Here is a 230,686-nt window from a genome sequence, read left to right as displayed (position 1 = left end):
CTCCAGCTTTTACAGCTAGCTCAGAAACTTTTGCTTTTTCTTCGTCTGTTAAAAGAGCTGTTTCAATAATTACTTTTACTAGCGCTTTGCCTTTTGCAGCATCTACTACTGCTTGAATGTCGCTTTGCACTAAGTCATAGTTTTTATCTTTTAACGCGCCGATGTTGATTACCATATCTACTTCATCTGCACCGTTTTCGATTGCATTTGTTGTTTCGAATGCTTTTACTGCTGAAGTAGTAGCTCCAAGAGGGAAGCCGATTACCGTACATACTTTCACTTCTGGAGCATCTTTTAATAACTCAGCTGCTTTTTTTACCCACGTTGGATTTACACAAACTGAAGCGAATGAATATTCTTTTGCTTCTTGTGCTAAAACCGTAATTTGCTCTTCTGTTGCATCTGCTTTTAATAATGTATGATCAATAATACCCGTAATGTTTTGACTCATTTTGTTCTTCCTCTCTGTCTCTTAATGAATTTCTTTATAAATTAACGTTGGAGCTTCCACTTTTTCAGCGACCGTGCTGTAAGAATCATAAACGATATCCATTACTTCCTGTACATCTTCACTGTTGCTGTGAATTGTAACAAGAGAGTCGCCTTTTTTCACTGAATCGCCAACTTTTTTATTAAGCATGATACCAACTGCTAAGTCGATTTCAGATTCTTTTGTTGCACGTCCTGCACCTAGCTTCATTGCTGCTACGCCGATTTTTTCTGCAACGATTTCTGAAATGTAGCCATCTTCTTTTGCTGGCACTTCAATTTTGTGCGCTGCATCAGGTAATTTAGACGGATCGTCTGCAACAGAAGCGTCTCCGCCTTGTGCGCTTAAGAACGTTTTGAACGATTCTAATGCTTTTCCGTTTTTAATTACTTCTTGAAGCATTGCACGCGCTTCATCTAAGCTGCTTGCTTTTTCAGCAAGTACAACCATGTGACTTCCTAATGTTAAGCAAAGCTCTGTTAAATCTTCAGGACCTTCGCCTTTTAACGTGTCAATCGCTTCTTTCACTTCAAGCGCATTACCAACCGCAAATCCTAGAGGCTGGCTCATATCTGAGATGATTGCTTTTGTGTTTCGGCCTACGCCTTTTCCGATTTCAACCATTGCTTTTGCTAATTCTTCAGCGTCTTCAAGCTTTTTCATAAATGCGCCGTTCCCCGTTTTTACATCGAGGCAAATGGCATCTGCTCCAGCTGCAATTTTCTTACTCATAATTGAGCTTGCAATTAACGGAATCGAATCAACCGTTGCTGTTACATCACGAAGTGCATAAAGTTTTTTATCCGCCGGCGTTAAGTCTCCGCTTTGACCAATAACGGCAATTTTATTTGTATTTACTAAACGAATGAATTCTTCATTTGTAATTTCAACGTGGAAGCCAGGCACTGCTTCAAGTTTATCAATCGTACCGCCAGTGTGTCCTAAGCCGCGGCCAGACATTTTGGCAACTGGTACATCAACCGCAGCTACTAAAGGTCCTAATACAAGTGTTGTTGTATCACCTACGCCGCCTGTGCTGTGTTTGTCTACTTTAATACCTTCAATTTTTGATAAGTCGATTTGATCGCCTGATTCAACCATTGCTTGCGTTAAATTTACGCGTTCTTCCTGCGTCATTCCTTGAAAGTAAATCGCCATCGCAAATGCCGATAGCTGATAATCAGGTAAATCCCCTTTTGTATAACCTTCGATAATAAAATCGATTTCAGCTTTATTTAATTCATGTCCATTACGTTTTTTTTCAATTAAGTCAACCATTCTCATGACGTTTTCCCCCTAAAAGTATCTGCATATTGTGCATCCACTAAAACGTTTTCAACAACTTACACCCTTACTATATAATAGCTTTGAACAATTGTAAACAGATATATTTACATTTGTTCAAAAATATTTATAGCCGCTGTTTTAGTGAATAAAAAAAGACTTCCGCACTCGGAAGTCTTCCCTTATTTTTCAGCTTTTATCACAAATGACAACATGATTCGATACTTATTCTTTACCTTTTTATAAGGAATTAATACGTATGGCTGATCAGGCGGCGTAAAACGTTCAATTCCTTTTTGATTAGCATCAGGAGAAAAATACATTCTTCCCCCCCGTTTAATAATATAGCCTGTGGTTCCTTTAGCAATTACCCCGTCTTTTGAGACTTCTGTTTGAAAGAGATACCGGTTTCGCTGCGCCTGCAGAGATGACGCCGAATAAGATACAATATCTTCTACTATTTCGATTCGATGAAGCTTTTGCTCTTGAAAAAACAGCGTCTTCATCTCCCTTACTCTTGTTTATCTAACAAAAAGCGCGCCGTGAACTGATCAGTAACGAGTACATTTGCAAATTTCCCTTGCAGCGCTCCGTAAATGCTGTCAATTTTCTGATCCCCGCCCGCTACTAAAATGGCGTATTCTTTCTTCTTTAGTTCTTCCAAATCAAGTCCAAGCGTCCGTTCATCCAGGCTTTCATTGCAAATTTGTCCATCTTTATCAAAAAAACGTGAACAAATGTCTCCTACCGCTCGCGAGGAAATCATCTCTACATCTTGTTCGGAAAAGTAGCCAAGCTGAAAAAGCAGCGAATCCGTTTTAATGGGTCCCGTAGTAAAGACGGCAATATTGGCTTGTTTGCCTAAATCTAAAATACGCTTAATATGACGATCCGTTTCCATTGCTTTTTTGACTACCACGTGATCGACGATTACAGGCAAAGGAAGATGCATAGGAGGCGTATTGTATGCCTTTCCAAATAAGTACATAATTTCAGAAGCATATGTGCTCGTTTCCGAATGGCTTACTCCGCCTTTTAACTGCACAACCTGCACGTCATTCACATACTTTTGTTTTAAATCGATGGCCACTTGATAAAGAGTTGTTCCCCACGTCACCCCAATAATATCTCCGTCTTTTACGATGTCATAGAGATAGTCAGCTGCTGCCACGCCTAGATGACTTTTAATAATGTGATTTTCATATTGAGGCACCGGTGTGACGATTGCTTTTTTTAAATTGAATTTTTGTTCAAGTTGAGAAGACAATTTTTCACTATTGATAGATGAATCCACAATTTTAATTTGAACAATGCCTTCTTCTTTTGCTGTTTGCAGCAATCGAGAAACCGTAGGCCTTGATACACCAAGCTTTTTTGCAATTTCACTTTGATTATAATCAAGAATATAATACATCCTTGCCGCTTCAATCACTTTATTAAATTTCTCTTGATCCATCTCCATCGACTTGTTCTCCCCTACCTCATGAATTTCTTATCCCAATTTTACCAAACTTATGTCTTTAGTTTACTTGTTTGGTGAACAAAATTTCAAGAGGGGATTTTGTAACTGAAATGAAAAGAGAAATACTCGGGGTTAAGGAGACCAGTTTTCTACGTATCCATTCATTCCAGCAAACTCATAAAGAGCTTCTAACTTACGCTCCGAATAATAGTTAAAATCATTGTGAACTGCTGTTAATTTAAGATTATCGTTACGAACAAACATCTTCTCGAGGTATACACTCTTAGCAAGTTTATTGCTCTTTTTTGTGTTGCAGCTTTGACAGCTTAACACCAAATTCCACATATTATCTGATTGGATATAACTCCATGGAATAAAATGATCTACATGAGTAGCGATGCGTTTATCAGAAAGAACTTTCCCACAATAAAAACATTCTTTTGTTTCGTATTTCCAAAGTATGTTATAGAATGCATGCAGCGATTCGCGTTTTGAAATATTCTCCACTTTTAACAAGACATCTTCTAACTTATTTTTGTCATTATGCTTTTCTAAAAATTTCGCCAAATGATAATTGGTTAAATGAGTAACAATTTGTCTATACTTTTGCAAAAAAATATACATACTGCTATTAAACTTTATGTATTCTGTTCTTTTATCAAACTCATAAATGGAACCTTCCATATCTCCGTATAACGCCCCTACTACATACCTTGCCCCCACTTTTTTAGTTCTTTCTACTAACTGCAATTGAAGATTACTTGGTAAACGATCAAATACTACTTTATTTGGGACACCATGCATTAACTGAAATTCCTTTAACTCTTTTTGAATTCCAGCTTGTCTATTGTGTGTATTTAATTGATTTAAATCATGATGAATAACCAAATTCCAATATATTTTAGCAAAGGAAAAATACACTTGATCAAACGTGAGTACTAACCGATTGTCAACGTTATATAGGTTTTCAATTAAAGCTTTCATTAATCCATATTTATACGTTGTGGTAAAGTGACCATTAGCGAAAAATTGATTAATGATCTTCCAAATTTCTTGTTCTGTTAAATAAGCTTTTTTTATTTCTCCTACTTTTAAATTAAAACTCACCTGCCATCGCTCGCTCCCTCCACTATTGCATCATCAAACTACGCTTCTCCTGTTTCCACCAAATAAACCCGATCATCAAACTTCCCGCGCTCCCTGGCCTTCTCCTCACGCACTTTCTCCAGCTGTTCTGGCGTGGCCCCGTGCACAGCTGCTAGCGCCTGCATAACTTCCAGTAAATCCGCGAGCTCTTCAATTGCCTCCTGATGCGTTGGGGCCTCTATGTATTCTTGAAGCTCTTCTTTTGCTTTTTTTATCAGCTCATGTTGATATTCCTCTCGCTGCAGCACGCGTGATTTGAAGGTTTTTCCGCTTTGTTCAATAATCGCAGGAATTTTATCTCGCACTAGCTTGTTGTAAGTAGGCATTATTTTTCCCTCCATCTCTTACCTTTCTAGTAAACTAGTATTTTTCAAATTCTGCTTGATTTCCGTTAAACACATTTAAATCAATAAACGTTTCTTTACCTTTATAGCCGCTTAACAGGAATTACCCATCCTTTACTCCATAGTAAAAATATAAAGCTTACAAGAGCGACTAATATGAGTCCTGCTGTAAAAAGTCTTTTGTTTTTTTGATTGGCTTTGTCTATTATGTTTACCCCCTTTTTTAGAAAATACTTCTAATATTCTAACATAAAAAGGATTTTCTAAAACAATAGAGCCTTCAAGTCTTTGCTAGAAAATATAAAAAACCACCTAAAAATCAGGCGGCTTTTCTTTTATGCTGCGTCTTCAGATGGCTCGTTATCTTTGGCTGCTTCTATCAGTAAGAAAATAGCCGTTAAGATATGCATAATCATGCCGACAATTGGAATCCACGCAATAGCAGAACAGACAATTCCCATGATATGCCCTGTCCGAACTTTGTTTGTTTTAATCGCAAATACTAAACCTACGATGTGCAATGCGAGCATTAGAATAAGCGGCGTGTAGGCTAGGCTTATAACCAAGGTGCCGCCTAAGAGGGGAATCCCCCAAAGAGCCTCTAATCCCCCGCTGACCCATTTCAATATACGACTTGTTTTTCCCAATGTATCCTCCCCCTTTGTCTTCAATGTATGCACAGAGGTTTTATTTCTGAACAAATGGCAAAAATACGTGTACTAAAATCGATAGTCCCTTATAAAGATACGTTTTTATACGGGACTAGTGTAATAGTGGAAAATGAATGAGAGGAAAAGGCGTGGTTTTACATGTAATAACGAGGAGCTCTTCGTAAAGAGAACGAATGAGATATAAACAAAAAAGCCGAACTCAAAATGTAAGCTCGGCTTTTTCTTATATGATAAATAGAATTATTGTAAAATGTTTCTTGTATTAGTGTTCTCGACTCTTCTCAAATTTTTCAACAGCTTCAAAATCAAGCTCGGCTGATATCCAATCGCCTTTTTCCGGGAATTCTAGATTGCGCACGACTATTTTATTCGGCACCTTTTTTTCCAAAATTTTCGCCTGGCAGTTTTTGTACATAACTACTTCTCGTTCTTTGATATCTGTCCACAACAAGTGCAGAACCCCTTTCAACTTTAAGAAGTTAATATTTCGAAACACTGTTTTACATTCTATTATATTTTTTTTGATTTGTTAATTTATTTGTCTTATTTTTTATAAAAAAATATTAAAAGACATTCCTTCTAATACAATATACCCAAAATATCTTTTAATCCTTAAACATTTATGTTATATTTTAAAAATTGTATTACAAGTTTTTTATTTTTGCAGAAAAAATTAGAACGGCTGATGCGCAAAAAACTTCGCTGGTATTGTAGCAAGTTTTTTATTTTTGCCTTTCCGCCTACTCTCTTTTCTTTTTTACATATTTATAATGGACATATGGATTCGTCCTAATACGTAGGAAGGCTTGAAAATTCAAAAACATCTCAGCATAAAGTCATGAAGCTATTCCGCTAAAAATACAGTTGAATTTACAAATACTCTACCGAAACAGCCAGCACCCTCTATCCATATAAAAGCTGCCTTCCACTATTTAAGAAACCACAATTTATTCCCTGGGAAGCAATCCATACTGATAGAAGTGTTCAGAAACAAAATAAACTTTACTCTTGATATCTTGCTATAAAATGAATAATAACAACACAATTTGAGGTGCCAATAATGAACGTATTAACAAACGCTATAATTATCTTATTAGCTTATTTAATTGGGTCAATTCCTTTTGCTTTAGTGATTGGAAAGGGCTTTTACAAAACCGATGTTCGCAAGCACGGAAGCGGTAACTTAGGAGCCACTAATACCTTTCGCACTTTAGGAAAGAAAGCAGGTATTATAGTGTTGATCGGCGATATAGCAAAAGGCTCGCTAGCTGTCTGTTTACCGCTTATGATGAATAGTCACTTGCATATGCTTGTCCCTGGATTTATTGCTATTCTTGGACATAGCTATCCTGTTTTTGCAAGGTTTAAAGGAGGAAAATCTGTAGCCACTGCGGCTGGTGCATTCCTTGCATTTTCACCATTAGCTTTCATTCTAGGAATTCTTGCTTTTTTAATTTCTCTCAAAATTTCTAAATACGTATCCTTATCTTCACCTATTGGCGCATTGGTTGCCTTTTTAACATCAATTTATGTAGGTGATGTAGTTTTAATGGTATTTGCAGCCATTATTTTTGTTTTCATTACATGGAAGCATATTAAAAACTTCAAACGTATTAAATTAGGTACAGAACCTAAGGTTAATTTTTAAACGTACTAAAGTTAGTAATCTTTAAATGGTGTGACCAAAAAGGTGTTCATGAGTTGAACACCTTTTTAATTATTTTAGTACATCTTGTCCCAAGATAGACGTAAATTATGAAATTTCTTTAAAAATGCTCTTGGTTATAGACTAAACAATACATTTCGCTGCTTCCTATATCTCATTTTGTAATTTGATATTTACTATTTAACCACCTTAAAACGATGAGTGCTACGGCACCAGCAGCTAAATATAAGAAACCTCCGACTTCTATTACATACCCAAAAGGTGGAATAAGCTTTGGTAAAAAAACCATCCCGGCAAGAGAAATAAAAATTAAGACAAAGAGTAGAAAAAAGTCCTTAATCTTATTCGAAATTTTGTAAACAGATTTTTGTATCCATTTTAAAAGCAGAAAAACATCAAGAGAAATAATAGCTGCAACAATAACAAAAGTGACGATTGTTGTTCCGACATAAACAGTCTGGCTGCTATCCTTAACATAATGTACAACGATATTTCCTATCCCGCTTACTATAGCCATCAAGCTTGCCAGCTGTAACAATAAAAAGCTTATAAAAAAAGCAGTACTTTTTAAGGGTTCTTTAGGTAACTGTTTAATCATTTCATCACAGTACGTCTTAAGGTTCTCTCCAAACACCTCTTCAGCACGCTTCCCTTCCGCTTGTGCGTCAATAAGGTGATCTAAAAGCTCCATCAATAACTCTTCAGCCTGCTGTTCAGAAACTGACACACTCGTTCGAATGTAAACAAGCATATTATCATAGTACTCTTCATTTTCCTTGGTCAGCTCTTTTCGCTTCTTATTATTTAATTTAATTAATTCCTTAGCGTTCATCGTAAAAACTCCTATTCAACAATTTATTTACAGGGTTTTGAATGTTGATCCATTCCTCTTGGATTTCACATAATGCGCTCTCACCAGATGCCGTAAGATGATAGTACTTTCGTTTAGGACCCGAAGGCGATGCTTTCATTTCTCCCTTTATTAACCCCTCCTTTTGAAGACGTAGTAAAATTGGGTAAATCGAACCTTCACTCACATCATTTAATCCATATTGTTGAAGCTTCTGGGATAGCTCATAGCCATAAACCGTTTCTTTTTGAATGATTGATAAGATACACCCTTCTAAAATTCCTTTTAACAATTGACTTCTCAAAGACATATCGATTTCTTCCTTTTCACTATCTTGTTATACAAGACACATTTTTAAAGTAAAGCTACCTTGCAAGACAAGATAGCTTTATATCACTCATAATAACCTATTTATGGTAATGATTCAACCATTTATTTACTTTTTTTTATAAAATCACTTAACATAGTAATCTTTTTAGTAAATTTGAATAAATAAATGAAACCTTTCCTCTCCTCTGACCGTATACCTATCATGCACGTATTAGTTAAAGGAGGAAGACTGGTGCTAAAACGAATTTCACTGTTTATTTTCGTTAATATTTTAGTATTAATTACAATCACAACGATTACATCTTTATTAGGTGTTCAAAGCTATATGGGAAGCAGCGGTTACGGCGGCCTGCTGGCATTTAGCGTAATTGCGGGCTTCAGCGGCGCGATTATTTCTCTTATGATGTCACGCGTGATGGCAAAGTGGATGATGGGTGTTCAAGTTATTGATGAACGTTCTCCTCAAGGTGAATATGAGCGATTTGTTTTAGAAGAAACGCATCGACTTGCATCTGTTGCAGGATTAAGAAAAATGCCTCAGGTCGGAATTTATCATTCAGCGGAAGTTAACGCTTTTGCAACTGGGCCAAGTAAAAGACGCTCGCTTGTTGCCGTTTCAAGCGGAATGCTTGAACGAATGGACCGCGATGCGATCAGCGGCGTTATCGCTCACGAAATAGCGCATATTAAAAGCGGTGATATGGTCACAACTACGCTTCTGCAAGGAGTATTAAATACATTTGTTATTTTCTTCTCTCGTTTAGTAGCCAAAGCGGTGTCAAACTTTGTGCGAGAAGAGTTTGCGATGGTTGTCTATTTCCTTACATCGATTGTATTTGAGATTCTCTTTAGTATCTTAAGCAGCCCAATTATCTTCTGGCATTCAAGAAGACGTGAATTCAAAGCCGATGAGCTTGCAGCTAAACTCGGTGGTAAAGAAAAAATGATTTATGCGTTAGAATCGCTTCGTCATACTACTTCATTAGTAGATGACCGCCAAAAATCAATTGCCGCTTTTAAAATTAGCGGCAAAGAAAAATTCTCACGCTTATTCTCTACTCACCCGCCGCTTGAAAAACGCATTGAGCGCTTGCATTCACTGTAAGCAGACAAAACCAGCTTCTTTAAAGAAGCTGGTTTTTTTATGTTATGACTGAGGAGCAAGCACACGTGCAGCTTCCCACAGCAAGACGCCTTCTTCACTTTTTGTTAATTCAACGTATCCTTCTTTCTCTAAATACGTAAGCTGGCCGTACACTTCTGAGAAAATAAAGTCCGGTGCTTTTTGATACATATCCGGGAAAAAAGCTGCGCTGACTTCAAGCGTTGTTTTCTTTCCTTCCCCCATTGCTTGTAACACGCGCAGCGCCCATTTATGCTGCTTTTGAATACGTTCCATAATTAAAGAATGAATATCACTAAGCGGTTCACCATGTCCGCTATAAATCAAATCAATGTCGTAGTTCAACGTTTTTTCAAGAGACGCCAAGTAGTCCAATAGCGGCTTTGGCTTAGGATTTTGAATGGTCGGCTCTAAATATGGATTTGACGGTACTTTTGGCAAAATATGATCTCCGCCAAACGCGACTTTTTCTTTTCGATTGTAAAACATCAGCTGACTCAAGGAATGTCCCGGCGTTTCAATCACTTCCCACTCACTCGCATACGGAAGTGTATCTCCTTCCTGTAAATACCCGGTTAGCTTCTGCCCTTTAGGTGAATACACTTGAATCGCAGCCGTTGCTTTACGAAGCCATGTATCCATTACATCATCACTAACTCCAAACTCCATAAGAAAATTACGGTATAGCTCATTATGCTGCTGAACAAACTCTTCATCTTGATAAATCCAAGGCTCCACCAGCTTATGACCGTAAACCGGTATATCACTCGGCAGCCATTCTAAAAATCCAGTGTGATCCGGATGCTGATGAGTAAGAATCACTTGTTCAATATCTGTTACTTTATATCCTTCTTTACGAAGCGCCTCATCAAAAACATTCCACGCTTCTTCGGTTTTCATCCCTGCATCAATTAACGTTAACTTGTCTGCTTTTAATAAAAACACATTCACTGGTCCAATTGGAAATGGCGTAGGCAGCTCAATGCGTATTACTTTATGATCTAAACTCATTTTACCAAACCCCTATATCTGCATTCTTTTATATAGTCCATTTACTGCTAACTTCTACCTTTTGTAAAAGTACCCTGAGCATCAATAATTGAATGACTCTTTGTACTCTCACAAACATTCTACATAAACTCATACTATTAATAGTTTAGCAGGTTTGAAGACAAATTGATAAAGGAATGCTTTCCAGTGTACTTATTTAAAGCAAACGAATGATTCATCAAACGAAGAAAGTAAGATAGAATAAAGAGATGAAATGATGATATAAGGAGTATAGTTTATGATTAAAGCAATTTTTCTTTTTATTTTAGCAGGTCTTGCTGAAATTGGCGGAGGCTATCTGATTTGGCAGTGGCTGCGCGAAGGAGCATCAAGCTGGTTAGGGCTTCTAGGCGGTATTGCTTTGGTGCTGTACGGCGTCATTGCTACGTGGCAGTCGTTCCCGGACTTTGGACGTGTATATGCAGCTTACGGCGGCATTTTTATTGTTTTAAGCCTGTTTTGGGCGTGGTGGGTTGATAAAAAAATGCCCGATACATACGATTGGATTGGCGGACTTGTGTGTCTGATTGGCGTAGCGGTTATGCTTTGGCCAAGAAGTTAAGTAATCACACAGAAAGGAGCGCGCTTTCTCCCTTTTTGTAAGAGGAACCAAAATAAAAAGTAGCCTATATATAGGCTGCTTTTTATTTATCACTTGTTGAATCTGCCGAAAAAGCCTTTCTTTTTTCCTTAAACGTATTAGGTCTATGTAAGTTAAATAAGTGTTCGATGCCATTTTCCATCATCTTTTCTAGCAAAGCTTCTTGTCCATGCTGGAAATAGTACTCCATTTCTTCTTCATACAAAGGGAGAAGCGTGTGGAAATAGACTAGCCACTCTCCGTCAATTTCTTTTCCGTTTTCAAGATACGGCATCGTAAATGCCTCTTGGCACTGCGGCAGAGGCGGCACGACCATAACACCACAAAAGCCGCTTTCTGGTGAATACGGTTTAACGTGTAAAGGAAACTTCACCTTTTCACCTGCTAACGTTCGTTCATAAGTATCCACGTAGCGATCCAGCTCTTGATTTGGAAACACCATCCACTGACCAATCCAATTCATATGGTTTATCGCAAAGTTTCCTACTTGATGCATCACTTGAGGAATCCAGCTGTACTTTTCATCTTCAAACGGATCTTGATCTGCATGCATCACCAGTTCAACGTACGCGCTGTCTAATCCAGGGGGGAGCGGCAGGCGAAGCGTACTATAACCATGTGTTGCGACCGTATAAAACGGCACTGATTCTGTAGGAGCCATTTCATAAAAACCTGCCTCTGTCACCTCAGCTGATTCTGCTTCGACACGGCGGATAATCGGCCCATAATATGCTTGTAAGTGAGCTTCCACATCCTCATCGAGCGATTCCCGAACAAATGGATTTACCTCTTCAACTGATGCTTCTTCTTCTTGTGATGACCATACTTCATAGAAAGTAAAACCGGTTAGCCCGTTCTCAAACACTACCTCTCGAAATGCATCAGAAACATAAATTTCTGGAGAGATAATAGGAAAATCTCCTAGACTATGTTCGGTATACTTTATTCGAAAAATTGGCTGTCTCTTTACCTTATCCTCTATAAAGGATAGCTTGTCAAACCCTCCAAAATCATCAGGTATTGATTCTGAATAGTTCACACATTCGTTTATCACATTAACAATATTAACAGCGTAGCACTTGTATTCAGGGTGAGTAAGAGGAACAAATTCTACAAACTCAGAAATTAGTTTTTCTAAGCTCTGAACAGCATATCCATCGATAATTGGAGGAGTTGCAAAACCTTTATAAGTTAAAAGGTTATTTAACCCTCCTTTTTCATATGTTTCAACTGGAAGATTTGTTTTACTATGTAGATACTCTCCTTGCTGCAGCAAATTTCTAAATAGTATTTCGTCATCTTCCTTGTTAGCAGCGGCTATTTGCTCACTTTCTAAACTTGTACTTAATTTCCATATTTTCATAAACAACACCTCTAGTTTCTATATAGGAAGTGTATCCATTATAAAATTTCCACTGTTCTATCCGAATAGGAATATATAACCTTTTACTCACAATTAATTCTACCATAAGGATAGAAACCTAAAAGTATTAGGCTTTTGATTGCAAAAAAAGACAACCCAAAGGTTGTCTTTTTCATTACTTCAACTCAGCCCATCTTTTATCTAATGATTTTAATAGCTCATCTTCAGACGTTTGGCCGCCGATGTATTCTTGTACATCCGCTCCAAATTTTTGCGTTACGCCTTCAGGGAATTTTGTCCATTCCCAAGGAAGCGTTTTTTGCTCCTTAGAATATTTAAGAAGTTCTTCACCTAGAGGTCCAATGTCTTTTGCTTCAATTGATTTAAAGGCTGGAATGTACTTAAAGTCTTCTACTAGCGCTTTTTGGCCTTCTTTAGATGTGACCATCCAGTTTAAGAAGTCTTTTGCTGCTTTTTTATCTGCCGCTGGTGCTTGTTTGTGAATAACCCAGTTGCTTGGAACGTCAATTGCAAGCTTGTCAGCTACAGCTGCATCATCGCTTAACGGCATAGGCAGAATCCCTACATCCATGTTCGGCGTAATTTTATCAAGCATTGGCTGAATCCAGTTTCCTTGCTGAATCATCGCTGCTTCACCGGTCGCAAATTTCGTTACTTGTGTGTTGTAGTCCGTCGTTAAAGGATTTTTATTTCCATATTTTACTGTTAAATCAAGCAGCTTTACATACTGTTTGAACTGCTCGTTTCCTGCGATTTTCGTACTGCCGTCATTTAGCCCTTTAATAAATGCATCCGGATCTTTTTGACTAGCAAATGGAATATTTAAGCCGTGGTTTCCAAGCACCCACCACTCGCCGTAACCGATAGAAAATGGCGTAATGCCGGCAGCTTTTAGCTTTTTAGCCGCTGCTTCTAATTCTGAATATGTTTTTGGAAGTTCTTTGATGCCTGCTTTTTTGAACAGTTTTTTGTTATATGTAAATCCATAGCCTTCAAGACTGATTGGCTGTCCATATACTTTACCGTCCATCGTCATCGGTGTAAGTGTGTTTTCGTACGCGTCATCAATCCAAGGCTGATCGGATAAATCTTCTAATTTATTTTTCCACGTTTTTGCCTCTTGATATCCGCCGTTTGTGAAAAGGTCAGGTGCATTCCCCGACGCAAACTGCGCTTTCAAAGCAGCTGCACCGTCAGCTCCTCCACCAACCGTTTGGATATTGAACTTCACATTTGGATGTTCTTTTGTGTATTGATCAGTTAGAGCTTTTAGCTGATCAGCGATTTCTACTTTTCCTTGAAATACGTCTACTACTACTTGATCTCCGCCGCTTTTTTTATTACCCGATGCGCTTTCGTTTGAACACGCGGTTGAAAATAAAAGCGTAGCCGATAAAACACCTGCTGCTAAAGGCCATTTTTTCATTTTAAATGCCATTTTCCGTTCCTCCCTATTTGCTGCTGGTTTTGACACCTCAGCCTCAAAACCAGCCCTGTTGCCGACACTATTATTTAATTGAACCGCTTGTAATTCCTTTAACAATGTGTTTTTGCATTGCAAAGAAGAAGATTAATAGCGGGATAATACTGATTACAAGTGCTGCTAGTGCTAAATCCCACTGCTTTGTATACTGACCAAAGAAGAAGAATGTCGCAAGCGGAATCGTTCTTAGCTCAGGATCTTGCAGAACAAGAGACGGAAGTAAGAAGTCATTCCAAATCCATAGGCTGTTTAAGATAACTACGGTTACTGTAATTGGTTTTAATAACGGAAAGACAATTCTCCAGAATACGCCTAGACGTGAGCATCCGTCGATGATTGCCGCTTCTTCTAGCTCGACTGGAATTCCTTTAATAAATCCGTGGTACAAGAAAATCGTCATACCTGAACCAAAGCCTAAATACATGATCACAATACCCCAGATGCTGTTTAACAGATTTAAGTTTCCTGCTACTTTTACAAGTGGAATCATGATGGATTGAAACGGAATAACCATTGCCGCTACGAATGCCATAAAGATAATGCTGCTGATTTTTTTCTTTGTTCGAACCAGCATGTAAGCTGCCATTGAACAGAAGATGACTAGAACTGCGTTACTGATAACTGTAATGATTAGCGAGTTGCTAAGCACTTTTAAGTAATTCATTTGGTTGAATGCATTAACAAAGTTTTGAAACTGAATCGTTGTCGGCAGCGCCGATGTGTTTGATAAAATTTCTGCAAATGACTTCAGTGAGTTTGAAAGCACGTAATAAAATGGAACCAAGAACACTAGTCCAAGCAGGACTGCTAAAATTTCAACAATAAAGGTTTTGCTCGTATACTTGTTTCCCATCACGATTCAACCTCCTTCTTCTTGGTGTATGTTACTTGAATAATTGTAATTGCTGCTACGACGATGAAGAAAATTAAGGCTTTTGCTTCACCTAGACCGTATCTGTTATTAACAAATGCTTCTGTATAAATGTTAAGCGCTAACATTTCTGTTGATTTAAATGGACCACCGTTTGTTAATGATAAGTTGACATCAAATACTTTGAATGACCATGAAATCGTTAAGAATAAACAAACCGTTACTGCCGGTGCTACCATTGGAATTGTAATATGACGAAGAATTTGCCATCTGCTTGCTCCGTCAATTTTTGCTGCTTCAATTAGCTCTTGCGGTACGTTTTGCAGTGCTGCTGTGTAAATAAGCATGATATAGCCCGCTCCTTGCCATACACTTACAATCACGATGCCCCAAAATGCTGTTTTTGCGTCTCCCAACCAAGGAAGTTCAAAAAGCGAAATTCCTGTGATTTGTCCGATAGATGCAAATCCTTTTACAAAAATGAACTGCCATACAAATCCTAGTAAAAGTCCGCCAATTAAATTCGGCATAAAGAAAACCGTACGTAAAATGTTTCGTGTCTTTAACATTTGAGTAACAAGAATTGCTAACACGAATCCAACCACATTCGTTAAGATAATCGCAACGACCGTATATTTTGTTGTGATCCAAAACGATTGCTGAAACTGCTTATCTTCAGTGAATAAGTACTTAAAGTTATCAAGTCCCACCCAGTTAATCGTACCGTTTACTCCGTTCCAGTCTGTAAATGAGTAATAAATCCCTGTAAAAAATGGTATAAGTACAATCACACAAAATGCTAATAGTGCGGGTCCTACAAATAGTGCAAATAAACCTACATTTTTCAAATTTTTACGTCTTTTCGTATTAATGGATGGTTCTCTTTTAAGTTCTTGCTCTAAAGGAACATATTCTGTCTCCTGTAATTTACTTTGGCTATTCATCTTACTAGCACCTCCCTATGTCTTATTTTAGCGAAATCAGTTATTTATGAAACCGCTTTAATTGACGAGTAGGGTGTAAAATATTGACCTTTGTGCAACATTTTCTCCCCTGTGCACACTTTACGCATTTTTTTAAAGTATGGATGAAAGAAAAGCTAGAAGTGGACGGCGTATCTTCTTATCTTATACACTAGAAAAAAGATGTAGTTGGGAGGAACATACGCATGACAGTCAAACGAGCGTTAATTACGGGTGCCAATTCTGGAATGGGGCTGGCCACAACGATTGAACTAGCTAAAAAAGGATTCGAAGTCATTATGGTATGCCGAAATGAAGAAAGAGGAAATACGGCTTTAGAAGAAGCGAAGCGTCAAAGCGGATCGGATTCCATATCTCTTATGACCTGCGACTTAGCTTCTCTCGCTAGTATCCAGGCTTTCAGTGATGACTTTATGTCTCGCTACAGCGTGCTTGACGTGCTGATTAATAACGCTGGCGTGGTGACAGTTAAGCGGGAAACAACACAAGACGGATTCGAAATGATGCTTGGTGTTAATCATTTAGGTCACTTTTTATTAACTAATTTACTTTTAGAGCTGCTGAAAAAATCTAAGCAAGGACGCATTATAAACGTTGGGTCCGGTGCTCATAAAGCTGGAAAAATAGATTTCGACAATCCTCACTTAACAACAGGATTTGGAATATGGCGAGGATACTCTCAGTCTAAATTAGCAAATAACTTATTTACGGTCCATTTAAGTAAAAAGCTAAAAGACACTTCTGTAACCGTAAATTGCCTTCACCCCGGAGCCGTTTCTACCGCTATCGGCGTTAACCGTCAAACTGGTTTTGGAAAAAGCGTTCACGCCGTGCTTCGCCCTTTCTTTTTAACACCTCTTCAAGGTGCCGAAACAGCTATTTATTTAGCAGACAGCCCTGAAGTGACGCATATTAGCGGCGCTTACTTTTATAAAAAACGCGTGACTCCCACTTCTTCAAGAGCAAAAAATGAACGGTTTGCAGAAGAATTCTGGAACTGGAGTGCACGCGAAGTTGGCTTATAATGTAGAATAAAAAAAGGTCAGCTTTTCAGCTGACCTTTTCGTATTAGAAAAACGTTAGTCCTATAGCAAAAATAAAGCCTGATACAATTAAGGTGGTCACGCAGTAGCCCATTATATCGCGCGCTCCGAGCCCTGCGATAGCTAGTGCGGGCAGTGCCCAAAACGGCTGCGCCATATTCATCCATGCTTCTCCGTAGGCAATGGCCATCGCAGCGACTCCCGGATCTACGCCGAGCTGTTCAGCTGCCGGCATAATAAAAGGTCCTTGTACAACCCAGTGTCCTCCTCCAGATGGAACAAAAAAGTTCACAACGCCAGAACTTAAAAACGCAAGAAACGGAAATGTCGTTTCATTTGAAATCGAGATAAATGCGTTCGTTAGCTTCCCGCCTAAGCCTGATAGCTCCATCATGCCTTGAATACCTGCGTAGAATGGAAACTGAATCACAATCCCAGCGGTTCCTTTCGCAGCATTAGAAACGGCATTCATATAGGATAAAGGCGTGCGGTGAAGTAAAATACCCGTTGTAAAAAACAATAAGTTCACTGTGTTAATATCCATTTTAAAACCGTTTGTAGCAAAATAATAAATTAAATATGAATACCCAAGAAGCGCAATCGTCAGACTTAAAAATCTGCTGTTCTCCATGCGTACAGCAAATGTTGGCTTAGAAGAAGTTGTCTCAACAACTGTAGCCGGAGCCATTTCATCTTCTGCCAACAGTCTTGGATCAATTTCTACCACTTCTTTTCCCGTCGGCATCATCAGTCTTGTCATAATAGGAAGGACAATTAATAACCCGAGGGTAATAAATAAGTTGTACCCTGTAAAAATCGTGTCTGACAGCGGAATAAGTCCAGCCGTTTTTTCCATTGGGTTTCCAGGTGTAGCAGCAACAAGAGGAATCGAACCCGACAAGCCTCCGTGCCATGTTAAAAACCCTATGTAAGCACAGGCAATTAAAAACCGATAATCAGATCCCGGCACGCGTTTCGCTACTTCTTTCGCAAACAGCGCACCTACAATTAAACCAAACCCCCAGTTAATCATACAGGCCATAGCTGCGCCGAGCGTGACCAGAATTACCCCTTGTGCCGGAGTTTTGGCTAACAGCGCTATGTTCACAAGCCACTTTTTTACAAGCGGCGAGCTGGCAAGCGCATGTCCCGTGACAAGCACTAAGCTCATTTGCATCGCAAATGCCAAAAGGTTCCAAAAGCCACTTCCCCAAAACTGAACCATTTCAATCGGCCCGTGAGGAGTAAAAACAATACCTGATACAAATAAAATCAGCGTCAAGATTAAAGCAAATACAAACGGATCAGGTAAAAAACGCTGCACAAGCGCCGTGAAGAAATTAGATAACGCTTTCATTTTACTCCTCCTTTACAGGAATACTCCTGTGAATAAATGTCGACAAGCATCTTTAATTATACATAATTTGTTGAAAATTGTTAATATTTAGTTTAAATAAAAACCCTTCTGTTTTTCAGAAGGGTTTTACACACTAAATGTTTGAATAAGAGTTGGCTCTCCGTCAAGTTCAATTTTCTTTTCTTGAAAGGAAATATGTAAGCTTTTATAAATATGTTTCCAAAATGAAATAGCTCGCTTATTGCCTGCAAGCTCAATAATCATATATGTTCCTTTTCGATGAGAGAAAATGTCTTTTACCGTGTTGGAAGCGATGCCCTGCCCTCGGTATTTGTTTAAGATAAAAAAATCATTGATGCAGTAATCTGCTTCTTGCTGAAGTGCGGGCTGTTCAAGAAGTAAAAAAAAGCCCGTCAGCTTATCATCTACTTTAATAAAGTATGGCGAGAGACCTTCTACTTTCCAAAACAGCGGCAGCTCTTCAAAGTGAAAAGCTCCATCTTCGCGAATATCTAAAGAAGGTGTATACGCAGATAAATCGTGGAGATAAAGAGAATACAAATTTTGCAAAACGCCCGCTTGGTCTTTAGATACTTTTTCAATCGTAAGCATTCTTAGTTCATCCCCTTCTTTTTCTATCATAAGGTTTTTTTGTGAGAGTTTACAGTAAAAATGTTTGAGCAAAGTGAAGATGGATAGTCAAAAAGCTCTTTTTTCATTTTGCAGATGTATGAAACGCAATAAAAAAACGATCATCTCCGGTACTGTACGCTCCGTCTGATAATCGTTTTTTATGTTTTGTTTGCTGATGCTGAAGTTTTTCCTTCTTTGTTTTGGTTTTCCGCGTTTCCATGTCTGCAAATACAAACAGACTGCGGTTTAATTCTGGATTTCGCTTGCCTTCACGCGTCATTTTATCACGCATTTTTTTTGCTTTTGACTTTGCCATGTAACTTCCTCCCTATATAAATGATGTATACATATCTTACTGCTTTTTTATAAAATGTCAAGTGCAGAAGCACTGATGTATTGACAGTGCTTATGTATAGTCAAGACTCTTTATTTTTCAGCATATCATCTAACTTTTGCTCCATACGCTGAAGCCTTTTTTCATTTGCCCCCTGCTTTTGAATCAACCTTTTTAAGCCTATAATAAATGCAATTATTACTCCTGCTATTCCTATCAGGATAAGCATCATAAGAATTTGAAAAATTATATCACCTATATTAGCCATAGTTCCACCTTTAATCTATTTTTTTACATTATATCATTTTTTTGGTTGTTTTTGTTTTATTTTATAAAAAAAAGCTCTCAATGCTGAGAGCTTCATTTACTATCTTCATCGTAAACTGTCCACTTTTCCTGTTTGATTTGATTGGAAACATCAATTAGTTTATTTTTCACTCGGTCCTTTTCCGGGCCTGTTAAAGGCGTAGGTCGGTAGTCGTTTCGTGCTGTTGTGGAAGAAATACGGAATGGAATGACGTTGATGTCTTTATTCGTCGTTAGCTTTCCATCTTTAATCGTAAATGTCTGCTGAAATACAAATGTATCTTTATCACTTGGATTTTTGTTTCCGCCAAACATAAAGTTTCCTAAGCTATAGACAATAAATTTATTTTTGTACTCTTCAATTCCTTGAACAACATGAGGATGATGACCTAAAATTAAATCTGCTCCGTTATCAATTGTATATTTTGCCAATGCTTGCTGCGCTGTATCAGGAACATAGTGTCGTTCAGATCCCCAGTGGAAATGCACAATGATAATTTTAGCGCCTTTTTCTTTTAAAGACTTAATTCCGTCTTTAATCTGGCTTCTTATTTCTTTGGTGTCATCCCAGCCCGGATATCCAAGCAACCCTACTTTGACTCCTTTTACCGTTGTGACGTATGTATCTTCATAGCCAAAATAGCCTATTCCGCTTTTCTTCAAGTTCTCTCTTGTATCATCATATCCTTGCTGTAAATAATCACGTGTATGATTATTAGCTAAGTTAACGGTTTCAATACTTCCTTGTTTTAAAATATTCACAAAAGAAGGATCACCTTTAAAACGAAATGTTTTACTTGCTTTTTCGGTTGCAGTTGTCAGCGTCGTTTCTAAATTAACCGTTGTTAAATCATCTTGTTCAAAAATCGACTTTACATTTTGCGTAAAATACGGCAGGCCATTTCTTGCCGCTACGTCATTAAAAGTAGAATCATAGCTGAAGCTTTCATCATTTCCTAAAGTAAAATCTCCCGCTGCGCTAATTTTAATGGTTGTATTAATGCCCTCTTTTTTCTCTTTTTTTGTCGCTTCTTCTTTAGATTTTACAGCTTCTTCTTTTTTCTGCGGTTCAGAAGATGTTTGTTCTCCTGCTCCTCCGCACGCTCCCAGTAAAAAACACAAACTTCCATAAATAACAGCTTTTTTTAAATACTTGTTCATGTAACGTTAAAACCCCTTTTTACGTTTTAATAACTGTGTTTGGACATGGTGTTTAATGTACATTTCGCCAAATACATACAATCTTCCTGTTATATCGGCAAAATAAGTGAAATTTTTATAAAAAAAGGAAATTCCTATCTTCTTTTTGAGTTAAAACAAGAGGTTTTTTTAATACGAGCGCTATGAAGAAAGCTGATGATCTTTGATAAACGTCAAGGAATTTACAAAAATATAGAGGTTTTCAAACATCACCTAAAATAAAAAACCTCCTTTGCTCATGCAAAGAAGGTTTTATCTAAACTTAACAAATCGAATCATTAGATTTAGGGTTTTTGAGTCCAAATATCGGTCGGATAAATAGTGCTAAGCCTGTGCCAAGCATTGCCATAACCATCCATACCCATCCGTGGAGACTAAATGAAGCAATGCCCCCAAAGTAAGCGCCGATGTTACAGCCAAAAGCAAGACGCGCACCATACCCCATTAAAAGGCCGCCAACAACAGCTGCACCTGCAACTCCGGGCTTAATCTTTCCTGGTTTGAACGTCCCTTGCGCCGTCGCTGAAATGAAGGCACCTAATATAATCCCAAAGTTTAACACGCTGGTAGAATCTGCTAGCACACTTTGCGTTAGCGCTTCTCCATTTGCACCTTGGAAAAATCCCCAGCTCGATACATCTATCCCAGCTGCCATCATGGCTTTTCCGCCCCATAATGCAAAAGCAGAAGTGATTCCCCAAGGGTTTCCTCTTACAGCAAGCGTCAATGCATTTAATACGGCCAGCACAATCGCTGCTGTGAATAGAGGCCAAGAGCCGCGAATAATCTTTTTCCACCCTTTTGTAGTAGGAAGCTGTTTCATCATAGGCGGATTTTTCTTTTTAGCAATTTGAATCGTAATCCAGTAAATCGCTGCGAACGCGATAAGCTGTATAATCCAAGCTCCAAAATAACCAAGACCTGTCGATTCAGCTAATGAGATAGGGGGAAGCGAAGGTTGCTTTTGCCAAAATGGCAAGTGATACGCCCCAAACATAGAACCTACAATAAAAGCTAAAAGCGTTAAAATCATAGAAGAAGAGCCTCCGCCTAACGAATACAGCGTCCCCGAGGCACATCCATTTCCCAACTGCATCCCAATTCCAAACATAAACGAACCAACGATCACGCTTACTCCTACAGGTGAGACATATCCCTTTGGCGTTACCCCTGTAAAGCTAAAGCCTGTACTTAAAATAATAGCAAACAGCGTTGACGCAATTGCAAGCATAAGCATATGCGCTTGCAAGCCTTGAACATTGCCGACAGATACAAGGCGGCGAAATGCTGATGTAAAGCCAAACCGTGCGTACAAAAGCGTCATCCCTAACGCTAGACCGATCATAAATAAAACACCTTGCGTCCAGTTAGTTGTTAGCACAATCGCTAGAAGTAAAATAACCGCTGCTATAACCCCTCCTGCAAATAACGGCTTTTGCATAGGACTTAATTCTGTTACAACAGTAGTTGGCTTTGATTTATACGATGAGTGCAACGTTTGTGCCACATCATCCACTCCTTTTCTGATAGAAATACTAAGGATTAATATTTATCATCTTATAGCACTTCCCTTTCTCTGTAAACTGTTTAGCAAAATGAAAGTGAATTGTTTATTTTTTGAGTATTCTTACTTTTGTTCATACAAAAAGCAGAAGTTTCTGTTCTTCTGCTTTTCGCTGCTAAGCGTAAATAGAATGAATCTCTTTTAAAGGTTTAGGATTAGGCTTTGCAAAATAATACCCTTGAAACAAATCATAACCCATCTCTATCAGGCATTTTAAATCTTCTTCTGTTTCTACACCTTCTGCAAGAGCCTGCGCCCCCATTCTATGGGTTATAGCTAACATCTCTTGAGCCACTTTTTTCTGTTTCTCATTCTTACTGACTCCGTTTGTGAATTCAAATGCCAATTTCACGACGTCAGGCTCCACTTCTAAAAGCCGATTCAGCGTATTATAGCCAACTCCTACGTCATCTAGCGCATATTTAAATCCGTGGGAGCGATAATAATTCAAAATGTTTTTCAAATGCTCAATATCTTGAACATCCTCGGTTTCAATCACTTCAAATACAATTTGCTCGGGCTTTATATTCAATTCTTGAATTAACGCAAATGTAGATGCCAAGCAATGCTCGGGATTATATATTGCTGTAGGAATAAAGTTAATAAAAATCAGCTGACGATCAATAATACTAGCATTTTTTACAGCTTCTAAGCGGCAGGCTCGGTCAAGAGCGAAGGTTTTATTTCTTATTTGAGCAGCTTCAAACATTTTAAAAGGCGGTATAATACTTCCGTCTTCTTCTAATCCTCTTGATAAAATTTCGTGCCCAACGATATGCACGCGTTCGTGATCAATCGATACAATCGGCTGATAATATGAGCAAATTCGCTTGTCTTCAATCAGCTCATCAATCCACAAGGCATCTTTCATTTTTTGAAAAACGGTGATTGGCTCCATACGCCGCAGGTTTTCAAACGGGCTCCGCTGCTTGGCTTCTACAGCCCGCACATGCCGAGGGTCTAGATGCTGATGAACATAATCCATAAAACTCCAAAAGATATCTTCCCTCATCCAGACCATATCTTCTCCAAGAGTCTTCCATTGGCTTTGAGAAATATCTTTAAAGTATTTTTCCAATTTCTTCACATCGCTTGATTTCTGAAAAGAAACCGTATATCCTGCCCTAATTGGCAGACACGCGTCGCACCCCATAGCTCATCTTCTCCCTCATTTATCATCAGTTTTTTGTATGTATACATGAATAGTTCTTAGGAACTATACCACTTTTAAGAAACTTACAAACCCTATTTTTCCGCTAAAATAGAATGTATTAAAAAGTTTTGGTAAAATGATAGACGTGTTTTATTTCTACATCATAAGACGCGCCTGATAAAAGGAAGTGAACCATACATGAGCAAAAACCGTTTTACGAAGTGGTTTTTATTTTCTTTAATACTCTTTGCCTTAAGTACCGGAGCAATGTATTATACGCTCTATATATCGTACTGGGCGTATTCTATTAAGCTGTTTTTAATTGTGGTGCCGCTCTCTACATTATTATCGGTTGCTTTTGGCTCGTTGGTGATCGTACATGAACGCAAAAGAAAACGTGTATTTCATCTGCAAAACGATGGAAGCAGTCCTAAAAGTACGTTTATTCAAGGCTTTTCGGAAATAGCGGTAGGAGCAGGAGGCATCTTGCTGTGCTTTTTTCTTTTTCTTTACTTTCTAATGGATTATTGAGTACATATAAAAAAGACGAGCAGGCAGCTCGTCTTTTTTATTTGGATCTTTCTAGAATATCTCTAACGCTTGCATGATCAAGCTCTTTATAAGTTCCAACACCTGGTTTTACAAAGGTCTTTTCAACAATTGAATCAAATTCAGAATCATCAATATCATAGTCACGCAAGCTGTTCGGAGCTCCTAAGTCATTCCAGAAAGTGCGAAGCGCTTTTGCTCCTTCCATTGCTGTTTCTTCATCGCTTTTTCCTGCTGGATCAATGCCAAATACGTTTACAGCCAATTGTTTTACACGAGAAGGGTCTTCTTTTAAGACGTGCTCCAGCCAGTTAGGAAACAAGATAGCAAGACCGCCTCCGTGGGGAATATCATATACGGCCGACAGAGCATGTTCAATACGATGAGTAGCCCAGTCTCCCCCGTCCGTTCCGTTTGCTAAGCTTCCGTTAAATGCCGTCGTGCTGATATACATCATTGTTTCACGATACTTATAAGAAGTCAGGTCTTTAAGAAGCTTAGGACCTTCTTTTACAGCCGTTCTTAGTAAAGATTCAATAAAGCCGTCGATCATCGGCGTGTTTTCCGTGCGATGAAAATAGTGTTCAAGCGCATGCGACATACTGTCAACAATTCCATAGACGGTTTGGTCGCGCGGCACTGAAAACGTGTACGCCGGATCTAAGATAGAAAAGACGGGAAATACGTGAGAAGACGTCCAACCTAGCTTTTCTTTTGTTTCCCAATTTGTAATAACAGAAGTTGAATTCATTTCAGATCCTGTTGCTGCAAGTGTTAAGACCGTTCCAAAAGGAAGAGCACCTGTAATCTCTTCTTTACGTGTAATTAAGTCCCATGTATTCCCTTCATACACGGCTCCCGCTGCGATAGCTTTTGTACAATCGATCACACTTCCTCCCCCGACGGCTAAGAGAAAATCAATATTTTCTTTTTTACATATGTCAACGCCTTTAGCAACCGTAGTCAAACGAGGGTTCGGTTCTACACCAGACAGCTCGTGAACAACTGCGTTAATAGACTGAAGTTCAGCTTTCACCTCGTCGTATACGCCATTTCGTTTGATGCTTCCTCCTCCGTATACTAACAGAACCTTTACTTGTTTATGATAAGAAGCAAGCTCTTGCGATAGCTTCGTAATTTGATTTTTTCCAAAGTATAATTTTGTAGGATTGTGCTGCAAAAATATATTCATGTTCTACACCTCTAGTTTCATGTCTTATAAAAAGTGTAGCACGAAAACAACTTCATCATTATTGAAGATTCTCTATATCTATTATCAATATTTTTGATAACCTTCTTGAACAAGTGAAATAAATTGTTGAATAGGTGCCGTCAGCCATTTTTTCTTTTTGAATATGAGCTGTGAATAAAGATAAAACTCTTCTTGGTCAAACGGGACTTTAATCAGTTTTCCACTTTCCATCTCTTGTTTTACCGCTATTTCCGGTACAAGAGCAATACCTAAATTATCCGCTACGCACTGTTTAATCGCTTCAAGACTGCTAAATGATATGACCGATTGCATATGAATACCGCTGCTGCGCATCATCTCTTCTAAAAGCGTGCGATAAGGGCAGCCGCTCTCAGTTAAAATGATAGTCTCTCCCTCAAACTCTTCCATTAGAACGCTGTTTCTTTTACTAAAAGAATGGGAAGGCGAAGCAATCATAACCATCTTTTCTTTTCGAATAGGAATCACTTCTAAGCTTGCAGATGTTTGAAGGCGATCAAGCAAAACGGCTACGTCATACTTTCCGTCAATAATTCCTTGTGTTAAATTTGGACATAAACCCGCTTCTAGCATAATCTTTAGAGAAGGGTGCTGCTTTTTTAATTCACGAATATACGGTGTAATAAAATAGGCGGCCAGCGACTCCACGGTTCCTATTGAAACCGTTCCTCTAGCATCTTCGTTCGTAGTAAGGCGCTCTTTTGCTTCATTTAATAACTCGGTTACTTGATTCACATAATAAAGCAATTCTTCACCAGGCTGAGTCAGCTTCATTTTTTGTCCTGTTCGTTCAAATAGTTTTTGACCGTAATGATCCTCTAATTTTTTTATATGAGTGGTAACGCTTGACTGAGCATACCCTAACTCCTCGCCCGTTCGTGTATAGCTCCCCCACTTCGCTACTTCTTTGAATGTATATAAATAGTTAATATCCATATGCTGCTCCTTATGTACTGCTGTTTGGTTTCGTTGTCTATGTGCTAAAGCTGTTCTAGTAATTAGAACTTATACGTAAATAGAATCACAGTACAGTATAAGCGAACTCGTTTTGCCAAGCAATTTTATCAACCTTAAAAATTCTTTTTATATTAGGCAATTACGCCGTTTTTTGTTCATAGAATGAAAAACAAACCTATGAAAAGAAAGGGTGTATCTCATGACAGCCTACAAAGAAGTATTATATAAAGGAAAACGCTTTGTACTGATTCACGTATATGATTCAGGATACTGTGAAATCCGACCGATTGATCATGCTTTTAAAGTCGAACTTGTGCGATTAGATGAGATAGAACAATGTGGATAACAGTCATGAATGCAGCTAATGCAGCTGCTTTTTTGTTTGTATTAAAAACAAGTGGATGAGATAAAAATAGCTGAATTGGCTGGCCTTTTACATAATTTCTTCCTGTATACTTTGTAACTAAGGATATTCGCACTTATTTAGTTTCTATACTTACTCGAGGTGATTACATGAAAAAAGGCTGGCTGGAATGGATATTATTATCCGTGGCGTTAATTTGGGGAGCTAATTATACAATCGGAAAATTTGGAGTTGCTCATATGTCTTCCATTCAATTTAGCGCACTGCGTTTTATAATGGTTGCTCCTATTCTTTTACTTATCACAGGAATAATAGAGCGAGGCATTCGTATTGAAAAAAAAGACTGGGGACGCTTAATAGCGGTCAGTATAGTAGGCGTTACGCTCTACCAAACGCTGTTTATGGTATCTGTTAAGTATACGACAGCTACCAATGCTTCTTTACTTATTTCGATGTCTCCTATTTTCACAGGAATCCTAGCTATATTATATAAGCATGAAGCTTTTTCATTAAAAACACAGCTAGGCTCTGTGCTTGCTTTTTTTGGGGCTGCGTTTGTACTGCTGTTTGGTCACTCTAGTCATGCGCTGTCGCAGCTTGCATGGTTCGGAAACATCATGGGGATTGTGGCAGCCATTGCTTGGGGCTGGTACCCGATTTTAGCAAAACCTTTAGTCGTAAAATATTCTGCTTTGCGCGTGACTGCGTGGTCTGCTTTAATCGGCGCTATTCCGCTTACTGTCTACTGTCTTTTCACCTATCAAACGCTTATCTGGCCCACAGATATAGGCAGCTGGAGCTCTCTGGCATACTCTGTTCTATTTGTGACGGTGTACGGACTCGTGATGTGGTATGTAGGAATTGGAAAAATCGGCTCGACAAAAGTAATGGTTTACATGTATGTTATTCCTTTGTTCGCCGTTGTTTTTGCTGCTGTAACTATTGGAGAGACCATCAATGCTATGCAGCTGCTTGGAGGACTTATTATTTTTAGCGGTTTGTATATTGTCAAAAAAAGCCCTGCTCCTAAAACAGCTCTTAAACTTAAAAAAGCAAACTAACAAGAGTAACGGGTTCGGTTGATTTATGCTAATAACGCTCAGATTTTTTCTGGGCGTTATTCGTATATTATTTTAATGTCCTACTTGAATTAAACGCTCGTTAGTTTGATTAATGAACATTTTTTAGTTTATATTCATGAGTGATTTTATGCTGATTGTATACGCGTTTAAAACCGTTTTGTTCATAAAATAGTTTCGCTTTGTCCGTGTCTGTATAGAGAACGAGACTGTCGTAATAATTCTCTGCATAGTGAATAATTTCTTTTAAAAGTTGTTTGCCTATACCCTTTCTGCGAAACTGAGCTGAAACATAAAACCTCCTTACTCTCCCAGCGTTAGCATACTGGCTGTAAGGATTTTGATTAAGGCCGGCTACGCCAATTAATTTGTTTTTTTTACCGTAAACTCCCCACAATCTTTCGCCTGTTTTGTTAAATACGTTTTGCCCGTTTTTATACTCCGCTACTAGCTTGGTAAGAAAGAAAAAGCCTGCCTCCTGGCTTTCTATTAACAGCTCTTTTATATCATGCTCCACAAGATACGTTAGCCTAATGATTCTCATATACCTCCTCTCCGTTCAGCAGGTGTCTTGTTTATTTCGATAGAATGCTTGTTATACATTAATCCTGCCATGCCTATTAGAGCCGTTAAAAGTAGCATGAAGCTTGAAAATAGATATACAAACCTTACCCCAAACAGATCGGCTACTGTCCCTACAAATGCGATGGAAAGTATAAACACAGCCTGTACAAGAGTTGATTTTGCCGCTATTACTTTAGGAAACATCCCGTTGCTGCAGGTATTTTGATAAATGGTTTCCTGAGCTACATCTCGAAGCTGATAGGCAGGACCCATCATGATCAAAAGTACTAAAGCTAGATACGGGTTCGTTACTAGACCGTAAAAACCGGTTAAAACAGCATAACCAATTGAGCCTAAGAACATAAAAAGCAAAAGCCTTCCTTTTACCATAGAAGACATGCGGTACACAATAATTCCTCCAACTATGCTTCCAAAATAATACGCACCGTTTATATATCCCCACCACGCTTCTCCTTTTTCAAGCACTTCTTTCACAAAAGAAAGAGTAATAGCTCCAATCCAAATGGTTCCAAAAAGCGACTCGATGATGTCCATTATAACGAGGGCTCTGATGCGTTTATGTATCCATAAAAAGCGCCATCCTTCCATTAGTTTTGCCGCTCTTCGCTTTTGTGTTTGTTTATATGTGTGGGCTTCTTTTATAAACAGTAAGCAAACAAATGAGATCGATAGAAGACCTGCCGTTATAAATAGAGACTGAGTGGATCCCGTTAAGGACAAAACGAAACCACCAAGCGACTACCCTGCAAACAGAAAAGTTTGATCAATTGTTGAAAGCAAGCTATTCGCCTGCATTCTTTGACTATCATTTACTAAGCTGCGTACAACTGACGTTTTAAAAATGGAAAAAAAGCCGTTAAAAAAAGAAATGATTCCAACAATGATAAAACCCATCGTTAGTACTGTGACTGTAAATTCTTGTGTAAGCAGCACATACAATCCAACAAGCATCCCTATCTGTATCACTTGAACAAACCGCATAATGTGAATGGATTTATACATATCGGCTAGTAAAGGTACGCTAAGGCCGCTAAGGAGCCGTGCAAGTAAGCTCGTCATCGTAATCATCGACGCAAGAGCTGTTGAACCGGTGTTTTCCTTTATATAGGAAGTGACAGCCATTGTATAAAGAACAAAACCTACATTTGCGGTTACTTGACTTGCTGCTAAAAGATAAAAACGCTGAGTCAATTCTTTTCTCCTTTCTGTTAGACGTAACATGCAAAAAGATAATTCGTTTTTTGTTAATTTTTCCCTTTTAAACTATAACACTATTTGACGAAATCCAAAACTATCTATAATTTAGTAGATGGAGGTTTTTATGTTTAAATATAGTTTTCTTATTGTTCTTATCGCTTTTTTACTTATTAACTTTAACGGCCAGGAAAATCAAATTGTAGGAGGCAAAATAAAAAAGGAGCGAAGTGAGGTTTTCTTTGGCGAATACGACAGCTTTACGGGCCGCTACTCCCGGAGCATTAAACTCAAAAAAGGTGTAACCTACGCTTTTACGCTATCTAAAAATACCAAAAGCGGAGACCTGTCCCTGTACGTAGAAGATCCAAAACAGACACGATTTTTTGAAATGACTAATAACTCTCTTTATTTAACACCCGAAAAAACGAGGAGATATCGTATTAATTTTGTAGGCTCTGAGCATAAAGGCTCTTTTCAGCTTTACTTGAAAAGCAGTAATCAAAAAGAGAGCGAAAAATTTGTGTAATACCATTTTAGACAACGCTTAAACGAGGAGGAATGGTTTATGATCATTAATCAAGCTGTCCTGTACACCCACTTATTGGACACAATGAAGGATTTTTATGTAAATTCTCTCGATTTCCCATTAACCGCCGCTTCACCGCGTTCTTTTTCCATCAAGGTTGGTGAAAGTGAGCTAACCTTTAAAGAAAGTTCTCTACATACAAAGCCCTTTTACCATTTTGCTTTTAATGTTCCAGCAAACCGATTTATGGAAGCAAAGCAATGGGCTACTCAGAGAGTCTTCCTCAATACGGAAGAGAAGAAAGATGAGATTTATTTTGAAGCATTTGATGCTCATTCCTTTTATTTTGAAGACCCTGCTCATAATATTGTTGAATACATTTCAAGACATTCGGACTGCCCGTCATCCAAGGACCCCTTTTCTTCTAAGTCGCTTTTAAGCATAGGAGAAATCAACTTGACAACTCCTCATGTCCACTCTGTAGGGACACAGCTTATTAACTCCGGTATCACCGTGCGCAACAACAGGCTATTAAACGAGACCTTTAACTTTTTAGGAAGCGGCAGTGCGTTTTTTCTTGTAGGGACGCCTAAAAGACGGTGGTTTTTTTCGAACCGAGACTCTGAAGTTCATCCATTAATGGTAAAGGTTAATCATTCTCTAACGCTTGCGCTCGACGAAGAAGGAATGTTGAAGATTACGCAAGAATGATTGTTTTTTTAATAAAGCCACGTAACAAGCGAACTTGTTACGTGGCTATTTTTGTTCAAAATTCAGCACATACTCCCCCTATAGGTTGTGTATATAGTTCTCGATGTCCTTTCTGTTCATCAGCATAAAAACCTTGTAATCCTCATCATTTTTAAGCTTTTTAAACTGGTTTCTCATCTTTTTTTTCCGTTCTCGATACGTAGTAAGAATAAACGTAAAAAATGACCAATCTACTTTTTCAGGGCATCCTTTTGCCATATCTTCACGCGTTTTTCTTGCATATACGATTCTCCGCTTTATTACTCGGTACACACAAACGATTAGCGGCAGCTCTAAATAAATAATGGTATCTGCACGCTTCACTCGCACGTCATACGAATTGCTATAGTTCCCGTCGATAATCCAGCTGTCTTTTTTTACAATGTGCTCCTGCAATTCTCTAAAGCTATCATTGTCTCTTTCCGTCCAGCCAGGCTGCCAATACAGGCTGTCTAAATGATATACTTCTAGATCAAGCTTTTCCCCTAATTTCTTGGCAAATGTAGACTTTCCTACTCCTGGAGAAACGCCCATTACCAGTACTCTTTTCATCTCATCACCTTACCTTTTTAAGAAATAAAGCTGATTGAAGAGAAGGCAGCTGTTTATAGCTGACTCGGCGCATTCAGTGTACTCGGAGCGAGCTGCTTTATAAAACGACTTCATGTTAGGATTTTATCTCCATAATTTTCAGGCAACCTATAAATATTCATCATAAATTCCTATATTCCTTCTTTCTTTGTAGTAAATAGGTTGCTTTTATGAATCGTTTCCTTTACCTTAAATGTGAGTATATAAAAGTAAGGTGAAAAAAATGAATGCATCTATGCTAAAGAGATTTTTACGAAACCTCGGTATTTTTATTTATATTGTCATTGCAGCTATTAATATTTACTTAACGAGAAATGATCTGGGCGATATGCTTACCCGCCTTGTGCTGCTGACTATTTTACTTCCTTTGTTTTTTAGTTTTGTGTATGCGTTAGGAAAATCACATTTTAAAAGACAAGAAGAGCTTGCTGAACAAGAGAAGAAAAAAGAGTAAAAAAAAGCCTTTTATCGAGGGGGATTCCCCTTTCTAAAAGGCTTTTTACTTTTTTCATATAGCTGAACATTAACTACATCAGGATGAACGTGATACTGTTTGGCAACTTGATTTACCATTTGCTGAATTTCCCTTTTCTTATGGGAAGAAAGGTGTTCGCGGGGTAGAAGAATCAGAATTTGAGCTTCCGCATAGTTATTCAGCACCCTAACTTCTTGAAAGCCATGCTGCGTCAAAAAAGCTTTTAACGCTTTTTCAAAATCTGTGCTTTCTTTTTGAACAACTATAGAAGGCTGATTGTAAGAAAATAGGGAAGTCTCTTTCTCTTCAGGCTTTGTATACACCACCCAAGCAGTTATAAGCACTGTGACAACAACACCCACATTTAACATCCACCTTTTCATACCACGAACGCTCCTTTTAATTAAGTTTGTTCATGATATGAAAAAATTCGTTCATTCATGCGTTATCTTCCTAGCCAGCCTCCGTCTACAGCAAGTAAGTGCCCATGAATATAAGCAGATGCATCAGATGCTAAAAAGACAACCGCTCCTTTAAAATCATCTGCTTGCCCCCATCTGCCTGCGGGAATACGTTCAATGATTTGTCTGCTGCGCGTTTCATCGTTAATAAGTGCTTCATTCATATCAGTGGCAATATACCCTGGTACAATTCCATTAACATTTACGCCTTTTGCTGCCCATTCATTAGATAAAGCCTTTGTAAGCTGCGCAACTCCTCCTTTTGCTGCAGCATAGGCCGGAACGGTAATACCACCTTGGTAAGAAAGCAAAGATGCCATATTAATGATTTTCCCGCTTCCTTGTTTAAGCATTTGTCGGCCCGCCTGCTGACATAACAGCCATACGGTTTTTAAATTAACATTCATAACAGCATCCCAATCTTCTTCTGCAAAGTCTACAGCGGGTGAACGTCTTTGAATGCCAGCGTTGTTTACTAAAATATCGAGCTTGCCAAAATAAGCAACAACCGATGAGATTGCTTCGCTTACTTCAGAAGCATTTTCTAGATCGCAATTAACAATCAAACATTTTCTTCCAAGACGTTCAATTTCTTCTTTTACTCCGAGAAATTCCTTTGATCGCTGCAAAAGAGCGATATCCGAACCTGCTTCTGCCAAAGCAATCGCCATTGATCTTCCAATTCCTCTTGTTGCTCCCGTAATCGCTGCTACTTTACCATCTAAAGAAAACAAATCTACTGTCATTGTTCATTCCCCTCTCCGTTTGGTGCAAATAAAACCTTAAGTGATTCATCAGGCCGCTGCATAAACTCAAACCCTGCTTGAATATCTTCAAGCGGCAGCTTATGAGAAATTAAAGAATCTGCTGCTATTTCACCGTTTGCCAGTAAATCAATAGCCGTCTGAAAATCTTCCTTTGTGTAACATCTCGTTGTAGTTAATGAAATTTCTTTAAAGTGCATTGCTGCTAAATCTACTTCTGGAGCGTTTTTATAGACGCTCACCACTACAATCTCTCCTTGAATACGGCTTGTTTCAACCATTTGTTTTGCTGTCATTTGATTTCCGGCTACTTCGAATACAACGTCTGCACCGACGTCATTCGTAAGCAAACGCACTTCTTTTACGACGTCTTTTTTCATTGCATCAATTGGTATAAAGCCAAGTTCTTTCGCTTTAGTTAAGCGGTAAGAACTAATATCTGAGATCATTACTTTTTTTGCACCTGCTCGTTTCGCAATCATCCCGATCAGTAGTCCAATAGGTCCTGCTCCTAAAATGACAGCTTGGTCTCCTACTTTCAACCGCGAGCGTCGTACTGTATGTACGGCAACCGCTACAGGTTCTGCAAGAGCAGCATGCGCGCTAGACAGTTTCTCTGGTAAGAGGTGAAGGCGGTTCACTGGAACAGCCACGTACTGCGCGAACCCTCCATCTTGATCAATGCCGATTAGTTTTAACTCCTTACAAACGTGAAACTGTCCTCTTACACAGGCTTCACACGTTCTGCAGCTAAGCGTAGGTTCAACTGCTACGGGGTCACCTAAAGAAAATTTCGTTTCCCCTCGGATCTCTTCTATAACTCCGCTGAATTCATGCCCCATAATAAGTGGCGCCTGTGCTCTAGGATGTTTTCCAAAATAAATCATCATATCCGTTCCGCAAATTCCAGCATGGGATACCTTTACAAGCGCTTCCCCTTCTTTTATAACCGGTTTCGTTTTTTGCTGCATAACGGCTTTCGTTTCTGAAACGTAGACACCTGCTTTCATTTCTCCATCCCCTTTGTATACTTGTCGACAACTTGAAGATAAAAAGGTCCAAAACATTTCGAATCTTTTATCCCTTTTTTATGCTTCATTCAAAAGTGAAGCTGTTATCGTATTTCTCGTGTCTTCAAAGTGACGCTTCACTTCATCTTGAATACATTCTGTATTTTGAGACTTTAATGCTTTAATCATTTCATGATGCTGCTTTATCAGTGGGAGCACAGCTGCTTTATCATCTCGAAATCTTTTTTCAGTGGTAATTAAAAGAGCAGCTAAAATAATTTCACGGATGCTTTCCCACAATTTTAATATCCGCTTGTGGTCTGCTTCGATAATCACGAGCTCATGAAACCGCAAATCTTGATAAGCAAACTCTACATAGTCATCGTATTTAGCTGCCATGTTCATTTGATCAATACTTTGCTCAAGCTTTTTAATAAGCGAATCATGGTTGACTTCAGATAGACGTTCTAAGACAAAATGTTCTAAAAGCAGACGAACATCGTACAGCTCGTTTAAATCCCTAGCTGTTAAACCAATAACAACTGCTCCCATTCGCTGTAAATCAATGAGTCCTTCGTTTGAAAGGGTCCGCAGCGCTTCTCTTATAGGAGATCGACTCGTTCCAAACTCTGCCGAGAGCTGATTTTCCGATAGAATGGTTCCTTTCTTTAGCTCGCCGCTCATAATTTGAATTCTTAATTTGCTTACAACTTGCTCTCCCAGCGAGGCTCCGCGAAGCCATTTTTCCGGGTATATTACTCTTTTAATGTGTCATCACTTCCTTAGCCAACTTGTATACAAGTATTCAAGATTTAGTATATAGAGAAGTAATCTGATTGTAAACGTTTTCTTTATAGAATGTATATTTTTACAATTCTTTCTTACACTAAGAACTACTGATAAATAAAAGGTGGGAAGATGAATGAATCAAATTATATTATGGGGGATTCTTGTTATTCCATGGTTTTTACTGCTGCTGCTTGATAAACAGCGTGTTAAACGCTTTTTTACTGTAGGGTTATTTGCAGCATTAATGATGACAATCGCCTATCAAGTAGCGGAAAAAATGCACTGGTGGACGGTTCAAGAAAACGTATTTTTTCTTACTAGCATGGGAGCAACGATTTATTGCCTTCATATTGTGATTACGATCTTTGTCTTTTACCTTACGTATCCGGGGTTTATCTTGTACATAATTGTTAACATTATTTTGGATTTGATTCATGGTTATGTTATTGTTCCTTTTCTCGCTAAAATCGGGCTTTATAATCTGTATGAAATTAGTCATTTTGGGCTTTTCCTTGTCATGACTACCGTAGCCATTATCCTTTACTTGTTTCAACGGGTGCTTGACTTTATATTTGAGGAAAGCCCTGCATAAAAAGCCACAGCAAACGCTATGGCTTTTTAATCAATAAAAAAATGGGATAACCGTATCTCCGCGAATCGGTTCAACGGCCGCATGAAACTGAATTCGCAAACTTTTTGACGTTTCAATGTCAGAGGCATCCATGACGTGAAAATGAATGTGAGGTTCGGATGAATTCCCGGAATTTCCACACCTTCCGAGCAGTGTTCCTTTACGAACCACGTCTCCTTTTTTCACAGAAACCGATCCTTTCTTCAAATGTGCAAGCACACTGTATTCTTTTCCTTCATGCTCAATGATAACGTGATTTCCTAAAGGATTTCTTTTATTCGTGTGTCCAATTTCATTATCTTCTTGACCATCAGCTGCTGTGATAACGACTCCTTCAAGCGGCGCCACAACTTTTTTTCCATATGCATAGTAATCTTCGTTTTTCGTTCCATCATTTTTATAGCTTTGCTTTCCTTTTCGCACGACTAAATCATACGCATACCTTTGGTTTTCGACTGGATGGTGATAGTTCAACACCTCATGCTTTCCTCCCCAATAGACAAACCATTCACTTTGAATCGGCATCGTATATTTGTTTGTACTCCATCGATCTCTCTCTGAAAATGATTCTATAGGAGCAATCACAAGTGCTTGTATAATGTTATGTTCATCAAACATGACGCTGATGAATTTTGTCTGCCTAGAATTTAACCAAATAAACTGCTCAATTTGAGGAGTTAAATAGAGATTTGTTTCTAGTCTGTAGAACTGTTCTCCTTGATTAAACAATTTGCTCTGCTCCAAAAATTGCTGAAGCGAAACTTGACGTTTAAATTCTTCGCTTACACAATCATAAAGTTTCTTAAAATCCCCTTTTGCAAATAAAATTCCAAACTCTTCTCTGATGTTCACTTTTCTCTCTGTATCCATCATTGTAATCCACCCTTTTATATGTATTTCAATTTGTTTGAATTATCTATAAGTAATACGTTTTATGTTATAAAAAGGTTTCATTTTCCAGTTATTCTATCTCAAAATCTTCTTTTATTCCGTATTTACAATTTTCTTAATCCATTTTATACTTATTTTACAAATATTTGAAAGGAGGTGCAGCATGATGAAAATAACATTAAATAAGAAAATCAAGCTGCGCCGAATAAGTGTTTTTGGCGCTTAGATTTTAAGGAGATTTCACAATGAAAGTAGCATTAGTACGTCATTACAAAGTAAACAAAGGTCTTCCAGAAAACCACCGCTTATCCACTGATGAACTAGTGGCTTGGTTTCAAGAATATGATGAATCAGATATTACGTATGGAGAGACTGATTTGAATAATATCGAATGGAAACGCTGTTTTTCAAGCGATATGCCGCGAGCACACAAAACGGCAAAGCATATTTATAAACAAGAGATCACGCTTCTTCCAGAACTTAGAGAAATACCTATGCCTATTATTCCAGTAAAATTTAAACTTCCTTTTATCCTCTGGGTCTTACTGTTTCGCATGTCCGGACTCATCAACAAACAAGCTCGTAAAGATATGGCTGAGACTAAGAGAAAAGTAGCAGCAGTGCTAGATCGCGCTATTTCCGAGTCAGAAGACGATTTGCTGATTGTCAGCCACGGAGGAATTATGAAGTTTATGCGTAAAGAACTTATAAAACGCGGCTTTAAAGGGCCTCGGTTTGATATTGCTGTTAATGGAAAGCTTTATCTTTTTGAAAAGCAATAGAATGAAACTTACTAGAAAAAGTCGCAGAGACTACTCTCTGCGACTTTTTAATAACCATTTTCTTCAATTGTTAATGCTTCACGCAAAGCGATATCTTTTCGGATATTATGAGCGATTTCACGCGTGATTTCTCCTTTTTCATAAAGTTCTTGCACCGTTTCCCGCTCGGTATGAAACGCTTTATAACATAAATCTCTCGTTGCTTTTTTACGTTTCCGTGAATTATACTCCGTACTCTCTTTTCTAAGTCTTGCCATGGATCTATGGTATTCACTAATAATAGCAAGTGAAATCATTCGATTTTCTTCGTTCATATTTTCTTTAATGACCTTTATCGCTTCTTCAATCATTTGAATACGTACTTTGTTCACTTTGCTTCTTCTTCGCAAGCTTTGTTTTCTTAACGCCTGCTTATTCGGTGAAAAAATTCGGACTAGTAATAATAAAACTTTTTTAAACCTCATCCAGCTCACCAATAATTTATACCTTACGCGATTGGTTACAGCCATTTCAAGCTTGTGCGTATGTTCCAAACAAATATACGCTGTCTCACGGTCTATTTTTTCTTCTTTTAATAGCTTTTCCACCAATTTCCCCTTGGCCTGAAGAGCCAGCAATCGAATTTCTTCTTCATACTGTTTGTTTTCAGAGGCTTCTAAAGGATGAGTTTTAACGATGATGTTATTAATCGTTGTATTATACGATGAAATTAACGAAAGGGCTGCTCCACGATTTTCCTCGGTCATTTCTCTTTTTAACCGCTGAATAGCAGCTTTGTGCACTTTAATGCGCGCTTTAACCTCTTTTGTGTTGCGCTCAGGCTTCTTCGGCGCCTTTTCTGTTTTCGCAATGAGAGGTAAAAGAATACTTGCCGCAACTAAGGTTAACAATATAACGCCTGCTGCTAGAAAAATAATCAGAGAGCGTTCCGGAAAATCACTGCCGTTATCAAGCGTATATGGAATCGAAAACGCTCCCGCTAACGTAACAGCTCCTCGTACACCTGAAACCGTGATAATGCCAATAGACCGAGGCTCAGGTTTTAGATGCTTGTTATTTTTGTAATACCAGCCTACTGACCATGACACCATCACCCAAATAAATCGTAGTACAAGCAAAAAGACAGTAATAATCAAAATATAAAGAAGCACTTGTCCATTATTAAAGTTTGGATCTTGAATAATTGCTTTCGCCACTTTAGGTATTTGCAGGCCAAGCAGTACAAACACCAAGCCATTTAACAAATATAAAATAACCGTCCAAGTACTTTTTGATACTACTTTTAGCTGCTGGTTAGGTGATTCCTCTCGGTCGCGCTCAATCGCATGCACAATGCCGCCTGCTACAACTGCCAAGATTCCTGATAAATGAAAATGTTCAGCAATGTAGAAGACAACAAATGGAGTTAGAATTTGTATTAACATATGAATCGTAATATCTTCCATTCCTAAACGTCGAACAAGTACACGCAGTCTGATAATCAGAAAAGCGATAAATGCTCCTACAAACAAACCGCCCAGCGCTACCCAAAGGAACTGAAATGTAGCATCTACTATTGAAAAGACGCCCGTTACGGTAGCAGCTACTGCTACTTGAAACGCTACAAGACCAGAGGCATCATTCATCAGCCCTTCGCCTTCCAGCAAATGCATAATTCGCTTAGGCAGCTTTACTCGGCTCGCCATAGCTCCTACAGCCACTACATCTGTTGGGGACAAAATAGCGGCTAGTGCAAATGCCGCCGGTAACGGAATGGAAGGAATGAGCCAATTGATTAGATATCCCCCTACTGCCACCGTTACAAAAACCAGTCCCAGCGCTAGTAATAAAATAGGTGTACGAAGCTTCCAAAGAGCAGCTCTTGACACGTTTTTCCCATCATTAAATAATAGCGGGGCAATAAATAAAATAAAAAATAACTCAGGCTCTAAATGTACATCTCCGCCAAATGGCAAGATAGCAAGCCCTGCTCCCAAAGCTATTTGAACTAATGGAACAGGAATAAATGGTACAAAATGATTAATGATATTAGATAGACCAATCAAAGCCAATAAGACTAATATCGTCAGAAAAAATTCCATAAAAACAATCGACTCCTACTTCTATTTACATCCTTTTAAAGGTATCACGTTATCTCTTTTCATTCATTTTATAGTGTTTAGTTTACGCTTTTTCTGCCAAAAAATGTTGCGGGTTATTAAAAAGTGCTCTTTCTTTTCGGTAAGTTTATTTCTGCGGACATTAAGGGAACAGTATACATGATATTCTTTATTTACCATATAAATCAGCTCATCAAACTTTTGTAAGGGAGGTGTTCCCTTATCCGTTTCAACGGGGTAAGGAGATAAACTTGGAAACAGTAAATGTCATTTTATTTATCGTATTAATCATATTAACAGCCTTTTTTGTTGCAACGGAATTTGCCGTCATTAGGGTACGGTCGACTAGAATCGACCAGTTAATTGAAGAAGGAAACCGAAACGCTTTAGCAGCAAAAAAAGTAGTATCAAATTTAGATGGTTATCTTTCAGCCACACAGCTGGGCATTACGGTTACCGCACTGGGTCTAGGCTGGATAGGTGAACCTACGGTAGGTCATTTATTAGAGCCGCTTATTGACATGCTTCCTTTTGCTGCATCACTTTCGCATGTCATATCCTTTGTTCTTGCTTTTTCGATTGTCACATTTTTAAATGTGGTAGCTGGGGAACTTGCACCCAAAACAGTGGCGATTCAAAAAGCCGAACAAGTGACGCTGTTATTTTCCCGTCCTCTTATTCTTTTTTCTAAGTTACTTTATCCGTTTATTTGGCTTTTAAACCACTCAGCAAGAGGCGTTGTCGGATTATTTGGCCTGAAGCCAGCTTCTGAAAATGAAGTAGCTCATAGTGAAGAAGAGCTTAGAATTATTTTATCTGAAAGCTATGAGAGCGGTGAAATTAATCAATCGGAATTTAAGTTCATGAATAATATTTTTGAATTTGATAATCGTACGGCTAAAGAAATCATGGTGCCTCGTACAGAAATTGTTAGCGTATCAGCAGAAGAAACGATAGAAGAATTCTTAAAAATGGCTAGAGTAGAGCAATATACTCGCTATCCAGTAGTTGTAGATGGAAACAAAGATCAAGTGGTGGGATTAGTTAATATTAAAGAAATATTAGCGGATTACATAAAAGAAGATGATATTAAACCACGTACCGTGCAAACGTATATGAAACCCATCATTCAAGTCATTGATTCCATCGCCATTTACGACTTATTGCTTAAAATTCAAAAGGACAGAATTCACATGGCCATCTTAATAGACGAGTACGGAGGAACAACAGGGCTTGTAACGGTAGAAGACATTTTAGAAGAAATTGTTGGTGAAATTCGTGATGAATTTGATGATGATGAAATACCGGACGTACACAAAATTAATGAAAATCACTACGTACTCGATGCGAAGGTGTTGATTGAAGAAGTAAATGACTTACTCGGAACAAATATTGAACAAGAAGACGTTGATACCATTGGCGGCTGGATGCTGACCGAAAAGTTTGATCTTGCTAAAGGGGACAGCATCACAAACGAAAGTTTTTCATTTAAAGTCATTGATATTGAACATCACCATATTAAACGAATCGAAATAACAAAGGAAAAAAGTACGGATAACAGCTGATTATCCGTACTTTTTTTGATGCTCTTTTTTAAATTTTAAGTACTCTTTATTCTCTCGTACCTCCTTCCATTTTTTCATAAAAATAGCCGCCGATTCTGCTTTTTGTTCATCAATTTGCCGTTCGTTACGCTCTCCGCCTTTGCTGTATTTCTTTCCGCCTTTGTAGTTCGCGTAGCGCCTGGATCGCGTGTATCCCATTTGGAGAAATTTCCGGGCCATGTCCATTCCAACAAAATCGCTTTTTTCTTTGTAGGTTAAAAAAAGCTGATAAATGGCGTCCGCCGATTCCTCAGCAATTTCAGGTGTTCGAAAACGCCAATGAGGAAGAATTTCACTTTTATATGGCTCAACAAGGAGAACTCCTTGTTCTCCTCTTCCTACTCTATACTTTTCAGGATGTTTTCTAAAATCCATATGCTCAAAGTCAAGTGAATAATCAAATGCCACGGCTCTCTCCTCCTTTTTGATCTCTACCCTTTACAAATGGACAATAAAACTTTTCTTAAAGAAGTTTTTCACATGCAGATGCGGGTAATAATAGGTGGATAAGTATGACTAACTTTTTTCTCCATGCTAAAAGAAGTCCGAACTTATTAAATCATGATACGGGAGATTTCGTTATGTCAATAAAGCTACAGCAAAATCGAATCAAAGCTAATTTTTGGATTACTCCTTCTATATACGGAATCGTTGCTTTTGTTTTAGCCACTATTAGTACGTTTATAGACCGATTTTTAACAGCTCATAAACAGTGGTTAAAGTTGGTTCCTTCTGTATTTCTAACGGATAAAGAGCTTGCTCATACTATTTTGAGTTCAGTGTCAAACTCCTTATTAACGATGACGACGATTACGTTTTCTTCTGTGTTAGTGGTACTGACTACGTTTGTAGGCCAGTTTTCTCCTAGAACGATTCAAAATTTTAATACAGATGCCAAAACCCAGCGTGTGCTTGGCACTTTTATCGGTGGGTATGTGTACGTGCTTGTACTGCTTATTCAAGTTCGAAGCAATCAAGTCAGCAACACTTTCATTGTTCCTTCACTAGCCATTTTGGTAGCTTTCATTTGTCTAGGTATGTTTGTATTTTTAATTCATCATGTTATTAACTGGATTAAAGTCGGCAACTTAATTTCAAACATTGCCAAAAAAACGATGCTAACCATTGAAGAACGACAGCTAGAACAGCAAAAATCACCTCAATCAAAAAATGAAGAACAGCTTAATTTTGATAGTGAAAACACGCTGCAAATTAAAAGTAACAAACAAGGATATATTCACTATATTGAACTCAAGCATTTAACTACCCTAGCATCTAAATATAATGTTATTGTGAAACTTGAAAAAGCACCCGGTGAGTATGTCGAAGAAGACACACCTCTGTTAAGCGTAATTCATCACGATCAATCATTAAAACACGAAAAATTTCTTCATTGTTTGTTTATTACAAATGATCAAGAGTCGATTCAAGATGTGAAGTTAGGGATTCAAAAGCTGAGTGAAATTGCATTAAGAGCTATTTCACCCGCTATTAATGATCCTGAAACAGCTATTAACTGCATTGAACAGCTCACCCAAGTGTTTATCAAACTTGGGCAAAGCTATTCTTCTTCTCCTTATTATTACGATGAAAAAGGATGCATTCGCGTCATGCTAGAAAAACCTTCTTTTATGGATTATTTGTACAAAGCGTTCTATCAAATTCGTCATTATGGGAAAGAAGATGTTTCCGTGATGTCTGCTGTCATTAAGGCATTAACCGTAATCGCTGAAACAAATCGCTCTGCCATCAAAAACGACGTGTGGGTTTTTTCTTCCTATATCGTAGAAGGGCTGCAAAAACAAGAGTGGCTTAAAATGGACAAAGAGTTTCTTAATCAGTTGCTCAAAAACCTTGCAAAAGCTTGTGAAAAAAAAGGCGATTCTATGTTGATAGAATAAAAACTAAAAAACGCCGCTCATCAACTGAGCGGCGTTTTCTTACGATATAAAGTGCTCTATCTCTTCTCTCTTTTTCACTATTATAAGTTTATCGTTATATGACGTACGAAGGATATGCAAAATTTCAGGTTTACTTTGCTTTTCGAAGTCTGAATTCCACTGAAACATTTTAATGAAAATAGAAAACGTCGGTGCATAATTTGCTTTTTCTATTTTAGCTTTTTGCAGAACATACCTTTTTATAATAAACCATATTCTTTTTAGATAATGGATATCGAGAAAAATAATAAGGTCAGCTCTATTAAAACTTTCATTCACCCACGTATAGTGTACGCCTTCTATAATCCATTCTTTTGAAGCTGAAATATGATGTAAACACTTTTTTCTATCCGCTTCACTTCTTCTTTTATCTCCTTCATATGTTCGTTCCCACATAATATTATCGAGTTCGTAGTGAGGAACTTTTAATTCATGGGATAATAAACGGGCAAGAGTTGTTTTTCCACTTCCAACAGATCCAACGATATGTATTTTTTTACATGAAGCGCTTTGAATACTTCATCTCCTCCTACTTCAAACCTGTTTTTTTACACTTATTGTATAATTCACGTTCTTTTTCTCTAATGCAAACCAGAACATTTTATGCTAGTATTTTATGGTACTTGACTGACAAAAGGAGTGAAATTGCAGTGCCTAAAACCCTTTTTGGAAAACTTACGCTGTTTTGGATTGGGCTATTTTTATTGATTACAGGTCTATTTTTTTATTATAAATATACAAATCAAGCGTTTACCGCTGCAGATTTATTCTTTCGCGTCTCTCCTCCATTAGCTACTGTTGGCTTCCTTTTAAGCGCAGCCGGACTATATGAAGAACGAGGAAAAAACAAGCTAATTCCTCTCCTTGTACTCAGCATTAGTTTTGTCATGCTCTGCCAAGCAGGCTATCATTTTATACATATGCATACTCCACCGCCGCGTCCCTGACTTTGTCTCATTCTCATTTATAAAAAAACTCTTCGTTTAGTATATTAAACGAAGAGCTTTACTCTCTATTCAAATAAACGCACAAGCTTTTTTGTATAGGGATGTCTGTTTTTATCAAATAGCTTTGCACGTTCAAACTGATCAATAACCTCACCTTGCTGCATAACTATCATGCGGGTACTCATAAAATTTACCGCTGCTAAATCATGCGAAATAAACAAATAAGATAGCTGAAACATCTCTTGCAAATCTTTTAATAAATTTAAAATTTTCGCTTGTACCGTAACATCAAGACTCGCTGTTGGCTCGTCTAATAGTACCAGAGACGGACCTACGCTAATGGCACGCGCAATCGCTACACGCTGAAGCTGTCCACCGCTGAGTTCATGAGGATAATTCAACGCATATTCTGCGCTAATCCCGACTTTTTCTAACAAATAAAAAGCGATTTCTTTTTCGTTTCTGCTCACATGAGATAAAAATGAAGGAACGGTTCGCTGCTGCCGCAAAGGCTCGAGCAAAGAATCGATGATTTTTACTTTTGGATTAAAAGAAGCCGCGGGGTTTTGAAATACAACTTGCATACCTAGACGAGCTTGCTGCAGTTTTTTTCCTTTTAACCGGTGAAGAGGTTTCTCTGCAAACCATACCTCTCCCTGCTGAATCTCTGTTAACCTTAGCACACTTTTTACAAGCGTACTTTTTCCGCTGCCACTTTCTCCAACAACCCCTAAGCATTCCCCTTTATCGATATGCAGGGAAACATTATTTAGCGCTTTAACGTCTTTATACTGTTTCACCAGCTGCGTGACGCGTAATATACTTTTTTCTTTCATATCTTACTCCTATATCAACACTTTTTTCTGCGTATCTAACAATCGATCAGGCGTTTTCTGTAAAGAAGGAATGGCGTTAAACAGTTTTTTTGTATAAAAGTGATCCGGAGCGTGAAAAAGAGATTCGATACTGTTTTCTTCCACGATCTCTCCTGCTAACATAATGACTGCTCGGTCTGCATATTTCCGCACATGACGCAAATCATGGGTAATGAATAAAATGGCACAGCCTGCTTCTTCTTTCAGCTTATGCAGCAGCTGAAGAACTTCAGCTGCTGCCACACTATCTAAAGCAGTGGTTGGCTCATCTGCAATAATCAAGGCAGGCTTCATCACCAGTGCTAAAGCAATCGCTGCTCGCTGAAGCTGTCCACCGCTCAGCTGAGAAGCATAGCTTTTATACACGCGTTCATTAGGTAAATTCACAGCTTTTAAAGCCTGAAAAATAGCAACTTTCCTATCTTTTTTAGACAGTTTACTATGTGTACGAATCGTTTCATCAAACTGCTTTCCGATTGTTAAAAAAGGCGTAAAAGCGCTTCGATAATCTTGAAAGATATACGAAATATCTTTGCCAAGGATAGGCACATATCCTTCCTGCTTAAAAGTAATAGAGCCTCCTTTAAGCGTGACACCTGACGGCAACAGCCTTCCTATTGATGCAGCAGTGATACTTTTACCGCTTCCGCTTTCTCCAATGAGCGCCATCCACTGTCCTTGCTCGATTTTAAGAGAAATGCCTTTTACAATTTGTTTTGTTTTATTATGAATGACTAGATGTTTTATTTCTAAAACGATGACGATCACCTCTTTTACCGACTAACTTGATATTTCCCTCGAATATATTCACCTAAAGCTGTAAACGCCAGCACAAATAAAATAATGGCCAAGCCTGGTATCAACATTAACTGCGGAGCATTGTAAAAGTAGGCCCTGCCTTCATTTAGCATCGTTCCCCATTCCGGAGTAGGCGGCTGAGTCCCTAGTCCAATATAGGATAGTGAAGCCATCATTAAAATAATTTTCCCTATATCCAGCGTAGCAAGAACAAGAATATGTCCTCCCACATGAGGAAGAAAGTGGCGCAGGATTAAAGGTAGTGTTCCCACTCCGTTTAATTTAGCAACCAGCACATATTCTTTTGACTTTTCTTGAAGCACAATACTGCGCACTACCCTTGCATAACCAACCCACTTTACAATAACCATCGCAGCAATTAAGTTCAATAATCCAGGCCCTAACAGTCCGCTTAAGACGATGGCTGCAATATAGTCAGGAAAAGCTAAAAAAGCGTCTACAATTCTCATTAAAAAGCGGTCTATTTTTCCTCCAATATACGCTGAAACTAAGCCAACAGGTACTCCAATCAAAAGAGAAAGAGCTAAGACAAGAAAACTAGTCCCAATTGTAGTCTGAGCTCCAGCTACGATTCGTGAAAAGAGATCTCTGCCTAAGTGATCAGTTCCTAACCAGTGATCACCGGTGGATTTTTGAAGCCGGTCTTGCATATTGACTTGTGTGGGATCCATCGGTGTTAGCTGACTTCCAAACAGACAAAATAAAATAAGCGCAATACCAAAAACGCTTATCACTACAAAAGGAAGCTGCGGCTTTTTCACGTTTTATCCCCTCCCTTTACATAGAGCTGGGGATTTACATATTTGTAGCTCAAATCCACAAGTGAATTAATTAACACAACAAACAGGCCCATCCACAAAATATACCCTTGAATCACAGGATAATCACGATTCATAATCGCATCAATAACTAATTTTCCAATGCCAGGATAAGCAAAAAGCACTTCAATAATGACCGTTCCTCCAAGCAAACTGCCTAAGCTCGTCCCTAAAATGGTAAGGATGGGCGTTAAGCTATACCGGAACGCGTGAAAAATAAAAATGCGGCTTTCACTTATTCCTCTTGCTCGAGCGGATCGTACAAAATCTTGTTTCAGTCCTTCTAGCAGACTAGCTCTAACCATTCGCATATACACAGCGGACATGGCAAAACCAAGCGTTAAAGAAGGCAGCACAAGATGAGCTGCTGTGCCTGTCCCCATTGAAGGAAGCCATTGAAGACGCACGGAGAACAGCTGTATAAACAAAAGACCGAGCCAGAAGCTGGGAATAGATGCTCCAATTAAGGACACACTTCTGCTGAGATAATCAATCCACTTATTCTGGTATAGTGCTGACAGCGTTCCGAGTGGCACAGCTATTAGCAGCATCACAACCAAAGATGCAGCCGTCAAGCGCAGCGTAGCCGGAAACTTCACGGCTAATTCATCAATGACAGGCTCTTTTGTCATATACGAAGACCCTAAATCAAACTGAAAAAAGCGCTTCAGCCACTTTACATATTGAATATATACAGGTTCATTAAACCCTAGCTCTGTTCGCAAACTATTTATTTGTTCCTCAGAAACTGCCACGTCATCTACGCGGAGCATTTGCTTAACTGGGTCTCCTGGAGCCAGCTTCATCAAAACAAAGCTGAGAAACGATAGGATAACTAAAAAAATGAGTAATTCTATTATTCTTTTACCAATTAATTTCATATCTATTTCACATCTAAATCCTTTGTTATCACATAGTATTCACTTTTAGTTGTAACCCAATTTTCTACATTTTTTCTATAGGCTACAAAATTATTCGGATGAACAATCGAAGAGTGCAGCGTTTCCTTTTCTGCTATTTCTCCGGCTTGTCTTGCTAACTTATTGCGCTTTTTTTGATCAACGGTTTTATTGAGTTTATTAATAATGGAAGTTAATGCTGGTTCATGAAAATGACCTACATTAAATGCTCCTCCCTCCATGTAAAGAGCATTAAAGAAATATCCTGCATCTCCTCGCGGCGCGGTTACTAGACTGTATGTAACGATTCCCCAATCATTTTTTGTTGTCATATACTCGTCCATATTTTCCACTTGTCGAATGTCTATTTTCACACCAATTTTTTTTGCTTCTGACTGAAGCATTTGTGACATTAAAGGCAGTTCTGGACGATAAGGGTATGTAACAAGCTTAAAGGAAAGCTGTTTTCCATTTTTTATTGCTTTTCCATCCTTGAGTATATAACCGGCTTTTTCTAAATATTTTTGAGCCTCACTTGGTCCATAGGTTTTCGTTTTTTGATCGTTCGAAAAATCTAAACTCTTTAAAAATGGACTATTTGCAGGGGATCCTTGACCTGCAAGCGCTGTATCGACAACATCTTTTGGATTTAATAATACACCAAACGCTTTTCTCACATTTTTATCTTTAAACGCTTCTTGTCTTGAATTATAGAAAAGCATTTGATTTCTCAGGCTCGGCTGTATATCTACTACAATTGAAGAATCTTTTTTTAACGTGTTTAAGCTTTCAATAGCCGGACGGTACACAATATCGGCTTCACCTGATTGCAAAGCGGACGTTCGTGCATTTTCATCATCATTAAATGTTAACACAACTTCATCCAATTTTGGTTCCCCGCCCCAGTATTCTTTATATTTTTTTACTTTCATTTCATTATCAGGTTTAAACGAAGCTACTTTAAATGGCCCTGTTCCCACGGGTTTACTTTTTGTATCTGGAGCATCTACATCAATAATTGCTGTGTTTGGATGAACAAGTTCAGAAGGCAGCGTGGCAAGCGGCTCTGTTGTCGTAATGGTTAAGATTTGGCCACTGGCTTTCATTTCTTTAATTTTAAGTGCAATTTTCATTGCTTCGCTTTCTTTTATCGTTCTTTCTAACGAATGTTTCACAGCTTCAGCATTTAGATCCTTGCCATTTTGAAACGTAATCCCGTCTCTAATCTCAAATACCCAGGTCGTCCCATCATCTTCTGTTTTCCATTTTTTCGAAAGCCACGGTTCAATCTGTAATTGCTCATTAACTTTTACTAACGTTTCGGCAATACCGGCTCGTACAGTTGTATAATTTAACTGTGGATCGAGCGTATCACTTGGAAAATTCGATACAAAAGTAAGTGATTTCTTTTTACTCTTTTCTTCGGTACTCGCAGAGTTACTCGAACATGCCGCTAGCAGACCTATCGCAGCAAGCGTTAAGCATAGCAGACTTATCCTTTTTTTCATATAAACCCTTCCTTTATTCAAAACTATCTTTCTTTTATGTACGGTCTCTAACTATAACTTACCTCCTTTAAATCGTAACGATTATTATTATCATAAAAAGTTTAATTTGTTTACCTTACTTTGTCAACAAAGGTTTTTAAAGGATATAGACGCTCTAACACTTGTTTTCACCCGTTATGATGATTAAATTTATTGATAACGCATACAAATGAGCATAAAAAAACAAAGCCTTCGCGAGGCTTTGTTTATGCAGCGTGTTTTTTTCTTTTATATTTCCACATCATATATCGATAACGAATCGTGCAGCCTATACAATATCCCATCAGTGCTACACCCGCAGCAAGAATCACCATTATACTAAATACATAGCCGACAAGCGTATAACCCATTAAAAATGAAATGAAAGCAACCCCCATACATATCGTTGCAATCCATTGGTTAAAAAGCTGCTGATCCCGGTCTTCCATTTGATAAGAAGAAGCAGGCTTTTTGAGAAGCGTTTTCCCTGCCATAATCACGGGATTACGCTTTGTTGCAAGTGTGACTACTCCAACAAGAAAAGGCAAAAGTAAAAGCCACTTTGCCACAAGTAAAGCGATCAAAACCGTTATAACGATAAAGAGTTGATTAAGCTGAACTAATGGTTTGGGAATGCTCATGGAACTCCTCCTTCTTAAAACCTATTATACAAATTGGTTTACTAATTTAAAAGAAAAAGCACTCCAAATGAGCGATAAGACTCATACAAAAAAGTTACATAATTTCACTAACGTACTTTAAGATCAGTATCGTAAATAAAATCAAGACAACGTATCGTAAAGAACGAATTCGACGTTGAAGAAGACGTTTTACATGCCTTTTATTACGCATATGGGTTCTTCCTTTCGTATATTGAATTGTCTCTAGACACACTTATATCATACTTTTTCGGAGAACACCAACGTCAGAAAAAATTGCCAAGAACCACAGCTTTATGCGCTTAAAAATCCTTTTCCAATTACATCTCGTACATCGTGTACAATCACAAATGCTTCATCATCAATTTTTTTAATCAGCTTTTTAAGTTTAATAAGCTCTTGTTTATTAATGACCACATACAAGATTTCTTTTGATTCTTTTGTATAGTTCCCTCGACCGTTTAGAATCGTTACTCCGCGATCAAGCTGTTCATTAATTTGATCCGCTACTTCGTTTTTGTTGCTTGAAATAACGGTAACGGCTTTTTTCGCATCGAACCCTTCAATAACGAAGTCAATTACTTTTGTTGTAATGTACAGCATGACGATTGTAAATAATAGCTTTTCGATTCCAATAATAAAATAAGAAGCCAATACCACTAGTAAATCAACAATTAAAAGTGCATGACTGACTTTCCAGTTTAAAAATTTATTTAGAATTCGAGCAATAATGGCTGAACCTGCTGTTGTTCCACCAACTCGCAAAATCATCCCAATTCCAACGCCTAGCAGTACACCGGCAAAAACCATGCCAATGAGTTCTTCATGAAGATGAAGACCCCAGCCTTCAGTTACGTGAAGGAAAATAGATGTAGCGATAATCGTAATCATCGTATAGACGATGGTTTTTTTCTCTAAAAATTTATACCCTACGATAAGCAAGATACCGTTTAAAGTAAAGTTAGTGATGCCCGTTGAAAGATGCGTTGTATAATATAAAATAATTGATATACCCGTAACGCCGCCTTCACCTAGTCCTATTGGAATGACAAACATGTTAACTGCAAGTGAAAATACAAACGAGCCTATTAATAAAAAGATGACATCTTTTACTGTTTTACCCATCGATTAAACCCTCCTCGGCATAAAAATTCACATAAAAAAGCCCCTTCTCCAAAAGAGAAGAGACGCTTATGTTTAGTTTTTATATTACGTATTCTTAAATTGCCATGTATGACTATAATATGTTCACATACGTTTGTCAAACGGAAAGTTTATGCATTATGTGTAACCAAGGCGATGAGTCATTTATCTTTTATGTATACTAGGAATGTTTTAATTTATTTAAACAAAGACGGATGCAGGAATTAGTTGACTCAATTAATTCTTTATCGCCTTTTTTTAATCGAATTTCTAACGCGCGTTGAAAATAGTGATGTGCTCTGGAAACAATCCGCTGATCAAGTAAACATTTTCCATAATGCTGATAGACAAAGTCTTCATATATGTGAAGGTCTTCATCTGCTTTTAATTGTTCCATGAGTAGCTGAAACGTTTCATTCGCTTTATCCCACTGTTCTTGCCAGTGATATGTATGTCCAAGCCGGATCGTATTCAAAAATTCACCTATTGTATCAGCATGTCGGTCATATAGATAAATGGCCAGCAGCAGATGTCTTTCACTGCTCGTTAATTCCCCAAGTATGCGCTCATATACACCAATGTGTCCATATGTTTTAGCAGCGGCACACTCATCCTCTTCTTCAAGAGCTCGTTTCTTTAAATAGATAATTCCCTGCTTCATTTGGTGTGGGTTAACCGGAACTTCTCGAAGCTGTTCATTAAATCGATAACTCATATTAAACGGAAGATCTCTGATGTTCATGCACGCTCCTTTCATGTGGCACATCAGCAAACATACTTTCATGACCGCTTGCTTATGGTCCATTGGATGTAGGATTCTTTCCATTTTGATACGTTTACGCGATTTACAGGAAAGCTCAGCAAAAGTGCTGAGCTGTTGGTTCTTATTATTTTACTTATATATCCATTTTATCACAAAAAATACTACCGTAAAGATGCTCAGGCAGTCTTCATATAAAAAAATGGTTTTTTATCAATAAAAATGGTTTTATGCTCTTGAAAGCCTATACGCTGATACAATTTTTTGGCTTCTACGTTATTATATTCAACGTTTAACGATAAAAACATCTTACGCTTTTTGGCTTCTTGCTTGGCTACATTTAAAAGAGCCGTTCCTATCCCTTTTCCACGATAAGCTTCATCTACACATAGAGAGTCAATATAATAATCTCCATGTTCAGTTTCTATATCAATTTCCCACGCTGGATTATTAAGTTTAGCACGTACAAAACGCTTAACTGGTTCATAAAGCGTTTGTAACATACTTCCTTCGTAGCAAAGCATAAGTCCAACTACTTTCTCGTCGACTTCTGCGACTGTAATATGATGATAGCTATAGCGATTCTTCTCAGACAGAATAAACGCTTTAAGCCTTAAAAGCGCTTCTTCATTCGTTGTAGCCGCTGTGTGAGAGCGCGCAATACTGCCAAGCATGTCATAAAGTAATTCCGTTACAGCAGAAGCATCTTCTTTTCTTGCTTTCCTTATTTTCACGATTTTCAAACTCCCTTTATTCTCTTCGCTTGCGTTATTTGTAGCAAACCTTCTTACCTATCTACTTTAACACGAAAAAGAAAAGAAAGAAAAAATTAACTCCTAATCTTCCTTTCATTGTATAATTAATGTATATTTTCAAATGAATGGATGATGACTATGAAAAAACGCCGTCAGCAGAAAGATACTACAGTAAGTGGATGGGAAGTTTTAGCAGAAATTCTTTTACAAGTGCCTCAGCTGCTCATATGGCCACTGCGTCTTCTTATACGGATTGGTCGCTCTTTGTTGGATGGTATTTAGCCACTCCTATACAAATACTTACTTAACTCAAAAAAAAGAAATTCAGCAGTTACTGAATTTCTTTATTAGTTTTTTGCTTTTGTGTATCCTGCTTCTTGCGCATCTTTTTCGGTACAAAACCAAATGACGTTGTTCATGGTTTGATTGTAGTGCGCCCCAGTTGGCACGTGATAAATTTTAGAGTTTTGATTTCCTTTTATTTTACCTTCACAGCTTTTGGCGGACTGAGTATCCTTTTGTTTAGAAGAGGACTGATTTTTTACAGCATCCGTATTGTATCCTTTTTCTTGTGCATAGTTTTCAATACTCCAGATGCCTTTTTCGCTTTTTCTAGCCTGCTCCTGTATTTTCTTAAATTCATCTACGTACTTTGTATTAGGAGGAAATACTGCTACGCGGGCTAACCCTTTTGCTAGCAGCTCTTCATTATACAGCTCATTGTCTATCCATACATAAGCAAGCAAACGTCCATATTGATCACGCTCTTGCACATCAAATTCAAGGGTGATTTCCTGTCCTTCTAGCCTTTTTTTGGTGTAAGCAGATGCTTCTGGACCAAAGGGCTGTACGCCTAGTTTGGGATGCTTTGTTTCGGGGGTATCAACAAGAAGTAGTCGCACTCGATCTCTCTTTCCGTTCAGCCTTTTCACTTTAAGCGTATCACCGTCCACTACTCTTTCTACCGTAGCCGCCTCACCTACTACATCTTCACGATTTGCTTTAGAAGGACTATGATCGTCTTCTTGATCTGATGAATCTTCTACTTGAACTGCTTGTTTTGTATCGGCAGAAGATGTGCTTGAATGACTTGCCTGCTCATCGCTGCATCCAGTAAGAAGCAGCATAAACATCGCGAGCATCGCGTAAATAATTGCTTTTATTTCTTTCAAAACCCGGGTCCTCCTTTAACACGTTCCCTATCTACTATATAAAAGTAAAATGATTTTATAAATAGTGTAAATCACCTAAAAACAAAAACTCGTGAAAATACCTTTCACGAGTTTTTTCGTGCAACTGTTATAAAAATTGGTTACCTGTTTTAAAGTCATTATTTTAAATAGCATTTATTTTATTTTTATCTCTCGAACACATTTTTCATTTTCGTGTATCCAGATTTTTAATCATGAGGATATTTTACACTACAAATACATTTATCGTCTACCGCCTTATAAGAATAAGGAATAGCCGCACAAATAGAATAAGTGTGAATATTTCAATATAATAACTGGCTAACATGATTGCTATTTTTTTGTAACATAAATAAGAGCCCTCATTAACAATAGCTAATAGGGCTCTTCAAACCTTTGTTTTTACGATCGAATTTTTTGTTTGCGCATCCACTGGGTAGCGACCCACTTTTCTCCTTTTATAACAGGAGCTCCCCCGTGGAGAGTACGATCATTAAGTTCAGCATCACTATAAAAATATTCAAAGTACACGGCCATTCCTTTTGTCGGAGATACGGAAAGACCCAGCTTAGGAAAATAAGTTTCTCCTCCTTCTTCGACATCGTTTAAGTACATAACCAATGTACTAATACGGTTGTTTTTAGATGCTTTACTTGCAGAAGTGAAATAATCGTGATGCGCTTTGTATTCTTGGTCAGGCAAGTATTTTAAAACTTGAAGACCTTCAGCATATTCAATAGATGGTCCCATGATTTTAGAAAGTCGTCTTTCGATTTGATGTACAAGCTCGTTTTCGCTTTCTTCAAAAAACATGCCGCTGCTCGTTCGAATACTGTTTACTTCACGTGCAGCACCAATTTTTGATCGCTGCATTTTATCTTTGGATAGCTGTATAAGTTCGTCACATTCTTCGTTACTTAGGACATTTCCTAAAACTAGAACAAGAGGCTCTTCAAATCGAGCAACAATATCAATCTCTCTGTCTTCTAATTTAATTTTATTCCCTGTATGGTTAAAAATCGTTTGTTCTTTCGTTAGTAAAGATGTATTAGTTAGAATCATCTTTTATCGGCTCCTCGAAATAGCTATTTTCCAATTTTCCACTCCATTATATGTAAACGCTTACTAATAAGAATTATATCATGAATACGAAGTAAATTCTGCTAGTAAAGGAAATAAATAAAAAGAAGTCCGTTATATAACGAACTTCCCTCATTTTTTCTTATAGATTTCACATGTCGTTTAAATGCTTTAACTATCTAAAAAACTCTTTTAATATAGAGTATACGTATCAAAGGCTGCCTAAAATCATCGGTACACAAGTTCTTTTTCACTTAAATCAAGCGTTTGTGCTGTAGAAGCATGAATTTCGTTAAAAAGCGCTGGATTTTCTACTAGTGACAAGCCGTAAGAAGGAATCATTTCTTTTATTTTTGATTCCCATTTCTTCATATGCTGCGGGAAACACTTTTTCAGCACTTCAAGCATGACATGAACGGCAGTCGAAGCACCTGGCGAGGCACCGAGCAATGCAGCAACGGAACCATCAGCTGAACTCACAACTTCTGTACCAAATTGAAGAGTGCCTTTACCTCCGGCTTCCGTATCTTTGATTACTTGTACACGCTGACCCGCTACGACGATATCCCAGTCTTCGCTTTTTGCGTTTGGAATAAACTCGCGAAGTTCTTCCATACGCTTTTCATTGGACAACAGCACCTGCTGAATCAAGTATTTCGTTAAGCCCAGCTCTTTAACGCCTGCTGCTAACATCGTTAAAATATTATTCGGTTTTACAGAACTGAGTAAATCCAAATTTGAACCCGTTTTTAAGAACTTTGGTGAAAATCCGGCAAAAGGTCCAAACAGCAGTGTTTTTTTGCGGTCGATATAGCGTGTATCAAGATGCGGAACCGACATTGGCGGAGCACCAACCTTCGCTTTCCCGTACACTTTCCCGTGATGCTGCGCTACAACTTCGGAGTTATTGCATACCATAAATAATCCGCTTACCGGGAACCCTCCAATATGTTTGGACTCAGGAATACCCGTTTTTTGGAGTAAAGACAGACTTCCGCCCCCTCCTCCGATAAAAACAAATTTCGCCGTGTGGTATTCCTGTTTACCGCTATGAATATCATGTACTTTCACTTCCCACAAGCCGTCTGCGTTACGTGTTAGATTTTCAACGCTGTGGTTATAGTTAATTTCTACGCTTTTATTCTTTAGATGTGTAAACAACATACGAGTTAAAGCCCCAAAGTTCACGTCCGTCCCCGAGTCTATTTTAGTTGCCGCAATTGCTTCAGGGGATGTACGGCCTTTCATGACAAGCGGCATCCATTCTTTTAACTTTTCAGGATGGTCCGAATACTCCATTCCTTGAAACAACGGATTATTTGATAGCGCTTCAAAACGCTTTTTCAGAAAGGATACATTCTTTTCTCCTTGTACGAAACTCATATGAGGGATTGGCATAATAAACTCTCGCGGATTATGAATTAAATTACTGCTTACAAGATACGACCAAAACTGTCTTGAAAGCTGAAACTGTTCATTAATTCGCACCGCTTTTGTAATATCTATAGATCCGTCAGCTTGTTCAGATGTATAGTTCAACTCGCACAGTGCAGCATGGCCAGTCCCTGCGTTATTCCATTCATTCGAGCTTTCTTCTCCTGCATCTGCGAGTTTCTCAAATACTTTGATTTCCCATTCCGGCGCTAACTCTTTTAGTAAAGATCCCAACGTTGCGCTCATCACTCCGGCCCCAATTAAGATAACGTCTGTTTTTTTATATACATTGCTCATCACAATCTTCCTTATCCTTTATATTTTAAAAAAGCACCTTTTAGCAACACGCCTGTTCTACCTGACTCTCTACAGATTAAGTATGTCTGACAAGTTATCTGTCTTACATAATGGGCATTTTTATACATACCCTTTCATCTTGTCCTTTTTTAACATGCTCAATATCACTTCAGCGGTTTCTTCAACTGCTTTACCTGAGACATTAACAATAGGACAGCCAATGCGCTTCATAATTTTCTCAGCATAGTCCAGCTCTTCAAGGATTCGATCTACATTGGCATAATTGGCTTGAGACGCTAAACCTAAATTTTTTAATCGTTCTTTTCGGATTTCATTGAGCTTGTCCGGTGTAATAACTAAACCAATACATTTATTTTTCGGAATAGTAAAAAGTTCATCAGGAGGAGTCACTTCTGGAACTAAAGGTATATTCGCTACTTTAAGACTTTTATGAGCTAAATACATAGAAAGTGGCGTCTTAGATGTTCTCGAAACACCAATCAACACTAGATCAGCTCGCTTGATGCCTCTGAAGTCTTGTCCATCATCATATTTAACAGCGAATTCAACTGCTTCTACTCTTCGGAAATAGTTATCGTCTAATTTTCTCGTTAATCTCGGTTGGAGATTAGGTTCTTTATTAAAGGTTTGGCTAAAGGCACTCATAAGTGGGGTCATTAAATCAATGGCTACAATTCCTTCTTCTTGTGCCTTTTGGTCAAGATATTGTTTTAAAGGTGGGATGACGATAGTATACGCAATGATGGACTCGTTACACCTTGCTTCAGCAATGATATTATCAATATTTCGCTCATCTTCTACGTAAGAAGTATTTTGAATTTCAATATCTTCTCCACTAAATTGAGTTAAAACTGCTTTTACCATCAGCTCAGCCGTTTCACCTACTGAGTCGGAAACTATATAGACAATTTTTCTTTTATTCACATTAAATCTTCCTATTCTTTGATTTTAATAGTTTAATAACGCTAGTATTTTTTATCTAGCAGCTTGCAAGATACATAATTTAATAGTAACGAATAGATAAATGTGCTAGTCACTGTGATTATAAACACTTTAACAAAACAATTAAATTAAGGATTTATGTCATACTAATTATAAAATAAAACTAAATATGTTATACTATTTTCATTAAATGTTATATTAGCATTAAATATACGGAGATACAATCCCTTTTCTGCGCATTTTATAAAAAGTTTAAAAAAAGAAAAAGTTTAGATTTTAAAATGTTTTATGCTTTGGCATGGTGGGACTCATCAGGGCTGAGAGGTGTTTTGCAGGGATAGTTACGAGGATAGTTATATAATTATGTTGTTTATAACATAATTTTTAAGTTATAGAAGATTTATTCTTAGCTATTCTTTTTAGCTAAGAGTGCTATAACTAAAAATAATGAACGGTTTACTTTTCATCTTATGTATACTAAAAACACCGCCTAAAAGACGATGTTTTGAAGAGCTGGTTATAATGCATTGTGGTGAAATAGATTAATTTTTATAAAACGGGATTACTTCTAGTAGATTTTTGCAATAAAAATTTAGAAAGATAATGGGATACGCCGTTTTCGTCACAGTTAAATTCCGTTACGTCATCGACAATTTCCTTAATATGATCCGGCGCATTTTTCATCGCTACGGCATAGCTGGCAAACTGAAACATTGGTAAATCATTATTGCTGTCGCCAATTGCTAGAATGTCTTGCTCGGGCAAATTAAAATGTTTTAGCATTTGCTGAATCCCCGTTGCTTTATTTACGTTTGCCACCATCACTTCAACATTGTGTTTAGATGAAGTAGAAGTTGTAAAGTCGATTTCTTTTTTAAGTTCTTCAAGCTCCTCTTTCCATTTATCGATATGCTCGTGCGTTCTTGCAAAGAAATAGAACTTTGAAAATTCGCTTCCTTCTACGGAATCTTTCCAGTCAATTTCTTCTTTAATCGCTTGTTTACGAGAAAGCCATTCGTTAATTTCCACACTGTCTGGCTTTGGCTCTCTAATTTCATTTTCCACATAGGACTGATCTTGTTTTAACGTCACGCGAGATGTGCCATACGGGAAAAGCTCGTAGTATACCTTGTTCGCTCTTGCTTTTTCAATAATAGTTTCCACCAATTGAAGCGAAAGCGAGTGCTGAAAGACTGATTCTTTTCCTACGTACCCTGCCATACCATTTGACGTGATAAATCCATCCACTTGAAAGCCTTCAGGAACTAACTCTTCTATTTCATCAAACGCTCTTCCCGTAGCAATAAAAACAAAAATTCCCTGTTTTCGTAATTCGTCAATGATTTCTTTTGTTTGAATACTTACTTTATTGGAGCGATTTAATATCGTACCGTCCATATCTAAAAAAATTGCTTTAGGTTTTAACAACATATTTATTCCCCCTATTTGTAAAAAGAGTGTACTTGGCAAGTATAAACTTTTCCATTTTCAAACTCAATGAATGTACTTTGCTTTTCTCTTTTATAAAACTACTATAATACTCTCCTTACATCTAAAGTACCTACTTATATTGTACAAGCTCTATAAAGAAGGCATTTTATATTTGCAATAAGCCTTTATATGTACTAATAGCCAGTTAGGCTAATTTGATATAAAACAGCAGTCACAAAAACGAATTTTCCTTTTAGCCTTTAGAGTATCGTTCAAAAAAGATATAATAAGATTGTTACAGATTAAATACATACAGAGGAGGTCAACATGAACGAACCATCTAATTTTTCTCCTTATCTTATTAAACAAATCAGCGATGCGATCGATGACAATATCAAAGCAAAGTGCATAGACTTTTTATATGATTCTCATTCGTTTTTTTCGAATGAAAAAGATTTTATAGAAGACTACATTTTAAATATATTGCAAGATACGTTTGTTTTAGAGAATAAATTAATAAATCCTAAGGAAATACGAAACCCAGCCTACAAAAGAAGACAATCAAATAAGAAAAACTGGCTGCAAACGTTAAAAAAAGATATTAAAGCAGAAAAGCCTAATCCTATTTTTGAAGACATTGAATTGGCCAAAAAGGTGATGGATAAAAAAGTGGATACCGAACACTTAAAAAAGCTGTTTGGCGTGGAAAAACCTGAAGATATTTTAAAGATAAAGTTAAAAGAAGTAGAGACATGGGCTAAAAGTAAAAAAACAAACATTACCGATTTTCCTTATTTAGATTCAAAAATGAATTATCAAATAGAGAAAGCATTTCACACGGACTTTACTTTTTTAATTGCTGAAATCATATTAGAAAAATACAACGGAAATCTGAGTAACTGGATTGATAAACGATTAAATTCATGGGTAGAGGCCCCTATCTTCTCAAACGAAAGTCATTCTCTTAAAACCAATATGGAAGTTAAAACAAACTCCCAAGAAGTCGTTTTATATAATGACTATAAAGTTGATGAAGAATATTTCATTCGCACCATTATCCCTGTGAATGATAATCAAACGGTTCTTTCCAAACGAAATATGGTTTTAGACCCAAAGGATTCCCAAATTATCCAGTTTGCTCTTTCACAGCGCGACGAGATGTTTTATAAAGAAAAAACGGTGACGCTTGATTTAGCGGATATCGTGAAAGAAATTTATAATTCAAAAGGTGTAAAAAACTACGAAGCGGTTGAAGCCCGCATTATGAAAATTGCCAGATATCACGTAGAAGGTGTAGCGAAGAAGAAAAATTCCAGAGATACAAAATTTGCGATAAACTTCTTCCAAAAAGCTGTTATTGAAACCGATGAAGTAACGGGCAGACGATATGCAACCATCGTATTTAGCGACGATACGCATCAAGGCTTTTTAAATCAGCAGTTTGTACAAATTTACAGTGATGTTATTAAAAAGTTTAAAGATAACTCGCTGTCTTCTTTGCTGCTGTATGCATTTCAAAAAGAGCGATTAGATTGTTATTTACAAGAGAAGTCTTACACCCATTTTTACCCGTATCAATATTTTGCTTCAAAAGTTCGTTTTCGTTCAAAGAAAATTGATGTCAATCTAAAATTAATTAATGAATCTCTAGCAGAGTTTGTTAGCAATCAAGTACTGATCCAAAGTTATCAGCAAAAACTTCAAGGATTTGAAATCTCTTTTATTCCTCTTCAAAATTATGAAATTCAAGACTATTTTGGAGGAGAACATAGAGAAACATTGGAAGGGTAAATTGTTCCCTTCCTTTTTTATTTGATATTTTGCCACTTTCAGCTTATAAATACAAAATATCCCTCTACTTTTATTTCATAGTTTGGAAGTTTTGTCATTTTTAACGTACTAACCAGAAGCTTTTGCCGTTTTTGTCGTACCTCTTTGCTTCTTTTGCCGTTTTTGACGTACTAATTACTACCTTTTGCTGTTTTTGTCGTACCACTCTGATTCTTTTGCCATTTTTGACGTACTACATTCATTTTATTTACTCTTAATTCCTTATTAATTGTTAATTATTCTCTTTTTTCCGTAAAACAATCCTACCTTTTGCCGTTTTTGACGTACTCTTTCACTACTTTTGCCGTTTTCTGCGTACTAAACTTTGCTTTTCCCTTTGTTATTGCCTTTTCAAACCCCATTTTTTATTTTTTTCGTAGCATATATAAAGCTTTTGCCATTTTTGACGTACTAAACAAAAACTTTTGCTGTTTTTGTCGTACTACTGCGTCGTTTTTGACGTTTTTCACGTACTAAAAATAGCTTTTGCCATTTTTGACGTACTGATGAAATTCATTGTGTTATTTACAACGATCAGAGAAGTGATTTTTTTACCTTTTTTTAGGCAAATCAAGATAACTTTTGCTGTTTTTAGCGTACTACTCTTCACTTTTGCTATTTTTGGCGTACTATACTGAGCCTTTTGCCGTTTTTTACGTACTAAAACGCATAAAGTTTTTTTTGATTTTTACTGATCGTAACAAACACTGTTCTGCCGGCGCTTGCTTGCTTTTGCCGTTTTTGTCGTACTAAAAAACCTATACGCTGCATCCCTTGATATGACAGCATTCTTTGAACCTTTTGCCGTTTTTAGCGTACTACTCGTTCGTTTGCGATTCTGTTTCTTATTGATATAATTTTCACAAGGTATTCTTTGTTATTTTACCCTAATAAATTATTGTTGATATGAAATAGATTGGAGGGATTCTCATGATAAAAAAAGAATTTGCGAAAATTGGAAAACAAATTATTCGCCAATTGTCTAGCACCGTAGAAAAATATAAAGATATTGAAGATCACATGGACCTAGACGCTCATGGGAACCCTACAATCAAAACAGTGGCAGAGCATCACCGTTTATCTAAATCTCAAATTTCACAATTAATTTTTTATCACTTCCTTCACGTTGATGAAAGAGGTATTATTTGTGATGTTTCTGAAAAAGAGATTGCAGCTGCTTTGGATTGTACAGTTCGAACAGTTCGCAACAACAATATAGTATTAGCGGAAACAGAATTAATTTCCTATTCTCGCAGCGGCAAAGGAATCAATATTTGTATTGTTCCCTATCCTCAATATTTTGAAGAACACGGCTTTGGGTTTATGGAATTAGAATATACTCGCTTTGAAGAACTTATTCTAATTGAAAACGTAAATGCCCTTCGCTTAGAGCTGCGCAAAGAATTGGTTTATGACAACGATACGATTAAGCGTCAGTTTAATCCTGGAGAAAACACTTCAAAAATTAGCTTTAATGATTATAAAATTTTCACGCCGAAATATACTCACTACAAAGGTATGATGCAAAAAATAGCTGAAACACAGACGAGCGCATTTAAAACTGTTGTCCAAGGATCTACTATTTTCTTTGTTTTAAAAGACGGAGCTAAAAATGGCAAGATGTCAAAACAAGAAAAGAAAGATCAATACGATGCGGCGATTCGACGTACTATTGAAGAGACTTTTGTAAAATTATCTGGACACAGCACAGATTCTACTGGAATTGTTATGTCTTCATTCCAAAACGAAGACATCGCTGATTTGGTTCAGCTTTCTTTTGAATATGGTATTGAACGAGTGAAGTCTGCCCTTTATTCTCTGATTGAACAGGCCTTCTTCAGCCATGATGCTCAAGTCGTTGAAAATTACGGTGGAAAAATCCGTACGCTCATTCGAAAAGAGCTTTCAAAAAATCTTCAAGATCAAGTCCCTGCCGAACTTACAGCTTCATAAGGGGCTTCTTTGGCATGCCTTTTTTTTATTTTCTCTCCCTTCTCCTCTCTTTTTGATACAAATAGTGCAAACAAACACCCATTTTTGCAGCTCTCCCATTCCATTATCCTATCTATATAAACATAATGAGTGCAAATGAAGGATATTTCTTGTGTATAACTACGGAATATGGCTAAAAAAACACCTTCATACTTATCCACAAAAGAAAGAAAACATATTCAATGACTGTTATATCATCCTCTTTATTAATAAAAACATCCCTTTTATTTTTTTATTAACGATGATTTCCAGGTTATTTACTCTTTAACACCACGATTTTTATCCACAGTGGAAATAATTCATACTTTTAATAGAAATCTTCATACTATGAGTTTTAAAATCCGTCTATTGCAGAAGAAAAAACATAGTGAATAAAATAGTTTCCATATCTGTTGTTATAAAAAACATCCTTTAGCTAAAGGATGCTGTTCACAAAAAAGGTCTATTTTCCACACAGTTATTTATTGAAAAGCAATTTCCTCTCTAACCCTTGATATCATTGGGTTTTTACAGGATTTTTCTTTCTTTAATATCTGTATATAATGTTTGTTAATAAGATTTGTACTAATCTCTGCTATAAGGTTTTATTTAATATTTGTATAAAGAAATGTTTTAAAAATATCTATACCTGAGAATTTTCTCTTTTTCTAAATTAAGGAGTTTTCATTACATATACCAAATACAAATAAATTAAAACAATAGTTCAAACGCTTCTAAATAAATTCTAGTAGTATATTTTTAAAAATAAATTATACTATTCAGTAGAGAAAATTTTATAAAGCAAGAAAGGGACTTAGTCATGAAAGACATACAGTGGGTACAGCAAACTTTATTTAATACTGGTAAGTGGATTGACATTAGTGAAGTAATTATAAAGATTATCTTGATTTTTATTATTGCTCAAATCGTTATCCGGTTTGCTCGTAGTATAATTAATAAAATCTTTGATTTCAGATTTAAAACTAAGCTGCTGAGGTACAACGAACGTAAAGAAATAACGCTGAAAAAGCTTTGTCTGAGCATTGTCATGTACGTCGTGTATTTTATTGTACTTATCACATCTTTAGAAGCAATCGGAATTAATATGAAAGCACTTTTAGCTGGTATTAGCGTAGCAGGATTTATTACAGGCTTAGGTGCACAAAATTTGATTAAAGATATTTTAAACGGTTTTTTTATTCTATTTGAAGATCAATTCTCAGTAGGAGATCACGTATCCATAAATGATACGAAAGGAACTGTTGAAGAAATTGGATTGCGCACGACAAAAATTCGCGGAGTTGACGGAGAGTTTTACTTCTTTGCTAATAGTAACATTACAAAAGTAGCGAACTATACGCTCGGTGAAATTCCCGAAGTACATAACCCTGAACAAATAAAAACTCGTGAAGAATAGCTTCAAGAGTTTTTATTTACGACAGTTGTAAAAAATTGATCGTATGATGTAAGATGATAATCTGCTTCGATGTCGTTATTTTGAAATGCACATGTTTTAATTCCAAGTTCACGGGCAGGTTTTAAGTCGAGCTCGCGGTCTCCAATCACTAAATCGAGCTGATACTTATCGTGAAGATAGGCATAAGCGCCGCTATCAGGCTTTCGTTTGTAGCCATCATCTTTTGTAATAATCTCCGTAAAATAGTGCTCCATATTAAAAAATGCCAGAATATCAAGAGTAGACTGTCTAGATTTATGCGTAACAATTACATTTGTATCCGCAAAGCTCAGTACGTCTTCTACGTGAGGAAAAGCAGGCTTATCTTTAGGATTGATTTTCTGTTCAAGCACATGGAAGTGTTTATCAAACAAAGACTTTTCAATATCGAAGTGCTTAATTGCTACGTCAGAAGATATTTTCATCTGCTTTAAAATATCATCTTCTGAGATTGTTTGATCTGTTAGTAATTCTTTGAATGCTTTTACAATCGTTGGATAGGTATCGAAGATGGTTCCATCAAAGTCCCATAAAATATTCATTTTCACTGTCTCTCCTTTTTTAAAAACGTAACGATTATACCAAATTTTTCATTGCTTGTCAGTGAATCATTTTGTCGTCGTTTCATTTAAAGTAAAAAAACTCGTATAAAACGAGTTTTTTACTTTATTAGCTGCTGCTGCACCCACTCCCGCAGCTGGAGCTTGAACAGCTAGAGCTGCTGCAGTTTGAACTCGAACAGCTGCTGCCGCTGTCATGATGGTGATGACTTCCATCGTTGTGGTGATGGTGGCGGTTGTCTTCCCAGGGGCTTGAACAGCTATACCCGCTGTAAGAGGCTGTATCTCCCGCATACATCGTCTTTTTATATAGCAGCAGCTCATTCATATGGCTTGAAAAGCTGGTGGCTTTGTAGAGAGAATAAAAAACAAAGCCTTGAAGAAGAAGTTCGTTTGATACATTTCCTTTTTTAGCCGCTTTTTTAAAATAAGTTGATCCGCCCGTTTTTTTTCTTTTTCGAGCAGCAGTGACTTCTTCTTTTAACGTTTGAACCAGGGCTCTCTGCTGTTTTTCCCATTTGCCGTTTCTTAAAAAATAGCGATCTAGTAATTCATCTTCTGACAATCTTTGAAAATCTTGAAGTGTATTTTTACCAAGCGGATGCTGAAAAAATTTCCCCCAAAGCAGTCGGCTGTTACCCGTTATGTCAAACACATGAGCATACATCCAATCGAAAAATGCTCGCTTATCCGGCTGTGGAGATGGAGCTGTATCTACATTTGGCTGGTGATGCAAAAAGCGGTTGAAAAAGTGTTCTGTAAAACGCTCATAATCTACTGTAAACATGATCATTTCGTGCCACACTTCATCCACTTTTTCACTAAACATCGGTACGTCTTTGATGACTGCATTTAATAAAAAGTAGCGCTTCATCTCAAAAAACGTCCATTCTACTTCATCAGCTTTTGTATTTTTTCCTTTCATACGCTGTTTCACCTGTTGAACATAGGCTGGCGGTAAAGAATCTTCTAGTGAATGAACAATATCTTCAAAACCATTATCTTTATGTATTCCAAGCTCATCTGGAAGCTCCTCTTTATACAAGCGAAAGCTTCTCGACTTTACAGTCCCTTTAATAATCAAAGCTAAAAGAATTACCGCTCCTACTATAATTGCTGCTATCATCTTCTTCCCCCTATACCGCGTCTATATATTCAATATTTTACCACATTCGTAAAATACAAAAAAAGAGCTCAATTAACTTGAGCTCTCGTCATCATCTGGTATCTCGTCTACCTTTTCTACTTTGACTAGACCTTTCGTGCTATATTCAAGATCAAAGTATGCTTTAACGATATCCCCTTTTTTCAAATTGCTTGGAATCGGTTCATTTAAATTTTTATCGGAAAATTTAATGCCCGTTCCTTCTTTTGTTGTTCCGCTGTATGTACCATTTTCGATTTTTTCAATAGTAATATAATACACTCGATATTTGTGCGCTTCCTCGTCGCCCTTTGCTTTTTCTTTAACGGTTTCTTGTTCAGGAAGCTTACTCAGTGTTTCTTGGGCCTGTTCAGAAGTCGGCTCTGCTGATCGATTTATGAATTGCATCACAACTAACACTAAACATATAACTACTAAAACTAATAATAATATCTTTTTTGCTGATAAAGACAATGAACTGTGCCTCCTTACACCTTTATGTATATCATGCTGCACACAAGAGATTATACACGATAAAGGATTAGAAATTGGGATAAATTCTATAAAAATAGTAAAAATATGAGAAAATACCTAGAATTTTTTACGCTTTTCTGCACTTTTTTGAGATAGAAAAGAAATTTGGTACCTTATCCTTAAATTGTAACTGATTTGCTTCATTTTCGAAAAGAGTTTTGCCCATTTTGTCGTAAAAAAGTCATAATAAGAAGGAATATCACACCATATTGTCGAACGTATGTATATACTTATAATGAACTGCCGAACTGCTTTTCTCTACCCTCATTGTTGAGGCAATATGGCAACTGAAACAGCTTGCTGTTAAATTCAGATTACACATCTATACTCAGGAGGTGGAATGCAAAATGATGTTTGCACTTATTGTTGTGGTTGGTATCGTAGCACTTGGCGTAGCTAGCTTCTACGTCATTAAGCGGCCTCAAGGCGCTGTTGATCCTGAGGATCGCAAACCGCTTGTTTCTGTAAACGGACATGTTAAATTTGCAGAAGGGATTAATCAAATTTCCATATCTAAAATTGACATGTACGATCAGCGTCTTGTTATCAATCAAGTAGCTATTATTCCATTTAACCGTATTCAACGAGCAGAATTTTCAAAGGTTGTCAAAAATGAAAAAGGCCTTCACGGAGCTCCTGTTCAACGCTATTTCGGTGAACTAACCATTCATTTCACAGACAAGAACGGGCAAGAAACCTACATTCGCTGTGAAACACCGAAAAAAAATCAATTTCACCTCATCTACCAGTACGATTTAATGAAAAGACAATTAAATAAGCGTCTTGGTCTTGAAGATCAGCAGCCTTACCTTACTCTCCAAGAACCATACGAACTATAAGAGAAAACCTCCCTTTTTCACATATTATTTCACTTCCCTGTACATACTAGAAGCGAAACTGAAAATGGGAGGTCATTCCAATGGATTTCGTCCGTTTTTTGCAATATTTTTGTTCAATCGCCGGCGCTCTATGCTTAGGGTTTACCTACTATCACATGTTCAAGCGTGACGCTCCGGTTAAAAAAGAAGAATCACAGCAAGGTGGAACTGACTGAAGTTCACCTTGCTTTTTTTATGTGGAGGCATGTTCACATAGCATGTGGCAATTAAAAGTTAGATTACTTTAATCATTTGTAAAATCACGGGTGCTTTTTCTAAATACAGGTTCTGTTGTACCGTCAGCTTTAATAACATCGATGTCCATTTCAGCTGAGCCAATCATGAAGTCAACGTGGGTGATGCTGTTGTTTTAGGGTGGAAAATTAGCGGGTTGTGACCAATACGTGACCACTGTGTGACCACAAAATTTAGGCTCTTAAGCTTGTTATTAAAGGTTTCCCTGTATATATTATTCATAAATAAAAAGAAAGCAAAACAAATTGCTCTCTTTCTTTATTATATATTTATTTATACTCTTCTACTGAAACTGCTTTGCTACCTCAAGTATTTCATCTTTATATAACGAAATCTCATTTACGTCATTTAGTTTATACATAGTTTTTTCCTCATTGTTTAATTGTATATATTTATTAGCTGTATTAAATCCTAGCCTGCAAACCCATTTTCGAATGCTATTGTCTAATAGCACATTAAAATAGCTTTTATTATCTCGGTAATGCACTCTATTTGAGTCAATCTCATCTTTTAATAACAGCTTTACAAAAACATACCCTTCTATTTCTTCCTCAGTTGTAACAATGGTTTCGATAGTAACTTTATCCTCAGCTACATTTTCATTCTTGGGAGCTTCTTCATTTTCTGCTACATGTTCTTCATTTGTATCGGAGGAGTTTAAAGCTTTTTGAAGCTTGTCATTTACCTTTTCATTCACAAATTGTGTTAAAGATTTTTGAACGATTTCTCTAAAGTTATCTATGACTTTCTTTGTTTTTACACCTTGATATACATCACTCAAGATAAACTTAATAAATTCATCATTTGGTTCTTCCCATTGTTGATTTAAAAAATGCTTAATTTCACTTGTGTACTTTAGTTCCGACGCTGTAGTAAGAACATTTTCAACGTTAAAACCATTTTTTCTAAACTTTGCTATCTCGTATACATCGTTATCTCTAAACTCAAGTAGATTAAAAACAAAGAAAGGCTTAATATCCATTTTATTTGGCTCTTCTAAATCTGTATAAAATCTATATTCAACACCATTCGTTAGAATAGCAAACTTAGCTTTAGTTGTACCAAAATACCTAAATAGTTGAGAATCATGTTTCAAAAGTTTTTCGTGCACACTTTTTGCTTCGATTAGTATGACTGGACTTCCACTATCTATAATCGCGTAGTCAATTTTTTCTCCTTTTTTTATGCCAACGTCAGCTATAAATTCAGGCACAAATTCCTCTGGATTAAAGATGTCATATCCTAATGCTTGTATCAAAGGCATAATTAAAGATGTTTTTGTAGCTTCTTCAGTTTGAATGTTATCTTTGATTCTTTCAACTCTGCTAGATAGAGCCTTAATCTGTTGAATGAAATTTTCCACTTCATCTCTCCCCCTTATGTACTATTACTATGCTTGAAAAGGGAAACTATGAAATCATTTTAGTGCCTATTAGCAAATATAAAGGCTCCTTATTTTCAAATTATAAGTTATCTTTTTATTTTACATTTATGAAATTAGTATATAAACAAACAACCTTCTAGAGTTTCTATATCTAGAAGGTTGTTTTTGTAAAGAAACATACAGTACTTTATTTTTAAATCTTTAAATTAGAAAGCCCAGTTCCCTTTTCTAAACACAGGCTCACTTGTACCGTCAGCTTTAATGCCATCGATGTCCATTTCAGCTGAGCCAATCATGAAGTCAACGTGAGTGATGCTGTCGTTTGCTCCGTTTTGTGATAGCTCTTCTTTAGACATCGTTTTTCCACCTTCTAAACAGAAGGAATACGAGCTGCCGATCGCTAAGTGGTTGGATGCATTTTCGTCAAACAGCGTGTTGTAGAAGATGATGTTTGACTGAGAAATTGGCGATTGATGCGGTACTAAGGCTACTTCTCCTAAGTATTTGGCACCTTCATCTGTTTCAATTAGGTGCTTTAACGTTTCTTCGCCTTCTTCTGCTTTTACATCAACAATTTTTCCATTTTCAAATGTTAGCGTGAAGTTTTCAATTAAGTTTCCTGCGTAGCTAAGCGGTTTTGTGCTCGTTACTTGACCATTTACGCCGTCTTTTTTCGGAAGTGTGAATACTTCTTCTGTTGGCATATTGGCCATGAACGAGTTGCCGTCTTCATTAACACTGCCTGCGCCAACCCAAATATGTTTGTCAGGAAGCTCAATTGTTAAATCTGTTCCTGGCGCTTTATAGTGAAGCTTAGCAAATCTTTTTTCATTTAAAACGTCTACTTTTGTATGTAATGAAGCGTTATGCTCTTCCCATGCGGCCACTGGATCTTCTTGATCTACGCGCACAGATTTAAAAATAGCTTCCCACAGTTTTTCTTGCTGCTGTTCTTCTGGAACGTCAGGAAATACTTTAGCTGCCCAGTCTTTTGAAGGAACAGCTACGATGGACCAGCTGATTTTATCGGATTGGATCGCTTCACGGAATTTTTTCATTGCTTTTCCGCTTACTTTTTGGAACGCAGCAATACGTTTGCCGTCTACTCCTTTTAGTAAGTCAGGACCGCTTGAAATTACAGATAAAACAGCGCCTCCGTTTTTCACAAGCTCTTCTCTTGCTTGAGCTTTCCAAGCAGGAAATTCATTAAATACAGATTCATCCGCTTTTTCATATTTCAAACGAACTAGATGATCGTCATGCCAGTCTACATCAACAGACTTTGCTCCGGCTTCGTACGCTTTTTTCGCAATTTCACGAACAAAATCAGCGGAAGAAATATCGGCATTAATGTTTAGTACTTGCCCTTTTTGAATGTTTACACCGACTTTTACAGCCAGCTCGGCGTACTTTTCAATATTGCGCTCAAACTGTTCCATAATTTATCTCCTTTACGTATATATTCTAACGACTTCATTGTATCATGAATAAAACATCAATTAAAAATCATAGCCTATAGTTTACATAATATAATTACGTTATTTTACAGATTATTATATAGCAAAAGTTTGTTCTCGAAGAATCAGAACAAACTTTTGTCTTTCACAGATTCAGTTTTGTAGCCGAGCCGCTCCGAAATGTTCTTACCTATATCAACCATGCGTTCTTGAAGATACGTTAATCGCTCATTTGTCATACGCATCGTAGCACCGGAAATGCTGACTGCGGCAACGACTTGACCAAGGTGATCAAAAATAGGCGCTGCAATGCAGGTAATTCCATATTCATTTTCTTCTAAATCGAGCGCGTATCCCTTTTGCTTCACTTCTGAAAGTTCTCGAAGAAAGCTTTCTTCATCTGTAATGGTGTGATCGGTATGAGCTGGTAAGCCTTTTCTTTCAAGAATGCTTGTTACCGTGTTAAGTGGTAAAAAAGCTAGGATAGCTTTACCGACAGACGTACAGTGCATAGGGGCTCTTTTCCCCACTTTTGAATGCATGCGCAGCGTCTGATTGCCTTCTAATTTTTCAATATACACTACTTCACCTTGATCGTAGACAACAAGATGAATAACTTCATTTGTTTCACTTTCAAGTTCTTGCAAAAACGGCTTTGCTTCCGTTCGTAGATCAATAGAATCTAAAAGTTTTGAACTTACTTCTAAAAACTTATACCCAAGCTTGTACCGCCCGGTTTCTTGATCTTGTTCAATATAACCGTACTGAGCAAGGGTAGTTAGAATACGGTATACGGAGCTTTTGTTGATGTCCATTTGCTTTGCAATTTCTGTGACGCCTACCCCTTCTCTTTCCATGCTGACAATTGTGACGATATCCAACGCCCGGCTTACAGACTTCACCATATTTTCTCTCTCCATTTTTTTCTCTCCTTTATGTGTCGTGTTACTGCCGGGCATTTTGTATCACTCTTATACGTTTACACGTTCTTTCTCTGCAGCAAACGGATTTTGGAGAGTTCCAATTTCTCGGATGGTGCATTCAATGACATCGTTTGCGCTTACTAGCTCCGCGCCGACCGGACTTCCTGTTAAAACCACATCTCCCGGCTTAAGGGTCATAACAGTAGAAAGGTAAGCGATCATTTGCTCAACGGAAATAATCATTAAATCTGTCGAGCTATTTTGTTTTTCAACGCCATTTAAAAACGCTTTTACATGAATGGATTTAAAATCAAGCTCCGTTTCGATTACGGGGCCAAGAGGCGTAAATGAATCAAAGGATTTTCCAATGGTCCAGTGCCCGTCTTCATGAAAATAATCCGGAGCCGTTACATCGTTTCCAATTGTATACCCAAATATATAGTCCAGCACGTCTTCTTTTGCGATGTTCTTCGCTTCTTTTCCAATAATAACTGCAAGCTCGGATTCAAACTTGACGTGCTTAATCGCGGTTGGAATGACAATATCTTCGTTTGGACCGATCACAGAGGATACGGGCTTAAAAAAGAAGACAGGAATAGAAGGCATTTCTCCTGGCAGCTCCGACTTTGCAGCTGCATAATTTGCGCCTATTCCAATAATTTGATTCGGCTCTAAAGGAGCCAAAAGCCTTACTTCACTCGGTGAAAAAGTCTCCCCTGTATAGTGCCATTTCTCAAATATATTTCCTTTAATGACGCTGATCGTATCCTCTTTTAGTACACCTGTATGACGGCTATCTTGTACAGCGAACCTTACAAATTTCATAACATAGCTCCTTTTCCCATTTGCTTAATTTTAATAAGAATAGTAGATAGTCAGATTCTGAAGGTGTAAGTACAGCCTGCCATCCCTATGCTGACAGGCCGTTTGTTTTACTGTTTTATAGCTGCTTTTGCCTTTGCTTCGATACGGCGGCGGTGTAAAATGGGCTCCGTATAGCCGTTTGGCTGATCATAGCCTTGAAATACTAAATCGCAGGCTGCCTGAAAAGCAATGGATGCGCTGTAGTTCGGTGCCATTGGCTGATACAGAGGATCATTTTCATTTTGTTGATCCACTACTTTTGCCATTCGTTTGAGCGTCTCCGTTACTTGTTCCTTTGTACAAATTCCATGATGAAGCCAGTTAGCCACGTGCTGACTGGAAATACGAAGCGTTGCCCGATCTTCCATTAGCCCTACATTATTAATATCCGGTACTTTTGAGCACCCTACTCCTTGGTCGACCCACCTTACTACATAACCAAGTATTCCTTGAGCGTTGTTGTCGAGCTCCTGCTGAATTTCATCTTTGCTCCAATTTGGTTTTTCTGCCACAGGAATTTGCAAAATGTCATCTTGTAAATCAGCAGACTGAGTAAGCAATTCATTTTGAACATCTCTTACATCAATTTGATGATAGTGAAGAGCATGAAGCGTTGCTGCGGTTGGTGAAGGCACCCATGCCGTATTCGCTCCTGCTTTTAAATGCCCCACTTTTTGTTTAAGCATTTCGGCCATCATATCCGGCATTGCCCACATTCCTTTTCCGATTTGAGCGCGGCCTTGGAATCCGCTTGCTAATCCTACATTTACATTAGACTGCTCGTAGCCTTGAAGCCATTTAGACGCTTTCATATCGTTTTTACGGATAACAGCGCCCGCTTCCATTGAGGTATGAATTTCGTCACCTGTTCGATCCAAGAATCCAGTATTAATAAAAGCCACTCGGTCTTTTACTTCTTTGATACACGCTTTTAAATTAAGCGTCGTGCGGCGCTCTTCGTCCATTACGCCAATTTTAATCGTATGACGCTCAAGCCCTAGCATATCTTCAATTGAATTAAATAACGTATTGGCAAAAGCCACTTCTTTGGAGCCGTGCATTTTCGGTTTAACGATATAGATAGAGCTCTTTTTAGAATTTTGATACGTACCGTTTTTAAGCAAGGTGTGTTTGGCAATTAAACTAGTAATCACGCTGTCTAAAATACCTTCATAGATTTCGTTGCCGTTTCGATCTAAAACAGCGCTGTTTGTCATTAAATGCCCAACGTTTCGAACAAACATAAGCGAACGGCCAGACAGTGAAATCTTTTTCTTGTCCGGAGAAATATAGGTACGGTCTGGATTTAAACGCCTTGTCATGTTTTGACTTCCTTTTTTAAAAGTAGACGTCAAATCACCTTTCATTAATCCCAGCCAGTTGCGGTAAACATCTACTTTATCTTCTGCGTCTACTGCCGCTACTGAATCTTCACAGTCCATAATCGTCGTAAGAGCCGCTTCCATTAAAATATCTTTTACACCCGCATCGTCTGTTTTACCAATCGAATCCGTACGATCAATTTGAACTTCAAAATGCAGGCCGTTGTTTTTGAATAAAAGAGCATCAGGGCTTTCTTCTTCTCCTTGATACCCTACAAATTTCTCTTCTTCCTGTAATTCGGTTAAACTGCCATCGTTTAATTGAGCGACAAGCTTTTCATTTTCAAGGCTGTACTGAACCACTTCCGCATGAGAAGACTGAACGAGCGGAACAACTTCATCAAGAAAATTCTTCGCAAACGCAATAACTTTTTCTCCTCGAATTGGATTATAAGAACTCGTGCGCGAAGCTCCATTTTCTTCACTGATTGCATCAGTGCCGTAAAGAGCATCATAGAGACTTCCCCAACGTGCGTTAGCAGCGTTAATAGCATATCGGGCATTATTTACTGGTACAACAAGCTGCGGTCCTGCCTGATAGGCAATTTCGCTGTCTACTCCTTCTGTACCAATAAGGAAATCTTCTGTCTTGTCTTCTAAATAGCCAATTCTCGTTAAAAACGATTTGTATTCGCTAAAGTCACCGTCAGGATTTTCTTGATGCCACGCATTAATTTGAGCTTGCAGCTGATCACGCTTTTCTAACAAACGTTTATTTACGGGTGTTAACTCGGTTACTAACGCTTCAAAATCAGACCAAAAATTTTCTGTACTTAGGCCGCTGGCCGGAAGAGCTTCCTCATTGATAAATTGATAGAGAACTGGAGCTACTTTCAGATTTCCAACTTGTTTGTAGTTTGTCACCGTCTGTTTCCTCCTCTTACTCTTTTACATTTTTAAATTTGGACACGCTTTCATTTCTTTTCGATAAAATGATTAAGACGAACATATGCGGCACTGTTTCTTATTACGAAACAGCGTTTTATTTTTGTTAAAAAAATCATATCATCGAGCGAATATATTTTCAAGAATTTTCTAAAAATATTCTGTTTTTTTCATTTCTTTTTTGACTTCAGCACAGCGGCTCGGACTTGGAAACAGCTTTCCTGCATTTAATAGATTTTTAGGATTAAATACTTCACGTATATTCGTTTGTGCTTGAATTTCATCTTCATTGAAAACAAATCGCATTTCTTCTTTTTTTTCAATGCCCACGCCATGTTCGCCGGTAATCGTTCCTCCTACTTCTGCACATACTTGCAAACATGCGCTTCCGGCGTCTAGTGCTTTTTCCGTTTCCCCGGGCTTTCTAGCATCAAATAATACAAGCGGATGCAAGTTTCCGTCTCCGGCGTGAAAAATATTGGCAATGCGAAGGCCAGATTCTTCGCTAATTTTGTTAATTAGCTTCAGCACTTGAGGCAGTTTACTTCTTGGAATAACGCCGTCTTGCACGAGATAGTCAGGGGATATGGCTCCCATCGCTCCAAATCCTGTTTTACGATTTGCCCACCACCTCGCGCGCTCTTCTTCACTTTCAGCTACTTTCACTTCCCGTACGTTTTGTTTTTTACATACGTCTAAAATACGAAGGATTTGCTCTTCGATACCGGCTGAAATGCCGTCTACTTCAATTAATAAAAGAGCTTCAATATCTCTAGGGTGCCCGACTGGAAACGCAGCAGATTCCACTCCTTCAATGGCGGTTTTATCCATCATTTCAAGCGCAGCAGGCACAATGCCGGCTGATATAATGTCTGATACCGCTTGGCTGCCGTCTTCTACGCGGTCGAAATACGCAAGAACCGTTTGTTTTGCTTCGGGGTTTTTCAAAATGCGTACCGTAATTTTTGTAACGATTCCTAACGTCCCTTCTGATCCTGTTAAAAGCCCTAATAAATCATATCCCGGTTCATCTGGAATACCTTGCTTGCCAAGCTCAATCACATCTCCATTTGGAAGCACCACCTCTAGCCCTAAAATATGGTTGGTGGTTACTCCATATTTAAGACAGTGTGCACCTCCTGCGTTTTCCGCTACATTGCCACCAATGGTGCAGCAATATTGACTCGAAGGATCTGGTGCATAGTAATATCCTTTTTCAGAGATTGAATTGGTTAATTTAAGATTAATAAATCCCGGCTCTACAACGGCACGCCTGTTTTCATAGTCGACGCTAAGAAGGCGCTTCATTTTCACTAAACTAATAATCACTTCGTTATTAAGAGGAATCGCTCCCCCGCTCAGTCCTGTGCCTGCTCCTCTTGCAAGAAAAGGCAAATCATGTTCATTGCAGTATTTAACAATGCTAGAAACTTCTTTCGTATTTTGAGGAAATAACACCGCTTTAGGCAAATGTCTATGAATGGTAAAGCCATCGCAGTCGTACGCAAGCAAATCTTCTTTATGATGCAAAATAGAATGAGCATCTACTAGTTGAGAAAGATTTTTTACGTGAAGATCTTTTATTCTATTTTTCTTCAACACGATGTGCTTCCTCCTCTTCTTTTTGATAGGCCCACTCCAAAAGCTGTACCGTGTGAACAATTTGCTGACTTCGTCCATATTTTTTCACTCCTACTGCCATCTGCAGCATACATCCCGGGTTTCCCATTGAAATCATTTCTACGTCATGAGGCACATGTTCCATTTTACTTTGAAGCACAGCTCCCGCCATATCAGGATTTGTTAAATTATAAATTCCTGCACTTCCACAGCATCGGTCCGCATTAGCCATATGAACCATTTCCACTCCCGGAATAGAAAGCAAAATATCTCTTGGTTCTTCTCTAACTCCTTGACCATGAGCTAAATGGCAAGCGTCGTGATACGTAATGCGCTTATGCAGCGTTGTCTGCGGAGGGCGATATCCCGTATCGTGAAGGTATTTTGAAATATCCTGGACTTTTTCAGCAAAGACTTCGGCTTTTTCAAGCCACTCTTGCTCTTCTTCTCTAAATAGTTCGGGATACTCTTTTAACATGCAGCCGCATCCTGCAGCGTTTACAATAACAGTGTCCGCATGTTGAAACGCCTCTATATTTTTTTTGGCAAGCTGTCTTCCCATGTCTCGGTCTCCTGCATGAACGTGCAAAGCACCACAGCACGTTTGAGATGGAGGAATAACGACGTCGTTTCCATTTCTTCGTAATACATTAAGAGTCGCTTCATTAATATCACTGAACATGACGTCCATGATGCAGCCGGTTAAAAAAGCAACTTCTGCTTTTCTTTCGGCTTTTGCTTTTAGAACGCGTTTCTTTTTATATTTTTTTCGAACAGAACGGGTAATTTTAGGCATTACATGTTCCATTTCCGCTAGATGTGTCGGCATCATATTTAACATGCCTGTTGTACGCATCATTTTTTGCATTCCGCTTTTTTGATACAGCTTCAATAAGCTTCCTGCGGCTTCTAAGCGATGAGAGTGAGGAAAAAGTTCTTTTAGAAAAAACTTGCTGATCATGCCTTTCCATCCCGTCAAAGGCATTGCCTGACGAATTTGGCCGCGAGCTTCTTCAATGAGTCCCCCAACGTCTACATTTGCAGGGCAAGCAGTTGTACAGGCCCGGCAATCCAAACAGGCAAACACAGGGTCTGTAAACTGCTCATTCACGCTTATTTTTCCTTCTGCTACCGATTTGATAAGGTGCACGCGTCCTCTTGGTGAATGCTGTTCTTGGCCCGTTATTTCATAAGTAGGACAAGACTCCAAGCACATTCCGCAGTGTACACAATCCGCCCATTTTTTTTCGTCTGGCGCGTCTTTCCACAAATAATTGCTAACGCTTTGACATGGAGCATCTTTGATATCCGCTTTCGCTGAATTCACTTAGATTCCTCCTATAAATCGTTTATAGTTAAGCACGTTTTTAGCGTCCATCTTTGCTTTAATTCCTGCCAGTAACGGAAAATGAGAAGGTTCTTTTCCCCATACATTTACTTTTTGGCGCAGTATAAAAGGCAAATGTTTAACGACCACATATCCTCCGTACGTTTTAGCAGTTTCAGTAAATGAAGTAATAACGGAAAGAATGGCATCTTCTGAGCCTTTTATGTAGACTGAACAAAGACCATGGCCAACTCCTCCATGTGCTTTTATCAGCATTGGACGGGACGTTTTTAATGCAGTACTTTTGTTTATTACATCGAGTACATTCATATTTGGTACGCCAATTTTTAGCGCGGCTTCCGTTTCCTCTTCGGAAGAACAGCATGCACCATTTGGACTCATGTTACTAAAAAACCCCCAAAATACTTCGGATTCTTTTTCATGCAGCACTTTTAAAATCGTATCAGACGGCTGAATACTTTTGATGTAATTCTCTTGATAATGAACGGAACTTTCCACATCTTCAAAGCTGATTACAAGTGTAAACAGATGCTGCCCTATTACATCTTCAGCTAGAGAAGGATTTAATAACTCCAAAGCAACAGGCTCTATCATGGAATCTAAGACTTTGCTAACAAACGCATGAATTTCTTCGATATTGCCTGTTGAAAAAGAAATAAAAACAATGCTTTGATACTTGGGCAGCGGACGCAGCTTTAACGTTATTTCGGATATAACGCCGAGCGTTCCCATTGAACCAATAAACAGCTTATTCATATCATAGCCAGCCACGTTCTTGACGACTTTTCCCCCTGAACGAACAATGGTTCCATCTGAATATACGACTCTCATACCGATTACTGCATCTCGAGCCGATCCATAAGATAAGCGCTTTGGACCACTTTCATTCGCTGCAATAACTCCGCCGATTGTAGCGTAGTCTCCTAGAGATGGATCAAGTGAAACTTGCTGATTATGCGTTTTTAAATACGTTTGCAGCTCTCCAAACGGTGTACCAGCTTTTACAGTAACCGTCATATCACCTACTGTATGTTCAACAATTCCGCTGTATTCAGTCAGCGAAAGCAAAAGGTCTGCTGTATCTATAAGTCCCCCAAACCCTTTTTTTGTACCGTTCCCTTCAATGACGACTTTTTTTTCATGTTCCGTCGCATACTTTAAAACGGCTGCTATTTCTTGTTCTGAAGTTGGCTTAATATGCAGGGACCCGTTATTTCCAAGGAAGTGATTCATATGCTGTTCTTCAAGTGTGGAAGGATGAGATAAAATGGATTTTAAATGACCTGGAAGCTTCAACGTACTCAATAAATTGACTCCTCTCGTTTTGTAATAGCAAACAACGTTTCACTAATAACATAAAGAAGTGCCATATATAATACGACTAAAAGTAGTAGATTAATAAGAAGGATAATTAGTAGAATAGATGAAAAAATATATTTTAAGCGCTTACAATCATTAAATCACCTATTCTTGGGATTTTCAACCAGTATTTTCTTCTTATCACCAAAAAAATGTCCGTTCTTTTGAAAAAAAGTTTCTTTTAGTACTTGCCTATCCTAAAAGGATTAGAATATAATGTAAGCGAATTCATTTTTACATAAGTCATCAGATGACCTTATCATCGTAGTTTTAATGGTTTCGTTTTACTAAATTTATAGTTCACTAATTTGAAAATGAGGTGTTAGTTATGACATGGACACAGCAGTTCACTCCTGTAGGAAACAGCGTCATTTGGTCTTCATTAATCGCTTTGATTCCTATTCTTTACTTCTTTTGGGCTCTGGCTATTAAACGAATGAAAGGTTATATGGCTGGAGTTACAACTTTACTGGTCGCACTTGCCGTTGCAATATTTGCTTATAAAATGCCGGCTAGCATGGCTATTATGTCAGCCAGTCAAGGAGCTGTATACGGTATACTGCCGATTGGATGGATTATCATTACGTCCGTTTTTCTTTACAAACTAACCGTAAAAACCGGTCAGTTTGATATTATTCGTACCTCTGTCGTATCTATTACAGAAGATCGCAGACTTCAAGCTTTGTTGGTTGCTTTTTCGTTTGGGGCTTTTCTTGAAGGGGCCGCTGGTTTCGGAGCACCTGTTGCTATTTCAGCAGCTCTGCTGGTAGGTTTAGGATTTAATCCTCTGTATGCCGCTGGCTTATGTTTATTAGCAAACACAGCACCCGTTGCTTTTGGTGCAATCGGTATTCCTATCACGGCTATGGAAGGTCCTACTGGAGTAGCGGCAATGGAAATCTCTAAAATGGTAGGCCGCCAGCTTCCTTTTATTTCTGTATTTATTCCCCTGTATTTGGTTTTTGTAATGGCAGGATTTAAGAAAACAGTAGAAGTACTCCCTGCTATTTTAGTATCCGGCATCTCTTTTGCCCTTACCCAGTTTGTCAGCTCTAACTTTTTAGGACCGGAACTTCCCGATATTTTATCGGCACTCGTTTCACTTTTTGCGCTCGCTATTTTCTTAAAATTCTGGAAACCGAAAACAACGTTTCGCTTTCAATCTGAAAAAGCAGCACATGAAGTAGCTTCCGCTTCCGCTTCCGCTGAGCCAAGAGAAACTCAAGATCAACCGGCATTCACGGGGGCTCAAATTGCAAAGGCGTGGTCACCTTTTTTAATTTTAACGATCTTTATTTCTATATGGGGAATTCCCCAAATTAAAACCGCTTTGACAGGACATTATGAAGGAGCTAACGCTTTTTTGGGCGCTATCAATTCCATCGGACATTATTTAACGTTTATGCCAGAAGTACCTTGGTTAAATAATTTAATTTTAAATGGAAATGGAGAACCGATTGCGGCAGTGTATAAGTTAGAATTACTAGGCGCTGCTGGTACAGCTATCCTGTTGTCTGCTGTTGTCACAAAATTTATCGTCAACATCTCTTGGAAAGACTGGTTCATTACGTTTAACGAGACGTGCAAAGAATTAGCGCTGCCGCTGCTTACCATTATGTCCGTTGTGGCATTTGCTTACGTGACAAATGCGTCTGGAATGAGTACAACCTTAGGACTGCTGTTAGCTAAAACAGGCGCGTTATTTCCCTTTTTCTCTCCTGTACTCGGCTGGCTCGGTGTTTTTATTACAGGATCAGATACTTCAGCCAACTTATTGTTTGGTAACTTGCAAAAAATCACGGCTACGTCTATTGGAATGGATCCGCTTCTTGCGCTTGCAGCAAACTCTTCTGGTGGAGTAACCGGTAAAATGATTTCACCGCAGTCCATCGCCGTTGCCTGTGCTGCGGTTGGGTTGGCTGGAAAAGAGTCCGATTTGCTTCGTTTCACGGTGAAGCACAGCTTATTTTTACTGCTGATTGTCTGCGTATTAACATTTTTACAATCTAATGTATTATCGTGGATGATTCCTTAATCATAAAAAAGCTTCCGTATCTAGAGGTACCCCTCTGAACGGAAGCTTTTTTTCTTTTAGTTAAGATTGATTAATGGCATATACAACAAATAAAACTATGTCTAGCAAAATCATTACAATACCGACAAGCAGCCAGATGTTTCCTTGAGTCTTTTTCTCACCTTCTTGCATTTCAAACGCCCTAATAGCAAATACAATTCCAAGGGTAAACACAAGAAAAAACAGCTGACGGTAATCGAAGAACGACAGTACAGCAAAAATTAAAGTGAAAAACACCATAATCATTTCTAAAATCCGATAAGGCTGCTTTTGACATGCTAATAATAGTTTCATTTCTTGACCTACTTTCATCCCGTTTTTAATAGCGTTATTTTACTATTAATTTTAAATGAGATGTTAGTGTTTCGAGCACTGTTCACTGTTTTGTAACAAAAAAGCGTACGTTAGTTAAACGCACGCTTCTTTTTTATTCATTTACATTTGGATTCATTGGATTATCCATCCCTGTTTTATCTTGAATTTTTTTATAGATAAAATACGTGTAGACGGCAATTAAAATGGAAAATGCCCACGTAACGGCCTGACGGAATACAATCATGTTCCCGTACCCTTCTACTCCGTACTTTTGAATCAATACGTATTTTACAATTGCTAAAAATACATAGCGACCTGCGAACAGTACTGTAAGCCAGTTCATCATTTTGAATAAATCGGGCTGGTGGAAGAGTTTTAGAGAGTCTTCTCGCTTATAGCCCATTAAGTAAGCCGTATCTACAAAAAAGTACAAACCAATTGGCTTTTTTATCATAATGGTAAACAGAACAACTACAGCCAGTCCAATCATAAAATATACTTGATTGTTTAACATCGTTGCTGCGTTTCCTGAAATTAAATCAATAATGGTACGTGCCAGCAGCGTAATGACAATAAACAATCCTGTTACGTTAAACTGGCGATCTTTAATAAATGTATAAATGGTATACACAAACGCTGGTGCTGTTGAAAGCAAAATGGCATAGTAATCACCAATAATGTCTTTTCCTTGGTTCCATATTAGGTAAGGAATAGCGATATAAAAAAGTAAATCAAACCATACTCGTTTTGTATTGTTCATATATAACTCCTTTAAAAACGTTGTTCCTGCTATTATATGGGATACTACGCAAGAAAAAAAGGCTTTTACCTGGAATGTTATGAAATTTTAATCATTTGATGTTTAGATCCAGAGCGACAGGGAAAACGATTTCTAGAAAGACTTCAAGAATCATAAACATCCAAACACTTGAGCAGCGATACATGTGCCACAAGTGAAAAATGCTGAAAGGATTGATTCATTATCGCACTTCACCTAACGTACACGTCAGAAATGGAAAAGGCCATGCAGCTTTCTCACGGCGTGGGGTATGCTGAATATAGCCGTAAACTAGACAAACGTCTACAGGTGGAAAAAGAACGAGAAAAAGATTATCAGGCTAGCAAAGATATACTGCGTGATATTAACCAGCATCGATAATAAAAAGCCGCTTGCTACTCTTGGTAGCAAGCGGCTTTTTATTTACAAATGAACCAAATTTATACATAATAAGGAAGTGTGTGTATCAAAGAAAGGAACTTGCTTATTATGATGGAAAAATTACTTATTATTTGTGTGTTTGTAGGAATTATTCATATGATTGAAACACTAGCCTACTCTGTGAGACTTGCGGGCTTAAAAACTCGGAAGCTAGTCGTGGCTTTATCTCTTTTTAATATTATTGTCATTGTGTCAAGAACAGCTAATATGGTGCAAGCTCCGCTGACCGGCAAATTAGGAGACGCGGTTCAGTCTAAAGAAGATTTGCCCGTTCTGCTTCATCAGCTTCAAACTATCTTGCTCGCGGCTTCTATTGGTACAATCGCAGGTGCTCTGTTAATTCCTAGCTTTGTATCAATCTTCTCCCGAATGATTTCACACTTAGAAGTAGCGGGATCTGTACCCAAAATGATGAAAAACATTACTTCCATACATACGCTGGAAAAAGCAAAAAAACACGTGAAGCGTCCTAGGTGGATTATGCTGTCTCAGCTGCGAATAGGCGGAGTGCCCAAGCGGTTGCTTCTTTTAAATTTAATGGCTACGACCATTTATACAGTAGGTGTTCTTTCCACTCTTTATGCTTCTACGCTCGAGCCTACTCTTTCTAAATCAATTCTGATGTCTTCTGGTCTTATTAACGGACTAGCCATGATTACCCTTGCTGTGTTTGTAGATCCGCAAGTAGCCATTTTAACTGAAAAGGTAATGAAAGGTGAATCCACTAAGCAATCTATGAACAAAATGGTTGGTACACTCGTCATCTCTCGTTTGTGCGGGACCGTCTGTGCCCAGATTCTCTTAGTCCCCGCTGCTCTTTATATTGCATGGGTGTGCAAATTAATCCCTTAAAAAAAAGACTTCGTTAAAGAAGTCTTTTTATACATATTCCACTTTTTTGTATCTATGAACAGCAGCGATTAAAAGAAAAAAGCTGCTCATTAACGTAACAACTACGGTATAGGTGACACTTTGTTGCCAGTGCAATTGTTCAAGCAGGCGAGCGGCGTATTGTGACAGCGCTGCAGGACTCCACTTTAATTGATTCGTAAACAAAGTACTCAAAAATGAAAGTAACGCAATGATCAAAATGCTTACTCCAGCAATTCCTCCGCTTTGTAAAAGAAAGGTTCCAGCTGCCACTAAAACGGACAAGATAAAAATCAGCCACAGGCTGTATAAAAGAAAGCTAACTATCATATGAGTCCAATCCACATGTGAAAATAAAAGATTTGTATAATACCACGCTGCTATATAGCTTATAAACGTTGAGCCAATGACCAGTACGATTTGCGCAGCCCATTTACTCATAATGTATTGAATGACGCTTACCGGTCTCATCATAACAAGTACAGCCGCATGATTTTGTCGTTCATTCGAAATCATATTCATGCTTGCTAGTACAATCAGTAAGGTTCCTATTGTGCTATATTGTGAAAGGACACCTTGCATTACTTCTTGACCGGTGGGCGTAGGAAGTTGAATAATTGCTCCTTTTGGTAAATTCCCTGCCATATTAATGATTTGTGGCATGTAATAATTCGTTAAAGGCTGTGTGATGCCTAGTAAAATTAGAGAGATTGGCAGCCAAATTCCTTTGCCGTTCGCAAATAATTCATGCAGTTCCTTTTTAAATAAGACTCCAAATGTGTTCATTTGTTCATCACCTCTAGATACACATCTTCGAGAGAATGCTGTTTTCGTTCAAATAAAACAAGGTTTGCTTGCTGATCAACAAGCAGTTGAAGCAGCTGTTGCTGCTGAGATGTATCTTTTACACTTACAGTGGCTTTATAAGGAGAATGAAACAGCACCTGTTCACTTGGCAGACTGCTAAATGATGCAGGGAGCCTCTCTTCTGTTTCAATCGTAAAAGCAGGATCCGCAAACTCTTGGCGCAGCGAACTCTTTGTTCCATTCCATTTCATGCGTCCGTTTTTAATCATAATCATGTTATCGCATATTTGTTCTGCATCATGCAAAATGTGAGTTGAAAAAAGGATGGTCGTATCTTTTTTTAATGTTTCGATAATCATTAGGACATCTTTTCTGCCTTCAGGATCCAAAGCCGAAACCGGTTCATCTAGAATGAGCAGTTCAGGTTTATGTAACAAGGCCTGCGCCAAGCCTAAACGTTGTTTCATTCCTCCAGAAAAGCCAGCAATTTTCTGCTTTTCCTTTCCTTTTAAACCTACAGTTTCAAGTACTTCATCTATTCGTTGGGAAAGCACATTCTTTGAAATGTTAGATAAAAGACCTAAAAAAGTTAAATACTGCTGAGGCGTCATCCAATTAAAAAACGTAGGATGCTGTGGCAGAAAGCCAATAAATGATCGTACGTCTTGGTGTTGTTTATCTTCAAAAGAAATTTTCCCTTTATTAGGTGCAGTAAGACCTGCAATCATATGCAAAGTAGTCGTCTTACCTGCACCATTAGGGCCTAACAACGCTGCACATTTTCCCTTGTCGAGATTAAATGAAAGGTTATTCACAACGGTTATATTACGATATGCTTTTGTCAGTCTTTCTACTTGCATAAACATCTTCGTTCCACCTCACTGTTTTTTACGTCCTAAAACAAAATATAAAACGGGGCCAACTGTACTTACACATAAAATGATGAGTCCCCACAACCATTTTGGTCCGTTTGTCTCTTCTTGCTTTATGCAGCTTATTAACGCTGGGATCATTAAAAGCAATTGTAAGAATAGAATTGGAGCAATTAACAACCAGTTAATGTCCTTCATTTACATCCCCCTTTTTCTTCGTGCTGGAAGCCAAATAATAAAAAACCAATAAAACAGCGTTGGCATTGGAATTTGAATCAGTCCCCATATTCCCCAAAACCATGGATGAGCGCCGCGTTTTTTTGCATTGATAAAAAGTAGAAAGCTTTGAAGAAGGAGAAATGGTGAAATAAACAGCACAAGAATCCATTTTTCATTCATTATAAAAACATCTCCTTTTTTCGTTTATAGTGAAAAACGATAAAAGAAATAGGAGCAACAATGATCCCAATTACTTCAATGGCGATAAATAAGGCAGGTATTTGTAAAATAGCAGTTGCCATTATCGTTAAAATAACAAGTGCTGTTAATGTAAATAACCATAACTCTTTCCAGAAAGCTTTTTTCTGCTTTTGTTTTTGAATGAGAAGCTGTTCTTGAATTGCATGAAGAGAAATACGTTCATGACTTGCTAAACTCTCTAGCTGTTCCCAATCTTTTTTTAAAGAATGTAAGGACTGATTGTCATTTTCTTCTCTCATTCTTTCCACTCCTTTCTCAGTATGTTTACTCCTTTATTTACTCTTGATTTGACCGTTCCTGCTCGCATATTCAGCATATGGGCAATCTCATCGTATGTATATCCGTAATAATGTCGAAGCAAGACAGGAATTCGAAAGCGCGAATCGAGTTCATTAAAATCGGAAAACATCTCGCTCCATTCCACTCCTTTGTATTTAGCCTTCCACTGAAGCTGGTGCGATAAAGACTGCTTTATTCGCTGGAGACTGCTTTTTTCACGTTTTTGCTTACGCAAATAATCCATGTACAGTCTTGAAGCAATGGATATCATCCAAGTCGAAAACTTTGCTTCATTTTTGTATGAAGAAAGATTCACGTAACATTTCATCATTGCTTCCTGACACAATTCACTGCATAAGTCCTCATCTAATGTCAGCTTTAAAAGGTATTTATATAAAAATGAATGATAGCGCTGAAATAATAATGAAAAGGCATCATCATCACCTTGTAATGCTTTTTGGACAAGGATGAAGTCATCTTGTTCCAAAGCGGTCACCCCTCCTTTTTGTTTCATCACCTATATGACGCTTGAGCGATTGAAATCGTTCATTTTTTATATAAAAAAAACGCCCCGCAGGACGTTTTTATTTAGTACGAAGCATTTTTAATCCTTCTTCATCTTCTTCTAATGAATAGACTTCATCGTTTTTAGCGAATAAAACACCGTGGAAGATTTGAAGATCATCATCACAGGCTTCACAAAATTCCTTTTCGCCTTCGTTCCAAAAGCTAAAGAGCGCTAGTTCATCACTTCGCACGCTTGCGTATTTTTGATGAAATTCATAAATCATCATCGCGTAGTAGCGAAGCGCTTCTTCTTTTTTTTCAAATTCAATGGTTTCAATAATATCTTTTTCCCAGCCTTCTAAAAACAGCCAAGGTTCACAATCACTTTTTATTTTATGAACTCTCCATTTATCTGTCATGATTGAACATCTCCTTACTTACAGCTTACTTCTAAAATTTCTCTTTTCCTTATTATTCAGCAAAAATAACTTTGAATCAAGTAAAACGGAAAAAAACGCCTATTTTCAGGAAATAGACGCTAACAAGGTGGCTTAATCTGAACTTCTTTTTTATATTAATAATAGCTCCTTAAACTATAAGGAACTAAACTGCCCGTATAATACTGGGTAATGGGAGGGAAAACGCCTGCTGAAGGCGTGATTTTCCCCCACCAAGATGGTTTTTTGCCCCACCAGTTGTCCATCGCTCCATCAGGTGAAACGACAAATCCAATTGGACGTGCAAACGAAGGCATAAAATACGGATAGAACGAATACTGAAAAGGCGTATAGAAAGAAGAGTAAAACATCTCTTTCCTTATCCGTTTCCGAAGCCGTTTTGATCAGAACCATCGGGATCGAGCGTATTTGTATTAGAAAGTCCTGAATTTGTATTTACACAAATTCCTGTATTTGAAGACCCTGAACCTTGTGCAGTTTTACTGTTACTTTTTGGAGAAACATAGTACGTATCGCCAAACGTAACGACTCCTCCTGTAACGTTTGGAATCACTACATGATTAATAACAATCGGCATTATCCTCACCCTTTTTATTTTCATCGTGATGTAATATATGAACGATTTATCAAAAGGGTTATACATTAATGGATATAAATAAAAAATCCCCCTGCAGAGTGGGGTATTTTTACGCTTTTACCTCTTTTTTAGAATGACTTAATTCATCTCGCAGAATATCAAAATCTCGTTCTGCTACTTCTTCAATTTTAGTATACAATTCATTCTCTGTTAGAAGTCCTTTTTCTTCCAGTATTTCGACAAGAGCCTTAAACTTTATTCTAGATAAAAGCATTTCGTTTACCGTGCTCTCTGTTGGCTGTTCATTTTTCACTGGTTCTTTTGTTTTAACAGGTTCTTGCTGCAGCTTCACCCTGAAAACAATATTTGTATGATCGGTAATTTCAGGTGACTGATAAAATGTGCTGTGCGAAATGTTTTTTAGTGTTAGCGTTTCTTTTGTCTCCATATTTGTTACTTCAAAGTACGGATCCTCAAAAAATGCATCATATTTATCATAAGCTGCTTTGCCTACAACCGAAAAAGAAAAGTTTAGCCTTTTCAACTCTTCACCTGTATTCGCATCAGTAATCATTTTTTCTTCAAACATATCAACGTGAAAATTTACGTTATTAATCATTAGTTGTGTCAATTCAATCGCCTCCTTCTTTATTAATACGACACGGAGTGACAAGTTCCCTGTTTTTTTATATAAAAAAACATCTCCCAAAAATGGAGATGTTTTTCAAAGAGCTAGAAAAATGCTCTTTTTCAGCTCTACAATTCTTCTTCTGCTTTGTCATATTTGCGTTCGTGCGCCGTATCTTCTTCGTTATCACGAATGGTTTTTTGAAGCACAAAAGCAGACATCGTTAAGTATAAAGTTCCAACGGCATAATAACCTTTTACCGGTAGTGATGCATCTAAGGTATAAATTCCTATAAACATAGCTAATAGTGCTGTAATAAAAGCTGTCCATGCTAAAAATGTAAAAGCTGCTGTATTACGCTTTTTCATCGTATGACCTCCTCTTTTCCTTTTTCTGTTAAGCGTCGCTTTCATTTTACATTGTAAAATAATTGTTGTCATGGGTATTTATAGTCAGTTACCCTTTTAATCAGAACAAGAAACGGAAGAATTTAGGTCTTACATCCTATTTTTATCATGAAGCTTTTTTTCGAAATGATGAGATATATGGAACTTCTCTTTAAAAGTATGGTCAATCGTTTTCATTAAGAAAAGCTTCAGTTAATTACTGCAATAAAAAAATCATCGCCGAGACGATGATTTTTTGTTTAGCCTTCAAAGTATTCTTTATAAAAGCCGCCGACTTGGCCAGTGTTATCAACAACAAAATAAAACTCTTCTGTTTCGTTTTTTACATCATATGTTTTTCCTGCTGTTAAAACATTTTCAACCACGAATTTTTTTGCATCTGTATGTATGCATTTTACTTGTTTAATTGTTGGACGATCGTTCCATTCTAAATGAATCATGTATGTACACTCCTTTGTTTTCATTCAAGATTCATTTTATCTTACTTGAAGTAAAAAAGAAACGGAGCGAATTTAAAAATTAAAAAATTCGCTCATGCACTTTTTTTTTGGCAACTGTTGCTTGTACAAACTGTGCCGTTTGTGCAACAATTGTGTCTTTATCAAAATCCATCGACGCAACATGGTAAGAGTTTCGAAGCATGTGCTGTCTTTTTTCTGCTGATTGAATATGGTTTAAGATATAAGCTGAATTCTCAGGCGGTACTACGTTATCAACTGTTGATGTTAGTACTAAAGCCGGGCACGTTACATAAGATAAGCGTTCTTTTGTTTCGTCCATTAAAGAAAGCAGTTCACGCATAGAGCGCACTGGTACTTTATCGTACGTAATTTCATGTACGTTTGGATCTTTAATATCAGGATGATCTTCTTTTAAATAACGAGGCGTATGACGAGAGCGATAAGGCTCCATTGAAGGAATGGAAGTCATAGCCGGATTGATGGCAATAACTCCGTCAAGATCTAGTCCTTGGCTTGCTGTATGAAAGGTAAGAGTGCCTCCCATGGACTGACCTAAGATAAATACATGACGGCATTCTTGCTTCAAACGCTGATACCCATTTAAAAAGTCTTGCTTCCATTCCTGGTACGTTGTTTGTTCAATATCATAGTAGTGAGTACCATGTCCCGTTAGTCGCAAACCGTACACAGTAAAACCTTTTTCAGCTAATTCTTTTCCGATATATTCCATACTTTGAGGAGTCCCCATAAATCCATGAGAAACAAGTATACCAATGTCGTTGCCTTTATAATAAAAAGATTCTGCGCCTTGAATTACGTCATAACGTTCCATTTTCTTCACCCTTTACCACAAATTTTCTGACTAAATGAACTATCTTTATAATACACCTATAATTCCTATAAGTCAACTGGGTTATTTATTTTTTTACGATTCAAAAAGAAAGAAGCAAGAATTATCTCTTGCTTCTTTCTTTTTGAATATGTGGAAATACTAGCTCAGCAAACGTATATGCTTCTTCTAGATGCGGGTAGCCTGATAAAATAAACGTATCAATTCCTAGCTCTTTGTACTCTTTTAACCGATCCGCTACAATTTCAGGACTTCCCACAAGAGCAGTTCCGGCTCCTTCTCGTGCTAAGCCAATTCCCGCCCATAGATTCGGAGCGATTTCTAGTGCACCTCGATCTTTTGTGCCGCTGTGCAAATTTGACTGTGTTTTTTGGGCAGTGGAGTCAAATGACGCAAACTTATCTTGAAACGCTTTGATCGTATCATCATTAACATGTTTAATTAATTTATCTGCAGATTCCCACGCCTCGTCTTCTGATTCTCTTACAATAACGTGCAGGCGAATACCAAAGCGAATGTCCCTGCCTTCGCTTGCAGCTTTTTCTTTCATCTCATCAATTTTTGTTTTAATCACTGCGGGCGGCTCTCCCCATAACAAATATACATCTGCATGCTTTGCTCCTACTTCTTTTCCTGCTGGAGAAGATCCACCAAAGTACAGCGGAGGATACGGTTTTTGGACAGGAGGCGATGGAATGTACGCGCCTGTTACATCAACATGTTCTCCTTTATAGTCCACTTTTTTTCCTTCCATTACATCTCGCCAAATCGTTAAAAATTCATCTGTTAACTCATAGCGTTTATCGTGGCTTAAATAGTTACCGTACGTTGCTTGCTCTACGGGATCTCCTCCCGTCACAATATTTAACATAAGTCGGCCGTTTGACATTTGATCGAATGTAGAAGCCATCCGTGCTGAAAGTGTTGGAGACATTACACCCGGGCGAAGTGCAATTAAAAACTTCAGTCGATTCGTAACGGAAGCAAGTGCCGACGCAATCACCCATGAATCTTCACAATTTGAACCAGTAGGCAACAAAGCGCCGTCATATCCTAGATAATCCAGTCCATGTGCGATTTGCTTTAAGTAGTGAATGTCGCTTGTTCTGCTTCCTTCGGTTGTGCCTAGATAATGTCCGTCGCCTGCTGTAGGGAAAAACCATAAGATGTTCATTTCTATTTCCTCCTAAATATTCTCGTATTCTATATAAAGCGTTTTTATATTATTTGTTCAATTCTTGTCGGCTAATTACAGAGATGCATTTTTATATTAGCGTATGTAATACGACTCTTTTTATTTATTAAATTAGTAAAATCATAATACCTCTTTAACCTATATGTCAAGTATGAATTGAGATAAAAAAAACAAGAATTAAAAGTAATCCTTGTTTGCTTTATTTCCTCATACGTGAAGCCATCGCGTTAGCAAGGGTTGATTTTGTTGATATATTTTCAAAAGATAAACCTAAATGAGAAGCGGTAATCGCGATTTCAGGACGCACCCCAGAAATAGTTGATTCTACACCTATTAATTTTAATGCATCAATCAGCTGGAAAATCTGATGAGCAACCATCGTATCAACAATAACCACTCCTGAAATATCAATATAAAGGTGATTCACTTGCTGTTCAGCGCAGCGAGTTAACGTATTTTCTAAAATTCGGCGCGCTCTTGCTGTGTCGATATCCCCAACAAGCGGAAGAATTGCAATATAATCGCTTAATGGAATAACTGGCGAGCTCAGCTCATTGATCAGCTCTTTGTGTGCTTCAAGCAACCGCTTTGAATGCTGATGGTGCTCTTCTACAAATTTATAAACGGTAATATCAAACACGCGTACAATCAATTCGTTCCAGTCGTCTAGTTCTTCTTGCGTAATATCTTGCTCGTACTCTTCTACAAATTGATTTAAATACGTTAAATACTGTTTTCTAACTCGGAAAAATTCTCGAATAATATAATGAATAGGCGTTCTTACATGTTCTCCGTCTTCCGCAATCTTTAAAATCCACGTTTCAAATGAATCAAAAAATTCTTTTTCACTTTTTATAAATACATCGGCTATGTATAAATGAAATTCATTATTTTGACCTTTTAATACTGAAATGACTTCTGGATGAGTAGATGCATAAACCGATTCTGGGTCATTGTCTTCAATGCTTTCATACCATTCTTCCGTCAGTTGATCTGCATGTTTTAAAAAAAACATTCGAAGTGCTTCATTTTTATTCAAAACGATTCCCCTTTCCATACCAGCTATTACTATCATTATAATTCAACTTTTTCACCCTTACTAGTTTTATAAAAAGAGAAAAAAGAAAATTATTTTTTTAAATACGTGCAATTTATGATTTTATGCTACATTGAAAATAGCTATAAAAACACAAAGGAGTTTTCAAATGATACGAACGTTAGCTCTTACGAACGATGACAAACTTGTGAAACATATACAATTAGATCAGATTCACGATCCCTCTATTCAGTACTATTGGATTGACTTTAACTGCCCTTCTGAAGAAGAAGCGCTGCTGCTTCAATCATCTTTTCACTTTCATCCGTTAGCGATTGAAGATTGCTTTCATTTTCTGCAGCGTCCAAAACTCGATTATTATGAAGGATACAGTTTTTTTGTCCTTCATTCGTTAAATCGTCAAACGTTAGAAGCTGAAGAAGTTGACCTTTTTATCGGCGAAAATTACATCGTTACTTTTCATTTTCACCCGTCAGCTGCAATTGATAAAGTATGGGAAAAGTTGCTTCATACACCTTCGATTCAAGAAAAAGGGATAAGCTATCTTGCGTATTCTGTGATGGATAAAGTGGTAGATGAATATTTCCCCACTGTATATCAGATTGAAGATGAGCTGAATGATATAGAAAACATAGATGCAAAAAAATCCATCTCTGTTTTAATGGAAGATGTATTCAAACTTCGAAGTGATTTGCTAAAAATCAGAAGAACCATTTTGCCTATGCGCGATTTATTGTACCGTGTTATAAATTCTGAACGCCTAGATGTTCATCCTGAACAAAAAAGGTATTTTAAAGATGTCTATGACCACTTATTAAAATTAGCCGATATGATTGAATCAAATCGGGAAATGACGTCTGATATGCGCGATAATTATCTTTCTCTTAATTCAAACCGGATGAATTCAATCATGATGACACTGACTGTTATTTCATCTATCTTTATTCCCCTTACCTTTATCGTTGGCGTATACGGAATGAATTTTAAAAATATGCCTGAGCTAAAGTGGCACTATGGCTATTTCTTTGTGCTTGGCTTCATGGGACTGATAACACTTGGATTAATTCTATGGTTCAAGCGAAAAGGCTGGTTTAATACTGATAAAGAGTAGAAAGATTGAGACATAACGAAATCAATCAAATGTAAAGACGAACAAATTGGATAAGTGAGCTAGTGCAGTCAATTTCCACGCAAGACTTCGCTTTACGTGGGGTGCTGGTGAGCCTCCTCTTCGCTTACGCTCCTGCGGGGTCTCACCAGTTCCGCTTTTCCCGCAGGAGTCTTCGCTTTGCCTCTAATTAACAGTTATTACATACGGTAAATCTACGTTCGCCATCACAATGAAAAAATCCGAACGAGTTGAATTCTCTATTAAGAATCTCGATTGACTGTTCGGATCTTCCTTCAGCGAAAATACGTCTGTCCCAGCTTCTTTTCTATAGGAAGATAACTAGTTATTTCCCGAAAATATCCACAAAATAACGTGCTTACGTTTCCTTTTTTGAAAAAGTTTCATAAGATAGTGAAAATAATGCTCAAAAAGGAGGCTGAAGTAGTGGATATTAAAGGCAAACACTTGCTAATGGATGCGTTCGAATGCGATGAAGTGATATTAAACGACCCCTCACTCTTAAGGAGAATTCTTGTTAAAGCTACACTTGATGCAGAGATGGAAGTTTTGCACTGTTATTTTCACCAGTTTACGCCCCAAGGCATTACAGGCATTCTCGTATTAGCTACCTCTCACTTGTCTATTCATACGTGGCCGGAGGAAAATTACGCTTCATTAGATTTTTATACGTGCGGAGACAAAGAAATAATTGAAATTGGTTATGCGTTGCTGAAGCAATTAGCTTCAAAAAAAGCTGTTGTGTATTCGCTTTCTCGCGGAATTCAACACGCCGAAACTTCAACAAAAAATTGTCAGCATGCTGAAAGCACTCGTCTTCTCAATCGTGGAGATGACTCAGATCACGTTAGTCTACAGCAGATTTTATCAGGCCAGCATGACATTTTGTTTCATCAAAAAAATCGTATTCAAGATATTCAGCTGATCAAAGCATCTGATATTCGAATGTATTTGGATGAACAGCTGCAATTTAGTTCATTGGATGAACATGCGTACCATGAAGCTCTTGTACACCCTATCTTTGCAGCTTCCTTAAATCCTCGCCGTATTCTTATTCTGGGAGGAGGAGATGGTTTAGCTTTACGAGAAGTTCTTAAATATAAAGAAGTTAAAGAAATAGAACTTGTAGAAATAGATGCTGACGTTGTAAATGCTGCCATGAATGTAGAAGAATTAAAGAAGTTAAATCAACGCTCATTTGAAGATTCTCGTGTCACCGTTCATATTCAAGATGCTGTTGACTACCTCTCTTTGAATTCAGCGTGTTATGATATTATCATTATCGATTTTCCTGATCCTACTAACAAAAAAATAAGTGCTCTTTATACAAAAGAATTTTACGCACTTCTCCAACGTTCACTATCGCACAGCGGCTTGGTCGTGTGTCAGTCAAATTCTCCCAGAGACACACCTATCGTTTTTTGGAGCATTAATAAGACGATGAAAGCTTCTCAGTTTTATACGTTGAGCTACCACACCATTATTCCTTCTTTTGGAGATTGGGGTTTTCACATCGGTTCGAAAACACCTTTGTCTGCCCCTATACTCTCTACTGATGTTTCATCTACTACGCTTCCATCAGACTTTACTAAGCTAATGCGTTTTTCTCCCCATTCTCTTTCTAAGAAACAGTTTGCAGTTGTGAACACTGCTGAGCATTTGGTTCTGCATAAAATATTTAAAAAAGAAGGCTTATATTTGTAAAAAAGAAAGCTTTGCTTATACATTCCTTTTGTTTTGACATACTAAAACAGTCTCGTTACCACTGTGCAACAGAAAGGATTGTTATGAGAAAAATTTCGGTTTTTGTTATCTTAGTGCTAACTGTTATTTTCCCTTCCCCCGCTTTTAGCCAAGTGAAAGTGCCTGTCTTGATTTACCATTCTATTGATGCCTACACAGGCCACGGGGAAAAAGAACTGTATGTGACGCCTGAAAATTTTGAGAAACAACTTCTTTATCTTAAAAAGCAAGGATATACGCCGCTAACATTTGAAAAATGGCAGGAAGTAAAGCGTGTGAAAAAACCTATATTTATTACATTTGACGATGGTTATAAAAATAATCTTACTATCTTGCCTATTTTTCAAAGAGCAGCCAGCCCTCAATTTCATCCAGCGGCTACAATTTTTGTGATTTCAGATTTTATCGGCCGTCCCAACCGTTTGTCGCCAGCGGATTTAAAAAAATTTGTTGATTCAGGATTTTTTTCTATTCAGTCTCATACCGCTACTCATCCGGATTTAACTAAGACGAAAAATTTATCCTATGAGCTAGCTGATTCAAAACGAAAAATTGAAGCCATTACGAGCCAGCCCGTTATTGCTCTCGCTTACCCCTATGGCAAGGTTAATAGCCGCGTAGTGGAAGAAACAAAAAAGAATTATACATTTGGTCTTTCAACAATTCCAAAATTTTTCACTGAGAGCGGACAAAAGGATGAAAACTATCTTATTCCCCGTCTGTACGTCACCTATTCTACAACGATTGAAGATTTTGCTAAGCTATTAAAAGAAAGCTAAAAACCCTTTCCTTAAAAGGAAAGGGTTTTTAGAATTTTGTTATTTCTAGTCCTCGCTCTTGCTGCCATTCAGCATAAAAAACTTCGCTGTATTTTTTAATTTTCTTGATTGCAAGCTGTTTTTTTAACCATTTTTCATCTACGTTTGCTTCTTTCAAATTACCAGGCACTACTTTTCCATCCATGATTAACGCAATAGGTAAATTGGTTTGAGAATAAGGGATGTTTAAATCATTTTTCGTCGGAGGGCCGAATTCGTGTTTAGGAGCGACGCTCACCTCTCCATTTGTTTCTAAAATGACATATTCTGCTTCATACAGTGAAAAATACCCTTGCTGTCTCATTAGATGCTGAAGCTGATTTAAGTCCAAGTTGTTTTTCTTAAGCTCTTTATAAAGGATTTTCCCTTTATAAATAATCATTGAAGGCTTTCCTTCAAGAATTCCTCTAAACCCTGTAAAGGTTTGAGATAGCTTCGTCACTGCATAGATCAGAAGCCCCCAAATCAAAACGCTGTAAAGAATTTCAGTTAACTCTACTCCTTTTTCAAGAGCCGCATCCCCCACAATATTTCCCAGGACAAGCGTGGTAATAAAGTCAAACGGAGTGATTTGAGCAAACTGCGTCTTACCTAAAAGCTTCAGCATAATAAATAGCGCTAAAAATCCACATATCAGTTCAATCGCAATATCTTTATACATTGATACCCTTCCTCTATAGCAAGCATGTTATAGTATCAGTTTGTATCATATGTGAGAGTGATAAACCTGACTTTTCATTTTTCTTTCCTTTGTTCTCCAGTTATAGAACTTTTGATTAAGCTTTTTTCTTACTTGCATAGGTTTCTAACGTTGCATATTGATTAAAGATGGATGCGGCTGCTTTTTTCCCTACATATCTAAGGTGCCATGGTTCGTATTTATAGCCGGTAACCTGCTCTTCACCTTCAGGGTATCGAATAATGAATCCGTATTGATAGGCATTTTTTGAAAGCCAATGAGCCTCTGGTGTATCAGCGAAGCAGTCTGCTGCAGCACACATTCCACTTCCTCCCGTGACATCGATTGCTAGTCCCGTTTCGTGTTCACTTGTTCCAGGGTAGGCGCTATATGTGCGTGCTTGTTCTTCACCGTCTCGCTTTGCATAAAATGCAAAAAGCTCTTTTTGACGCTCGTGAGATCGATAACCGGATACACCAAGTAAGCTGATTCCCTCTTTTTCAGCATCTCGGAAAAGTTCTTCAAGCGCTTGTGCCGCAGGTTTTCTAAGCATTCGTTTATCTATTTTTTCGTTAAAGATAAACGGAACGTCGGCATAGACTAAATCAGAAGGCTGATAGGATTCAGGAAGCTGATGTATTTTATTAACTAAAGCCGTAACCGATTCTGGATTGGCTATTACCACTGTTTCGTCTACATTAGATTTCGTTAAAGATGAAGAAGCTGATGAGCTTTCTAGTTTTTGAGGCTGTCCATTTTTTGTGAATTCTCTGGCAGGCTTTGATGAAGAATTGCTTGTGCCGCACCCTGCTATCATCAGCGTAAAAGCTAAAGAACAAATAAATAAAAAGTATTTCATGATGTCTTACTCCTTTCAAACGGCTTTTGATGTACTACAAAAGCCTATAAAGAAAGGATAAAATATAAATGTTTCTGTCTGTTATTCAGTTGTTTCAAACTTGTAAACACTCTAAAAAAAATGAAGATGTAAAAAAATAGAAATAGACTGCCTAAGCAGTCTATTTCAAAAAGATAATATACGTATGAACTTGATTTTGCGTAAAGCTCGATGCAACTAGTTTATGTCCTGATTGACTCCAAGCAAGCTGATCAGCGGCATAGTCCAAATTTACGTTTAAGTGTGTAACATCTCCTGTTAATCCATCTGCTATGAATATCCCTTTATCTCCCTCTTTTTCAGAAATAAAGTTATAGGCTAATTTCGAACCGTCGGGAGACCAGCTTACGCCAAAAATTTGAGTGGACAAAGCAAGCTGAAAGGCCTCTGATCCTTTTAAATCTGTGATAGACAGTGTTCTCGTTTGGGCATCTTTTTGCTGCACGAGCGCTAATTGTTTTCCGTTTGGAGACGGGATAATAGAAACCACATTATCTCGGATTTTTTCAGGATCCGTCTGTTCGTTATGAAGAAAAAAAAGCTGGTTGTTTACACCAATATAATAAATGCCACCTATTCCTTTAACTGCATCTAAGATTCGATCGTCTCTGTGCAACAGAGGTTTTGCTTCTCCTTTTACATTTGCTTTAGAAAGCTTTCCTTCCATTGTAATAAACATTACTTCTGAGTTATTAAGCCACTCTCCGCTTGATGGATAGAGAAGAACATTCTTTATTTTAACCGTTTTTTTTGTTTGAAGGTTCATTATATAACCAAATGTATCTTCGCCTTTTGCTACTTTATAAAAAAGATATTCACCATTCGGAGAAAGCTTCGCCGCATGTTGAATTTCATTGCTTGGATGCAACACAAAAGTAGACTTGTTTTTTAGATTATAAGTAGCTAAATTTTGTGCATATACCTCTTTGGGACCGAAATCGTGCGAACGAAATTGTTTATTTTCTTTACTAACAATCATTGTGTTTTCATTTAAAAATTGAAACGCCCTTACGCCGTTAATATCCTGAACGTCTTTCACTTCTACTTTTCCATCTTTATCTACTTGGTCCAATACAGTAATTTTCTTGTCGGGTTTTTCAACGGTTTCTCTATGGCTTTCTTCTTGTCCGCATGATGTTAAAATAAGAAAAGTGCTTGCTATACATATCATTAATCTATACCGTTTCAATAACGGTTCACTCCTTTTAGCTAACTCATTTCTCTTTTTTCAAAGGAAACGAAACTTTGAAAATCGTCCATTTAGAGTCAGAATGATGCAGCTTGATAACACCTTTTTGTTTTTCAGTTAAATCTTTGGCTAATGCTAAGCCAAGACCTGTACCTCCGGATAAACGCGACCGATCTTTATTTACGGTGAAAAATGGTTGAAATAATTTCTCTTCTGCTTCGGGTGGAATTCCTATTCCGGTGTTAGCTACATCCACAATAATAGAATTTTCTAAAGTGTAAGACGCTACTTCCACTCTTCCGCCTGGTTCATTATATTTAATAGCATTGTCAATTAAATTGATAAAAATGTGTATTAAGCTTTCACGATCAGCCCAAACAACTGCTTCTTTGATATTTGTATGAAGAGTCAAATCAAATTTAGCTGCTTTTCCTTTCATACGACCGCATATGTCTTCTAGAAGCCGCTTCAATTCAACTTGCTCTGGCCGCTGCTCGAAATCATATTTCTCAAGTGCTGACAGCTTTAAGATTTTATCTACCATTTCATGAAGGCGATTCGTTTCTTTACGAATATTCTGCACACCGTCTTCCATAAGCTGAGGATCATCTCGATACATATCAAGTAAGTCAACATAAGCTTTGATCGATGTTAAAGGCGTCTTAAATTCGTGGCTGATGTTACCGATAAACTGCTTTTGCTGCTGTTCAAGAGACTGCAGTTTCGAAATAGCAAACTCAAGCTTTCTTTTTTCTTCATTCATTTGATCGATATTTTTTTCAATCGACGTACTCATAAAAAACAAGCCTTGACTAAGCTCTCCAAGTTCATCGCGTCGTTTGAACGGCACATAAGTTAAATAATGGCCTTTTCGAATCTGCTGTGAAGTTTTTTGAAGCGTAGCGATGAGCGAAGCAATGCGGTAAAAATAAGCGTAGCCAATTAAAAAAGCTGCTGCTGCTGCAATCGTTCCTCCCATACGAAATAAGTGCCTAATGTCAGCTATAAACTGCTGATTGTTTTTTAGGGAATGGTCAAAACGAATGGCTCCAATAAATTGATTATCGATTGACACAGGTGCGAAGTAAATAAGGGAAGAACCTGAAATTTGATAGGCTATTTTTCCTTTCAAAGCATAGCTAAGCGTATCAGAAACATCCACATCTTTTTGGCCGATGGGAATAGAGCTTCCTGCTTCCTGTCCTTTTTGATTATATAGGACTGTTTGCATTCCGCTTTGTGATGCAATGGAAGATGCAAGGCGCTGTCCTTTTTGCTGAAGAAAAGAATCTGTATTCAGAGACGGGTCACCGGTTACATAACTTTGATGAATCGTCTGCTCGGCTGCTTTGCTTTTTTGAATAAGTTCACTTTCTAGCTGATCACGCTGATTTGTCTCAATTCCTTTTAACACAAGTACGCTCAGTACGGTTACTGTTAAAATAATTAAAAAAGCCAGAACGAGCCCCATCTTAGCTTTTAGGCTGATTTTCATTCATTGATCCCTGCTGTCGCTTTATATCCAACCCCGTATACCGTTTGAAGCAAATAAGGTTCTGCTTCTCCTACTTTTTTTCGAAGGCGCTGCATGTGAATGTCTACCGTACGTGTACCGCCTGCATAATCCATTCCCCAGACAAGATCTAGTAAATCTTCTCGTGTGTACACTCTCTCTAAATTGGCAAGTAATAAAGCAATAAGATCAAACTCCTTTGGTGTAAGCTTAACTAACTCATTGGCAACATGTAACGTGCGCTGAATTAAGTTCACCTTCACTTTTCCCACCGTGATTTCCCCCACAGCTTCAGGAACTTCATTTTTTTCTATTCGCCGAACAAGTGCTTTAGCTCTAGCTACAAGTTCTCTTACGTCAAACGGCTTGGTCATATAATCATCTGCGCCTAACTCTAAGCCTAGAACTTTATCGACAATATCGTTTTTAACCGTTAACAAGATAATACCCATTCCTCTTCGATTCTCAAGTTTTCGGCATACTTCATAGCCGGTTAATTTTGGCATCATCACATCTAATATCATCACGTCAGGTCGAAAGCTTTTTACTTTTTCAAGTGCTTCTTCACCGTCAGATGCTGTGTCTACAATATATCCTTCGCGCTTGAAAGCATAGGATACCGCTGTAGCAATACTTTTTTCATCATCAACTACTAAAATCTTTTTATTCAATGTATCACGTACTTTCATTTGATATTTCTATTCGTCTATCTTATCAAACAGCTTTCCCAAAAACATCTCCAAGTTGTTTCGAAATTGTAAACAAAAATAAAAACACCATATAAGATGGCGTTTTTTAGATCTAATATTCATTTGTAAAAGGAAGGATTTTATGCGTATTCAAATATTGATGAAGCAGATCTATACGCTGCTCGCTGCTAATAAAACCAATGTATCCATCCGGTCTAATAACGTATAGAGCATCTTTTTGAAGCCCTGCTTTCTTCAAGTAAGGGTTCCAAGAAAACTCGTGCAAGGAGAAATCCTTTTCTTGCATGCTCTTTTTTAGCTTCTCTTCTGCTGTGCCATAGACATGTATTTGCCAGTTTAAAGACTGTAAAGATTCAAAATTCCGTTCTACATAAGGTAATCGATCACCACTTTGCACATTCGTCCCTTGCCCGCTGCTTAGGTCACTATTTCGATACTTAATGCGGATTTGAGATAAAATCGTAAATGCTTTGTGACGGGGATAAGGGAAACGAAATAAAAAGGATAGTACAGGTGGAAAGATATGCTTTCTAAAAAATTGACTCGTTTTATCTCTTGCCACCATTCGCTTAAAAGCGCGATCAGTTGTATTTACAAGCAGCTCTGCAAAAGGCAACCTTTCTTCTTCGTATGTATCTAATATGGAAAGTGCCGCTTTTCGTTGAAGGACAGCTGCTAATTTCCATGAAAGGTTGATTGCATCTCCAATTCCTGTGTTCATTCCTTGCCCGCCTGCAGGACTATGAATATGGGCTGCATCTCCACTTAGAAAAATACGTCCCTGTCGGAAACGACTTGCTACTCTGTGATGGATATGATATGTCGAAAACCAATTTATACCCTCAACCTGAGTACCAAATGTTCGTTGAATAAAAGCGTGAATGTTTTCAGCTTTTACATCGTTTTGACCCCCAAAAGCTGAAGGAATAATGCCGATCATTCGATACGTTCCTTTACTTCTAACAGGCATACAAATCAAAAATTCTTCATTGCTAAATGAAATACTGATTTTTTGATCCTTCATCACTTCACCAGAGCCGTAAACATCCATCACATAAAAATGCTGTTTATATTTTTCTCCTTTAAACTCTATATTCATTTGCTTGCGAACTGTACTGTGCGCTCCGTCACATCCACAAATATACTTAAAATAAGCGGTTTCCTCTTGCTGGGTTTTTAATAAAGTTTTTACCCCTTCTCCGTGTTCAGCTAGAGATAGTAACTCCGTCTTCCATTCTACTTCAATTCCAAGATTTTTTAATTTTTCAAGCAGAAAGCGCTCGTGGTCGTCCTGTGGAAATGTAAGAACAAAAGGAAAAGGACTTAATCCTTCTCCTAAAGACCCTAGATGAACTTTTGCTTTTATTTTATTCTTTACTCGGACGTATACATCTTCCATCTTAATCCCGCGGTCTATGACTTCATCTGCAAAACCGAACTGCTGATAAAATTCAAGCGTTCGCGGTAAAATAGCCATTGCCCGGGAGGCTTGCCCAGGCCCGTCGCTTTTATCAATAATTCGAAAAGGAATGTTATGTCTGGCTAAATTGTAGGCCATAACGAGGCCAGTAGGGCCGGCACCAACGATTAGGATTTGTGGATTCATCATCATCTCTCCTTTTCATTCAGTTACAGTATCTTTTATATGGAGCGAGACTTCTCTTTTTTCACAGAAGATGCAGGTAAAGCAGAAGCAAACAGAGCACACAAACTTATTAAAGAGATAAGAGCTAGAGCGGATACAGAACGATTCCATGTCAGATGTTCTCCAAAGAAAAATAATTCTCTTACGCCATCTACCATAAATCTCATTGGCAGCCATGGATAAATCCACTCTCTATAAAAATCAGGCATAATTTCTGGGGCCATTGAAAGTAAAGGTGCGCCAAAAAATAGAATAATAACGAAAATTGGAAGTCCCTTTAGTCCTAGCCATGAAAGTACGGCTGATATCAAGGTGAAAAAGCTGAAGTAAGCAATAGCTAAGAATAGTGCCGTATCCAAAAATGAAGGAACGCTTATTCCAACTACTTCAGCAAGCCACACTAGCCCGAAACCAGCAGCTAAAGCAAGTATAGCCCCGATGACTATGAACCCTACTTGGTTAACGAGTTTCTCTTTACGAGAAGAAAACGTGATTTTTTGGATGCTGAGGAAGACCATTGCGGCACCGGCTATACTCGCCATCCACAGCGGCTGAAATAATGAAACGGGGGCATTTCCGTTGACACTATGAGTCCCTGTTTCGTTTACGTTTATCACTGTCTTTTGAATTGGTGCAGCGAGTGCTAATGCTTGGCTTGCACTTAGTTGCGTTCCGTTTTGTTCAAATCTTTTCACTAGCTGCAAGCGCATATCTTCATTCATCTTATCGACTGTCCCGTTTAGCACCTGACTTGCTAGTGTTGAAGCAGCTGTATTCATTCCTTGATTCACTAATAATCTAATAGCAGGTGCATCAGGCTTAGCCGTCTGAAGAGTCGCCTGTTTTTTTGTGAAATCTTTTGGAATGATAAGCGCCCCGTAGTATTGTTGATTATTTAACCCTTTTTCAACTTCTTTAGTATTTGAGACAAAGATCCATTTAACCGAAGACTGTTCGGTACTTGCCCCTTTCGTATTTTGTTCGATTTGATTCCCTATATTTACATTACCCTTTGCTGGAACTGTCATTCCTTCGTCAGCATTTACGAATGCGATTGGCAAATTCTTAGGTGCTGAGCTTGCCGAAGGAATTAAGGTTAGAATAAAGATAAAAATAACAGCTACTACTACAATTGGTGAAAAATATATAAGCTTTTGATTCCCTAATTTCATATAGATCTCTCCTTTTTGTTTAAAGGATATACACGTTAACGAAAAGATAATGTACATGATGTTGATTAGTGATCACTATGTAAATTATAATGAATTTACCTGTATTCTCAATATGCAATAATAGCGGGAATGTCGATTACTTAACACAAAGCATATAACTGTTCATTATTAAAGAAAAAAGTAGGTGTTTTAAAAGCTGTGGGGAATTCAAAAACAGATCGCAGAATTATTCGAACGAAAAGATTTATCCGAGATGCTTTGACAGAATTAATGGAAGAGAAAGGGTTTGAAGGCGTAACGGTCAGGGATTTGACGAAAAAAGCGGATATTAATCGCGGAACTTTTTATTTACACTACCAAGATAAATACGACTTGCTTGAAAAAAGCGAAAATGAAGTCATTCAAGAGATAAAAGAATTTATCAAAAAGGCAAATCCCAATGAGATTGTGTCTGCTAATTTAAAAGAACAGCCTTTGCCGTTTATTATTACACTTTTTGAATATATTCAAGAAAATGCACGTTTTATGCAGGTTATGCTTGGTCCAAAAGGCAACCCTGGCTTTCATCTTAAAATTAAAGAAGTTATGAAAACCAATATGCTGGAAAAATTAGAGCTCATTGATAATAAAACGCCTCCGCTTGTTCCACTTGAACATTTAATGTCTTACGTAACGTCAGCGCATCTTGGAGTTATTCAGCACTGGTTAGAACAAGGTATGAAGCAATCACCGCGAGAAATGGCCCTGACACTCTCTAGCATGACGTTTTTGGGTCCTGCTTATGTCGCAGGCATTAAGCGAACATAAAAGAACCTGCTATTCTCCGAGAGAATAGCAGGTTCTTTTTATCAACCTTCTAGTAATAAAGATTCTGGATCTTCTAATAGTTCTTTAACAGTAGCTAGGAAGCTTACAGCTTCTTTGCCGTCAACGATACGGTGATCGTAAGAAAGTGCAATGTACATCATCGGACGATTTTCGATACGCTCTTCATCAATTGCTACCGGACGAAGCTGAACTTTGTGCATTCCTAAAATACCAACTTGAGGCCCATTTAAAATTGGTGTAGACATTAATGAACCGAATACGCCGCCGTTTGTAATTGTGAACGTTCCACCTTGTAAATCTTTTAATGCTAATTTGTTGTCGCGCGCTTTTTTCGCTAAATCAACGATAGATCCTTCAATACCAGCGAATGTTTTGCGGTCAGCATCACGTACAACTGGAACAACAAGACCGTCTGGAGCTGACACAGCAATACCGATATCATAGAATTTTTTAATTAATAACTCGTTTCCTTGAATTTCAGCATTTAATAATGGATACTTTTTAAGTGCTGCTACTACTGCTTTTGTAAAGAACGACATAAAGCCAAGTCTTACGTCGTGCTGTTCAAAGAATTTGTCTTTGCGTCGTTTGCGAAGAGCCATAACAGCAGTCATGTCTACTTCGTTAAACGTTGTTAGCATAGCCGCTGTTTGCTGAACTTCAACAAGACGTTTGGCAATTGTTTGACGACGACGTGACATACGTTCGCGTTCAACAGGTTTATCGCTATTTTCACTTGCCGCTGGAGACGGAGATACCGGGTTAGCTGGCTTACTTGCTTGCGCCTGCTGCTTTTGCTCATTTGATTTTTGGTCTGCATACGAATCAATATCATGTTTGCGCACACGGCCAAGAGGATCAGTAGTTGGCACTTGATCTAGCTTAATTCCGCGTTCTCTTGCTGCTTTTCGAGCTGCAGGAGAAGCAATTAGCCATTGTTTTTGATTTCCTTGCTGAGGCGCTTCAGCTGCTGGCGCTACTTCTTCAACAGTTTTTTGCTGAGCTGGAGCCGCTTCTTGCTTTGGTGCTTCCTCTGCTGGTTTTTCTTCAGCTTTTGGTGCTGCTGGTGCTGAAGCTCCTTCTTTCGCTTCAAGACGTGCAATTGTTTCACCAACTTGCACTGTATCACCTTCGCCAGCAAGAAGTTCCGTTAGTATACCAGAGTCTTCAGCTGTAATTTCAACGTTAACTTTATCTGTTTCAAGTTCAACGATATAATCGCCTTTTTCAACGAAATCTCCTACTTGTTTTAGCCACTGTGCAACTGTTCCTTCAGAAATTGATTCTGCTAATTCCGGTACTTTAATCTCTCCCATGGTTCATTCCCCTTCCTTATCGTGTAACAACGTCGTTAGCAATTTCATTTTTAGTTAATGCATCTTGTAAAATACGTTCTTGTTCTTGTCTGTGAACTGTTGGATCTCCTTCAGCTGGACTTGAGCGTCTTGTGCGGCCGATGTAGTCAACCGTAGCTCCTTCTGGTGCTACTTCACGCAGTCGATCTTCTACATAGTTCCATGCGCCCATGTTTTCCGGCTCTTCTTGTAACCAGACAATCTCTTTTAAATTTTTATAGCGAGCAAAGATTTCAGCAATTACGCGTCTTGGGAACGGATAAATTTGTTCTAGACGAAGGACGTGTAGCCAATCTTTATCATCTTCTGCTTTGTTTAAGCGTTCCGTTAATTCACTGCTGATTTTTCCGCTGCACAGAACGATTCGTTCAACTGCATCTTCTTTTTTACCTAATCCAGGCTGTTCTACTACTAAGCGGAAAGAGCCTTTTGTAAACTCTTCAAGGTTTGACACACTAAAAGCATTACGAAGCAAACTTTTTGGTGTCATAACTACTAGCGGTCTTACTTCTTCGCGCTGTAAAATGGCAGCTTGTCGTCGAAGTAAGTGGAAGTATTGTGCAGCGCTTGTTACGTTTGCGATTGTCCAGTTGTTTTCACCAGCTAGCTGTAAATAACGTTCTAGACGAGCGCTTGAGTGTTCTGGTCCTTGACCTTCATGGCCGTGTGGCAGCAATAAGACCATTCCAGATTTTTGTCCCCACTTAGCACGGCCTGCAGCAATAAACTGGTCAATAATAACTTGACCTGCATTGGCAAAATCACCGAACTGTGCTTCCCAAAGAACAAGCGTTTCAGGAGCAAATACATTATAGCCGTATTCAAATCCAAGAACGGATCCTTCTGATAATGGACTGTTACGAATATCAAAGGAAGCGCTTACGTTCTTCATTGCGTGTAGTGGTGAGTAAACATCCCCTGTCTTATGATCATGAAGAACAAGATGTCTATGTGCAAACGTACCACGTTCAGAATCCTGGCCTGTAATACGAATTGGCGTGCCGTCTCTTAAAATCGTAGCGAATGCAAATGCCTCACCCAATGACCAATCTACGCTTTCATTTTCTTCAAACGCTTTGGCACGTTTAGATAAGATGCGATCAAGTTTTGGAAATACGTTAAATCCTTCAGGGTATTTCACTAGCTCTTGATTCACTTCAAACAGCTCTTCTTTTGTAACAGATGTATCAATATCTGAAATTCCTTTGAAGACTGCTTGTGGCATTTCCATAATTCTATGTTGCTTTTCAGCTTTTGGCGGTACTTTCTCATAAGCTGCTTTTAACTTCGCTTGTAACTCTTCATTAATTTGATCTGCTTGGCCGCTTTGAATCACGTTTTGTTCTTCAAGCTGCTTTGCATACATAGCACGAACCGTTGGACGTTTTGTCACAATTTCATACATCTTCGGCTGCGTTACAGACGGTTCATCCATTTCATTGTGGCCAAATCGACGGTATCCAATTAAATCAATCAAGAAATCTTTGTTAAAACGTCTGCGATACTCATAAGCAAAGTAAGCAGCAGCTAGACAGGCTTCCGGATCATCCGCATTTACGTGAACAATTGGAATTTCAAATCCTTTTGCTAAATCACTTGCATATTTCGTTGAACGAGAATCGACGCTTTCTGTTGTAAATCCAATCATGTTGTTAGCAATAATGTGGATTGTTCCACCTGTTTGATAACCAGTCAATTGATTTAAGTTCAGCGTTTCTTGTACTATACCTTCACCAGGGAACGCAGCATCTCCGTGAATTAAAATCGCGAACGATTTTTTTACATCTTGTGTTGGGTATCCATTCACATCACGCTCATCTTGAGCTGCTCTTGTAAACCCTTCCACAACCGGATTAACAAACTCCAAGTGACTAGGGTTGCTAGCCAATGTCAAACGAGCTCGAACTGTGTTCTCTGCTTTAATTTGTTTGTCGGCACCCAGGTGATATTTTACGTCTCCCGTCCAGCCGTAGTTGATACCGATTGAACCTTCTGAAGGAACTAATTCCTTGTTAGGTGCATGCTGGAATTCTGCAAAAATCATTTCATAAGGCTTGCCTAATACGTGTGCTAATACATTTAAGCGTCCACGGTGAGCCATACCGATATTAACCGTTTTTGGGCTTGTTTCCACTGAGCGTGCAATCAGTTCATCTACAAGTGGAATTAACATATCTACGCCTTCAATAGAAAAGCGTTTTTGTCCGACAAATGTACGGTGTAAAAATTGTTCAAAGCCTTCTACTTCTGTTAAACGCTTTAATACAGAAGTTCTTTTCTCATTTGAAAGAGGTTGGAAAATAGCACCTGACTCGACCATATCAGTCAGCCACTTATTCTCTTCCATGTTATGTACGTGATGGAATTCAAACGCAATGGTTTTTGTGTAGACATCTGTTAAATAGTTAATTGCATCTAAACCATTTTTGACGTGTGATGGCGCATTCGTACATAAAATATCAACCGGAATTGATTTTAAATCTTCTTGCGTTAAATTGTAATCTTCCAAGTGAAGCAAGACAGGATCTTTCTTCTCGCTTTCAAGAGGCTTAATTGATGCGTATAGATGACCATAAGCACGGATGTTTTCCGCTAGCTTAATAGCCGATGCAATTTTAGATGTGTTAGCTGAAGGTGCAGCCTGTGCGTATTCAGCTTGCTGAACCTGCTCACTTTCGTTTAATGGAGGAGCACCCCAATAATCAAATAATTCTTTTAACTCTGGATCTACTAGATCTGACTGCTCTTCATATAACTCATACTGTTCTAATACATAGCCATAGTTCGGACCCAAAAATCCTTGCCAAGGCTCCCCTCTATTCGACGTTTCGTTACCCATGATAAAACCCCCAACGAGTTATAATAATTGTCGTACTCAACAATCTTTCCATTTTGAATGTCGATTACCTTATCGTCTGACATCTTTACAACGAGTGATAAATCTCACTGCGTGTGTATCTGATATCTGCTTATATTTTACCACTCTTTTACTCGTCAATCAAAATGAAATCGCTATATTTCTTTAATTTTTTTTACTTTTTTAATAGTCTTACTACTTTTTGAAAGCGTTTTATAAGTAAAGCTGATTAAAGGTCGAATCAAGTGTTAATTAATTGTTATTGACCTAGCTTTTGGCAAAATTAAATTGCTTGAAATATATTTTATGACTATTAAAAAAAAGAAGCAGCGTTTTGCTTCTTTTTTAAAACTCATCTACGATTTTTTCAACGTCTTCAAAATAACCATCATCTACTTCTGTAAGCTTGCTGCTTTTCGCCGCTTCGAGTAAATGAGTGAACCAAGTTAGTTCTACTTTCAAATGCATAATCGTGCGCATAATGATCGACAGATTTGCAATGGAATGATCCACCTTTTTAACTTGGTACAAATTTTGCATTTTTTCTAAATAAGCTGCCGTTTCCTCAATCTTTTTTTCTAGAGCAGAAGCCACTTTTTCTTGATCGATGTAAGAAGTAAATGAAAGCGCAGCATAAACTGGTCTATGCATATGCTCTTTTTTTAACAGCTGTTCAAAATAAAGGCGCTCGAATTCTTCTTTTCCTGCATCCGTGATAGAATAAACGGTCTTTTCAGGTCTGTTCGTCTCTCGAATCACATCGACTACTTTCACCAACTTATCTTTTTCGAGCGTATCAAAAGCGTAATATAAAGAACCGCTTGCAAGTTTAATATAGTGCTTCATTTGTCTTTCATTAATGGTTTGCTGAATTTCATAAGGGTGCTTATTTCCTTCCATTAATAAGCCCAGTATGACTAATTTAACACTCATAACATCTTTCACCTCTTGACATGCATCTTATTTAGTAAAAAAAGCACGAACATCTTCGCGCTTTTTCTATTTTTGAGCTGCAGGTTCCTTTGCTTCTACCCGCTTTTTAGGGGGAACTTCCACTCGTTCATTTCCCATTAAAAAGACAGTAATGATAGCTACTGCAATTGGAATAAGAGCAAGCATAAATGCATACGTGATCGATGTAGACATAGCATCAACAATCTTATCTAATATTTGAGGCGGAATGCTGTTTCGGGCACTTGATTGAAAAACTGCACTCGGATCTCCTATTTGAGAAAATGCTCCTTGTGATCCATTCCCCATACCTTGAAAATTGCGCTGCAGCTCATTTGTAAATGTATTGCTTTGAATCGTTCCAAAAATCGTAACTCCCAGCGTCATTCCTAAAGAACGCGCAAATGAGTTCGTTGAGTTGGCAGAACCTCTAAACTGTGGATCCAGCTTATGCGTTGACGAAGTTGGTAAAAGAGAAAAGCTAAATCCTACGCCAAACCCAGTCAAAATCATGAATACCGTCAGCATCCAACGAGGTGTATCAGGTTCCATTGTTCCTAATAAAAACATTCCCACTGCAAATGAAAAAACGGACATAATCATTAAGTTTCGAAAGCTTGTTTTTGTTAGAAAAATCCCGCCGATAGCACTTCCTGCTACCGAGCCTAACATCATCGGAGTTAAAATTAAACCTGCATTTGTAGCAGAACCTCCATAGACAGCTTGAACGAAAATAGGAATAAATACCGTTAAAATAATAAATGTTGCTCCGTATAAGAAAGCGAGAATTTGTGATGTTGCAAATAAACGGCGCTTGAACATCCAAAATGAAATAATCGGCTCTTGCGCGCGTTTTTCCACAAAAAAGAAGAGTGATAGCGCCACAGCAAAGATAGCAAAAAGAGATAAAATTTGCGGAGAAGACCAATCGTACTCTTTCCCTCCAAGTTCAAGAGCAAACATTAAACTAACTACTGAAATTACAAGAGTGGCTGCACCAGCCCAGTCAATTTTTTGTTTTTTATGACTTTTTGATTCTTTATAAAAGCGCACAATAAAAAATAACGATAAAAGTCCAATCGGCACGTTCACATAAAATACCCAGTGCCAGCTGATGTATTCCGTAATGTATGCACCAAGAAGCGGACCAAAAACGCTTGCTGAGCCAAAAACGGCACCTAATAATCCTGTCATTTTCCCGCGTTTCTCGGGAGGGAAAATATCAAATACAATGGTAAAAGCAATCGGAAGAAGCGCTCCTCCTCCAATTCCTTGAATCGCCCGGTAAATACTTAGCTGCACAATGCTTTGCGCTAGGCCACACAATGCAGAGCCAAGTAAAAATACCGTCAATCCAAAAATAAAAAACGTTTACGGCCGTACATATCGGATAGTTTACCAAATATCGGCATACCCGCCATCACGGCAACCATATAGGCAGACGTCACCCAAACAAACTTATCTAACCCGCCTAGATCAGAAATGATTTTCCCCATAGCAGTCGCTACGATGGTATTATCCATGGCTGACATAAAAATACCGAGCAGCAATCCTGCTACGATAAAACGAATATTTTTTTCTGATGAAACCATTTCAGTTCCTCCTTTCGCGTCATCTTTTTGATGAACAAAAATGATAGCTACTTAAATTATTATATTCAAATTTGAGTATTTTACAATCTTAAATGTGCTTTTTGTAGAAATAAACATAAGAAAAGCGTAATGGGTCCATTACGCTTTTACTGTGAGCTGAGGCTCTAATTCAATCTCAACATTTCCTTGAATGGCTCTTGAAATCATACAGGATGTTTCTGCTTTTTTTATAAGTCGATTGATTTTTTCTTCTTGGGCCGCAAATTCAGGTGTGACGATCACGTGAGGTTTATGAATGATTTTTTCGTACGTAAACACACCATTCGTTACGTCCACGATAGCTTCTGATTCCATCGTTAAAGCCTCCTGATGGATTCCACTTCTTTCTAGCATCGCTGCAAGCGTGATAATGTAGCAAGTGGCTGCTGCTCCTAGCAGCATTTCATCTGGATTTGTCCCGGCTCCTGGCCCGTCCATTTCTGGTGGAATAGAAATGTTTGTTTTTAATTGCCCTGCTTCAATTGTTCCCACTTCATTTCGGCCTCCTGGCCAATTTGCTTGCAAATGAAAGTGATGTTTTGCCATAGTGTATCCTTCTTTCTTCTATATAATGATGTATACTTAGCGTACCTTTTTTGCCCATAAAATAAAAATGTTCTGCTTGTAACAGCAAAAAGACTGCTAAACGTGCAGTCTTTGTTGTTCTCTAACTTAAAGGTACTTTCTTTTCGCTTTCAACGACAGTTTTGATTAATGAAGGCAGCCAGTCCTGCAGGTTCGTAAATGAATATCCCCAAAAGCTAGCTTTTTCATTGCTCATCGTCCAAGAATGATCTACTCCGTACGGAGAACTATTTTCATCCGTTAAACGAGAGGTTGTTCTTGCTGTTTTATCCGCTGCTTGTTCAATATATGAAAATAAATTTTTGAGTGAAATGGTACCATTTGAACAAGCGTTAATCGGCCCTTTTAGCTTCTGTTCTGCACACCAAACTAAAAATTCACCTGCTTCTTCCTGTGAAATGAAGTTCATTTCTGCTTCAATAGCCGGTACACCAATTTCTTCTCCATGCATAATTTTTTCTATGTGAAAACGCAAGCGGTCCGTATAATCATCTTTTCCCATAACAATTGGAAAACGGACAGCTGTTACCGAAAACGGTGCTTTTTGAAAGAATACTGCCTCGGCTTGGCGTTTTCCTTCTTGATAGGAAATATTTTCACGGCGTGTATATGAAATAGGATACTTGTATGGATCAAAATCTTCTTCATAACACGTTTTTTCTAAAGAACCATATACTGAAAGAGTCGAGGTAAGTACATAGTGACTCGTACTATGACGAAAAGCTTCAACAGCAACAGCTGCGCCGTGTGAAGAATAGCATATTTGATCGAAGATAACATCCCATTTTCTTCCTCTTGTTGTTTCGATTACAGAATCTTTTTCTACACGATCAAGAAAAATTCGCTCAACTCGGTCGCCGAAATCATCCGGTGTTTTACCTCGCGTTGCTAACGTAACCTGTACTCCTTTAGAAAGCAATGTCTGAACTAAATTTTTTCCGAAAAAACGCGTTCCACCTAACACAAGTGCTGTTTTCATCTTTTTCTCCACCTTTCATATTTGATATGGGTGACCATACCATTATTATCCAACTTTTTCATCCATAAAGCTATGAATCTTTCCGCTTATTTTTTTGTACTTCCACCTATTTTTTCGCCACTGCCGTGTTAAGATGTACATATCTAACCAAAAGGAGCGACAGCGATGAATCCTTCTCCACTTCCCCTTAACGAACGTCTTGTTATTCTTGATATTATTCGGGGCATTGCTTTGCTGGGCATTTTTTTAGTGAATATACCGGCTTTTACTTCTCCGATATTTATTTTTCAGCTGTACAATGTTTCTTATAAGTATGAAGGAATAGATGCTTATATTGATTTATTCTTGCAGCTGTTTGTCCAAGGGAAGTTTTTTACCATCTTTTCTTTTTTGTTTGGACTTGGATGCGGAATTTTTTTGCATAGAGCTGAAGAAAAGCAGTACTTTGCCGCTGCTTTATGGTCAAGAAGAATGGCTGCTTTGCTATTAATCGGGCTTTTTCATCTTGTCTTTTTCTGGTATGGAGACATTTTGCATGTGTATGCTATTGGCGGTCTTTTATTATTCTTTTTTTACAATCGAAAAGCTAAGACGATTTTGCTGTGGGCAATAGGCTTGCTATGCTTTTTTTATCTTTTGGCTTGTATGCAGTTTTTTACTCCAGCACACGTCTTGCAGGAGGCTCAGTGGGAGTATAAAGCTTTACATGAACATGTCTTAACCCAATATTTATCCACCTACAGGCAAGCAGACTATTTATCTTGGCTGTTTTATCGTTTGAATGTTGAAGTGGTGCCTATGCTATTAAATCTACCGTTTTCTATCTTTCCCGTATTTTCTATGTTTTTATTTGGCTTATATACCGCTAAAAAAGGATTAGTACATAATATCGAACAAAACCGTTCTTTTGTTAAGAAAATTCAGTCAATAACAGGCGCAGCGGGTTTTACTTTAACTATGATTCTTGCTATCTTAAAACTAGAAATTTTAAAATATGGACTCTATCAGCAGGCGGCCATTCACCTTTTTACAAGTTTGAGCGGCATTTTTCTATGTTTTTTTTATCTTACCACCTTACTGTTATTCCTGCAATTTTCTCCTTACGCTTCGATGCTGGGTCTTTTTAAGTATAGTGGAACAATGGCATTAACAACTTACCTTAGCCAAACTTTAATTTGCCTGTGGATGGTTCGATCCTTTGGTTTATACGGAACTCTTACCTTAACAGAAAGCACGATTATTTGTCTCATTATATATACACTCCAGCTTTTTTGTAACAAGTGGTGGCTTTATTATTTCTATTACGGTCCGTGTGAATGGTTATGGCGGAGCTTTACATACCGATCTTTCCCGCCTCTTAGGCGGAATAGAAAAGCTTCAGCTTAACAGCAAATCGGCCTTCAAGTTTGAAAGCCGATTTGTCTCCTTTACTGCAAAGGCGGTATGGTTATTCGTTTAATTCCATTTGTTTCAAACTCTCGTATATACTCCATTTCTCGATGGAAAATTTGCATAAAAACTTCATTTTTTATTTCTTTAATGGGTCCTATTTGTTCTATCACATCTCGTTTAGCCATGCGATAGGCTAGCGCTTCCCAAAACACTTCGTTATCGTATTCTCCAATAATATCTTGAAGAGAATCTTCATGTTCTTCTGTAAACATAACCTCATTATTTAGCGTGTGAAAAGGTCCTTTTTCAAGGAAATGCTCTGCATGAGAAAACATTTGTTTTTCTACATCCGTATATTCTTGTGCATGCTCATCTTCCACTCCAGAACATGCTGTGACCATCCAGTTACCTAAATAAATTAAATCAAGCAGTTGGAAAAAATGCGTTTCAGATAGTTGAAGTTCAATATCGTTTTTTACAGGAGCTTTTGACATAAGCGCGGATCTCTCCTTTAATTTTGAGGGTAGTTGCTACTAAATAAAATAGCTAAAAGGGTTAGTATGCAGGCTAGCAGGAAAACTGAAGAAATGGCTTCACCTCTTTTCTGTAGTGTAAAAATAGAGGTACTGACATCCAAAGAAGTGAATACGAAGGGTGTAAACTTATCATAATCGAAATAAAGACAAGATACAAGACTTTTTTACTAAATTTTCTGACTGTTTTCGTCATAAATACCTATTTTTGTTTATACTAGAAAGGTCCGAACATTGCATGCGGAGCTGCCCAAAATAAAAAAGCGCTGAACCAGGCGCTTTAACGGTGTAAAAAAATAGATAAACCAATAAAAAAAGCAGCTAAAATAAAATCAAAAATCCATTGCCACTTCTCACGTTTTAACAATACGTGCTCTACTCCTGATAACAGCGAACTTATACTAACCAAAACAAAAATAAAGCTTAATTGGTTAAACGAAAATTTAGTGACAAAATTTGATACAAGTATGACTGCTACGGTGATGAACAGTGCCATTTGACTTATAAGTACCCATTTAATTCTCTGTTTATATCCGTCTTTTAAAGCTTGTAATAAATCGTTGCTGATCACTCTCGCTAAACCCCTTTTGTATTCCTATCGTCAAAAGTAAGAACGCAGCAAAAAACGCTTCTCTGCATCTTAACTACTTAGCAAAACTAGCTATTAAATTGAAACATAAATATCGACTTGACTGTATTCAGGATCAATACAGCGTTCATCATATAATTCAAAATCTATTTTATAGGCACGATGATTTTTTTTAGCCCACTCGCGAATATAAGCCCAAGCCTCTACGACTACCTGTCTAGCTGGCCCAACAGCTGTTGTAAACACCATGTATTCACCTTCTGGGATGATGAACTCTCTCATATCATCTTTCAGTTCGCCGCCGGGTAAAACTTCATATCCGAGAGCAAATGTAAAATCCATTTTTTGATTATATTCAAATTCTGTATAAAGAGCAAATGTATTACCATTTACTTTATTGGCGATTTTATTAGCTAACTGTTGTTTATAAAAAGTCTGCCAGTGCTCGGGAATAAGACCTGTGCCCGTTTCTTCCACAGGTTCATCTGTTCGAATAGGCACTCCTACAACAGTAAATTCATTTACCTTGACTACTTTTTGACTTACAACTAAGTCAGTCAACATATTGAGCCCCCTTAATTCTTCTTTTTCTGTAGTTACAATGAGGGAAATACTTCTTAATATGCATTTTATTTGTATTGAAAGAAAACGTCAACCTTTTATGCAAATCCCTTAACGAAGGGGCTGAAGATCATTCTTCTAAGCTATAAAAAAACGATTCTATTTTCCTTGTACACATCATACGTATAAGATACCCCTAATTTACAATAGAGTGAGGTAAAAAAATGAAGATCATTGAACTTGCCGAATTCATTAAAACAAGTAAAAAAACAACTAAACTTGCTCTTTCCTCTTCTACAGTACAGTATACATTAGAAACAGATGATTTGAAAATTGAATTAAAAACAGGCGGCACGAATAAGCGAATCGTGTTTTTTCGCATCTTCTTAAAAGGAACATACAAGGATTGGATTTGTTATCACCGGAACGAACATCATATTTACGAATTGTATCAAAATATTTCTTTATCCCCTCAACTGCAAAAGCAGCTTTTGTACGCTATTGCATCATAAAAAGAGCCGGCTTAGTTAGCCAGCTCTTTTTATTTATGCTGTAGCTTTGTAAATGAATGTTTGTGCGGCTTCACATGTAATTTTCCCTTTGTCCATTGAATCCCTCTATATAAATAGTACGAGCACCAAAAAACTACTGGAACGATAAGTACGTAGGCAACGACACTATTTGTAAAGAAAGAAGAATCTATAGAACGAAGCAATCGATAGGTCTCATTTAATATACATATATGCACTACATAAATGCCAACTGAATTTTTCCCAACCTTTGAAAAGAATGAGTTTTTGCCAAGACTTGGACTGCTCAATACGAATAAAAACAATGATGCCGATAAAAAAATTGTGGAAATAAAATAGTCTCCGGGCTTGCTGTGCTGGATATTAACCAACCAGTAGCGCTCGACGATCTCTAACGCTGAAAACACAAAAAAGCTGGCTAAATAAATCATTGGCCTTACGTTTAATACTGACAGAATTTGCTTGCCATAAAGGGCAAACATAGCTCCTAATACTGTATAGAACAAACCAAAGAACAGGGCATCTCTCGTTTGAAAAGAAAGTGGAAAAAATAAAGAATAAGACTGCCCAAATAACCCAGTTACATATAATACGGTGCTGATAAACATTAATAAGCCAATCTTTTTCCATCGTTGAAATAAGAAAACGATGACAACAGCCCAAATTAATGCAATCAAGTACCAAAGCTGAAATCCGCTTGTGTCACTTCCGTAATAAAAAATATCTTTGAATGTGATGGATGATGTTAAATAATCAGCTACTGCACCTTTTCGTTCTGCTAATGTTCCGTGGTTTTGAAATAAGCGCAGAACTACACCAAACAATAAATAAAAGATGAACCAACATGCATAAAGCTTGGAAATATTCCACGTGTATTTTTTTAAGTATGCAGAAGGCTTTGGATGCTTTTGAATTTTATTCATAAACAAATAACCTGATACAATAAAGAAAAAAGGAACCGCGAATCGTGCAAATGTGTCAACAATGACATCTAGCACATTTTCCTGGTTCCCTAAAAAGAAATCGTCATGTGATGGATTAACATGAATACAAACCACAAACACTGTAGCAAAAAACTTAATAAAATCAATTGAATAATTACGTTCCATCTTGTTGTCAGCTCCTTAAAATAAACTCGAGCTCTATTTTAGCATAATTATCCAAACAGAAAAGAGATTTTGGTAAAATTAACCTTATAGTCATGGGAAAAATTTCTTAACTTCCAATATTCTAGACTTGTTTACTTGTATGATGTCTTTCAATATTCCAAATAAATAATTCTAAAGAACTACAAAATAAAAAAACAGATTACGCGTAACCTGTTTTTTAAATTAACATTTTCCATGCAAACTTATTATCTTGTTTAATATTGACTTCTTTTTCATGCAAAGCCTGCACATGCTGTTTAATTTGTTTGAGAAACAGCATTACTTCCCCGCTTGATACGGCAGCTGAGTTGAGAGATAACGAATGTTTTTTAGCAATTTTTAATTCCTCGGTTTCCACTGAAATACTCACGTGGCGAAATAAGTGCCAAGGGTAGTAAACTGTTTTAAAAGATTTTGAGAAATAAATTCCTTTAGAACAAACGGTAATCCCCTCGGTTTTTTGAAGAGGATATGTATTTAAATGAGCTACAATTTTTTCTTTAGCAGGTAAATAGAGCCTGTTTCGCATCTCTTTTTCAACTTCTTCACATAGCTGTCCTTCTACCGACAACACATCTTTTGGATCAGGGGTTTGATGAATTTGAAAAGATGAACAAATAGAAGTTAATTCTTTTGAGGATACACACGGATATATATAGTCTTGACACATATATTCATGGGAATGAGTGCGAATAAATTTCTTGATTTTTTTTAATAGAGATACTAGCTTTCTAGCTGAGTAATCGTTTTGATTGACTTGAAATTTCTCCACGTCATTAAAACAAATCATTTCTTCTTTTCGAATGGTAATGGATTGAATGTTAGCGAACTCTTCCCATAATATTTTTCCTTTTTTCATCCCTCTGCTTTTCCAGTAAATCCCCTTATTTGTAAAGCAAATTCCCCTTTTATCTAGGCCTGCTATAAAAGAGCTGTGTAAATACGCGATAATTTTTTCTTGAGGCTGAAACTGAAAGTATTTGCTAGCCATTTTTTTGTAGAAACTAGGTATTTGCAGTACATAAAATTGACTTTCTCTATAGATTAAGCATAAGTCAGTCAAATAATTAGTTTTCAGCGTCGCCACGCTCTCACTTCCTTTTTGAGTGTAAATAACCGTACCCATTTTTTTCTATTACTTTATAAACGTTTTTTAATGAAAAAAGTTTCAACTTTTTTTGTTTTTTATAAAAAAGCTTTAAATTGAATCATTTCTTTCATCTAGGGAGTTGCCTAATTATTCACTTATTCAATAATCTTATTTTAAACGTTCCCTACTTAATTAAGAAACTAAACCAGATAATAGCAATGCTTACCTGCTTTATCCAAATCATCCGTTGTGAACAAAAACAAACCGCAGCGTTAAAACGCGATGCGGTTTGTTTTTTAAGCTAAATAAGCTTCTTTTATTTTTTCATTATGAATTAATTCCGTCCCTTTCCCTTGCAGAATAATTTCGCCCGTTTGAATCACATAGCCTCGGTGCGCGATTTGCAGCGCTTGATAAGCGTTTTGTTCAACGAGTAAAATGGTCATTCCGCTTTTATTTAATTCCATAATGATTTCAAATATTTGTTCTACAATGATAGGAGCAAGCCCCATAGAAGGTTCATCTAGCATAAGCATAGAAGGGTTCATCATAAGTGCCCGCCCGATAGCTAGCATTTGCTGTTCACCGCCACTCATCGTTCCTCCTTTTTGAGTCAATCTTTCTTTTAATCTTGGAAAATAGGTGAGTACTCTAGTCATGTTTTCTTCTATTACTTTTTTATTAGAAAGTGAAAATGCTCCGATAGTTAAATTTTCTTTTACCGTCATCTTAGGAAAGATCTTTCTTCCCTCTGGTACATGAGCTATTCCTAAACGGGCCGTTTGGTGAGGAGGGAATTTCGTGATGTGGGTGCCTTTATACATGATACTACCTGCTTTGACAGGAGCTTGACCGCTAATGGACTTTAATGTGGTAGATTTTCCGGCTCCATTGCTTCCGATAAGAGTCACAATTTCTCCTTCTTCTACATCAATCGTTATTCCTTTAAGTGCTTGAATTCCTCCATAAGAAGTATCAATTTCAGTTAACTTTAATAGAGTCATGTGCTTTTCTCCTTTCTTTCTATCTCCTCTGCCGCTCCTTTTCCTAAATAGGCTTCGATCACTTTCGGGTGTGTACGAATATGTTCAGCGTTTCCTTCTGCAATTTTTATTCCATGATCTAATACAATAATATGATCAGAAATTTCCATGACGAGCTTCATGTCATGCTCAATTAATAAAATGGTTATTTCCCGGTCTTTTCGTATCGTGTGAATAAGATCCGTCAGCTCTTTTGTTTCACGCGGATTCATACCAGCAGCCGGTTCGTCTAATAATAACAGTGAGGGTCTAGTAGCTAACGCTCTGGCAATTTCGAGTCGGCGCTGCGCTCCATATGATAAGTTAGTGGCTACTTCGTTATATAAAGCTTCTAGCCCAACGTATTCTAACAGCTTATACGCTTCTTTTTTAGCTGCTTTTTCCGCTCTTTTTGCTCGAGGTAAATTCAACAGCGTTTCAAAAGTGGTTGCTTTCAAATGGTTGTGCATCCCAACTAACACATTTTCTAACACCGTTATATTACTAAATAACCTGATGTTTTGAAATGTCCGAGAAATCCCTTGTTTTGATACGCTGTGAGGTTTTAGCCCTGTTATAGATTGACCATTTAACATAATATCACCTGAGGTTGGCTGATAAACACCTGTCACCATATTAAAAAATGTAGTCTTCCCAGCGCCGTTTGGTCCTATTACAGCCGTTATTGAATTTTTTTGAATATCCATTGTTACGTCTTGATTGGCAACTAAACCGCCAAAGGTCTTGGTTACATTTTTCACTTCTAAAATAGACAATTTCTTTCACCTCTATAGATTGACGTTTTTCTCAGCCGTTGAAATCACGGACTGTATTTCTTCTTTTTCAGCTTCTTCTTTCAGCTCTTTCAAATCGAACGTAGGCTGTTTAGCAGGAAGCAACCCCTGAGACCTGTATAGAGCAAATAGAATAAGAAGTCCGCCAAAAATAAATCGCTGCATTTTAGCTGGCGAAAGTGCATCCGGTATAGAGATAACCCCGTTTAAACTCAGTTGATTAAACCAATCGGTGAGCTCCGTTAATACTTGAAGATTAAGAATGGTTACAACCGCCGCTCCAAGTATGACGCCTGGAACGCTCCCCATTCCTCCTAAAATAACCATAACTAAAATCGTGATAGATTCTAACAGCGTAAAGCTGGTTGGATCAACAAAGGTTTGCTTAGCGGCAAAGACCACTCCCATCATGCCTGAAAAAGAGGCACCGATAGCAAACGCAAGCAGCTTTGTTCTGACAAGGTGAATTCCCATCGCCTGAGCTGCAATTTCATTTTCACGAACCGCTTTCCACGATCGTCCTACTTTAGAATATTCAAATCGCCGTACAATAAAAATAACTGCAGCTAAGATGACTAATACTACATAATAGAACTGACTTGGATATACTAAGTTAATCCCAAAAATAGAAGGCGGCGTCACGGAGGACAGCCCCATTGCCCCGTTTGTAATATTGATTGGTTTATCCAAATTGTTAAATACAATTCGAATAATTTCCCCAAATCCAAGCGTAACGATAGCAAGGTAGTCTCCTTTTACGCGCAGCACAGGTATACCAAGCAGAACTCCAAATAAAGCGGCTATTAGGCATCCCGCAATAATAAAAAACCAAAAGCTTTCTCCTGATAATGGATACGTACCAAAAGGCATAAAATTAGCAGCTTGATTGGTCGCGAAAATTCCATACGTGTAAGCCCCAACTGCAAAGAAAGCAACAAATCCCAAATCCAATAATCCAGCTAATCCCACTACGATGTTCAACCCAAGTGCCATAGCAATATAGATGCCTACTAGTGTAGATACTTCCATATAGGATTCATAAGCAGGGCCTTGGCTAGCTGAAAAAGGAAGCAGCACAATTAAAATGACCCCTGCTATTAGCCATTTTAATTTAGTAGAAAGAGACATAAAATACAGAAGTAATAATGAAAATAAAAGAAGTAAAAATGCGACAACGGACTTCTGGGCAAGCATTAAACTACCGCTTGTTGCAATTACATATATAAAAAATAGAATAATTTGCGCCTTTTTGTTTCCTTCAAGCCTACTCATTAATTTTTTCATCTTCATCACCTACACTTTTTCTGTAACGGCTTTTCCAAATAAGCCTTCTGGTTTAAAAATTAACACCAAAATCAAAATGGCAAATGCAAATACATCTTTATACTCTGCTCCTAAAATATTGCCGGTGATTGTTGATAAATTCGCAGCTGCAAACATTTCAAGGATGCCAAGCATTAGCCCTCCAAACATTGCGCCTCGTATATTGCCTATTCCCCCTAAAACAGCTGCTGTAAAAGCCTTTAATCCTAATATGAACCCAATGTAAGGATCGATTGTTCCGTAATGAAGCGCAAATAACACACCGGTTGCGCCTCCTAGAGCCGAACCAATAAAGAAAGTAAGAGAAATAACTTTGTTTACATTAATGGACATGAGTGAAGCTGTATCGGGATCTTGGGCTACAGCCCTCATTGCCATTCCCCATTTGGTCCGATTGACAAAAATTTCAAGTCCGATCATTAAGCAAAGAGCAACAATTAACACTACGATAAACGTTACTTTAAATGTAGCATCATCAAATGATGATGAAAGAGAAGAGGCGCTAACCGATACTTTGCCTGAAAATAAAGCAGGAGTATTAACAATATAGTTACCATTCTTAAGTTCCGTAATGAAGCGCACAAAGTCCTGTAATAGAAATGACATTCCGATAGCTGTAATAAGTGTGATCAGTTTAGAAGACTTGCGCAGAGGGCGGTAAGCCACTCTTTCAATTCCCATACCAAGAAACCCAGTTGCAACACTCGTAATAAGAAGAACTAAAATTAACGTCACAACAGCCGGAAAAGCTGCAATCCAACCTACGCCTGTTAACCCTATTAAAATAGCGGTTCCGATAAAGGCACCTGACATAAAAATTTCGCCGTGTGCAAAATTGATGAGTTCTAAAATCCCATATACCATCGTATAACCTAGGGCAATAATTGCATATACAGCTCCTAATGTTAGTCCGTCAATTAACACTTGCGGCAGCGTTTGTATAATATGAGCAAACATATAACCTCGTCCCTTTCGTCCTATAAAATCGATTTTAAGAAAAGAAAGGTACGGAACATCCATACCTTTCTTTTCTAAGGTTTACTGTGAGATTTCTCCTTCTAATTTAGCTGGGTATGAAGGAGCGTCAAACTTATAGATAAAGATTTTAGCGTATTTATTATCTCCTTTCTCATCAAATCCTACCTGCGTAAGTTCTCCTTTATATTCTGTAATACCGCGTACGGCGTCACGTACTGCTTCATGAGAAGGAAGCTTTTTATCATTGTCTTCAATTGCTTTTTGAATACCTTGAAGCATAACTTTCATGGAATCATACCCGTATACAGAATATGACTCTACTTTTTTATTGAATTTCTTCTCATAATCTTTAGCGAATTGCGTCTTGGAAGCATCGCCTGCTACTGACGTAAGATACGTATCTTTTACAGCATCTCCGGCAATATCAACTAAAGTTGATGAGTCTAAGCCATCCCCTCCCATAAACTTAGCGGTAATTCCTTTGTCACGAGCTTGTTTAATTAAAAGTCCGCCTTCTGCATAAAGACCACCAAAATAAACGAGATCCGGCTTTTCTTTAGAGACTTGATTTAACACACCGTTAAAATCTTTTTCTCCAACCGTAATTCCTTCAAATCCAACAATTTTTGCTCCTTCTTTTTCAGCTGCTGTTTTAAAAGCGCCTGCAAGCCCCTGTCCGTAAGCTGTTTTATCTTGAATGACAAAAATATTTTTTGCTTTCAACTCTTTAACAGCATATTCAGCTCCTGCAGGCCCTTGGAAGTCATCGCGCGCTACAATGCGGTTAACCGTTTTTAACTTTCGGTCTGTTACGTCCGTTGCTGTACTTGCAGGAGAAATCATTGGAATCGAATATTTCTCATACGTTTCAGATGAAGGAATGGTAACCCCTGAGTTTAAATGTCCTATCACTCCATAGACGGCTTTATCGGATCCGATTAACTGAGCGTTCGCTACGCCTTTTTTCGGGTCGCCTTGGTCGTCATAAGGTACAAGCTGAAGTTTATATCCTAATTTTTTAAACGTGTCTTTTTCTTCATCAAGAGCTAACTGAGCTCCCAGTTTGATTGCTTCACCTAATGTCGCACTACCTCCTGACAAAGGGCTTTGCGTAGCAATTTTAATAACATTGCTGCCTTTATCTTCTCCTGATGTACTGTTGCTCCCACAGCCAGCTACAAACCCTACCGATAAGACCGTTGTTGCTAAAATAGATAACATTTTTTTACTTAGCATGTAGTAATCGTTATAAAACGCTTAATAGCGGCTAGTCTTTTATAACGATTTTCCCTCCCTTTGTTCGCGTCTAGAACGCTTTTTATCTTTGCAACAAATGTCATTTCTGAAAACGGTGAAACAGCTTGCTGTTTATGTACATCTTTTTTCACATCCTTTCATAATAGATTCGCTCTCATATATAAAGAGAAACTAAAAATAGTAAAAATATAGTTATTTTTTACTATTATAAAAGGATAAACAGCAGTATTTCACCAAACTTGTCAGTAATAATGACACATATTTTTATAATTTTCTTAATTTTATAAAAATAATTTTAATTATATTCACTTATTTTTTGCGATATACTTTTTGGCTATATATATAACAAAAAAGCATGTCACCGTAAGGAAACATGCCGTGTAACTATTCAATCTAAAAAAAGGTGCAGAGTATGCACCTTCTATATGACCCTTTGTTTTCTCTTTCTCCCTAAGTTTAACTATTATTTCGTAATGCCTGTGATCCCTCTTCCCCCGTTCGGATCTTAATCGCATTTTTTAATTCATAGATAAATATTTTCCCATCTCCAGGCTGACCTGTATTTAGTACTTTTCTTGCTTTATCAACAACGTCAGCTACCGGAACTTCGCACACTACAATTTCTACTTTAATTCGTGCGTGCATATTGTCTTGTTTTTTAACGCCTCTATAAAGCTCCGTAATGCCTTTTTGCAACCCGCACCCCAGTGCATCCGTAACTGTAATACCGCTAACGCCGATTTTCGCCAGTTCTTGCTTAAGCTCTTCAAACTTTGAAGGGCGTGTAATAATTTCAATTTTTGTTAAAACATCACTCACTGTGTCCACCCCTTTTACATATTCGATTCGTGATACGCTCTTTCACCGTGCAGCGTAATATCAAGCCCAAGCGTTTCTTCTTCTTGTGTCGCACGCAGAGATACGATTAATCCAACCACTTTAACGATAATGAAGGTAGCAATACCGACAAATAGGTATGTTGCTACGATAGCAACCAGCTGTTTCCAAAGTAGACTTGGATCTCCGTAGAATAAACCATTCGCACCAGCGTCATTTACAGAAGTTGTGGCAAATAAACCTGTTGCAATACCTCCCCACGTTCCCCCAATACCGTGAAGACCAAATGCATCTAACGCATCGTCGTAACCGATTTTCTTTTTAAGTGAGAAGATACCCCAGAAACAAACTGCACCGCCGATAAAACCTATTACAATAGAGGCAAACGGTGTAACGAATCCACAAGCTGGTGTAATAGCTACAAGTCCAGCAATCGCTCCCGAAACGGCTCCAAGCAGCGTAGGTTTTTTATTGATAATCCACTCTACTACAAGCCAGCCGATAATTCCTGTTGCTGCCGCTGTATTCGTGTTAATAAAAGCCGTCATTGCAACGCTGTTAATAGTTAAAGAACTTCCAACGTTAAAACCAAACCACCCGAACCAAATCAGCATTCCGCCTAAAAGAGTTAACGGTAAATTGTGAGGTGCTGCGGCATCGGCATTTTTTCGTTTTCCAACAACAAGAGCTAGAATTAATCCTGCTACACCTGACGAAATGTGAACGACGTTTCCTCCGGCAAAGTCAATAGCTCCTAGTTCACGAAGCCATCCGCCAACTCCCCAAACCCAGTGTGCAACTGGTGCATATACAAATAATGACCATAGGATAGCAAATAAGATAAATGCTGAAAACTTCATGCGCTCTGCAAAAGCCCCAGAGATAATAGCTACTGTTAGTACAGCAAATGTCAGTTGAAACATCATAAACATATTATGCGGGATCGTAGCACTGTAGTCCCCGTTTGGAGTGAATCCGACTCCTTTTAATCCTACCCAGTCCAAGTTACCAATAAAAGCATTGCCACCGGTCGAAAAAGCTAACGAATAGCCTGCTACTATCCAAAGAACGGATATAACAGCTAAGGAACCTACGCTATACATCGCGGTACTTAACATGTTTTTACTTCGAACCATGCCCCCGTAAAACAATGCAATAGCTGGTGTCATAATCCAAACCAATAATGCCGAAAAAAACATAAATACTGAATCGCCCATTTGCATGATGATTTCCCCCTTAAGTACGAATAAATAACCCCTAAATTTAATGTTAGATTATATAACATATCTTGTTATGTTTACTATCATATTTGATTTATATGTATTTAGCAACTACTTTTTGCAAATTTATTCAGAAAACTTTTGTTTTTTAGACTCTTTTCTTTTTGTTATTTATTCTTCTATGTACACATAAGCTGCAATATCATTTATGATTGTTAGAATTTCTAACATAAAAAATCCTCTTCTTGGAGTAGAAGAGGATTTTTCTTTACAAATACATATATACACCTGGTCCTAGAGGAATACCGAATACAGCAAAAACAATCAACATTATAATCCAAATTCCTAAGAAGGCTAAAGTATAAGGAAGCATAAGTGAAATGATGGTTCCAAGTCCTGCTTTCGGCTCGTATTCTTTCATAAAGGCTAAAATGACAATCATATATGGATTTAAAGGAGTGATTACATTCGTAGACGAATCTGCTATTCGGTAAGCTGCTTGAATAAATCCAGGATTGTATCCTAACAGCATGAACAATGGAATAAAAATAGGTGCTTCTAGTGCCCATTGAGCGGAGCCGCTAAAAATAAGAAGGCTTAGAACAACAGTTAAAAATACAAAACCAACCACAACTGGAAGTCCAGTTAGATTTAGTGCTTTTAATGCATCCGCTCCTTCTACTGCAATCCACGTTCCAATATTAGTCCAATTAAAGTAAGCGATAAATTGAGCAGCCGCAAAAATAAGGACAATATAACTAGCCATATCTTTCATCGAATCAGTCATATAAGCAGGTATATCTCTAGAACTTTTGATTTTCCCTACTGTTATTCCGTAAACAGAGCCAACTACCACAAAAAACAGCAGCGTGATCGGAATGATACCATCTAAAAAAGGAGAGGGAACAATTCCACCGTCTTCATTTCGTAGAGGAGAGTTGGGCCAAAATAAGAAAACAGCTAGTACAGCGACATAAATACATGTAGCAACGATACTATTTTTTAATCCTCTTGCTTCTGCCTCACTAATTTCACCAAAATCATTGCGTTTTTTTCCTTTATAATTGCCCAGCCTAGGTTCTACAATCTTTTCGGTAACGATCGCCCCTATAACGGTCAAAACAAATACAGAAGCCGCCATGAAGTACCAGTTCGCTGCAGGACTGACAGCAGCGCTTGGGTCAATTGTTTTAGCAGCTTCAGTAGAAATGCCTGATAACAATCCGTCGGTTCCGGATATAATAAGATTCGCTGTAAAGCCTGATCCCACCCCAGCAAATCCTGCTGCTAATCCAGCAAGCGGGTGTCTTCCTACTGTATAAAATATCATTGCGGCAAGCGGAGGCACGATGACAAAAGCAGCATCTGCGGCTAAGTTGGCCATAATTCCTGTAAAAATGATCGCGTATGTAATAAGAGCTTTTGGAGCATTTAAAATCGTTTTCTTTATGGCCACTTCAAGCAGACCTACTTTTTCTGCAAGTCCGACTCCAAGCATCATAGCAAGTACAAGTCCTAGGGGCTTAAATTCAGTGAAATTGGTCAGCATCGATGTTAAGATATACTGAATGCCTTCATGCGACAACAAACTTTTAATTGGAAGAGTCTTATTAGTACCAGGATGGACCACCGTTACTCCCATACTATTAATAGCAACAGACGCTAATACGATAATAAGCGCTAAGCATACAAACAAAATAAAAGGATCAGGTAGTTTGTTTCCGAATGCTTCTACTCTTCCTAATAGTTTGTCTAGAAAGGTTGTTGGATGTGGTTTTTGCTCTGTTTGCAAATTAGGTTGTGCCATACTTTCTCTCCCTTTTCTTTTAGATTCTTTTTGTTTTTTTCCTTTTAATTACCAAAAAGACTATTAGTACATAATAATCTGAATATTTATATTATTCAAGTATTATTTTTAAGGAATTTTTATTTATCTATTAAAACTAATAGCATTTAGATAAATAGAAAGCCAGAAGAGATCTTTTGAATCGACAATCAAAAATAACAAAAAGCTCTCCGTTTGAAGAGAGCTTTTTGTTATTTCGCTATACTAGATGGGGCAGACTCTTTTCCTGACTCGTTAACAGCTGTTACATAATAACGAGACTGAGATGCGTCGGAGTCGGCAAAGTTTTTTCGCTCAAATTCCGAAACGCTGCCAATATGGACAAATGTTCCGCCTTGGTTCTTTTTATAAATTCGGTAACCGATAATATTGCCTTCTCGTACCGCGTACCACGTAAGCAAATTACCGCTCATCTTTACATGTGTGGGAGGTTGTGGTGCAGTTGCTTCACGCTCCAATTCTTTTGCTTGGTCAGCTTTTAGTTCTGTATATACAACTAACCTCTCTTGATGGGTTCCTTCTGCACGGTCAAACGTGCCTGTACACGTAATTAGATTTAAATTACGTTTGTTGCTGTACCCAAAAATTTCGTTTAAAGGTGCCTTATCTCGCGGATAGCTTTTTGTACGTTTAACAACAAAGGTAAGCGTGGTCCCCTGTGCATCTCTTACGGTAATTTCATCGTCTTTTTTTAAGTTTTTTAGATTATAAAAGACGGCAGGACCGGTTTTACTGTCTACGTGTCCTGCTAGTACAGCATTTCCTTTTACGCCAGGTTTAGCTCCTGGTTCAAACCAAGCAACTCCATTTTCTGTAGATGGCGCTGCCATTTCACCGCTGTCTAATAACCCTACTTGTTCAATTGAAGCCTCCACATGAATAGCTGGAATGGACACTTTTGCAGGAATAATTCCTTTGAATTCTTTGTTTAACTGTTTGGCTTCTGTTTTATGCTTTTTTAATACAGCAAATTCCTCTTCAAGCGTTACCCGGCTTTTTAAATCCTTTGATTGTGTTTCTTTTTCTTTTTGCTTAGCTGCATTCTGTTGCTTCATTTCTTTTGCTTCTACCATTTGTTCTTTAAAATATAGTCCGCCGCTAACAAGCAGGACTAAACTTAATATACAGTAGGCGAGAACAATCGCTTTTTTCACATCGTCACCTCGTTTCACAGCTGTTTATAAAAAAGAAGAGAGAACAACCTCTCTTCTTTTTTAGGACTCTTGACTTGTAATTCATAAGGAAAAGGAGAAAAAATATTATTTGCTTACTGGTTTCTTGCGTAAAATAACTCCAGCTGTTAATACAGCTAACGAACCTAGTGCAATATAGATCGCTGTTAGTGGGTTCATCGTTGATTCAGATGCCCCGCCCATACCTGTTTTCGGCATATCTGTTGGCATAGCTGTCTCAGCAAACTTATCGGGATTTTGTTTTACAATCGCTTCACCTAAAGCTTGGCCGACACCAAACATTAATTTATACCCTTCACGGTACGTATCATAACTTCCAGCGTAGTCGCCGGATGCATATTGCTCAAATGTTTTAATAACCGTATCTTCATGTGCTTTTATAGCTGCCTGTGCGTCTGCAGTTGGAAGGTTTCCATCTGTTGCTGTTCCTAAGAATGTACCAAATTCTTGCGCGAATTTATGGAGCTTGTCTTTAGCAGCTTTTTCTCCTGCTTCATCGCCTTTTACTTGTGCACTTACTAGTTCAGCTTGGGCATTGATGTGATCTCCTTGCCAAATTTTTTCGAATTGTGCAGCCCCTTCATCGCCATATACTGAACCGATTGCAGCTTTAAAATCTGCTGTGTTAGCATTTTCTAACCAGCTAACATAGTCGTAATCTTTTGAACCGTTGAACCCTTTTTCCATTCCCATTGCTGCTAAAGCAAAATGTTCTGCTGCTAAGCTGTTTAATGAAGAACGTAAATCTGCTGCTGGTGTATCTACTTTGGTATTGTCGAATTTATCAGGCATTTGCGTTACGATTGCATTTGATAACGCTTTACTAATGGCAAACATTTGCTGATATCCTTCGCGGTATGTTTTAGCGGCCGCTTCGTAGTCACCTGCTACATAATCTTCAAATGTTTCTTTTACTTGGTCTTCATGTACGCGAAGCGCTTCTTTTGCTGCATCTTCGGGTAGTTTGCCTTCCGTAGCAGTGCTTAAGAACTTAGCAAATTCATTTACGAATTGATTTACTTCTTTATCTACTTCAGCCATGGCTTCTTTATCATTTTCTTTTGTTGCTTTTACAAAATCATCTGTGTAATTGTTGTGTTCTCTGAAGATTCGTTCAAATTCAGCTGCTCCTTTATCACCATAGACAGACGCAATAGCAGGCTCCATGTCAACGGCATTTTGATCCAATGCTTTAAACGCAGCGTCAGCATCTTTAGAACCGTCATAGGCTGTTGTCATAGCTGCAACGGCAAGCGTAAAGTGTTCAGATAATAGGTAGTCTAAGTTCGCTCGTAGATCTGAAGCTTTTGTTACTGCCGTTGGTTTTGCTTCCTCTGCATTTGCAATAGTCGGCATCAATAGTGAAGCTCCTAGTACAGGGATCATTAATTTTTTACTTAATTTCATCATTTTCCACTCTCCTCATTTTTAGTTGATGTACGCCACTTTTTTCATTCTTACTACATCTTAAACCGTTAAATAGATTGAACATTTTGAATATTCTATATATTAACCTTTCATGTTCCCTCACATTTAATGATCCTTTTTAGGAAGTATTCTCTTTCTATTTACTAAACGATTGCTGAGTGATGTTGGATCACTCTTTTTTAAAATTTTTTTAAATGTCATCTTCGTGAAGAATTCCTTCCCTCTCTACTTATCTAACGAACGCCTTCTTCAGTTAGATCACTTTTTTTAAAAAAGTTTTTAACCGCCTTTTCTTAAGAAGTACTTCCTTTTCTACTTACCTAACGAACACCTTATTCATTTGGATCACTTTTTGAATAAATATTTTAAATTTAACAGAAAAAGAAATTGAGACATAACAAGATAAATTCAATTTAAAGACGAACAAATGGGATAAATGAGTTAGTATGAATCACTTTTAACACCGCTGTTGATTTCCGTGCAAGACTTCGCTTTCTGTAGGCAGCCGCTAAGCCTTCTCGTCGTTTGCGCCCTGCAGGGTCTTTCTCGCAGGAGTCTTCGCCATCAACGGCTAGAAACCACTATATATATGAAACCTGCGCAATAAAAAAATCCAAACGAGTTGGATTCTCCATTAAGAATCTCAATTCATCGTTCGGATCTTCTTTTAACTAAATTACTTTTGTCTGAGCCTTTTTTTATCTTTACTTATTTAAAAAATTCCACATCACATCGTTTACTTCTTGAGGCTTTTCATGCTGAGGGGCATGAGATGCTTCAGCTAATCGGTGAACAGATATATTTGGCACATATTCTTCAATACCATCTAAGTTTTCAGGCATAAAAGTAGGATCTTGATTTCCCCAAATCATTTGTACCGGGATGTTTAACACTTTTTCTTCTAACGGAAACAAAGATTTTCTTTGAAGGTCTTCTTCTGTAAAAATCTTTAAATTGCGGTAATAACTTAGCATAGACAGCACAGAGCCATTTTCCCAAGAGTTCATGTATGCTTGAACATCATCAGCTGTTAGATATCCTTTTTTTACACCTGGGTCGATCACAAGCTTACGCAAACCTGAGAAGTTGTCTCGTTCCATATAGTCCTGTGCTTCTTGTTTTTGAAACCATTTCATATACTCACTTGCTTTTTGCTGATTTTTATTTGTTCTAAGCTCACGCATAAATGTATAAGGGTGCGGACCGTTAAAAGCAATTAATTTTTGTACATATTCCGGGTAGCGATAAGCGAATGTCCAGCCGATTCCTGCTCCCCAGTCGTGTACAACTAGCGTGCAGGAGCTATATCCTAGGCCTTCAATCACTTGGCGAATATCTTCTACTAATACATCAATCTCGTATGATTCTAGTCCGCTTGGCTTTTCAGATAAGTTATATCCTCTTAAGTCCAAAGCAACTGTGTGAAAATCATTAGAAAATTCATCTATCTGGTGTCGCCAAATATGCGAAAAGTCAGGAAACCCATGAAGAAATAGCATAAGATCTCCTTGTCCCTTGCTTATGTAGTGCAAATTAACCCCATTTACGTTTATATACTGTTTACTCATTGTTCATTTCCTCCTTTATAAGTAGCTGTAGAGCAGTATAACGCTGTAAAAAATGAACGTCAATTCATTTGCTTTGTTTACTTCTTTTAAGTTCCTTTTATGAATATAGTTAATTATTTAGCGTGCATCTTTTTTAAAGGAGTGGTTAACGATGGCTTATATCTATTCCAAGGGCTGGTTTGTTCAACAGTTAAAAGCGGCCAATATCTCTAAAATTGATGGAAGAAAGCTAGAAAGTTATAAAACCTACATTCTTCGTAATTTATATGCTGAGCTTATAGAACAAAGTAAAATCAACGGCTAAAAGAGGTTGAGACATAACGAAATGAATTCCATCTAAAGATTTACACAAATGAAATGAATTCCATCTAAAGATTTACACAAATGAAATCTACGTTTGTCTTAACAAAAAAACGAACCACTAATCAAAAGTCTTGATCAATGGTTCGTTTTTCATTTCGTCTAAAATATTTTTGTCCCAGCCTCTTTTTTTACAGCGATTGCTCAATAAAAGATAATACGCGCTTTACATATTCTTTTTTGTATACATGATAATTTTGAACGTGTTCTGCTTTATCAGTTTTCCAGAAGTGAAAAGCATCCGGGTGCGTTTTAGCCATTTTTTCACTTTCAGTGTAAGGAATTTTTGTATCTCCTGTGCTGTGTATAAATAAAATGGGTCGAGGGTAAATATGCTCGACTGCTTTAATAGGACTAGCTTCAGCAGGATTTACATCTGCAATAACAGGAAGAATAGCAATGGTTAGCGGTGTAAACGGAAAGTTTGGTAAATGAGACCATACAGATAGATTTTCTTTTAAATAAGAGGTTAAATCGCTAAAAGGACTATCCGCTACTACAGCTTTTACGTCGTCATCTTGAGAGGCTGCTAATAAAGAAGTGGCTGCTCCCATTGAAATGCCGTAGAGCACAATTGGCTCTTTTGTTGTTTCTTTCATTTTCTGAATAACGCCTAATAAATCGAGCTGTTCTTTTACACCAATCGTCGTTTGATTTCCTTCTGAGTCTCCTGAATCTCTAAAGTCAAACATGACTACTCGATATCCCGCTTTTACAAATTCTTTACTCAGCGGCAGAAAGCCCGCTCCTTGTGCTTCACGGTTATTTCCGTATCCATGTGACATAATAATGGTCGCTTTTGGCTGTTCCGTTGGTTCAATCATCCATCCTTTTAAATGGGTTATTCCGTCTTTGCTCAAAAATACTTGATTGCTATAGTGCATGCCGTAATCACTAGGATTTTTCACAGCAGGATTTTTATCTAGTTTTGTCAGGCTTATGCCTACATAAAGAGAAATGGCCGTACAAAGTACAAAACAAAGAATAACAAAGGATATCAGGCTGATCCATATTGTTTTTTTCTTTTTACCTGTATTTGTCTGTCGATTTAGAACTGGAGTCAAGCTCGTTCCTCCTTTTTATCTAAGATCATCTTTCCTATTCTTATTGCTGCTTCCCTTTCTCCATTTTAAAGCTAGCCCATCTATTTTATGAATAAAATTCGTTTTATTTTCCACATATTTTTCCGGTTCAAAGCGATAGCGATGCGCTAGTTCTGTTTTCAACGTTTCGTATTCTTTTGCTGCATCAGGATGAGTACGCAGATAATCTCGAAACCATATATGCCGATTAATTTCTGGGTGGCCTTTTTCATAAATATGAACGTGGTGGGTTCTTTCATTTCCACCTTTTTGGAAGTATCGTCTTCCTTTTATGCCGTTTTCACCTTTTGCTTCATATCCAAGCTGTTCCATCTTTTGATTATATGTATCTACTTTTTTTATATCTTTCACTTCAATAAGTAAATCAATAATCGGTTTTGCGCTTAAGCCGGGAACAGCAGTGCTTCCGATATGATGAACCTCTAAAACTTGAGCTGACATTATAGTTGTTAAGGTGGCAGCTTCTTTTGAAAATTCCTTTTCCCACGCGATATTATGAGGTGTCAGCTGAATTTCTCTTACGGACTTCATCTTCAATTCCTCCTTTTGTAACGAAAAAACTGCTTACTATAGAATAGCCTATAATAAGCAGTTTTTCATCATTTAACATGTTATTAAGTTTTATCTAGCAAACGCCTGCTTCGCTAAATTAACAACCGTCATATCATCCATTGGAGGGTTGTGGAGCCCAGCACGCACGTCTCTATAATAGCGCTGCAGCGGATTACTGCGCTGCAAGCTACGCGCTCCTACTATGCGCATGGCTTTGTCAACAACCGTACAGGCACTATTGGTCACTACGTGTTTGACAGCTGCTAATTCTCCCGCTAATGCTGCTCGGTCGCTTGTTTCATCCCATTTATTTGCCACGCTGTACATAAAGTGACGCGCCTGCATGAGTTCAAGTTCCATCTCTCCTACTAAACGCTGCACATTTGGCAACTCGCTAATCGTTCCTTCAATACTATTAGGCGAATATTCTGTAGCAAATGCGACAGCATAATCTCTTGCTGCGATGGCTGTACCCATGTAGCAAGCTGGTATATGAAGCAGCCAGCCGCTTGGCTCATTCTTTTTAAAACCACCGAGGCGTTCAACAAGAAAGTCGTGTTTAATATCGACGTTTTCTAGCACAAGGTCGTGACTTCCTGTTCCGCGCATTGCAATCATATCCCATGTTTCTTCTATTGAAAGTCCACTTGTTTCACGAGGAATTAAAAATAAGCCGATCTCTTCTTCACCTTCAATGCTTGCTTTTACCAAAAAGTAATTTAACACTGGAGACATCGTCGTGAATGTTTTTCGGCCATTGATTCGCCAGCCTTCTTTTGTTTTTACGGCTGTCGTTTCCGGTTTTCCTCCTCGAGTAGGACTTCCTGTCTTCGGTTCAGTAGCAGCGGTGTTAATAAGTGCACCTTTTTCTATTTCTTTAAAAATAAAATCGAGCATTTGCTGATTCCAAGGCTGTTTTTCACGCAAGTCCATTGTAATCCCCATATGCCATCCAATACTAAGAGCCGTAGAAGCATCTCCTTGAGCAATTAATTCTTGAAATAATAAAAAATCATAAAGGCGTAATTCATGTCCGCCATATTTGCTTTCGAGAGAAAGACGTGTATAGCCCGCTTCTTTTAACTCTTGAATATTTTCAAAGGGAAACGTACCTTCTTCATCTATTTTAAAAGCTCGTTTCTTAAATTTTTCGACTAGAGGCAGCAATTTTTCATACGTAGACTCTTGATTTTTATTTACAAATGAAACACTCATTTGCTTCATCTCCTTTTTATATGACAGAGTGTCCCTATCGGATTAATATATAGTTCTTATCATAGCATACCTCACCTTTTCTGTGCATGTTTGGTGTGTTTATCTTTCTTGTTGAATCTATTCTTTTTCCAATTTAATGGTCTGTTTTACCTACACATTCCATACATTTAATGGAATAAAAAGAAAGGAATGGTGTGAATGAATCAATGTCCAAAATGCGGGGCCAGTGCAAGCACAGACCAATTATTTTGCAATAACTGCGGCTTTTCTTTCACCGTGTCGCCAGCTGCAGCCAAGCATAAAAAGAGCTGGTATATTGGCGGGGGTATTGCGCTTATACTTCTTTTAACTTTTGTATTTTATTTCTTTTTCTCTGGCTCAGAAGAAAAGACGGCTGACCGCTTTATTGAGACATTAGAATCGAAAGATACAGCTGTGTTAAGAGAGTTATTAGACTCTTCGCAGTCTACTATAGTTATTAATGACATATCTATTCAAGCTCTGTTAGACGCAACTTCCGATGGTTCTATTTTACGAGACATCGAAAATGATTTAAAAAATAAATCGAGTATCTACTTTACAATAAAAGAACAGAAACATTCACTACTTTTCACAAAACAGTACGTGGTTGTGCCGTCATCATATTATATCTCCCTCACCATGCCAGAGGATGCAACGGTTACAGTCAATGATACAAAACAATCGATATCCAAGAATCAAACGCAAAAAATAGGGCCTTTTATGATTGGAAATTACCCGCTTACGGCTTCTTATGAAAGCTCTTATGGAAAACTTACAGACCAAACCACTGTAAATTTTCACCGACAAAAAGAAGAGAATATATCTGTGGTATTTAAAGGGGCTTACGTTACAATCTCATCGAATAGAGATGACGCTATTTTATTCGTAAATGGAAAAAGCACGGGACTGCAGGTGAATAGCTCATCACAAATAGGGCCTGTTGCCACGGATGGAAGCGTCACTGTTCATGCAGAAGTGCAAAAAGACGGCACAACGTTCAAAAGCAGTCCCTACACTATTCAAAGTGAAGAAAATATTATGTTAAATATACAAACGCCGCCCGTCGAAAAGGAAAAAACCGTCATAAAAGAACGAGAAGTGATCGTGCCTGGGCCGCGCTCTTATGCTACTTCAAGCTCTTATATTCTTCCTGGTTCGGATTCTTACAAATTAAGCTATAGTGATATTAGCAGTTTGAGCTCGAGTGAACTAAGGCTAGCTCGAAATGAAATCTATGCGCGGCATGGGTATGTATTTAAATCGAAAGATCTTCAAGCCTATTTTTATGAAAAGTCATGGTATACGCCTGATTCATCATTTAGAGATTCCTACTTATCAAGCGTTGAAAAACACAACGTTGATTTTATTAAATCATATGAGTAAGGTGGCCTCCCCTTTTGCACAGGGGAGTTTTTTAATTGAAGCGAGTGCTTACTCCAACGTTTTTTTACATACCATAATCCTTATACACGTTAATAAATTTCTTATAGCCTTCTTTATTCTTTTCACTGTAAAATATAAAGTAGATGTACATAAACTTACTACACGCATAAGGAGAGATGGAGAATGAATGGAATTGGACGACTTCCACAAAAGCTTAATGGACATTTGATTTTAGAAAATATTCAAGAAACCATGATCATTGCCGATAAAAACCACCGTGTGCAGTGGATGAATGCAAGAGCAATTGAAACACTCCAAGCAGTACTCCCAATCTATCAGTTATCTCACACTGAGGAGTTAATTGGAAAGCATATGGATTTCTTTCATTCCAATTCTGAAGAAGCAAAAAAATTACTCACCTCTCTTCATACAACTTACAGAACGCGTATAACGATTGGAACTCAATACGTAGCAGAAGCCGTGATTCACCCTATTGACACAAAAGACGGTGAGCGTTATGGCTACTTGCTTATGTTATTAGACTTTACTGATCAAGCAGAAGCAGAGCTTGAAAAAGAACAGTTAATTGAGGACTTATCTACCCCTTTATTAAAGATATGGGACGAGGTTTTAGCTGTGCCCATTACCGGTAAGATGAATATAGAACGTGGAAAGAAGCTGACTGAAACGGTGTTAGAGGCAGTTGTAAAAGAACAGGCACGCTATTTGCTTATTGATTTGTCTTCCCTTCATTCGTTAGATGAAGAACACGGTTATTATATTAACACGCTTCACGATGCTTTGCGTTTGATTGGTACCACTTGCCTTATTGTTGGTCTTTCTTCAAAAATGGCTCTGTCGCTTGTAGATTCTCAGTTTAATTGGCGAACATTTTCCACTGTCCAACAAAGCATCTCTTACATTTTAGAAAAAAAGAATTGTCGTATTGCACCCATTTCATAAGCACATCATATCATTAAGTAATCCTCTCTTAATCGCTTTTTCCTTCAATCGGAAAAGGCGATTTTAGTTATGAGGAATTGTGAACGTTTAGGCACTTATCATCATAGGATACATTAATCAACCATAGAAAAGGGTGAGAGCGTATGCCAAGTGTTATTAACATTTATAATTTAAAGATCAACAGTATCTCAAGCAACGGTTCTGTCAACATTGGCGAAGCACTCCATAACAGTCACACGGCTCATTCAAAATCCACTGGTACGAACTCTTCTTATGGCGATGTCTCACCTGCTTCCTCGAAAATGCGAAACATTTATATCGATCCTGATACAAATGACCAAACAGATATTGCAAACGTTGATCATGTCAATGGTTATCAGCAGTGATATAGGGCAATGCTTGTCAACAGCATGACGACAAACGGTGAATACATTCTCTCTGAACGCAATAGGCCGTTGGAGTAGAATGAATAAAAACAGTAAGGAGTCTCTTTATGCCTCTTCAAATTAACGTTTTTAATATCGTAACAAACGGTGTCACGCAAAACGCAAATATTGATTTCGGTTCCACCATTCAAAACAGTCACACGGCGAACTCAAAGTTTAACGGCGCAAATTTCTCTTTAGGTAACTTCTCTCCTACTTGCTCTCAAATGAATACGGGCGTGTTAGATCCTGATGTAAGCGATCAAGATCAAATTGCGAACCCTTCAGCTCCAATTGGAAATCAAATTTAGCTTTAACAATTTTGTTATTTTACTTGGCACATTACAAGGAGGTGTGTAAATATGTTTCCATTTGGAAAGTCTCCTTTTAAAGGAATGATGGAAAATATCCCAAAAGGAATGGCATCTAAAGACATGAATAAGTATATTCAGCAAATGATTTCTTCTACGATGTCCCATTCTTTTCCGGATTTTATGCAAGGAAATGAATTCTTTAAGCAAGCCCAAGACATGATGAAAGAACAGCAGGATATGGGAACTGAAGGTCATGGACAAAAGCCAAGAAGATTTGATTCAAACGTCATCAATACATTAGATGAATGCATTGTGCAGCTAAAAATCCCTAACCGCGATATTGTATCAAGCATTAAAGTCTATCATACGCCATATGTGTGTACGATTGAAGGAATAGATGGAGAAGAATCCTTCAAAGAAGAAATTCAGCTTCCTTGTTCGGTTCGTAAAAAAGGCACACGCGCCATCTATCGTTCCGGAGTGTTGGAAATCCGGATGCCTAAACATGTTAATATTCCTATGTCTCAAATAGACGTCCACGATTTAGATTAAAGTGGACGTTTTTTTCTATTTTCATGCATACATATAAAATAGAAAGCTGCAAAAGGCCTTGTTTTATTTTTTTTAAGAAGGTGACAAATATGAATCACGGAAAATTTAAAAAGTGGGCAGAAACGTTACAAGAAGAAAACCATACGAAATTTTGGGAAAAGATTTTTGACGATGATCATGAAGAAAAGAATGATACGGAAGCAGATGCTTCTCCTCAAATTGTAAATGAGTATCGAGATTATCCTTTAATTGATGTATATGAACGGGCTAATCAGCTGTTAGTTGTAATTGAAATACCCGGTGCTAAACGAACAGATGTCGAATTGACCATGCACGAAAATACTTTACACATATCCGGTTCATCTCTTTTAACCGTGAAAGATGCAAATGTTCTTCACAAAGAAAGACGTGAAGGAACGTTTCAACGATCAATCATCCTTCCGCCTGGTGTAGGGGAAGCGCCGTGTCACGCATCATTTAAAGATGGTCTTTTGCATGTGAAATTTGATTTGTAATTTATTGTGCAGAACTATACGTAGCATGAAAGGCAGGGAATTTCATGTTTTCTAAGTGGTTTAAACAATCGCCTAAAATTGAAACAGTCCGTAAAATAAATCCGTCTTCCCTTCCAACTCAAAAAAAAGCAGATCCCATAGACCAACGTTCTAATCAAAAGCGGAAAGAATTACCCGAAAAGATGAAAGCTAAAAAACAGTCTAGTCTAAAAAAACCCCCTCAACAGCCAAAGAAGTTGCCTAGCCATATGGAGCCTAAGACCTCTGATGAAGCTGAATTCACAAAACCTGCTCTTTCGTCAGATTCAGCGCTGAACCTGCAGGGAATTATTGATCAAGTGACGCGTTTAACCGACGCGATCGCTAAAATAGAAGAGCTGCATCAGCAATTAAATGAATCAGCTCACCTTATTCAATCACTGTCTCAACTGCACGAGCAAACAGCTCATTTACTCTCGGCTATGCAGTCAGCTCCTAATTTCGAAGCTATTCAAAATCAGCTCTCTGCGTTAAAGGAAGAATCGTCCAATACAGCCTTATATGAGATGGTGAAAACTCTTGACAAAAAGATTGATGAAGTAACTCAGCCAAAGCAGTCCATTGTTGTTGAAAAAATCATGGTCGAAAAAGTATTGTTAGACAAAATTGACCTTAGTAATAATTTTGGGCAGCTAGGTATTAAAGATCTGACCGGTCACCTAAACATCGGTACCACTTACAGCGCTGACTCTGATCAAGTGGATGAAGAAGTCAAAGACTTGTTTTCTGTTAAGCTAAAAGAAAAAAAGATTGATGAACATACAACTGAGACAACGATGAGTTCAGGAGGTGAAACAGAAAAGCCTGATCACTCCGAGGAATAAAAAATGACCGCTACTGCTTATTTAAAGCAATTGTCGGTCATTTTTGTTTCCATAAATAGTTGTAATTCTTTCTGGAGGCGTCCCATCAAGAACTCTGAAATTTCTTCTTGATTTTCTTCTTTATGATGAGATGATGCTACAACAATACGTCCTGTTTTTCCTAAGAAAGCCCGGTACTCAATTACCTTCATCGCAGCATGAAGTAAGTTCCCGTCCGAAAGCAGCGCATTTGTTAGCAGAACAATATTTACTTCGTTTTCTTTTTGTCCATGTGTCAGCACAGCCAGCCACGAGTAACCTTTATCGTCTTTTAAGCGAACTTCATGACTAGATAAAGACGCAGATTTCCACGCCGCGTTAGCGCTGCTTTGCTGTTGAACAATTTCTTGACACCAGTCTAGACCTGTTTCATTGGAACCCAGTGAAAGAGTTCTCAAAGGACGAATAAAGGATAAACATAGCTTGCCCGGTTCCTTTTGCAACTGATACAACTCATCGAAGTCCGTCTCTGGATATTGATACGGCGGCACAAAAGCAATTTGTTGCTTATTCACAGCGGGATGGTGAAATACGTGCAAATCAACGCCATATACTCTTTTTAACGTAGCTGCATCCTGAAAAATGGCATCCATCCCGGTTTCTTCTACTCTTCCATCTTTCAGTAACACAGCATTATCTGCAAACAGCGAGGCGATGTTGAGATCATGCAAGATGGCCAGGACCGTTAAGCTCATTTCCTGCTGTAAAGTTTTTAACAGCTGAAGCAGTTCCATTGTATGTTTTACATCTAAGTGATTCGTTGGTTCATCAAGAAGTAAGTAGTCAGGTTCTTGCGCTAGTGCTTTAGCCAGTAAAACCCGCTGTTTTTCTCCACCGCTTAACGATTGAAAAGTATGATTTCTATAGTGCCAAACGTTTGTTAATTTCATCACGCTTTCCACCACTTCTTCATCCTGTGCTGATACAGTGCTAAACAATCCTTTTGCCTGATAAGGGTAACGTCCAAGTGAAACAATTTCTTGAACCGTAAATTCTAGCCCAATTTGATTTTCTTGCGTCATGACTGCAACTTTTTGCGCCAGTTGTTTTGGTGAATAAGCCTTCACTGACTTTCCTTCCACCTTCACTTCTCCTGATTGAATGGTTAATACATTCATAATTAAACGAATAAGCGTTGTTTTCCCGCTTCCATTTGGTCCTAGTAAAGCGACAAAAGAACCTTTGTCTACGGTGAACGTGATGTCACGAACGGTCGGCTGCTGCTTATCGTATCCTCCTGTCACATTATATAGTTCAATCATGATATTCCTCTCTTCCGCATACGTTCTTTTACAAGGAGCAGGGTAAAAATCGGCGAACCAATTAAGGCGGTTACGACTCCAATAGGCAGTTCACGAGGTTCTAATATCGTTCGTGCAAATAAATCTGCTAAAACCAAATAACTTCCTCCAATTAAAATAGAAAGCGGCAGTACATGCTTATGATTAGCTCCCGCTACGAGACGCACTACGTGGGGGATAACTAAGCCAACAAATCCAATTGCCCCAGATACTGATACCGCAGCTCCTGTTAATACGGATGCACCTATTAAAATCATTCTTTTTTTCTTCTTTACGTCTATTCCCATAAACTGAGCAGATTGATCGCCAAATGCTAAGCCGTTCAGCTCTTTTACATGTAACAACAGCATAATTGTACCGATCAAAAAGAACGGCCCTAAAATTTGAATATGAGACCATCCTCTCATTGATACGCTTCCCATTAGCCAATATAAAACCTGCCTTACATCTTCTTCGGGAGAAAGAGCCACAATTAATGAAATAAGTGCGCTCATAAAGGATGATAAAATAATCCCCGCTAAGATGATGGTTTCATTGGCCAAATTGCCGCTTGCGAGTTTCGTAATACCAAAAACTAAAAGAAGAGTAATAAAACCAGATACAATGCCGACTACAGGCAGCGTGAAGATAGACAAACCAAAAATACTCCAATGAAAATAAATTGCCATGACAGAGCCAAGGGTTGCACCTGAGGAAACCCCGATCGTATAAGGATCAGCAAGCGAGTTTCTTAATAGCCCTTGAAAGGCAGCCCCTGCTATTGAAAGCGAAGCTCCTACTAAAAATGCCACCAGTACTCTTGGAAAACGAATTTGCCAAATGATTAAATCCATGTTTTCCGGACCGTGATATAAGGATAGCCCGGTAAGGTGACCAAGAATAATTTTGATTGTATCTCCTACGGTTAACGAAACTGTACCAATAAATACGGCCATAATTACCGAAGTACATACAATAAATAAACTGACTATGTATAAAATAGATGCTTTGTTTAAAAAAATACGTTTAAAAATCAATACGTTCAGCTCCTCTAGGAAACGAGGCGTGATGTTTTACATTACATTAACCATTCATTTTCCTGTCCATAAACCATGCTTCCACCATGCATTAAGTTGGAAACAATCATCTTTTCTTTGTTACGAGTGCTAGACTGTTGAACTTAGGCAACATAGAATAGCGTACTAAAGTTCTCGGTAAAAAAACAAGCGAAAGCCTCTACAAGCTATACTTTTTGTGTTTGCTCCGGGCTTTTATAGTTGTCTATTAACTCATATAGCTTTTCCATATCTACGGCTTCTCTCACATATGCTGCTGCTTTTGAAAAAGACTCCTCTTTTTGCAGGCGACTGTTGAATGTGTCCGTAATAGGCGGCAATTTTTTATGTTTACGAATTTGATTAAGCAAAGCTCTGCGCAAAGCATCGTTATGAAACACATCATGAACATACGTGCCAATAACGTTGTCTTTAACCGTTCCTTCTTTTTCATGCTCTACCACTGCAAAAGCTTCCGTGGTGCTCTTAGAAATCGTCTTTCCCATATGAATTTCGTAGCCTTCAATCAAAACTCTTTCATTTTCTAACTGGACATATCCAGAAACTCTTTCTGTTTTTTTGCTGGTTGTCATAACGGTTTCCACGGGAAGCAAGCCAAGCCCTTTAATGGATTCAATCCGAGATTCTACTGCATCAGGGTCTGTAATTGTCTCCCCTAGCATTTGATATCCTCCGCAGATGCCAATGACGTGAACGTTCGTTGTGTTCAGAACTTGATTAATGGCTAGAGCCAGGCCGCTTTCTTGTAAAAACTGAGCATCTTCAATCGTATTTTTGCTTCCTGGTAAAACAATTAAATCAGGCGTACCTAATTGCGACGGCTTGGTTACAAGCCTCACGTGACAGTCTTCTTCTAAGCTTAAAGGATCGATGTCTGTAAAGTTTGAGATGCGCGGGTACGAGATAACCGCAATATCAATTTCTTTTAACGGATTCACAAGCGTTGAGTAATTTCTGAGTGATAACGAATCTTCCGCGTCAATTTCCACGTTGTTCATATAAGGAATAACTCCTAGAACCGGAACACCCGTGTATTCTTCAAACCACTTCAACCCTGGTTTTAAAAGTTCTAAATCTCCTCGGAATTTATTAATTAACACCCCGATAACTCTAGACTTGTGTTCATCTGGAAGCAATTGAAGAGTACCGACTAGGCTCGCGAAAACGCCACCTTTATCAATATCTCCTACTAACACAACAGGCGCTTCTGCTATTTTTGCAACGCGCATATTTACGAGTTCCCGATCGTTCAAATTGACTTCAGCAGGACTTCCAGCGCCTTCAATCACAATTCGATCATAATGATTGGCAAGCTCTTTATAAGCTTCCGTGATAACGTTCAAACCTTCATTAAAAAATTCTTGCCGATACTGAAAAGCAAACATATTACGTAGCGGTTTTCCGTGAACAACTATTTGAGATTCATGATCACGAGTTGGTTTAATTAAAATAGGATTCATATTGGTTGTTGCTTCTACTCCAGCCGCTTCTGCTTGAATTCCTTGCGCTCTGCCAATTTCTTTTCCATCCATTGTAATGTATGAATTAAGCGCCATATTTTGCGATTTAAACGGTGCAGTTTGATAGCCGTCTTCTTTAAAAATACGGCAAAATGCTGTAGCAATCATGCTTTTTCCAGCGTCTGAGTGCGTTCCTTGAATCATAAGCGGTTTTCCTTTTTTCACTTTTTCCACTCCCTACCACATAAAAAAACCTTAACTGTAAAAGTCAAGGTTTGGTCATGCGCTCATTAACACATTGTCTTGACTTATTTCTCCCACCGAAAAATAAGGGGTTTTTAAAAGCAGGTCTCCTGGCTTATGCTTCATTTTACTTCTGCACCCTTCCTAGTTTGACTAGTGGGTCTTTGCAGGTTCATCCACATTTACAGTAGCGGGGGCTGCACCGGATTTACACCGATTTCCCTATTATCCTCCTTAGAGGCACTTTTAAAATCATTTATTCTTTATTGTAACGAATTTTATAACCATTCACAATAACGATTTTCTTCTATTATTATATATTACTGTGTTTATACTTATTTGGGTCTCGTATGCTATAATAACAATTATTTTCCAAACATCTTATGGAATAGCTAGGAAGGTGCTCACAGTTGAAGAAAAAAATCATTTATGTCTTTATCAGCGTGTTTGTTCTTTATATAGCAATCATATCTTTTTGTATGTATCAAACTGCTCACAAGTCTGTTCCACAAAACGCGGATTATGTGCTCGTTTTAGGTTCTAAAGTAGATGGTGATCAAATGTCTCCTAGTTTAAAAGAACGAGTAAAGACGGCTTTATCTTATTTACAAGCAAATCAACAGACAAAAGTTATCGTAACGGGCGGAAAAGGATCTGATGAAGAAATTTCTGAAGCAGAAGCAGCCTATCGTTTTCTGCGAAAAGAAGGAATTAAAAAGAATCGAATTATAAAAGAAGATCAGTCAACTTCTACTTTTGAGAATTTCACTTTTACTAAACAGAAAGTTGATATTCAACACAAAAAAGTCGTGCTTGTTAGCAGTGATTTTCATTTATTTCGCGCCTCTATTATTGCCAAACGTCAAGGCTTTGACGTTTATCCTTTAGGTGCAAAAACACCAAATTCAATTAAACTTCAAGCCTACTTTCGTGAGTATGCTGCTATTTTAAAAACATGGCTGTTTGATAAATAAATAGAGTAAGTACTCTACAAATAAAAAACACGGCATGAATTCATGCCGTGTTTTTTATTAATCATCTGTATCGATAACTGCTTTTGGTAAACCTGTGTATTTCGCCCAGTAGAAAATACCGAGTGAAACAAGAGCAATTAAAATTAAGTCAAGCGGGTTGCTTAGCACACCTTGTCCTCCACCAAATGAACCTAGATAAGAGATAACAAGCATAATAATATAATAAGCAACTAGCCACCAAGCAGATTTAAGCTGCTGTGCAAATTTTACAACGTCAGTTGGTACGTATTTCTTAAACGCTACGTAGATAACAACCATTAGAAGCTGTGATCCTAGCAGCCAAGAAATTGTCGTCCACCCTGACCAATATACGATGTATGAACAGAAAATAAATGAAACAGGAGCAATAACGCTCATGCCTTTTAATTTAAAAGGTTTTTTAAGGTCTTTTGCATTTACTCTGAATGCAGCAGCTGAAATTGGCGCAATCGCATAAGACAGAATAAGTGCCACTGAACATACGTTTACTAGCGCTTCCCAAGAAGGAAATGGCAGTGTCCAGAATACGGACATTCCAAATGATAGCCATAGTGACGCACGTGGAATTCCTGTTTTCTTATCTACTTTTGAGAAACGTTTAAATAATGTTCCATTACGAGACCAAGCATAAACTAAACGAGAAGTTGTATTCATGAAGATGTTCCCGTTACCGCCTGGTGATAAAATAGCATCAAAAATAACAAGCGTTACTAACCAGCCAAGGCCTAAAATAAGTGCAATATCTTTAAATGGTAAAGAGAATTGCTCTTGAATTGTTCCCCATCCTCCTGATAGCATATCAGCCGGGATGTTACCAATGAACAATACTTGCAGTGCTGTGTAAATAATCGCTGAAAGTACAATACAGATAATGAGCGCGATTGGAATATTACGCTGCGGGTTTTTAACTTCACTGGCTACAGAAACAATAGGGTGAAGTCCTAGGTAAGCAAACATAACGCCACCTGTTGAAATGGCTGCTTGAATACCATTAAAACCAAACGGAGTAAAATCGCCAGTTGTAAAGTTAGCTGATTTAAAGTGATAAGCTAACACGACGATAATTGTAAGAGGAACCGCATATTTAAACACAGATATAATAACATTTGACTTAGCAAATGCTTTTACACTTACGTAGTTAATGATAAAAAATAGCGTTAATAACGCGAACTGAAATAACCAGCCGACTGTAGTAGGCGATTCAGAACCATGTTTAGTTAGACCAGGAAGCCAAAACGCAACATACTGACGTACAGCCGTTACCTCGATGGCAATCAAACTTGTGTAAGCAATAATGGTAATGAATGAAATTAAGTAACCCACTAAATGACCATGTGAGTAAACCGGATAACGGATAATTCCACCGGTACGCGGCAGCGCTGCTCCAAGTTCAGCATACACTAAACCGATAAGTAAAATGATGACTCCGCCAATCAGCCACGAAAAACTTCCGGCTGGACCAGCCTTTGACGCTACGTTACTAACCGCAAATAACCAGGCGGAACCAAAAATAGCCCCCATCCCAATTAACGTTAGGTCAAGTAACGATATTGATTTTTTAAACTTTCCTTGATTTCCTTGATCAGACATAATATCCTCCTTTAAAATTTCCACTCCACACATCTACGCCCTTGCGTCCGATATGGGATTCTTTACATCATCCTCCTCTTACTAAGACCTCACAAGTGGATATGTTAACAAATATTCTCTAAAAAACCAAGTTAAAAACTTTATTTTTTTGTAAAACATCGTTGAATTGCTTATGTATAGCGCATAAATTCCACAGAAGATTTGAGGACTACTCCTCCTATTTAACCGCATTTTTCTTAGGTTAAACATAAAAGAATATTCAAACTATTTACCGAAAAAAAGAGGCTGAGATATAACGAAATCAACCGCTAGAAGCAGCTACATACGCAACACCTAGGCTTGCCATACCAATAAAAAAATCCGAACGATTCATCGTTCGGATTTTGCTTCAACTAAAATAATTTTTTCCGTACCTCTTTTTTTGCTTATTTAAATACTTTTACACGTTCACTTAGCGGTTGAAATTCTTTTTCACCCGCAGGTGCCACGGGATTACCAAATGGCATTTGGGCAATTAATTTCCATGAGCTTGGAATATTCCAAGCTGCTTTTACTTCATCGTCAATCAATGGATTGTAATGCTGTAATGTTGCTCCTAGGCCTTCGAGCTCAAGCGCTGTCCAAATCACATGCTGAAGCATGCCTGATGATTGGTTAGACCAAACCGGGAAATTTTCGCTGTAAGATGCAAACTGCTTCTGCAGTCCTTCCACTACTTCTTGATCTTCAAAGAAAAGAACTGTTCCATAGCCGCTTCCGAATAAGTTCATTTTTTGATCCGTATCTGAAAAATTTTCAGCAGGAACAATTTTACGAAGCGTTTCTCTCGTAATATCCCATACTTTATCATGCTGTTCGCCAAATAAAACGACTACGCGTGCGCTTTGGGAATTAAATGCTGAAGGAGTATGTTTCACCGCAAAGTTAATAATTTCTTCAATTTTTTCTTCTGATATTTTTACATTTTTATCAATTGCATAAATAGAACGTCGGTTTTTAAGTGCTTCATAAAAATCTTTTCCAACCTGTTGTTGATCACTTGATTTATCAAATAATTTATCTAAAAAACCCATTTTCCACACTCCTAATTGTTTGTTTTTTTAAGCTTAAATTGCATGTTTATACCCTTCCCCCTGATAAAAGGAGATAAACAAGATATAATGAATTCTTATATCTCTAATTCGAGATATTAAACTAAAAAAATATTAATTGAAATTTAATTACTTTATGTAACTTACTTTACAATGATTATTTTGTTCTGTCAAGAAAAAATATTATCTTTTTCTTTTCTTGATTATATGAAAAAAGACTGCTAAATACGGCAGTCTTTTTTCGTAGATACTTAATGTTCATAAATCATCTTTCGCGTCATTCCACCGTCTACTACGAGGTTAGCTCCTGTTACAAAATCATTTTCGGCGTTTGTTAAGTACATACACGCTCTTGAGATATCGGCTGGCGTTCCCACCCGATTAGACGGATGCTGCGTATGATCGATTTCACGAAGGTCATCGTAGTCAGATGTCTCAATCCATCCTGGAGAAATAGCATTTACCGTGATGTTGTCATCACTAAGTGAAATGGAAAGTGCATGAGTTAAAGCAACGATTCCTCCTTTTGTAGCAGCATAGGCTTCTGTATGAGGTTCAGACATTGTAGCTCTCGTAGAAGCTAAGTTTACAATGGAGCCTCCGCTTTCGTTTTTTCTCATTACCTTAGCTGCTTCGCGAGAGCATAGAAACACGCTGCGCAGGTTCGTATTGATAATATCATCCCATTCATCAATGGTTAGCTCATACGGTGATTTCCAGCGGGAAACGCCTGCATTATTAATCAAAATATGTATCGTTTCATACGTACTGACCGTTTTTTCAACGAGATTTAAAATGTCGTCTTCTTTTCGGACGTCTGTTTTCACAAAAATGGCTTCTCCGCCTTGTCTTTGAATAGCTTCTGCGTGACGCTCTCCTTCGGTTTCGTCCACATCTGCCAGTACCACTTTTGCTCCTTGTTTCGCGTATGCGCGGGATACATCTTTACCTATTCCGTTCGCAGCTCCGGTAACAACAACAACTAAATCTTTAAACGACATATCATCTCCTCCTTATACGCTTTATTCACTTTTTTCTTCGTCTTTAAACAAGTGATCCGTGACGAAAAGAGCAAATGTTTCAGCCGTTAGCTTGCATCCAGAAGCTTTTGGATGACCTCCTCCTCCAAGGTGTCCAACAATTTCTGCTAAGTTGATTTCGTCTTTTACTGCACGGAAGCCAATCTTTTGGCGTCCCATGTCCACCATAACGGAAAAGTCGATATCTTCGTTTTCTAGACACAGTGCATTTCCTAGCTCAGACTGATATGTATCTGCAAATACAATTCCTGCATTGTACGCTGTGTTATCAATTTCAACACTTTCTTTTATGATTTGTTTTTGTTTGTCATAAATGTATTTTTCAATCTTTTTTTCTTCTGCTTCTAGTAAAATTTCGTGTTTGTCCGTAAATGTAAATTCTTGATTTTCAGTATGATACGATTCACGAAGTGTTTCTAGAATGGTTTCTTTAAATTCTTCATGCGGGATTAGATAATATAGGTGATTAAGGCGCTTTGCTTTCAAATTATTTTCATGGAACCAGTCCCACGTATCAAATAAGCGTACAAGTTCTACGTATTCATCAAGCAGCGCCGTTTTTTGAAGCATGTTGTTGCGCACTAAGTAGTGGTAGAAAAGAGATGTAGCTGCCGTCTTTTTACCGTTTTCGTCTTCTGCAATAACATGAACCCAATCGTATTTCTCAGCTAGTGGAAGAGCAGAGATATGATGGTCAATAAGAGTGATTTTCTGGCCTTTTTTTACCAGTTCATTTAATTTTTCCGCTACTTCCTCATTTACGCTAATATCCGTTATGTATAAAGCTGTGTCTCCATCATTTTCTTCTTCAATAAAATGTGTCACAGTGTCATTGATGCGGCCAATGCTTACCGTGCTGTAATCAAAGTTATCATCGCCAAACGCTAACCGACCCAATAGTGCTGGACTTACCCCGTCTAAATCGTTATGTGAAATTAATTTTATTTTTGTCATTAATCAAAACTCCTTTATTTTCAGTCGCCTTAGTATATGTACCGGCTTGTATATTATAGCAATTTCAGCATAAAAATGCTGTTATTTACTTTTAAGAGAAGGAATATACTCGCAATAAACAAAACTGAAGTAAACGTTCAGACTTAGACTTATCTGTATCAAAAGAGAGTGAGGCATAACTACATCGATTCAATCAACGGCTAGAAGCAACTACACACATGAAACCTAAGCTCACCAATACCAATGAAAAAATCCGAACGAATGTGATTCTTTATCAAGAATCTGGATTCGTTCGGATTTTCTTTTAAATAACCTACTTTTGTTCTAGCCTCTTTCCATTTACTCTAAATTGCTATGCTGCTTAAACGCCTGTTCATGATCCGTGTGATTCAAATTCCCGTATTCTAAACAAATGGTATCAAATACAACGTGCGCACATTGATCAAATAACGAGCCAAGTGGCTGAATGGAAGCTGCTTCATTTTCGCTTCGATATTTGGTTGCAGCGGGAATGTGCAGCAGCTCATCAGTATGAGCAGTTAACGGTGATTCTGTACTAGCTGAAATGCCGATAACTGAACATCCTACTTCTTTAGCTTTCTTAGCTACACTCACCACTTGCTGTGTTTTTCCTGAACCAGATACGGCCACCAACACGTCACCTGCTGCAATCGAAGGAGTAATGGTCTCCCCTACAACATATACTGTCGCACCTAAATGCATCAGTCTCATTGCAAATGATTTGCCCATTAGCCCAGAGCGGCCTTCGCCTATAACAAAAATTCGTTTCGCTTGGTAAAGTGAAAACGCTACTTCTTCTATTTGCGGTTCTTTTATGTGATTCATTACGGCCGTAATTTCGTCTAAAATCGTTTGTGTTTTTGTCATTATACGTTCCCCCTGCTCATAAATAAGTCTTGAAATTCAGCAGATGCCTTTGCCACATCCGCACTTTTTGTAATCGCTGATCCAATAATCGCGACGTCCGCTTTCATTTGAAGTAATGATGCTCCTGAGGCTGGATTAATTCCTCCTGCTACTGCTATTTGGGCATCTGAATGAAAATACTGCCGCAAATTTATTCGACTCAGCGATTTCCCTTCTTTTTCTTGCTCGTCTTTGCTGATATGATGGCAAAAAATAGCGTTTCTATAAGTACCTACTTGTTTTTGCGAGCTGCTTGACGTGTTTAATAAATCCACCATCATTTTTTTATTCCATTTTTCGCTGACATTTGCGCAAGTCTCTATCGTAGGTAAAGGTGATACGCCCATGACTGTTGCTATATCTGCTCCTGCTTGATAGCACATTGTAAATTCATACTCCGCGTTATCAATCGTTTTGATATCTGCTACAATCGTCTTGTGCGGAAATGCCTGTTTGATTTTATAAATACTTTCAATTCCATACTCTTTTATAAGAGATGTACCTACTTCAATCCAATCAACAGAGGGTTCTGCCAGCTTGGCAAGGATGATAGCTTCTTCAATTGTGACGCGATCTAATGCTAATTGTATCTTCATATTTTTCTCCTTACTTTCTACTAAACCGATTTAGTAATAACGTAAAAAAAACCAATATTTTGATGAGCTAAAAAGAGCACGCCATAGGCGCTCTTTTTAGCTTAATGCGACAAAGTTGTTTCTCGAATAATTAATTCACACTCATACTGGTACTCTTCATAAGCTATCTTTTCTTTCAAAATTTGTTTAATAAGTAAATCTGCTGCTTTTGTTCCCATATCAAAAGCGGGCTGCGAAATCGTCGTAACGGCAGGCGTTGCTACATCTGCGTAAGGAATATTATCATAAACAATTAAAGATAAATCATTTGGGATATTAAATCCGTGTTGTTTAATAAATTTCTGCACTTCAATGAATACTAAATCGTTTCCAGCAAGCAGCGCTGTCGGCGGATTATCGGCTGCAAATAGCTTCTCAAGCGCTTTTTGCATGTCCGCTTTTTTGCAGTTGATAATCATGGATTCATTTACAGGCATATTGGCTGATGTTAACGCTTCTTTGTACCCTTCTACACGTTCAATCCGGGGTGTAATAGTTAATGGTTCTGTAATAATCGCTATATGCTTATGTCCAAGCTCGAGGAGATGCAAAATAGCCTGTTTTGTGGCTTCTTGGTTGTTTGCCACTACGGATGGAATTTTTCCTTTTACATCATGAATTTTACGGTCCATAATAACAACCGGATATTCTTCTTTGATCATCTGCTCATAAAGAGAAGTATTGGCTCCCGTTGGAAATAAAATAAGCCCATCTACTTGCTTTGCTTTTAACATGTTAATATATTTCTTTTCTTTATCAGGGTCATCATCTGCGTTACAGATGATGGCATGTATATCTTGTGAATGGCAATAGTCTTCAATTGCACGAATGACTTCAGTAGAAAATCTGTGCATAATATTTGCGACAATAATCCCAATCATTGACGTTCGCTTTTGTTTTAAGCTCCTTGCTAGATAGTTGGGCTGATAGCCGAGTGTATCAATCGCTTCTTTAATTTTCTTTCGTGTTTCTTCGCCCATATATTCATACCGTTTGTTAATGTATTGTGATACGGTGCTTTTGGAGACATTTGCTGCTTTTGCAACGTCCAGCATAGTAACTTTTTGCATCATAATCCGTCCTTTTCATTCAATCCCTAAAATTATGCTACTCCTAGTGTAAACGAAAAAAACGAAAAAGGAAAAGCCTTCTTGCTAGCAGAAGGCTTTATTTATTAAGCGTACGCAAGCCTAGCTTCTTGAATTTCATTAGTAAAACGCTTCGCTTCCTTTGTTACTTGAAGTAAGTATTCAGGAGTTGGAAGCTGCTTTCCATCCACTAATGTGCTTCCTGCCCCAATAGCAGCTGCTCCAGCTTTAATATAAGCGCCCGCATTTTCAGCCGTAACGCCGCCCGTTGGCATTAATGGAATATGAGGAAGCGGTCCTGCTATATTTTTAAAATAAGCGGGGCCTACTACGCTTGCCGGGAAGACTTTAATCATATCTGCACCGCATTCATAGGCTGTTAGTATTTCAGTTGGTGTAAAAGCTCCCGGCACGCTAATGACTCCGTACCTTTTAGCCGTTTTAATTGTTCGTTCATTAACCGTAGGAGAAAAAATAAATGACGCTCCCGCCATAATGGCAATTCGTGCTGTTTCTTCGTCTAGAACAGTTCCTGCTCCAATAAACATCGAGTCGTCAAATTCATTTTTCAACTCTTTAATAACCTCTACGGCAGCAGGGTTTTCCATTGTAATTTCTAGGTTTGTTACTCCGCCTTCTTTTAATGCGTAGGCAAGTGGAATAATTCGCTCAGCACTTGCTCCTCGAATGACCGCTACAATACCGCTACTTGTAATTTTCTCAATATGCATCTCAATTCTCCTTTTTTATCGTTACATTAAGCCGTTGTTTCGACTGGCTTTACACTTTGAACTTCTCTTGGCTTTTTCGTTGCCACAATGGTTAAAACTGCCGCAAGGAATAATGATCCAGCCATAAAGATATATGAAGCGCCAAATCCTCCTGTTGATCCATTTAAAAATCCTACAATATAAGAACCGGCAAATGAACCAAGTGCGCCCATGCTATTAATTAAAGCCATTGCTCCTCCGGCAACATTACGCGGTAAAATTTCAGGAATAATCGCAAAGAACGGTCCGTACGGAGCGTACATCGTTCCTCCGGCGATAACGAGTAAAGCAAAGGAAAGCCAGAAGTTGCTTGTGCCAACTAAATAAGATCCGTAAAAAGCAAGCGCTCCTACTAATAAGAACGGCCATACAAATGCGCTTCGTTTTAAAAACTTATCTGATAGATATGAAACCGTTAACATTAATACAACTGCTAATACGTAAGGAACGGACGCTAACCAACCTGTTTTCACTATACTCATGTTAGGCGCTGCTTTAATAATAGACGGCAGCCACATAACAAATCCGTAGACGCCAATACTCCATAAAGCATATTGAATGCTTAATAAAATGACAGTACGATTTTTGAAAGCTTCTTTATAGCCTTTAACAGGTTTGATTCCTTCTTGTTCTTTTTGCAGCGCATCGTGTAAATCTGCTTTTTCTTTTTTCGACAGCCAGCCTGCATCTTTTGGCTCGTCGTTTACTAGTTTCCACCATAAAAATGCCCAAATAACAGCTGGAAAACCTTCTAAAATAAACATCCATCTCCAGCCAAACGATTCTAGCAAATACCCAGAAACAATAGACATCCAAAGAACGGTTGCCGGATTTCCTAAAATTAAAAACGTGTTGGCTCTAGAACGTTCTGCTTTTGTAAACCAGTGGCTTAAAAATACCAGCATAGCAGGCATAACGGCACTTTCGACCACTCCTAAAGCAAACCGAATAACAAACAAAAATCCGACGTGGCTTACCATACCCGTAGCTGTAGCAAGTGCTCCCCATAAAATCAGAGACCAAAAAATCAGCTTTTTGGCGCTTTTATTTTCAGCATAGTGAGCGCCTGGAATTTGGAAAAAGAAATAACCTAAGAAAAAAAGCGATCCTAATAAAGACGAAATACCTGGCGTAATATGAAGATCTTCTGCCAACCCTGCCGCTGCTCCAAACCCATAGTTTGCACGGTCTAAATATGCAAGGCTATACGTAATAAATACGATAGGAATTAACCGAAGCCATCTTTTTTTTGCTAGCTGCTGTTTCATTATCACTTCACTCCTTGTTTTTGGGATTCCATATATCTTTGCAACTGCTGTTCAGTTGGATATCCGTCGTTATCTCCAGGACTTTGTACAGCTAATGACCCAATAGCATTTGCTCTCCTTACAGATTGAGTAAGAGAATTATTTTGAAGAAGTCCGCTTAACAGTCCTACTGCAAAACCGTCTCCTGCTCCCACTGTATCCACTATTTGTTTCACTTTTATTCCTTCAACAATCCCTTGCTCTTTAGCCGTCTTAAAAAAGGCTCCTTGTTCACCTAGTTTAATAACGACAAGCTCTACGCCTGCATCTAAATAGTAAGAAGCAATGTCTTCTGGATTTTCGTAGCCGGTTAAGATTTTTCCTTCTTCAATACCCGGCAGAACGTAGTTTGCTTGTTTAGCAGCTTCATTGATTGTAACAACCATTTCTTCTTGCGATTTCCAAAGAGTGGGTCGCAGGTTTGGGTCAAAGGAAACCGTTCTTCCAGCTGCTTTCATCGATGTAAGTGCATGTAGAGCAAAATCGCGCATACTTGCTGATACAGCAAGTGGTATGCCTGTCATATGCATATGTTTTGCCGCTAAAAAATAGTTTTGATTAAAATCGCTGGAGTGTAAGTGACTGGCTGCTGAATTTTTTCGGAAGTAACAAACTTCCGGATCTCCCACTTCCACTTTTGATTTAATTTGAAAGCCTGTTGCATGCTCGCTATCTACTAGTACACAATCGGTGTTGACTGACTCCTCTTGCAGCCGTTTCATAATAAACGTACCGAAAGGATCGTTGCCGACTTTGCTCACCCAGCCTGCGCCCAGACCGAGACGAGCGAGACCAATTGCTACATTTGTTTCTGCTCCGGCCAGTTCTTTCGTATAATGCTTAATCTCATGCAGCGGTCCCGGTTGTTCAGCCATGAACATCGCCATTGCTTCTCCGAAGGTAATAACGTCTAATGAATTCATTGAACTTCCTCCTGTTCTGCTGCTTGCACCAATGAAATGAAGCCGGGGATTTGTTCCGGTTCATCGATTGGAAACTCTAAAGCTTTAAAAATCGAATGAGAAAACCCTTTCAAAATATCTTTCCACATTTCATTTGAATCGTTTGATATAGTGGTTGTCACTAGCTTTCCGCTGTTTTTTATTACGTGTTTAATATGAATATAGCCCACAAATGACCTTAGCATTTTGATTGCTTCCTGGGGTTGTTCATGTACATAAAGCCAATTACCAATATCAAACGTCATGGAAACAGGAACTTCGTAAGCGTTATCAAAAAATGCGTGCAGAGATGCTAGGTTGCCTCCGTGACTGGTTTGATCGTTTTCTACAAATAGACGTAAAGCTGGAAATGCTTCTAATAGCTTCTGTAAATCTGCCATAGGCGATTGGAGCTGATAAAAACCAAGAGAAACTTTTACCCACTGAGCGCCAAGTGATACGGCTTCTTCAAGAATAACTTTTAATTCTTGTGTGTTTAACTCTCCATTTTCTTTCCACAGTTCAATTGGAGCCGAATATACTGTAAAAAGCGGATATTTTTTTAATTCTTCGGCAATAAGCTCAATCTCTTGATCTACTTTTTTCATTAACTCTCTTCGAATTTCCACTCCATGTACTTGCTGCGCATGTATTTTTCCAATCATGGTGTGCTGAAAACCTGTTGTTTCGAATGCATTTAACGGGATAATGATACTATTCATAAACCGACCTACCTTTCTTATTATACTAACTAACCACTTACTAAACCGGTTTAGTAAATCGATTTATCTAAATTATAAGACTATTGAAAGCGCTTTTCAAGCTTTTTTTATAATTTATAAAAAAAAGAAACAACACAGCTTTATGCCGTGTTGTTTCTTAGTGATCATCTGTGCTTTTTACTAGATTGCGATCTTGCTGGTAAATATCATAAATCAAAAAGCTAAAGCCATAGTACAAGACCATGATGACAACTGACTTCGTCATGATAAATAAAGCGCCTAGCCCGATACCAACTAACAGCGTCTGGACACTTAAACGGTCACGCTGGAAAGCTAGCTGTGATAGGAAATAACCAATACCAATTAAGACGGCCAATACCCATGTGTTTTCAATGGCTAATATATAGTGACTATATAAATAAAAGCTAGGAAAATAGACGGTGCTTTCTACGAAGCTGGAAATACCGCTGTATGCTAGCCACCACTTTTGCTCTCTTTCCGTTTTAGGAACGGTTGCCTCAATTGACGTGGGCATTTCTTGTTCCACAAAAACCGTTTCTCCATGATCTTTCATCCATTGAAGCATAATGGAAAGAATGATAAAGCCTGCAAAGATTAAAAGCAGCAAATATTCAATCCACGCTGGATACGGATCCGTGCGATGAATCGTATCGAGATATACTCCCTGTAGTCCTAACATAGAAATTGGAACCCTATGATATACCATCACCGCAATATAAAATAGTAAAATTAGCACATAAAAAAAGAACTGTTCTTTGTAGTAGCGAATTTTTTTGCCTTCTGAAGCAATTCGCTTAACAGTCACGCTTTCCAAGTACGGACGGATAATGCTTATGATAATAATAAGACACGTAAATACAATCATATAGTTATGTAATCACCTTTTCAACTTCGTTATGTAACATGTTTTTTCATTTTTTCCATCCGTAAGAACAGCAGGGTAACAGCCTCTGCACTTTCTTATAGTACCAAAAAACTAAACTTTTTGACAATCCTGATTTATCAATTAGGAAGATGAAATAAGCATAGCTACATTGATGCCGCTAATCGTGACCATAGGAGACCCTCCTCCAGGGTGAGTCGTTCCTCCTACAAAATATAAGTTTTTAACATCTTTTGAGACGTTGCTTGGCCGAAGAAAACTATCCATTTTCCGGTTTGAACTCACGCCGTACAAAGCACCTTTAAATGCACCAAACGTTTGTTCAATTTCATATGGAGTAACAATTCGTTCATGTACAAGTGAAGGCTCGATATCTAAACCAAACTGAGAAAGCTTGCGATAGACAACTTCTCTGTAAGCTTTCATTTCTTCTTGATTCTCTTCTTTCACTGCAGGAGCATTCACTAAAATAAATAAATTATCACCCGGAGCTACCGTGTTATCGGTATATGAAGAATTACAAATATAGATGGTGGGATCGGTTGGAAGCGTTTTTTTCTGAAATAGCTCATAGAATTCCTGTTTATAATCCTGAGAAAAATACACTTGATGATGAATCAGCTGAGAAAAGCGCTTCTTAACAGCTGCCATGATCACATAAGCTGATATGGAAGGCTCAAATTCAGCTGCTTTTTTGTTTTTAAAATGAGGTCTATCCTGTTCTTTTACAAGTGCCGGATAGGCTTTTAGCAAGTCGCCGTTCACAATAACGATATCCGCGTCTATCTTTCCTTCTCCATTTATTTCCACTCCGACAGCCCGTTTATTTTTTACGATTATTTCAGTAACGCTGCAGTTTGTATACAGCTTTCCTCCAGCTTTTTGGAACACATGTCCCAGCCCTTTTGCAATTCTAGGATTTCCTCCTTTTACATAGTACACCCCATCATTCATTTCTAAATGTCCAATCAGTGAAAACGTAGCGGGTGATGTATAAGGTGAAGATCCGATATAGGTTGCATATCGATTAAATGCATTTCGAATGTTTTCGTTTCGAAAAAAACGCTGATGAAACGTATCTACTGTTTCAAACGGCCTTACTTGCAGCAATGCTTTTAATAAAGAAGGGTTTGTGTAATCTTTCCACGATGAAAATGTTCGGTAAAAAAATTGGCTTTTTGCAATGTCGTATATTCTTTTTACTTCTTTTAAATAGGCAGGATATTGCTCCGCAGCAAAGGGATCGAGAAGTTCAAGCTGCTGAATCATTTTTCTTTCATCTATAGACATGGAAAATTTGGAGCCGTCGGTGAAGAAATTATTCGTATGATGCGTTAGTTTGACAAGAGGCATATAGTCTTCTGGACGTTCACCCGCTTGCTCAAATAACCACTGAAAAACTTCGGGCATGGTAATGGTATTAGGCCCAAAATCAAAAGAATATTCTCCTAGCTGCACAGGCATCATTTTTCCGCCTACATGCTCGTTTTTTTCCACAATTGTGACATCGAACCCCTTTGTTTGAAGAAGAACTCCTGCAGCTAATCCGCCTAACCCTGCCCCAACTATTAGTACTTTTTTCATTGATAATGCCTTCCTTTCCATTCATATCCCTGCTTTTTTCGTTCACGCTTCATGGAATGATTCATCAGCAGCATCAGCACAATTGCCGACGCGGGCATCGTGCAAAATAAAAGCCCTTTTTGCTGAGCCGACCGGTCAATTAAAAACCGCTGAAAAAGCATAATGCAAAAAGGCAGAATCCAAAGCATGTTGCCTGTGAATATTCCTGCTATAAAAAAAGGAAGCGGCAGCACATAGTAACAGGCAAAAAAAACGCTTAGTACCCAAACTGCTTTAGCGGAGCGGCCCAGACCTACAAAGATGTTTTTAGCAAAACCGTTCCATACTTCTTCTGTTGTTTCATACATATAACAGCTAACATGAGAGGTAATATTAGCTAAAATGACGCGGTGTTCCTTTTGTTTAAAAAGCTGGGCTAGGTGGACATCTTCTACTAATGAAGATTTGACGGCTTCATGTCCCCCTACGGCCTCGTAAGCTTCTTTTTTTATAAACATAAAAGCACCGTGAGCCGCTGAAGCTTTGCTCATCTTGTTACGATTAGCTACGACAACCGGTAAATAACTAAAAACAACCACATGCTGAAGCGGAACAACCAATGCTTCTAACCACGTTTTTACGGGAAAACGTGGGAAACCTGTTAAAAGAGCGGCTTTGGTCGCTTGTGCTGTGGCTAAAGTATGTTCTAGTGTACGTTCTTTTAGTTCTACATCTGCATCTACAAACAATAAATAGTCTCCATTTGCAGCTTGGGAAAGCTGGTGACAGGCATGAACTTTTCCGACCCAACCCTCTCTCAGTTCTTTTCCTTCTATGATGGTAAACCTCGGATCCCCGTGAATTTCTTTCAACAGCTGTGTTCGTGTTTGATCTGTGGACTGATCGTCTAGTATGACACATTCTAGATTGCTGTACGTTAATCCTTTAATAGAGGAAATGATTCGCTTTACATTTCGTTCTTCATTTCGCATTGGAATCAAAATAGAAATGAGAGGCTGAGGTGTTTTGGAATCCGGCTCGTATCTTTTTAATTTAGGCATTGCTTGAATATTTACAATGGTTAGAAGCAGCATAAAAATAAATAAAAGCATATAGTAAATCATTCTTTCACCTTCGCTTTCCACCACGTTAACCATTCACTAAGCGTCTTTTTTCCTTTTAATAAAACCGTAAATTCCTCATCGTTTTCTTGAATTATTTTCTGTTTTTGATGATCAAGCTGAGCAGTGACTGCACCGCCTAGTGTGTTGGTTATCTCTTCTCTTGCCTTAGCTGAGTCGTAAAAAACAGCTTGCCCTACCCAGATAAAAAGCTCCGGTCGCTGATCATGGCGAAACGTATAATAATATGTAATGGGAATAACTTCAACGTCAGAATGCTTTTTTAGAAGAAAAGCAGGTCCTTCAGAAAAAGTTAACGGTCTTTTTTCAAGATGCTCTTCTTTTCCTTGGGGAAAAATAAGCACCGCTTTTTTCTCTTCTAACAGCTTACTGGCAAACCTTAACGATTCCACCGTATGCTTGGGAGACGCTGCATTTACCGAAAAAGCTCCGATTCGTTGAAAAAAAGGAAAATCCTTCATTCCTTGTTCGGACATCATAGCGTATAGATCTGTTTTTAATACCGCGTTATTTAAATAAAATGTCACTAAACCGTCCCACCAGCTGGAATGATTAGCAATTAATAAAATTTTTTTATCTTTTGGGAGCTCTTCTATATGTAAATGAATACGATAAAATTGCTTTTTAAGCTGATATGTGACAAACAGTTGAAAAAATCGCTCAAATATTGAGTTTTTCTTCGGGTAAATCATAAGCGAGTCTCCTTTTTATACACAATATAAAGGATAAGAAAAGGAATCATCGTCAGCCATACGACAAGCCATAGGCCATTTGCTAGCGCTACAATCACAAACATCATGACAACTGAACTATACAAAAATACCATTCTTTTTTCCCACACCGGATTTTCCTCTTTAGGAGACTTAGCTAAAAAGAAATATACGAACAGCTGAATGAAGAAAGACAATAAAAACCAGCCGGAGAAATTTGATAAAGGAATATTATAATAAAAGCTGTCCCCTTCCCACACCCAATATTGTTTAACAACATAGGCAACAGGATCAATAGCCAAATCCATAATAACAGCAAACAGCGAACTAATGACTGCATAGACAATTCCATGGACAATAAAAGGCAACTCCATACGTTTCATAATTCCTAGAGCTAGTATTCTGCTTGTAATCACAACCATAAACCAAGCCGAACCAATGGTCAGAGGAACACCTAAAATTTTGGCGCCAAAATCTTTTTCATAATCGTAGGATCCAAATAAAAATCCATACTTCACACCTAGACTTTCGATATAAATAGATGCGCCTGTCACAAATATCGCAACGAGCAGTGCCCGCCTTACTCCATAAGCTTTAGCTAGATAAATAAGAGCAAGAAGACTGCTCAAGTGTAAAAAGACCGCGTTTGCCCATTCTAACCATGAAGGCAGCAAATCGAAGGAAAGCAAGACGACTCCGCATACGTACCAGATAAGAAAAAAACGATAAATACCATTTGTGATCATCCTCTATCCACCTTCTCTCCAGCTTCTTTTTGTCAAAGTGCTATTATATAAGCTTGTACCCATTCTCTCCATTTTCAATGTGCTCTTTTTTATGAGTAGTCCGCGCTCTCTTAAAATTATGTAAAAACAGCCACTGTTAGTACGTTCCCTAAATAAGAGACTTTATTACTTATTTATAAACAAAAATAAAATAAACGTCCATTAAAATCTACGGATGTATAGATTGTAATGACGTTTATTTTTTCTTATGTATATACACTTCTAATAGCTTTTTGACAATGAGTCCGACAACAAGTCCAGGTATAACAGACAGCATAGGAAGCCAAATTGGTCCTATAAAAACACCGTTGATGGTTGTTACTGAGGAATACATAATGCCTACTGTAACAAAATAAGCACAGGAGACAAAAGGAATAAATGTAAATCTCGATGCGCCGTTTTCTGCTTCTTTAACAGCATCCCAAATTGCAAAGAAATACAAACATGGATAAAACATTAACCACTGCATGTTCATTACCTCTAGGGACTGCCTTGTTTCTCCTAAAAAGCTTAAGCGAATGCCTTCATTAAAATTTGCGCCCATATTAATGAGAAATTCAAGTACAATAAACAAAATTCCTTTTATATGTTTTTTGTTTAGTAATTGTCCAAAGCCCGGCAACGCAATGCTCCATAAAAGAGCTTCTAGTCTAGTCACGTTCTGTCCTAACATTTTGACGTATAAAAGAACTCCACAGCATGATATCAGTAGAAATTTTGTCCATAGTTATCAACCTCACAATAATTTACTCATAGTTTTTGTAAATGTAAAATTTTTATACTACATCTCCTTTAATATTTGTAACTTATTGTAAATTGATAAAAAGTTTAGCTATTCGACCAGACATTTTCGTTTAGAATTTTCTGTTTATTAAAACAAAATCGTACGATATACTAGTTTTATACGTACGAAAGGATGAGAAAGCTGACATGGAAACAAGTTTTTTTTCAATTTTAATACTAGGGTTTCTTTTAGGAATCAAGCATGCTCTAGAACCAGATCATATTATCGCTGTATCAACCATTGCTTCAAAAAGTAAAAAGCTATGGCGCTCTTCGCTTGCAGGCGTATACTGGGGGATTGGTCATACGCTTACGCTGTTTATTTTTGGCATGATTTTAATGGTGTTAAAAAGCAGTATTTCTGAACGCATGAGCATGTCACTTGAATTTTTAGTGGGCATTATGCTCGTTTACCTCGGTTTTACATCGTTTCTGTCTTACAAAAAACAAGTACATACGCATCATGAAAAAACGTCTTACTTAAAGTCATTAGGCATTGGTTTTGTTCATGGACTGGCCGGAAGCGCAGCGATGGTTGTATTAACGATGAGCACCGTTACTCACGTATGGCAAGGTGCTCTGTACATTATCATTTTTGGAATCGGCACTTGTCTTGGTATGCTGTTATTTACAACGGTTATTGGGATTCCATTCGTTACAACTAAAAAACAAGTGACGTTAAACCGCTGCTTGATGCAGGTAACAGGCGCTGTCAGCATTATATTTGGCCTTTATTATATGTATAATTTAGGTGTAAGCGACGGATTGTTTAGCCTGTGGTTCTAAAAGCGAATGAGACATAACGAAAACAATTCAATCTAAAGATGAACAAGTAGGATAAATGATCTGGACTGCCTGTTCCACAGCTGTTGATTTCTGTGCAAGACGTCGCTTTGCCCTTTAATCAACGGCTAGAAGGAGCTACATACAGGGGACACACGTTCACCCTACCAATAAAAAGATCCGAACGAATTTGATTCTCCATTAAGAATCCAGCTCGTTCGGATCTTCTTTCAACTAACATATTTTTGTCCCAGCCTCTTTAATACTTACGCAAAAATGATACTTCAGCTTTTAGTAAATGCTGTCGGAACAATCCGTATACTTTAGCGATTATGTCTTCAACTTCTTGTGTACTAGCAGCTAATATTCGAATAGCACATCCAGGGATCGGAAGTGTGGAAGCTCCTACTTTACACCCAGCCTCTTCGCACAGCTGATGTACTTTCGCTATAAATGCGTCGTCGGCGTTTGGATGAACAATGATAATCGATCCAAAATGAGTATACCCTTCCATTTTCATCATGCCGCGCAAATGGCTTTCTGGCTTCAAGTATAAGTGATCGTATACCTTCAGCTGCTCGTTTACATACAGTTTAAGCTTGGAACGCATAGAGGTATATTGAAACAGCTGCCCATCCGGCGACCACCCCGGGGTGATGCTGTCACACATAAACAAAGCAGCGTTTTGTGCCATATGAACCGTTATTTCTTGGACAAATGCAGCATTTTCATACAAAATAAGCGGGTCTGGTATATATTCCATGATGGCTTGTTCTTCAAGGGTTATACACGTTTCTTGTAAAACAGCTTCGTTCGGTGTTTTGTACACCTTTGTCGCAGATTGAGTAGTAGCCGTCAGCTGCGCATTTTTCTCTACCGTTATCATCGTTTTATACTTGTCTCCGCTCACGTATCCTCCGCCTACGTGAAGCATATAAACAAAAGGTGATTCAGGAGTCAGGTAAATAGGTCTGGCAACTTTGAAAGCACCGTAATGGTACGTATCTTTAATAACGGTTCGCTCACTGTTTTTTTCTGCTCGAAGCTCTAAATAACCCGTGTAGCTCATGATTCAAGGCCGATTAAAAAGGCCTCTTTTTTAATCCATTCTATCACTTGGTCGAGCCCTTTATCTTCTTTTAAATTGGTGAAAACAAAAGGCTTGTGCCCTCTTGCTTGGATTGTATCTTTTTCCATTACTTCTAAACTGGCTCCTACATACGGGGCTAAATCTGTTTTGTTGATAATGAATAAATCAGATTTAATCATTCCTTGCCCGCCTTTACGCGGGATTTTTTCCCCTTGTGCTACGTCGATGATATAAATCGAAAAATCAACGAGCTCTGGGCTAAACGTTGCGGCTAAATTATCTCCTCCGCTTTCTACAAAAATAAGTTCAACATCGGGGTGACGTTCCACTAACTCATCGATCGCAGCAAAGTTCATAGATGCATCTTCTCGAATGGCCGTATGAGGACATCCTCCTGTTTCTACTCCTACGATACGATTTTCCGGTAAAATACTGTTTTTTACTAGAAATTGCGCGTCTTCTTTTGTATAAATATCGTTTGTAACGACTGCCATGCTTAGCTGTCCTTCTAGTGCACGCGTTACTCGTTCTACTAACATTGTTTTTCCTGCACCAACAGGTCCACCAATTCCAATTTTAATTGCATTCATTTTTTACGCCTTCATCGTTAGAAGGCCTTCCCTCCTTTTTTATGACATGAACAATCGGACATGCAATTGTTCATGCTGCATTTGAGCGATTTCTAACCCTGGTGTCACGGCACCAAATTCCTCTTGATCCGCTTGTAAAATATGCTGAAGTGCGTGCTGCAGCAGCGGCTGAAAAAGAATGAGCGTTTTTTGTCCATCCGTTTGACCGATCGGTATGCCGCGAACAGCATTTTGAATTAACGAAGAAATGCTAGCGTACAAGTGACTTAAAATTGCCTCTTCTTTTGTGAAATTTAACTGCAGGCTGGCTAACGCAAATACAACAGCAGGATGTCCATACGCCTTCTTTGCTTTTACCTCACTCATATACTTTTCTAAATAAGAGCCTTGAAATAATTCTAAGCAAAGTTTTAACATGCGCTGACCCACGCGCCTTGTCCCTTCTCTTGTTTCTTTTGACAAAGCAAGAGCGTATAATTCATGATCCACTCTCATAATTTCGTTAAACTGGTCATGAGCCGCATACTCATAAGCCAGTCTGCATGCTAAGCCGTCCGTATACGTCAGCTGAACATCAAGGTATGTACGAAGCGCTTCTTGAAAGGTTTCTGTGTTATAAATTTGATCTCGCTGAATATACGTTTCAAAGCCAAAAGAATGTGAAAATGCACCGGATGGAAAATTTGAATCACATAGTTGAATCAGCGAAAGCAATGAATTAGTCATGACTGTGTCCGATATGCTTAAAAGCTTGTTTTACTTTTCTTTTTTCGCGCTTATAGGGAATATCAAGCTGTTGAAGCAATTCTTCGACTAAATAATCGTACTGTACGAGCATGTCTCCACCTTCAAACTGTGCCGGCAAATGTCGGTTGCCAAGCTGATGAGCAATTTCTCCCATTTGCTGAATATCAATCGGCTGAATGGTTAAAATATCGTCTGCCAGCACCTGCACAACAATCATATTGCTTTCATCCATAAACAGCACGTCGCCATCAGTGAGCTCACGGTTTTCTTTTAGACGAATTCCTAGTTCCTTACCGTGATCTGTTACAACGCGCTGAACGCGTTTTACTAAGTGATCACTTTCGATATATACCTTTTCTATATGTGGAGCCCGTTTTTCTAATGTTGCCATATTTCCGATAATTTTTTCGATTACCATTTCTTTCACCTCAAAATAAAAAGTATCGCTGCGCCATAGGAACAACTTCTGCTGCTTCACATGTAATCATTTGTCCATCTACTTTTACTTCGTACGTTTGGGGATCAACTTCAATTTTAGGCATTTCTCCGTTTAACTTCATATCTGTTTTTTTTAATTGACGAATATTTTTAACCGGTTTAAGCAGCTTTTGTAACCCCAGTTTCTCGCCCACTTTGTTCTCGTACGCTGCTTTTGACACAAATGTAAGAGACGTTTTAGCTCTTGCTTTTCCATAAGAAGCAAACATCGGACGGTATAAAACCGGCTGTGGAGTTGGAATTGAAGCGTTAGGATCTCCCATTAAGCTGTGTGCAATCAAACCGCCTTTTACAATCAAGTCAGGCTTTATTCCAAAAAACGCTGGCTCCCATAGGACTAAGTCAGCCATTTTCCCTGTTTCTACCGATCCTACGTATTCGGAAATTCCATGAGCAATAGCTGGATTAATCGTATATTTAGCTACATAGCGTTTGACACGTGCGTTATCGCCAGCTTCGCTGTCACCATCAAGTTTCCCTCGCTGCTTTTTCATTTTGTCAGCTGTTTGCCACGTTCTTGTAATCACTTCTCCTACACGTCCCATTGCTTGGGAATCTGAAGAAATCATACTGAATATACCTAAATCGTGTAAAATATCTTCAGCTGCAATCGTTTCTTTGCGAATGCGAGAATCAGCAAAAGCGATGTCTTCTGGTACAGAGGGATCAAGATGATGACATACCATGAGCATATCTAAATGCTCTTCAAGCGTGTTGACAGTATAGGGTCTTGTTGGATTAGTTGATGATGGAAGCACGTTTGGAAAGCTTGCCATTTCCATAATATCAGGCGCATGTCCGCCTCCAGCTCCTTCAGTATGATAGGTATGAATGACGCGATCACCAATCGCTGCAATCGTATCTTCGACAAATCCGCCTTCATTTAAAGTATCTGTATGAATCGCAATTTGAACATCGTACTCGTCTGCTACCTGTAAGCTTGTGTCAATGGCAGATGCCGTGGTTCCCCAGTCTTCATGAAGCTTAAGTCCAATGGCTCCTGCTTCAATTTGCTCAATTAAAGGCTCTTTAGCACTTGCATTCCCTTTTCCTAAAAAGCCAATATTCATTGGAAATGCTTCAGCAGCTTCGAGCATTCGTTCAATATGCCACGCTCCAGGTGTACAAGTGGTAGCTTTTGTTCCTGTGGCCGGTCCCGTTCCTCCTCCAATCATTGTTGTAACTCCAGAGGCAAGAGCAGTTTCAATTTGCTGCGGACAAATGAAATGAATATGTGCATCAATACCGCCGGCGGTTACAATTTTTCCTTCAGCTGCAATCACTTCTGTACTCGCCCCAATGATGATGTCTACTTCATCCATCAGCAGGGGATTACCCGCTTTTCCTATGGTTTGAATGAGTCCATCTTTTATTCCAATATCTGCTTTATATATGCCTGTATAATCAACAATAATTGCATTTGTCAACACTAAGTCCGCTGCTTCGCTTCGTGTTGCAAGAGGATGCTGCCCCATTCCGTCACGAATGACTTTTCCTCCGCCGAACTTTACTTCATCTCCGTACGTGGTGAAATCTTTTTCAATTTCAATGAATAGCTCTGTGTCTGCTAAACGAATAGCATCTCCGACGGTTGGTCCAAACATATCTGCATACTGACGCCGGGACATTTGAAAACTCATCTTATATATCTTCCTTTCTATCAGAAAGCGATCTGTTTGTTTTATTGTTAAGACCGTAGACTTCTCTTGTTCCGGAGAAAGCAACGAGATCGACTTCTTTTGCATCACCTGGTTCAAAACGAACGGCTGTACCGGCCGGAATATTTAAATGATAGCCAAGCGAAGCTTCGCGGGGGAACTCGAGTGCAGCATTCACTTCAAAAAAATGAAAGTGAGACCCTACTTGAACAGGTCGATCGCCTCTATTGATTACAGTCACGCTAATCGATTTCTTACCGTTATTACATGTGATTGGATCTTTTTTCAAAAAATATTCCCCTGGAATCATATCTTTCCCTCCTCTTAACGAATTGGATCGTGCACAGTGACGAGCTTGGTTCCGTCTGGAAAGGTAGCTTCTACTTGAATATCATGAATCATTTCCGGAATACCTTCCATTACATCTTCTCGTTTTAAAATCTTGGTCCCTTCTTGCATTAGCTGTGCTACCGTCTTGCCATCACGAGCTCCTTCCATAATTTCATATGTAATGATCGCTACTGCTTCGGGATAGTTAAGTTTTAATCCTCTTGTCTGACGGCGTCTTGCTAAGTCTGCAGCTACGACAATCATTAATTTTTCTTGTTCTCTCGACGTAAGTTTCAATGAAAGCTTCCTTTCTGCTAATCTATTTTCTTGTTAACATCAAATGTGATATTTTCTAACACAAATGCATAACTAATTATAGTAAATTTTCTGATAAAAAACAAAGGATTTATCTCTTCTGATAAAAAAAGATGAGCATATTTGCTCACCTTTTACTCTTTTGAAATCGCTTGTGTTTTCCATTTCTGCAGGTGTTTCCAGCCCAAACCTTCAGCTAGCTGAAGGTTTGCATAGTCTACTCCTTTTTCAATAGAAGCTTCATACCCAAATAAATAATAGCGCAAGCCAGCGTTTAATACTACTTGATTATAGACGTAAGTCAGTTCGGAAGAAGATTCACCCTCCAGAATGCGCGTCACATATTCCGCTTGTTTTTCAACACTTATTTTCTTTTCAAAGTGCTCTTCTTCCACAAACAGTCCGTATTCTTTTGGATTGACGATAAACGACTCCATCTCTCCTTCTGAGATCGTAAAAACAAAGCTGCTTCTATGTACAGGTACATCTTCAGATCCTTCTATCCCTTGCACCACGTATACATGTTTGAAAGGCAGAGAAGCAAAAATAGGCACAATCTTATTAATGGCCGTTCGATGAAAAGCCCCCATCATTAAAGAAGAAGCATTTGATAAGTTTAGTAGTTTTTCAACCGTATTAATAAGTGTCCTTACACCTATTTCATGACGAACTTGTTTGATGCGGCTAAGAGGATAAGAGATTGTTTCGGCATTTGCAAAGCCAATTTTTAACGTTTCAAAAGCATGACCGATGTCTTCAATCGTTTGAGCTTGAGGGATCTGTAATGAATGAAGTACGTCTTCAATCGTTGTTCCAAACTTTGGAGGAAGCGCTTCTGTACAGTGTAAAAAAGCTGGCACACCTCTTTCAGCTAATAAAATCGATACAGGAATGGTCGCAAAAAATGAATTCCTCCCTGCATAAGGGCTTGCAAAATCAATTGATTTATCTTTTAACCGCTGAGACAGCGGTATTTCTTTTGTTTTTTCACGAAAAGCATGAACGAATCCCAATAGTTCATCTGCATTTTCAGTTTTAATACGTTCTGCAATAAAAAAAGCAGCGATCTGAGCATCCGTAGCTTGTCCAGAAGCGATTAAGCGAGCTGCTTCTTTTGCTTGTTCATACGTTAAGTCAGTTGATCCCCTTTTTCCGCGCGCTATTTCTTTGATAAATTGCTGCATATCGTACACTTCCTTTTTAACTGAATATTTGTACATTGTATCACATATTTTCTTTGTTCCTTAGATTATCTTCTATCAGGTACGCAAACTGCTAAAAAATATGAAATTAAAGGAAAAGTACTAGTTCTTTTATAACCTAATATAGTATAATCTATCTGCTATACTATTATTTGGATATTTGGGGGACTTTACAAATGAAAAAAGAGAAACTACTTGTACCATTTATAGCAGCATCCGTTTTAGTAGGAGCATCGGTGACAACGCCTGTTTTTAGTCACTCTGCTTATGCTGCTTCTTCTGTCAGCGTTTATCAAAAAGACGTTAATTCGCTAGCAGATTATTACGCACCATTTTATAAAACCGTAGAAAAAAAGCTAAAAGAAATTGAAGGAATAAAAGATGACGAAAAAGCGTTAGCTGCATATGATCAGCTTGCGGATCAAATTGACCAGTTTCTAACAAAGACTGATAAAAATTATGCGATGAATCACCTTAATTCAGAAGCTGATCAGCTTCAAGGGTATTTATACGACAGCTTAATTGCTCTTTATAATTACATTGTGGATCTTGAAGACTATGCGTATGGAGATGTAAGTGACGCGGAATTTAATAAGATCTCTGCAAATTTTGAAAAAGAAATCAACGCATACAATACGCAATTTCAACAAAAAGCGAAGAGCTATAAAACGAAGCGAAAAGTAACGTTTAACGCAAATATGAGTTATTTGCTTGATGAAGATATTCAACCTTCACCAACAGCTCCATCTACACCGGCTGATAGCAATGGCACCTACACGGTGAAAAAAGGAGACACGCTGACAGCAGTTGCTAAAAAGTACGGCATGACGGTAGCAGAATTAAAAAAATTAAACAATTTAAAAACAGATGCGCTAAAAGTTGGACAAGTGCTGAAAGTGAAAAGTGCAAGCGCACCTTCGCCGGCTCCAGCACCTCAAACTTCTGTTAGTGCAAAACAGCAGCAAATTGTATCGTATGCCAAAACGCTAATTGGAAAGCCATATAAATATGGAGGCACGACACCAAAAGGTTTTGATGTATCAGGGTACACACAGTATGTATATAAAAACGCGGGTTCAAATATTTCTATCCCCCGTACAGTAGCAGATCAGTATAAAAGCGGCACGGACGTAAAGCAAAACAGCCTGCAGGCTGGAGATTTAGTTTTCTTTAAAAACGGCAAATCCGTTTCAGTCGTAGGAATTTACCTAGACAAACAAGAATTCATTTATGTCAGCAGCAAAGGCGTTAAAACGCAATCACTTTCAACAGCGTACTGGAAAAACAGCTATGCGGGCGCAAAGCGTATTATAAAGTAAAAAGAGGTGCCATAAGGCACCTCTTTTGTTTTACTAGCTATGTATTTCTATACTAGACTAGCAATTTTATAAAGAACTTCTTAGTTCATAACCGTGATTTTAACAGATTTTCTTCCGAACTGTTGAGCATCACCTTCAGAAGGAACGAATACATCAATTCGATTACCTTTAATTGCTCCACCTGTATCGGCAGCTACAGCTTCACCATAGCCTTCTACATAAACTTTCGAACCTAATGGAATAACGCTAGGGTCAACAGCGATTACTTTTTGATTTGGATTTGCTTTTAAATCCACTCCTGTAGCAGTTGTACCGCTACATCCAGCACAATTAGCCGTATAGGCAGTTGCTTCAACTGTCATTGATTTGCCGCTAGCTTGTTGTGACGATTCAGCAGGTTGTTGTTCTTTTTGAGCCTGTTCAGCTTGAGCTTGCTGCTGCTCTTTTTGAGCCTGTTCAGCTTGAGCCTGCTGCTGCTCTTTTTGAGCCTGTTCAGCTTGAGCCTGCTGCTGCTCTTTTTGAGCCTGTTCAGCTTGAGCTTGCTGCTGTTCTTCTTGAGCTTGTTCAGCCGGCGCTTGAGCTTGCTGAGCTTCTGGAGCAGCTTGGGCTACTGAAGGGCTTGATTGCTGAGCTTGGCCGTTTGGAGACTGAATTTTTAATTGTTCGCCAGGATAAATTAAATCTGACTTCAGTCCGTTCCATTCTTTAATTTGATCTACCGTCACGCCGTATTGCTGACTGATGGACCATAATGTGTTTCCTTGCTGAACTTTGTGCGTCATTTCTTTTATAGTAGCTACGTTTAATTCTTGATTTGGATAAATAATATTAGATGTTAAGTTATTTGCATCTTTTAGCTCGTCTACGCTCACGCTGTGCTTTTGAGCGACTTTCCATAACGTATCACCTTTTTCTACGTGATACGTTCCGCTTGTAGAAGCAGAAGCTGCACCTACAAATCCCGCTGAAAGGATTGCTGTTGTTCCTAGAGTAAATATAAATTTTTTCATTACGAATACCTCCTTATTTACTCAATGATTGAATGATATCATCCTCACATTTCACAGCCGTTACAGAGCCATGCTACTTTTATTACAAAACTTAACAAAACAGAACATTCAATCGTAATATTTCTGATAATTTGGCTATATGATAAAACGTTTCTACTTTTTACTGCTTTTTATTGTTGTTTTTACTAAAATAGTTAAATTTCTCTATCGTTACTGGCTATGCCTCTTCTTTTTTATTGACCATTTAACGGGTATATTAAGTTTTTTTCATAACAAAAAAAGAGGTTGGGACATAACGAAATGAATTCAGTCAACTGCTAGAAGGAACTACATAAATGAAACCTATGTTCACCATAACAAAAAAAGCGAACCGCTCATCAAAAATTTTGATGAGCGGTTCGCTTTTCAATTCGGCTAAACTACTTTTGTCTCAGCTTTTTTATTTCTTGTTAAATCCTTGCTTTTCAACGAATTCTTTCATATACATACGCTTAGGATTGGAAAGCATTTCAGCCATTTGGCCAGTCCATGTGTCTTGGCGTTTGCCATTTGTTCTTTCATTGTAATAAGCAGAAATTTCTTCGTTATACGCTGTTAATTCTTTTTTCGTCTGCTCATCGTTCGGCTCATATGTTTCTTCATGATACACATGTTTAAATGGTAAGCGCGGCTTTTTATCCGTAATACCCGCTGGATGTCCAACCGTTAGACCAAATAACGGGATTACATGATGAGGCAGTTTTAACACTTTGCTTACTTCTTCTAATTCGTTACGCAAACCGCCAATGTAACAAGCTCCAAGTCCCATTGATTCAGCAGCAAGCGTTGCATTTTGCGCAGCAAGGGCAACGTCAATAATAGCTACCATAAACTGCTCTGTGCTTTCGAGCGCTGTCGATAAATCTTTTTTCTCCATTTGCGCAATGACATCATGACGGTGAAAGTCAGCGCAAAATACAAAGAAGTGGCCATTTGTTTCTACGTAAGGCTGATTTCCTGCTAATTGAGCAAGCTTTCGCTTCGTTTCTTTATCTTTTACTCCAATAATGGAATACGCTTGAATATAGCTTGATGTGGAAGCTGCCTGTGCGCTTTCTACAATCGTCTGAATTTGCTCTTCGGACAATGGTTTGTCTTCATATTTGCGAATAGAACGATGATTTAAAATCGTTTCAATAACTGAATTCATATTATAATCTCCTTTTACTTCATTTAACCTTCTACAGATGTTATCTCTACAGTTAGTTTATCGAATGTAAAAAGAAATAACCAATGTTCTGCTTAAAATTGATTTTGACTTGTCTCATATCGATACAGCTTAAAATGATCTGCAAGCACGCGATCTACTTTTACTTCTAAGCTGTCTACATATTCGTCCATTCGTTTTATCAAGCGGTTTCGTTTCACATCATTTTCTAAAATATTCTTAAGCTGCTGCTCAAAGGCTTCAGCATCATTAAGCGGTATCAGCAGCTCTTTTTCTTTGAGATATTCAATGTTAATTTGTTCTTGACCGGGAAGAGATGAGTGAATAAAAATAGGTAGTCTCTTGTGAAGGGCTTCGCTAATTGTCACTCCCCCCGCTTTTGTGACAATGGCATCTGCTCCCTCATATAAATCATTCATTTTCTCTCTCGATTTTACATACGAGACCGCTTTAATTCTCGGGTGGTTTAATTTTATTAGTTCTTGATACAACTTTTTGTTTTTTCCGCACAGCACATAATACATATACGTACAGTTTTGCGGAAGCTGCTGAAGCATTTTGCGTACATTTCCAAGGCCGGAATTCCCTCCGGCAATCAGTATATGTTTCTGTGGCATGAGATGGTCAATCCGTCTTTTTAAAAACGCTTTATGAACCGGAATTCCCGTTACATAAATAGAAGACTCTTTTACACCGTGAACGTTTTGTAAAAACGCTTTTGTATCCTGATCAGGTACGCAGTGAAGCTCAATTCCATTTTTACCCCATACGTCGCTTACTAAGAAGTCGGTGTATACGTTTATAATAGGAAGATCAATGATTCCTTTTTCTTTTAACCCGCTTAATACACAGGAAGGAAAGCTGTGGGTACAAACAATGACATCCGGCTGCTCTGCATCAATTAACTTCTTCATATGGTATTCGATAATCGGCCACTTTTTCACAACAAAGTCATCCATCGTATGGTCGTTTTTTTTGTATACATGACCGTAATAAAATTTTTCAAACTGCTTTGGAAAAACAGAAATCCATTTCATGTATATTGATGAAATCATTTGTTCAAGCGGTTTGCTCCAATAGCTTAAACAATCAATTTTTTGACAAATAACGTGCGAAAAACGCTCCATGATGGCATCCATAACGGCGTCTGCTACTTGGTGATGACCAGATGGCATCTGAAAAAGCGGTAAGAATAAAACCTTCCTCATTGACCATCCCTCCTCTCAAGACGTTTTCGGTTTCTTGTTCTTTTTATAAGTAAATAAATGACAAAAAAAGCTACAGCGCCCATGATAATATACGAAATATGAATTCGATCTCCTACGTAGTAACCCAAAATCAGAAAAGAAAGGACCCATACTAGACTTCCTACTACCGATAACAATAAATAAAGCAAAAACGGATAGCGACTTATTCCCGCCATATATGGACTAATCTGACGCAAGCCTGGAATATATAAACCAAATAAAATGGTCCATATCCCATATTTATGGTAGCTGCCGCTTGCCGCTTCAATTTTTTCTTTGGTTAACCCTACGTATTTTCCGTACTTATCGAAAAATGGGGTTCCCGCATACCTTCCTAGCCCGTAAGCAGTAAGCATTCCAGTTATAACACCTAAAAAAGCAAAAAGAGATGATTCGTATAAGTTCAGCTGATGTTTGGCAATAAACATGCCTAATAATATTAAAAATGATTCTTCAGGCGCTGGAATTCCAACAATCCCACAAAAAAGTACAAGTAAAATAACAATATAACCATAGGAATGTATATACTGAGAAATAATTGTTAAGTCCACTGCTCGCTCCTCTATTTACGATTGATTCATCAATTGCTGCATGGTTATACTTTCATACCCTTGCTGTTTTAAGTAAGGTAAAAATTCTTCTAACGCCGCAATCGTCATTTCAGGTGCTTTTTCATCTGCTCCCGGGGTATCTCCATTATCGTGTAAAACAAAAATGGCTCCATCTTCTACTTTACGCATTAGTTTTTGAACTAATGCCGTTTTCGTTGTTTTTAGTGTCCAATCCTGAAAGATTCCTGTCCAGATCACAAGGTGATATGGCTTGGCCATTGATAAACTGCTCATATTTAAATGTCCCCACGGCGGACGATAAAAAAGCGGCTTTTGATTTGTTACTTTCTCTATAACCTGTGCACATTGATGAATTTGTCTTTTTAATTGCCAAGGTGTTTGCGTCCATGCACTCACATGACGATGATGATGTATAGCTACTTCATGTCCTTCATCGATCATCCTGTTTAAAATAGACGGGTGTTTTTCCCCTAGTTCTCCCACAATAAAAAAAGTAGCTTTCATTTCATGCAGTTTGAACAAGTCCAAAATTTTTGGCGTATAAACAGGATGAGGTCCATCATCAAATGTTATAGCTATTTTATGCTTTTTTACCCCTTTTATTATGACTGATGAATGATAGCGACGATAAAGGGTTTGCGAAATAATGGTATATACACATATAACCATTAGAACGAAAAGTAAAACAATAAAAAAACGAGTCATATGCTTTTAACCATCCTTTTGAATTTAAATCCTGCATTTATTATAACGGTTTACTCAGACTTTGGTTTCATTTTTTTGTGATAGAAGCCAGGAATTTTAAAATAATTTGATGCTTTACCTAAAAATAGCTATTCTTCAAGGATATACCGGAAATAAAATGATATCATAAAATTTCCCTTCATTCAGTAAAAAAAGTACTTTTTACCATTTATATCTATCTTTTGTACGATAGCTTTCATTATTTTTTAAAAATAAAAAAACTTCCCGTACGAATGCGGAAAGTTTTTAAATTAAAATTTTGCTCGATACCATTTTTCAGCTGCTTCAATTTCTGTTCGTGTTAGCTGATGGCCAAATGATTCCCAATGCACCTGTACGTCCGCTCCAGCTTTTTCTAAAAGCGCAGAAAGTTCTTCCGTTTCTGATGCTGGGCAAATAGGATCGTTTGTGCCTGCGCCAATAAAGATAGAAGCGTCGGTCTTAGGCACTTCAATTCCTCTTCTTGGAACCATCGGATGAAGAAGAGCCGCCCCTTTTAAAGAATTTTCATAATGAAATAGCAAACTTCCTGCAATATTGGCACCATTTGAGTAGCCTACAGCTACGATGTTGTGTCGGTCGAATGAGTATGTTTCAGCCGCTTCATCTAAAAATTGATGAAGTTCTTTTGTGCGTTCAATTAAATCTTCTATATCAAATATTCCTTCTTGTAAACGTCTAAAGAAACGAGGCATTCCGTTTTCTAGTACATTTCCTCTTACAGATAATACGGAGCAAGAGGAATCAATCATATCTGCAACAGGGAGCAGATCTTGTTCTGTACCTCCGGTACCATGCAACAGCAATAAAGTCGGTTTCGTCTCGTCCGTTCCTTTTTTAAAAATATGTTTCACGTATATCCACTCCTTTTGAATATCTCGAATTAAAGATAATTTTATTATAAGAACTTTCGAAGCATTTGTAAAGGAACTACTGTCAAAGAAATACCTGTATGTTTTGCTGGCAGTATCACATAATACTGAATAACTTCATATGGCCATTGCTCATATGCAGCTAGGTATTTAATTCGTTTGACTTACAGCGAGGAAAGAAATATTCCACTTTTAGCTAAGTACTCCCGTCAAAAGGTGGATAATGATTAAAACTCGCCCGTCCTCCTTCGTATAAAAAGTGCCCTAGTCTGATAAATTAGTTAATTTTTTCTTTATTTCGTTACTTTCAACAGATATCAGCATTTATACCCGAACGTACTAAATCTTATTTCTTATACGTGTTATAACAACTTTTTTCTATGAGAAACAGAACGTAAAATACCAGCTTGTTTTTTCATAAAGGGGAACAAAGCCCCGAATGGTGCTTTATACGACTTTATTTGACAAACACAAATTTATGGGTAAACTAAGTTCAGATGATTGTATTTCACTTTGTTTCAGTTTAATAAAAAAACGAAGCATCTGCGAGTAAGCAAAAAATAACTGCGTAAAGAGCTATTCTTGTCAATCATCTTATACCCTAAAAACTTACCTGCACTTGAATAATAGCCTTTATTAAACTTAGCGCGTCAGCTTGTGAACGTTAATACTTTATCACCCATCTCTCTGTTAAAAGATTGAATGGGTCAACAAACTTCAGCATTCTTTACATAACGACCTTGTAAAGACGAAGAATGTAGCTATGTGTGAACATGGAATTATTACTTAGTGGAGTGAACCAACATGAGGAAATTTATTTTAGCCTTTTTAGTCGTTGTTTTAATTGTAATGCTGGGAGTTACCTATGTATTAAAGCAATTTCAGCAAACGGCTGATTTATCTTACTCGAAACTGCAGTCGGTTCAAAGTACGGTAGTCTATGACAAAAATGACCGTAAGATTGACGAATTGTATAAAACCGTTCCCCGTCAAAATGTTTCGAGCAATGAAATTCCCGATTATGTAAAAATGGCGTTTGTTGCAACGGAAGACCGTCGCTTTTACAAGCATTTTGGGATTGATTTACAAGGTATTGGCCGCGCCCTTTTTAAGAACATTGTAACAATGAGTAAAGCTGAAGGCGCAAGTACCATTACACAGCAGTTAGCAAGAAATCTTTACTTATCTAGTGATAAGACCATTAAACGTAAAGTAGATGAAATGTTTCTATCACTAGGCTTAGAAAGACAATTTACAAAAGATCAAATTTTGGAATTATATTTAAATCAAATTTATTTCGGAAGCGGTGTATATGGTATTGGTGCAGCTTCTCAGCTTTATTTTAATAAGCCTGTATCAGATTTAACCGTAGGCGAAGCTGCGCTTTTAGCGGGACTGCCAAAAGCGCCGAGTACGTATTCACCAAGCAATAGTACAGAAAAAGCGACAGCCCGACGAAACGTTGTATTGAAACTGATGCATGACCAAAACGTTATTAGCGATACTCAGTATCAGCAAGCGTTAAATGAACGTGTAGTCGAGCCTAGTGTTCCTGTTAAAAAACCGAACTCTAATCAAGCATTTATTGATTATGTAATTAAAGAAGCTGCTCAACAGTATGGCGTATCTGCTGATGACCTTTATAAGGGTGGTTATGCCATTTATACAGATTTAGATCCTAATTTACAGGAATCGATTAATAACTCTGTAGCAAATCATACGTTCCGAGATGATGCCATCAACAGCAAAGTAGAGGTTGGAATTTCAGCTGTCAACCCTAAAACAGGTGGGATTTCAGCGATGTATGGAGGACGCAGCTATGAGCGAAACGGCTTAAACCGTGCTACAAGCGGCTATCAGCTTGGTTCAGCTATTAAGCCTTTAGCCGTATATGGTCCAGCCTTAGAAACTGGAGATTATACACCAACTTCACTCCTAAGTGATGAACGACAAGACTTTGGCGGTGGATATAGCCCTAAAAACGCAGAAGGTGAATATCAAAAGCATGTGACAATGCGTGAAGCACTTACTCGTTCACTCAACGTTCCAGCTGTTTGGCTTTTAAAACAAATTGGTATTGATACAAGCGCAAAATTTATGGAAAAAGCTGGACTTCCTCTTGAAGATGACGATAAGTCAAAATTAGGGCTTGCTCTTGGAGGAACGACGACAACGTTCTCTCCCCTTCAGTTAGCACAAGGATATACAACTTTTGCTAACAAAGGCGTTATGACTAAGCCGTACGCAATTCGAAAAATTGAGATGCGCGACGGTGAAGTGAAAAAGCCAGACATTCAGACAGAGAGAGTAATGAGTGAAGAAAATGCGGATACAATGACATCCATGCTGCAAGATGTGATTGAAAAAAGCTATGGAACAGGTGTTAACGCTCGTTCTTCACGAGATGCTGCAGGTAAAACTGGTACAACCAACGATGTCAAAGATGCTTGGTTTGTCGGGTATACCGATGATGCAGTCGTTTCTATCCACGCTGGCTTTGATAATGCTAATTCTACGCAAACAACGAAATACTTATCAGGCGGCGGCGGACAAGACCCTGCTACACTGTTTAGCTCAATTATGAATAACTGGTAACAAAAAAACCTCCAACTTCACCGTTGGAGGTTTTTTAAGATAAATGCGTTTTATGCTTAAGTGAAAAAAAGGAAACGTTGATGACTTTGCAAATCGTTACATAATGCAGAACGGTCAAGACAACCACGCCACAGTTCATTCCGATAATAATTCCCTGCATGCCAATATTTGTTTGTGATCCTAAGAAAAACATCAGGGAAAAAGATACAATATGAGACCAAATCGTATGATAAAAAGCATCTTTTACATAGCCAAGTCCAATTAAATAAGCTTGAAGCGGAACAGCAAAGAAGTGAAAAAGAAAATACGGCCATAAAGCCTTTAGATAGTACACGGCCTCTGTAGAATGAAAAAACAAGTTAGTAAGTGGCTCAGCAAAGAAATACATTGCCACTATAGACGGAATCCCATATAAAAATGTCATTTGCATACTTTGAGTCAAAAGTCTTTGAAGCTGTTCTTCCTGATTTTTCGCATGAGCTTCAGATACAGCAGGTATTAGTGCTACTAAAAGAGAATGAGCAAAGAAAGCTGGAAAAAAGCCGATCGACATCGCTACACCTGTTAGCATACCAAAATGCTGCGTGGCCCCGGTTAAAGTCATGCCCGACAAAACGAGCGCGTGTTTGATTAAAAACGGCTGAACAGCATTACATACCGCATTAAATAAACGCAGTCCCGTGGTCGGAAGTGAGACGCCTAACAGCTTTTTCCGAATCTCACTTGGAGAAAGCAAAGGTCTGTGCCCTCTTGATAAAACACTTAACTGAGTAACATACGTGATAAAAAAATAAAGTAAAATAACAGCTTCGGTTCCAATTAGCGTACAAATCGCAATAAACAGCGACATTTTAACATCTGTGAAAGCAAACATTTGAAAAACAACAAATAAAATCGTTAGCTGAAAGGCTTTGCGGATAAAATTAGACACGGCGATAGTCGTCATATTATTTTTACCCGTAAAATATCCACGAAGCACGGCTGAAAATGAAACAACCGGAATGAAACATAGTACAACCCATTTTAAGTAAGGATGATAGTGACTGAAAAATGGAAAGGCTGCTAATACGGCCAGTGTAATAAAAAAGATTCCCAAGCTCACAGCAGTCGCAAAAATGGTGGCATGCTTCATCATATGCTGATGTTCTTTGCGGTGATGTTCGGCCAAAAATTTAGAAATAGAAATAGGCAGTTCTAAGTTGGCTACGGTGGCAATAAGAAAAATGATAGGAAGAACAGTCATGTACATGCCCATGCCTTCCCTTCCTAATTCTCTAGCAAGTACCATATTTACAAGAAATTCAATTAACTCTCCTGCAAAGGCAGCACCTGCTAGAATAAACGTTCCCTTCAAAAAAGTGTTCATCTCGTTATCTCCTCTATCTCCCGTCCTTTTTCATCACTACCTCTTCTCTCTATGTATATGACAAGCCCAATCCGAATTATTTATCTAATTGTATTTTTTCGGTGTACAAGTTCTTGTATAATGTTCAACCTATGTGAAAAAAAACCGTTATATACCTTTTTCACATAGGAAATTCATTCATTTCTTATACTTTGGCTCTTGAGACTTACATAGAAAAACAGAAGACTGAATGAATCTGCTGATTGCTAATGGGAATAGAGCATGTTGTTTTAATGTAACAAATTCAAATATTAGTTAAGCGTCTTTATTCACTATTTTCTGTGGATGCACTTCTTTTTTTGACACCGAAGCGTTTTTGCCTAGTACAACCGAAAAGACAACAATTATTGCTATAGCAAGAGTAAAAAGTGTAATTGTTTCACCTAGAAATAGAGCTGCAAACAGAATCATTAAAAATGGCTGTAAATATTGAACCTGGCTAACTCTGGCTATTCCACCCATAGCCATCCCGCTGTACCAAGCAACGTATGCTAAAAATTGACTCACTACTGAGAGATAAATCAAACTAACCCACGCTTGTAAAGGCGCATGGAGCATTTCAGCTGTAATGCTTAGTCCTACTGGAATCATAAAAAATGGTGCACCGATGATAATGGCCCAAGCAATTACTTGCCAGCTGCCTAATTCTCTTGCTAACACCCCTCCTTCTGCATAGCTCAGTCCAAGTATCAGCACCGCTGCTAGTAAAGCTGCATCGGCAAACTGCAGTTGACCGAATCCGAGGTGAAGAGCATACACGATAACAGCTGCCGAACCGATTATACTTGAGACCCAGAATTTTAAAGAAGGACGTTCACCCCCTCTAAACATCGCAAAACCGGCTGTGGCTAATGGTAAAAGAGCGAGTTCAACCGCTCCGTGAGAAACAGGCAATGATTTCATTGCCCAAGAAGTGAGCAAAGGAAACCCTAAAACTGCGCCTAAAGCGACGATCACCAGACTTTTAAATTGGCGAAGAGAAGGAAATTTTTCTTTTCGTACAATCAATATCACAGCTACTAAAACAGCAGCTACAGCTGTTCTTCCTAAACCAGCGACTGTCGTTCCGAAATACTTGACTGCAATGCTTGTAGAAGGAAGGGTTAAGCTAAAACAGATAACGCCTACTAATCCCAACAATACGCCCATTTTCTCTCTAATTTCTTTTTGCATCTTACCCTACCCCTGTCTTTTTATTTTTCAGAACTGTACCATTTTTCTAAAAAAAGTTCTGATATAATTAAAAGGATAGCGCAGGACAACTAGTAAAATAAATCATTCTTTTACCTATCTGTACGGGTACAAATTAAAGGAGTAGGACCTATGAGTTTAAAATATCTGAAAATCATGGAAGAAATTAAGCTTGGCCTAGCAAATGGATCGTTTATTGCAGGTGGTAAACTCCCTTCTGTTCGCCGACTCTCCCAACATTTTTCGTGCAGCAAGAATACCGTTATCAAAGCGTACAGCGAACTAGAAAAAGAGCATTTAATTTATTCTGTTCCTAAAAGCGGCTACTACGTTGTGGCAGAATTTCAACATAAGACGAATGAAAATAAAGTGATTGATTTCTTGTCTGCTGGTCCAGATAAAAACGTTATGCCTTATCTTGAATTTCAGCATTGTATAAACCAAGCGATTGAACACTACAAAGAAGAGCTTTTTACATACTCTGATCAACAAGGCTCTTACTCATTGCGGGTACAGTTAGTGAAACACTTGCAGAACTTACAGGTGTTCACTCAAGCTGAAAGGTTAGTTGTTGTATCCGGGTCTCAGCAAGCTCTTCACTTACTAGTTTCTATGCCCTTTCCAAATGGAAAAAATAATATCCTAATTGAACAGCCCACTTATTTCGGTTTTATCGAGTCTCTTACGCTGCACCAAGCTACTACTTTTGGGATTGAGCTATCAATGGAAGGGATTGATCTTGATCGTTTGGAGTACATTTTTCGAAATAATGATATAAAATTTTTCTACATTATTCCAAGATTTCACAATCCTCTTGGGCATTGTTATACAAATTTTGAGAAGAAAAAAATCGTGGAGTTAGCCGAAAAATACGATGTATATATAGTGGAAGATGACTTTTTGGGCGACCTTGATCCCGATGCAAAATCAGATCCTTTATTTTCTTTTAATCCTTGTGGACGAGTTATTTACATTAAAAGCTTTTCGAAAATCTTTCTTCCTGGGTTACGTATTGCTGCTGTCGTGCTTCCTTCGTTAATGAGTAGCAACTTTTTACGATATAAATTCAGTTCAGATTTTAATAGTTCAGCGCTTTCCCAAGGTGCTCTTGAAATTTATTTAAAAAGCGGCATGTTTACGAGTCATCTTAAAAAGATAAAAGAGGTATACCATACCAAAATGCAAACTCTTGTAGAAGCATGTGATTCACTCCTACCCGCTTATACACATTTTTCTAAACCAACTTCAGGATTCTATTTATCCATTAGTTTGCCTGAGCATGTGACAGCAAAACAGATCGTTCACATGCTAAACGAGCAGCACATATATGTTGATGATGCCTCTAGATTTTTTTTACCAGAATACAAACGAGACACTCTTCTCCGATTAAGCATCTCACAAGTAGATACGAATACGATCAAACGAGGAATTGAACAGCTAGCTCAGTGCATTACTTTAATTGATGATAGAAAACATCATCCTATTCCAAATAACCTTTTCCCCTTGTAGAATGGGAATTCAATGGACATACTAAACGAAAAGAAGCCAAGGAATTAGCATCCTTGACTTTTTTTATTTAACCGTAACGGTTATAAGAGGCATGTTATGCGTCCCTTTTGCAGAAACATGTGATTGCACGGTATATGTGCCAGGCTCAGAGAAAGATGTTTGTATTTCATATACACCTTCTCCTATTTGTTTAGGCTTTAACATCTTCCCTTTCCCTTCGCCATCTTTTTTCTCTATTTCAAATTCAATCATTTCAACATCATCATTTTTTACTTTTTCGTCTCCATATGTAACTTCGGCTTTGTAGATACCGCTTTCATTTTTCTGTAACGCCTCTGGGCCTTGAAGATTTACATCCAACGGTTTTGGCTGCACAGCATTTGTGCTTTGAGCAGGTTCCTGACCACAGGCCGTTAAAAGTAAACAAAGACTGATTATAGATATACTTATTCTTTTTTTCATGTATTCATCTCCTTTTTAAACCTTTTGTTTAACTATAACGCGTATTGCAAAGAAAAAAATGAATTTTTCTAAAAAAGAAGGGTTTTTAAAGATTTTTTAAGAAAAAAAGTTCATACTGATACTAACTAGTTTTTTCCAAGGAGGAAGAAAATGAATTCAGCTAAATCTCCAGCTAAAAAATCATGGTTACAGACATTAATTAAAAATAAAAGCGAGCGTAAAAAAGTAATCTTTATCTTTACTATCTCTTTTTTACTAGTCGTAGCAGGGCTTATTTACATCCCTATTTATAAACATTCCCTTCCACTCGATTCTAAAATATATGAAGGAAATTTTAAAGAGCTTGGTTCAATTGCACGAATTGGTTTCTTTGCAGCTTTAGCCATTTATCCTATTTTTTTATTACTAAAATGGAAACCGTTATCGTACATAAAAAAAGGAAATTTTGAGTTAAAGCCGCTTATCCAATTTTTAGCCAAGTATGTTCGTCAGTGGCACGTTCCAATTGCTCTTATATCAACGGCTTTGATTATTTTACATGGTTATATGGCTTTAATAAAAGGATTTCAAGCAAATTTTACGTACTTTTCAGGAATTATTACGATGGCTGTTCTAGCTTGTTTACTCGTGATGGGCGTGAAGCGCTATAAGCGTACAGATAAAAAGTGGCATCTTAAATTTGCTATCTCTTTTTTGGTTTTGTTTATGATTCACGCTACCTTTTCATAACTTGCCATTGTTTAAAGTTTTTTTATATAGGGTACAGTTCACAATGAATACATGATATGTATCACTATACGTTTTTACATCATTTAGGAGGTATAAACATGGCAAGAGTGTTAGCTGTATTATCAAGCGGATACGAAGAGAAAGATTATCGCACAGGTTGGTGGGCAGAAGAATTATTTGCTCCGCTGCAAAAGCTTGAGGACGCAGGGCACACCGTTGATTTAGCCTCACCTTTTGGAGGTAAGCCGGAAGTAGACGTTCGAAGTATTTCAGAAGACTTTGATCCAGACGGAACGTATAAGAAATTATATGAATCAGGAAGAGCGGATCAGACAATGAAACTTGAAGAAGTAGATGCTGAGAACTATGACGTTATTTTAGTAGTAGGCGGCCATGGCGCTATGTTTGACTTAGCAAAAAACGTGGACTTGCATGCACTTATGAACAAAGTGTACGACAACGGAGGTATTTTAGCAGCTGAGTGTCACGGACCTTCTGTTTTTGCTTTCTTGAAAGGATCCGATGATGAACTGTTAATTAAAGGACTAGACGTAACCGGTTATCCTGATGAAATTGAACCGGAAGAAGTACTTCCCTTTTTACCATACAGTTTAGAACAAGAACTTCGTGAAGTGGCTAACTACATCCCTGAGATGGATAAAAAAGCATATGCCGTTTGGGCAAATGATCAAATTGTCACAAGCCGAGATCCTTTTTCTTCCGAGTTAATGGGTGATGAATTAGTTAAAAAGCTAAATAAATAAACAAAAAAAGACTGCTTGAAAGCAGTCTTTTTTTGTTTGTTCTATAGGGATGTTTGAAACTGCTGCTCTACCAAACGCCGGTAAAAAGCATGAGAGGCTAACAGCTCTTTATGCGTTCCGCTTCCTGTAACTCTCCCTTCTTCTATTACAACAATTTGGTCTGCATTAATGACCGTAGATAGACGATGGGCAATGACGAGTGATGTGCGCTCTTTCATTACCGTTTCCAATGACTCTTGCACAAGCTTTTCTGATTCGGAGTCCAAGCTAGCTGTCGCTTCGTCCAGTAGTAAAAACTGGGGATTGCGTAACAGCGCTCGGGCAATTGCAATACGCTGTCGCTGTCCTCCTGAGAGATTAATACCTCTTTCTCCAATCATTGTTTCATATTGATCTTCAAAGGACTGAATGAAATGATGAGCATTCGCTAACTTCGCTGCTTCTTCTATTTCTTCATCCTCCACATGCCGCTCTAATCCGTAAATGAGATTTTCTCGAATTGTTCCTGCTAAAATCGGAGAATCCTGCTGAACATAGCTAAACAGGTGACGCCACGAACGTAAGTTGACGTTTTGACTGTCTGTTCCATCCAAGAATATGCGCCCCGATGAAGGCTCATAAAAGCGTTCGATAAGTGAAAAAACAGTAGATTTTCCAGCTCCGCTAGGTCCAACAAAAGCGGTAACTTCTCCTTTTTTAGCAGAAAATGAAACTTCCTGCAATACTGGTTTATCTTCATATTGAAAAGCAACTTTATCGAACCTTAAACTCCCTACCTGTTCAAGCACTTCTCCATTTTCATAGTTCTCTTCTTTCTCAGCTAATATATCAAAGATTCTTTCTGAAGCTCCTTTAGTTTGCTGAAAGCTCGTAACAAATCGGGTAAGTGAACCAACCGGAACCATAATTTGAAAAAGGTAAAGAACAAAAGCCACCAGCTCTCCTGCAGTGATAAATCCCTCACTCACCCGGTATGCACCAAACCCGACGATGGCAATCATAACAGCGGTCATCACCGTGCTAATAATCGGGGTAATGATCGCTTCAATTTTAGCTCTCTTTACACCGAAGAGGTAGAGTGACTGAAACGATTGTAAGCCGGAATCAACTTCTTTTTTCTCTGAATCGGATACTTTAATCAAGCGGATTTCACTCAGCATTTGAGCTAAAAAAGCCGTAAGCTTGGACATTTTATCCTGCTGCTCACGTGAAATTTTATGTATTTTTCTCGCTAGGGGCATAACCAGTACAAACATAACGGGAATAACCGCTAATAAAATGAGCGTCATGGGTACATCAAGCGTAAATAAAATAACAATGGCAACGATAATAGATAAAATGTTTTTAACAAAGTCAATCATTTCTGTTGACAATAAATTCATCACAATGGTTGTATCATTTGTAATGCGGCTTACCATTTCACCGGAACGGTTTTGGTCGTAAAATGAAACCGGAAGCTTTATGAGCTTGTTCCACACTTTATGTCTGAGTTCTTTTACAACACCTTGCCCTACTTGAGCAAGGAGATAAAGAGATAATGCGCTTGTTACCATTTGAGCAGCAAATAAACCAAGGAGTCCTGCTACAAGCTGCAGTGAGACGCCTACCGCAATTTTCTCCATCACTTCTTTAATCACAAGAGGAATAGAAAGCGACGCTCCGGTATTAATTAAGGCCAGTATGAACGAAATGAGTAGCTTTCCTGTCGGAGGGTTCGTTAGCAACCATAATTTTTTAAATGAAAAATGAATTCCTTTTTGCGTATTCATCTTAGTTCCTTTCTAATTCTTTTAATAGGTGGTATACACACTTTAGGCAGACACCACACAATTTACCTTCAAAGTTCTATCTTATTTTACACCATTTCCTTTCTAAACCTGAACATCTAAGCTTTTACCTATTTTTTAAACTCGTCTATACGAAAATGACAAGCTGGTCATATACTATGGTACACTGAATTCTTTTACTAGATGAGAGGTTGAATAAGAATGTCTGTTTATATTAAATCTATTTCTATTGGCACAATTTCTGGCGGGATCGTTATTTTTGGAAACGCAGGAAATATATCGCCTCCAAGCGGATCTGGTTCTAGCTCTGGTTCTGGTTCTAGTTCCCAAATGCCGATGCCTCCTTCTCCGGGAAAAGGCCCGAGAGATAACACCACTTTTAATGGCTAATAAAAAAACAGTGAGGTAATTCTCACTGTTTTTAGACTTGAATACTTGTCATCATCGCAATATAAAAAGCAAAAACAAACAAACCCGCACTTAATACGCTAAGCCATACTGTCTTTTTGTAAAAACAAATAAATAAATACACAAAAAACAGCAGTGCGACAAATAAGAACAGAATTCCTACAACCGTTACTTGAAAAGTTAGAGGAAGCGTCACTTGCTTTCCATAGATAAACGGAAGAATCGATGAATTCATTGCCATATGACTTATATTAGTTGGCGGCGATTGCGTCACCATCATAGCTGTAAATAAAAAAATGATAAGCAAAATAATGCTTTCTGCTCGAATCCACATCACGGGCTTATATTCTGGATGTTTTATCGTTTTTTTCATAAGAAAGCCATTGATGACGGCAAATGCAAGCAGCGGAATAATCGTAATATGCTTTAGTAAAAGAGACTGCCCGTAATCTGTAGCCCATGAATTTACATAGTTGGACAGGCCCATGATAATGACCATCGAAATGAACCCACTTAATGAAAGAAGCACAAAACAAGCGATTGCAAAAGGAGTAAACCAGCTTAAGAAACTTTTCCAATTGGAGGTTTCTTTTGAAAAAGCGGCAACAATCAGAACCACCCCTCCCCACAGTCCAACTGCTAAAATATGAAGAGAATGAGAAAGCATGCCGCTAAGCGCAGAAGCGGATGCTGCGTGACTTGCGTAGGCGATTCCTCCCACTAAGGCTACAGTCAGTAATGTATACATATGAGGGTGGCTCTCTATTGACACAGCAACCATACATAAAATAGCAATCAGCACAACAAAGATCCAGGCGTGTCCCGTTCTTGTTTCCAATAATACAAGACGAACTGTTTCACCTAACCCTCTTATTTTTGAAAAAGATAAAATAATCTCAAGCGAATTTCCAACCGAAAAAATAGCGACAGCCGCTGCACTTGCAAGTAGCCATCGCTTTGATAATAAAATTGTTGGCTTTTTTGTAAGAGGTACATATTGCAGTACGGCAAATCCTAATAGTAAGGAAAGACCTACGTATGTGAACCACTCAAAAACAGGCAACAAAATACTCATCTTTTTAAGCCTTTTTCTTCCTGAAGATTAAGAGTAATGCTCCAACCACCACTACAATAGCAATAATCATGATAACAAAAAACGATGAAGAATCATTGTTCTCTGTTTTTTCATCACTTGCTACTGCACTTTTTTTGTGCTGTTTGGATTGCGTGGCGTCTTGCTTTTTTTCACTATCTTTTCCGGCTGCTTGAGTATTCTCTTCTTTCGCTTCATCTTTCACATCTACCTTAAAAGCAATCGAATCTTTCATTACATGACCATCTTCCCCTACAATTTCCCAGTCTACTGTGTAAGATCCGTTTTCAAGAGGCTGATCGAGAGAAGCTATTAAATCATGACCCTCTACTTTTTGCGATGCAAGTGAAATTTTTTGTCCATCTTTTGTAACGGTTACAGTACTAATTTTCTCGATGTGTGTTTCAAAGGTTAATTTAATTTCTTTTAGAGGAGCTGTAACAGTTGCACCATTTTCCGGCACGGTTGTTTGCACATGTGTATGAGCGAAACTAACTGTCGGAACAGCTAAAAAGCATGCTAAAAGTAAACCTATTATTTTTTTCATATTTATGACTCCCTATCTCTTTTTCTTTTTTCATCATATCCAAAAATGTTTTTATGTAGACGTTTCCGAACACGATCTATTTTCCTAGTAAGTGTACTCCTTTTTTACTCAGTCTCACAATAACTATTACCAATTCGTTATAAAATGTTCACAAATCCTAAGGCATATGCCGCTGTAATTTTTTGAATATTCTTTCAGACTATCCTTGAATATAGTAAAATAGTTAAATAAGATGGCTGACTTTTTTCTAGCTTAAAATCCCATACAGAAAGGATAGAAACAATGAAAAAGTATACATGCCCTTGCTGTGGTTATCAATCGTTAGACAGTGATGGTGACTATGATATTTGTGAGATATGTTTTTGGGAAGACGATCCGTACCAAAAGCTGAATGCCAACGAATTAGGAGCCAACTCTATTTCTTTAATAGAAGCTCAGGAAAATTTTATAGTTTATGGAGCGTGTAATAAAGAAAGCTTACAGCACGTGAGAAAGCCTTCTGTTCAAGATGTAAAAGATTTTAACTGGAAACCTATTATAAGTCACGAATAGCAAAACTAGTTTATAAAAAAAGAATGCTTGCGAAAGCATTCTTTTTTGGATTCAGTAAGAAGTGGAAACGAATGTAGAAAGCAAATTTGTAAACTTATAAAAAGTTTGAGTTTTAGACGAAACTCTTCCTTTTGAAGTGAATGAATCAAACATAGCACTTCGCAGCGGTTGGCTAATCTCTAATTGAATACTTTTCCCGGTACGATTTTTATTTGCAATATTTCCAGGGTTAATGCCTGCAATCTCATCGTGTCCTTTTGTAATCAGTTCCGCCGGAAATCCATTTTGATTTAATAATTGCGTTAATTTTTTTGCACGCTCCCGATCAGTCCCGCCCACAAAAATATGTTTTTCGTTCCCAGAATACCCGTGAAGAGATAAAACATTATCATACTTGCTTACCATCTTACGCGCTGTGGGCTCATCAAAATGAGTGCTTGTGAGGTGCAGGTCTCGTGATCCTTTCGACTTTAACGATTCGAATAGGTAAAGAGCATTTTGTTTGCTAAGCTCTTTGGCAATTTCGCTTGTCCCACCTTCAATTCCTCCACCGTGTGGAGCAAAGATAAGGACAGAGCTTTTCGTTTCTTTGGTCGTCACTTTATAGCTAGCTGAAGACTCATTCTGTGAGAGCTGCTTGAAATTTTGATATTTATCAGTTGATGCACTAGATGTATCTTGAAAAGGTGAAATGAATAAAACGAGTAGACAGATACATAAGGTAGAGAAACTTACTAAACGATAGCTTTTCAATTTGTACTCCTGCTTTCTTTTGTGTAATAAGACCTAAAACATTAGGAACCTAAAAAATCCAAAAATAATATTTAAAGTAGTCTTATTTACTTATCGTTACAAATTGTAATTTATTTAATAGTTCTTAATACCTATTTATGCTGTTTTAAAAAAACTTCAGCGCATATTCACTGAAGTTTTTTTACTTTTTTTGTTTTTATTTATTTAAAGCAAGCGCCAAACTAATTTTATCCAGCCAAAGAAGGCGATCCATAAAGGTATGCTCAAAGATGTTCCCCACGCTAAACCAATTAAGAAGTTTCCTCTTTCAATCATACAAACCACTCCTTATGAACATTGTAGGTGAACAAGTACCATTCTATACCTTCACTATAACAGAAAGCGCTTTCATTTGATAGTCACTTACACGTTTTTAGTGCTATATTCATACAGAAAACCGGATTTCAAGTAGATAAAGGGCGATATATAAGAAAATGAATAATTGCAAGGTGTAAAAGTATAATAATCTACTAAAAAAAAAGAAACCTTCTTTGAAGGCTTCTTTTCTAGGTGTTTTTTATTGTTCGCCGCTGCGCTGCAAGCGATTCTCAATAAATAGGCGCTCAACAAATTTATTTAGCTGTGCTTGATACAAACGGCGCTCATCTAGCGATTTTGCGTCTTGTATTTGCTGCTTAAATCGTTTGATTTGCTGTCTTTGTTCAACCGTTACATGATGAGAAAGAAGCATAGGTCCCCCTCCATTTCACTAACGTTTAAATTAAGTAAACCAAGGTTTACCAAAACAAACAACAAACCTGTTAGCTTCTCTTACATACATTTTTTATTCAGCCTCTTTAGCCCCAACTAATGCTAAACCTGGACCGTACGGCGTTGTATGAACATCTAACATTAATTCATTTGTATAAGGCACAATAGAAGCTTCCATTGCTACTTGTACTCCATCGACTTCATACATTTCATCATTTTCAAAAGGCTCTTCAAAAGCTAACCCAATATTAGGGATTTCACAGCTAATTCCTTTGAAATACAAACGAATTCCTGTTATCTCCTGTTCTTCAAGTATATTGTTAATTAATTGTTTTGCTTCTGGTGTAATATGCATGACTAAACCTTCTTCCTTTCAATACTCTTGCTCTATCCTATCATATCTTTAGAGTTTTTAAAGAGAATAATTATGATTTAAAAGCATTCTTATTATTATTCAATAATTATTATAAATAAGTATTGATTTTAATTTGATATTTGATATAATATAAACATAAGATAACAACAACTCATTAGGAGGCTATTAACTATGAATTTAGAAAACGTATTAAACCAACAAATTGCCGATTTTAACGTATTGTATACGAAGCTTCATCGCTTTCACTGGTATGTAAAAGGGCCTCAATTTTTTACGCTTCATGAAAAATTTGAAGAATTCTATAATGAGACGGCGGACTATATAGATGAATATGCAGAACGATTACTAGCCATTGGAGGAAGTCCAATTGCTACAATGAAGCAATTTTTACAAGCAGCTACTCTTTCTGAAGATGGAAACGAGCAAACGAGTGAAGAAATGGTAGAAACTTTAATTAATGATTATATGCTACTTGTTAAAAACTTAAAAAACGCAGTTGAAAAAGCTGAAGCAGCACACGATCACGTAACAGCTGACTTATTCATTGGAACAATCGGCAACATTGAAAAACATATTTGGATGCTAAAAGCTGCTTTACCTGTAAAAACATCCGTAAACGCATAAAAAGAGCCTAACCGGCTCTTTTTTACGTTTGTTGATTTACTTTTTTTTGTCTTTGCAGCCACATAAAAAAAGACATATCATCGTGAATGTCATCTTCTAGCACAGCCTTATAGACATGATCACTCGTATAATAGCGATTATATCCGCTTTGCTGTTTGAAAAATAAAATGCATTCCCGCTTCTTTTCAGTGAGAAGTGATTTTAATAACTCTTGTTTCTCAACTTTGTCCTTCACGATATTTTCTGGAAGTACGGAAATATCAAGTTTCCACTCTTCTCCCTTCTGAATCATATACACACTCCACTGATACTTATCTTTTTCATTAGCAAATATCATCTTATAAGGGTTAAAACGCTTTGTAAGCTGATACCCCATGTGAAAAACAGATTCTTCATCCATTTCATCATTTCCTACGTAAAAATTAATGATGCGATTTGTCATGACATTTAATTCAAAACTCTCCCCTGAGAGAGGACAACCATATTCTCTTAACAGATCCAATAAATGATTGGATACCACCAGTTGATTTGCTTCGTGTTTTAATTCACTTGAGTATGACAGCAGCTCATTCATGTTTTTTGATTCCCCTATCTATAGATCGTGAATTGTTATTGATATTCGCTTTTTTTTTATAAAACCCTTTCACTTTTATCCTTTAATTAAATAACTAGTTGTAAATTAAGTTATGTAGAGCAACATTTTATGAATAAATCAAGTTTGAGTATAAAACCTGAAGAAGTTTAAAGACTATAGTCGATACCGATTTTAAGGAGGACTTAGTATGAATAATCACGAACTTCCTACAAACATGCAAACTGGAGCTATCCCCCCTCAATTGAACCATGGAGGGCATGAACTATTTGACGTTCATGAAACACTTGCCGGTTCGATTAATGTAATGGATCAGTTTATGATGTTTAGGCAATATGTAAAAGAACAAGAGCTGCTTGATATCATTGATCGGCAATATCAGTTTATTTTAAACGAATATAATTTAATCGTAGAAGCTTTTTCTACGGGTCAAAAGCCGGCCGGTTCTACACATGTGTATAACATGAAGCAGTCTAATACCTTTATTTATGGTTTAAAGCCTTCGCAGCCTAAAAAGCCGAATCAGTCCGTGGAGGAAATTAATGAAAAAGGCATATCAGGTCATATGCTAGGTCTAATCAAGTCTCAAGCATCTCTTTTAACCATGACCGCTTTAGAAATAACAAATCCTGTTGTTCGCCGAATATTCGGAGACAGTGTTCCTAATTGGATTGAAATGGCTTATGAAATTTCTCTTTATCAAAATAAACACCATTATTATCAAGTGCCGCAGCTTGCAAAAGAAGATATGCAGCAAATGATCACAAGTTTTACAAAAGCCACTGCCTCTCCTCAGATGCCTAATAACCATAACGTGCATTAATTAAAAAGAGGCTGGGGCAAACGTATTTTAATTAAAGGAAGATCCGAACGATTCATCGTTCGGATCTTTTCATTAGTATGGTGAATATAGGTTATGTTTAGAGTAGCTTCTAGCTGTTGATTGGAGGGAAAGCGTAGCCTTGCACGGAAATCACCAGCAGTGTAACCACACGACCCGTACTAGATCATTTACTCAGTTTATTCGTCTTTAGATTGTATTGATTTTGTTATATCTCAATCTCGTTTTTTGTGTATATTTCAGAAAATGACAAAAAACTATGCATTTTGAATTATTTTCTGAATATTTGTAGTATTTTGATTAATTATGTATTATAATAAATTTAACCAATAGAAAGGAGTGAGAGATGCATCATATATACTCGGATTACAGTTAAAGGAGGTGTCATAACACGCTCGCAGTACGTTTGCTAAAAGTCAGTTGAACTGTAGAACCGATATGTGATAGACCATGATGGTAAAGTTAAGATTAATTCCCCTAAATGAACATGTAACATAATAAACTGCTTCTTATTCTTTTTAAAGATAGAAGCAGTTTTTTTATGTGCGTTTTTCTTTTCCGGATTTAATACATGTTTTCTCCACTTTGGCTAACACTTAAGATATACATTTACGTACAAGGTGGTGACTTTAATGATCGCCGTAAAATTACTATTAGTCGCAGTCTTAATTGCATTAACTGCTTTTTTTGTAGCGACAGAATTCGCTATTGTAAAAGTAAGAAGTTCAAAAATTAATCAGCTTCTAGAAGAAGGAAATAAAAAAGCCGTCTCTGCCAAACATGTTATTACGCATCTAGATGAATATCTATCCGCTTGTCAGCTTGGTATCACCATCACGGCTCTCGGGCTTGGTTGGCTTGGTGAACCGACGCTAGATCGGTTGCTTCACCCTCTTTTTACTACCTTCCATACGAATGAGCCGCTTGCTGGCATTTTATCTTTTGTCATTGCATTTGTTGTTATTACTTTTTTACATGTTGTCTTGGGAGAATTAGCTCCTAAAACGTTTGCTATTCAAATGGCTGAACAAATTACGCTGAACTTTGCAAAACCGATTATCGTGTTTTACAAACTTATGTATCCGTTCATTAAAATATTAAACGGCTCAGCTCGTATGTTGACCAAGGTTTTTGGTATAACGATGATTTCAGAAAATGAAGCTGCTCATAGTGAAGAAGAGCTGCGCATTTTGTTATCTGAGAGCTTCGAAGGCGGCGAAATTAATCAATCCGAATATCGATATATGAGTAAAATTTTTGATTTTGATGATCGTTTAGCTAAAGAAGTAATGGTCCCTCGTACGGAAATTGTGAGTGCTTCCAAAGACGACGTCGTAGAGGTTTTTTTGCAAATCGCAAATGTCGAAAAATATACGCGCTATCCAATTGTTGAAGATGGGGATAAAGATAAAGTAATCGGTCTTGTTAATATCAAAGAAATTTATAATGATATTGTATTTAACGAAAAAGACGGCACCAATACGTTAGAATCATACGTCAAGCCTATTTTTAAAGTAATTGAAACTGTACCTATTCATGACTTGCTTGTAAAGATGCAAAAAGAACGTATCCAAATGGCTATTCTTTTTGATGAGTATGGCGGAACCGCTGGGCTTGTTACAGTAGAAGATATTATTGAAGAAATTGTAGGAGAAATTCGAGATGAGTTTGATACGGACGAAATTCCTTATGTACAAAAAATTAAAGACGATCATTATATTCTTGATGGAAAAATGCTCATTAGCCAAGTAAATGATTTACTCGGTACGGATATTAGCGATGAAGAAGTAGATACCATTGCCGGGTGGGTGTTAACCGAAAAGTTTGATGTGACCAAAAATGATATCATTCAGCATGAGCAATTTTACTTTAAAGTTCTGATTATAGAGGATTTTCACATTAAGTATATAGAAGTAAAAAAAAGAAAGAAGAAAGAAAAAAAGGATGATCATCATTAATCATCCTTTTTATTTATTCAAAATCCCTTTTACCAATCGTCTCCTCCATCAAAAAAATCTCCATCCAACAGATCCTCCCCGGCTTCTTCAATATCTTCTCCAATTTCGCCAAGCGCCGAGTCTTCAAACATATCATCCATCAAATTCTCAATGAGCAGTCCGCCTAACATACCGGCTGCAAAGCCTCCCATTGCTCCTCCCAAACCGCTCATACGTGGGTGGTGTGAATGCTGATCATAGTGAGAAGGCTTATAATACTCATAGTCTCGAGGATTTTCCATCATCTCTTCCATCGCTTCTTCCAGCAAGCGAGCGATAGTGGATGGCTGGCTTAGTTCATCATTTGTAAAAAAGAGTTCGTTTTTTATTTCCCTCTCTCGGCCGAAAGAAGGCAAATCCAGCTCCAATAACACGCGAATACCTTCTCGTTCAATGGCTACCTCAAACTCAACCTCATTTACATACCCCTTTAAGAAGTCTGTAGGAAAAAATGCAAATTCTTGTTTGTATCCGTTAAATTTTCCTGAATGATGTTTTTCTCTAAACCCAAGTGCTTCAAAGCCCTCTACTAACTGATATAAGCTTTTTGGAGCTTTAATGCGCACAGGGTCCCGGTCTGTTGAGTCTACTCCCCCTTCAATATCTAAGTGTGTCTTAAAGAAATAGCTGACGTTGCTCGCAGAGATTGGAAGATCCAAAGGTAAATGATATGTAAATGGAATTTCTTTTTTCTCGCCTTCATTAATTGTAAATGAAGAAGCTGCGCGCAGGCTTTCCACACGATGTGTATGCATTTGACCGCTTTTCATTTGAACTTCAAGCCAAAATTCAACATCAATTAAATTAATATGTTGCTGAACGTTTCCCCCTTGGATGATAATAGCTCCTTCAATTACATGACCGAGCGTATAGGCCGTTTCATTTAGGCGTAAATCTACTTTGGCAGCTCCAACTCCAATTTTAGCAAACATTTTTTTAAACATTTTTTTTCCTCCTCCAAAATGCTCTTACTATATATACGAAGTATACCGTTTATAAGTTTCAACTTACAAAAAAAGAACTCAATTTCTTGAGTTCTTTCTGCTAAATCAACGCTTCATTTTAATTCAATTATTTATTAAATTAAAACACCCAGCCCCAACAGCAGCGACGTCTTTTACAACCGCCGTGACCTCCGCCATGACAACCTCCGTGACCTCCACCGTGGTTACCGCCGTGACCTCCGCCATGACAACCTCCGTGACCTCCACCGTGGTTACCGTCGTGACCTCCGCCGTGACAACCTCCGTGGTTACCGTCGTGACCTCCACCGTGGTTACCGCCGTGACCTCCGCCATGGTTGCCACCATGATCTCCGCCATGGTTACCGTCGTGACCTCCGCCATGGTTGCCACCATGATGGCATTTTTTATGTCCAGAACGATGATCATCATCATGTTTAGGACAATGATCGTTATGCTTATAATCGCTATGACAGCATTTTCCTTCATGGCTGCTTCTTGGATCATAGCCAGAAGTTTTGTAATAATACTGATTAGAACACCAGCAACACTTCTTTTTATTGTTGTAACTCACATAAACCATCCTTATCTATAAATAAGATTTATATAGGCAATTTTATACCTATATATAAATAGATTATGTAAACTAGTACAAGGAAGTGCATTGCTGTGGGCCATGACCTAAGCCTGTTTTTAGGAGTATGTACGGGGGCGATAAGACAAGAAAAAAAGCCATCTAGAGATGACTTTTTTTATATTTGATTTTTCACTTTACTTGCGCTTTCTGCATAAAACTCTAGAATTTCTCTTCTTCTCACAATTCCAATAAATACACCTTGATCATCCGTTACAGGAACAAAATTTTGGTCAATTGCCTTTGAAAGGATGTTTTGAACTTCATCATATATAGCAACTGGGTTATAATCTTGATAGCGGTCAATCTCTGTTAATTTAATATTTTCCGTATCTTGAAAGCGATAGTCTCCTAGGCTTTTTAACTTCCAAAGAAGATCCCCTTCAGTAAGAACGCCCACATATTTACCATCATCGTCAACTAGTGGAACTGTAGAATAGCGATGATACTCCATTTTTTCAAGAGCCTGTCTTAATGTGGATTGAATATTTAGTGTTACAACATCACTTTTTGGTACTAAGAAAAATGCAATATTCATTTTTTAATCTCCTTTTCCTTACCCGCTCATCTTACAATTTCTATTTATTTTTTCAGTTTTCGGCTTATTTTAATGTTTTAATCATACAAAATGCAGCTCGCAGTTATCTTACATTTACAACTATAAGCTGTCAATCCTAAGCTATGTAATTCTGACTTCTTATTTTCTTTATTACAGTACCCGTTTTCTAAATAATCAAATCCTAATTTTTAGAAAAACACGTCTAGTTAAAATAATGGTTCCTGCCGCTGCTTCTTTATACTAATAAGGGCCGGAAGAGCTACTTTCAGCTCTTCTTCTCTGCGATAAGAACGCAACTGAACCTCATTATATGCTCTGTTTATACTTGTTGACTCATGAAAAAGTCCCACATGATTCGACTAGCGTTGGGGCCTTTAGGGTCTGTATAGCTGCCCGCTGAGTTCCCTCCTGACCATGCATGACCCATTCCATTGATAATATATTTATCAATAGCCAATTCTCCCTTGCTGCTTTCGTAGCGATATGTTGTATAATCCCGTCCAAAGAGAATTTTTTCTTCTCTCGTTTTAACCGGGCTATCTTGAATCCATCCATCTATTCTTCCGTTATAAGCAAGATTATTCGTTGTAATCCACTGGTGAACCACTTGATCTGCATTGGCTACATTTACCGTAGAATCAGCGTTACCATGAAATACAATGAGCGGCAGTGGCTTTGCCCGTTTTCCCATTTGCTGATAAGCAATTCTCCCTTGTTTAACGGGGGAAGGACCTTTACTGGCCATGACAGAATACGCATTAAATACGTTAAGAGCCGCCTGATATTCGATACCTGCTGACACACCTATTCCAGCAAACAGTTCTGGATACGTTACCCCCATAACGATGCTCATTGCTCCTCCTGCTGACAGACCGGCAATAAACACTTTATTTTTCTGAATGAAGTGCATGTTTTGGACTTTTTTTACAATTCCTGCAATAATAGCTGGCTCGCCAAACCCTCTAATTTGATGAAGAGGTTCAAACCAGTTCCAGCATTTATTCATATTGGAGTTAGAAGACTGCTGTGGGTATACGACAATAAATTCCTTTTCATCGGCGAGCTCGTTCATTTGCGTGCCTATTGCAAAATCATCTGCATTTTGTGTACATCCATGCAGCATAACCATTAGTGGATAAGATTTCAAAATATGATAAGATTTAGGTAAATAGACCTTAAATTTTTTTCCTTTATGAGTATATGTTTTAAATGATTCAGATGACGCTTCTTGTTGTTCACTTGAAGACACAAGCGTTGACGTATTTATAACATTAGGTAGTGAACCCAACATGGTACCCCTCCTCTTTTTGTCAACGTTTTCATTTTTCTTCCCAATTACGTCCTGTATTACAATACTACATATTATTTCGTTTTTTTGCACGTTCTACATACTCTGAGAGTACAACTTATTTTGGTTTTAAGCCGTTTTTTATCTTCTTGAAATTTGGGATTTTTTTGCTATATATATACTTTATTACTATATATGAAAATTGTCACTATAATCATGAAAAAAGGACAAACATGCCGTTTGCCCTTTTATTTGGACCCTGATGTTTAAATACCTTTTGCCGAATTAAGCCTCTATACTTTTATTATATGATGCTCCCTATCATTTATATGAATTTATTGCTCTTCATGTTTAAATCTGTAACCTTTACTATTTCATACTCTGCTTTTTATTCACCACTTCTATCGTAGCAAACGGCAAGGTGCTGGTGCGGAAGCCACGTTAAAAAAGAAGAATCTTGAAGAGCCAATATTTTCGTTTAACCTCTGCTTCGTTGGCAACAATCGTACAAAGGCTGATTGCAATCACTCTTTTCCCCTCCTTTTGCTTAAATAGGCACAGCAAAGAGATGCTATTAGAGTAGATTCCTTTATTTTGCATACATTTTTTAGAAAACTATGGTAAAAATAAGATTTATCATATGGAGGTGAATAAATTGGCAAATATCCCAAAGGATACTGAGCCCTACTGGCGAGATCATTTAAAGTTTCCAACATACCCATCTCTTTCAGAAAATCGAAAAGTTGATGTTGTAGTAGTAGGAGGCGGTATTAGCGGTATTACAACAGCTTATTTATTACAAAAAGAAGGGCTGAACGTGGCGTTAATTGAAGCTGATAATATTTTAAATGGTACAACCGGTCACACAACAGCAAAGATTACAGCTCAGCATGACGTTATCTATGATGAGCTACTTTCACACATTGGCGAAGAAAAAACGCTGCTGTATTATAAAGCAAACGAACAAGCTCTGCAGTTTATGAAAAACTTAATTCAAACGGAAAACATTGACTGTGATTTTTCGGTACAAGATGCTTACTTATACGGAGAAACGCTGGAGTTTGATCATCGAGTTCGTAAAGAATTTCGAGCCTATCAGCGATTACATATTCCATGTGAATTTGCAACAGAGCTTCCTTTTAATTTTGATATTAGGGCAGCGGCTATTATGAAAGATCAAGCTCAGTTTCATCCGTTAAAATATCTGCTTCATTTAGTCAAAAAATTCACAGAAAGCGGCGGATTGATTTTTGAAAACACCGTAGCAACGGACGTAGAAGAAAGCACGTCGCCCACCGTTGTCACAAGAGACGGCCATCGAATTTCTTGCAAATATGTAGTGGCGTGTTCACACTTTCCATTTTATGATGGAGCGGGCTTTTACTATACGCGCATGTATGCCAAACGTTCGTATGTGTTAGCAGCAAAAGTTGAACAAGCTTACCCTGGAGGCATGTATTTAAGCGCTGATCAGCCTACTCATTCGCTGCGTTCAACAAAAGTTGACGGAGAAGAACTCATCTTAATTGGTGGAGAAGGCCACAAAGCTGGACAAGGAATTAATACTATGTTCCACTATGAGTCCCTTCAGAGGTTCGCTGAAGAAAATTTTACTGTTCAACATTTTCGTTATAAATGGTCTGCACAAGATTTATTTACGCTTGATAAAATTCCATATATCGGTCCCATTAAAGAAAGCAAGCCAAATATCTTTATTGCTACCGGATTTAAAAAATGGGGAATGACTCATAGCACCATTGCAGCACATATTATTCGAGATGCAATAACCGGAAAAGACAACCCATATGCAGAGTTGTATAATCCATCTCGTTTCTACGCGGACCCTAGCCTTAAGCATTTCTTTCGTCAAAATCTTGATGTGGCTGAACACTTTATTACCGGTAAGTTTTCAATGCCTGAAAAAGGACTGGATCAGCTCCAAAATGATGAAGGATCGGTCGTATATGTAAACAGCAAACGTACAGGGGCTTATAAAGATCCTCAAGGGAAGCTTCACTGCGTCGATACTACATGCACGCATTTAGGATGTGAAGTGAATTGGAACGCTGGTGACCGCACGTGGGACTGCCCTTGTCACGGTTCTCGTTTCTCTTACGACGGATCTGTGGTAGAAGGCCCTGCTAAAAAGCCGCTTACACCAGTGGATGTCAATTCAAGCGATAAAAAAAGCACGCCGTAGGGCATGCTTTTTTTATCATTATCAATGGATTCACATTTGAGTTTACTCTTTACATCCTTCTTTTCTAAAGTATCGATTATACACCAAAACCATTGCATAAATGACTAAAAAAGAAAATGTAAAGATAATTAACCTTCCAGATTCAGGGACATGATCAAGATAGTCTGTTTCAAAAAACATAACAAACATCAAAAATGGCAATAAAAATAAAAACCAAATAAAATCTCGATCCATAAACATTTTTATAAAAAATAAAATGGCCCCGATGTAGACAATCATCAAAAACATAATCATTCACCAAATTCTATTTAATACTAGAGGTGTTGTAATGATTATATCGGATTTCTCCGGCGAAATATAGAGTCATTGGTTTTAATTTTATAAATTCCTTACAACTTTCAAACTGTTATTTTAACATAATAAGGGAATTTACTGCTGTAAAGACTCTAAGTGAGCAAAGAACTGCGGGTAAGAGACGGATACCGCGTCGCGATTTTCAATAATTGTTTCCCCTTCTGCAATACAAGAGGCAACAGCGAGCATCATACCGATACGGTGATCTCCGTGGCTGTTTACATTTGCTCCGTGAAGTTTTGCACCTCCGTGAATAATCATTCCATCTTCCGTTGCTTCAATGTTAGCGCCCATTTTGGTTAACTCATTCACTACCGTATCAATACGGTTTGTTTCTTTGACTTTTAACTCTGCAGCATCTTTAATAACTGTAATCCCTTCTGCTTGCGTGGCAGCTAGTGCAATAATTGGGATTTCGTCAATTAAGCGTGGAATTAAGTCTCCGCCTACTTCTGTACCTTTTAAGTGAGAAGATTCTACAACTAAATCTGCATAGGGTTCTGCGGTTTCTTTTGTTTCTTTGACTGTCTCGATCGAAGCGCCCATATTTGAAAGCACATCTAAAATACCCGTTCGAGTCGGATTCATCCCCACTTTTTGAATTTCAATGCGGCTGTTTGCAATAATAGCTCCCGCTACTAAAAAGAATGCAGCTGACGAAATATCACCAGGCACTTCTACATGCGTTCCTCTTAACGTTTGACCGCCTTCAATTGAAACGGTTAAGCCTTCTTCTTCGACTTTAACACCAAATGCCTCTAGCATACGTTCTGTATGATCACGCGATTTCGCCGGTTCCGTTACAGAAGTTGTTCCTTCCGCCTGCAGTCCAGCAAGTAAAATAGCTGATTTTACTTGTGCGCTCGCAACGGGAGATGTATAGTGTATACCTTTTGCTTTCCCACCTCGTATAACAAGCGGTGTAAAATTAGCTTCTTTTCGGCCGTCTAAATGAATATTCATATCACGAAGCGGACCCGTCACACGCTTCATAGGGCGTTTGGCAATGGATTCGTCTCCAATCAATGTTGAATGAAAGGGTGTATTTGCTAAAATCCCCATCATGAGGCGAATCGTGGTGCCCGAATTTCCAACATCTAAAATATCAGATGGCTCTTTCAACGCTTGTATACCTTTTCCTTTTACCACGACGCTTTGTTCATCAATCATTTGAATATCTACACCTAGTTTTTGAAAGCAGGAAATGGTGCTAAGGCAATCGTCTCCTGGCAAAAATCCGTTAATCGTTGTTGTTCCTTCTGCAATCGAACCAAACATGACGGAACGGTGAGAAATGGATTTATCTCCTGGAATTTGAATCGTTCCTCGTAAAGCTTTTACTGTCACAATACGTCTCTCCTTTTATGCGTGAAGCGAATCACGAAATTCTTTCGCATCTGAAAAGTAATCAAATAATTCGTGACCGTCACCTTTTTCTACTAATAGTTTTACTTGTTCCATTTCTTTCATCCAGTCATCAAGCAATGTTAAAAGCATAGAACGGTTTTGTTTTAGTATATCTCTCCACATATGAGGGTTGCTTGAAGCAATTCTCGTAATATCTCGAAAACCGCCTGCTGCCATTTCCGTGACAAGATGATTCTGTGCTGAATATCCTTTTACTTGTCTTACAAGACTGGTCGCAATCACATGAGGTAAATGACTGACAACTCCAGTGATTTGGTCATGAGTAGCTGCATCAAGCGGTACAAATTGTGCACCTGTAGGCTCTAGCAAATGCATAAGCGCATCTATTTTTTCTTTTTGCTCATTTTCAAACGGCGTTAAAATATAGCGCGCCGAACAAAATAAATCCGCTCGTGCATTGACTGCACCGCTCGTATGAGAACCAGCCATCGGATGTCCGCCAATAAATGAAATACGTTTTTTATTCAGCGCTTCGGCTGATTTCATAATTTCACCTTTGGTACTTCCGACATCCGTTACGATAACCGTTTCTTTAAGCTTCCAAGTAGAAAGGTCGTGTATCCATGCTGTCGTGTACTCTACTGGAGTAGCAAGCACGATATAATCTGCTTGGGCTGCTTCTGTTTTTATATCTTCAGCTACATAATCAACGATACCTAGCTGGTTGGCTACTTGTACTTCATTTGTATTGATATCAGCTCCAACGACTGTGACGTGACGATGCTTCTTCATAGCTAGCGCTAATGATCCTCCAATAAGACCAACGCCAATAAGTAATACACGTGTTTTCACCTTTCATTCTCCTCTATTCATTAAAATTGCTTTGCGTATTCTTCATGTTTTTTTACGTTTTCTTGAATTAACTGAATTCGATCTGCTCCAAATTGATCGATAATAGCAGATGCTAGTTCCCAAGCAATCACTGATTCTGCTACAACCGCTGCCGCTGGTACTGCACAGCTGTCTGAGCGTTCAATACTTGCAGCAAATGGCTCTTTTGTATCAATATCTACACTTTGCAGCGGCTTGTATAAGGTAGGAATAGGTTTCATGACACCTCGCACAACAATCGGCATCCCTGTTGTCATGCCTCCTTCTAAACCTCCAGCATTGTTCGTTTTACGCGTATAGCCGTTTTGTTCATCCCATAGAATTTCATCATGGACTTCACTTCCCGGTCTGCGAGCTGCTTCAAAGCCTACGCCGATTTCAACGCCTTTAAACGCGTTAATGCTCATAATAGCAGCAGCTAGCTTTGAGTCTAACTTACGATCATAGTGCACGTAACTTCCCACTGCAGTAGGCATTCCTTCTACTACTACTTCCACTACGCCACCAATGCTGTCTCCATTTTCTTTTGCATCATCGATTGCTTTCATCATTTTCTGTCCCGCTTCTTCATCTAAGCAGCGAACAGGCGACGCTTCTGTTTTTTCCTGAAGTTCTGTCAGTGACTCATATGCCGTTTTTTCAGCTTTCACACCGCCGATTTCAAGTACGTGACATGCAATATTTACGCCTACAGCTTTTAGTACTTGTTTGGCAACTGCGCCTGTGGCTACTCGTACCGTCGTTTCACGAGCAGATGAACGTTCCAATACGTTTCGCATATCTCTGTGACCGTATTTAATCGCTCCATTTAAATCCGCATGACCTGGACGAGGTTTTGTAATTTGTCGCTTCACTTCTTCATCATGATCAACTGGATCAGCACCCATAATATTTCTCCAGTGAGTAAAATCTTTGTTTTCAACGACTAAAGCAATGGGTGAACCAAGCGTCTCACCGTGGCGAACCCCACCTTTAATCTGAACTTGATCTTTTTCAATCTGCATGCGGCGTCCGCGCCCATGTCCCTTTTGTCTTCTTGCTAAATCTTCATTAATATGTTCGGCTGTTAATTCAAGCCCTGCCGGTACTCCTTCAATAATCGCTGTTAATTGAGGTCCGTGCGATTCTCCTGCTGTTAAATATCTCATATTATCGATTCCTTTCTGTTATAAAAAATAAAAAACTCGCCCCTACGTCATAGGGACGAGTTTTTCTCGCGATACCACCCTAGTTGCAAACATTGCTTGCCACCTCGAATTGTTAACGATCCGCTGACCGCTCTATAAAAGAGTACTCAAAGAGTGTAATTCGCTCACATTTGTGTACTGACTTCCACCAACCGTCAGCTCTCTGAGACAGGGAAATGTTTGCTACTAGTTTCTTATCACTGTATCACTATGAAATTAAGATAATTTTACTGCTGCACCTTTTAATTCTTCCATGAATTTGTGGAATTCAGGAATGTTCATTTGCTGTGCTGAATCTGATAGTGCTACTGCTGGGTCTGGATGAACTTCTGCCATTACAGCATCTGCGCCGATAGCAATCGCTGCTTTTGCACATGGTAATAGTAAGTCTTTGCGTCCTGTTGAATGCGTTACGTCTACTACAACTGGTAAATGCGTTTCTTTTTTCAAGATTGGAACAGCTGAGATATCTAATGTGTTGCGTGTTGCACGCTCGTATGTGCGGATACCGCGTTCACAAAGAATAATGTTTCCATTTCCACGAGACATAATGTATTCAGCAGCGTTAATGAATTCTTCAATTGTTGCTGCCAATCCACGTTTTAAAAGAATTGGTTTGTCTACAGAACCTGCTGCTTTTAATAGCTCAAAGTTTTGCATGTTACGTGCACCAATTTGAATCACATCTACGTAGTCTAGAGCCGTTTCAATATCTTGAGGAGAAACAATTTCACTAATAATTGATAGGCCTAGCTCATCTCCTACTTGACGTAAGATTTTTAATCCTTCCACTCCAAGTCCTTGGAAATCGTAAGGTGATGTACGTGGTTTGAACGCTCCGCCGCGCATTAATGTAATGCCTTGTTCTTTAAGCGCTAAGCCCACTTCTTTTACTTGTTCGTAGCTTTCTACTGCACATGGTCCCATTACAAATTCTAAGTTTCCAGGTCCTACTTTAGTACCGTTGATGTCAACAATTGTATCTTCGGATTTCTTTTTACGAGATACAAGAAGTGCTTTGCGGTGGTCGTCTTCTTGAAGCTCTAAGCTAGCTTTGAAAATTTCTTTGAAAATATGCTGAATTGTTGAAGCTTCGAATGGACCATTATGTTTAGCTAAGATTTGATCTAACGATTTACGTTCACGAACTGGATCAAAGCGATTCACACCTTGTGTACCTTTTACTTTTCCAATTTCTTGTGCGATTTCACCGCGTTTGTTTAATAATTCTAAAATTTCTAAATTTATTTCGTCGATTTGTCCTCGTAATTGTTCTAATGATTTTGTCATTTTAAAAATCCTCCTTTGATTTTATAACCTCGAACGGACTTTCTCGTTTAGTTTGTATTGAAAAATCCGTTTTACACCTACACAGCCGCTTATGCGGATATACAAAAAGTCCCTACTGATTGTATCAGTAGGGACGAATTGATCGCGGTACCACCCTAATTGCAAGCATTGCTTGCCTCTTCATTAAGATAACGGCTATTGCCGCTTTTGACTATCGCCAAAAGAAAGCTCCAAGAATGTAATTCGCAATCTCTTTTGTACTGATTCGCACCAACCATCAGCTCTCTGAATACAGGGAAGATTTTGCTACTATGCTCTTTTCATCGCTTGTAATGGATATAAAATTATAACGGACCGAAATACAAAAAGTCCCTACTCACCCTTAAGATTTTTCTTAAGAGTCAGTAGGGACGAAAATTCGCGGTACCACCCTAGTTGCAAGCATTTTGCTTGCCTCTTCATTAAAATAACGGCTAGGCCGTCTTTTCCTGCTCGGAAAAGATGCTCAAGGAATGTACTTCGAAAAAATTTGTGTTCTGACTCGCAGCAACCGTCAGCTCTCTGTTACAGGGAAATTTTTTCTACTAGTGCTCCTATCAACGCTCAGTATTGACTATGTATGTGTACTTGGATAATCAGTTCCGATCGTTTGAAACTGTTTGTCGCTTCCAAGTTGTGTGTAATGTTGTGTGATGTTGATTTGTATTATGAATGGTTTTTTTATCTTCGTCAACACTTTTTATTAATTTTTTTTATTTTTTTAAAACCACAGCTCTTTCAAACCCTTCTCTATCAAGAGTTTTGCTACTCTATTTTTTTTCAAACTTGTATTCCATTTCAGATTCACATTCAATAAATCCATGTTTTTGATACAAGCTTTTTCCAGCGGAAGAAGCATTTAACCATATTCGATTTACGCCACTTTTTTGGCAGTACTGCATCAAATGCTTTAAAATAGCTGAAGAATAGCCGTGCTTTCGGTGATCAAAAGCTGTATACATGTTCATAACATATGCTTCTTTTCCTTGGAGGTTACTCGGTGAAGGCGGACGTATAAAAAAGACGATGCTTCCTGCTGATACAATTTCTCCATCCGCTTTTAAAATGGCCGTATAGCTATTTGGATTATTTATATTTGCAGTAAAATATTCTTCTGTAGCTTTTTGAAACAGCTCCTCGTTCCCGTTTAATTCTCCCAGTTCTTTCATGAGCAACATTCGCAGTTTAACCAAATCCTGAACGTTTTCTAGCGCTGCTTTTTCAACCATGACTTCCCCCCTTTTCGTCTCTTTTACACAAAAAAACTCTCATTATTTGAGAGCTTCATTTAAGCAAGAAAAACAGCTCCATATACGAGTGCTCCGACAATAACGAACGCTGGATGCACGCGCAATTTTTCTAATAAAAGAAAGCTTGCTGCTACTAAAAATAAAGTTTGCCATATACCTGAATCACCATATGAATTCATAAAAAATTCATACGCCATCAAGCCCAGTAAAATGGCGATAACGGGACGAATGTAGTTCGTCATTTTCTTAACATTTGGCGAATCTTTATACTTAAATAATATTCGAAGTAAAATAACTAAAAGTAAAACCGATGGAGCAATCGTTGCAAAAAGAGCAATCACAGAACCTAAAATCCCTGCCTGCTGATATCCGATAAACCCCGCCATTTTTGTTGCAATCGGACCAGGAAGCGCATTTCCAATTGCCAGCATTTCACTAAACTCTTTGACCGTAAGCCAATGATAGTGATCCACGACTTCTTTTTGAATAAGCGGAATCGACGCCGGTCCGCCTCCATAGCCTAAAATATTTGAAACAAAAAACGCCATAAATAGCTGAATATAAATCATACCGATTCCCTCTCTTGCTTGTGTTCAGCACTTTCGCTTTTTTTTCCTTTTCGTTTTAGCGGAATCCAAGCTGCTGCCATAAGAACAATAATAATGACCGCTGGATGGATATGGGCAAATTCCATTAATCCTAAGCTAATAATCAGTAAGATAATAGCTGGCGTCCACCCTAAACCAGACGTTGATTTTTTAAAAAAGTCCCACGTCATAACCGCGAGCATAACTCCCACTACAGGAACAACTGCTTTGGTCATGCCCATAACCCACGGCTGATCTTTAAATTGCGTTAAAGTTGTTAACAGCAATACCATTAAAAAAACGGTTGGAATAACGGCTGCAAATAAAGCTGTCCCGAGACCCAAAATACCGCCGACTCGATAGCCGATGTATCCAGCCAGTTTTGTAGCAATAGGCCCAGGAAGCGTATTGGCGATTGCTAATAAATCGCCAAATTCATCGTCATCCATCCACTTGTACGTATCGACTACTTCTTTTTTCACGAGTGGAATAGCTGAAGGCCCGCCTCCGTAGCCGAGCATACCTGAGCGAAAAAACGCTATAAAAATATCCAATTGTCGCATTTCTCGCGCTCCTTTCTCTGTGATCTAATAAGCAACAACCGCTCCGTCTGTTCGCGCTTCTGTGCCGCCGTATAATACACCGGTTTGTTCATCTCTTAAAATAATCTGCCCTCTTCCAAACGTATGTCTGCTCGTAGCCACATGAATATCATGCCCTTTGCGTTCTAATGCTTCTACAATATGTGAAGGCATTTCTTTTTCCACAAGAACTTTTTTATGTTCAATCCACTGCCATCTTGGTGCATCTAAAGCTGCCTGAGGATTTAGATGGAAATCGATCATATTCATGACGACTTGCACATGTCCTTGAGGCTGCATAAATTTGCCCATTACACCGAATGAACCTACAGCGCTTTTATTCTTTGTTAAAAATCCAGGAATAATGGTATGGTAGGTCCGTTTTCCAGGCTCTAATCGGTTATGGTGCTGTGGGTCTAACGAAAAATTATGCCCGCGGTTTTGCAGGCATATGCCCGTATTAGGTACGACAAGTCCTGAGCCAAAATCCATGTAATTACTTTGAATGAATGATACCATGTTTCCTTCTCCATCAGCTGTCGCTAAATAGATCGTGCCGCTATGAGACGGCTGTCCCGCTTCGGGAATAAGCGCTTTTTCACCAATCAGCCCTCTGCGCTTGTTTGCATAAGAATCATTCAACAAATCTTCAACTGCTACTGTCATTTTATCAGCATCTGTAATGAATTTTTGTCCATCTGCAAACGCTAGCTTCATGGCTTCAATTTGCTTGTGGTATGTATCGACAGAATCTTTGGCATCGAAAGAAAAGCCTTTTAGCGTATTTAAAGCTAAAAGTGCAATAAGGCCTTGGCCGTTAGGCGGAATTTCCCACACATCATATCCTCGGTAAGAAGTTGAAATCGGCTTCACCCACTCTGCTTTAAAAGCTGCTAAATCTTCTTTTGCTAAAAATCCGCCGTGTTTTTTCGAAAAAGCTGCTATTTTATCAGCTAAATCCCCTCTATAAAAAGATTCTCCATTCGTTTCGGCAATTTCAAGCAGGGTAGCAGCATGGTCTGGCGATCGCCACATTTCCCCTACTTTAGGAGCTGATCCATTGTTGGTAAATGTCTCAAACCAGTGCTTATATTCGTCACCTTTTAACGCGTGTGTAAATCGTTCAAACGCTCGTTCCCAATTGTACCCTAAAATCGGGGAGATTGGGAACCCTTCTTGTGCATATGAAATAGCAGGCTGCAGCACTTCTTTTAACGATAGCCGCCCAAAGCGTTTTGACAGCTCCGCCCACGCACTCGGGGCACCTGGGACCGTAACAGGAACAAAACCGCGAGCGGGCATCTCTTTTATCCCCATGGCACGCAGAGCCTCAATAGAGATAGAAGCAGGAGCAGGACCGCTTGCGTTGAGTCCGTATAGCTCTTCATTGATCCACACAAGAGCAAATGCGTCTCCACCAATTCCATTTGAAGTAGGCTCTACAACCGTTAAACAAGCCGCGGAGGCAATAGCAGCATCTACCGCATTGCCTCCTTTTTTCAACATTTCAAGACCCGCTTGAGCGGCAAGAGGCTGACTGGTTGCTACCATTCCATTTTTTCCAAACGTACACGTACGCTGCGATGCATAGGGGTGTGTAAAAAAGTATTCGCTCATAGAAAATCTCCTCTTTTCTTTATATGATGAATAAAACGAATCTTTACAGACTAGACAACGCTACCTCTTCCTCGTAAACTTCTAATGCTGCTTGCAAAGCAGAACCTGCATTCACGGTTGCACCGTTTCGAATAAGCACTGCTTCAAGACCAGCCAATGTAAATAGAACGTTGTCTTTTCGACAGCTGTATCCCATTGTACCGATACGCCATATTTTTCCGTGCATCGGCCCAAAAGAACTTGCAATTTCAATCCCAAATTGTTCAAGGAGTGTAGAACGAACTGCCTCTCCGTCAATACCTTGGGGAATTAAAACACAAGTAACGGTTGGAACTTTTGAATCCTCATCTCCGAATAAAGATAATCCCATTGCTTTAATACCGGCTACAAGTGCTTTTTCATGGAGGCGATGCCTTGCAAATCTTTCCTCTAATCCTTCTTCTAAAATAACGCGCAGCCCTTCTCTTAAAGCATAGAGCATGGACGTTGCTTCCGTGTGATGATTTAATCTGCGCTCACTCCAATAGTCTTGAAGCTGACTCAAATCAAAATAGTTGCTGATAATATTCGGACGCAGACGAACAGTTTGAGCATCTGCTTTTGTGGCAATTCCTTTTTCAACTTTTTTGCGTTCCATGATAATTTTTTCAATACGATCATTGTACGTAATAGGTGCCATGCCGGACGGAACAGATAAACACTTTTGTGTGCCTGCAATCAATGCGTCAATGTTCCACTCATCTACTTTTACATCCGTACCCCCAATAGTGGCTACTGCGTCGACGATAAATAAAACATCTTGGTTGCGGCATGCAGCACCAATTTCTTTAAGCCGCTGCATTCTTCCTGTAGACGTTTCACCATGAACCATTGCAACAATTTTCGGATTTACTTTTTTTATTTCACGGATAACTGTTTCAGGGTCAAATACTTCTCCCCATTCGCATTCAATATTGTGTACATCAGCTCCGTAGCGCTCGGCAATTTCCGTTAATAAATAGCCGAAGCGGCCGAAAATCGGAACGAACACTTTATCGCCAGGCTCAATTACACTTGCAAGAACTGCTTCAATCCCAGCTCTAGACGTTCCATCAACGGGAAAAGCCCATTTGTTTTTGGTTTGAAATAGTTCACGAAGCATTTCCATCGTTTCGTTCATAATGTGCGTAAATGCGGGGTCAAACTGACCTAAAATAGGTGTTCCTAATGCTCTTAATACGCGGGGATCTGCTTCTACGGGTCCGGGGGTCATAATCGTACGCGGCGGTGTATGAAGCTGTTTTGTTATAGTCATGTCAAATTCCTCCTAGTAGGCAAGTTTATATAATAGTTCTATTAAGACCTTTACTCCTTTTTCTAACTGTTCTCCTTTGGTGAATTCCTTTGGGGAATGGCTGATTCCATCTTGGCTCGGTACGAATAACAAACATGTTGGAACTCTTCGTCCGAATACCTGCGAGTCGTGTCCTGCACCGCTTACTAATTCTCGGGAGGAGATATTCTTTTCCGAGGAAATAATTTTGGAAAGTTCAGATAATTTTTCGCTCATGGCGACAGGTTTTTCATCCATCCAGCAGTCGATATTCACTTCTAAATCCCCTGCTGTTCGCTTTATAATTTCCTTCATTTCTCGTTCTGTCTCTTGTAAAGCCTCATATTCATGATGTCTTATATCGACCGTGAATTCTACATATCCTGGTATTACATTCGGTGCATTTGGAGAAAGTGTAATTTTGCCAACCGTTACGTATAAAGCGTTATGATATTTTTCGCTCAATTCAATAAATGCTTTAGCAAGTTTGCAGCTCACATAAAATGCATCTTTTCTGATGTTCATCGGGGTTGTGCCCGCATGGTTACTTTCACCTTCAACAGATACTGTAAATCGTTTCTGCCCGACGATACTAGAAACAATTCCGATATCGCAATGAGACATTTCAAGCTGCTTTCCTTGTTCGATATGCAGTTCAATAAAAGAAGCGATGTCCGTGCGGTACGGCTCGCTGTGGAGGCCTTTTCCGAAATTGAGCTGTTTCATTGCGTCATCCAGCTTAACCCCTTCTTTATTTATAACATGTTTTGCATCACTTTTGCTGTGTAATCCATTCATATTACCTGATCCCCAATACGTAAGAGGAAATCTACTGCCTTCTTCTTCACAAAGTGATACGACCTCTAAGGTTTTTGTAGGGGATCCGTAATGCGCATATAGGTACTGCAGAGCAATGATACCTGCCACAACACCAAACGCCCCGTCATACTTTCCTCCGTTTATCACGGTGTCGATATGGGATCCTGTTAAAATAACTTGTTGTTCTGAACTCGTTCCTTGCAACCGTCCAAATAAATTTCCTACATCATCGTAATACGTTTTGAGGTGAAGTCCCTTCATTTTTTCTTCCAATGCCTTTTGAGCTGCATTCCACTGTTCCGTATATAAAAGCCTTGTGACCCCTTCTTTTTCATCTAACCCAAACTGTGACAGCCAGCTAACGTTTTCTTCGATTTGCTGACAAAGCTTAGATTTTCCTGTCATATCTGCAACCATTGCTATCCCTCCTGCTATCTTCATTTTAAGAAAATGACTGATTGTTTTCATTAACACTTCCTACAATGATTTAGTGTTTTTTTGGCTATTATCACTAAATATATAAAGTCTTATATACGTCACTTTTTCTAACATTATATGTTATTTATTTTATCTTACAGGATTAAATACACTTCTTCATTAACAATTTATACATTTTTTTCTGAAAATTTTATTTATTTTAACTAAACTTTCTTATAAAATAAAAGATAGATAAAGATACGCGCAGGGAAATGTGAGAATTTTTAACAAAAGGAGTAATGAATAATGGAACTACAAACTCTTTTACGCATTCCAATTTATGAGAAAGCATCTGTAGTAGCTGGGCAAAAAGGAGTCACCCGCAAAGTACATAACGTCAATATGATGGACGCACCCGATATTTTATCTTTTTTAAAAGAAGGAGAATTTTTAATTACAACGGGTTATCACTTCAAAGAACATGAAGAAAGCTTAGCAAAACTTGTAGAAGGAATGGCTAAAAAGAAATGTGCAGGATTGGCCATCAAAACGAAGCGCTTTTTCGAACACGTGCCTGCTTCTATTTGTCAGCTAGCTGATGAACTTCACTTTCCGATCATTGATTTCCAAACGGACGAAACGTTAGGCGCGGTTATTAATGAATCTCTCAGCTTTATTTTAGATAAAAAAACAGCCGAGCTTCAGCAAGCGATGGTCACACATCAGCTATTTTCCTCATACATCTTACAAGGAAAAGGCATTGAGAAAATTATGCAATCCATTCAAACGTTATGCAATGCTCATGTTGCCCTTTTTGATACCCATGGCCATGAACTCTTTTATACAAACAAACGCGAACCTTTTTCACTCCCGATGGAAGAAGCGGTAGCGGGCGCTAAGCAGCTGTTTTTACGAACGTCAAAATATACAACCTTTTCCTTTTTACACACCAAAAAAACCGTTACGCTTTTTCCGATTGCGACACATACAAGAAAGTACAGTTATTTACTTATTGAACATCAAGTTTCTTTATCCGATTCAGCGCTCCTAACGATTGAACAAGCGACAAACGTTTTATCCTTCGAAATGATGAGGCAGCAGGCTTTGTATGAAGCTGAACGGCGACGAAAAAACGATTTTTTCAATCAGCTTGTTAACAATTATTATAAAACGCTTGAAGATGCTTCCTTTCAAGCGCAGATGATGGGCTTATCAGCAGCAAACAGCTATATTTGCGCCGTCGGGAAAATCCACTCTACATTCACGCCTTACAGCGATGATGATATGATCTATGAGCTCCTTCACTATGAGTTATCAGCAGGTCATCCAGAGGCCATTTTGTTTTTCTATGACAATCTTTATATTCTTTTGTTTACACCTCATTCTCAACCTATGATTATAGAATGCTTGCATCGCTTGCAGGAAGCTGTTTACCGTCACTACGATAAGCGAATGTCATTTGGAGTTGGAAACCAAAGCCAATCCCTACTTACAATCGCTGACTCATATAAAGAAGCTGTTGAAGCTCTTGAAACCATCCATTTTAAAGATCAGTCGAAGCTTATTCAATTTTATCAGCCAAAACAGTTTAAAGAACTGCTGAGGTTGCTTCCAGCAAACGATTTACAGGATTACTATTCTCAAACATTAGAAGGTTTGCTGCAGTACGATAAGAAAGATCGCTCCATCTTACTTGACACGCTGGAAACATATCTAAATTCCAATTGCCAAATCTCAGAGACCGCTAAGCAGTTATTCGTTCACCGGAACACGGTGATCTATCGAATTGAAAAATGCCAAGAATTATTAAAAAGACCTATTCACACGTCAGAGGAAACTCTTCGACTGCGCGTGGCTTTTCAAATTTTTTCTCTTGTGCATGCTAATTAAGTATAAATACAATAAAAAACGCCTGAGTGGATACTCAGGCGTTTTTTATTGTATTTCATATTATTTATTTCGCTTTTAACTTAGACTGTACTGATTGTAATTTCCCCGCCATCGTATGATTTTCTTTATCACGGCGATCATCAATTCGTAAATTTGTACATACGCGCTGAATGCCATTTTCAAAAGGTACTTCATGCATCTCTTGAACAATTTTTAGCAGCGTGCTTAATTCCCCTTCAATCAATGTATTCATAGGGGTTAATTGGTATGTAATTTCATTTTCATGCTTGGCCAACACTTTTTGAATATCAGCTACGTACTGACTCACGCTTGGCGTTTCCGTACCTACCGGAATAATGGTTACATCTACAATAGCCATGTTATACACTCCTTTTATTTGTTCCCTAGTTATCATACCAAATCGCGCAAAAATTTCCTACTTTTACGTTTATGGTGCATAGAAAAAAGGAATAGTTCTACAACTACTCCTTTTTGTTACACTCTTATAGGTAACGCTTTGCTCCTAAGTAACGTTTTGACCAGTAAGAGTTGCTTAGTGATGTGATTGTCACGCCTGTTGAAGAACCTGCATGCATGAATTGACCGTTTCCGATATAAATTCCAGCATGGCTAGCTCCTGGTTGGTACGTTTCAAAGAAAACGATATCGCCAGGCTGAGGTGAGCTTACACGCGTACCAGTTTGATAGATGCTAGCAACTGTACGAGGAAGACTTACACCTACTGCATTGCGATATACATAGTTAAGGTAACCACTGCAATCAAAGCCTCCAGGCGCAGCTCCACCCCAAACATAAGGTGTTCCCATAAAACGTTTACCGTATGAAATAACTTTTGAAGCTGAGCTTGAGCTTGTGCTGCTTCCTGTTGATGTTGAAGGTTTTGAGCTGCTAGAGCTGCTTGAATTTAATTTATTCAGCGTATCTGGACCCGCTTCTCCGTCTACTAATAAACCATTTGCACGTTGAAATGATTTTACTGCACTTGTTGTAATTGAGCCAAAGTAGCCTGTTACACCAGCTGAGAAGTAACCTTTATTTTTTAGTTTTTGCTGAAGGCTGCTTACTGCTGAACCTTTCATACCTTGACGTAAAATAGTTGAGCTGCTAGAGCTAGAACCACCAGTTGAAGCGCTAGAACCGCCATTTTTTAATTTACTCAACGTAGCTGGACCCGCAATTCCGTCCACAGACAGTCCGTTTGCACGTTGAAATGCCATTACTGCATTTTTTGTAATTGAACCGAAGTATTGAGTCGTAGTTCCTTTAAAATAGCCTTTATTCTTTAGCTGCTGCTGTAAAGATTGTACATTTGGTCCAGTTGAACCAACGCGCAGCAATGAACTTGAGCTAATTGATGAACTTGATGAGCTTCCGCTTCCTAGCAGTTTATTAAATGTAGATGGACCTGCAATACCATCTGCAGACAAACCATTTGCACGCTGAAACGACTTTACTGCGCTAGTCGTGATTGAACCGTAATAGTTTGTTGTTGTACCGTATGTAAAATAACCTTTGTTTTTTAATTTTTGCTGTAATTCTTTCACATCTGAATTACTTGTTCCTGGGTGCAGCGTAGCATCTCCTAAAGCAGCTTCACTAATTGTAGGTACTACTGTTAAAGATCCACATAACGCTAACGAATATATCAACTTTTTCATAAAAAAAGGTTCCTCCAATGCCATAATCTACTAATCTATAAGACGTTTACATTGTAACAACACATTATTACAAAATAACATCACTAATATTACATTTATGTTACAGGAAACGACAGTAGCGCAGGTGTATGGTGTATATTGTCGTAGTTTATTGTCGTTTAACACTTAATAAGTTCGACAAAAAAGCTAATATATTCCAATATTATTCCTTTTCCTACACTAATAATAGGTAAAAAATCACCCGTAACATTATCTTTATATTTCAAAAAAAACAATTTATTTTTTTTTGAAATGTGAAACTTTTTTAAAATTTATTCGTTTAGCGGATTTGTTCCCCTCTTTAGTAAAACAGCTTTTCTTCTAAAAATTTATATTATTTCCATATTAATGAATAAAAAAGCGAGGGCTGAAAAAAATAGTCTTGTTATGTTTGAAACAAGGAGGATTATTTTATGAGCCATAAAGGCATTCATGGTACAAATGTTAGCGGATCAGGTGACTCGGAAGACAAACGCTATGCAGCCGGAGAAAACGAGCAGACGCTTACAACGCGTCAAGGTCACCCCATTCGTGATAACCAAAATTCTCGAACGGTAGGCAACAGAGGACCTGCTACTCTTGAAAATTACCAGCTGATTGAAAAACTTTCGCATTTTGATCGTGAACGTATACCAGAACGTGTTGTTCATGCCCGAGGAACCGGAGCTCACGGATATTTTGAAACGTACGGAAAACTTGGGGATGAGCCCGTTGAAAAATACACCCGCGCAAAAGTTTTTTCAGGAGCAGGCAAACAGACGCCCGTTTTTGTCAGATTTTCTACCGTAACTCATGGAAAGGACTCTCCAGAAACAATGCGAGACCCAAGGGGATTTGCTGTAAAGTTCTACACAGAAGACGGAAACTGGGACTTAGTAGGAAATAACCTTAAAATATTTTTTATCCGCGATGCTATTAAATTCCCTGATTTGATTCATGCTTTTAAGCCCGATCCTGTGACAAACCGTCAAGATACCGAGCGTATTTTTGATTTTATTTCTCACACCCCTGAGGCTATGCATATGATTACTTTTTTATTTTCACCTTGGGGAATACCTGCTAACTATCGGCAAATGCAAGGTTCCGGTGTTAATACATATAAGTGGGTAAACAAAGATGGCGATGCGTTTCTTGTGAAATACCATTGGGAACCAAAACAAGGAATTAAAAATTTGACCCAAAAGCAAGCAGAAGAAATTCAAGCTAAAAATATCAGTCACGCCACTCAAGACTTGTATGAAGCGATTGAGAGCGGTAACTACCCCGAGTGGGAACTTTGTATACAAATCATGGAAGATGGAGAGCATCCTGAACTGGATTTTGATCCGCTTGATGACACGAAAATTTGGCCGGAAGACCAATTTCCATTTCTACCAGTAGGTAAAATGGTCCTAGATAAAAATCCAAGCAACGTATTTGCCGAAACGGAGCAAGTCGCATTTGGTACGGGTGTACTTGTAGACGGGCTGGATTTTTCTGATGATAAAATGCTGCAAGGAAGAACGTTTTCCTATTCCGACACGCAGCGTCACAGGGTGGGAACAAACTACTTGCAGCTGCCTATTAACGCGCCGAAAAAACATGTAGCAACAAATCAACGCGACGGTCAAATGGCCTATCATGTAGATGCTGCTCCAGGTCAGAACCCGCACGTGAATTACGAACCTTCTTCTCTTGGAGGTCTTCAAGAAGCGCATGACCATCCAAAACCTCATCAGCCTTATGTTGAAGGAAATGTAAAAAAAGAAAAAATTGATCGCACAAATGACTTTAAGCAAGCTGGTGAACGCTATCGTTTACTAGAGGACTGGGAACGTGATGAGCTTATTCAAAATTTAGTAGACGGCTTAAAATGTTGTCATCATACCGTTCAAACAAAGATGATTGAGCTTTTAACTCAATGTGATTTTGACTATGGCAATCGAGTAGCAAATGGCATTGGTCTTCTAATGCATGATGATGGTTCCCTAGAAATTGAAATGGGAGCAGAAATGACTCCTACATACGGCAAATTGCCAAAAGAAGGCGGTTCACCGTTAGGGAGCAACAAAGCTGCTGATGCGGTAGAAGAAGCTAATGAAAAAGGACACGATGCTCATCCTTATTAACAAAAAACATCCTGCAGCGACAGCAGGATGTTTTTTGGGTTAAACGCTTATGACCAAGTAACGGCAAACACATGGTAGTCATTTTTTAACTGTGGCGCATCAATGGGTGTCCCGTGCTGATATCCTTGTTTCACTCTTTTAGGATGTAAGGGTTGAACCCATTCTTTCACTTGCTGTTTTGTACCATTTGCTAAAATATATACACAATCAGAAAATGCCCCGTCATTGTTTGGACTATCAACTTTTAGTACTTCCACTAACACATCTTGGACACACGTTTTTCTCTGAATACACATAAGCGTATGGTAGATAATATCAGCGGACACACCGTTATTTAAACGAAAGCCCACCTTTTTTTGTTCAAAAAAAGACGAGAATGAGACGATTGGTAATGTCTTTTTTTGTTCATACGCTTGAGATAAAATCTTGACAAGAACTTCTCCACTCAAGATGATCCCTCTTTCTAAAAAACGCTTCATCACAACATATGTGAGCATTTATTATGCTCATAGGATAATATATTATCATAGTTTAATTCTGTGGTGTTAGTCTTTTTTGGGGTTTTTACACTGGGAATTATACCCGCCTATTTCTTGCGTTTCCCTGACGTTCTCGCTACTAGCAACACAATTATTAATAAAATAAATACCCCTGCCCCTGCAAACATATCATATAAGAAATCAAGCATCATACTCCTCCTCTTCCTTCAAAAAAACGCTGTTAAAACCAAGCGTTTTAACAGCGTTTTTTCGTTAGATAAAGCCTAGCATATTAATAAATACAATGATAATTAAAACAGGTGCAATGTATCGAATAGCAAGAAGCCATAAAGAGAACCAGCGCTTCACATTCGTTGAACCGTGCTTAAATTCTTCAATTAGTACATCTTTTTTCATTTTCCAAGGAACAAAGATGGCAATTAAAAGAGCACCTAGTGGCATAAGGATATTACTTACAAGAAAATCGAAAGAGTCAAAGATGCTTTTTCCAAAGATCGATACGTCACTTAATAAACCATACGATAGTGCTGAAGGTATTCCTACCACGAAGATTAGCAAGCCCGAAATCCAAGATAGCTTTATACGCTTATGCTGCTCTCCTTTGGCTAAAGAAGCAACAATAATTTCTAACATCGAAAACGCAGATGTCAAAGTGGCAAATAAAAACAGCGCCAAAAAGAAAGTTTGAAACACAATTCCGAACGGAAGCTGTTCAAAAATAGAAGGCAATACAATGAATAAAAGACCTGGTCCTTCCGTCGGTTTTACACCCATTGAGAAGACCGCAGGGAAAATTGCCAGTCCTGCTAGTAAAGAAATCAAAATATTTAACGCCGAAATTGAAATAGCCGATTTTGGCAAGTTTTGCTGCTTAGATAGATACGAACTGTACGTAACCATAACTGAAACGCCTACGCTAAGGGAAAAGAATGCTTGTCCCATCGCAAACAAAATGGTTTGGGATGTAAGCTTTGAAAAATCCGGATACAAAAAGAAAGATACGCCTTCCATTGCCCCGTCTAATGTTAAAGAACGAATAATGATAATAATAAATAAAATAAAGAGAGCAGGCATTAAAATTTTGTTTGCTTTTTCAATACCATTTTGAATGCCTCTTGCTACTACAACAATTGTTAAAAGAAGAAAAACAAGTTGAGAGATAACAGCACTTGTTGGATTAGCAATGGTCGAGTTAAATAAACTCCCGTAGTCACTTACTCCATTCAGCTGACCCGTGACGCTTGCAAAAATATATTGCAAAATCCAGCCTCCTACTACACTATAGAAGGATAATAAAATAAAGCATGTGATCACACCTAAATACCCGATTCCTTTCCATAGGGAACCGGGAGCAACTGCATCATATGCACGAATTGCTTCTTTTTGTGTATGTCTACCTAGTACAAATTCAGCGAGTAAAAGCGGCAAACCAATAATTGCTGTAAACAGGATAAACAGTAAAAAGAAGGCCCCTCCTCCGCTTGTTCCGGCTACATAAGGCAGTTTCCAAATGGCTCCGATTCCAATTGCGGAACCGGCAGATGCCAAGATAAAGCCGAGTTTTGATGTCCATTGTTCGTTTTGACTCATTTTTTCTCACCATTTTTCTTTATTTATTCTGATTTGTCATACTATATCATACAACCCTTCTGTCGAAAAGGGTTTTTGTTGTTTTAACCCTCATCATGTGTTATGAATAGTATGTAGGTTTCATGAATTATTTTCGTAACTAAAAAAAGTTTGACAGTTAGAGGTACAAAAAATGACAAATCAGCAAGTAATACAGCAACAATTTTTAGATAAGTTCCTTGACTTTATCTTAGTAAAATGTCCAAACTGCGAACTATGTGCGCGAGTTGTAAAACTGGATAAAAAATTGAGCGGGTCAACGCACTCATGCACGTGTCCTCACTGCGGTTATCTAGACGTAACCAACGCTGATAGCCAAGGGCCTTTAGAACTTTCTGAAGCAGTAGATCCTTTTTTTCAGCTTCCGCTTTACTTAGAAACGATATGCCCTGAACGTCGGCTTTGGGCTTATAACTTAGATCACCTTCAGTATATTGAATCTTATATTGAAGTTAAAACATGCGGGGCTTGTTTCGACGAGCTGTCGGTTGAACATTCATTGCCAGATTGGGTAATTCATAAGCAAGAAGAAGCATTAAGTGAAATTCAACGTTTAAAAGATACCGTTTTTTGCACATTCAAATGAAGATAGAAAAGAAACGTTGCCAAAGAGGCAACGTTTCTTTTCTTACGAAGAACTTTCTTCGGTAAGTTTTCTTCGATAGTCTCCGGCCTTATCGAACTCTTTTGCGGTGCCGACGAAAAAGTAGGTTACCGTATGATTTTTGTTACCTTGAGTCGTTCCATGAATCATTTTACCCTGCTTCAATTGCTTTCGCTCTCCATTTTTATTTACATAGAAATATTTATTTCTTGCCCAGCCGCCGCCGCTTAAAAGCGTTTTGGTTTTCCCGACTCCCTGGTCATTTACTTTAAATACAGTGTAGTCTCCTTCTGTCTTGCTGGGATTTCCGTTATCTTTATCATATTCGACCATAACCCATCCTTTGTACCCTTCTGGTATAAGGAAAATGCTCGGTTGAGACGTTTCATCTGGGCGTCCACATCCAGCTGCGATTATAATCATTAAGCACAAAATGAGCCACCTTTTCACTTTTCCCAACTCCTTTCTTAATAAAAGACGTGCCTCTATACTGCTTTTAGTTTTTGTTGAAGGTAAGATTATATTCTTTTTGCATCCCTCAATTTTTTCCAGTTCATCCAGTCAAATATGATATATTTACGTATTGTTTGTCACACACTATTAGCAGGCGTTTACAATTTACATGGGAGGATAACAAAAATGAGCTATGTTTTTTTATTTATTTTGCTCTTTGTCATTCCGCTTTACACACAGCAAAAAATTGTTCGTGCCGACCGTGAAAATACACGTACATTATTACTAAGTGAACACGAGCAATCTGGACATAAAAAAAGCGATTCCCCGTAAAACAGGAATCGCCTTCTTTTAATATGTTAAGCTTCCGGCCACAATAAGGCCGACGGCAACCGACGCTGCAAAAAGAGTTACTCCAACCGCTATATTTCCTTCTTCTACTTTTTTGGCTAGGCTCGTTTTGGGCGTCATGATAAATTCAATAATCCAATATGCCACTACTTGAGTAATGATACCTACTACTCCCCAAAGAGTTGCATCTACCAAATTTAAGCTGTTGCTCCATACAGTAAAAATGACAATAGCAAGCCCGATTCCTTTTCCCCATAACTTCAAAGCGACCGCCACATTGCCTTTTTTTATGAGTTCACGGTCATTAAATTTTGTTGTTAATTCAAATACCATAACTCCGATAAATAATAGCCCTAACCCTACCGCTACGTGAGATAAAAAACTTCCTATACTAGCCCAATCAATCCATTGTGTCATTTTTATTCCCCTTTTCATTTTAATCCAATCGGCAAATAATAAGATTCGTTATCGGTAATTTGATTTCCAGCTCGTATTCCTACTGCGCTTGCTTTTCCATTTAATAAAAAGCACCCGTACATGATATGAGCCTCTATTGTTTGCGTTTGAGTCTTCATCGTTGCAGTTGGCAAAGGAATAAACTGTTGATACACAGCCGTGTATTCTTGATATGTTTTCTGCTGATCTTCGTCTATTTTGATTCCGTCTTCATTATAAATTTCAACGGTATCTCCCTCACGACCAAAGGATGGTTTCTTCACAAATGCTTGTTTTCTTTCAATAAATGGATCTTCTTCTAAATACGTTGGTAAAAAGTATGTTTCAATGATGTGATGCTCTTCTTTAGTGAAGAAAGGATGATGTTGTTCATGCAAAGCCCAAATGAGTGCTTGCACGGCTTTGGACTGCAGCAAAAATGCAGAAGGCGGATTGATTATGGCTACTTGTTTTTGCTGTGCCAATGTTAAAAGCATGTGTCCGACTTTTTCATTCGTACTCGGATCTTCATCTTCAATTAAATGTTCAAGCGGATACGTTTGGCGATAGAGTACGTCTATTTTTTGTCCATATTGATCATACACGCCCGCTTCTATATGTTCACCTTCTTCCACTGTAGAGGAAGGAACAATCCGAAGCTGCGATAATGGAACGTATGTAGCATCTACATCGGCTAGCTTCATTAAATAAAGAGTCGTTAACTTATCTTCTTCATGCGTATCGTGCGAAGAAAAAACGACGTTTGGATAGTTCGTTCTATCGAGCTCGTTGTAAGCTTCAAAAATGGCGTGTTTTAATGCTAAAGCAAGCTTTTTTTCTTCAAGCTTATTAGGGTTTTGTACTTGAAAATGCCGACAGACTAACTCATTTACATGAAATAATTCTTTAATGAACGTAGGCGTATCCGCATTTAGTTCTAAAAGCTTAATTTGATCAGTCGTAACAGCAAAATCAAGGCGCGAAATCACACTTTCTGTTTCCATCGTTTTCAGTCGTAGGTACGGGAGGCTGTCTTTTGGAAATCCTAAAGAAAAAAGCGTCTGATCATCTAACGAACGAAGTAAAGGTGCAGTTTTAAAAAATAATTCTCCAATTCGATTTGCAGCTTCTTTAATAGAATCAATGATATGAGAAGACTCTGTATGTACGTCATAAAGAGCATACTCTGTTCCGTATAAATCGTGCCAAAAATCTTCAATTTCTTTATAAAACATTTCTCGTTTTTCTTTATGCATTACCCGCCAAAACCGCCTTTAGAGCCGCTCCCAATTCCAGATTTATACGAGCTGCTTGATTTAAATGATTTATAGGCCGATGATGAGGTCAACTGTTTTTTAGAGCCGTAGTAGCGGCCTCCGTGATAATATGAGCCGCTGTGCGAAGAAGAAGAATCTGAACAGTAGTACGTTTGGGTATCTTCATCCCACTTCCACTTGTCACACGATTTATCTTTCGGTTTAGCTGGTCTTGCCTGATCAGTTGAACCACAGGCAACGAGCGATGTCATTAAAGCTGTGGTCAAAACCCCGGCCATCATTTTTTTTGTTTTTGACATTACGCCTTACCCCCTTCATACGTTACGCCTGTTTTTGTTACATATAAACTGTACACGCTGCGATCTTCATCAATTTCCGCAGAGTCTCTTTCCCATTCCCATCCATTGTAGTATGTATAAACTGTTCCGATATAGCTTAATACGTCCAAATGCGTATAAAATGAAGAGACGAATAAAATCGGATGTCCTCGAAGAGAATTCAGTTCGCGTACTTCTAACGTAATCTCTTTGTTATCGTCTTCTGCTTGCTCTTTCGGCCCATGTTCATGTTCTTTTACATAAATAATATGTATATCATCTTCGACTGCAGATGAAGTTTGTTTATACGTTACTCCTTCTTTAACAAAAAATTCGCATTCTCTTCGTGCTAAAATTTGTTCAAGTTCAATAGATTGATAGTGATAAATAGATACAAACGTATCATCAGGCTTTAGCAGTCGGTATTCTAACTTTCCCATTGTGCAACTCCTTTTGTGACTTTTTTGTGAACGTTCTTTAATAAATACGCACAGATTTTCAAAAAGTTTCAATTTTTCTTATATTAAAAGGCTTAGCTTTAAATAAGCTAAACCTTTATTTTTTTATCACATCTGTCACAACTTCATAACCGCCTGTGTATGGGTCGAATACATATTCAAGCATGCCGTTTCCACGATTGACTTTAAATAGATAACGGTATTTTTTAGGGCTGTCTTTTGCTGGATATACGTATTTTCCTTTTTGGAACTGACTTAGCAAGAGCTGTTCTCTTTGCGCAAGCATTTTTTTTGCTTCATTATAACCATACAGCGGGAGATTTTTGGCATAGAGAACCGGTACGAATACAAGCACAACGACTGAAATCGTAATAAGCCCTTGTTTAAACCAACGCATAAATCTCTTTGGATTTCGCGAAAGTAACATTGTGATGACAATTACTACTAACAAAGGAACAATATATACTTGAACATACGGAATGTTTGCAAATACAGGTCGATTAATCAATAAGACAATTACTTCGATAGCTGCTACTAATACTAAAATAAAATAGACCACTTACTCTTCACACCTCGACGATTCAATGAATTTTATATGTGTTAGAAAGTATTCCCACTCATGAATGAACTCGTCTATTGTATCATAAGACGCAAAAAAAATATCTACGCTTCTCTATTTTACGGAATTCAGATACTAAAAGAGATTGATACATAACGAAATCACCCCAATATAAAGACGAACAAATGGGATAATGCGCTAGTATGGATCCCTTTGTTACGCCGGATTTCCGTACAAGGCTTCGCTTTCCGAGGGCGACCACTCCTGCCGGGTCTCACCTGTTCCGCTTTTTACGCATAAGTCCTCGCCTTGCCCTCCAGCCAACAGCTAGAGGCCACTACATACATGAAACTGCCTTCCCTCTAACCATAAAAAAATCTGAACACATTTGATTCTCTATCCAGAATCAAACACGTTCAGATCTTTCTTTAACTGAGCTACTTTTATTCCATCCTTTTTATTATGAAACTTCTACGTTTCGATTTTGATTATATTTTTTCCCTTGTAACAGTGAGTAAATGATCGCTGCTGCCCACACGATAAGTATGAATGCATATACAGCTATCTGAGTAGAGCTGCTGGATACCCAAGTGTTTAAGAGTGTTCGAGCATTTGTTAAAATGATAAACCCACCAACAAGTGAACCAAGCAAGTGAGCCGGGATAATACGAACAAACCATGCAGCAATCGGAGCCGCGATAATTCCGCCAATCATAAGGGCGCATACCCAGAACCAATTTACCTGCTCCCAGCCAAGAGAGATTAAAAAGCCAAGTGTAGCCGAGACGGCAATAGCAAATTCACTTGTATCCACGGTTCCAACGACTTTCCGTGCTGTTGTGCCTTTTTTAGCTAGCAATACAGGCGTTGCTATCGGCCCCCAGCCGCCTCCTCCTGTAGCATCAGCAAATCCAGCAATTAATCCCAGCGGAATGGACTGCTTCGTCGATAAAGGTTTGGTGCTCTTTTCTTCGTTTGTTTTAAACGTAAATAAAAAACGAAATAACACATAAACTCCTAGAAGTAATAAGAATGTTGAAACGTAAGGCCTTACAGCATCTCCAGGTAAATTACTTAGAAAGCAGGCTCCTACAAAAGCTCCGATGGAACCCGGGATAATTAGTTTTAACACCATCGATTTATCTACATTTCCAAATTTAATATGCGAAACACCAGAAGCTGCTGTTGTTACAACTTCTGCTAAGTGAACAGATGCGGAAGCCACAGCTGGTGCAATTCCAAACGTTAAAAGCAGCGTAGTTGATGTCACCCCGTATGCCATTCCAAGTGATCCATCAATTAACTGAGCTAAAAAGCCAATAAGTGCAAACGTAATTAACTTTTTCATGTTGTCCCTCCACTTTCATCTTCTGTTAGAAAGCACAAAAAGGCCTCCAACAGTTGTTTGCTAGAAGCCTTCGGTATGTCCGATCAGCTGTCCGTTTTATGAATAAGTTGTTTATATTGTAATCCTAACTATTCCTAGAAGTCAACTGTGTTTTTGGTTTTTCTTTTAGTCTATGTATGCTGCTTGGTTATAGTATCAGTAAAATAAAATTCTTATTGTTAAGTCAACAACATAAAAACGACCGCTCACTTAATAAGGGCGGTCGTTTTTATGCATATCTTGCCAGTGAGCCAGCACTTCAGGTGGCAAACTCACATCTTTATCTAATGACGTCACATCCATAGAAGCGGGCTCATCGCTATTTATCACTTTTTCTACCCAATCTGGCTGTACAACTAATGCTTGTTCAATCGTAATTAAAGCCAGCCCTTTCTCAAAAGCTTCTGCTACTTCTGTTGCCGTAAGTCCTCCTGTACCCACAAGAGGGACCCGGTGATTAACGTGCTTAATAATCGAAGAAACCAGTGAACGATTTTCTTCACTACTTAAGGTAGGTTCATGCAAAGCACTGATATGTAAATAGTCAATTTCTGTATGAATAAGACGATCAATCCACTCAAATGTATCTTCCACTTTATTTCCTAAATAGCCTTTTTCTTTGGGTGCTAATGTATATCCCACAATAAATGGTTTGCCCGCATGAGCTGCTCGACGCGTCACTTCACGAATAACTTCAAGTGCAAAAGTGAAGCGGTTTTCTGCGCTTCCTCCATAAGAATCGCTTCGTTCATTTGCTTGCCTTGACATAAACTGCTGCAGTAAGCATTCATTTCCTCCGTCAATTTCTACTCCATCAAACCCGGCTTCCATAGCTCTGGTGGTAGCTTCGCCAAACGCTTGAACAATATAAGTTATATCGCGCTCGGTCATTTGAACAGGCTTTTTGCCTTTACGTTTATGAGGCTTTTCACTTGGGCTAATGGCTTGCCATTTATTTTTCATTTCTACGCACTTTCTTCCCCCGTGTGATAGTTGAAGAATCGCTTTAGCTCCTCTTCTATGAATCATTTGGGTTAGTTGATGAAGCTTTCGTATAACCTGATCACGATGAATGCCGATTTGACCATGTGCTACTTGGCCATTTTCTGTGATAAACGCGGGGCCGATAATTACCGTACTGACGCCCCCTACTCGTTTTTCGTAAAAAGACATATCAAGATCGGATATTTCTCCGTTTTCCCGTGAAGCGTATGTGAGGATAGGTCCCATTGCTAATCGGTTTTTCATCTCAAGAGCATCAACAAATTTAAAATGCTTAAATAATTTTTCATAGGCTGTCTTCAATTAATTCACACCTTTTTTCCTTAGCTTGCCCATCTAGAAGCCGAGTAGACATAGGCACAAAAAAAGAAATACCTTCGCCAGCATTTCTTTTTACGTTGTTTTTCTTATTTTTTTAATGGGGTAAAATACAAATTCGCTTTTTCCGACAATCCGTTTTTCATCAATGAGACCTAGACCGTTGCGGCTATCCATACTGTACAGACGGTTATCACCCATTACAAATACTTCGTTTTTAGGTATTTGAACAGGTTCAAAATCTCCTGTAAGCTCCATATCCATGTTATTGGCAATTTGACGATTCGTTTTTAAATAAGGTTCACTTACTTTTTTATCATCAATATAAAGCTGATCTTTTTTCATTTCGATTTTTTCACCTGGCAGACCGATTACTCTTTTTACATAATGCTTATTCTTAGCCTCATCTTTAATAATCACAATATCTCCTCGGCGAATATCATGGAGCGAATACGACAGTTTATTCACAAACAAACGCTCTCCGTTATGCAGCGTTGGGTTCATTGAAGCGCCTTCTACAATATACGGAGAAAATAAAAATGCGCGAATCATAAATACTAGAGCGATAGCGAAGATAATAGTTTTGAATATGCTGCGTAATTGATCGCTTTTTGTTTTTTCCGTAGTCAATATACTTTGTCTCCTTTGTACAGCTCACTTTTCTTATGTAAAAAAGCAAGAAACCTCTTACTTTAACACTTATTCTAACTTAACCATAGAAAGAACTGAAATCAAATGTTTTATGTTATGTAAAAAAAGAACCTCTAACAAATGTTAGAGGCTTACATTACGCAAGTTTCGTCTTTACATCTCTTATTATAACATTAATTATATAAAAAGAGACTACCTTTTATGTAAAAATTATGTTTTTTACGCAAACTTAACTAAATCTTCACATTTAAAGACGTTTCTCCATGTATAAAAAGTTGAGAGATACAATACTCTATAATCTCTCTTCGCCGCACGAGTCCAATAAAAATATTTTGGTCATCTACAACTGGTACAAAATTTTGTTCAGACGCACGTGACAAAATACTTTCCATTTCATCATTAATGGTGATAGGTTCATAATCACGATGCCTTGGGACCTCTTCAATTCGCAGGTGTTCTAGCTCATGAAGTTCTATATGTTCTAGGCTTTTTAGCTTCCATAGCAAGTCTCCTTCTGCCAAAGTCCCTACATATTCTCCTTTTTGGTTAATGAGCGGTACAGAAGAGTAGCGATGATATTCCATTTTCTCCAATGCTTGACGGACAGTTGACCGTGTCGACAGGGTAACGACTTCTTTTTTCGGGAGTAAAAAAAACGCAATATTCACTCATATTCTCCTTTTAGTATACATCCATTTTATTGTTATTGCTTTGCTGAATCTGAAACAATATGAATGTCGATGTTATAAGTCTGTCTCATAATCGTATTCACAATAGACCCTTTTCGAATCTCTTCCCACCTTGTCCTGGCTCATTGCCCTAGTAAGATTTGAGTAACGCGATACTGCTTGGCTACGTTCACAATCACTGCAGCTGGTTTTTGGTTTTTAGCTTCTTCAACAATTAGCGATGCGTGAAAGCGATCAGCAAATTCCCGCCACTCTTTAATTTGTGCTTTTTGCCTTTCAGTTTGCTCCCCTGTAAAAACATGAAGCAGCAGCAAATCTGCTTTCAATCGGTTTGCCATTCTCCAGCCTCTTCGAATCAATTTTTCAGCTGTTCCACTATATTGAATGCATACTAAAATGCGTTCGCAAATACCTGTTACGCCAATTTCATGGGCATGAATGAGCTTACCGTCCACTTCATCCGCTACTTCTCGGAGCGTTAATTCACGAAGGGCATGGAGATTTGCGAGCTTAAAAAAAGACTGCAGGCTTTGTTCAATTTTATGAACTTCGTATATTTTGCCTTCACGAAGACGCTTTTGCAGCTGTTCCGGCGTAACATCGACAAGCTGAATTTCATCTGCTTGCTGAATAAATAAATCTGGCACTGTTTCACGAACTTTTACCTGGGTAATGGCATATACGAGATCATGTACGCTTTCCATATGCTGAATATTCATTGCTGACATGACTGAAATGCCTTGGTTGAGCAGGTAAGAAACATCTTCAAAACGTTTTTTATGACGGCTTGTCGGAACATTTGTATGAGCAAGTTCATCGATAATTACAACTTTTGGGCGCCTTCTTACAATCGCCAGCAAATCAAGCTCTTTCAATTCTTTTCCTTTATAAAAAACGGTTTCTCTTTCGATTACTTCTAGATTTCCGATCATCTCTTTAGTCTCGTGCCTGCCGTGTGCTTCTATATATCCAACTACGACATCTATGCCTTCTTTGACTAAATCGTGCGCATCTTGAAGCATTTTATACGTCTTTCCTACTCCCGGCGCGGCACCGATGTAAAGTTTAAGCTTTCCTCGCTTCTGATCATGAAGTTCACGCAATAGTTCTTCCGGAGTTTTTCTTCGAAAGTATGGATGAGCTTCTTTTTCTTTCATTGTTTGTACTCCTTTAGCACACTCGCTTCAATACATGAAGCGAGTGCATGTAATTAGCGCTCTCGTTGAACAGCTAAATTTAGCTCTACTACATTTACTCGTTTTTCACCAAAAGCTCCTTGCTGAGTGTGTTCTTTGATCAGCTCTTTTAGCATGTTGGTTTTAATGTGCGCCGCTTTTGCCACTCGTTCTACTTGTGCATATGCAGCTTGTGGCGTAATGTCAGGATCGAGTCCAGAAGCCGAATTTGTGACGGCATCAACTGGAATTCCTTCTTTTGGCACCTCGTTTTCTTTTTTCCACGCCGCTACGGATTTCTCGATACGATTCGTAAGATCTTTATTTGAAGGTGCTAAATTCAACGACCCAGATCCTGCCCCGTTATAATCGATACTAGAGACTCTGCCATGGAAAAATTCATTGCTTGTAAACTGCTGTCCAATGAGCTTAGAACCGATAACTTGGTGGTTGTTTGAATAGATTAAGCTGCCGTTTGCTTTACTTGGAATAGCTGTTTGAGCAATACCTGTCATCACAACAGGATAAATAAGACCACAAAGAATTATCATCATAATTGTTAAGCGAACAATAATGCTTCCCGTTCGTTCTGTTTGTATCATCGTTTCTTCTCCTCTACATTACAAATGAAAGTAGTAAGTCAATTGCTTTAATCCCAATGAATGGAACCAACACCCCGCCTAACCCGTAAATGAACAAATTTTTTCGCAATAGGGCGTTAGAACTCATCGGCTTATACGCAATTCCCTTCATGGCTAAGGGAATTAACAGCGGGATAATGACCGCATTAAAAATAAGCGCTGACAATACGGCAGATAGAGGTGAATTCAGCTTCATTACGTTAAGAGCCTCCATTTGCGGAATCGCCAAGGTAAACATCGCTGGAATAATGGCAAAATATTTCGCAATATCGTTTGCGATACTGAATGTAGTTAAGGCACCCCTTGTCATTAATAGCTGTTTTCCAATCGAAACGACTTCAATGATTTTTGTGGGATCGGAATCCAAGTCCACCATATTTGCTGCTTCTTTAGCAGCTGAGGTTCCGCTGTTCATTGCTAAGCCAACATCAGCTTGAGCAAGTGCAGGGGCATCGTTTGTCCCGTCACCTGTCATGGCAACTAGCTTTCCCTGCTGCTGTTCGTATTTAATCACTTGAATCTTGTCTTCTGGCTTGCATTCCGCAATAAATTCATCTACTCCCGCTTCTTTTGCAATGGTTGCTG

Annotated in this window: 236 protein-coding genes, 5 pseudogenes, 1 riboswitch and 3 other annotated features (2 of these 245 cut by a window edge); of the genes and pseudogenes, 55 read left to right on the top strand and 186 right to left on the bottom strand. The window is 38.1% G+C overall.

The window, feature by feature from the left end; genetic code table 11:
* The 8 genes from deoC to AC1D0Y_RS20880 all read right to left on the bottom strand — a co-directional run.
* Positions 1-451, bottom strand: the 5' portion of a protein-coding gene (gene deoC / locus AC1D0Y_RS20915; protein ID WP_013057476.1) for a deoxyribose-phosphate aldolase. 224 nt of this gene lie to the left of the window's left edge; 451 of the gene's 675 nt are visible here — the first part of the coding sequence; its start codon is at positions 449-451; its stop codon lies off the left edge, out of view.
* Positions 452-472: 21 nt separating this feature from the next.
* Positions 473-1,774, bottom strand: coding sequence for a pyrimidine-nucleoside phosphorylase (locus AC1D0Y_RS20910; RefSeq protein WP_013057477.1), 1,302 nt, complete (start codon positions 1,772-1,774; stop codon positions 473-475).
* A 182-nt stretch (positions 1,775-1,956) separates the two neighbouring features.
* Positions 1,957-2,280, bottom strand: a complete 324-nt coding sequence (locus tag AC1D0Y_RS20905) for a hypothetical protein (protein ID WP_060747322.1) — start codon at positions 2,278-2,280, stop codon at positions 1,957-1,959.
* A gap of 5 nt (positions 2,281-2,285) precedes the next feature.
* Entirely contained in the window at positions 2,286-3,230 is a 945-nt protein-coding gene (locus AC1D0Y_RS20900) for a sugar-binding transcriptional regulator (RefSeq protein WP_026106623.1), read from the bottom strand.
* A 138-nt stretch (positions 3,231-3,368) separates the two neighbouring features.
* Positions 3,369-4,343, bottom strand: a complete 975-nt coding sequence (locus tag AC1D0Y_RS20895) for an HNH endonuclease (RefSeq protein ID WP_098790565.1) — start codon at positions 4,341-4,343, stop codon at positions 3,369-3,371.
* A gap of 38 nt (positions 4,344-4,381) precedes the next feature.
* A complete protein-coding gene (locus AC1D0Y_RS20890) occupies positions 4,382-4,708 on the bottom strand; it encodes a nucleoside triphosphate pyrophosphohydrolase (protein WP_098248247.1) in 327 nt (108 codons plus the stop codon).
* A gap of 353 nt (positions 4,709-5,061) precedes the next feature.
* Positions 5,062-5,373 carry a hypothetical protein gene (locus tag AC1D0Y_RS20885; protein ID WP_098248245.1) on the bottom strand — a complete coding sequence of 104 codons (312 nt, stop codon included), beginning with the start codon at positions 5,371-5,373 and terminating at the stop codon, positions 5,062-5,064.
* Between the two features lie 286 nt (positions 5,374-5,659).
* Complete coding sequence (locus AC1D0Y_RS20880; RefSeq protein ID WP_225049418.1) at positions 5,660-5,848, bottom strand: hypothetical protein; 189 nt, start codon at positions 5,846-5,848, stop codon at positions 5,660-5,662.
* A 609-nt stretch (positions 5,849-6,457) separates the two neighbouring features.
* Between AC1D0Y_RS20880 and plsY the strand changes: the two genes are divergently transcribed.
* Positions 6,458-7,045, top strand: a complete 588-nt coding sequence (gene plsY, locus AC1D0Y_RS20875) for a glycerol-3-phosphate 1-O-acyltransferase PlsY (protein ID WP_016764546.1) — start codon at positions 6,458-6,460, stop codon at positions 7,043-7,045.
* 172 nt (positions 7,046-7,217) lie between these two features.
* On the opposite strand, the gene AC1D0Y_RS20870 is transcribed toward plsY, so the two are convergent.
* Together AC1D0Y_RS20870 and AC1D0Y_RS20865 are read right to left on the bottom strand one after the other, a co-directional pair.
* Positions 7,218-7,895, bottom strand: coding sequence for a DUF1129 family protein (locus AC1D0Y_RS20870; protein WP_477707883.1), 678 nt, complete (start codon positions 7,893-7,895; stop codon positions 7,218-7,220).
* Positions 7,885-8,223 carry a PadR family transcriptional regulator gene (locus AC1D0Y_RS20865; protein ID WP_028408974.1) on the bottom strand — a complete coding sequence of 113 codons (339 nt, stop codon included), beginning with the start codon at positions 8,221-8,223 and terminating at the stop codon, positions 7,885-7,887. Before AC1D0Y_RS20865 ends, AC1D0Y_RS20870 begins: the two co-directional genes overlap by 11 nt.
* A 252-nt stretch (positions 8,224-8,475) precedes the next feature.
* Between AC1D0Y_RS20865 and htpX the strand changes: the two genes are divergently transcribed.
* Positions 8,476-9,348: a protease HtpX gene (gene htpX, locus AC1D0Y_RS20860; protein WP_013057489.1), complete on the top strand. Its 873-nt coding sequence runs from the start codon at positions 8,476-8,478 to the stop codon at positions 9,346-9,348.
* Between the two features lie 42 nt (positions 9,349-9,390).
* Here htpX and AC1D0Y_RS20855 read toward each other — a convergent pair whose 3' ends face one another.
* Positions 9,391-10,377: an MBL fold metallo-hydrolase gene (locus tag AC1D0Y_RS20855; protein WP_028408975.1), complete on the bottom strand. Its 987-nt coding sequence runs from the start codon at positions 10,375-10,377 to the stop codon at positions 9,391-9,393.
* Positions 10,378-10,654: 277 nt separating this feature from the next.
* Between AC1D0Y_RS20855 and AC1D0Y_RS20850 the strand changes: the two genes are divergently transcribed.
* On the top strand, positions 10,655-10,978 hold the full coding sequence (locus AC1D0Y_RS20850) for a YnfA family protein (protein ID WP_014459650.1): 324 nt from the start codon (positions 10,655-10,657) through the stop codon (positions 10,976-10,978).
* Positions 10,979-11,060: 82 nt separating this feature from the next.
* On the opposite strand, the gene AC1D0Y_RS20845 is transcribed toward AC1D0Y_RS20850, so the two are convergent.
* The 4 genes from AC1D0Y_RS20845 to AC1D0Y_RS20830 form a co-directional block, all read right to left on the bottom strand.
* On the bottom strand, positions 11,061-12,380 hold the full coding sequence (locus tag AC1D0Y_RS20845) for a suppressor of fused domain protein (protein WP_477707882.1): 1,320 nt from the start codon (positions 12,378-12,380) through the stop codon (positions 11,061-11,063).
* Between the two features lie 175 nt (positions 12,381-12,555).
* A complete protein-coding gene (locus AC1D0Y_RS20840; RefSeq protein WP_028408976.1) occupies positions 12,556-13,839 on the bottom strand; it encodes an ABC transporter substrate-binding protein in 1,284 nt (427 codons plus the stop codon).
* A gap of 70 nt (positions 13,840-13,909) precedes the next feature.
* Positions 13,910-14,737 carry a carbohydrate ABC transporter permease gene (locus tag AC1D0Y_RS20835; RefSeq protein WP_013057493.1) on the bottom strand — a complete coding sequence of 276 codons (828 nt, stop codon included), beginning with the start codon at positions 14,735-14,737 and terminating at the stop codon, positions 13,910-13,912.
* A complete protein-coding gene (locus tag AC1D0Y_RS20830) occupies positions 14,737-15,699 on the bottom strand; it encodes a carbohydrate ABC transporter permease (protein WP_028408977.1) in 963 nt (320 codons plus the stop codon). The genes AC1D0Y_RS20835 and AC1D0Y_RS20830 overlap by 1 nt, the downstream gene beginning before the upstream one ends.
* Positions 15,700-15,923: 224 nt before the next feature.
* Here AC1D0Y_RS20830 and AC1D0Y_RS20825 point away from each other — a divergent pair, with 224 nt between their 5' ends.
* Entirely contained in the window at positions 15,924-16,763 is an 840-nt protein-coding gene (locus AC1D0Y_RS20825) for an SDR family oxidoreductase (RefSeq protein WP_060746822.1), read from the top strand.
* A 43-nt stretch (positions 16,764-16,806) separates the two neighbouring features.
* On the opposite strand, the gene AC1D0Y_RS20820 is transcribed toward AC1D0Y_RS20825, so the two are convergent.
* The 7 genes from AC1D0Y_RS20820 to AC1D0Y_RS20790 all read right to left on the bottom strand — a co-directional run bounded on the left by AC1D0Y_RS20820 (position 16,807) and on the right by AC1D0Y_RS20790 (position 23,328).
* Positions 16,807-18,138: a TIGR00366 family protein gene (locus tag AC1D0Y_RS20820; protein ID WP_014459643.1), complete on the bottom strand. Its 1,332-nt coding sequence runs from the start codon at positions 18,136-18,138 to the stop codon at positions 16,807-16,809.
* A gap of 126 nt (positions 18,139-18,264) precedes the next feature.
* Positions 18,265-18,750: a GNAT family N-acetyltransferase gene (locus tag AC1D0Y_RS20815; RefSeq protein ID WP_060746823.1), complete on the bottom strand. Its 486-nt coding sequence runs from the start codon at positions 18,748-18,750 to the stop codon at positions 18,265-18,267.
* Positions 18,751-18,853: 103 nt separating this feature from the next.
* A complete protein-coding gene (locus AC1D0Y_RS20810; protein WP_060746824.1) occupies positions 18,854-19,087 on the bottom strand; it encodes a hypothetical protein in 234 nt (77 codons plus the stop codon).
* A gap of 100 nt (positions 19,088-19,187) precedes the next feature.
* Positions 19,188-19,373, bottom strand: coding sequence for a DUF4083 family protein (locus AC1D0Y_RS20805; protein ID WP_060746825.1), 186 nt, complete (start codon positions 19,371-19,373; stop codon positions 19,188-19,190).
* Positions 19,374-19,465: 92 nt separating this feature from the next.
* The gene (locus AC1D0Y_RS20800; RefSeq protein WP_028408983.1) at positions 19,466-20,572 is read right to left on the bottom strand and encodes a CapA family protein; all 1,107 of its coding nucleotides are present in this window, start codon (positions 20,570-20,572) and stop codon (positions 19,466-19,468) included.
* Between the two features lie 301 nt (positions 20,573-20,873).
* Complete coding sequence (locus AC1D0Y_RS20795) at positions 20,874-22,118, bottom strand: YeeE/YedE family protein (protein ID WP_060746826.1); 1,245 nt, start codon at positions 22,116-22,118, stop codon at positions 20,874-20,876.
* 172 nt (positions 22,119-22,290) lie between these two features.
* Positions 22,291-23,328, bottom strand: coding sequence for an EAL domain-containing protein (locus AC1D0Y_RS20790; protein ID WP_060746827.1), 1,038 nt, complete (start codon positions 23,326-23,328; stop codon positions 22,291-22,293).
* A 198-nt stretch (positions 23,329-23,526) separates the two neighbouring features.
* Here AC1D0Y_RS20790 and AC1D0Y_RS20785 point away from each other — a divergent pair, with 198 nt between their 5' ends.
* Positions 23,527-23,859 (top strand): hypothetical protein, encoded by a 333-nt coding sequence (locus tag AC1D0Y_RS20785; RefSeq protein ID WP_060746828.1) that lies wholly within the window; start codon positions 23,527-23,529, stop codon positions 23,857-23,859.
* A 37-nt stretch (positions 23,860-23,896) separates the two neighbouring features.
* Here AC1D0Y_RS20785 and AC1D0Y_RS20780 read toward each other — a convergent pair whose 3' ends face one another.
* Positions 23,897-25,069 carry an iron-containing alcohol dehydrogenase gene (locus tag AC1D0Y_RS20780; protein WP_098334472.1) on the bottom strand — a complete coding sequence of 391 codons (1,173 nt, stop codon included), beginning with the start codon at positions 25,067-25,069 and terminating at the stop codon, positions 23,897-23,899.
* An 84-nt stretch (positions 25,070-25,153) separates the two neighbouring features.
* Positions 25,154-26,044, bottom strand: coding sequence for a LysR family transcriptional regulator (locus tag AC1D0Y_RS20775; protein WP_477707881.1), 891 nt, complete (start codon positions 26,042-26,044; stop codon positions 25,154-25,156).
* Between the two features lie 220 nt (positions 26,045-26,264).
* Here AC1D0Y_RS20775 and AC1D0Y_RS20770 point away from each other — a divergent pair, with 220 nt between their 5' ends.
* Together AC1D0Y_RS20770 and AC1D0Y_RS20765 are read left to right on the top strand one after the other, a co-directional pair.
* Positions 26,265-26,411: a hypothetical protein gene (locus AC1D0Y_RS20770; protein ID WP_013057506.1), complete on the top strand. Its 147-nt coding sequence runs from the start codon at positions 26,265-26,267 to the stop codon at positions 26,409-26,411.
* Positions 26,412-26,578: 167 nt separating this feature from the next.
* On the top strand, positions 26,579-27,490 hold the full coding sequence (locus tag AC1D0Y_RS20765) for a DMT family transporter (protein ID WP_060746831.1): 912 nt from the start codon (positions 26,579-26,581) through the stop codon (positions 27,488-27,490).
* Positions 27,491-27,599: 109 nt separating this feature from the next.
* On the opposite strand, the gene AC1D0Y_RS20760 is transcribed toward AC1D0Y_RS20765, so the two are convergent.
* The 3 genes and pseudogenes from AC1D0Y_RS20760 to AC1D0Y_RS20750 form a co-directional block, all read right to left on the bottom strand.
* The gene (locus AC1D0Y_RS20760; protein WP_060746832.1) at positions 27,600-28,052 is read right to left on the bottom strand and encodes a GNAT family N-acetyltransferase; all 453 of its coding nucleotides are present in this window, start codon (positions 28,050-28,052) and stop codon (positions 27,600-27,602) included.
* A pseudogene (locus tag AC1D0Y_RS20755) lies at positions 28,049-28,816 on the bottom strand (MFS transporter); the annotation flags it as partial. The pseudogene AC1D0Y_RS20755 and the gene AC1D0Y_RS20760, both read right to left, overlap by 4 nt.
* A 15-nt stretch (positions 28,817-28,831) precedes the next feature.
* Positions 28,832-29,284, bottom strand: a complete 453-nt coding sequence (locus AC1D0Y_RS20750) for an MFS transporter (RefSeq protein WP_235593613.1) — start codon at positions 29,282-29,284, stop codon at positions 28,832-28,834.
* Positions 29,285-29,414: 130 nt separating this feature from the next.
* On the opposite strand from AC1D0Y_RS20750, the gene AC1D0Y_RS20745 reads away from it, so the two are divergent.
* Together AC1D0Y_RS20745 and AC1D0Y_RS20740 are read left to right on the top strand one after the other, a co-directional pair.
* Positions 29,415-29,816: a hypothetical protein gene (locus AC1D0Y_RS20745; RefSeq protein ID WP_060746833.1), complete on the top strand. Its 402-nt coding sequence runs from the start codon at positions 29,415-29,417 to the stop codon at positions 29,814-29,816.
* Between the two features lie 39 nt (positions 29,817-29,855).
* The gene (locus AC1D0Y_RS20740) at positions 29,856-30,527 is read left to right on the top strand and encodes a hypothetical protein (RefSeq protein WP_060746834.1); all 672 of its coding nucleotides are present in this window, start codon (positions 29,856-29,858) and stop codon (positions 30,525-30,527) included.
* 78 nt (positions 30,528-30,605) lie between these two features.
* Here AC1D0Y_RS20740 and AC1D0Y_RS20735 read toward each other — a convergent pair whose 3' ends face one another.
* Positions 30,606-31,118, bottom strand: coding sequence for a P-loop NTPase family protein (locus AC1D0Y_RS20735; protein ID WP_116513928.1), 513 nt, complete (start codon positions 31,116-31,118; stop codon positions 30,606-30,608).
* Between the two features lie 262 nt (positions 31,119-31,380).
* On the opposite strand from AC1D0Y_RS20735, the gene AC1D0Y_RS20730 reads away from it, so the two are divergent.
* On the top strand, positions 31,381-31,611 hold the full coding sequence (locus AC1D0Y_RS20730) for a hypothetical protein (RefSeq protein ID WP_013057513.1): 231 nt from the start codon (positions 31,381-31,383) through the stop codon (positions 31,609-31,611).
* Between the two features lie 11 nt (positions 31,612-31,622).
* Here AC1D0Y_RS20730 and AC1D0Y_RS20725 read toward each other — a convergent pair whose 3' ends face one another.
* The 4 genes from AC1D0Y_RS20725 to AC1D0Y_RS20710 all read right to left on the bottom strand — a co-directional run bounded on the left by AC1D0Y_RS20725 (position 31,623) and on the right by AC1D0Y_RS20710 (position 34,590).
* Positions 31,623-32,015 (bottom strand): hypothetical protein, encoded by a 393-nt coding sequence (locus AC1D0Y_RS20725; RefSeq protein ID WP_060746836.1) that lies wholly within the window; start codon positions 32,013-32,015, stop codon positions 31,623-31,625.
* A 62-nt stretch (positions 32,016-32,077) separates the two neighbouring features.
* Positions 32,078-32,839, bottom strand: a complete 762-nt coding sequence (locus AC1D0Y_RS20720; protein WP_060746837.1) for a glucose 1-dehydrogenase — start codon at positions 32,837-32,839, stop codon at positions 32,078-32,080.
* On the bottom strand, positions 32,836-33,867 hold the full coding sequence (locus tag AC1D0Y_RS20715) for a zinc-dependent alcohol dehydrogenase (protein ID WP_060746838.1): 1,032 nt from the start codon (positions 33,865-33,867) through the stop codon (positions 32,836-32,838). Before AC1D0Y_RS20715 ends, AC1D0Y_RS20720 begins: the two co-directional genes overlap by 4 nt.
* 78 nt (positions 33,868-33,945) lie before the next feature.
* Positions 33,946-34,590, bottom strand: coding sequence for a GntR family transcriptional regulator (locus AC1D0Y_RS20710; RefSeq protein ID WP_477707884.1), 645 nt, complete (start codon positions 34,588-34,590; stop codon positions 33,946-33,948).
* 199 nt (positions 34,591-34,789) lie between these two features.
* Between AC1D0Y_RS20710 and AC1D0Y_RS20705 the strand changes: the two genes are divergently transcribed.
* Complete coding sequence (locus AC1D0Y_RS20705) at positions 34,790-35,248, top strand: hypothetical protein (RefSeq protein ID WP_028408998.1); 459 nt, start codon at positions 34,790-34,792, stop codon at positions 35,246-35,248.
* A 30-nt stretch (positions 35,249-35,278) separates the two neighbouring features.
* Here AC1D0Y_RS20705 and AC1D0Y_RS20700 read toward each other — a convergent pair whose 3' ends face one another.
* Positions 35,279-36,160 (bottom strand): M23 family metallopeptidase, encoded by an 882-nt coding sequence (locus AC1D0Y_RS20700; protein WP_060746840.1) that lies wholly within the window; start codon positions 36,158-36,160, stop codon positions 35,279-35,281.
* Positions 36,161-36,423: 263 nt separating this feature from the next.
* On the opposite strand from AC1D0Y_RS20700, the gene AC1D0Y_RS20695 reads away from it, so the two are divergent.
* Positions 36,424-36,960, top strand: a complete 537-nt coding sequence (locus tag AC1D0Y_RS20695) for a histidine phosphatase family protein (RefSeq protein WP_060746841.1) — start codon at positions 36,424-36,426, stop codon at positions 36,958-36,960.
* A gap of 47 nt (positions 36,961-37,007) precedes the next feature.
* Here AC1D0Y_RS20695 and AC1D0Y_RS20690 read toward each other — a convergent pair whose 3' ends face one another.
* Positions 37,008-39,041, bottom strand: a complete 2,034-nt coding sequence (locus tag AC1D0Y_RS20690) for a Na+/H+ antiporter (protein ID WP_028409002.1) — start codon at positions 39,039-39,041, stop codon at positions 37,008-37,010.
* A 269-nt stretch (positions 39,042-39,310) separates the two neighbouring features.
* Here AC1D0Y_RS20690 and AC1D0Y_RS20685 point away from each other — a divergent pair, with 269 nt between their 5' ends.
* Complete coding sequence (locus tag AC1D0Y_RS20685; RefSeq protein WP_060746842.1) at positions 39,311-40,624, top strand: hemolysin family protein; 1,314 nt, start codon at positions 39,311-39,313, stop codon at positions 40,622-40,624.
* Here the strand turns inward: AC1D0Y_RS20685 and AC1D0Y_RS20680 are convergent, their stop codons facing one another.
* Positions 40,625-41,071 (bottom strand): DUF4385 domain-containing protein, encoded by a 447-nt coding sequence (locus AC1D0Y_RS20680; RefSeq protein ID WP_028409004.1) that lies wholly within the window; start codon positions 41,069-41,071, stop codon positions 40,625-40,627.
* A 104-nt stretch (positions 41,072-41,175) separates the two neighbouring features.
* On the opposite strand from AC1D0Y_RS20680, the gene AC1D0Y_RS20675 reads away from it, so the two are divergent.
* Both AC1D0Y_RS20675 and AC1D0Y_RS20670 read left to right on the top strand, forming a co-directional pair.
* Positions 41,176-42,564 (top strand): DUF2254 domain-containing protein, encoded by a 1,389-nt coding sequence (locus tag AC1D0Y_RS20675; RefSeq protein WP_060746843.1) that lies wholly within the window; start codon positions 41,176-41,178, stop codon positions 42,562-42,564.
* Between the two features lie 689 nt (positions 42,565-43,253).
* Positions 43,254-43,550: a hypothetical protein gene (locus AC1D0Y_RS20670; RefSeq protein WP_060746845.1), complete on the top strand. Its 297-nt coding sequence runs from the start codon at positions 43,254-43,256 to the stop codon at positions 43,548-43,550.
* Positions 43,551-43,615: 65 nt separating this feature from the next.
* Here AC1D0Y_RS20670 and AC1D0Y_RS20665 read toward each other — a convergent pair whose 3' ends face one another.
* The 9 genes from AC1D0Y_RS20665 to AC1D0Y_RS20625 all read right to left on the bottom strand — a co-directional run bounded on the left by AC1D0Y_RS20665 (position 43,616) and on the right by AC1D0Y_RS20625 (position 51,783).
* The gene (locus AC1D0Y_RS20665; protein ID WP_060746846.1) at positions 43,616-44,386 is read right to left on the bottom strand and encodes an ABC transporter ATP-binding protein; all 771 of its coding nucleotides are present in this window, start codon (positions 44,384-44,386) and stop codon (positions 43,616-43,618) included.
* Positions 44,387-44,395: 9 nt separating this feature from the next.
* Positions 44,396-45,193 (bottom strand): ABC transporter ATP-binding protein, encoded by a 798-nt coding sequence (locus tag AC1D0Y_RS20660; RefSeq protein ID WP_060746847.1) that lies wholly within the window; start codon positions 45,191-45,193, stop codon positions 44,396-44,398.
* Positions 45,194-45,198: 5 nt separating this feature from the next.
* Positions 45,199-46,005 carry a nickel transporter permease gene (nikC, locus tag AC1D0Y_RS20655; RefSeq protein WP_028409010.1) on the bottom strand — a complete coding sequence of 269 codons (807 nt, stop codon included), beginning with the start codon at positions 46,003-46,005 and terminating at the stop codon, positions 45,199-45,201.
* Positions 46,002-46,943, bottom strand: a complete 942-nt coding sequence (gene nikB, locus AC1D0Y_RS20650) for a nickel ABC transporter permease (protein WP_060746848.1) — start codon at positions 46,941-46,943, stop codon at positions 46,002-46,004. Before nikB ends, nikC begins: the two co-directional genes overlap by 4 nt.
* 2 nt (positions 46,944-46,945) lie before the next feature.
* Positions 46,946-48,469, bottom strand: a complete 1,524-nt coding sequence (gene nikA, locus AC1D0Y_RS20645; protein WP_060746849.1) for a nickel ABC transporter substrate-binding protein — start codon at positions 48,467-48,469, stop codon at positions 46,946-46,948.
* A gap of 245 nt (positions 48,470-48,714) precedes the next feature.
* On the bottom strand, positions 48,715-49,128 hold the full coding sequence (locus AC1D0Y_RS20640; protein ID WP_060746850.1) for a DUF4395 domain-containing protein: 414 nt from the start codon (positions 49,126-49,128) through the stop codon (positions 48,715-48,717).
* Between the two features lie 312 nt (positions 49,129-49,440).
* Positions 49,441-50,271 (bottom strand): YitT family protein, encoded by an 831-nt coding sequence (locus tag AC1D0Y_RS20635; protein ID WP_060746851.1) that lies wholly within the window; start codon positions 50,269-50,271, stop codon positions 49,441-49,443.
* Positions 50,272-50,470: 199 nt separating this feature from the next.
* On the bottom strand, positions 50,471-51,031 hold the full coding sequence (locus AC1D0Y_RS20630; RefSeq protein ID WP_477707880.1) for a hypothetical protein: 561 nt from the start codon (positions 51,029-51,031) through the stop codon (positions 50,471-50,473).
* A gap of 197 nt (positions 51,032-51,228) precedes the next feature.
* Positions 51,229-51,783: a GNAT family N-acetyltransferase gene (locus tag AC1D0Y_RS20625; RefSeq protein WP_013057535.1), complete on the bottom strand. Its 555-nt coding sequence runs from the start codon at positions 51,781-51,783 to the stop codon at positions 51,229-51,231.
* 159 nt (positions 51,784-51,942) lie between these two features.
* Here AC1D0Y_RS20625 and AC1D0Y_RS20620 point away from each other — a divergent pair, with 159 nt between their 5' ends.
* Positions 51,943-52,086 carry a hypothetical protein gene (locus AC1D0Y_RS20620; protein WP_153254062.1) on the top strand — a complete coding sequence of 48 codons (144 nt, stop codon included), beginning with the start codon at positions 51,943-51,945 and terminating at the stop codon, positions 52,084-52,086.
* 65 nt (positions 52,087-52,151) lie between these two features.
* Here the strand turns inward: AC1D0Y_RS20620 and AC1D0Y_RS20615 are convergent, their stop codons facing one another.
* The 5 genes from AC1D0Y_RS20615 to AC1D0Y_RS20595 form a co-directional block, all read right to left on the bottom strand.
* Positions 52,152-52,976: a thermonuclease family protein gene (locus tag AC1D0Y_RS20615; protein ID WP_060746853.1), complete on the bottom strand. Its 825-nt coding sequence runs from the start codon at positions 52,974-52,976 to the stop codon at positions 52,152-52,154.
* Between the two features lie 420 nt (positions 52,977-53,396).
* Positions 53,397-54,056, bottom strand: coding sequence for a 2OG-Fe(II) oxygenase (locus AC1D0Y_RS20610; RefSeq protein ID WP_013057538.1), 660 nt, complete (start codon positions 54,054-54,056; stop codon positions 53,397-53,399).
* Between the two features lie 246 nt (positions 54,057-54,302).
* Complete coding sequence (locus tag AC1D0Y_RS20605) at positions 54,303-55,805, bottom strand: malate:quinone oxidoreductase (protein ID WP_477707879.1); 1,503 nt, start codon at positions 55,803-55,805, stop codon at positions 54,303-54,305.
* Positions 55,806-55,925: 120 nt separating this feature from the next.
* Positions 55,926-56,750 (bottom strand): pyruvate, water dikinase regulatory protein, encoded by an 825-nt coding sequence (locus AC1D0Y_RS20600; RefSeq protein ID WP_060746855.1) that lies wholly within the window; start codon positions 56,748-56,750, stop codon positions 55,926-55,928.
* Positions 56,751-57,317: 567 nt separating this feature from the next.
* On the bottom strand, positions 57,318-58,199 hold the full coding sequence (locus AC1D0Y_RS20595; RefSeq protein WP_060746856.1) for an HAD family hydrolase: 882 nt from the start codon (positions 58,197-58,199) through the stop codon (positions 57,318-57,320).
* Between the two features lie 327 nt (positions 58,200-58,526).
* Between AC1D0Y_RS20595 and AC1D0Y_RS20590 the strand changes: the two genes are divergently transcribed.
* The 3 genes from AC1D0Y_RS20590 (at position 58,527) to AC1D0Y_RS20580 (ending at position 63,417) form a co-directional block, all read left to right on the top strand.
* The gene (locus AC1D0Y_RS20590) at positions 58,527-59,990 is read left to right on the top strand and encodes a hypothetical protein (protein WP_028409018.1); all 1,464 of its coding nucleotides are present in this window, start codon (positions 58,527-58,529) and stop codon (positions 59,988-59,990) included.
* Positions 59,991-60,959: 969 nt separating this feature from the next.
* Positions 60,960-61,982 carry a hypothetical protein gene (locus AC1D0Y_RS20585; protein ID WP_098332883.1) on the top strand — a complete coding sequence of 341 codons (1,023 nt, stop codon included), beginning with the start codon at positions 60,960-60,962 and terminating at the stop codon, positions 61,980-61,982.
* 838 nt (positions 61,983-62,820) lie between these two features.
* Entirely contained in the window at positions 62,821-63,417 is a 597-nt protein-coding gene (locus AC1D0Y_RS20580; RefSeq protein ID WP_060746858.1) for a mechanosensitive ion channel family protein, read from the top strand.
* A gap of 2 nt (positions 63,418-63,419) precedes the next feature.
* Here AC1D0Y_RS20580 and AC1D0Y_RS20575 read toward each other — a convergent pair whose 3' ends face one another.
* The 3 genes from AC1D0Y_RS20575 to AC1D0Y_RS20565 all read right to left on the bottom strand — a co-directional run bounded on the left by AC1D0Y_RS20575 (position 63,420) and on the right by AC1D0Y_RS20565 (position 65,634).
* Positions 63,420-63,998, bottom strand: coding sequence for an HAD-IA family hydrolase (locus AC1D0Y_RS20575; RefSeq protein WP_060746859.1), 579 nt, complete (start codon positions 63,996-63,998; stop codon positions 63,420-63,422).
* A gap of 127 nt (positions 63,999-64,125) precedes the next feature.
* The gene (locus AC1D0Y_RS20570; protein WP_060746860.1) at positions 64,126-65,142 is read right to left on the bottom strand and encodes a glycine-rich domain-containing protein; all 1,017 of its coding nucleotides are present in this window, start codon (positions 65,140-65,142) and stop codon (positions 64,126-64,128) included.
* A 72-nt stretch (positions 65,143-65,214) separates the two neighbouring features.
* Positions 65,215-65,634 (bottom strand): hypothetical protein, encoded by a 420-nt coding sequence (locus AC1D0Y_RS20565; RefSeq protein ID WP_014459592.1) that lies wholly within the window; start codon positions 65,632-65,634, stop codon positions 65,215-65,217.
* Between the two features lie 407 nt (positions 65,635-66,041).
* Between AC1D0Y_RS20565 and AC1D0Y_RS20560 the strand changes: the two genes are divergently transcribed.
* Positions 66,042-66,533: a hypothetical protein gene (locus AC1D0Y_RS20560; RefSeq protein ID WP_028409022.1), complete on the top strand. Its 492-nt coding sequence runs from the start codon at positions 66,042-66,044 to the stop codon at positions 66,531-66,533.
* A gap of 80 nt (positions 66,534-66,613) precedes the next feature.
* A complete protein-coding gene (locus AC1D0Y_RS20555; protein WP_013083673.1) occupies positions 66,614-66,748 on the top strand; it encodes a hypothetical protein in 135 nt (44 codons plus the stop codon).
* 68 nt (positions 66,749-66,816) lie between these two features.
* Here AC1D0Y_RS20555 and AC1D0Y_RS20550 read toward each other — a convergent pair.
* The 9 genes and pseudogenes from AC1D0Y_RS20550 to AC1D0Y_RS20510 all read right to left on the bottom strand — a co-directional run.
* A pseudogene (locus AC1D0Y_RS20550) lies at positions 66,817-66,942 on the bottom strand (aminopeptidase); the annotation flags it as partial.
* 168 nt (positions 66,943-67,110) lie between these two features.
* A complete protein-coding gene (locus AC1D0Y_RS20545) occupies positions 67,111-68,190 on the bottom strand; it encodes a type I restriction endonuclease (RefSeq protein WP_060746861.1) in 1,080 nt (359 codons plus the stop codon).
* Positions 68,191-68,417: 227 nt separating this feature from the next.
* Positions 68,418-69,650 (bottom strand): aminopeptidase, encoded by a 1,233-nt coding sequence (locus tag AC1D0Y_RS20540; protein ID WP_060746862.1) that lies wholly within the window; start codon positions 69,648-69,650, stop codon positions 68,418-68,420.
* A gap of 143 nt (positions 69,651-69,793) precedes the next feature.
* On the bottom strand, positions 69,794-70,588 hold the full coding sequence (locus AC1D0Y_RS20535; protein WP_013057552.1) for an IclR family transcriptional regulator: 795 nt from the start codon (positions 70,586-70,588) through the stop codon (positions 69,794-69,796).
* 51 nt (positions 70,589-70,639) lie between these two features.
* Complete coding sequence (locus tag AC1D0Y_RS20530) at positions 70,640-71,416, bottom strand: fumarylacetoacetate hydrolase family protein (RefSeq protein ID WP_477707878.1); 777 nt, start codon at positions 71,414-71,416, stop codon at positions 70,640-70,642.
* A 107-nt stretch (positions 71,417-71,523) separates the two neighbouring features.
* The gene (locus AC1D0Y_RS20525) at positions 71,524-73,701 is read right to left on the bottom strand and encodes a malate synthase G (RefSeq protein WP_477707877.1); all 2,178 of its coding nucleotides are present in this window, start codon (positions 73,699-73,701) and stop codon (positions 71,524-71,526) included.
* Between the two features lie 171 nt (positions 73,702-73,872).
* Entirely contained in the window at positions 73,873-75,324 is a 1,452-nt protein-coding gene (locus AC1D0Y_RS20520; RefSeq protein ID WP_263035671.1) for an FAD-linked oxidase C-terminal domain-containing protein, read from the bottom strand.
* On the bottom strand, positions 75,308-76,669 hold the full coding sequence (locus tag AC1D0Y_RS20515) for a (Fe-S)-binding protein (protein ID WP_028409029.1): 1,362 nt from the start codon (positions 76,667-76,669) through the stop codon (positions 75,308-75,310). The genes AC1D0Y_RS20520 and AC1D0Y_RS20515 overlap by 17 nt, the downstream gene beginning before the upstream one ends.
* The gene (locus AC1D0Y_RS20510; protein WP_477707876.1) at positions 76,670-77,995 is read right to left on the bottom strand and encodes an FAD-binding oxidoreductase; all 1,326 of its coding nucleotides are present in this window, start codon (positions 77,993-77,995) and stop codon (positions 76,670-76,672) included. It lies immediately after the preceding gene.
* 382 nt (positions 77,996-78,377) lie between these two features.
* On the opposite strand from AC1D0Y_RS20510, the gene AC1D0Y_RS20505 reads away from it, so the two are divergent.
* Positions 78,378-80,084 (top strand): L-lactate permease, encoded by a 1,707-nt coding sequence (locus AC1D0Y_RS20505; RefSeq protein ID WP_477707875.1) that lies wholly within the window; start codon positions 78,378-78,380, stop codon positions 80,082-80,084.
* A gap of 60 nt (positions 80,085-80,144) precedes the next feature.
* On the opposite strand, the gene AC1D0Y_RS20500 is transcribed toward AC1D0Y_RS20505, so the two are convergent.
* Positions 80,145-80,417 (bottom strand): hypothetical protein, encoded by a 273-nt coding sequence (locus AC1D0Y_RS20500; protein ID WP_252123408.1) that lies wholly within the window; start codon positions 80,415-80,417, stop codon positions 80,145-80,147.
* A 133-nt stretch (positions 80,418-80,550) separates the two neighbouring features.
* Positions 80,551-81,198, bottom strand: coding sequence for a VC0807 family protein (locus AC1D0Y_RS20495; RefSeq protein ID WP_050690556.1), 648 nt, complete (start codon positions 81,196-81,198; stop codon positions 80,551-80,553).
* A gap of 252 nt (positions 81,199-81,450) precedes the next feature.
* Between AC1D0Y_RS20495 and AC1D0Y_RS20490 the strand changes: the two genes are divergently transcribed.
* Together AC1D0Y_RS20490 and AC1D0Y_RS20485 are read left to right on the top strand one after the other, a co-directional pair.
* On the top strand, positions 81,451-81,597 hold the full coding sequence (locus AC1D0Y_RS20490; RefSeq protein WP_014459567.1) for a YuzK family famiily protein: 147 nt from the start codon (positions 81,451-81,453) through the stop codon (positions 81,595-81,597).
* 108 nt (positions 81,598-81,705) lie between these two features.
* On the top strand, positions 81,706-82,509 hold the full coding sequence (locus AC1D0Y_RS20485) for a lipid II flippase Amj family protein (RefSeq protein WP_060746869.1): 804 nt from the start codon (positions 81,706-81,708) through the stop codon (positions 82,507-82,509).
* 27 nt (positions 82,510-82,536) lie between these two features.
* On the opposite strand, the gene AC1D0Y_RS20480 is transcribed toward AC1D0Y_RS20485, so the two are convergent.
* The 15 genes from AC1D0Y_RS20480 to AC1D0Y_RS20410 form a co-directional block, all read right to left on the bottom strand.
* Positions 82,537-83,313, bottom strand: a complete 777-nt coding sequence (locus tag AC1D0Y_RS20480) for an ABC transporter permease (RefSeq protein ID WP_060746870.1) — start codon at positions 83,311-83,313, stop codon at positions 82,537-82,539.
* On the bottom strand, positions 83,310-84,200 hold the full coding sequence (locus AC1D0Y_RS20475) for an ABC transporter ATP-binding protein (RefSeq protein WP_060746871.1): 891 nt from the start codon (positions 84,198-84,200) through the stop codon (positions 83,310-83,312). Before AC1D0Y_RS20475 ends, AC1D0Y_RS20480 begins: the two co-directional genes overlap by 4 nt.
* A 12-nt stretch (positions 84,201-84,212) precedes the next feature.
* Positions 84,213-84,404 carry a PLD nuclease N-terminal domain-containing protein gene (locus tag AC1D0Y_RS20470; protein WP_013057569.1) on the bottom strand — a complete coding sequence of 64 codons (192 nt, stop codon included), beginning with the start codon at positions 84,402-84,404 and terminating at the stop codon, positions 84,213-84,215.
* On the bottom strand, positions 84,405-84,605 hold the full coding sequence (locus tag AC1D0Y_RS20465; RefSeq protein WP_013057570.1) for a hypothetical protein: 201 nt from the start codon (positions 84,603-84,605) through the stop codon (positions 84,405-84,407).
* Positions 84,605-84,925 carry a YxlC family protein gene (locus tag AC1D0Y_RS20460; protein ID WP_060746872.1) on the bottom strand — a complete coding sequence of 107 codons (321 nt, stop codon included), beginning with the start codon at positions 84,923-84,925 and terminating at the stop codon, positions 84,605-84,607. Before AC1D0Y_RS20460 ends, AC1D0Y_RS20465 begins: the two co-directional genes overlap by 1 nt.
* A complete protein-coding gene (gene sigY, locus AC1D0Y_RS20455; protein WP_223260193.1) occupies positions 84,922-85,479 on the bottom strand; it encodes an RNA polymerase sigma factor SigY in 558 nt (185 codons plus the stop codon). Before sigY ends, AC1D0Y_RS20460 begins: the two co-directional genes overlap by 4 nt.
* A gap of 70 nt (positions 85,480-85,549) precedes the next feature.
* Positions 85,550-85,891, bottom strand: a complete 342-nt coding sequence (locus tag AC1D0Y_RS20450; protein WP_013057574.1) for a DUF1033 family protein — start codon at positions 85,889-85,891, stop codon at positions 85,550-85,552.
* Positions 85,892-86,046: 155 nt separating this feature from the next.
* Entirely contained in the window at positions 86,047-86,280 is a 234-nt protein-coding gene (locus AC1D0Y_RS20445) for a hypothetical protein (protein WP_050690561.1), read from the bottom strand.
* 8 nt (positions 86,281-86,288) lie between these two features.
* Positions 86,289-86,507, bottom strand: a complete 219-nt coding sequence (locus AC1D0Y_RS20440; protein ID WP_013083687.1) for a spore germination protein — start codon at positions 86,505-86,507, stop codon at positions 86,289-86,291.
* A 109-nt stretch (positions 86,508-86,616) separates the two neighbouring features.
* Positions 86,617-87,138: a hypothetical protein gene (locus AC1D0Y_RS20435; RefSeq protein WP_060746873.1), complete on the bottom strand. Its 522-nt coding sequence runs from the start codon at positions 87,136-87,138 to the stop codon at positions 86,617-86,619.
* A gap of 125 nt (positions 87,139-87,263) precedes the next feature.
* Complete coding sequence (locus AC1D0Y_RS20430; RefSeq protein ID WP_013057577.1) at positions 87,264-87,503, bottom strand: YiaA/YiaB family inner membrane protein; 240 nt, start codon at positions 87,501-87,503, stop codon at positions 87,264-87,266.
* Positions 87,504-87,781: 278 nt separating this feature from the next.
* The gene (locus AC1D0Y_RS20425; protein WP_013057578.1) at positions 87,782-87,982 is read right to left on the bottom strand and encodes a DUF6501 family protein; all 201 of its coding nucleotides are present in this window, start codon (positions 87,980-87,982) and stop codon (positions 87,782-87,784) included.
* Between the two features lie 79 nt (positions 87,983-88,061).
* Positions 88,062-88,835, bottom strand: a complete 774-nt coding sequence (locus tag AC1D0Y_RS20420) for an alpha/beta hydrolase (RefSeq protein ID WP_028409054.1) — start codon at positions 88,833-88,835, stop codon at positions 88,062-88,064.
* Between the two features lie 121 nt (positions 88,836-88,956).
* A complete protein-coding gene (ssuD, locus tag AC1D0Y_RS20415) occupies positions 88,957-90,027 on the bottom strand; it encodes an FMNH2-dependent alkanesulfonate monooxygenase (protein WP_025751278.1) in 1,071 nt (356 codons plus the stop codon).
* 220 nt (positions 90,028-90,247) lie between these two features.
* On the bottom strand, positions 90,248-91,123 hold the full coding sequence (locus tag AC1D0Y_RS20410) for an STAS domain-containing protein (RefSeq protein ID WP_060746874.1): 876 nt from the start codon (positions 91,121-91,123) through the stop codon (positions 90,248-90,250).
* 130 nt (positions 91,124-91,253) lie between these two features.
* On the opposite strand from AC1D0Y_RS20410, the gene corA reads away from it, so the two are divergent.
* The 3 genes from corA (at position 91,254) to AC1D0Y_RS20395 (ending at position 94,756) form a co-directional block, all read left to right on the top strand.
* Positions 91,254-92,216 carry a magnesium/cobalt transporter CorA gene (corA, locus tag AC1D0Y_RS20405; protein ID WP_098248195.1) on the top strand — a complete coding sequence of 321 codons (963 nt, stop codon included), beginning with the start codon at positions 91,254-91,256 and terminating at the stop codon, positions 92,214-92,216.
* Between the two features lie 444 nt (positions 92,217-92,660).
* Positions 92,661-93,938 carry a polyamine aminopropyltransferase gene (locus AC1D0Y_RS20400; protein WP_060746876.1) on the top strand — a complete coding sequence of 426 codons (1,278 nt, stop codon included), beginning with the start codon at positions 92,661-92,663 and terminating at the stop codon, positions 93,936-93,938.
* A gap of 83 nt (positions 93,939-94,021) precedes the next feature.
* Positions 94,022-94,756: a polysaccharide deacetylase family protein gene (locus tag AC1D0Y_RS20395; protein ID WP_051421103.1), complete on the top strand. Its 735-nt coding sequence runs from the start codon at positions 94,022-94,024 to the stop codon at positions 94,754-94,756.
* 28 nt (positions 94,757-94,784) lie between these two features.
* Here the strand turns inward: AC1D0Y_RS20395 and AC1D0Y_RS20390 are convergent, their stop codons facing one another.
* From AC1D0Y_RS20390 to AC1D0Y_RS20360, 7 genes are all read right to left on the bottom strand, one after another.
* Positions 94,785-95,456, bottom strand: a complete 672-nt coding sequence (locus AC1D0Y_RS20390; protein ID WP_013057585.1) for a DUF421 domain-containing protein — start codon at positions 95,454-95,456, stop codon at positions 94,785-94,787.
* 115 nt (positions 95,457-95,571) lie between these two features.
* On the bottom strand, positions 95,572-96,333 hold the full coding sequence (locus AC1D0Y_RS20385; protein WP_060746877.1) for a M15 family metallopeptidase: 762 nt from the start codon (positions 96,331-96,333) through the stop codon (positions 95,572-95,574).
* Between the two features lie 160 nt (positions 96,334-96,493).
* Positions 96,494-97,561 (bottom strand): TolB family protein, encoded by a 1,068-nt coding sequence (locus AC1D0Y_RS20380; RefSeq protein WP_060746878.1) that lies wholly within the window; start codon positions 97,559-97,561, stop codon positions 96,494-96,496.
* A gap of 25 nt (positions 97,562-97,586) precedes the next feature.
* Positions 97,587-99,056 (bottom strand): sensor histidine kinase, encoded by a 1,470-nt coding sequence (locus AC1D0Y_RS20375; RefSeq protein WP_060746879.1) that lies wholly within the window; start codon positions 99,054-99,056, stop codon positions 97,587-97,589.
* The gene (locus tag AC1D0Y_RS20370) at positions 99,053-99,745 is read right to left on the bottom strand and encodes a response regulator transcription factor (RefSeq protein WP_060746916.1); all 693 of its coding nucleotides are present in this window, start codon (positions 99,743-99,745) and stop codon (positions 99,053-99,055) included. The genes AC1D0Y_RS20375 and AC1D0Y_RS20370 overlap by 4 nt, the downstream gene beginning before the upstream one ends.
* Positions 99,746-99,875: 130 nt before the next feature.
* The gene (locus tag AC1D0Y_RS20365) at positions 99,876-101,390 is read right to left on the bottom strand and encodes an FAD-dependent monooxygenase (protein WP_235593614.1); all 1,515 of its coding nucleotides are present in this window, start codon (positions 101,388-101,390) and stop codon (positions 99,876-99,878) included.
* A gap of 35 nt (positions 101,391-101,425) precedes the next feature.
* On the bottom strand, positions 101,426-102,601 hold the full coding sequence (locus tag AC1D0Y_RS20360) for a YhgE/Pip domain-containing protein (RefSeq protein ID WP_060746881.1): 1,176 nt from the start codon (positions 102,599-102,601) through the stop codon (positions 101,426-101,428).
* Between the two features lie 198 nt (positions 102,602-102,799).
* On the opposite strand from AC1D0Y_RS20360, the gene AC1D0Y_RS20355 reads away from it, so the two are divergent.
* Complete coding sequence (locus AC1D0Y_RS20355; RefSeq protein WP_060746882.1) at positions 102,800-103,408, top strand: TetR/AcrR family transcriptional regulator; 609 nt, start codon at positions 102,800-102,802, stop codon at positions 103,406-103,408.
* A 41-nt stretch (positions 103,409-103,449) separates the two neighbouring features.
* On the opposite strand, the gene odhB is transcribed toward AC1D0Y_RS20355, so the two are convergent.
* From odhB to AC1D0Y_RS20325, 6 genes and pseudogenes are all read right to left on the bottom strand, one after another.
* Complete coding sequence (odhB, locus tag AC1D0Y_RS20350) at positions 103,450-104,745, bottom strand: 2-oxoglutarate dehydrogenase complex dihydrolipoyllysine-residue succinyltransferase (RefSeq protein WP_060746883.1); 1,296 nt, start codon at positions 104,743-104,745, stop codon at positions 103,450-103,452.
* A gap of 16 nt (positions 104,746-104,761) precedes the next feature.
* Positions 104,762-107,623 (bottom strand): 2-oxoglutarate dehydrogenase E1 component, encoded by a 2,862-nt coding sequence (gene sucA, locus AC1D0Y_RS20345; RefSeq protein ID WP_060746884.1) that lies wholly within the window; start codon positions 107,621-107,623, stop codon positions 104,762-104,764.
* Between the two features lie 363 nt (positions 107,624-107,986).
* Entirely contained in the window at positions 107,987-108,574 is a 588-nt protein-coding gene (locus AC1D0Y_RS20340) for a PadR family transcriptional regulator (RefSeq protein ID WP_477707874.1), read from the bottom strand.
* Between the two features lie 66 nt (positions 108,575-108,640).
* A pseudogene (locus AC1D0Y_RS20335) lies at positions 108,641-110,184 on the bottom strand (MDR family MFS transporter).
* A gap of 138 nt (positions 110,185-110,322) precedes the next feature.
* Positions 110,323-110,769, bottom strand: coding sequence for an OsmC family protein (locus tag AC1D0Y_RS20330; RefSeq protein ID WP_060746886.1), 447 nt, complete (start codon positions 110,767-110,769; stop codon positions 110,323-110,325).
* Positions 110,770-110,890: 121 nt separating this feature from the next.
* Entirely contained in the window at positions 110,891-111,787 is an 897-nt protein-coding gene (locus tag AC1D0Y_RS20325) for an NAD-dependent epimerase/dehydratase family protein (protein ID WP_028412863.1), read from the bottom strand.
* A 165-nt stretch (positions 111,788-111,952) separates the two neighbouring features.
* Here AC1D0Y_RS20325 and AC1D0Y_RS20320 point away from each other — a divergent pair, with 165 nt between their 5' ends.
* On the top strand, positions 111,953-113,173 hold the full coding sequence (locus tag AC1D0Y_RS20320) for a DUF418 domain-containing protein (protein WP_477707873.1): 1,221 nt from the start codon (positions 111,953-111,955) through the stop codon (positions 113,171-113,173).
* A 41-nt stretch (positions 113,174-113,214) separates the two neighbouring features.
* On the opposite strand, the gene AC1D0Y_RS20315 is transcribed toward AC1D0Y_RS20320, so the two are convergent.
* From AC1D0Y_RS20315 to AC1D0Y_RS20305, 3 genes are all read right to left on the bottom strand, one after another.
* Positions 113,215-113,673: a hypothetical protein gene (locus tag AC1D0Y_RS20315; protein WP_060746888.1), complete on the bottom strand. Its 459-nt coding sequence runs from the start codon at positions 113,671-113,673 to the stop codon at positions 113,215-113,217.
* Between the two features lie 319 nt (positions 113,674-113,992).
* The gene (locus AC1D0Y_RS20310) at positions 113,993-114,283 is read right to left on the bottom strand and encodes a hypothetical protein (protein ID WP_013057601.1); all 291 of its coding nucleotides are present in this window, start codon (positions 114,281-114,283) and stop codon (positions 113,993-113,995) included.
* Positions 114,284-114,376: 93 nt separating this feature from the next.
* Positions 114,377-114,865 carry a GyrI-like domain-containing protein gene (locus tag AC1D0Y_RS20305; RefSeq protein ID WP_013057602.1) on the bottom strand — a complete coding sequence of 163 codons (489 nt, stop codon included), beginning with the start codon at positions 114,863-114,865 and terminating at the stop codon, positions 114,377-114,379.
* 221 nt (positions 114,866-115,086) lie between these two features.
* Between AC1D0Y_RS20305 and AC1D0Y_RS20300 the strand changes: the two genes are divergently transcribed.
* A complete protein-coding gene (locus AC1D0Y_RS20300; RefSeq protein WP_028409073.1) occupies positions 115,087-115,374 on the top strand; it encodes a hypothetical protein in 288 nt (95 codons plus the stop codon).
* 29 nt (positions 115,375-115,403) lie between these two features.
* On the opposite strand, the gene AC1D0Y_RS20295 is transcribed toward AC1D0Y_RS20300, so the two are convergent.
* The 13 genes from AC1D0Y_RS20295 to AC1D0Y_RS20235 all read right to left on the bottom strand — a co-directional run bounded on the left by AC1D0Y_RS20295 (position 115,404) and on the right by AC1D0Y_RS20235 (position 131,096).
* Positions 115,404-116,501, bottom strand: coding sequence for an acyltransferase (locus AC1D0Y_RS20295; RefSeq protein ID WP_060746889.1), 1,098 nt, complete (start codon positions 116,499-116,501; stop codon positions 115,404-115,406).
* 217 nt (positions 116,502-116,718) lie between these two features.
* Positions 116,719-117,627, bottom strand: a complete 909-nt coding sequence (locus AC1D0Y_RS20290) for a hypothetical protein (protein ID WP_334036453.1) — start codon at positions 117,625-117,627, stop codon at positions 116,719-116,721.
* 299 nt (positions 117,628-117,926) lie between these two features.
* The gene (locus tag AC1D0Y_RS20285) at positions 117,927-118,634 is read right to left on the bottom strand and encodes an ABC transporter ATP-binding protein (protein ID WP_477707872.1); all 708 of its coding nucleotides are present in this window, start codon (positions 118,632-118,634) and stop codon (positions 117,927-117,929) included.
* A complete protein-coding gene (locus tag AC1D0Y_RS20280) occupies positions 118,631-119,428 on the bottom strand; it encodes an ABC transporter ATP-binding protein (protein WP_060746891.1) in 798 nt (265 codons plus the stop codon). The genes AC1D0Y_RS20285 and AC1D0Y_RS20280 overlap by 4 nt, the downstream gene beginning before the upstream one ends.
* 12 nt (positions 119,429-119,440) lie before the next feature.
* On the bottom strand, positions 119,441-120,730 hold the full coding sequence (locus tag AC1D0Y_RS20275; RefSeq protein ID WP_098248179.1) for a branched-chain amino acid ABC transporter permease: 1,290 nt from the start codon (positions 120,728-120,730) through the stop codon (positions 119,441-119,443).
* A 9-nt stretch (positions 120,731-120,739) separates the two neighbouring features.
* Positions 120,740-121,726 (bottom strand): branched-chain amino acid ABC transporter permease, encoded by a 987-nt coding sequence (locus tag AC1D0Y_RS20270; protein WP_026106630.1) that lies wholly within the window; start codon positions 121,724-121,726, stop codon positions 120,740-120,742.
* An 81-nt stretch (positions 121,727-121,807) separates the two neighbouring features.
* Complete coding sequence (locus AC1D0Y_RS20265) at positions 121,808-122,983, bottom strand: branched-chain amino acid ABC transporter substrate-binding protein (protein ID WP_028409079.1); 1,176 nt, start codon at positions 122,981-122,983, stop codon at positions 121,808-121,810.
* Between the two features lie 477 nt (positions 122,984-123,460).
* Complete coding sequence (locus tag AC1D0Y_RS20260; protein ID WP_028409080.1) at positions 123,461-123,823, bottom strand: P-II family nitrogen regulator; 363 nt, start codon at positions 123,821-123,823, stop codon at positions 123,461-123,463.
* A gap of 14 nt (positions 123,824-123,837) precedes the next feature.
* Positions 123,838-125,064 carry an ammonium transporter gene (locus tag AC1D0Y_RS20255; protein ID WP_013057612.1) on the bottom strand — a complete coding sequence of 409 codons (1,227 nt, stop codon included), beginning with the start codon at positions 125,062-125,064 and terminating at the stop codon, positions 123,838-123,840.
* A 265-nt stretch (positions 125,065-125,329) separates the two neighbouring features.
* Complete coding sequence (locus tag AC1D0Y_RS20250; RefSeq protein ID WP_201026598.1) at positions 125,330-126,868, bottom strand: AbgT family transporter; 1,539 nt, start codon at positions 126,866-126,868, stop codon at positions 125,330-125,332.
* A 230-nt stretch (positions 126,869-127,098) separates the two neighbouring features.
* Positions 127,099-128,061, bottom strand: coding sequence for a class F sortase (locus tag AC1D0Y_RS20245; RefSeq protein ID WP_477707871.1), 963 nt, complete (start codon positions 128,059-128,061; stop codon positions 127,099-127,101).
* 105 nt (positions 128,062-128,166) lie between these two features.
* Positions 128,167-129,510, bottom strand: a complete 1,344-nt coding sequence (locus tag AC1D0Y_RS20240; protein ID WP_060746895.1) for a hypothetical protein — start codon at positions 129,508-129,510, stop codon at positions 128,167-128,169.
* 722 nt (positions 129,511-130,232) lie between these two features.
* Positions 130,233-131,096 carry an alpha/beta fold hydrolase gene (locus AC1D0Y_RS20235; protein WP_028409083.1) on the bottom strand — a complete coding sequence of 288 codons (864 nt, stop codon included), beginning with the start codon at positions 131,094-131,096 and terminating at the stop codon, positions 130,233-130,235.
* 151 nt (positions 131,097-131,247) lie between these two features.
* Here AC1D0Y_RS20235 and AC1D0Y_RS20230 point away from each other — a divergent pair, with 151 nt between their 5' ends.
* Entirely contained in the window at positions 131,248-131,400 is a 153-nt protein-coding gene (locus AC1D0Y_RS20230; protein ID WP_081085308.1) for a YflJ family protein, read from the top strand.
* A gap of 187 nt (positions 131,401-131,587) precedes the next feature.
* Here AC1D0Y_RS20230 and AC1D0Y_RS20225 read toward each other — a convergent pair whose 3' ends face one another.
* From AC1D0Y_RS20225 to AC1D0Y_RS20215, 3 genes are all read right to left on the bottom strand, one after another.
* Positions 131,588-132,520, bottom strand: a complete 933-nt coding sequence (locus tag AC1D0Y_RS20225) for an alpha/beta hydrolase (RefSeq protein ID WP_047750594.1) — start codon at positions 132,518-132,520, stop codon at positions 131,588-131,590.
* Between the two features lie 15 nt (positions 132,521-132,535).
* Positions 132,536-133,090, bottom strand: a complete 555-nt coding sequence (locus AC1D0Y_RS20220) for a GrpB family protein (RefSeq protein ID WP_033579422.1) — start codon at positions 133,088-133,090, stop codon at positions 132,536-132,538.
* 90 nt (positions 133,091-133,180) lie between these two features.
* Positions 133,181-134,326 carry an acyl-CoA dehydrogenase family protein gene (locus tag AC1D0Y_RS20215; protein ID WP_060746896.1) on the bottom strand — a complete coding sequence of 382 codons (1,146 nt, stop codon included), beginning with the start codon at positions 134,324-134,326 and terminating at the stop codon, positions 133,181-133,183.
* A 198-nt stretch (positions 134,327-134,524) separates the two neighbouring features.
* On the opposite strand from AC1D0Y_RS20215, the gene AC1D0Y_RS20210 reads away from it, so the two are divergent.
* The 7 genes from AC1D0Y_RS20210 (at position 134,525) to AC1D0Y_RS20180 (ending at position 139,362) form a co-directional block, all read left to right on the top strand.
* Entirely contained in the window at positions 134,525-135,730 is a 1,206-nt protein-coding gene (locus tag AC1D0Y_RS20210; protein WP_477707870.1) for a TcaA 3rd/4th domain-containing protein, read from the top strand.
* Positions 135,731-135,913: 183 nt separating this feature from the next.
* Positions 135,914-136,693 (top strand): STAS domain-containing protein, encoded by a 780-nt coding sequence (locus AC1D0Y_RS20205; protein WP_060746898.1) that lies wholly within the window; start codon positions 135,914-135,916, stop codon positions 136,691-136,693.
* 143 nt (positions 136,694-136,836) lie between these two features.
* The gene (locus AC1D0Y_RS20200; protein WP_013057625.1) at positions 136,837-137,079 is read left to right on the top strand and encodes a spore germination protein; all 243 of its coding nucleotides are present in this window, start codon (positions 136,837-136,839) and stop codon (positions 137,077-137,079) included.
* A 107-nt stretch (positions 137,080-137,186) separates the two neighbouring features.
* Positions 137,187-137,429 (top strand): spore germination protein, encoded by a 243-nt coding sequence (locus AC1D0Y_RS20195; RefSeq protein ID WP_013057626.1) that lies wholly within the window; start codon positions 137,187-137,189, stop codon positions 137,427-137,429.
* A gap of 51 nt (positions 137,430-137,480) precedes the next feature.
* Entirely contained in the window at positions 137,481-137,984 is a 504-nt protein-coding gene (locus tag AC1D0Y_RS20190) for an Hsp20/alpha crystallin family protein (RefSeq protein ID WP_013057627.1), read from the top strand.
* A gap of 89 nt (positions 137,985-138,073) precedes the next feature.
* Positions 138,074-138,499, top strand: coding sequence for an Hsp20/alpha crystallin family protein (locus AC1D0Y_RS20185; RefSeq protein WP_050689783.1), 426 nt, complete (start codon positions 138,074-138,076; stop codon positions 138,497-138,499).
* A gap of 44 nt (positions 138,500-138,543) precedes the next feature.
* A complete protein-coding gene (locus AC1D0Y_RS20180) occupies positions 138,544-139,362 on the top strand; it encodes a hypothetical protein (RefSeq protein WP_060746899.1) in 819 nt (272 codons plus the stop codon).
* 17 nt (positions 139,363-139,379) lie between these two features.
* On the opposite strand, the gene AC1D0Y_RS20175 is transcribed toward AC1D0Y_RS20180, so the two are convergent.
* From AC1D0Y_RS20175 to AC1D0Y_RS20165, 3 genes are all read right to left on the bottom strand, one after another.
* Entirely contained in the window at positions 139,380-140,663 is a 1,284-nt protein-coding gene (locus tag AC1D0Y_RS20175) for an ABC transporter ATP-binding protein (protein ID WP_060746900.1), read from the bottom strand.
* Entirely contained in the window at positions 140,660-141,718 is a 1,059-nt protein-coding gene (locus AC1D0Y_RS20170; RefSeq protein WP_060746901.1) for a FecCD family ABC transporter permease, read from the bottom strand. The genes AC1D0Y_RS20175 and AC1D0Y_RS20170 overlap by 4 nt, the downstream gene beginning before the upstream one ends.
* A 206-nt stretch (positions 141,719-141,924) precedes the next feature.
* Positions 141,925-143,451 (bottom strand): cobyric acid synthase, encoded by a 1,527-nt coding sequence (locus tag AC1D0Y_RS20165; protein ID WP_081085309.1) that lies wholly within the window; start codon positions 143,449-143,451, stop codon positions 141,925-141,927.
* A 92-nt stretch (positions 143,452-143,543) separates the two neighbouring features.
* A riboswitch (cobalamin riboswitch) is annotated at positions 143,544-143,723 on the bottom strand.
* A gap of 147 nt (positions 143,724-143,870) precedes the next feature.
* On the opposite strand from AC1D0Y_RS20165, the gene AC1D0Y_RS20160 reads away from it, so the two are divergent.
* Positions 143,871-144,434, top strand: a complete 564-nt coding sequence (locus AC1D0Y_RS20160) for a YdcF family protein (RefSeq protein ID WP_028409094.1) — start codon at positions 143,871-143,873, stop codon at positions 144,432-144,434.
* Between the two features lie 57 nt (positions 144,435-144,491).
* On the opposite strand, the gene AC1D0Y_RS20155 is transcribed toward AC1D0Y_RS20160, so the two are convergent.
* The 17 genes from AC1D0Y_RS20155 to AC1D0Y_RS20075 form a co-directional block, all read right to left on the bottom strand.
* Positions 144,492-146,063, bottom strand: coding sequence for an APC family permease (locus tag AC1D0Y_RS20155; RefSeq protein WP_025751241.1), 1,572 nt, complete (start codon positions 146,061-146,063; stop codon positions 144,492-144,494).
* Between the two features lie 425 nt (positions 146,064-146,488).
* Positions 146,489-147,136 carry a nitroreductase family protein gene (locus tag AC1D0Y_RS20150; protein WP_098332836.1) on the bottom strand — a complete coding sequence of 216 codons (648 nt, stop codon included), beginning with the start codon at positions 147,134-147,136 and terminating at the stop codon, positions 146,489-146,491.
* A gap of 269 nt (positions 147,137-147,405) precedes the next feature.
* Complete coding sequence (locus tag AC1D0Y_RS20145) at positions 147,406-148,155, bottom strand: glucose 1-dehydrogenase (protein WP_477707869.1); 750 nt, start codon at positions 148,153-148,155, stop codon at positions 147,406-147,408.
* 21 nt (positions 148,156-148,176) lie between these two features.
* On the bottom strand, positions 148,177-149,148 hold the full coding sequence (locus AC1D0Y_RS20140) for a DHH family phosphoesterase (RefSeq protein ID WP_060746904.1): 972 nt from the start codon (positions 149,146-149,148) through the stop codon (positions 148,177-148,179).
* Between the two features lie 339 nt (positions 149,149-149,487).
* Entirely contained in the window at positions 149,488-150,036 is a 549-nt protein-coding gene (gene hxlB, locus AC1D0Y_RS20135; protein WP_028412834.1) for a 6-phospho-3-hexuloisomerase, read from the bottom strand.
* The gene (gene hxlA, locus AC1D0Y_RS20130; protein WP_098248166.1) at positions 150,036-150,671 is read right to left on the bottom strand and encodes a 3-hexulose-6-phosphate synthase; all 636 of its coding nucleotides are present in this window, start codon (positions 150,669-150,671) and stop codon (positions 150,036-150,038) included. The genes hxlB and hxlA overlap by 1 nt, the downstream gene beginning before the upstream one ends.
* A 101-nt stretch (positions 150,672-150,772) precedes the next feature.
* Positions 150,773-151,783, bottom strand: coding sequence for a LacI family DNA-binding transcriptional regulator (locus AC1D0Y_RS20125; protein WP_013057640.1), 1,011 nt, complete (start codon positions 151,781-151,783; stop codon positions 150,773-150,775).
* A gap of 101 nt (positions 151,784-151,884) precedes the next feature.
* Positions 151,885-152,529, bottom strand: coding sequence for a bifunctional 4-hydroxy-2-oxoglutarate aldolase/2-dehydro-3-deoxy-phosphogluconate aldolase (locus tag AC1D0Y_RS20120; protein WP_028409100.1), 645 nt, complete (start codon positions 152,527-152,529; stop codon positions 151,885-151,887).
* A 26-nt stretch (positions 152,530-152,555) separates the two neighbouring features.
* Complete coding sequence (locus AC1D0Y_RS20115; protein WP_028409101.1) at positions 152,556-153,836, bottom strand: MFS transporter; 1,281 nt, start codon at positions 153,834-153,836, stop codon at positions 152,556-152,558.
* Positions 153,837-153,838: 2 nt separating this feature from the next.
* Positions 153,839-154,798, bottom strand: coding sequence for a sugar kinase (locus AC1D0Y_RS20110; protein WP_477707868.1), 960 nt, complete (start codon positions 154,796-154,798; stop codon positions 153,839-153,841).
* Positions 154,795-155,538, bottom strand: a complete 744-nt coding sequence (locus AC1D0Y_RS20105; RefSeq protein ID WP_060746907.1) for a sugar phosphate isomerase/epimerase family protein — start codon at positions 155,536-155,538, stop codon at positions 154,795-154,797. The genes AC1D0Y_RS20110 and AC1D0Y_RS20105 overlap by 4 nt, the downstream gene beginning before the upstream one ends.
* Before the next feature lie 157 nt (positions 155,539-155,695).
* Positions 155,696-156,424, bottom strand: coding sequence for a hypothetical protein (locus AC1D0Y_RS20100; RefSeq protein WP_050689800.1), 729 nt, complete (start codon positions 156,422-156,424; stop codon positions 155,696-155,698).
* 141 nt (positions 156,425-156,565) lie between these two features.
* A complete protein-coding gene (locus tag AC1D0Y_RS20095) occupies positions 156,566-158,026 on the bottom strand; it encodes a phytoene desaturase family protein (RefSeq protein WP_477707867.1) in 1,461 nt (486 codons plus the stop codon).
* A complete protein-coding gene (locus AC1D0Y_RS20090) occupies positions 158,023-159,162 on the bottom strand; it encodes a glycosyltransferase family 2 protein (protein WP_477707866.1) in 1,140 nt (379 codons plus the stop codon). The genes AC1D0Y_RS20095 and AC1D0Y_RS20090 overlap by 4 nt, the downstream gene beginning before the upstream one ends.
* Entirely contained in the window at positions 159,126-159,839 is a 714-nt protein-coding gene (locus AC1D0Y_RS20085; RefSeq protein ID WP_050689803.1) for a lysophospholipid acyltransferase family protein, read from the bottom strand. The genes AC1D0Y_RS20090 and AC1D0Y_RS20085 overlap by 37 nt, the downstream gene beginning before the upstream one ends.
* Positions 159,836-160,603 (bottom strand): carotenoid biosynthesis protein, encoded by a 768-nt coding sequence (locus tag AC1D0Y_RS20080; protein WP_098332831.1) that lies wholly within the window; start codon positions 160,601-160,603, stop codon positions 159,836-159,838. Before AC1D0Y_RS20080 ends, AC1D0Y_RS20085 begins: the two co-directional genes overlap by 4 nt.
* A gap of 235 nt (positions 160,604-160,838) precedes the next feature.
* Entirely contained in the window at positions 160,839-161,300 is a 462-nt protein-coding gene (locus AC1D0Y_RS20075; protein ID WP_013057650.1) for a hypothetical protein, read from the bottom strand.
* A 272-nt stretch (positions 161,301-161,572) separates the two neighbouring features.
* Between AC1D0Y_RS20075 and AC1D0Y_RS20070 the strand changes: the two genes are divergently transcribed.
* Positions 161,573-162,211 carry a HoxN/HupN/NixA family nickel/cobalt transporter gene (locus AC1D0Y_RS20070; protein ID WP_016764672.1) on the top strand — a complete coding sequence of 213 codons (639 nt, stop codon included), beginning with the start codon at positions 161,573-161,575 and terminating at the stop codon, positions 162,209-162,211.
* A 256-nt stretch (positions 162,212-162,467) separates the two neighbouring features.
* On the opposite strand, the gene AC1D0Y_RS20065 is transcribed toward AC1D0Y_RS20070, so the two are convergent.
* The 8 genes from AC1D0Y_RS20065 to AC1D0Y_RS20030 all read right to left on the bottom strand — a co-directional run bounded on the left by AC1D0Y_RS20065 (position 162,468) and on the right by AC1D0Y_RS20030 (position 168,620).
* On the bottom strand, positions 162,468-163,277 hold the full coding sequence (locus AC1D0Y_RS20065) for an urease accessory protein UreD (protein ID WP_477707865.1): 810 nt from the start codon (positions 163,275-163,277) through the stop codon (positions 162,468-162,470).
* Positions 163,274-163,888 (bottom strand): urease accessory protein UreG, encoded by a 615-nt coding sequence (ureG, locus tag AC1D0Y_RS20060; RefSeq protein WP_028409112.1) that lies wholly within the window; start codon positions 163,886-163,888, stop codon positions 163,274-163,276. The genes AC1D0Y_RS20065 and ureG overlap by 4 nt, the downstream gene beginning before the upstream one ends.
* A gap of 39 nt (positions 163,889-163,927) precedes the next feature.
* On the bottom strand, positions 163,928-164,614 hold the full coding sequence (locus AC1D0Y_RS20055; protein ID WP_060746912.1) for an urease accessory protein UreF: 687 nt from the start codon (positions 164,612-164,614) through the stop codon (positions 163,928-163,930).
* A complete protein-coding gene (gene ureE, locus AC1D0Y_RS20050) occupies positions 164,607-165,053 on the bottom strand; it encodes an urease accessory protein UreE (RefSeq protein WP_050689807.1) in 447 nt (148 codons plus the stop codon). Before ureE ends, AC1D0Y_RS20055 begins: the two co-directional genes overlap by 8 nt.
* A gap of 10 nt (positions 165,054-165,063) precedes the next feature.
* Positions 165,064-166,773, bottom strand: a complete 1,710-nt coding sequence (ureC, locus tag AC1D0Y_RS20045; protein WP_477707864.1) for an urease subunit alpha — start codon at positions 166,771-166,773, stop codon at positions 165,064-165,066.
* A 1-nt stretch (position 166,774) separates the two neighbouring features.
* Entirely contained in the window at positions 166,775-167,101 is a 327-nt protein-coding gene (locus tag AC1D0Y_RS20040; protein ID WP_060746914.1) for an urease subunit beta, read from the bottom strand.
* 14 nt (positions 167,102-167,115) lie between these two features.
* Positions 167,116-167,418: an urease subunit gamma gene (locus AC1D0Y_RS20035; protein ID WP_028409117.1), complete on the bottom strand. Its 303-nt coding sequence runs from the start codon at positions 167,416-167,418 to the stop codon at positions 167,116-167,118.
* Positions 167,419-167,570: 152 nt separating this feature from the next.
* Positions 167,571-168,620: an anthranilate phosphoribosyltransferase gene (locus AC1D0Y_RS20030; RefSeq protein ID WP_477707863.1), complete on the bottom strand. Its 1,050-nt coding sequence runs from the start codon at positions 168,618-168,620 to the stop codon at positions 167,571-167,573.
* A gap of 194 nt (positions 168,621-168,814) precedes the next feature.
* Here AC1D0Y_RS20030 and AC1D0Y_RS20025 point away from each other — a divergent pair, with 194 nt between their 5' ends.
* Complete coding sequence (locus tag AC1D0Y_RS20025) at positions 168,815-169,957, top strand: C40 family peptidase (RefSeq protein ID WP_028409119.1); 1,143 nt, start codon at positions 168,815-168,817, stop codon at positions 169,955-169,957.
* A gap of 80 nt (positions 169,958-170,037) precedes the next feature.
* Here the strand turns inward: AC1D0Y_RS20025 and AC1D0Y_RS20020 are convergent, their stop codons facing one another.
* The 6 genes from AC1D0Y_RS20020 to AC1D0Y_RS19995 all read right to left on the bottom strand — a co-directional run bounded on the left by AC1D0Y_RS20020 (position 170,038) and on the right by AC1D0Y_RS19995 (position 175,591).
* Positions 170,038-170,967 carry a 3D domain-containing protein gene (locus tag AC1D0Y_RS20020; RefSeq protein ID WP_132018593.1) on the bottom strand — a complete coding sequence of 310 codons (930 nt, stop codon included), beginning with the start codon at positions 170,965-170,967 and terminating at the stop codon, positions 170,038-170,040.
* 439 nt (positions 170,968-171,406) lie between these two features.
* Positions 171,407-172,156 carry an oxygen-insensitive NADPH nitroreductase gene (nfsA, locus tag AC1D0Y_RS20015; RefSeq protein ID WP_028409121.1) on the bottom strand — a complete coding sequence of 250 codons (750 nt, stop codon included), beginning with the start codon at positions 172,154-172,156 and terminating at the stop codon, positions 171,407-171,409.
* Between the two features lie 92 nt (positions 172,157-172,248).
* Positions 172,249-173,382 carry an MGDG synthase family glycosyltransferase gene (locus tag AC1D0Y_RS20010; RefSeq protein ID WP_013057664.1) on the bottom strand — a complete coding sequence of 378 codons (1,134 nt, stop codon included), beginning with the start codon at positions 173,380-173,382 and terminating at the stop codon, positions 172,249-172,251.
* Positions 173,379-173,972, bottom strand: coding sequence for a DedA family protein (locus AC1D0Y_RS20005; RefSeq protein WP_013083764.1), 594 nt, complete (start codon positions 173,970-173,972; stop codon positions 173,379-173,381). Before AC1D0Y_RS20005 ends, AC1D0Y_RS20010 begins: the two co-directional genes overlap by 4 nt.
* Before the next feature lie 15 nt (positions 173,973-173,987).
* The gene (locus AC1D0Y_RS20000; protein WP_060746959.1) at positions 173,988-174,698 is read right to left on the bottom strand and encodes a polysaccharide deacetylase family protein; all 711 of its coding nucleotides are present in this window, start codon (positions 174,696-174,698) and stop codon (positions 173,988-173,990) included.
* A 290-nt stretch (positions 174,699-174,988) separates the two neighbouring features.
* On the bottom strand, positions 174,989-175,591 hold the full coding sequence (locus tag AC1D0Y_RS19995; RefSeq protein ID WP_028409123.1) for an alpha/beta hydrolase: 603 nt from the start codon (positions 175,589-175,591) through the stop codon (positions 174,989-174,991).
* A gap of 822 nt (positions 175,592-176,413) precedes the next feature.
* Between AC1D0Y_RS19995 and AC1D0Y_RS19990 the strand changes: the two genes are divergently transcribed.
* Positions 176,414-178,204, top strand: coding sequence for a transglycosylase domain-containing protein (locus AC1D0Y_RS19990; RefSeq protein ID WP_028409124.1), 1,791 nt, complete (start codon positions 176,414-176,416; stop codon positions 178,202-178,204).
* Positions 178,205-178,238: 34 nt separating this feature from the next.
* On the opposite strand, the gene AC1D0Y_RS19985 is transcribed toward AC1D0Y_RS19990, so the two are convergent.
* Positions 178,239-179,570 (bottom strand): polysaccharide biosynthesis protein, encoded by a 1,332-nt coding sequence (locus AC1D0Y_RS19985; RefSeq protein WP_028409125.1) that lies wholly within the window; start codon positions 179,568-179,570, stop codon positions 178,239-178,241.
* A 294-nt stretch (positions 179,571-179,864) separates the two neighbouring features.
* Positions 179,865-180,782, bottom strand: a complete 918-nt coding sequence (locus tag AC1D0Y_RS19980; RefSeq protein ID WP_028409126.1) for a DMT family transporter — start codon at positions 180,780-180,782, stop codon at positions 179,865-179,867.
* A gap of 150 nt (positions 180,783-180,932) precedes the next feature.
* Between AC1D0Y_RS19980 and AC1D0Y_RS19975 the strand changes: the two genes are divergently transcribed.
* Positions 180,933-182,309: an aminotransferase-like domain-containing protein gene (locus AC1D0Y_RS19975; protein ID WP_060746960.1), complete on the top strand. Its 1,377-nt coding sequence runs from the start codon at positions 180,933-180,935 to the stop codon at positions 182,307-182,309.
* 63 nt (positions 182,310-182,372) lie between these two features.
* On the opposite strand, the gene AC1D0Y_RS19970 is transcribed toward AC1D0Y_RS19975, so the two are convergent.
* Positions 182,373-182,771 carry a FixH family protein gene (locus tag AC1D0Y_RS19970; protein WP_028409128.1) on the bottom strand — a complete coding sequence of 133 codons (399 nt, stop codon included), beginning with the start codon at positions 182,769-182,771 and terminating at the stop codon, positions 182,373-182,375.
* Positions 182,772-182,921: 150 nt separating this feature from the next.
* On the opposite strand from AC1D0Y_RS19970, the gene AC1D0Y_RS19965 reads away from it, so the two are divergent.
* On the top strand, positions 182,922-183,500 hold the full coding sequence (locus AC1D0Y_RS19965; RefSeq protein WP_060746961.1) for a hypothetical protein: 579 nt from the start codon (positions 182,922-182,924) through the stop codon (positions 183,498-183,500).
* A gap of 98 nt (positions 183,501-183,598) precedes the next feature.
* Positions 183,599-184,264 carry a type 1 glutamine amidotransferase domain-containing protein gene (locus AC1D0Y_RS19960; RefSeq protein ID WP_477707862.1) on the top strand — a complete coding sequence of 222 codons (666 nt, stop codon included), beginning with the start codon at positions 183,599-183,601 and terminating at the stop codon, positions 184,262-184,264.
* Positions 184,265-184,305: 41 nt separating this feature from the next.
* Here AC1D0Y_RS19960 and AC1D0Y_RS19955 read toward each other — a convergent pair whose 3' ends face one another.
* Positions 184,306-186,033 carry an ABC transporter ATP-binding protein gene (locus tag AC1D0Y_RS19955; RefSeq protein ID WP_060746962.1) on the bottom strand — a complete coding sequence of 576 codons (1,728 nt, stop codon included), beginning with the start codon at positions 186,031-186,033 and terminating at the stop codon, positions 184,306-184,308.
* A 219-nt stretch (positions 186,034-186,252) separates the two neighbouring features.
* Here AC1D0Y_RS19955 and AC1D0Y_RS19950 point away from each other — a divergent pair, with 219 nt between their 5' ends.
* A complete protein-coding gene (locus tag AC1D0Y_RS19950; protein WP_060746963.1) occupies positions 186,253-186,441 on the top strand; it encodes a hypothetical protein in 189 nt (62 codons plus the stop codon).
* 31 nt (positions 186,442-186,472) lie between these two features.
* Here the strand turns inward: AC1D0Y_RS19950 and AC1D0Y_RS19945 are convergent, their stop codons facing one another.
* Both AC1D0Y_RS19945 and AC1D0Y_RS19940 read right to left on the bottom strand, forming a co-directional pair.
* Entirely contained in the window at positions 186,473-187,534 is a 1,062-nt protein-coding gene (locus AC1D0Y_RS19945) for a copper resistance D family protein (RefSeq protein WP_235593618.1), read from the bottom strand.
* A 4-nt stretch (positions 187,535-187,538) separates the two neighbouring features.
* Positions 187,539-188,099, bottom strand: coding sequence for a copper resistance CopC family protein (locus tag AC1D0Y_RS19940; RefSeq protein WP_060746964.1), 561 nt, complete (start codon positions 188,097-188,099; stop codon positions 187,539-187,541).
* A 282-nt stretch (positions 188,100-188,381) separates the two neighbouring features.
* On the opposite strand from AC1D0Y_RS19940, the gene AC1D0Y_RS19935 reads away from it, so the two are divergent.
* Positions 188,382-188,651 carry a CPCC family cysteine-rich protein gene (locus tag AC1D0Y_RS19935; protein ID WP_013057680.1) on the top strand — a complete coding sequence of 90 codons (270 nt, stop codon included), beginning with the start codon at positions 188,382-188,384 and terminating at the stop codon, positions 188,649-188,651.
* A gap of 51 nt (positions 188,652-188,702) precedes the next feature.
* Here the strand turns inward: AC1D0Y_RS19935 and AC1D0Y_RS19930 are convergent, their stop codons facing one another.
* The 3 genes from AC1D0Y_RS19930 to AC1D0Y_RS19920 all read right to left on the bottom strand — a co-directional run bounded on the left by AC1D0Y_RS19930 (position 188,703) and on the right by AC1D0Y_RS19920 (position 190,509).
* Entirely contained in the window at positions 188,703-189,404 is a 702-nt protein-coding gene (locus AC1D0Y_RS19930) for a poly-gamma-glutamate hydrolase family protein (protein ID WP_028409134.1), read from the bottom strand.
* A 556-nt stretch (positions 189,405-189,960) separates the two neighbouring features.
* Positions 189,961-190,134: a hypothetical protein gene (locus tag AC1D0Y_RS19925; RefSeq protein ID WP_165574973.1), complete on the bottom strand. Its 174-nt coding sequence runs from the start codon at positions 190,132-190,134 to the stop codon at positions 189,961-189,963.
* A gap of 93 nt (positions 190,135-190,227) precedes the next feature.
* Positions 190,228-190,509, bottom strand: coding sequence for a hypothetical protein (locus tag AC1D0Y_RS19920; protein ID WP_013057684.1), 282 nt, complete (start codon positions 190,507-190,509; stop codon positions 190,228-190,230).
* A 192-nt stretch (positions 190,510-190,701) separates the two neighbouring features.
* Here AC1D0Y_RS19920 and AC1D0Y_RS19915 point away from each other — a divergent pair, with 192 nt between their 5' ends.
* On the top strand, positions 190,702-191,154 hold the full coding sequence (locus AC1D0Y_RS19915; protein WP_028409135.1) for a Dps family protein: 453 nt from the start codon (positions 190,702-190,704) through the stop codon (positions 191,152-191,154).
* A 22-nt stretch (positions 191,155-191,176) separates the two neighbouring features.
* Here the strand turns inward: AC1D0Y_RS19915 and AC1D0Y_RS19910 are convergent, their stop codons facing one another.
* The gene (locus AC1D0Y_RS19910; protein ID WP_060746965.1) at positions 191,177-191,728 is read right to left on the bottom strand and encodes a hypothetical protein; all 552 of its coding nucleotides are present in this window, start codon (positions 191,726-191,728) and stop codon (positions 191,177-191,179) included.
* Between the two features lie 208 nt (positions 191,729-191,936).
* Between AC1D0Y_RS19910 and AC1D0Y_RS19905 the strand changes: the two genes are divergently transcribed.
* Both AC1D0Y_RS19905 and AC1D0Y_RS19900 read left to right on the top strand, forming a co-directional pair.
* A complete protein-coding gene (locus AC1D0Y_RS19905; protein WP_028409137.1) occupies positions 191,937-192,569 on the top strand; it encodes a spore coat protein in 633 nt (210 codons plus the stop codon).
* Between the two features lie 650 nt (positions 192,570-193,219).
* Entirely contained in the window at positions 193,220-194,545 is a 1,326-nt protein-coding gene (locus AC1D0Y_RS19900; RefSeq protein ID WP_060746966.1) for a hemolysin family protein, read from the top strand.
* A 29-nt stretch (positions 194,546-194,574) separates the two neighbouring features.
* On the opposite strand, the gene AC1D0Y_RS19895 is transcribed toward AC1D0Y_RS19900, so the two are convergent.
* From AC1D0Y_RS19895 to AC1D0Y_RS19880, 4 genes are all read right to left on the bottom strand, one after another.
* Positions 194,575-195,528, bottom strand: a complete 954-nt coding sequence (locus AC1D0Y_RS19895) for a sporulation protein (protein ID WP_028409139.1) — start codon at positions 195,526-195,528, stop codon at positions 194,575-194,577.
* A 139-nt stretch (positions 195,529-195,667) separates the two neighbouring features.
* Positions 195,668-196,120, bottom strand: coding sequence for a hypothetical protein (locus AC1D0Y_RS19890; protein WP_477707861.1), 453 nt, complete (start codon positions 196,118-196,120; stop codon positions 195,668-195,670).
* Between the two features lie 178 nt (positions 196,121-196,298).
* Positions 196,299-196,718 (bottom strand): CBS domain-containing protein, encoded by a 420-nt coding sequence (locus AC1D0Y_RS19885; RefSeq protein ID WP_013057690.1) that lies wholly within the window; start codon positions 196,716-196,718, stop codon positions 196,299-196,301.
* Positions 196,719-197,058: 340 nt separating this feature from the next.
* On the bottom strand, positions 197,059-198,030 hold the full coding sequence (locus AC1D0Y_RS19880; protein WP_028409141.1) for an extracellular catalytic domain type 1 short-chain-length polyhydroxyalkanoate depolymerase: 972 nt from the start codon (positions 198,028-198,030) through the stop codon (positions 197,059-197,061).
* 652 nt (positions 198,031-198,682) lie between these two features.
* On the opposite strand from AC1D0Y_RS19880, the gene AC1D0Y_RS19875 reads away from it, so the two are divergent.
* On the top strand, positions 198,683-200,227 hold the full coding sequence (locus AC1D0Y_RS19875; RefSeq protein ID WP_081085270.1) for an FAD-dependent oxidoreductase: 1,545 nt from the start codon (positions 198,683-198,685) through the stop codon (positions 200,225-200,227).
* Between the two features lie 42 nt (positions 200,228-200,269).
* On the opposite strand, the gene AC1D0Y_RS19870 is transcribed toward AC1D0Y_RS19875, so the two are convergent.
* The 11 genes from AC1D0Y_RS19870 to allC all read right to left on the bottom strand — a co-directional run bounded on the left by AC1D0Y_RS19870 (position 200,270) and on the right by allC (position 211,939).
* Positions 200,270-200,515, bottom strand: a complete 246-nt coding sequence (locus AC1D0Y_RS19870; protein WP_013057694.1) for a hypothetical protein — start codon at positions 200,513-200,515, stop codon at positions 200,270-200,272.
* A 141-nt stretch (positions 200,516-200,656) separates the two neighbouring features.
* The gene (gene aroA / locus AC1D0Y_RS19865; RefSeq protein ID WP_060746307.1) at positions 200,657-201,928 is read right to left on the bottom strand and encodes a 3-phosphoshikimate 1-carboxyvinyltransferase; all 1,272 of its coding nucleotides are present in this window, start codon (positions 201,926-201,928) and stop codon (positions 200,657-200,659) included.
* A 15-nt stretch (positions 201,929-201,943) separates the two neighbouring features.
* The gene (locus AC1D0Y_RS19860; RefSeq protein WP_028409144.1) at positions 201,944-202,801 is read right to left on the bottom strand and encodes a prephenate dehydrogenase; all 858 of its coding nucleotides are present in this window, start codon (positions 202,799-202,801) and stop codon (positions 201,944-201,946) included.
* 20 nt (positions 202,802-202,821) lie between these two features.
* Positions 202,822-203,988 (bottom strand): chorismate synthase, encoded by a 1,167-nt coding sequence (aroC, locus tag AC1D0Y_RS19855; protein WP_013057697.1) that lies wholly within the window; start codon positions 203,986-203,988, stop codon positions 202,822-202,824.
* A gap of 48 nt (positions 203,989-204,036) precedes the next feature.
* Positions 204,037-204,237: a binding site (T-box leader), on the bottom strand.
* A 6-nt stretch (positions 204,238-204,243) separates the two neighbouring features.
* Positions 204,244-205,317, bottom strand: a complete 1,074-nt coding sequence (locus AC1D0Y_RS19850) for a bifunctional 3-deoxy-7-phosphoheptulonate synthase/chorismate mutase (RefSeq protein WP_060746308.1) — start codon at positions 205,315-205,317, stop codon at positions 204,244-204,246.
* Positions 205,318-205,443: 126 nt separating this feature from the next.
* Positions 205,444-205,650 (bottom strand) — a binding site (T-box leader).
* Positions 205,651-205,720: 70 nt separating this feature from the next.
* Positions 205,721-205,926, bottom strand: a binding site (T-box leader).
* Positions 205,927-206,126: 200 nt separating this feature from the next.
* Positions 206,127-206,585, bottom strand: a complete 459-nt coding sequence (locus AC1D0Y_RS19845) for a GNAT family N-acetyltransferase (protein ID WP_013057699.1) — start codon at positions 206,583-206,585, stop codon at positions 206,127-206,129.
* Positions 206,586-206,644: 59 nt separating this feature from the next.
* Positions 206,645-207,175, bottom strand: a complete 531-nt coding sequence (locus tag AC1D0Y_RS19840) for a chromate transporter (protein ID WP_028409146.1) — start codon at positions 207,173-207,175, stop codon at positions 206,645-206,647.
* Positions 207,172-207,756, bottom strand: a complete 585-nt coding sequence (locus AC1D0Y_RS19835; protein ID WP_060746309.1) for a chromate transporter — start codon at positions 207,754-207,756, stop codon at positions 207,172-207,174. Before AC1D0Y_RS19835 ends, AC1D0Y_RS19840 begins: the two co-directional genes overlap by 4 nt.
* 24 nt (positions 207,757-207,780) lie before the next feature.
* Positions 207,781-209,391 (bottom strand): gamma-glutamyltransferase, encoded by a 1,611-nt coding sequence (gene ggt, locus AC1D0Y_RS19830; protein WP_060746310.1) that lies wholly within the window; start codon positions 209,389-209,391, stop codon positions 207,781-207,783.
* 43 nt (positions 209,392-209,434) lie between these two features.
* On the bottom strand, positions 209,435-210,685 hold the full coding sequence (locus AC1D0Y_RS19825) for a pyridoxal-phosphate-dependent aminotransferase family protein (protein WP_060746311.1): 1,251 nt from the start codon (positions 210,683-210,685) through the stop codon (positions 209,435-209,437).
* A gap of 12 nt (positions 210,686-210,697) precedes the next feature.
* Positions 210,698-211,939 (bottom strand): allantoate deiminase, encoded by a 1,242-nt coding sequence (gene allC / locus AC1D0Y_RS19820; protein ID WP_225049525.1) that lies wholly within the window; start codon positions 211,937-211,939, stop codon positions 210,698-210,700.
* 306 nt (positions 211,940-212,245) lie between these two features.
* Between allC and AC1D0Y_RS19815 the strand changes: the two genes are divergently transcribed.
* Complete coding sequence (locus tag AC1D0Y_RS19815; protein WP_060746313.1) at positions 212,246-213,829, top strand: PucR family transcriptional regulator; 1,584 nt, start codon at positions 212,246-212,248, stop codon at positions 213,827-213,829.
* A gap of 64 nt (positions 213,830-213,893) precedes the next feature.
* On the opposite strand, the gene AC1D0Y_RS19810 is transcribed toward AC1D0Y_RS19815, so the two are convergent.
* Complete coding sequence (locus AC1D0Y_RS19810) at positions 213,894-214,208, bottom strand: MTH1187 family thiamine-binding protein (protein WP_028409152.1); 315 nt, start codon at positions 214,206-214,208, stop codon at positions 213,894-213,896.
* A gap of 124 nt (positions 214,209-214,332) precedes the next feature.
* Positions 214,333-215,508 (bottom strand): C40 family peptidase, encoded by a 1,176-nt coding sequence (locus AC1D0Y_RS19805; RefSeq protein ID WP_028409153.1) that lies wholly within the window; start codon positions 215,506-215,508, stop codon positions 214,333-214,335.
* Positions 215,509-215,960: 452 nt separating this feature from the next.
* On the opposite strand from AC1D0Y_RS19805, the pseudogene AC1D0Y_RS19800 reads away from it, so the two are divergent.
* Positions 215,961-217,485: pseudogene (locus tag AC1D0Y_RS19800) on the top strand (catalase); the annotation flags it as partial.
* Positions 217,486-217,702: 217 nt separating this feature from the next.
* Here AC1D0Y_RS19800 and AC1D0Y_RS19795 read toward each other — a convergent pair.
* On the bottom strand, positions 217,703-218,104 hold the full coding sequence (locus tag AC1D0Y_RS19795) for a hypothetical protein (protein WP_235593592.1): 402 nt from the start codon (positions 218,102-218,104) through the stop codon (positions 217,703-217,705).
* Positions 218,105-218,407: 303 nt separating this feature from the next.
* The gene (locus AC1D0Y_RS19790) at positions 218,408-219,745 is read right to left on the bottom strand and encodes a sodium-dependent transporter (RefSeq protein ID WP_028409155.1); all 1,338 of its coding nucleotides are present in this window, start codon (positions 219,743-219,745) and stop codon (positions 218,408-218,410) included.
* 172 nt (positions 219,746-219,917) lie between these two features.
* Between AC1D0Y_RS19790 and AC1D0Y_RS19785 the strand changes: the two genes are divergently transcribed.
* Entirely contained in the window at positions 219,918-220,370 is a 453-nt protein-coding gene (locus AC1D0Y_RS19785) for a hypothetical protein (protein WP_013083800.1), read from the top strand.
* Positions 220,371-220,412: 42 nt separating this feature from the next.
* Here the strand turns inward: AC1D0Y_RS19785 and AC1D0Y_RS19780 are convergent, their stop codons facing one another.
* Positions 220,413-220,838 (bottom strand): DUF6843 domain-containing protein, encoded by a 426-nt coding sequence (locus tag AC1D0Y_RS19780; RefSeq protein ID WP_014459441.1) that lies wholly within the window; start codon positions 220,836-220,838, stop codon positions 220,413-220,415.
* A gap of 189 nt (positions 220,839-221,027) precedes the next feature.
* Between AC1D0Y_RS19780 and AC1D0Y_RS19775 the strand changes: the two genes are divergently transcribed.
* Complete coding sequence (locus AC1D0Y_RS19775; protein WP_016764718.1) at positions 221,028-221,174, top strand: hypothetical protein; 147 nt, start codon at positions 221,028-221,030, stop codon at positions 221,172-221,174.
* Positions 221,175-221,192: 18 nt separating this feature from the next.
* Here AC1D0Y_RS19775 and AC1D0Y_RS19770 read toward each other — a convergent pair whose 3' ends face one another.
* The 12 genes and pseudogenes from AC1D0Y_RS19770 to kdpB all read right to left on the bottom strand — a co-directional run.
* Positions 221,193-221,609: a DUF350 domain-containing protein gene (locus tag AC1D0Y_RS19770; protein WP_013083802.1), complete on the bottom strand. Its 417-nt coding sequence runs from the start codon at positions 221,607-221,609 to the stop codon at positions 221,193-221,195.
* A gap of 14 nt (positions 221,610-221,623) precedes the next feature.
* A complete protein-coding gene (locus AC1D0Y_RS19765) occupies positions 221,624-222,883 on the bottom strand; it encodes a glutathionylspermidine synthase family protein (protein ID WP_060746316.1) in 1,260 nt (419 codons plus the stop codon).
* Positions 222,883-223,203: a hypothetical protein gene (locus tag AC1D0Y_RS19760; RefSeq protein WP_013057715.1), complete on the bottom strand. Its 321-nt coding sequence runs from the start codon at positions 223,201-223,203 to the stop codon at positions 222,883-222,885. The genes AC1D0Y_RS19765 and AC1D0Y_RS19760 overlap by 1 nt, the downstream gene beginning before the upstream one ends.
* Positions 223,203-223,661, bottom strand: a complete 459-nt coding sequence (locus AC1D0Y_RS19755) for a hypothetical protein (protein WP_060746317.1) — start codon at positions 223,659-223,661, stop codon at positions 223,203-223,205. The genes AC1D0Y_RS19760 and AC1D0Y_RS19755 overlap by 1 nt, the downstream gene beginning before the upstream one ends.
* A gap of 115 nt (positions 223,662-223,776) precedes the next feature.
* The gene (locus AC1D0Y_RS19750; protein ID WP_013057717.1) at positions 223,777-224,238 is read right to left on the bottom strand and encodes a hypothetical protein; all 462 of its coding nucleotides are present in this window, start codon (positions 224,236-224,238) and stop codon (positions 223,777-223,779) included.
* A gap of 460 nt (positions 224,239-224,698) precedes the next feature.
* The gene (locus AC1D0Y_RS19745) at positions 224,699-225,586 is read right to left on the bottom strand and encodes a sulfite exporter TauE/SafE family protein (RefSeq protein ID WP_060746319.1); all 888 of its coding nucleotides are present in this window, start codon (positions 225,584-225,586) and stop codon (positions 224,699-224,701) included.
* Positions 225,587-225,835: 249 nt separating this feature from the next.
* The gene (locus tag AC1D0Y_RS19740; RefSeq protein WP_060746320.1) at positions 225,836-226,930 is read right to left on the bottom strand and encodes an oxidoreductase; all 1,095 of its coding nucleotides are present in this window, start codon (positions 226,928-226,930) and stop codon (positions 225,836-225,838) included.
* Positions 226,931-227,020: 90 nt separating this feature from the next.
* Entirely contained in the window at positions 227,021-227,575 is a 555-nt protein-coding gene (lepB, locus tag AC1D0Y_RS19735; protein WP_013057720.1) for a signal peptidase I, read from the bottom strand.
* Positions 227,576-227,829: 254 nt separating this feature from the next.
* Positions 227,830-228,264 carry a CBS domain-containing protein gene (locus AC1D0Y_RS19730; RefSeq protein ID WP_028409161.1) on the bottom strand — a complete coding sequence of 145 codons (435 nt, stop codon included), beginning with the start codon at positions 228,262-228,264 and terminating at the stop codon, positions 227,830-227,832.
* Positions 228,265-228,299: 35 nt separating this feature from the next.
* A pseudogene (gene kdpDN / locus AC1D0Y_RS19725) lies at positions 228,300-229,442 on the bottom strand (KdpD-like non-kinase potassium sensor).
* A gap of 53 nt (positions 229,443-229,495) precedes the next feature.
* Positions 229,496-230,062: a potassium-transporting ATPase subunit KdpC gene (gene kdpC / locus AC1D0Y_RS19720; protein WP_028409163.1), complete on the bottom strand. Its 567-nt coding sequence runs from the start codon at positions 230,060-230,062 to the stop codon at positions 229,496-229,498.
* A 13-nt stretch (positions 230,063-230,075) separates the two neighbouring features.
* Positions 230,076-230,686 carry the 3' end of a potassium-transporting ATPase subunit KdpB gene (gene kdpB / locus AC1D0Y_RS19715; protein WP_098334405.1) on the bottom strand. The gene runs 1,465 nt beyond the window's last position, so the window shows 611 of its 2,076 coding nt (coding positions 1,466-2,076); the start codon falls outside the window, past its right edge; the stop codon is at positions 230,076-230,078.

The sequence above is a fragment of the Priestia sp. P1_B12_1 genome (assembly GCF_056406695.1).
Note: the sequence above shows the minus strand (reverse complement) of the source record. Positions and strands in the feature narration are given on the sequence as shown.

Excerpts from the sequence above, each read along its gene's own strand:
- AC1D0Y_RS20715 (WP_060746838.1), bottom strand. The coding sequence starts at position 33,867 with ATGAAAGCAGGTGTCTACGTTTCAGAAACGAAAGCCGTTATGCAGCAA.
- AC1D0Y_RS20430 (WP_013057577.1), bottom strand. The coding sequence starts at position 87,503 with ATGAAAAAGCGTAATACAGCAGCTTTTACATTTTTAGCATGGACAGCT.
- sucA (WP_060746884.1), bottom strand. The coding sequence starts at position 107,623 with ATGGGTAACGAAACGTCGAATAGAGGGGAGCCTTGGCAAGGATTTTTG.
- corA (WP_098248195.1), top strand. The coding sequence starts at position 91,254 with ATGATACGAACGTTAGCTCTTACGAACGATGACAAACTTGTGAAACAT.
- AC1D0Y_RS20580 (WP_060746858.1), top strand. The coding sequence starts at position 62,821 with ATGAAAGACATACAGTGGGTACAGCAAACTTTATTTAATACTGGTAAG.
- AC1D0Y_RS19845 (WP_013057699.1), bottom strand. The coding sequence starts at position 206,585 with ATGGTTGAAAAAGCAGCGCTAGAAAACGTTCAGGATTTGGTTAAACTG.
- plsY (WP_016764546.1), top strand. The coding sequence starts at position 6,458 with ATGAACGTATTAACAAACGCTATAATTATCTTATTAGCTTATTTAATT.
- AC1D0Y_RS20530 (WP_477707878.1), bottom strand. The coding sequence starts at position 71,416 with ATGAAATTTGTAAGGTTCGCTGTACAAGATAGCCGTCATACAGGTGTA.
- ureC (WP_477707864.1), bottom strand. The coding sequence starts at position 166,773 with ATGAGTTTTCAAATGTCCCGGCGTCAGTATGCAGATATGTTTGGACCA.
- AC1D0Y_RS20330 (WP_060746886.1), bottom strand. The coding sequence starts at position 110,769 with ATGGCAAAACATCACTTTCATTTGCAAGCAAATTGGCCAGGAGGCCGA.
- AC1D0Y_RS20865 (WP_028408974.1), bottom strand. The coding sequence starts at position 8,223 with ATGTCTTTGAGAAGTCAATTGTTAAAAGGAATTTTAGAAGGGTGTATC.
- AC1D0Y_RS20590 (WP_028409018.1), top strand. The coding sequence starts at position 58,527 with ATGAACGAACCATCTAATTTTTCTCCTTATCTTATTAAACAAATCAGC.
- AC1D0Y_RS19910 (WP_060746965.1), bottom strand. The coding sequence starts at position 191,728 with ATGAATGAGCTGCTGTCATACTCAAGTGAATTAAAACACGAAGCAAAT.
- AC1D0Y_RS19805 (WP_028409153.1), bottom strand. The coding sequence starts at position 215,508 with ATGAAAAAGTTGATATATTCGTTAGCGTTATGTGGATCTTTAACAGTA.
- AC1D0Y_RS20010 (WP_013057664.1), bottom strand. The coding sequence starts at position 173,382 with ATGAGGAAGGTTTTATTCTTACCGCTTTTTCAGATGCCATCTGGTCAT.
- AC1D0Y_RS20000 (WP_060746959.1), bottom strand. The coding sequence starts at position 174,698 with ATGACTCGTTTTTTTATTGTTTTACTTTTCGTTCTAATGGTTATATGT.
- AC1D0Y_RS20295 (WP_060746889.1), bottom strand. The coding sequence starts at position 116,501 with ATGGAACGTAATTATTCAATTGATTTTATTAAGTTTTTTGCTACAGTG.
- nfsA (WP_028409121.1), bottom strand. The coding sequence starts at position 172,156 with ATGAATTCAGTTATTGAAACGATTTTAAATCATCGTTCTATTCGCAAA.
- AC1D0Y_RS20595 (WP_060746856.1), bottom strand. The coding sequence starts at position 58,199 with ATGTTGTTAAAACCTAAAGCAATTTTTTTAGATATGGACGGTACGATA.
- AC1D0Y_RS20890 (WP_098248247.1), bottom strand. The coding sequence starts at position 4,708 with ATGCCTACTTACAACAAGCTAGTGCGAGATAAAATTCCTGCGATTATT.
- AC1D0Y_RS19760 (WP_013057715.1), bottom strand. The coding sequence starts at position 223,203 with ATGTCAAAAACAAAAAAAATGATGGCCGGGGTTTTGACCACAGCTTTA.
- AC1D0Y_RS20820 (WP_014459643.1), bottom strand. The coding sequence starts at position 18,138 with ATGAAAGCGTTATCTAATTTCTTCACGGCGCTTGTGCAGCGTTTTTTA.
- AC1D0Y_RS20030 (WP_477707863.1), bottom strand. The coding sequence starts at position 168,620 with ATGCAGCAATTTATCAAAGAAATAGCGCGCGGAAAAAGGGGATCAACT.
- AC1D0Y_RS19915 (WP_028409135.1), top strand. The coding sequence starts at position 190,702 with ATGAATTTAGAAAACGTATTAAACCAACAAATTGCCGATTTTAACGTA.
- AC1D0Y_RS20815 (WP_060746823.1), bottom strand. The coding sequence starts at position 18,750 with ATGCTTACGATTGAAAAAGTATCTAAAGACCAAGCGGGCGTTTTGCAA.
- AC1D0Y_RS20575 (WP_060746859.1), bottom strand. The coding sequence starts at position 63,998 with ATGAATATTTTATGGGACTTTGATGGAACCATCTTCGATACCTATCCA.
- AC1D0Y_RS20375 (WP_060746879.1), bottom strand. The coding sequence starts at position 99,056 with ATGAAAATCAGCCTAAAAGCTAAGATGGGGCTCGTTCTGGCTTTTTTA.
- AC1D0Y_RS20100 (WP_050689800.1), bottom strand. The coding sequence starts at position 156,424 with ATGATTGTATTTACGTGTCTTATTATTATCATAAGCATTATCCGTCCG.
- AC1D0Y_RS19835 (WP_060746309.1), bottom strand. The coding sequence starts at position 207,756 with ATGCGACAATTGGATATTTTTATAGCGTTTTTTCGCTCAGGTATGCTC.
- AC1D0Y_RS19870 (WP_013057694.1), bottom strand. The coding sequence starts at position 200,515 with ATGTTTTTGATGATTGTCTACATCGGGGCCATTTTATTTTTTATAAAA.
- AC1D0Y_RS20805 (WP_060746825.1), bottom strand. The coding sequence starts at position 19,373 with ATGGCTAATATAGGTGATATAATTTTTCAAATTCTTATGATGCTTATC.
- AC1D0Y_RS20445 (WP_050690561.1), bottom strand. The coding sequence starts at position 86,280 with ATGTTTTACTCTTCTTTCTATACGCCTTTTCAGTATTCGTTCTATCCG.
- AC1D0Y_RS20905 (WP_060747322.1), bottom strand. The coding sequence starts at position 2,280 with ATGAAGACGCTGTTTTTTCAAGAGCAAAAGCTTCATCGAATCGAAATA.
- AC1D0Y_RS20690 (WP_028409002.1), bottom strand. The coding sequence starts at position 39,041 with ATGGAATTTTTTCTGACGATATTAGTCTTATTGGCTTTGATTGGTCTA.
- AC1D0Y_RS20425 (WP_013057578.1), bottom strand. The coding sequence starts at position 87,982 with ATGATTCATTTAGAATGGAACGATCGTCCAACAATTAAACAAGTAAAA.
- hxlA (WP_098248166.1), bottom strand. The coding sequence starts at position 150,671 with ATGAAGATACAATTAGCATTAGATCGCGTCACAATTGAAGAAGCTATC.
- AC1D0Y_RS19840 (WP_028409146.1), bottom strand. The coding sequence starts at position 207,175 with ATGATTTATATTCAGCTATTTATGGCGTTTTTTGTTTCAAATATTTTA.
- AC1D0Y_RS19790 (WP_028409155.1), bottom strand. The coding sequence starts at position 219,745 with ATGAGTCAAAACGAACAATGGACATCAAAACTCGGCTTTATCTTGGCA.
- AC1D0Y_RS20285 (WP_477707872.1), bottom strand. The coding sequence starts at position 118,634 with ATGACTCTATTAAAGTTAACTGAAATTGATACTTCTTATGGAGGAATT.
- AC1D0Y_RS19980 (WP_028409126.1), bottom strand. The coding sequence starts at position 180,782 with ATGCAAAAAGAAATTAGAGAGAAAATGGGCGTATTGTTGGGATTAGTA.
- AC1D0Y_RS20850 (WP_014459650.1), top strand. The coding sequence starts at position 10,655 with ATGATTAAAGCAATTTTTCTTTTTATTTTAGCAGGTCTTGCTGAAATT.
- AC1D0Y_RS20830 (WP_028408977.1), bottom strand. The coding sequence starts at position 15,699 with ATGAATAGCCAAAGTAAATTACAGGAGACAGAATATGTTCCTTTAGAG.
- ureE (WP_050689807.1), bottom strand. The coding sequence starts at position 165,053 with ATGGTAATCGAAAAAATTATCGGAAATATGGCAACATTAGAAAAACGG.
- sigY (WP_223260193.1), bottom strand. The coding sequence starts at position 85,479 with ATGAAACAAAAAGGAGGGGTGACCGCTTTGGAACAAGATGACTTCATC.
- AC1D0Y_RS20500 (WP_252123408.1), bottom strand. The coding sequence starts at position 80,417 with ATGAAACTATTATTAGCATGTCAAAAGCAGCCTTATCGGATTTTAGAA.
- AC1D0Y_RS20150 (WP_098332836.1), bottom strand. The coding sequence starts at position 147,136 with ATGGGTTTTTTAGATAAATTATTTGATAAATCAAGTGATCAACAACAG.
- AC1D0Y_RS20785 (WP_060746828.1), top strand. The coding sequence starts at position 23,527 with ATGAGCAAAAACCGTTTTACGAAGTGGTTTTTATTTTCTTTAATACTC.
- AC1D0Y_RS20085 (WP_050689803.1), bottom strand. The coding sequence starts at position 159,839 with ATGATTTACCCGAAGAAAAACTCAATATTTGAGCGATTTTTTCAACTG.
- AC1D0Y_RS20490 (WP_014459567.1), top strand. The coding sequence starts at position 81,451 with ATGGAAAAGGCCATGCAGCTTTCTCACGGCGTGGGGTATGCTGAATAT.
- ggt (WP_060746310.1), bottom strand. The coding sequence starts at position 209,391 with ATGAGCGAATACTTTTTTACACACCCCTATGCATCGCAGCGTACGTGT.
- AC1D0Y_RS20180 (WP_060746899.1), top strand. The coding sequence starts at position 138,544 with ATGTTTTCTAAGTGGTTTAAACAATCGCCTAAAATTGAAACAGTCCGT.
- AC1D0Y_RS20770 (WP_013057506.1), top strand. The coding sequence starts at position 26,265 with ATGACAGCCTACAAAGAAGTATTATATAAAGGAAAACGCTTTGTACTG.
- AC1D0Y_RS20640 (WP_060746850.1), bottom strand. The coding sequence starts at position 49,128 with ATGAGCATTCCCAAACCATTAGTTCAGCTTAATCAACTCTTTATCGTT.
- AC1D0Y_RS20735 (WP_116513928.1), bottom strand. The coding sequence starts at position 31,118 with ATGAAAAGAGTACTGGTAATGGGCGTTTCTCCAGGAGTAGGAAAGTCT.
- AC1D0Y_RS20665 (WP_060746846.1), bottom strand. The coding sequence starts at position 44,386 with ATGAAAGAAAAAAGTATATTACGCGTCACGCAGCTGGTGAAACAGTAT.
- AC1D0Y_RS20200 (WP_013057625.1), top strand. The coding sequence starts at position 136,837 with ATGCCAAGTGTTATTAACATTTATAATTTAAAGATCAACAGTATCTCA.
- AC1D0Y_RS20900 (WP_026106623.1), bottom strand. The coding sequence starts at position 3,230 with ATGGATCAAGAGAAATTTAATAAAGTGATTGAAGCGGCAAGGATGTAT.
- AC1D0Y_RS20110 (WP_477707868.1), bottom strand. The coding sequence starts at position 154,798 with ATGAATTCATTAGACGTTATTACCTTCGGAGAAGCAATGGCGATGTTC.
- AC1D0Y_RS20395 (WP_051421103.1), top strand. The coding sequence starts at position 94,022 with ATGAGAAAAATTTCGGTTTTTGTTATCTTAGTGCTAACTGTTATTTTC.
- AC1D0Y_RS19770 (WP_013083802.1), bottom strand. The coding sequence starts at position 221,609 with ATGACACAATGGATTGATTGGGCTAGTATAGGAAGTTTTTTATCTCAC.
- AC1D0Y_RS20025 (WP_028409119.1), top strand. The coding sequence starts at position 168,815 with ATGAAAAAAGAGAAACTACTTGTACCATTTATAGCAGCATCCGTTTTA.
- AC1D0Y_RS20040 (WP_060746914.1), bottom strand. The coding sequence starts at position 167,101 with ATGATTCCAGGGGAATATTTTTTGAAAAAAGATCCAATCACATGTAAT.
- AC1D0Y_RS20460 (WP_060746872.1), bottom strand. The coding sequence starts at position 84,925 with ATGAGAGAAGAAAATGACAATCAGTCCTTACATTCTTTAAAAAAAGAT.
- AC1D0Y_RS19945 (WP_235593618.1), bottom strand. The coding sequence starts at position 187,534 with ATGAGTATTTTGTTGCCTGTTTTTGAGTGGTTCACATACGTAGGTCTT.
- kdpC (WP_028409163.1), bottom strand. The coding sequence starts at position 230,062 with ATGATACAAACAGAACGAACGGGAAGCATTATTGTTCGCTTAACAATT.
- AC1D0Y_RS20475 (WP_060746871.1), bottom strand. The coding sequence starts at position 84,200 with ATGTTTATGCAAGTAGAAAGACTGACAAAAGCATATCGTAATATAACC.
- AC1D0Y_RS20305 (WP_013057602.1), bottom strand. The coding sequence starts at position 114,865 with ATGTTGACTGACTTAGTTGTAAGTCAAAAAGTAGTCAAGGTAAATGAA.
- AC1D0Y_RS20555 (WP_013083673.1), top strand. The coding sequence starts at position 66,614 with ATGGATTTCGTCCGTTTTTTGCAATATTTTTGTTCAATCGCCGGCGCT.
- nikB (WP_060746848.1), bottom strand. The coding sequence starts at position 46,943 with ATGAAATTAATTGGTAAAAGAATAATAGAATTACTCATTTTTTTAGTT.
- AC1D0Y_RS20235 (WP_028409083.1), bottom strand. The coding sequence starts at position 131,096 with ATGAGTAAACAGTATATAAACGTAAATGGGGTTAATTTGCACTACATA.
- AC1D0Y_RS19975 (WP_060746960.1), top strand. The coding sequence starts at position 180,933 with ATGAGTTTAAAATATCTGAAAATCATGGAAGAAATTAAGCTTGGCCTA.
- AC1D0Y_RS20740 (WP_060746834.1), top strand. The coding sequence starts at position 29,856 with ATGATCATTAATCAAGCTGTCCTGTACACCCACTTATTGGACACAATG.
- AC1D0Y_RS20105 (WP_060746907.1), bottom strand. The coding sequence starts at position 155,538 with ATGAATAGTATCATTATCCCGTTAAATGCATTCGAAACAACAGGTTTT.
- AC1D0Y_RS20675 (WP_060746843.1), top strand. The coding sequence starts at position 41,176 with ATGACTAACTTTTTTCTCCATGCTAAAAGAAGTCCGAACTTATTAAAT.
- AC1D0Y_RS20315 (WP_060746888.1), bottom strand. The coding sequence starts at position 113,673 with ATGTCAAAAGCTCCTGTAAAAAACGATATTGAACTTCAACTATCTGAA.
- AC1D0Y_RS20090 (WP_477707866.1), bottom strand. The coding sequence starts at position 159,162 with ATGGTTAACGTGGTGGAAAGCGAAGGTGAAAGAATGATTTACTATATG.
- AC1D0Y_RS19745 (WP_060746319.1), bottom strand. The coding sequence starts at position 225,586 with ATGAAAAAGTTAATTACGTTTGCACTTATTGGCTTTTTAGCTCAGTTA.
- AC1D0Y_RS20155 (WP_025751241.1), bottom strand. The coding sequence starts at position 146,063 with ATGTCTGATCAAGGAAATCAAGGAAAGTTTAAAAAATCAATATCGTTA.
- AC1D0Y_RS19960 (WP_477707862.1), top strand. The coding sequence starts at position 183,599 with ATGGCAAGAGTGTTAGCTGTATTATCAAGCGGATACGAAGAGAAAGAT.
- AC1D0Y_RS20185 (WP_050689783.1), top strand. The coding sequence starts at position 138,074 with ATGAATCACGGAAAATTTAAAAAGTGGGCAGAAACGTTACAAGAAGAA.
- AC1D0Y_RS20605 (WP_477707879.1), bottom strand. The coding sequence starts at position 55,805 with ATGAGCAATGTATATAAAAAAACAGACGTTATCTTAATTGGGGCCGGA.
- AC1D0Y_RS20560 (WP_028409022.1), top strand. The coding sequence starts at position 66,042 with ATGATGTTTGCACTTATTGTTGTGGTTGGTATCGTAGCACTTGGCGTA.
- AC1D0Y_RS20450 (WP_013057574.1), bottom strand. The coding sequence starts at position 85,891 with ATGACAGATAAATGGAGAGTTCATAAAATAAAAAGTGATTGTGAACCT.
- AC1D0Y_RS20760 (WP_060746832.1), bottom strand. The coding sequence starts at position 28,052 with ATGAGAATCATTAGGCTAACGTATCTTGTGGAGCATGATATAAAAGAG.
- AC1D0Y_RS19905 (WP_028409137.1), top strand. The coding sequence starts at position 191,937 with ATGAATAATCACGAACTTCCTACAAACATGCAAACTGGAGCTATCCCC.
- AC1D0Y_RS20255 (WP_013057612.1), bottom strand. The coding sequence starts at position 125,064 with ATGCAAATGGGCGATTCAGTATTTATGTTTTTTTCGGCATTATTGGTT.
- AC1D0Y_RS20800 (WP_028408983.1), bottom strand. The coding sequence starts at position 20,572 with ATGAACAAGTATTTAAAAAAAGCTGTTATTTATGGAAGTTTGTGTTTT.
- AC1D0Y_RS19990 (WP_028409124.1), top strand. The coding sequence starts at position 176,414 with ATGAGGAAATTTATTTTAGCCTTTTTAGTCGTTGTTTTAATTGTAATG.
- hxlB (WP_028412834.1), bottom strand. The coding sequence starts at position 150,036 with ATGACAAAAACACAAACGATTTTAGACGAAATTACGGCCGTAATGAAT.
- ssuD (WP_025751278.1), bottom strand. The coding sequence starts at position 90,027 with ATGAACATCTTATGGTTTTTCCCTACAGCAGGCGACGGACATTATCTA.
- AC1D0Y_RS19950 (WP_060746963.1), top strand. The coding sequence starts at position 186,253 with ATGTCTGTTTATATTAAATCTATTTCTATTGGCACAATTTCTGGCGGG.
- AC1D0Y_RS20790 (WP_060746827.1), bottom strand. The coding sequence starts at position 23,328 with ATGGGGTGCGACGCGTGTCTGCCAATTAGGGCAGGATATACGGTTTCT.
- AC1D0Y_RS19900 (WP_060746966.1), top strand. The coding sequence starts at position 193,220 with ATGATCGCCGTAAAATTACTATTAGTCGCAGTCTTAATTGCATTAACT.
- AC1D0Y_RS20205 (WP_060746898.1), top strand. The coding sequence starts at position 135,914 with ATGAATGGAATTGGACGACTTCCACAAAAGCTTAATGGACATTTGATT.
- AC1D0Y_RS20540 (WP_060746862.1), bottom strand. The coding sequence starts at position 69,650 with ATGGAACAGTTTGAGCGCAATATTGAAAAGTACGCCGAGCTGGCTGTA.
- AC1D0Y_RS20745 (WP_060746833.1), top strand. The coding sequence starts at position 29,415 with ATGTTTAAATATAGTTTTCTTATTGTTCTTATCGCTTTTTTACTTATT.
- AC1D0Y_RS19765 (WP_060746316.1), bottom strand. The coding sequence starts at position 222,883 with ATGCATAAAGAAAAACGAGAAATGTTTTATAAAGAAATTGAAGATTTT.
- AC1D0Y_RS19850 (WP_060746308.1), bottom strand. The coding sequence starts at position 205,317 with ATGACAAAATCATTAGAACAATTACGAGGACAAATCGACGAAATAAAT.
- AC1D0Y_RS20765 (WP_060746831.1), top strand. The coding sequence starts at position 26,579 with ATGAAAAAAGGCTGGCTGGAATGGATATTATTATCCGTGGCGTTAATT.
- AC1D0Y_RS20120 (WP_028409100.1), bottom strand. The coding sequence starts at position 152,529 with ATGCATATTGAGAAAATTACAAGTAGCGGTATTGTAGCGGTCATTCGA.
- AC1D0Y_RS20140 (WP_060746904.1), bottom strand. The coding sequence starts at position 149,148 with ATGACAAAAATAAAATTAATTTCACATAACGATTTAGACGGGGTAAGT.
- AC1D0Y_RS20465 (WP_013057570.1), bottom strand. The coding sequence starts at position 84,605 with ATGAATGAAAAATGGATTCTTGTGCTGTTTATTTCACCATTTCTCCTT.
- AC1D0Y_RS19920 (WP_013057684.1), bottom strand. The coding sequence starts at position 190,509 with ATGCATATTACACCAGAAGCAAAACAATTAATTAACAATATACTTGAA.
- AC1D0Y_RS20835 (WP_013057493.1), bottom strand. The coding sequence starts at position 14,737 with ATGGGAAACAAGTATACGAGCAAAACCTTTATTGTTGAAATTTTAGCA.
- AC1D0Y_RS20360 (WP_060746881.1), bottom strand. The coding sequence starts at position 102,601 with ATGAAATTAGGGAATCAAAAGCTTATATATTTTTCACCAATTGTAGTA.
- AC1D0Y_RS20695 (WP_060746841.1), top strand. The coding sequence starts at position 36,424 with ATGAAAGTAGCATTAGTACGTCATTACAAAGTAAACAAAGGTCTTCCA.
- AC1D0Y_RS19935 (WP_013057680.1), top strand. The coding sequence starts at position 188,382 with ATGAAAAAGTATACATGCCCTTGCTGTGGTTATCAATCGTTAGACAGT.
- AC1D0Y_RS20385 (WP_060746877.1), bottom strand. The coding sequence starts at position 96,333 with ATGAAATACTTTTTATTTATTTGTTCTTTAGCTTTTACGCTGATGATA.
- AC1D0Y_RS20020 (WP_132018593.1), bottom strand. The coding sequence starts at position 170,967 with ATGAAAAAATTTATATTTACTCTAGGAACAACAGCAATCCTTTCAGCG.
- AC1D0Y_RS19880 (WP_028409141.1), bottom strand. The coding sequence starts at position 198,030 with ATGTTGGGTTCACTACCTAATGTTATAAATACGTCAACGCTTGTGTCT.
- AC1D0Y_RS20730 (WP_013057513.1), top strand. The coding sequence starts at position 31,381 with ATGAATGCATCTATGCTAAAGAGATTTTTACGAAACCTCGGTATTTTT.
- AC1D0Y_RS20570 (WP_060746860.1), bottom strand. The coding sequence starts at position 65,142 with ATGATAGCAGCAATTATAGTAGGAGCGGTAATTCTTTTAGCTTTGATT.
- AC1D0Y_RS20825 (WP_060746822.1), top strand. The coding sequence starts at position 15,924 with ATGACAGTCAAACGAGCGTTAATTACGGGTGCCAATTCTGGAATGGGG.
- AC1D0Y_RS19885 (WP_013057690.1), bottom strand. The coding sequence starts at position 196,718 with ATGAATATTGCATTTTTCTTAGTACCAAAAAGTGATGTTGTAACACTA.
- AC1D0Y_RS20440 (WP_013083687.1), bottom strand. The coding sequence starts at position 86,507 with ATGCCGATTGTTATTAATCATGTAGTGATTCCAAACGTTACAGGAGGA.
- allC (WP_225049525.1), bottom strand. The coding sequence starts at position 211,939 with ATGGTTGCAGATATGACAGGAAAATCTAAGCTTTGTCAGCAAATCGAA.
- AC1D0Y_RS20810 (WP_060746824.1), bottom strand. The coding sequence starts at position 19,087 with ATGGCAAAGTCAAAAGCAAAAAAAATGCGTGATAAAATGACGCGTGAA.
- AC1D0Y_RS20495 (WP_050690556.1), bottom strand. The coding sequence starts at position 81,198 with ATGAACAATACAAAACGAGTATGGTTTGATTTACTTTTTTATATCGCT.
- AC1D0Y_RS19815 (WP_060746313.1), top strand. The coding sequence starts at position 212,246 with ATGGAACTACAAACTCTTTTACGCATTCCAATTTATGAGAAAGCATCT.
- AC1D0Y_RS20705 (WP_028408998.1), top strand. The coding sequence starts at position 34,790 with ATGAATCAAATTATATTATGGGGGATTCTTGTTATTCCATGGTTTTTA.
- AC1D0Y_RS19940 (WP_060746964.1), bottom strand. The coding sequence starts at position 188,099 with ATGAAAAAAATAATAGGTTTACTTTTAGCATGCTTTTTAGCTGTTCCG.
- AC1D0Y_RS20055 (WP_060746912.1), bottom strand. The coding sequence starts at position 164,614 with ATGACTAATTCATTGCTTTCGCTGATTCAACTATGTGATTCAAATTTT.
- AC1D0Y_RS19825 (WP_060746311.1), bottom strand. The coding sequence starts at position 210,685 with ATGACTATAACAAAACAGCTTCATACACCGCCGCGTACGATTATGACC.
- AC1D0Y_RS20775 (WP_477707881.1), bottom strand. The coding sequence starts at position 26,044 with ATGGATATTAACTATTTATATACATTCAAAGAAGTAGCGAAGTGGGGG.
- AC1D0Y_RS19895 (WP_028409139.1), bottom strand. The coding sequence starts at position 195,528 with ATGTTTAAAAAAATGTTTGCTAAAATTGGAGTTGGAGCTGCCAAAGTA.
- AC1D0Y_RS20620 (WP_153254062.1), top strand. The coding sequence starts at position 51,943 with ATGAAAAAACGCCGTCAGCAGAAAGATACTACAGTAAGTGGATGGGAA.
- AC1D0Y_RS19955 (WP_060746962.1), bottom strand. The coding sequence starts at position 186,033 with ATGAATACGCAAAAAGGAATTCATTTTTCATTTAAAAAATTATGGTTG.
- odhB (WP_060746883.1), bottom strand. The coding sequence starts at position 104,745 with ATGGGAGAGATTAAAGTACCGGAATTAGCAGAATCAATTTCTGAAGGA.
- AC1D0Y_RS20480 (WP_060746870.1), bottom strand. The coding sequence starts at position 83,313 with ATGAACACATTTGGAGTCTTATTTAAAAAGGAACTGCATGAATTATTT.
- AC1D0Y_RS20115 (WP_028409101.1), bottom strand. The coding sequence starts at position 153,836 with ATGAAACAGCAGCTAGCAAAAAAAAGATGGCTTCGGTTAATTCCTATC.
- AC1D0Y_RS20265 (WP_028409079.1), bottom strand. The coding sequence starts at position 122,983 with ATGCTAAGTAAAAAAATGTTATCTATTTTAGCAACAACGGTCTTATCG.
- AC1D0Y_RS20840 (WP_028408976.1), bottom strand. The coding sequence starts at position 13,839 with ATGGCATTTAAAATGAAAAAATGGCCTTTAGCAGCAGGTGTTTTATCG.
- AC1D0Y_RS20365 (WP_235593614.1), bottom strand. The coding sequence starts at position 101,390 with ATGAATCCACAAATCCTAATCGTTGGTGCCGGCCCTACTGGCCTCGTT.
- AC1D0Y_RS20300 (WP_028409073.1), top strand. The coding sequence starts at position 115,087 with ATGAAGATCATTGAACTTGCCGAATTCATTAAAACAAGTAAAAAAACA.
- AC1D0Y_RS19755 (WP_060746317.1), bottom strand. The coding sequence starts at position 223,661 with ATGGGAAAGTTAGAATACCGACTGCTAAAGCCTGATGATACGTTTGTA.
- AC1D0Y_RS20700 (WP_060746840.1), bottom strand. The coding sequence starts at position 36,160 with ATGATGGATACAGAGAGAAAAGTGAACATCAGAGAAGAGTTTGGAATT.
- AC1D0Y_RS20610 (WP_013057538.1), bottom strand. The coding sequence starts at position 54,056 with ATGATTCTAACTAATACATCTTTACTAACGAAAGAACAAACGATTTTT.
- AC1D0Y_RS20080 (WP_098332831.1), bottom strand. The coding sequence starts at position 160,603 with ATGATCACAAATGGTATTTATCGTTTTTTTCTTATCTGGTACGTATGC.
- AC1D0Y_RS20780 (WP_098334472.1), bottom strand. The coding sequence starts at position 25,069 with ATGAATATATTTTTGCAGCACAATCCTACAAAATTATACTTTGGAAAA.
- AC1D0Y_RS20270 (WP_026106630.1), bottom strand. The coding sequence starts at position 121,726 with ATGTTTGCTCATATTATACAAACGCTGCCGCAAGTGTTAATTGACGGA.
- AC1D0Y_RS20325 (WP_028412863.1), bottom strand. The coding sequence starts at position 111,787 with ATGAAAACAGCACTTGTGTTAGGTGGAACGCGTTTTTTCGGAAAAAAT.
- AC1D0Y_RS20145 (WP_477707869.1), bottom strand. The coding sequence starts at position 148,155 with ATGTCGTTTAAAGATTTAGTTGTTGTTGTTACCGGAGCTGCGAACGGA.
- AC1D0Y_RS20320 (WP_477707873.1), top strand. The coding sequence starts at position 111,953 with ATGAATCCTTCTCCACTTCCCCTTAACGAACGTCTTGTTATTCTTGAT.
- AC1D0Y_RS20065 (WP_477707865.1), bottom strand. The coding sequence starts at position 163,277 with ATGAGCTACACGGGTTATTTAGAGCTTCGAGCAGAAAAAAACAGTGAG.
- AC1D0Y_RS20190 (WP_013057627.1), top strand. The coding sequence starts at position 137,481 with ATGTTTCCATTTGGAAAGTCTCCTTTTAAAGGAATGATGGAAAATATC.
- AC1D0Y_RS20630 (WP_477707880.1), bottom strand. The coding sequence starts at position 51,031 with ATGAACATCAGAGATCTTCCGTTTAATATGAGTTATCGATTTAATGAA.
- AC1D0Y_RS20505 (WP_477707875.1), top strand. The coding sequence starts at position 78,378 with ATGACATGGACACAGCAGTTCACTCCTGTAGGAAACAGCGTCATTTGG.
- AC1D0Y_RS20725 (WP_060746836.1), bottom strand. The coding sequence starts at position 32,015 with ATGAAAAGGTGGATGTTAAATGTGGGTGTTGTTGTCACAGTGCTTATA.
- AC1D0Y_RS20855 (WP_028408975.1), bottom strand. The coding sequence starts at position 10,377 with ATGAGTTTAGATCATAAAGTAATACGCATTGAGCTGCCTACGCCATTT.
- AC1D0Y_RS19810 (WP_028409152.1), bottom strand. The coding sequence starts at position 214,208 with ATGGCTATTGTAGATGTAACCATTATTCCGGTAGGTACGGAAACGCCA.
- AC1D0Y_RS20635 (WP_060746851.1), bottom strand. The coding sequence starts at position 50,271 with ATGGGTAAAACAGTAAAAGATGTCATCTTTTTATTAATAGGCTCGTTT.
- ureG (WP_028409112.1), bottom strand. The coding sequence starts at position 163,888 with ATGAATGCAATTAAAATTGGAATTGGTGGACCTGTTGGTGCAGGAAAA.
- AC1D0Y_RS19925 (WP_165574973.1), bottom strand. The coding sequence starts at position 190,134 with ATGCTTCTTTCTCATCATGTAACGGTTGAACAAAGACAGCAAATCAAA.
- AC1D0Y_RS20230 (WP_081085308.1), top strand. The coding sequence starts at position 131,248 with ATGGCTTATATCTATTCCAAGGGCTGGTTTGTTCAACAGTTAAAAGCG.
- AC1D0Y_RS20485 (WP_060746869.1), top strand. The coding sequence starts at position 81,706 with ATGATGGAAAAATTACTTATTATTTGTGTGTTTGTAGGAATTATTCAT.
- AC1D0Y_RS20910 (WP_013057477.1), bottom strand. The coding sequence starts at position 1,774 with ATGAGAATGGTTGACTTAATTGAAAAAAAACGTAATGGACATGAATTA.
- AC1D0Y_RS20410 (WP_060746874.1), bottom strand. The coding sequence starts at position 91,123 with ATGATAGTAATAGCTGGTATGGAAAGGGGAATCGTTTTGAATAAAAAT.
- AC1D0Y_RS20220 (WP_033579422.1), bottom strand. The coding sequence starts at position 133,090 with ATGAAGTCCGTAAGAGAAATTCAGCTGACACCTCATAATATCGCGTGG.
- AC1D0Y_RS20095 (WP_477707867.1), bottom strand. The coding sequence starts at position 158,026 with ATGAAAAAAGTACTAATAGTTGGGGCAGGGTTAGGCGGATTAGCTGCA.
- AC1D0Y_RS19775 (WP_016764718.1), top strand. The coding sequence starts at position 221,028 with ATGAGCTATGTTTTTTTATTTATTTTGCTCTTTGTCATTCCGCTTTAC.
- aroC (WP_013057697.1), bottom strand. The coding sequence starts at position 203,988 with ATGAGATATTTAACAGCAGGAGAATCGCACGGACCTCAATTAACAGCG.
- AC1D0Y_RS20275 (WP_098248179.1), bottom strand. The coding sequence starts at position 120,730 with ATGAAAAAATTAATGAGTAGGCTTGAAGGAAACAAAAAGGCGCAAATT.
- AC1D0Y_RS19785 (WP_013083800.1), top strand. The coding sequence starts at position 219,918 with ATGACAAATCAGCAAGTAATACAGCAACAATTTTTAGATAAGTTCCTT.
- AC1D0Y_RS19970 (WP_028409128.1), bottom strand. The coding sequence starts at position 182,771 with ATGAAAAAAAGAATAAGTATATCTATAATCAGTCTTTGTTTACTTTTA.
- AC1D0Y_RS20535 (WP_013057552.1), bottom strand. The coding sequence starts at position 70,588 with ATGGAGAGAGAAAATATGGTGAAGTCTGTAAGCCGGGCGTTGGATATC.
- AC1D0Y_RS20340 (WP_477707874.1), bottom strand. The coding sequence starts at position 108,574 with ATGAGTGTTAAATTAGTCATACTGGGCTTATTAATGGAAGGAAATAAG.
- AC1D0Y_RS20175 (WP_060746900.1), bottom strand. The coding sequence starts at position 140,663 with ATGATTGAACTATATAATGTGACAGGAGGATACGATAAGCAGCAGCCG.
- AC1D0Y_RS20420 (WP_028409054.1), bottom strand. The coding sequence starts at position 88,835 with ATGGAACGTTATGACGTAATTCAAGGCGCAGAATCTTTTTATTATAAA.
- AC1D0Y_RS20210 (WP_477707870.1), top strand. The coding sequence starts at position 134,525 with ATGAATCAATGTCCAAAATGCGGGGCCAGTGCAAGCACAGACCAATTA.
- AC1D0Y_RS20125 (WP_013057640.1), bottom strand. The coding sequence starts at position 151,783 with ATGATGCAAAAAGTTACTATGCTGGACGTTGCAAAAGCAGCAAATGTC.
- AC1D0Y_RS20470 (WP_013057569.1), bottom strand. The coding sequence starts at position 84,404 with ATGAAGGACATTAACTGGTTGTTAATTGCTCCAATTCTATTCTTACAA.
- AC1D0Y_RS19985 (WP_028409125.1), bottom strand. The coding sequence starts at position 179,570 with ATGAACACTTTTTTGAAGGGAACGTTTATTCTAGCAGGTGCTGCCTTT.
- AC1D0Y_RS20585 (WP_098332883.1), top strand. The coding sequence starts at position 60,960 with ATGATAAAAAAAGAATTTGCGAAAATTGGAAAACAAATTATTCGCCAA.
- AC1D0Y_RS20720 (WP_060746837.1), bottom strand. The coding sequence starts at position 32,839 with ATGACAGTAGATTTGTTTTCTTTAGATGGTAAAGTAGCAGCGATTACG.
- AC1D0Y_RS20195 (WP_013057626.1), top strand. The coding sequence starts at position 137,187 with ATGCCTCTTCAAATTAACGTTTTTAATATCGTAACAAACGGTGTCACG.
- AC1D0Y_RS20240 (WP_060746895.1), bottom strand. The coding sequence starts at position 129,510 with ATGATGAAATTAAGTAAAAAATTAATGATCCCTGTACTAGGAGCTTCA.
- AC1D0Y_RS20845 (WP_477707882.1), bottom strand. The coding sequence starts at position 12,380 with ATGAAAATATGGAAATTAAGTACAAGTTTAGAAAGTGAGCAAATAGCC.
- AC1D0Y_RS20250 (WP_201026598.1), bottom strand. The coding sequence starts at position 126,868 with ATGGCACAACCTAATTTGCAAACAGAGCAAAAACCACATCCAACAACC.
- AC1D0Y_RS20070 (WP_016764672.1), top strand. The coding sequence starts at position 161,573 with ATGGAAACAAGTTTTTTTTCAATTTTAATACTAGGGTTTCTTTTAGGA.
- AC1D0Y_RS19965 (WP_060746961.1), top strand. The coding sequence starts at position 182,922 with ATGAATTCAGCTAAATCTCCAGCTAAAAAATCATGGTTACAGACATTA.
- AC1D0Y_RS20215 (WP_060746896.1), bottom strand. The coding sequence starts at position 134,326 with ATGAGTGTTTCATTTGTAAATAAAAATCAAGAGTCTACGTATGAAAAA.
- AC1D0Y_RS20390 (WP_013057585.1), bottom strand. The coding sequence starts at position 95,456 with ATGTATAAAGATATTGCGATTGAACTGATATGTGGATTTTTAGCGCTA.
- AC1D0Y_RS20870 (WP_477707883.1), bottom strand. The coding sequence starts at position 7,895 with ATGAACGCTAAGGAATTAATTAAATTAAATAATAAGAAGCGAAAAGAG.
- nikA (WP_060746849.1), bottom strand. The coding sequence starts at position 48,469 with ATGAAAAAAAGGATAAGTCTGCTATGCTTAACGCTTGCTGCGATAGGT.